General features: G+C 38.3%; 209 protein-coding genes, 1 other RNA gene, 1 pseudogene and 4 riboswitches (1 of these 215 cut by a window edge). Of the genes and pseudogenes, 168 read left to right on the top strand and 43 right to left on the bottom strand.

The window, feature by feature from the left end; translation table 11 throughout:
- From flgM to QDN89_RS21985, 11 genes are all read left to right on the top strand, one after another.
- Positions 1-17, top strand: partial view of a flagellar biosynthesis anti-sigma factor FlgM gene (gene flgM, locus QDN89_RS07940; RefSeq protein ID WP_280769577.1) — the 3' end only. The gene continues 241 nt to the left of window position 1, outside the view; 17 of the gene's 258 nt are visible here — the last part of the coding sequence; its start codon lies off the left edge, out of view; the stop codon is at positions 15-17.
- 26 nt (positions 18-43) lie between these two features.
- A complete protein-coding gene (locus QDN89_RS07935) occupies positions 44-544 on the top strand; it encodes a flagellar protein FlgN (RefSeq protein WP_280769576.1) in 501 nt (166 codons plus the stop codon).
- A gap of 75 nt (positions 545-619) precedes the next feature.
- Entirely contained in the window at positions 620-2284 is a 1665-nt protein-coding gene (flgK, locus tag QDN89_RS07930; RefSeq protein WP_280769575.1) for a flagellar hook-associated protein FlgK, read from the top strand.
- Positions 2285-2371: 87 nt separating this feature from the next.
- Positions 2372-3250, top strand: a complete 879-nt coding sequence (flgL, locus tag QDN89_RS07925) for a flagellar hook-associated protein FlgL (protein ID WP_280769574.1) — start codon at positions 2372-2374, stop codon at positions 3248-3250.
- A gap of 54 nt (positions 3251-3304) precedes the next feature.
- Complete coding sequence (locus QDN89_RS07920) at positions 3305-3889, top strand: DUF6470 family protein (RefSeq protein ID WP_280769573.1); 585 nt, start codon at positions 3305-3307, stop codon at positions 3887-3889.
- Between the two features lie 169 nt (positions 3890-4058).
- Positions 4059-4511, top strand: a complete 453-nt coding sequence (gene fliW / locus QDN89_RS07915; protein ID WP_280769572.1) for a flagellar assembly protein FliW — start codon at positions 4059-4061, stop codon at positions 4509-4511.
- Between the two features lie 3 nt (positions 4512-4514).
- On the top strand, positions 4515-4754 hold the full coding sequence (csrA, locus tag QDN89_RS07910) for a carbon storage regulator CsrA (RefSeq protein WP_280769571.1): 240 nt from the start codon (positions 4515-4517) through the stop codon (positions 4752-4754).
- Between the two features lie 330 nt (positions 4755-5084).
- Positions 5085-5789, top strand: a complete 705-nt coding sequence (locus QDN89_RS07905) for a response regulator transcription factor (RefSeq protein WP_280769570.1) — start codon at positions 5085-5087, stop codon at positions 5787-5789.
- 310 nt (positions 5790-6099) lie between these two features.
- Entirely contained in the window at positions 6100-6975 is an 876-nt protein-coding gene (locus QDN89_RS07900) for a flagellin N-terminal helical domain-containing protein (RefSeq protein ID WP_280769569.1), read from the top strand.
- Between the two features lie 144 nt (positions 6976-7119).
- Entirely contained in the window at positions 7120-8145 is a 1026-nt protein-coding gene (locus tag QDN89_RS07895) for an ATP-binding protein (protein ID WP_280769568.1), read from the top strand.
- A gap of 138 nt (positions 8146-8283) precedes the next feature.
- Complete coding sequence (locus QDN89_RS21985) at positions 8284-8391, top strand: ParA family protein (protein WP_425335383.1); 108 nt, start codon at positions 8284-8286, stop codon at positions 8389-8391.
- A gap of 95 nt (positions 8392-8486) precedes the next feature.
- On the opposite strand, the gene QDN89_RS07890 is transcribed toward QDN89_RS21985, so the two are convergent.
- Positions 8487-10607, bottom strand: coding sequence for an SNF2-related protein (locus tag QDN89_RS07890; RefSeq protein ID WP_280769567.1), 2121 nt, complete (start codon positions 10605-10607; stop codon positions 8487-8489).
- Positions 10608-11295: 688 nt separating this feature from the next.
- Between QDN89_RS07890 and QDN89_RS07885 the strand changes: the two genes are divergently transcribed.
- A complete protein-coding gene (locus tag QDN89_RS07885) occupies positions 11296-14757 on the top strand; it encodes a hypothetical protein (protein WP_280769566.1) in 3462 nt (1153 codons plus the stop codon).
- Positions 14758-14925: 168 nt separating this feature from the next.
- On the opposite strand, the gene QDN89_RS07880 is transcribed toward QDN89_RS07885, so the two are convergent.
- Positions 14926-16089 carry an AbrB/MazE/SpoVT family DNA-binding domain-containing protein gene (locus tag QDN89_RS07880; RefSeq protein WP_280769565.1) on the bottom strand — a complete coding sequence of 388 codons (1164 nt, stop codon included), beginning with the start codon at positions 16087-16089 and terminating at the stop codon, positions 14926-14928.
- Between the two features lie 354 nt (positions 16090-16443).
- On the opposite strand from QDN89_RS07880, the gene QDN89_RS07875 reads away from it, so the two are divergent.
- The 3 genes from QDN89_RS07875 to QDN89_RS07865 all read left to right on the top strand — a co-directional run bounded on the left by QDN89_RS07875 (position 16444) and on the right by QDN89_RS07865 (position 19631).
- Positions 16444-17130 carry a hypothetical protein gene (locus QDN89_RS07875; protein ID WP_280769564.1) on the top strand — a complete coding sequence of 229 codons (687 nt, stop codon included), beginning with the start codon at positions 16444-16446 and terminating at the stop codon, positions 17128-17130.
- A gap of 156 nt (positions 17131-17286) precedes the next feature.
- Positions 17287-18174, top strand: a complete 888-nt coding sequence (locus QDN89_RS07870; protein ID WP_280769563.1) for a DegV family protein — start codon at positions 17287-17289, stop codon at positions 18172-18174.
- Positions 18175-18539: 365 nt separating this feature from the next.
- The gene (locus QDN89_RS07865) at positions 18540-19631 is read left to right on the top strand and encodes an HD-GYP domain-containing protein (RefSeq protein ID WP_280769562.1); all 1092 of its coding nucleotides are present in this window, start codon (positions 18540-18542) and stop codon (positions 19629-19631) included.
- Positions 19632-19718: 87 nt separating this feature from the next.
- On the opposite strand, the gene QDN89_RS07860 is transcribed toward QDN89_RS07865, so the two are convergent.
- Together QDN89_RS07860 and QDN89_RS07855 are read right to left on the bottom strand one after the other, a co-directional pair.
- Positions 19719-20066 (bottom strand): DoxX family protein, encoded by a 348-nt coding sequence (locus QDN89_RS07860; RefSeq protein WP_280769561.1) that lies wholly within the window; start codon positions 20064-20066, stop codon positions 19719-19721.
- Positions 20063-20410 (bottom strand): DoxX family protein, encoded by a 348-nt coding sequence (locus QDN89_RS07855; protein ID WP_280769560.1) that lies wholly within the window; start codon positions 20408-20410, stop codon positions 20063-20065. Before QDN89_RS07855 ends, QDN89_RS07860 begins: the two co-directional genes overlap by 4 nt.
- Before the next feature lie 279 nt (positions 20411-20689).
- On the opposite strand from QDN89_RS07855, the gene QDN89_RS07850 reads away from it, so the two are divergent.
- Positions 20690-22372: an ABC1 kinase family protein gene (locus QDN89_RS07850; RefSeq protein ID WP_280769559.1), complete on the top strand. Its 1683-nt coding sequence runs from the start codon at positions 20690-20692 to the stop codon at positions 22370-22372.
- A 121-nt stretch (positions 22373-22493) separates the two neighbouring features.
- On the opposite strand, the gene QDN89_RS07845 is transcribed toward QDN89_RS07850, so the two are convergent.
- A complete protein-coding gene (locus QDN89_RS07845; RefSeq protein ID WP_280769558.1) occupies positions 22494-24053 on the bottom strand; it encodes a hypothetical protein in 1560 nt (519 codons plus the stop codon).
- Between the two features lie 327 nt (positions 24054-24380).
- On the opposite strand from QDN89_RS07845, the gene QDN89_RS07840 reads away from it, so the two are divergent.
- Both QDN89_RS07840 and QDN89_RS07835 read left to right on the top strand, forming a co-directional pair.
- A complete protein-coding gene (locus QDN89_RS07840; RefSeq protein ID WP_280769557.1) occupies positions 24381-25625 on the top strand; it encodes a YncE family protein in 1245 nt (414 codons plus the stop codon).
- 244 nt (positions 25626-25869) lie between these two features.
- Positions 25870-26070 carry a YjfB family protein gene (locus QDN89_RS07835; RefSeq protein WP_280769556.1) on the top strand — a complete coding sequence of 67 codons (201 nt, stop codon included), beginning with the start codon at positions 25870-25872 and terminating at the stop codon, positions 26068-26070.
- Positions 26071-26243: 173 nt separating this feature from the next.
- Here QDN89_RS07835 and QDN89_RS07830 read toward each other — a convergent pair whose 3' ends face one another.
- A complete protein-coding gene (locus tag QDN89_RS07830; protein WP_280769555.1) occupies positions 26244-26735 on the bottom strand; it encodes a YajQ family cyclic di-GMP-binding protein in 492 nt (163 codons plus the stop codon).
- A gap of 630 nt (positions 26736-27365) precedes the next feature.
- On the opposite strand from QDN89_RS07830, the gene QDN89_RS07825 reads away from it, so the two are divergent.
- The 8 genes from QDN89_RS07825 to QDN89_RS07790 all read left to right on the top strand — a co-directional run bounded on the left by QDN89_RS07825 (position 27366) and on the right by QDN89_RS07790 (position 36329).
- Positions 27366-29207, top strand: coding sequence for a Xaa-Pro dipeptidyl-peptidase (locus QDN89_RS07825; protein ID WP_280769554.1), 1842 nt, complete (start codon positions 27366-27368; stop codon positions 29205-29207).
- A gap of 50 nt (positions 29208-29257) precedes the next feature.
- Positions 29258-29713 (top strand): antibiotic biosynthesis monooxygenase family protein, encoded by a 456-nt coding sequence (locus QDN89_RS07820; protein ID WP_425335382.1) that lies wholly within the window; start codon positions 29258-29260, stop codon positions 29711-29713.
- A gap of 473 nt (positions 29714-30186) precedes the next feature.
- A complete protein-coding gene (locus QDN89_RS07815; protein ID WP_280769553.1) occupies positions 30187-30621 on the top strand; it encodes a YusW family protein in 435 nt (144 codons plus the stop codon).
- Positions 30622-31341: 720 nt separating this feature from the next.
- Complete coding sequence (locus QDN89_RS07810) at positions 31342-32250, top strand: DUF7847 domain-containing protein (RefSeq protein WP_280769552.1); 909 nt, start codon at positions 31342-31344, stop codon at positions 32248-32250.
- A gap of 55 nt (positions 32251-32305) precedes the next feature.
- On the top strand, positions 32306-32953 hold the full coding sequence (locus tag QDN89_RS07805; protein WP_280769551.1) for a DUF4129 domain-containing protein: 648 nt from the start codon (positions 32306-32308) through the stop codon (positions 32951-32953).
- A gap of 7 nt (positions 32954-32960) precedes the next feature.
- On the top strand, positions 32961-34094 hold the full coding sequence (locus QDN89_RS07800; RefSeq protein ID WP_280769550.1) for a DUF4350 domain-containing protein: 1134 nt from the start codon (positions 32961-32963) through the stop codon (positions 34092-34094).
- Positions 34091-35020, top strand: a complete 930-nt coding sequence (locus tag QDN89_RS07795; protein WP_280769549.1) for an AAA family ATPase — start codon at positions 34091-34093, stop codon at positions 35018-35020. The genes QDN89_RS07800 and QDN89_RS07795 overlap by 4 nt, the downstream gene beginning before the upstream one ends.
- Positions 34971-36329 carry a DUF58 domain-containing protein gene (locus QDN89_RS07790; RefSeq protein ID WP_280769548.1) on the top strand — a complete coding sequence of 453 codons (1359 nt, stop codon included), beginning with the start codon at positions 34971-34973 and terminating at the stop codon, positions 36327-36329. Before QDN89_RS07795 ends, QDN89_RS07790 begins: the two co-directional genes overlap by 50 nt.
- 65 nt (positions 36330-36394) lie before the next feature.
- On the opposite strand, the gene QDN89_RS07785 is transcribed toward QDN89_RS07790, so the two are convergent.
- Positions 36395-37360, bottom strand: coding sequence for a stage II sporulation protein M (locus QDN89_RS07785; protein WP_280769547.1), 966 nt, complete (start codon positions 37358-37360; stop codon positions 36395-36397).
- A 267-nt stretch (positions 37361-37627) separates the two neighbouring features.
- Between QDN89_RS07785 and QDN89_RS07780 the strand changes: the two genes are divergently transcribed.
- Positions 37628-38437, top strand: a complete 810-nt coding sequence (locus QDN89_RS07780) for an RDD family protein (protein WP_342394368.1) — start codon at positions 37628-37630, stop codon at positions 38435-38437.
- 308 nt (positions 38438-38745) lie between these two features.
- On the opposite strand, the gene QDN89_RS07775 is transcribed toward QDN89_RS07780, so the two are convergent.
- The gene (locus QDN89_RS07775; RefSeq protein ID WP_280769546.1) at positions 38746-39909 is read right to left on the bottom strand and encodes an iron-containing alcohol dehydrogenase; all 1164 of its coding nucleotides are present in this window, start codon (positions 39907-39909) and stop codon (positions 38746-38748) included.
- Between the two features lie 357 nt (positions 39910-40266).
- Between QDN89_RS07775 and pxpB the strand changes: the two genes are divergently transcribed.
- The 5 genes from pxpB (at position 40267) to QDN89_RS07750 (ending at position 44663) form a co-directional block, all read left to right on the top strand.
- Complete coding sequence (pxpB, locus tag QDN89_RS07770) at positions 40267-40992, top strand: 5-oxoprolinase subunit PxpB (RefSeq protein ID WP_280769545.1); 726 nt, start codon at positions 40267-40269, stop codon at positions 40990-40992.
- Between the two features lie 11 nt (positions 40993-41003).
- On the top strand, positions 41004-41771 hold the full coding sequence (locus tag QDN89_RS07765; RefSeq protein ID WP_280769543.1) for a LamB/YcsF family protein: 768 nt from the start codon (positions 41004-41006) through the stop codon (positions 41769-41771).
- Entirely contained in the window at positions 41768-42742 is a 975-nt protein-coding gene (locus QDN89_RS07760) for a 5-oxoprolinase subunit C family protein (protein WP_280769542.1), read from the top strand. The genes QDN89_RS07765 and QDN89_RS07760 overlap by 4 nt, the downstream gene beginning before the upstream one ends.
- Positions 42743-42951: 209 nt before the next feature.
- Positions 42952-43527 (top strand): TetR/AcrR family transcriptional regulator, encoded by a 576-nt coding sequence (locus QDN89_RS07755; RefSeq protein WP_280769541.1) that lies wholly within the window; start codon positions 42952-42954, stop codon positions 43525-43527.
- Between the two features lie 161 nt (positions 43528-43688).
- Complete coding sequence (locus QDN89_RS07750) at positions 43689-44663, top strand: SDR family NAD(P)-dependent oxidoreductase (RefSeq protein ID WP_280769540.1); 975 nt, start codon at positions 43689-43691, stop codon at positions 44661-44663.
- 163 nt (positions 44664-44826) lie between these two features.
- Here the strand turns inward: QDN89_RS07750 and QDN89_RS07745 are convergent, their stop codons facing one another.
- The gene (locus QDN89_RS07745) at positions 44827-45282 is read right to left on the bottom strand and encodes a DUF2243 domain-containing protein (protein ID WP_280769539.1); all 456 of its coding nucleotides are present in this window, start codon (positions 45280-45282) and stop codon (positions 44827-44829) included.
- 196 nt (positions 45283-45478) lie between these two features.
- Here QDN89_RS07745 and QDN89_RS07740 point away from each other — a divergent pair, with 196 nt between their 5' ends.
- Both QDN89_RS07740 and QDN89_RS07735 read left to right on the top strand, forming a co-directional pair.
- Positions 45479-46042, top strand: coding sequence for a YusW family protein (locus tag QDN89_RS07740; protein ID WP_280769538.1), 564 nt, complete (start codon positions 45479-45481; stop codon positions 46040-46042).
- Positions 46043-46192: 150 nt separating this feature from the next.
- Complete coding sequence (locus QDN89_RS07735) at positions 46193-46642, top strand: hypothetical protein (protein WP_280769537.1); 450 nt, start codon at positions 46193-46195, stop codon at positions 46640-46642.
- A gap of 204 nt (positions 46643-46846) precedes the next feature.
- Here QDN89_RS07735 and QDN89_RS07730 read toward each other — a convergent pair whose 3' ends face one another.
- Positions 46847-47779 carry an AEC family transporter gene (locus QDN89_RS07730; protein ID WP_280769536.1) on the bottom strand — a complete coding sequence of 311 codons (933 nt, stop codon included), beginning with the start codon at positions 47777-47779 and terminating at the stop codon, positions 46847-46849.
- A 375-nt stretch (positions 47780-48154) separates the two neighbouring features.
- On the opposite strand from QDN89_RS07730, the gene QDN89_RS07725 reads away from it, so the two are divergent.
- Positions 48155-50599 carry an amidohydrolase family protein gene (locus QDN89_RS07725; protein ID WP_280769535.1) on the top strand — a complete coding sequence of 815 codons (2445 nt, stop codon included), beginning with the start codon at positions 48155-48157 and terminating at the stop codon, positions 50597-50599.
- A gap of 153 nt (positions 50600-50752) precedes the next feature.
- Here the strand turns inward: QDN89_RS07725 and yyaC are convergent, their stop codons facing one another.
- A complete protein-coding gene (gene yyaC / locus QDN89_RS07720) occupies positions 50753-51400 on the bottom strand; it encodes a spore protease YyaC (RefSeq protein ID WP_280769534.1) in 648 nt (215 codons plus the stop codon).
- 174 nt (positions 51401-51574) lie between these two features.
- Here yyaC and QDN89_RS07715 point away from each other — a divergent pair, with 174 nt between their 5' ends.
- The 8 genes and pseudogenes from QDN89_RS07715 to QDN89_RS07680 all read left to right on the top strand — a co-directional run bounded on the left by QDN89_RS07715 (position 51575) and on the right by QDN89_RS07680 (position 59146).
- Positions 51575-51805, top strand: coding sequence for a hypothetical protein (locus QDN89_RS07715; protein ID WP_280769533.1), 231 nt, complete (start codon positions 51575-51577; stop codon positions 51803-51805).
- A 203-nt stretch (positions 51806-52008) separates the two neighbouring features.
- Positions 52009-53577 carry a flagellar hook-associated protein 2 gene (locus QDN89_RS07710; RefSeq protein WP_280769532.1) on the top strand — a complete coding sequence of 523 codons (1569 nt, stop codon included), beginning with the start codon at positions 52009-52011 and terminating at the stop codon, positions 53575-53577.
- Between the two features lie 427 nt (positions 53578-54004).
- On the top strand, positions 54005-55813 hold the full coding sequence (fliD, locus tag QDN89_RS07705) for a flagellar filament capping protein FliD (RefSeq protein WP_280769531.1): 1809 nt from the start codon (positions 54005-54007) through the stop codon (positions 55811-55813).
- Between the two features lie 86 nt (positions 55814-55899).
- A complete protein-coding gene (gene fliT, locus QDN89_RS07700) occupies positions 55900-56253 on the top strand; it encodes a flagellar protein FliT (RefSeq protein ID WP_280769530.1) in 354 nt (117 codons plus the stop codon).
- A gap of 130 nt (positions 56254-56383) precedes the next feature.
- Positions 56384-56773, top strand: coding sequence for a flagellar protein FlaG (locus QDN89_RS07695; protein WP_280769529.1), 390 nt, complete (start codon positions 56384-56386; stop codon positions 56771-56773).
- 185 nt (positions 56774-56958) lie between these two features.
- Positions 56959-57342, top strand: a pseudogene (fliS, locus tag QDN89_RS07690) (flagellar export chaperone FliS); the annotation flags it as partial.
- 398 nt (positions 57343-57740) lie between these two features.
- The gene (locus tag QDN89_RS07685) at positions 57741-58151 is read left to right on the top strand and encodes a DUF8042 domain-containing protein (RefSeq protein WP_483414566.1); all 411 of its coding nucleotides are present in this window, start codon (positions 57741-57743) and stop codon (positions 58149-58151) included.
- Positions 58152-58162: 11 nt separating this feature from the next.
- Positions 58163-59146, top strand: a complete 984-nt coding sequence (locus QDN89_RS07680) for an alpha/beta fold hydrolase (RefSeq protein ID WP_280769527.1) — start codon at positions 58163-58165, stop codon at positions 59144-59146.
- Between the two features lie 322 nt (positions 59147-59468).
- Here QDN89_RS07680 and QDN89_RS07675 read toward each other — a convergent pair whose 3' ends face one another.
- Positions 59469-61241 (bottom strand): alpha-glycosidase, encoded by a 1773-nt coding sequence (locus QDN89_RS07675; protein ID WP_280769526.1) that lies wholly within the window; start codon positions 61239-61241, stop codon positions 59469-59471.
- A 413-nt stretch (positions 61242-61654) separates the two neighbouring features.
- Between QDN89_RS07675 and manA the strand changes: the two genes are divergently transcribed.
- Entirely contained in the window at positions 61655-62617 is a 963-nt protein-coding gene (gene manA / locus QDN89_RS07670; protein WP_280769525.1) for a mannose-6-phosphate isomerase, class I, read from the top strand.
- Between the two features lie 111 nt (positions 62618-62728).
- On the opposite strand, the gene QDN89_RS07665 is transcribed toward manA, so the two are convergent.
- A complete protein-coding gene (locus QDN89_RS07665; RefSeq protein ID WP_280769524.1) occupies positions 62729-62968 on the bottom strand; it encodes a hypothetical protein in 240 nt (79 codons plus the stop codon).
- A 40-nt stretch (positions 62969-63008) separates the two neighbouring features.
- A complete protein-coding gene (locus QDN89_RS07660) occupies positions 63009-63497 on the bottom strand; it encodes a single-stranded DNA-binding protein (protein WP_280769523.1) in 489 nt (162 codons plus the stop codon).
- 687 nt (positions 63498-64184) lie between these two features.
- On the opposite strand from QDN89_RS07660, the gene QDN89_RS07655 reads away from it, so the two are divergent.
- Positions 64185-64382, top strand: coding sequence for a cold shock domain-containing protein (locus tag QDN89_RS07655; RefSeq protein ID WP_280769522.1), 198 nt, complete (start codon positions 64185-64187; stop codon positions 64380-64382).
- 479 nt (positions 64383-64861) lie between these two features.
- Complete coding sequence (hpf, locus tag QDN89_RS07650; protein WP_280769521.1) at positions 64862-65410, top strand: ribosome hibernation-promoting factor, HPF/YfiA family; 549 nt, start codon at positions 64862-64864, stop codon at positions 65408-65410.
- 529 nt (positions 65411-65939) lie between these two features.
- Here hpf and ptsG read toward each other — a convergent pair.
- Positions 65940-67973 (bottom strand): glucose-specific PTS transporter subunit IIBC, encoded by a 2034-nt coding sequence (gene ptsG / locus QDN89_RS07645; RefSeq protein ID WP_280769520.1) that lies wholly within the window; start codon positions 67971-67973, stop codon positions 65940-65942.
- A 225-nt stretch (positions 67974-68198) separates the two neighbouring features.
- Entirely contained in the window at positions 68199-69038 is an 840-nt protein-coding gene (glcT, locus tag QDN89_RS07640) for a glucose PTS transporter transcription antiterminator GlcT (RefSeq protein ID WP_280769519.1), read from the bottom strand.
- 566 nt (positions 69039-69604) lie between these two features.
- Between glcT and secA the strand changes: the two genes are divergently transcribed.
- The 28 genes from secA (at position 69605) to hisIE (ending at position 102290) form a co-directional block, all read left to right on the top strand.
- Positions 69605-72124, top strand: coding sequence for a preprotein translocase subunit SecA (gene secA, locus QDN89_RS07635; RefSeq protein WP_280769518.1), 2520 nt, complete (start codon positions 69605-69607; stop codon positions 72122-72124).
- Positions 72125-72211: 87 nt separating this feature from the next.
- Positions 72212-73313 (top strand): peptide chain release factor 2 gene (gene prfB / locus QDN89_RS07630; RefSeq protein ID WP_280769517.1). Its coding sequence is split into 2 segments (ribosomal slippage): positions 72212-72283 and positions 72285-73313, totalling 1101 coding nucleotides; the frame shifts between segments, so codons are not numbered across the junction.
- 289 nt (positions 73314-73602) lie between these two features.
- A complete protein-coding gene (locus QDN89_RS07625) occupies positions 73603-74499 on the top strand; it encodes a YitT family protein (protein ID WP_280769516.1) in 897 nt (298 codons plus the stop codon).
- Positions 74500-74566: 67 nt separating this feature from the next.
- The gene (locus QDN89_RS07620) at positions 74567-74920 is read left to right on the top strand and encodes a c-type cytochrome (RefSeq protein ID WP_280769515.1); all 354 of its coding nucleotides are present in this window, start codon (positions 74567-74569) and stop codon (positions 74918-74920) included.
- A 370-nt stretch (positions 74921-75290) separates the two neighbouring features.
- Positions 75291-75977 (top strand): cell division ATP-binding protein FtsE, encoded by a 687-nt coding sequence (gene ftsE, locus QDN89_RS07615; RefSeq protein WP_280769514.1) that lies wholly within the window; start codon positions 75291-75293, stop codon positions 75975-75977.
- Complete coding sequence (gene ftsX / locus QDN89_RS07610; protein WP_280769513.1) at positions 75967-76860, top strand: permease-like cell division protein FtsX; 894 nt, start codon at positions 75967-75969, stop codon at positions 76858-76860. The genes ftsE and ftsX overlap by 11 nt, the downstream gene beginning before the upstream one ends.
- A gap of 69 nt (positions 76861-76929) precedes the next feature.
- Positions 76930-78408, top strand: coding sequence for a PcsB-like coiled-coil domain-containing protein (locus QDN89_RS07605; protein ID WP_280769512.1), 1479 nt, complete (start codon positions 76930-76932; stop codon positions 78406-78408).
- A 459-nt stretch (positions 78409-78867) separates the two neighbouring features.
- Positions 78868-80358, top strand: a complete 1491-nt coding sequence (locus QDN89_RS07600) for a S41 family peptidase (protein WP_280769511.1) — start codon at positions 78868-78870, stop codon at positions 80356-80358.
- A 278-nt stretch (positions 80359-80636) separates the two neighbouring features.
- On the top strand, positions 80637-82307 hold the full coding sequence (locus QDN89_RS07595; RefSeq protein ID WP_280769510.1) for a hypothetical protein: 1671 nt from the start codon (positions 80637-80639) through the stop codon (positions 82305-82307).
- Positions 82308-82657: 350 nt separating this feature from the next.
- The gene (gene uvrB / locus QDN89_RS07590; protein WP_280769509.1) at positions 82658-84655 is read left to right on the top strand and encodes an excinuclease ABC subunit UvrB; all 1998 of its coding nucleotides are present in this window, start codon (positions 82658-82660) and stop codon (positions 84653-84655) included.
- Between the two features lie 8 nt (positions 84656-84663).
- Positions 84664-87543, top strand: a complete 2880-nt coding sequence (gene uvrA, locus QDN89_RS07585) for an excinuclease ABC subunit UvrA (protein ID WP_280769508.1) — start codon at positions 84664-84666, stop codon at positions 87541-87543.
- A 367-nt stretch (positions 87544-87910) separates the two neighbouring features.
- The gene (locus tag QDN89_RS07580; protein ID WP_280769507.1) at positions 87911-88906 is read left to right on the top strand and encodes an NERD domain-containing protein; all 996 of its coding nucleotides are present in this window, start codon (positions 87911-87913) and stop codon (positions 88904-88906) included.
- Positions 88907-89053: 147 nt separating this feature from the next.
- Complete coding sequence (locus tag QDN89_RS07575; protein WP_280769506.1) at positions 89054-90205, top strand: DUF4097 family beta strand repeat-containing protein; 1152 nt, start codon at positions 89054-89056, stop codon at positions 90203-90205.
- A 297-nt stretch (positions 90206-90502) separates the two neighbouring features.
- On the top strand, positions 90503-90700 hold the full coding sequence (locus tag QDN89_RS07570) for a PspC domain-containing protein (protein WP_280769505.1): 198 nt from the start codon (positions 90503-90505) through the stop codon (positions 90698-90700).
- The gene (locus QDN89_RS07565; RefSeq protein WP_280769504.1) at positions 90700-91056 is read left to right on the top strand and encodes a phage holin family protein; all 357 of its coding nucleotides are present in this window, start codon (positions 90700-90702) and stop codon (positions 91054-91056) included. Before QDN89_RS07570 ends, QDN89_RS07565 begins: the two co-directional genes overlap by 1 nt.
- A gap of 226 nt (positions 91057-91282) precedes the next feature.
- Positions 91283-92221, top strand: a complete 939-nt coding sequence (gene hprK / locus QDN89_RS07560) for an HPr(Ser) kinase/phosphatase (protein WP_280769503.1) — start codon at positions 91283-91285, stop codon at positions 92219-92221.
- A 132-nt stretch (positions 92222-92353) separates the two neighbouring features.
- Positions 92354-93238, top strand: coding sequence for a prolipoprotein diacylglyceryl transferase (gene lgt / locus QDN89_RS07555; RefSeq protein ID WP_425335381.1), 885 nt, complete (start codon positions 92354-92356; stop codon positions 93236-93238).
- 23 nt (positions 93239-93261) lie between these two features.
- Positions 93262-94245 carry a nucleoside recognition domain-containing protein gene (locus QDN89_RS07550; protein ID WP_280769502.1) on the top strand — a complete coding sequence of 328 codons (984 nt, stop codon included), beginning with the start codon at positions 93262-93264 and terminating at the stop codon, positions 94243-94245.
- 27 nt (positions 94246-94272) lie between these two features.
- Complete coding sequence (gene ppaX, locus QDN89_RS07545; RefSeq protein WP_280769501.1) at positions 94273-94935, top strand: pyrophosphatase PpaX; 663 nt, start codon at positions 94273-94275, stop codon at positions 94933-94935.
- A 23-nt stretch (positions 94936-94958) separates the two neighbouring features.
- Positions 94959-95468 carry an acyltransferase gene (locus QDN89_RS07540; RefSeq protein WP_280769500.1) on the top strand — a complete coding sequence of 170 codons (510 nt, stop codon included), beginning with the start codon at positions 94959-94961 and terminating at the stop codon, positions 95466-95468.
- Positions 95469-95832: 364 nt separating this feature from the next.
- Positions 95833-97023 (top strand): ATP phosphoribosyltransferase regulatory subunit, encoded by a 1191-nt coding sequence (locus QDN89_RS07535; RefSeq protein ID WP_280769499.1) that lies wholly within the window; start codon positions 95833-95835, stop codon positions 97021-97023.
- Entirely contained in the window at positions 97020-97670 is a 651-nt protein-coding gene (hisG, locus tag QDN89_RS07530; protein ID WP_280769498.1) for an ATP phosphoribosyltransferase, read from the top strand. Before QDN89_RS07535 ends, hisG begins: the two co-directional genes overlap by 4 nt.
- The gene (hisD, locus tag QDN89_RS07525; protein WP_280769497.1) at positions 97667-98947 is read left to right on the top strand and encodes a histidinol dehydrogenase; all 1281 of its coding nucleotides are present in this window, start codon (positions 97667-97669) and stop codon (positions 98945-98947) included. The genes hisG and hisD overlap by 4 nt, the downstream gene beginning before the upstream one ends.
- Positions 98937-99530 carry an imidazoleglycerol-phosphate dehydratase HisB gene (gene hisB / locus QDN89_RS07520; RefSeq protein WP_280769496.1) on the top strand — a complete coding sequence of 198 codons (594 nt, stop codon included), beginning with the start codon at positions 98937-98939 and terminating at the stop codon, positions 99528-99530. Before hisD ends, hisB begins: the two co-directional genes overlap by 11 nt.
- Positions 99527-100153, top strand: coding sequence for an imidazole glycerol phosphate synthase subunit HisH (gene hisH, locus QDN89_RS07515; RefSeq protein ID WP_280769495.1), 627 nt, complete (start codon positions 99527-99529; stop codon positions 100151-100153). The genes hisB and hisH overlap by 4 nt, the downstream gene beginning before the upstream one ends.
- A complete protein-coding gene (gene hisA, locus QDN89_RS07510) occupies positions 100146-100880 on the top strand; it encodes a 1-(5-phosphoribosyl)-5-[(5-phosphoribosylamino)methylideneamino]imidazole-4-carboxamide isomerase (protein ID WP_280769494.1) in 735 nt (244 codons plus the stop codon). The genes hisH and hisA overlap by 8 nt, the downstream gene beginning before the upstream one ends.
- Position 100881: 1 nt before the next feature.
- The gene (gene hisF / locus QDN89_RS07505; RefSeq protein ID WP_280769493.1) at positions 100882-101640 is read left to right on the top strand and encodes an imidazole glycerol phosphate synthase subunit HisF; all 759 of its coding nucleotides are present in this window, start codon (positions 100882-100884) and stop codon (positions 101638-101640) included.
- Complete coding sequence (hisIE, locus tag QDN89_RS07500) at positions 101637-102290, top strand: bifunctional phosphoribosyl-AMP cyclohydrolase/phosphoribosyl-ATP diphosphatase HisIE (RefSeq protein WP_280769491.1); 654 nt, start codon at positions 101637-101639, stop codon at positions 102288-102290. The genes hisF and hisIE overlap by 4 nt, the downstream gene beginning before the upstream one ends.
- A 130-nt stretch (positions 102291-102420) precedes the next feature.
- Here hisIE and QDN89_RS07495 read toward each other — a convergent pair whose 3' ends face one another.
- Complete coding sequence (locus tag QDN89_RS07495; RefSeq protein WP_280769732.1) at positions 102421-103938, bottom strand: phytoene desaturase family protein; 1518 nt, start codon at positions 103936-103938, stop codon at positions 102421-102423.
- Positions 103939-104067: 129 nt separating this feature from the next.
- The gene (locus tag QDN89_RS07490; RefSeq protein ID WP_280769490.1) at positions 104068-104625 is read right to left on the bottom strand and encodes a methyltransferase family protein; all 558 of its coding nucleotides are present in this window, start codon (positions 104623-104625) and stop codon (positions 104068-104070) included.
- Between the two features lie 351 nt (positions 104626-104976).
- Between QDN89_RS07490 and QDN89_RS07485 the strand changes: the two genes are divergently transcribed.
- From QDN89_RS07485 to QDN89_RS07455, 7 genes are all read left to right on the top strand, one after another.
- Positions 104977-106044 carry a tetratricopeptide repeat protein gene (locus QDN89_RS07485; RefSeq protein ID WP_280769489.1) on the top strand — a complete coding sequence of 356 codons (1068 nt, stop codon included), beginning with the start codon at positions 104977-104979 and terminating at the stop codon, positions 106042-106044.
- Between the two features lie 241 nt (positions 106045-106285).
- The gene (gene trxB / locus QDN89_RS07480) at positions 106286-107242 is read left to right on the top strand and encodes a thioredoxin-disulfide reductase (RefSeq protein ID WP_280769488.1); all 957 of its coding nucleotides are present in this window, start codon (positions 106286-106288) and stop codon (positions 107240-107242) included.
- A gap of 594 nt (positions 107243-107836) precedes the next feature.
- Complete coding sequence (locus QDN89_RS07475; protein WP_280769487.1) at positions 107837-108322, top strand: NUDIX hydrolase; 486 nt, start codon at positions 107837-107839, stop codon at positions 108320-108322.
- A 24-nt stretch (positions 108323-108346) separates the two neighbouring features.
- Positions 108347-109246: an RNase adapter RapZ gene (rapZ, locus tag QDN89_RS07470; protein WP_280769486.1), complete on the top strand. Its 900-nt coding sequence runs from the start codon at positions 108347-108349 to the stop codon at positions 109244-109246.
- Positions 109243-110187 (top strand): gluconeogenesis factor YvcK family protein, encoded by a 945-nt coding sequence (locus QDN89_RS07465; protein ID WP_280769485.1) that lies wholly within the window; start codon positions 109243-109245, stop codon positions 110185-110187. Before rapZ ends, QDN89_RS07465 begins: the two co-directional genes overlap by 4 nt.
- A 74-nt stretch (positions 110188-110261) precedes the next feature.
- Entirely contained in the window at positions 110262-111203 is a 942-nt protein-coding gene (gene whiA, locus QDN89_RS07460) for a DNA-binding protein WhiA (RefSeq protein WP_280769484.1), read from the top strand.
- An 86-nt stretch (positions 111204-111289) separates the two neighbouring features.
- Positions 111290-111547 (top strand): HPr family phosphocarrier protein, encoded by a 258-nt coding sequence (locus tag QDN89_RS07455; RefSeq protein WP_280769483.1) that lies wholly within the window; start codon positions 111290-111292, stop codon positions 111545-111547.
- Positions 111548-111806: 259 nt separating this feature from the next.
- Here the strand turns inward: QDN89_RS07455 and clpP are convergent, their stop codons facing one another.
- Positions 111807-112406 carry an ATP-dependent Clp endopeptidase proteolytic subunit ClpP gene (clpP, locus tag QDN89_RS07450; RefSeq protein WP_280769482.1) on the bottom strand — a complete coding sequence of 200 codons (600 nt, stop codon included), beginning with the start codon at positions 112404-112406 and terminating at the stop codon, positions 111807-111809.
- A gap of 473 nt (positions 112407-112879) precedes the next feature.
- On the opposite strand from clpP, the gene rpoN reads away from it, so the two are divergent.
- The 16 genes from rpoN to QDN89_RS07370 all read left to right on the top strand — a co-directional run bounded on the left by rpoN (position 112880) and on the right by QDN89_RS07370 (position 130319).
- The gene (rpoN, locus tag QDN89_RS07445) at positions 112880-114226 is read left to right on the top strand and encodes an RNA polymerase factor sigma-54 (protein ID WP_280769481.1); all 1347 of its coding nucleotides are present in this window, start codon (positions 112880-112882) and stop codon (positions 114224-114226) included.
- A gap of 10 nt (positions 114227-114236) precedes the next feature.
- On the top strand, positions 114237-114470 hold the full coding sequence (locus QDN89_RS07440) for a glutaredoxin family protein (RefSeq protein ID WP_280769480.1): 234 nt from the start codon (positions 114237-114239) through the stop codon (positions 114468-114470).
- Between the two features lie 214 nt (positions 114471-114684).
- A complete protein-coding gene (locus QDN89_RS07435) occupies positions 114685-115707 on the top strand; it encodes a sugar-binding transcriptional regulator (protein ID WP_280769479.1) in 1023 nt (340 codons plus the stop codon).
- Positions 115708-115822: 115 nt separating this feature from the next.
- Positions 115823-116830: a type I glyceraldehyde-3-phosphate dehydrogenase gene (gap, locus tag QDN89_RS07430; RefSeq protein WP_280769478.1), complete on the top strand. Its 1008-nt coding sequence runs from the start codon at positions 115823-115825 to the stop codon at positions 116828-116830.
- A gap of 199 nt (positions 116831-117029) precedes the next feature.
- Positions 117030-118214 carry a phosphoglycerate kinase gene (locus tag QDN89_RS07425; protein WP_280769477.1) on the top strand — a complete coding sequence of 395 codons (1185 nt, stop codon included), beginning with the start codon at positions 117030-117032 and terminating at the stop codon, positions 118212-118214.
- A 21-nt stretch (positions 118215-118235) separates the two neighbouring features.
- Complete coding sequence (gene tpiA / locus QDN89_RS07420) at positions 118236-118994, top strand: triose-phosphate isomerase (RefSeq protein ID WP_280769476.1); 759 nt, start codon at positions 118236-118238, stop codon at positions 118992-118994.
- Positions 118987-120525, top strand: a complete 1539-nt coding sequence (gpmI, locus tag QDN89_RS07415) for a 2,3-bisphosphoglycerate-independent phosphoglycerate mutase (protein WP_280769475.1) — start codon at positions 118987-118989, stop codon at positions 120523-120525. The genes tpiA and gpmI overlap by 8 nt, the downstream gene beginning before the upstream one ends.
- A gap of 61 nt (positions 120526-120586) precedes the next feature.
- Positions 120587-121870, top strand: a complete 1284-nt coding sequence (gene eno / locus QDN89_RS07410) for a phosphopyruvate hydratase (protein WP_280769474.1) — start codon at positions 120587-120589, stop codon at positions 121868-121870.
- Positions 121871-122487: 617 nt separating this feature from the next.
- The gene (gene secG, locus QDN89_RS07405) at positions 122488-122718 is read left to right on the top strand and encodes a preprotein translocase subunit SecG (RefSeq protein ID WP_280769473.1); all 231 of its coding nucleotides are present in this window, start codon (positions 122488-122490) and stop codon (positions 122716-122718) included.
- A 163-nt stretch (positions 122719-122881) separates the two neighbouring features.
- Positions 122882-123595: an alpha/beta hydrolase gene (locus QDN89_RS07400; RefSeq protein WP_280769472.1), complete on the top strand. Its 714-nt coding sequence runs from the start codon at positions 122882-122884 to the stop codon at positions 123593-123595.
- A 63-nt stretch (positions 123596-123658) separates the two neighbouring features.
- Positions 123659-124408 (top strand): alpha/beta hydrolase, encoded by a 750-nt coding sequence (locus QDN89_RS07395; RefSeq protein WP_280769731.1) that lies wholly within the window; start codon positions 123659-123661, stop codon positions 124406-124408.
- Positions 124409-124460: 52 nt separating this feature from the next.
- Positions 124461-126803: a ribonuclease R gene (gene rnr / locus QDN89_RS07390; RefSeq protein WP_280769471.1), complete on the top strand. Its 2343-nt coding sequence runs from the start codon at positions 124461-124463 to the stop codon at positions 126801-126803.
- A 296-nt stretch (positions 126804-127099) separates the two neighbouring features.
- Positions 127100-127567: an SsrA-binding protein SmpB gene (smpB, locus tag QDN89_RS07385; RefSeq protein WP_280769470.1), complete on the top strand. Its 468-nt coding sequence runs from the start codon at positions 127100-127102 to the stop codon at positions 127565-127567.
- A 125-nt stretch (positions 127568-127692) separates the two neighbouring features.
- Positions 127693-128036, top strand: a transfer-messenger RNA (tmRNA) gene (gene ssrA / locus QDN89_RS07380).
- A 735-nt stretch (positions 128037-128771) separates the two neighbouring features.
- The gene (locus QDN89_RS07375) at positions 128772-129512 is read left to right on the top strand and encodes an alpha-helical endospore appendage domain-containing protein (protein ID WP_280769469.1); all 741 of its coding nucleotides are present in this window, start codon (positions 128772-128774) and stop codon (positions 129510-129512) included.
- A 294-nt stretch (positions 129513-129806) separates the two neighbouring features.
- Positions 129807-130319: a DUF3189 family protein gene (locus QDN89_RS07370; RefSeq protein WP_280769468.1), complete on the top strand. Its 513-nt coding sequence runs from the start codon at positions 129807-129809 to the stop codon at positions 130317-130319.
- Between the two features lie 122 nt (positions 130320-130441).
- Here the strand turns inward: QDN89_RS07370 and QDN89_RS07365 are convergent, their stop codons facing one another.
- The 3 genes from QDN89_RS07365 to QDN89_RS07355 all read right to left on the bottom strand — a co-directional run bounded on the left by QDN89_RS07365 (position 130442) and on the right by QDN89_RS07355 (position 133197).
- Positions 130442-132178 carry a Rieske (2Fe-2S) protein gene (locus QDN89_RS07365; RefSeq protein WP_280769467.1) on the bottom strand — a complete coding sequence of 579 codons (1737 nt, stop codon included), beginning with the start codon at positions 132176-132178 and terminating at the stop codon, positions 130442-130444.
- A 185-nt stretch (positions 132179-132363) separates the two neighbouring features.
- Complete coding sequence (locus tag QDN89_RS07360) at positions 132364-132714, bottom strand: hypothetical protein (protein WP_280769466.1); 351 nt, start codon at positions 132712-132714, stop codon at positions 132364-132366.
- 120 nt (positions 132715-132834) lie between these two features.
- The gene (locus QDN89_RS07355) at positions 132835-133197 is read right to left on the bottom strand and encodes a hypothetical protein (RefSeq protein ID WP_280769465.1); all 363 of its coding nucleotides are present in this window, start codon (positions 133195-133197) and stop codon (positions 132835-132837) included.
- A 296-nt stretch (positions 133198-133493) separates the two neighbouring features.
- On the opposite strand from QDN89_RS07355, the gene folE2 reads away from it, so the two are divergent.
- The gene (gene folE2 / locus QDN89_RS07350; RefSeq protein ID WP_280769464.1) at positions 133494-134402 is read left to right on the top strand and encodes a GTP cyclohydrolase FolE2; all 909 of its coding nucleotides are present in this window, start codon (positions 133494-133496) and stop codon (positions 134400-134402) included.
- A 271-nt stretch (positions 134403-134673) separates the two neighbouring features.
- Positions 134674-135669 (top strand): CobW family GTP-binding protein, encoded by a 996-nt coding sequence (locus QDN89_RS07345; protein WP_280769463.1) that lies wholly within the window; start codon positions 134674-134676, stop codon positions 135667-135669.
- 42 nt (positions 135670-135711) lie between these two features.
- Here QDN89_RS07345 and QDN89_RS07340 read toward each other — a convergent pair whose 3' ends face one another.
- Positions 135712-136431: a YqjF family protein gene (locus tag QDN89_RS07340; protein WP_280769462.1), complete on the bottom strand. Its 720-nt coding sequence runs from the start codon at positions 136429-136431 to the stop codon at positions 135712-135714.
- A gap of 197 nt (positions 136432-136628) precedes the next feature.
- Here QDN89_RS07340 and QDN89_RS07335 point away from each other — a divergent pair, with 197 nt between their 5' ends.
- Positions 136629-137081 carry a DinB family protein gene (locus QDN89_RS07335; RefSeq protein ID WP_280769461.1) on the top strand — a complete coding sequence of 151 codons (453 nt, stop codon included), beginning with the start codon at positions 136629-136631 and terminating at the stop codon, positions 137079-137081.
- Positions 137082-137145: 64 nt separating this feature from the next.
- Here QDN89_RS07335 and QDN89_RS07330 read toward each other — a convergent pair whose 3' ends face one another.
- Positions 137146-138519, bottom strand: a complete 1374-nt coding sequence (locus QDN89_RS07330) for a dipeptidase (protein ID WP_280769460.1) — start codon at positions 138517-138519, stop codon at positions 137146-137148.
- A 278-nt stretch (positions 138520-138797) separates the two neighbouring features.
- On the bottom strand, positions 138798-139829 hold the full coding sequence (locus QDN89_RS07325; RefSeq protein WP_280769459.1) for a YVTN family beta-propeller repeat protein: 1032 nt from the start codon (positions 139827-139829) through the stop codon (positions 138798-138800).
- Between the two features lie 158 nt (positions 139830-139987).
- On the opposite strand from QDN89_RS07325, the gene QDN89_RS07320 reads away from it, so the two are divergent.
- The 14 genes from QDN89_RS07320 to QDN89_RS07255 all read left to right on the top strand — a co-directional run bounded on the left by QDN89_RS07320 (position 139988) and on the right by QDN89_RS07255 (position 155723).
- Positions 139988-140926, top strand: a complete 939-nt coding sequence (locus tag QDN89_RS07320) for a sulfurtransferase (RefSeq protein WP_280769458.1) — start codon at positions 139988-139990, stop codon at positions 140924-140926.
- A gap of 13 nt (positions 140927-140939) precedes the next feature.
- Positions 140940-141323: a rhodanese-like domain-containing protein gene (locus QDN89_RS07315; protein ID WP_280769457.1), complete on the top strand. Its 384-nt coding sequence runs from the start codon at positions 140940-140942 to the stop codon at positions 141321-141323.
- On the top strand, positions 141320-141580 hold the full coding sequence (locus QDN89_RS07310) for a sulfurtransferase TusA family protein (protein WP_280769456.1): 261 nt from the start codon (positions 141320-141322) through the stop codon (positions 141578-141580). Before QDN89_RS07315 ends, QDN89_RS07310 begins: the two co-directional genes overlap by 4 nt.
- Before the next feature lie 76 nt (positions 141581-141656).
- Positions 141657-142772 (top strand): YeeE/YedE family protein, encoded by a 1116-nt coding sequence (locus QDN89_RS07305; RefSeq protein ID WP_280769455.1) that lies wholly within the window; start codon positions 141657-141659, stop codon positions 142770-142772.
- Positions 142773-143044: 272 nt separating this feature from the next.
- A complete protein-coding gene (ilvD, locus tag QDN89_RS07300) occupies positions 143045-144739 on the top strand; it encodes a dihydroxy-acid dehydratase (protein WP_280769454.1) in 1695 nt (564 codons plus the stop codon).
- A gap of 206 nt (positions 144740-144945) precedes the next feature.
- The gene (locus QDN89_RS07295; protein WP_280769453.1) at positions 144946-145170 is read left to right on the top strand and encodes a DUF1858 domain-containing protein; all 225 of its coding nucleotides are present in this window, start codon (positions 144946-144948) and stop codon (positions 145168-145170) included.
- A gap of 13 nt (positions 145171-145183) precedes the next feature.
- On the top strand, positions 145184-146422 hold the full coding sequence (locus QDN89_RS07290) for a DUF438 domain-containing protein (RefSeq protein WP_280769452.1): 1239 nt from the start codon (positions 145184-145186) through the stop codon (positions 146420-146422).
- A gap of 150 nt (positions 146423-146572) precedes the next feature.
- Positions 146573-147121, top strand: coding sequence for an LOG family protein (locus QDN89_RS07285; protein WP_280769451.1), 549 nt, complete (start codon positions 146573-146575; stop codon positions 147119-147121).
- 147 nt (positions 147122-147268) lie between these two features.
- A riboswitch (SAM riboswitch) is annotated at positions 147269-147395 on the top strand.
- Positions 147396-147650: 255 nt separating this feature from the next.
- A riboswitch (SAM riboswitch) is annotated at positions 147651-147802 on the top strand.
- 280 nt (positions 147803-148082) lie between these two features.
- The gene (locus QDN89_RS07280; RefSeq protein WP_280769450.1) at positions 148083-149870 is read left to right on the top strand and encodes a PLP-dependent aspartate aminotransferase family protein; all 1788 of its coding nucleotides are present in this window, start codon (positions 148083-148085) and stop codon (positions 149868-149870) included.
- A gap of 176 nt (positions 149871-150046) precedes the next feature.
- Positions 150047-151039: an aliphatic sulfonate ABC transporter substrate-binding protein gene (locus QDN89_RS07275; RefSeq protein WP_280769449.1), complete on the top strand. Its 993-nt coding sequence runs from the start codon at positions 150047-150049 to the stop codon at positions 151037-151039.
- Positions 151040-151068: 29 nt separating this feature from the next.
- Positions 151069-151929, top strand: a complete 861-nt coding sequence (locus QDN89_RS07270; protein ID WP_425335380.1) for an ABC transporter permease — start codon at positions 151069-151071, stop codon at positions 151927-151929.
- A gap of 18 nt (positions 151930-151947) precedes the next feature.
- Complete coding sequence (locus QDN89_RS07265) at positions 151948-152703, top strand: ABC transporter ATP-binding protein (RefSeq protein WP_280769448.1); 756 nt, start codon at positions 151948-151950, stop codon at positions 152701-152703.
- 3 nt (positions 152704-152706) lie between these two features.
- Entirely contained in the window at positions 152707-154431 is a 1725-nt protein-coding gene (gene acsA / locus QDN89_RS07260; protein WP_280769447.1) for an acetate--CoA ligase, read from the top strand.
- Positions 154428-155723: a homoserine dehydrogenase gene (locus tag QDN89_RS07255; RefSeq protein ID WP_280769446.1), complete on the top strand. Its 1296-nt coding sequence runs from the start codon at positions 154428-154430 to the stop codon at positions 155721-155723. The genes acsA and QDN89_RS07255 overlap by 4 nt, the downstream gene beginning before the upstream one ends.
- A 159-nt stretch (positions 155724-155882) precedes the next feature.
- Here the strand turns inward: QDN89_RS07255 and QDN89_RS07250 are convergent, their stop codons facing one another.
- From QDN89_RS07250 to QDN89_RS07240, 3 genes are read right to left on the bottom strand one after another with little or no spacing between them, the layout of a single operon-like run.
- The gene (locus tag QDN89_RS07250) at positions 155883-157289 is read right to left on the bottom strand and encodes a sensor histidine kinase (protein ID WP_280769445.1); all 1407 of its coding nucleotides are present in this window, start codon (positions 157287-157289) and stop codon (positions 155883-155885) included.
- Complete coding sequence (locus QDN89_RS07245) at positions 157286-157990, bottom strand: response regulator transcription factor (RefSeq protein WP_280769444.1); 705 nt, start codon at positions 157988-157990, stop codon at positions 157286-157288. Before QDN89_RS07245 ends, QDN89_RS07250 begins: the two co-directional genes overlap by 4 nt.
- Positions 157987-158982, bottom strand: a complete 996-nt coding sequence (locus QDN89_RS07240; protein ID WP_280769443.1) for a YncE family protein — start codon at positions 158980-158982, stop codon at positions 157987-157989. Before QDN89_RS07240 ends, QDN89_RS07245 begins: the two co-directional genes overlap by 4 nt.
- A gap of 287 nt (positions 158983-159269) precedes the next feature.
- Here QDN89_RS07240 and secY point away from each other — a divergent pair, with 287 nt between their 5' ends.
- Positions 159270-160571, top strand: coding sequence for a preprotein translocase subunit SecY (gene secY / locus QDN89_RS07235; protein WP_280769442.1), 1302 nt, complete (start codon positions 159270-159272; stop codon positions 160569-160571).
- Positions 160572-160858: 287 nt separating this feature from the next.
- Here the strand turns inward: secY and QDN89_RS07230 are convergent, their stop codons facing one another.
- Entirely contained in the window at positions 160859-161407 is a 549-nt protein-coding gene (locus QDN89_RS07230; RefSeq protein WP_280769441.1) for a methyltransferase family protein, read from the bottom strand.
- 174 nt (positions 161408-161581) lie between these two features.
- On the opposite strand from QDN89_RS07230, the gene QDN89_RS07225 reads away from it, so the two are divergent.
- Positions 161582-162181 (top strand): PH domain-containing protein, encoded by a 600-nt coding sequence (locus QDN89_RS07225; protein WP_280769440.1) that lies wholly within the window; start codon positions 161582-161584, stop codon positions 162179-162181.
- Positions 162182-162282: 101 nt separating this feature from the next.
- Here QDN89_RS07225 and QDN89_RS07220 read toward each other — a convergent pair whose 3' ends face one another.
- Complete coding sequence (locus tag QDN89_RS07220; protein ID WP_280769439.1) at positions 162283-162618, bottom strand: spore coat protein; 336 nt, start codon at positions 162616-162618, stop codon at positions 162283-162285.
- A 24-nt stretch (positions 162619-162642) separates the two neighbouring features.
- Positions 162643-162870 carry a hypothetical protein gene (locus tag QDN89_RS07215; protein ID WP_280769729.1) on the bottom strand — a complete coding sequence of 76 codons (228 nt, stop codon included), beginning with the start codon at positions 162868-162870 and terminating at the stop codon, positions 162643-162645.
- Between the two features lie 449 nt (positions 162871-163319).
- Between QDN89_RS07215 and QDN89_RS07210 the strand changes: the two genes are divergently transcribed.
- From QDN89_RS07210 to QDN89_RS07200, 3 genes are all read left to right on the top strand, one after another.
- Positions 163320-165707 (top strand): 3-hydroxyacyl-CoA dehydrogenase/enoyl-CoA hydratase family protein, encoded by a 2388-nt coding sequence (locus QDN89_RS07210; RefSeq protein ID WP_280769438.1) that lies wholly within the window; start codon positions 163320-163322, stop codon positions 165705-165707.
- 23 nt (positions 165708-165730) lie between these two features.
- Entirely contained in the window at positions 165731-166912 is a 1182-nt protein-coding gene (locus QDN89_RS07205; RefSeq protein ID WP_280769437.1) for an acetyl-CoA C-acetyltransferase, read from the top strand.
- Between the two features lie 202 nt (positions 166913-167114).
- Positions 167115-168896, top strand: a complete 1782-nt coding sequence (locus QDN89_RS07200) for an acyl-CoA dehydrogenase family protein (RefSeq protein WP_280769436.1) — start codon at positions 167115-167117, stop codon at positions 168894-168896.
- Positions 168897-169072: 176 nt separating this feature from the next.
- Here QDN89_RS07200 and QDN89_RS07195 read toward each other — a convergent pair whose 3' ends face one another.
- Positions 169073-170242, bottom strand: coding sequence for an FAD/NAD(P)-binding protein (locus QDN89_RS07195; RefSeq protein WP_280769435.1), 1170 nt, complete (start codon positions 170240-170242; stop codon positions 169073-169075).
- Between the two features lie 183 nt (positions 170243-170425).
- Between QDN89_RS07195 and QDN89_RS07190 the strand changes: the two genes are divergently transcribed.
- The 26 genes from QDN89_RS07190 (at position 170426) to QDN89_RS07065 (ending at position 198708) form a co-directional block, all read left to right on the top strand.
- Positions 170426-170785, top strand: coding sequence for an arsenate reductase family protein (locus QDN89_RS07190; RefSeq protein ID WP_280769434.1), 360 nt, complete (start codon positions 170426-170428; stop codon positions 170783-170785).
- 179 nt (positions 170786-170964) lie between these two features.
- Complete coding sequence (gene gcvH, locus QDN89_RS07185; protein WP_280769433.1) at positions 170965-171348, top strand: glycine cleavage system protein GcvH; 384 nt, start codon at positions 170965-170967, stop codon at positions 171346-171348.
- 426 nt (positions 171349-171774) lie between these two features.
- The gene (locus QDN89_RS07180; RefSeq protein WP_280769432.1) at positions 171775-172089 is read left to right on the top strand and encodes a DUF2553 family protein; all 315 of its coding nucleotides are present in this window, start codon (positions 171775-171777) and stop codon (positions 172087-172089) included.
- Positions 172090-172359: 270 nt separating this feature from the next.
- Positions 172360-173640 carry an MFS transporter gene (locus tag QDN89_RS07175; protein WP_280769431.1) on the top strand — a complete coding sequence of 427 codons (1281 nt, stop codon included), beginning with the start codon at positions 172360-172362 and terminating at the stop codon, positions 173638-173640.
- 91 nt (positions 173641-173731) lie between these two features.
- Positions 173732-174103 carry a hypothetical protein gene (locus QDN89_RS07170; protein ID WP_280769430.1) on the top strand — a complete coding sequence of 124 codons (372 nt, stop codon included), beginning with the start codon at positions 173732-173734 and terminating at the stop codon, positions 174101-174103.
- A gap of 44 nt (positions 174104-174147) precedes the next feature.
- Positions 174148-174259: riboswitch (SAM riboswitch) on the top strand.
- A gap of 238 nt (positions 174260-174497) precedes the next feature.
- Positions 174498-175523, top strand: coding sequence for a methionine ABC transporter ATP-binding protein (locus QDN89_RS07165; protein WP_280769429.1), 1026 nt, complete (start codon positions 174498-174500; stop codon positions 175521-175523).
- 46 nt (positions 175524-175569) lie between these two features.
- Complete coding sequence (locus QDN89_RS07160) at positions 175570-176199, top strand: methionine ABC transporter permease (protein WP_425335386.1); 630 nt, start codon at positions 175570-175572, stop codon at positions 176197-176199.
- Positions 176200-176237: 38 nt separating this feature from the next.
- Positions 176238-177134, top strand: coding sequence for a MetQ/NlpA family ABC transporter substrate-binding protein (locus QDN89_RS07155; protein WP_280769428.1), 897 nt, complete (start codon positions 176238-176240; stop codon positions 177132-177134).
- Between the two features lie 374 nt (positions 177135-177508).
- Positions 177509-177892: a carboxymuconolactone decarboxylase family protein gene (locus QDN89_RS07150; protein ID WP_280769427.1), complete on the top strand. Its 384-nt coding sequence runs from the start codon at positions 177509-177511 to the stop codon at positions 177890-177892.
- A 399-nt stretch (positions 177893-178291) separates the two neighbouring features.
- On the top strand, positions 178292-178435 hold the full coding sequence (locus tag QDN89_RS07145; RefSeq protein ID WP_280769744.1) for a YuzK family famiily protein: 144 nt from the start codon (positions 178292-178294) through the stop codon (positions 178433-178435).
- A gap of 525 nt (positions 178436-178960) precedes the next feature.
- Complete coding sequence (gene sufC, locus QDN89_RS07140) at positions 178961-179743, top strand: Fe-S cluster assembly ATPase SufC (RefSeq protein WP_280769426.1); 783 nt, start codon at positions 178961-178963, stop codon at positions 179741-179743.
- A 26-nt stretch (positions 179744-179769) separates the two neighbouring features.
- The gene (gene sufD, locus QDN89_RS07135) at positions 179770-181077 is read left to right on the top strand and encodes a Fe-S cluster assembly protein SufD (RefSeq protein WP_280769425.1); all 1308 of its coding nucleotides are present in this window, start codon (positions 179770-179772) and stop codon (positions 181075-181077) included.
- Positions 181077-182306 (top strand): cysteine desulfurase, encoded by a 1230-nt coding sequence (locus QDN89_RS07130; RefSeq protein ID WP_280769424.1) that lies wholly within the window; start codon positions 181077-181079, stop codon positions 182304-182306. Before sufD ends, QDN89_RS07130 begins: the two co-directional genes overlap by 1 nt.
- Complete coding sequence (gene sufU, locus QDN89_RS07125; protein ID WP_280769423.1) at positions 182293-182748, top strand: Fe-S cluster assembly sulfur transfer protein SufU; 456 nt, start codon at positions 182293-182295, stop codon at positions 182746-182748. The genes QDN89_RS07130 and sufU overlap by 14 nt, the downstream gene beginning before the upstream one ends.
- A gap of 225 nt (positions 182749-182973) precedes the next feature.
- Positions 182974-184371, top strand: a complete 1398-nt coding sequence (gene sufB / locus QDN89_RS07120) for a Fe-S cluster assembly protein SufB (protein WP_280769422.1) — start codon at positions 182974-182976, stop codon at positions 184369-184371.
- A 91-nt stretch (positions 184372-184462) separates the two neighbouring features.
- On the top strand, positions 184463-185320 hold the full coding sequence (locus QDN89_RS07115; RefSeq protein WP_280769421.1) for a DUF72 domain-containing protein: 858 nt from the start codon (positions 184463-184465) through the stop codon (positions 185318-185320).
- Positions 185321-185481: 161 nt separating this feature from the next.
- Positions 185482-186306, top strand: a complete 825-nt coding sequence (locus QDN89_RS07110; RefSeq protein WP_280769420.1) for a sulfite exporter TauE/SafE family protein — start codon at positions 185482-185484, stop codon at positions 186304-186306.
- A 28-nt stretch (positions 186307-186334) separates the two neighbouring features.
- Complete coding sequence (locus tag QDN89_RS07105) at positions 186335-187732, top strand: bifunctional metallophosphatase/5'-nucleotidase (RefSeq protein ID WP_280769419.1); 1398 nt, start codon at positions 186335-186337, stop codon at positions 187730-187732.
- Positions 187733-187770: 38 nt separating this feature from the next.
- Positions 187771-188877 carry an HD-GYP domain-containing protein gene (locus tag QDN89_RS07100; protein WP_280769418.1) on the top strand — a complete coding sequence of 369 codons (1107 nt, stop codon included), beginning with the start codon at positions 187771-187773 and terminating at the stop codon, positions 188875-188877.
- 31 nt (positions 188878-188908) lie between these two features.
- The gene (locus QDN89_RS07095) at positions 188909-189703 is read left to right on the top strand and encodes a thymidylate synthase (RefSeq protein WP_280769417.1); all 795 of its coding nucleotides are present in this window, start codon (positions 188909-188911) and stop codon (positions 189701-189703) included.
- Positions 189700-190182 carry a dihydrofolate reductase gene (locus tag QDN89_RS07090; protein ID WP_280769416.1) on the top strand — a complete coding sequence of 161 codons (483 nt, stop codon included), beginning with the start codon at positions 189700-189702 and terminating at the stop codon, positions 190180-190182. Before QDN89_RS07095 ends, QDN89_RS07090 begins: the two co-directional genes overlap by 4 nt.
- Before the next feature lie 146 nt (positions 190183-190328).
- Positions 190329-191180 carry a sporulation protein YunB gene (gene yunB / locus QDN89_RS07085; RefSeq protein ID WP_280769415.1) on the top strand — a complete coding sequence of 284 codons (852 nt, stop codon included), beginning with the start codon at positions 190329-190331 and terminating at the stop codon, positions 191178-191180.
- A gap of 90 nt (positions 191181-191270) precedes the next feature.
- Positions 191271-191450, top strand: a riboswitch (Lysine riboswitch).
- Between the two features lie 273 nt (positions 191451-191723).
- Positions 191724-193289, top strand: coding sequence for a Na+/H+ antiporter NhaC family protein (locus QDN89_RS07080; protein WP_280769414.1), 1566 nt, complete (start codon positions 191724-191726; stop codon positions 193287-193289).
- Between the two features lie 582 nt (positions 193290-193871).
- On the top strand, positions 193872-196538 hold the full coding sequence (locus QDN89_RS07075) for a cation-transporting P-type ATPase (protein ID WP_280769413.1): 2667 nt from the start codon (positions 193872-193874) through the stop codon (positions 196536-196538).
- 80 nt (positions 196539-196618) lie between these two features.
- Entirely contained in the window at positions 196619-196762 is a 144-nt protein-coding gene (locus QDN89_RS07070; protein ID WP_280769412.1) for a hypothetical protein, read from the top strand.
- A gap of 608 nt (positions 196763-197370) precedes the next feature.
- Positions 197371-198708: a sodium-dependent transporter gene (locus tag QDN89_RS07065; protein ID WP_280769411.1), complete on the top strand. Its 1338-nt coding sequence runs from the start codon at positions 197371-197373 to the stop codon at positions 198706-198708.
- A gap of 70 nt (positions 198709-198778) precedes the next feature.
- Here the strand turns inward: QDN89_RS07065 and QDN89_RS07060 are convergent, their stop codons facing one another.
- Complete coding sequence (locus QDN89_RS07060) at positions 198779-199786, bottom strand: M23 family metallopeptidase (protein WP_280769410.1); 1008 nt, start codon at positions 199784-199786, stop codon at positions 198779-198781.
- A gap of 188 nt (positions 199787-199974) precedes the next feature.
- Between QDN89_RS07060 and lipA the strand changes: the two genes are divergently transcribed.
- On the top strand, positions 199975-200868 hold the full coding sequence (gene lipA / locus QDN89_RS07055) for a lipoyl synthase (protein ID WP_280769409.1): 894 nt from the start codon (positions 199975-199977) through the stop codon (positions 200866-200868).
- 99 nt (positions 200869-200967) lie between these two features.
- Here lipA and QDN89_RS07050 read toward each other — a convergent pair whose 3' ends face one another.
- Positions 200968-201603 carry a YhcN/YlaJ family sporulation lipoprotein gene (locus QDN89_RS07050; protein ID WP_280769408.1) on the bottom strand — a complete coding sequence of 212 codons (636 nt, stop codon included), beginning with the start codon at positions 201601-201603 and terminating at the stop codon, positions 200968-200970.
- A 144-nt stretch (positions 201604-201747) separates the two neighbouring features.
- On the opposite strand from QDN89_RS07050, the gene QDN89_RS07045 reads away from it, so the two are divergent.
- Positions 201748-202041: a YutD family protein gene (locus QDN89_RS07045; RefSeq protein WP_280769407.1), complete on the top strand. Its 294-nt coding sequence runs from the start codon at positions 201748-201750 to the stop codon at positions 202039-202041.
- Between the two features lie 88 nt (positions 202042-202129).
- Here the strand turns inward: QDN89_RS07045 and QDN89_RS07040 are convergent, their stop codons facing one another.
- A complete protein-coding gene (locus tag QDN89_RS07040; protein ID WP_280769406.1) occupies positions 202130-202396 on the bottom strand; it encodes a DUF3055 domain-containing protein in 267 nt (88 codons plus the stop codon).
- A gap of 22 nt (positions 202397-202418) precedes the next feature.
- Positions 202419-203396, bottom strand: coding sequence for a class II fructose-bisphosphatase (glpX, locus tag QDN89_RS07035; protein ID WP_280769405.1), 978 nt, complete (start codon positions 203394-203396; stop codon positions 202419-202421).
- 181 nt (positions 203397-203577) lie between these two features.
- On the opposite strand from glpX, the gene QDN89_RS07030 reads away from it, so the two are divergent.
- The 3 genes from QDN89_RS07030 (at position 203578) to QDN89_RS07020 (ending at position 205705) form a co-directional block, all read left to right on the top strand.
- Positions 203578-204024 carry a DUF86 domain-containing protein gene (locus tag QDN89_RS07030; RefSeq protein ID WP_280769404.1) on the top strand — a complete coding sequence of 149 codons (447 nt, stop codon included), beginning with the start codon at positions 203578-203580 and terminating at the stop codon, positions 204022-204024.
- 131 nt (positions 204025-204155) lie between these two features.
- Entirely contained in the window at positions 204156-204794 is a 639-nt protein-coding gene (locus tag QDN89_RS07025) for a helix-turn-helix transcriptional regulator (protein ID WP_280769403.1), read from the top strand.
- 146 nt (positions 204795-204940) lie between these two features.
- On the top strand, positions 204941-205705 hold the full coding sequence (locus QDN89_RS07020; RefSeq protein ID WP_280769402.1) for a TIGR01457 family HAD-type hydrolase: 765 nt from the start codon (positions 204941-204943) through the stop codon (positions 205703-205705).
- A 148-nt stretch (positions 205706-205853) separates the two neighbouring features.
- On the opposite strand, the gene QDN89_RS07015 is transcribed toward QDN89_RS07020, so the two are convergent.
- Entirely contained in the window at positions 205854-206342 is a 489-nt protein-coding gene (locus QDN89_RS07015; protein ID WP_280769401.1) for a phosphatidylglycerophosphatase A family protein, read from the bottom strand.
- Between the two features lie 136 nt (positions 206343-206478).
- Between QDN89_RS07015 and yutH the strand changes: the two genes are divergently transcribed.
- Complete coding sequence (gene yutH, locus QDN89_RS07010; RefSeq protein ID WP_280769400.1) at positions 206479-207528, top strand: spore coat putative kinase YutH; 1050 nt, start codon at positions 206479-206481, stop codon at positions 207526-207528.
- 118 nt (positions 207529-207646) lie between these two features.
- Positions 207647-208627, top strand: a complete 981-nt coding sequence (locus QDN89_RS07005; RefSeq protein ID WP_280769399.1) for a 2-hydroxyacid dehydrogenase — start codon at positions 207647-207649, stop codon at positions 208625-208627.
- 109 nt (positions 208628-208736) lie between these two features.
- On the opposite strand, the gene QDN89_RS07000 is transcribed toward QDN89_RS07005, so the two are convergent.
- Entirely contained in the window at positions 208737-208973 is a 237-nt protein-coding gene (locus QDN89_RS07000) for a NifU family protein (RefSeq protein WP_110610470.1), read from the bottom strand.
- A gap of 131 nt (positions 208974-209104) precedes the next feature.
- Between QDN89_RS07000 and QDN89_RS06995 the strand changes: the two genes are divergently transcribed.
- The gene (locus QDN89_RS06995; protein ID WP_280769398.1) at positions 209105-209452 is read left to right on the top strand and encodes a DUF1462 family protein; all 348 of its coding nucleotides are present in this window, start codon (positions 209105-209107) and stop codon (positions 209450-209452) included.
- A 43-nt stretch (positions 209453-209495) separates the two neighbouring features.
- Here the strand turns inward: QDN89_RS06995 and QDN89_RS06990 are convergent, their stop codons facing one another.
- The gene (locus tag QDN89_RS06990; protein WP_280769397.1) at positions 209496-210566 is read right to left on the bottom strand and encodes an NAD(P)/FAD-dependent oxidoreductase; all 1071 of its coding nucleotides are present in this window, start codon (positions 210564-210566) and stop codon (positions 209496-209498) included.
- A gap of 255 nt (positions 210567-210821) precedes the next feature.
- Between QDN89_RS06990 and QDN89_RS06985 the strand changes: the two genes are divergently transcribed.
- Together QDN89_RS06985 and QDN89_RS06980 are read left to right on the top strand one after the other, a co-directional pair.
- Positions 210822-211058 carry a YuzB family protein gene (locus QDN89_RS06985; RefSeq protein ID WP_280769396.1) on the top strand — a complete coding sequence of 79 codons (237 nt, stop codon included), beginning with the start codon at positions 210822-210824 and terminating at the stop codon, positions 211056-211058.
- Positions 211059-211229: 171 nt separating this feature from the next.
- Positions 211230-211466, top strand: a complete 237-nt coding sequence (locus QDN89_RS06980; protein WP_280769395.1) for a hypothetical protein — start codon at positions 211230-211232, stop codon at positions 211464-211466.
- A 60-nt stretch (positions 211467-211526) separates the two neighbouring features.
- On the opposite strand, the gene mqnE is transcribed toward QDN89_RS06980, so the two are convergent.
- A complete protein-coding gene (mqnE, locus tag QDN89_RS06975; protein ID WP_280769394.1) occupies positions 211527-212621 on the bottom strand; it encodes an aminofutalosine synthase MqnE in 1095 nt (364 codons plus the stop codon).
- Positions 212622-212883: 262 nt separating this feature from the next.
- Here mqnE and QDN89_RS06970 point away from each other — a divergent pair, with 262 nt between their 5' ends.
- Together QDN89_RS06970 and QDN89_RS06965 are read left to right on the top strand one after the other, a co-directional pair.
- A complete protein-coding gene (locus QDN89_RS06970; protein ID WP_280769393.1) occupies positions 212884-213240 on the top strand; it encodes a HesB/IscA family protein in 357 nt (118 codons plus the stop codon).
- A gap of 113 nt (positions 213241-213353) precedes the next feature.
- Positions 213354-213578: a hypothetical protein gene (locus QDN89_RS06965; protein ID WP_280769392.1), complete on the top strand. Its 225-nt coding sequence runs from the start codon at positions 213354-213356 to the stop codon at positions 213576-213578.
- Positions 213579-214084: 506 nt separating this feature from the next.
- Here QDN89_RS06965 and QDN89_RS06960 read toward each other — a convergent pair.
- The gene (locus QDN89_RS06960; RefSeq protein WP_280769391.1) at positions 214085-215080 is read right to left on the bottom strand and encodes an NAD(P)/FAD-dependent oxidoreductase; all 996 of its coding nucleotides are present in this window, start codon (positions 215078-215080) and stop codon (positions 214085-214087) included.
- Positions 215081-215535: 455 nt separating this feature from the next.
- Here QDN89_RS06960 and QDN89_RS06955 point away from each other — a divergent pair, with 455 nt between their 5' ends.
- From QDN89_RS06955 to QDN89_RS06940, 4 genes are all read left to right on the top strand, one after another.
- Entirely contained in the window at positions 215536-216744 is a 1209-nt protein-coding gene (locus QDN89_RS06955) for an NAD(P)/FAD-dependent oxidoreductase (protein WP_280769390.1), read from the top strand.
- 257 nt (positions 216745-217001) lie between these two features.
- Positions 217002-217139, top strand: a complete 138-nt coding sequence (locus QDN89_RS06950) for a YuiA family protein (RefSeq protein ID WP_280769389.1) — start codon at positions 217002-217004, stop codon at positions 217137-217139.
- A 130-nt stretch (positions 217140-217269) separates the two neighbouring features.
- A complete protein-coding gene (locus QDN89_RS06945) occupies positions 217270-217590 on the top strand; it encodes a YuiB family protein (RefSeq protein WP_280769388.1) in 321 nt (106 codons plus the stop codon).
- A 207-nt stretch (positions 217591-217797) separates the two neighbouring features.
- Positions 217798-218502: a 3D domain-containing protein gene (locus QDN89_RS06940; protein ID WP_280769387.1), complete on the top strand. Its 705-nt coding sequence runs from the start codon at positions 217798-217800 to the stop codon at positions 218500-218502.
- A 71-nt stretch (positions 218503-218573) separates the two neighbouring features.
- On the opposite strand, the gene QDN89_RS06935 is transcribed toward QDN89_RS06940, so the two are convergent.
- Positions 218574-219050, bottom strand: coding sequence for a divergent PAP2 family protein (locus QDN89_RS06935; protein ID WP_280769386.1), 477 nt, complete (start codon positions 219048-219050; stop codon positions 218574-218576).
- Positions 219051-219253: 203 nt separating this feature from the next.
- Here QDN89_RS06935 and QDN89_RS06930 point away from each other — a divergent pair, with 203 nt between their 5' ends.
- The 6 genes from QDN89_RS06930 to QDN89_RS06905 all read left to right on the top strand — a co-directional run bounded on the left by QDN89_RS06930 (position 219254) and on the right by QDN89_RS06905 (position 228055).
- Positions 219254-220678 carry a M17 family metallopeptidase gene (locus QDN89_RS06930; RefSeq protein ID WP_280769385.1) on the top strand — a complete coding sequence of 475 codons (1425 nt, stop codon included), beginning with the start codon at positions 219254-219256 and terminating at the stop codon, positions 220676-220678.
- Between the two features lie 549 nt (positions 220679-221227).
- The gene (locus QDN89_RS06925) at positions 221228-221752 is read left to right on the top strand and encodes a TRAP transporter small permease (protein WP_280769384.1); all 525 of its coding nucleotides are present in this window, start codon (positions 221228-221230) and stop codon (positions 221750-221752) included.
- 26 nt (positions 221753-221778) lie between these two features.
- On the top strand, positions 221779-223047 hold the full coding sequence (locus tag QDN89_RS06920) for a TRAP transporter large permease (RefSeq protein ID WP_280769383.1): 1269 nt from the start codon (positions 221779-221781) through the stop codon (positions 223045-223047).
- Between the two features lie 57 nt (positions 223048-223104).
- Positions 223105-224160, top strand: a complete 1056-nt coding sequence (dctP, locus tag QDN89_RS06915) for a TRAP transporter substrate-binding protein DctP (protein ID WP_280769382.1) — start codon at positions 223105-223107, stop codon at positions 224158-224160.
- Between the two features lie 169 nt (positions 224161-224329).
- Entirely contained in the window at positions 224330-226474 is a 2145-nt protein-coding gene (locus QDN89_RS06910) for an ATP-binding protein (protein WP_280769381.1), read from the top strand.
- Positions 226475-226711: 237 nt separating this feature from the next.
- On the top strand, positions 226712-228055 hold the full coding sequence (locus QDN89_RS06905) for a Na+/H+ antiporter family protein (RefSeq protein ID WP_280769380.1): 1344 nt from the start codon (positions 226712-226714) through the stop codon (positions 228053-228055).
- Between the two features lie 101 nt (positions 228056-228156).
- Here the strand turns inward: QDN89_RS06905 and QDN89_RS06900 are convergent, their stop codons facing one another.
- On the bottom strand, positions 228157-228741 hold the full coding sequence (locus QDN89_RS06900; protein WP_280769379.1) for a biotin transporter BioY: 585 nt from the start codon (positions 228739-228741) through the stop codon (positions 228157-228159).
- Between the two features lie 292 nt (positions 228742-229033).
- Here QDN89_RS06900 and QDN89_RS06895 point away from each other — a divergent pair, with 292 nt between their 5' ends.
- Complete coding sequence (locus tag QDN89_RS06895; RefSeq protein ID WP_280769378.1) at positions 229034-229912, top strand: molybdopterin-binding domain-containing protein; 879 nt, start codon at positions 229034-229036, stop codon at positions 229910-229912.
- Positions 229913-230686 lie beyond the last annotated feature (774 nt).

The following is a 230686-nucleotide window of genomic DNA, read 5'->3' as shown; positions in this document are numbered from 1 at the left end:
AGTTTTGGGATCGATAATCGATAAAAAGAATGAGGTGTGAAGCGTGGAGCAGGAGCTGATTCAAATTTTTCAAGCGATGACTGTCTTGCATGAGCGGTTTAATGAGCAAGCAGTTCGAAAAGAAGAAGTGATAAAAACAGGGGATATGCAAGGTCTTGAGCAAGTGATGAAAGACGAATCCCCGTTGATTCAGCATCTGCGGAAGCTGGAAAACACGCGCCAGCACCTCGTTCAGGAATGGATGAAAGAAAAGGGGCTCGTGAAGGAAAACGTGACGATGGAACAACTAACGCCACTCTTTCCGGAAAAAGATCGGGAAGATTTACTATACTGGCAGCAGCGATTAATGACGGAAATTCAAAAGCTGAAAGAGCAAAACAATCTTAATCAGCAGCTTTTAGAAGATTCGTTGCGGTTTGTCAACTTGTCCCTTGATGCGATGAATCCTCAAAACCAGTTTACTAGTTACTCTGGAGCTGGTGAAAAAGAGGATGATGACGAGATCGATCCAGGTGGACGCTCGTTGTTTGATTCGAAAGTTTAACGGAAGGTTGAATAGGACCATATTGAATAGATGAAAAGCATAGAAATTTATTAGTTTTATAAAGGAGAGAAAACGATGTTATCAACCTTTCACGGACTTGAGACGAGCCGACGTGCGTTAAGTACGCAACAAGCCGCATTACATACAACAGGCCACAATATCGCCAATGCGAATACACCAGGATATTCGAGGCAGCGCGTTAATTTCACACAGACAGAGGCATTCCCAAGCCCGGGTTTTAACAAGCCAGGCATTCCTGGTCAGTTGGGAACTGGGGTCAAAGCAGGCGAAATTCAACGTGTCCGTGAGGCATTCTTGGACATGCAGTTTCGTGCGGAAAATAATAAGAGTGGATATTGGGATGCGCGCCATACGTCTCTTTCTAAAATAGAAGACATTATGAATGAACCAACGGAAGATGGCTTGGCGAATACGATGGACCGCTTTTGGCAGTCGTTGCAAGACTTATCGGCAAATCCAGAAGACTCTGGTGCTCGCTCTGTTGTCAGGCAACGAGGAATTGCCCTTGCGGAGACGTTCAATTATACACATGATTCATTAGAGGCGATTCAGAGAGATCATAAAGCACAAATCGGCGTTCAGGAAAAGCAAATTAATTCCTTGTTAACGCAAATTGATAATGTAAATAAGCAAATTAGCTCCGTTGAACCGCACGGGATGTTACCAAATGATCTTTACGATCAGCGGGATCAGTTAGTAGACGAGCTTTCGCAATATATGAATATCAAGGTCGAAAGAGTAGCTAGTGGAGGCCAAGCAAAAGATATGGCTGAAGGGAAATATACGATTTCTTTACTCGGTCAAAATGGAAAAGAAACCGGAATTACATTAGTAGATGGGGCGTCCTTAACGAAAAATCAGATCGAGGTAAATTTCGATGGGGCAGATGGTTCCGTGAATGGGATGACGTTTAAAAATGATGACTTAGTTGATTTGTCCGTTAGTGACTACAATAACTTTGCAAGTGATGACCAAGTCACAGTTAACATCAATGATTTCATGAAGTCGACGGGGTCATTAACTGCTGTCATTCAAGCATTCGGTTACGATACTGGATCCTTCGCAGGTGATGAGTTTGAGTCGGGGAATGTGGAAGGTTTGCTTCCGGAAATGATGACAAACCTTGATCAGATGGTTGCAACATTTGTCGCTGAATATAACGACGTTCATCGTGCAGGAATTAGTTTATCAGAAATCAGGGGAGACCTTGACGATGGTTTTGAGGGCTTTGATTTCTTCGATTTTGCTGAAGATGGTATTGACTTGGAGAATATTCAAGGAGCGGCGAAACACTTAAAGATCACAGATGATATCAAAGATAGCCTTGATAACATTGCCGCAGCTAAAAATGTTTCGGAAGACGGTGGTCGCCTCGGTTACGCAGGTGATGGTGGCAACGCTCTAAATCTATCAGACGTAAAAGATGAAGACTTGGATTTCGGTGGAAATTCAACGACAAACGTCCAATCCTTTTATCAAGGTGTCATCGGTGAAATGGCCGTTGATACGAATGAAGCGGAGCGTTTATTACGAAACACGTCATCTTTACGAGACTCTGTAGAGGGAAATCGCCAGTCAGTAAGTAGCGTGTCCCTCGACGAGGAAATGAGTAACATGATTCAATTTCAGCACGCCTATAATGCAGCAGCGAGAAATTTGACCGCTGTCGATGAAATGCTTGATCGCATTATTAATAATATGGGACTAGTTGGACGTTAATAATTGAGAGTCTAGGATAATTTTGAAAAACAAAGGATGAAATGTCCGAAATAATGAATGAAGCGAATAGAAAGTAGGTGAATGTTCATGCGCGTTACACAATCCATGATTGCAAATAACTCTATGAAACACTTGAGTCAAAGCTATCAGCAACTGAAAACATACCAAGATCAGCTCTCGACGGGAAAGAAAATTTCACGAGCGTCACAAGATCCGGTCGTAGCGATGAACGGCATGCGCTATCGCACGCAAGTAACGGAAACAGAGCAATTCAAACGAAATTTATCTGAAGTATATAACTGGATGGATACGGCCGATTCCACGCTTGACCAAACGACGAATGCTCTTCATCGCGTGCGTGAATTGACCGTTCAAGCGTCTAATGATACGTATGAAGAAACACAGCGGGCCAACATTGCGAAAGAAGTACAGCAGCTGAAAGAGCATCTGGAATCTTTAGGAAATACAAAAGCAAACAACAAATACATTTTTAACGGAACTGATACAACGAACAAACCGATTGATTTGGAAGCGGGGCAGTTTTCCACAAACGAACAAAATGTGGAAATTGAATTGTTAAAAGGAGTGAAAGTTCCTGTGAACATGACTCCTAATAAGGTCTTTTCTGAGCAATTATTCGCTGATATTCAAGCGCTAGAAGATATGTTGAATGACCCGACTACAACGGCTGAAGACTTATCAGGAATGCTCGATACGTTAGATGTTCATATTAACAATTCAGTTGATGAGCGGGCTGAGCTTGGAGCTCGCATGAACCGCGTAGAAATGATCGATAACCGAGTTCAAGAGCAAGAAGTGATTGCGAAGCGGATCATGTCTGATAATGAAGATGCGGATATTGAAAAAGTCATTATCGCGTTGATGTCGCAAGAGAACGTTCATCGTGCCGCTCTTTCTTCTAGTGGTCGAATCATTCAACCAACGCTAATGGATTTTTTGAGGTAGATTTCCATCATTGATCTGAGCAGAATATGATAAAACGCACAAAGGAGGCCTGTGATGGATGTCGCCCGTTTAGATATTTCAACCGTTCAAGCACAAATCGGACTTCAACAGCAGCGTCCTCCGATGAGTATTCATCAGCCAAGTGGCGATCTTTATATTGACCAAGAGCTAGTCGGGAGTTTTCGGATTAGTACGACGGCATCGAAGTTGTTCATTGATCAAACGGAGGCGTTTGCTGATGCGGATCTGAAAGGACCAATGCGCCGTGTTGATGAGTTTGCGGCACGAGCAAGGCAAAATGTGATGCAGTATGTGGCGAAGACCATTCAACAAGGAGAACAGCTGAAAAAAATTGAACATGGATCGAATGCGATTGCCTCGATTGCGAAGCAAAACAGTGAACTGTTCCCAGAGAGACAGTACAATATCGGGATGGTTCCTGAGCATATGGGCAAAGTGTCCTTTGATTACCGGCCATCTGAAGTAAGTATGCAATTTGACTGGCCAGAACCGACGATTCGGTTTCAAAGAAATGACCCACAAATCAATATCCCACGCTGGGAAACGAACGTTTACCTTCAGCAAAAAAATCAAATTGACTTTTCTGTCATTGGAGGATCTATTAATCGCCAGCTATGACATCCGCTATTGTTGAACATACAGGCGGATGTTTTTTATGTGTGAGGTGAAATGAAACGTCATTTTTCAACAAAATGCAACAAACTGTTAACTGATTTCTCATCTTTCGAGACATGACGTATGATTTTCGTTACAATAAACTAATAAACAGATAATTGGAGTGATCAAGTTGAACATTGAAACAAAGTATTCTGGCAAGATAGATATCAATGAAAATAATATTATCGAGTTTGAGCAAGGGTTACCGAGCTTTGAAGAAGAACGATCGTTTATTCTTCTCCCGTTTAATGAAGAACCAAGCCCATTTTACATACTACAATCGACAAATACAGCAGGACTTGCACTAGTACTTATGACACCGTTTACATTTTTTCCCGATTATGAAGCGAAGTTATCCGACCAAACTTTAGAAGCCTTAGAGATTGAGAACGAGCAAGATGTGGCACTCTTCGTTGTATTGACGTTAAGGGACACATTAGAAGAGTCCACTGCCAATTTACGAGGTCCTATCGTATTAAACACCACTCGAAAAAGAGGAAAACAAATCGTCTTGAACGAATCAAGCTACCACACGAAGCATGAATTAAAGCCATTAACTGCTTCTGCAAAGAAGGAGGGCTAAACGATGCTCGTATTATCGAGAAAACTTAACGAATCGATTAAAATTGGCGACGATATTGAGCTGAGAGTGATAGGAATCGACGGTGATCAAGTTAAACTAGGAATCGATGCACCTCGCAACATCGATATTCACCGTAAAGAAATTTATTTAGCGATCCAAGAGGAAAACACAGAAGCATCCAATACATCATCGATTGACGTACTGAAACAATTGACTCAGTCAATTAAAAAACAAGCAGACTAAAGGCTTATCTAAATTTTTTAACAAGAAGACAACATCGCTTTCATGAATAGCCCTTTACCGAAGGGGGTTTCTTTTTTAAAAAAAAGTTCTTTTGTTCGGTATGACGTACAAATAGACGGAAATAGTCTCTCTAGAAAAAACGATGAATTATGAACGAAATGTTAACAAATAGTTATATTCTTGTTTAACTTACCTTATACAGGAAATTGTTGGCGTATTTCTCACAATTGCACAACAAAAGTCACAGATATGATACGACAATCGAATCTTGTCGGCTATAGTCTCAATCGTTATTCTTAAGAGTAGACATAAGTGAAAGGGGATCCATCTATGCACTCATTGTACTCTGACAAAGATACAGCGATAACCGAAAAGGTCCTCTTTATCGATTTTGATCAGTGCTTGACCGAGCAAGCGAAGGAGAAATTAACGTCAATTTCCGCTAATAACCAGGTCATTATCGAAAAGAGTTGCCCTCCTAATGTGGATCAGGTTCGCTATATCTTTCTTTTTATAGACGAAGCAAAGATCGACAATTATCATATGGTGAAATCTGTATTAGAAGAATTGAAGGAAAAAGATACATATACGTTGATCATGACAGCTGATTGTCCGACGAAGTCATTGTTCAACTTATTCATGTACGATCTAGATGGCATCGTTTCCATTCGATCATTTTTGAATAGTACGAAGCGTATTTTAAAAACGATTGACGAATTCGGTGTCTACTTAGAACAAAACCTTCACAGTGATTTGGTCATCGACCTTCAGCGAAAAAAATTGAAGGACAGACCGATCAAACGCCTCGTGCTACGAACGGAAGATGTGAAATACATACTGACAGATAACGAAAAGAACGTTCTACAAAATATTCTCGACGGACATAACAATCGCAAAATCGCAGAGATTATGTATTTAGCACCATCAACCGTTAGTACGGTGATTAGCCATCTTTTGAAAAAACTAGGTGCAAACGATCGCACAGACGCCATGGTTCATATCATCCGTAAAGGCTGGGTCGATGCAGTAAGGTAATAGAATACAAGTTTCGTAGCACCTCTTTTAGGTGCTAGTTTTGTTTGTGGAAAGTTGAAGTGCCTGCAGAGATGTAGGTGCTTATTTTGTGTTTACAGGGTAAAAAGAACGAAGCTTTAATACGACAGAATAAGATTTAAAAATTTTTAACATTTTTTTTAGAAAAAAGGTTAACATTCACTAAAGTGAACCGATAATACTATTGTACGATGAAAAAGGAAACGGCGGCCGACGTTATCTTGCTTCATCAAAACACGAACTTCCACTCACAAGGACGTGAACCGGAAGTAAATTCAAGGAGGAATATAATATGATTATTAACAACAACATTCCAGCAATGAACACGCACCGTCAAATGGGTATCAATCAAAACTCAATGCAAAACTCAATGGAGAAGCTTTCTTCTGGTATGCGTATCAACCGTGCTGGAGACGATGCAGCAGGTCTTGCAATCTCTGAAAAAATGCGTGCACAAATTAACGGTTTAGATCAAGCTAGCCGTAATGCACAAGATGGTATTTCTATGATCCAAACAGCAGAAGGTGCACTTGATGAAACGCACAGTATTCTTCAGCGTATGCGTGAGCTTGCAGTTCAATCTGCAAACGATACAAACGTCGATGTAGATCGTGAAGAACTTCAAAAAGAAGTGGATCAATTAGCTTCTGAAATTACTCGTATTTCCAACAATACAGAATTCAACACACAAAACCTACTAGGTGGTGCACTTGAATCTAAATTCCATATTGGAGCAAATGAAGGACAGAACCTAGAACTTTCTATTGCAGCAATGGACGCTAGTTCTCTTGGGGTAGATGATGGTACAGGTTCAGCAATGGACGCATCAGATCCTGATGCAATTGTAGATGCAGAAGTAAATGGTGGAATAAATATATCTACTCAAGCTGATGCTGATACAGCTATCACTGCAATTAATTCTGCTATTGAAACAGTTTCAGCTGAGCGTTCTAATTTAGGTGCGACGCAAAACCGTTTAGAGCACACAATCTCTAACTTAGATAACTCTTCTGAGAACCTATCAGCTGCGGAATCTCGCATTCGAGACGTTGATATGGCTGCTGAAATGATGGAAATGACTCGTGCAAACATCCTTTCCCAAGCATCTCAGTCTATGTTAGCTCAAGCAAATCAACAACCACAATCAGTACTACAATTACTTGGTTAATATTTTTCAACAATTTAGAGGCTTTAGCTATTATGCTAGAGTCTCTTTATATTTTTGATTGGGGAAAAGTCAACGAGTAGTAAATATTAAATATTATTATTTTGGTTCTCTACTCTATTTGAGCTTTTTATTAAAGGGGTAAATATGATAATAAATATAGTGAATTGTAAATATGAAAAAATGATAGAATTAAGTGAAACGCTCTCTAGAAATGACTACTATCAAAAACACGAAGATGGACTGATATTTTCTTTTGATAAACTTGATTTTATTGAGCCTACTGGTGCAATTATGTTCTGGGCAATTATTGATAAGTTAAAGTCGAAAGAATATACATTCTCGTTAAAAACTCTTGATAAGGAAAGTAGTGGACCCATCTCTTATGGATTAAATATAGGATTTTTCCAAATGATAGGGTTATCAACAAATACTCAATTTAAAGCAAATGGTCGTACATATATATCACCTACTAAAGTAAATTTAAATGAACTTTATGAAAGGCTTAGAAAAAAACATGAAAATACAGAAACATATTTTGATGATATTGCGAGTTTTTTAGTAGAGACAAACTTAAAATTTACAGATTATAAAGAGAATACATTAGTGAAAAGTTTAATCGAATATTCAATAAGGGAGATGGTTAGAAATATTTTCGATCATTCAGAAACAGATGAATATAATTATTCATCCCAATATTATGAGAAGGATAAGAGAGTAGAAATTGTAATATCTGACAATGGAGTGGGATTAAGAGAGACTGTACCGTTTGATATGGAGTATAAATGGTTTAATGAAATTTCGGATAGAGATGCAATTTTAAGAGCGATAATTCCTGGTATAACAGCAAAATCTAATCATTCATATGCTTCAGAAACTCACAAGAATACAGGCTTTGGTTTGAATATTGTAAAGAGAATAGCTACACATACTGGAGGAGATTTAACCATTGTGAGTGGAACTTTAGCAATGTCATTCCATAATAAAAGACATATAGAGCGAATTTGTGATTTTACAGGAACAATTATTAGGATATCTATGTATTTAGACAAATTAAATGATATTATCTTTGATGAAATTATAAATGATGCGAAAGAAGAAGCTCTTGCATTAGGAATTGAAATTGATCCTTCTTCAGCATCTAGTTCTTTAAATAATAAAAAACGAAATTAAGAAATTACTAGGTTTAAGAATTACCAGTAATTCAAGAAATTTGTTCAAAGTGTTGGGAGAATAACTATTAGCTTTTTATATTTTGTATAGACTAAGTGTGTTAAAATTTAGTGAAGATAAATTATATATTTATAAAAGGTGGCGTTCACCATCAAAACAATAACTTTTTTTAATAACAAAGGCGGAGTTGGTAAAACTACTCTAGCTGTAAATGTAGCTTTGTGGTGCCTGTCACTTCCCGAATAATCTCGACTTTCGAGTGATTATTAAATTTTGATATCTGTTCGATAAAAAAATCACAAGGAATACAAAAATAGATGTGCATTCAATTTTCACACCGTTTATGTTGAGATTTGTAATCGTTCCTGTTCCTTTTTAATTGCTCGAGCTGCTAATTGTGACTCATGGATATTTTGTGATAAATCTCCAACTCCAGAGTCTCTGGCATATAAATTAAAAAGGTCAGATTTTTCATTTAGTAATTCTAAAATACGTCCATCGATACTATCCTCTGTAAACAATCGGTAAACTGTTACGTTTTTTGCTTGTCCCATTCGATAAGCACGACTAATCGCTTGTTCTTCCGTTGAAGGTTTCCATTGAGGTTCACAAAGGATGTTCACGCTGGCTGCTTGAATATTAAGCCCAACACCGCCGGCTTCAATCTGATTAATTAAGACACTACCATCAGGTGCTTTAGTAAAATCGTCTATAATCTCTTGACGTTTGTTATTGGTAATACTTCCGGTAATTGGTTCAAATGCTCGATCTCTTAGATGCGTATGTACTTTCTGTAAAGTTGATTTGTAGAAAGAAAAAACTAACACTTTGTGACCGTTATCTTTCGCTTGATCACATAGCTCGATGAGCATTTTTAATTTTGGTGAATCTTTAGGTGTTTTACCAGACCAACCTGCCCTCCGCATATCGTGAATGGCCTCGACCTTTACGGCTTCGATATAGTTAGTTAATTCACTTTCACCAAATTCAGTCCAGATAGAAATGATATTCAGTTCTGGTAATTCTTTAAGTACATCAGAGCGATTGCGTCTCAAATAGACTGGACCAATCACCTCTTTAAAACGCTGAGGCTCAAGAAGTTGCATATTTTCAAAAATCTCGTTCGTAATTTCAGGTTGTAAAACATCTATGAGTTGACTCATTTCACCTAGTCTATTTTCAAGAGGTGTCCCTGACATAAATAAGTCGTAAGAAGCGATTTCAGCTAAACGATATACATTTTTGGAACGGTAAGCGTTGGGATTTTTTATATAATGGGCTTCATCAACAATAAGAACATCAAGTTTTTGACTGTCCAGCCCCTGCAAGTATTTTGTATGTTCATATGTGGTAATCATGATGCCGCCATTTTTCGACCATAGATTGTAAGAATCCTCACGTTGGTTTCCGTGGAATATAAATGTTTTCAGAATAGAAAATCTTTGGATTTCCCGTTTCCAGTTTGCTAAGACACTTAGTGGGCATACGACTAAGGCATATTTTTTCTCCTCATGATGAAGATGATTTATAATGGCAATTGCTTGGATAGTTTTACCTAGCCCCATTTCATCTCCTAATAAAGTTCTTTTATAAGTTAATCCATACTTTGCCCCGAACTCTTGATAATTTCTTAACGTTATGTTTAATCCATCTGTGTTCAATTCAAAAGAATTCACTTTTTCTACAATTTCAGCCGTTAATCCGTAGACATCCTTTTGATTAATTGGACCATCAATTTTTTCTAATAGAGCATAGTAGGTTGCATTATTAACTAGAAAGTCGCTAATCACTTCTTCATCTGTGGGAGAGTATGAATCTAGATGGTTAATTGTCTCTTTAAAATCATTAAGTTTATCCATATCAAACCTATGATTAATTTGATTAATGGCAGAGTTGATTTTTTCCTTTTTTTCTTTAGATTGAAAGATTGAAAATATGTAAGGAAGTTTCTTTTTTGCAACAAGAATGTCTTCGTTTATTAATTTATGTAATGCAAGAAAATTCTCTTTAGCTTCGTTAACATGATTTAACACATATTGCTTTAAATAAATGCTTTTGAGTAAATGTAGTTCTTGATCAGATAAATTCTCTGGGTTAATTTTAGGGTATGTATTTTTGGAAATTGACTTCTTTATTTGTTCTGCAGAATAATAAATAGCCTGAGCACTTTTTTCACCGATGCCAGGAAAGCGTAATAATTTAGCTATAGATAAATGACTAACATCTGCAAGTGTATTAATATCTTGATTGTATAAACTAGATAAATTTAGTTTTTTAGTAAGAGAAGTTACCGTGTCTATGGGTAGTTTTTTCAGTGTCTCATAAACATACTCACGTTTTAATTTTTTCCAAGATAACTCGATGAGGTTATCATAATAATCTTCTGAGAACTTGTTGAACCTGCCATGTGTATTTTGTATTTCTTGATCGAGATAATTAATGTCTTTTTTGTTTCTGATCACTATACTCCACCTCAGTTAATATATGTAAATTCAATTATCGCAGAGTTACATGTAAGCGTAAACTAGTAAACCATTCCATACATATTATTTCTTTTTACTAGATGTCATCAAAAACTTATCTTAATCAGAAAAGTGATTTGATGAACCTACATGATTATCGAAATCTGTAAGCAGACCGGACCGCTCAATATAAAGCAATTCGGGGTACCTGTCACCACCTGAGTTAATCATTCAGAATATAATTTACCATCATTTTCTTGCTTCCTAGCTAAAAATGATGGTTATATAGTTTATTAGAGCTGACCGTACTAGGTTAAAAGAGCCTAAAATGGTCAGGAGTGAACAAGAGTGAAAGACTTTGAATCTGAATTTCAACTGTTTCAGAAGCACTAGATAGTCAACAGCGTTTTTCAACCATCAAACGAAAAGCTAGAGGTATCGTTTCAAGTCAAATTTGTTTAGCTTTATAGAAATAACTGTTAACTTTCACTTAAACGAACCGACAGCTTTATATTTAACAAACGATTTACATAATAAAATTTAACATGATGGCAGTTCATTGAACATTTAAAAATAAATTTACGTTTCATAACTAATTTTTTTGAAGTTGATTGCACTTTAAACTTTGGAACTATATAATTATTGGTGACTAGGTAAATTTAAAATTTGATGTAGAAAGGAACATATAATGAATACTATTCAAGAGTTGCACTTTGGAAAGGGTCTTTTGCGGAACAAAACGAAAGCGGTTTCGTTAAAAGCAGTGACGATGAAAGAGGATACTTTTTTCAAGATTGAAAACTACAGTCAAATGAATCCGTTCTTTATGACAGTAGTAAGTAATACTGACCAATGGATTTTCATATCAAGTACTGGCGGGCTGACTTGTGGTCGTAAAAATGCAGAGTCAGCATTATTTCCATATGATACAGATGATAAAATCCATGACAGTATTGAGACAACCGGATCACATACAATACTAATCGTCAGTAAAGATGAAAAGAATTTTCTGTGGAAACCTTTCTCATTTCATAATAGCAATGTATATAAGATTACAAGAAACTTATATAAAAACACAGTAGGTAATAAGATTATGTTTGAAGAGATCAACCACGACCTGGAGGTTAGTTATTCCTATACATGGAAGAGCAGTGATTTATTTGGATTTATTAAAGAATCTAGCATGGTTAACCTGGCGGAAAAAGAAGTAGAGATTAGAGTCCTAGACGGTATTCGTAACATCCTACCTTATGGAGTCAATACGCTTTTGCAAGCCACAAAAAGCACGCTTGTTGATGGATATAAACGTTGTGAATTAGTGGAAAATGCAGGGCTTGGTATCTACACACTTAGTTCGATTTTAACAGATAAAGCTGAGCCAAGTGAATCATTGAAAGCAACAACGGTTTGGTCAAAGGGACTAGAGAATCCTAACTACCTTTTATCAGAACAACAAGTTCATGCGTTTTCTCAAAATGAAAACGTTCAAACGGAAGTTGATATTAAAGGTAGAAGAGGTTCTTACTATGTTGAAGATTCTATCCGCCTTAAAGCTCATGAATCAAAAAACTGGTATATAGTAGCTGAACTTAATCAAAGTGCTTCAAAAGTGGAGAAACTGATGAAGGATATTATCGAAAATCAATCGATTCTTGAATCTATTGAAACTGATGTTTCAAAAGGTGAGTACAATCTTAAACAACTTGTATTTAATGCTGACGGATTTCAATGTACTGCTAATGAGAAGGCGGGTTATAGACACTTTTCAAATACTCTTTATAATATTATGCGAGGCGGTATATATGCAGATGGCTATAAGATTGATAGAGAAGATTTCAAAGCATTTGTAGCTAATTGGAATAAAGACGTATATACCAAACAGCTAGATTTTATGAGTCAATTACCCGAAACAATTAACTATAATGAACTGCTTGCTTTGGCGGCAGATCTAGATAGTAAGGATTTTGAACGATTAGTATTTGAGTACTTACCACTTACATTCAGCAGGCGACATGGAGATCCAAGTCGTCCGTGGAATAAATTTAATATAGAGATTACCAAAGAAGATGGTGGCAAGGAGCTGAAGTTTGAAGGGAATTGGCGTGATATTTTTCAAAATTGGGAAGCGTTGTCTATTTCCTACCCTTCATATACAGAGAGTATCATTGCTAAATTCGTAAATGCATCAACAGCAGATGGTTATAACCCTTATCGAATTACGAAAGATGGAATTGACTGGGAGAAGTATGACCCTGAAGATCCGTGGTCAAATATTGGATACTGGGGAGATCATCAAATTATTTATCTTTTAAAGCTAATGGAATTATCAAAGGCTTATAACCCTGAAAAGTTACAAACTCTTCTTCATAAAGACATTTTTGTATATGCAAATGTGCCTTATAGGATCAAGGGATTTGATGCATTAGTCGACGACCCAAGAAACAGTATTGTTTATGATGATGAGAGTGAACAACGTATTGAGAACAAAACGGCAAGTATTGGATCAGATGGGAAGTTAGTTTACTGCGAGGACGAAATCTATAAAGTTAACTTAATGGAAAAACTTTTGGTTACGCTTCTTGCAAAGTTCTCTAACTATGTACCTGAGGGTGGTATTTGGATGAATACTCAACGTCCAGAGTGGAATGATGCTAACAACGCTCTTGTTGGGAATGGATTGTCCATGGTTACCCTGTATTATATGCATCGTTTCCAAGTCTATATGAGTCAAATAGTTAATGAAATGAAAGAAGACTCCATTGAGGTTTCAGTTGAAGTGCTTCAGATGTTTCATGATACAGCGAAGGTACTGAAGGATAGTGAACAATACCTGGGCAATGACATGTCCGATGACACTCGTTTTGACATTGTAAAAACATTAGGTAAGATTGGAGAAACCTATAGAAATTCTATCTATGATAATGGTTTTGCAGGAGATAAAGCGGCACTTTCTATAGAATCTCTTCAAGAATTTATTGAGGTTTCCATGAGTCATTTAAAAGATTCCATCACAAAGAACAAACGTGACGATGGTTTATACCACTCTTACAATCTAATTCGATTTGATAAGGAAAAATGTAGCATATCCTATCTTTATGAGATGTTAGAAGGTCAAGTTTCTGTTATAAGTTCAAAAGCTTTAGATGGAAAAGAAACCATTCATGTCTTAGATGCACTTAAAAATAGTTTTATTTATCGTGAAGATCAAAACAGCTATATGCTCTATCCGAATCGTGAGTTGCCAAAGTTCTTAGAGAAAAATGTGATTCCTGATGCACAAGTGATGTCATCAACTATTTTAAAAACAGAACTGGATCATAATCATACACGGTTTATTGAAAAAGATGTTAATGGTAAGTACCATTTTAACGGTCGATTTAGAAACGGTGAAGAGATTAGAGAAGCACTTAAGGCCACAAAAGAGTATAAGGATGAGGATATTAAAATCGTTGAAGAAATCTTCACAGAGCTTTTTGACCATCATGCTTTTACAGGCCGCTCTGGTACTTTTTATAAATACGAAGGTTTAGGAAGTATTTATTGGCATATGGTATCAAAGCTAGTCTTGGCAACACAAGAAAAATTCGAAGATGTCTATAGTCAAAAAGGTATGAATGAAGAAGCTAAGACGCTTATGAATGATTATGAAGCTATGAAAGATGGAATAGGAGTAGAAAAATCACCAGAGCAATATGGTGCATTTCCAACGGAGGCTTATTCCCATACTCCTGGATTTGCAGGCGTACAGCAACCGGGTATGACCGGACAGGTTAAAGAAGACTTTATCTCACGACTAGGTGAATTAGGAGTGAAGGTAGAGAAGGGACTTGTTCGTTTTAAACCGGAGTTATTAGCAAAGTCTGAGTTTTTAAAAGAGAAGAAAATCTGGTCCCTACCTAGGAATAGTAATGCTGCGGATACAGAAACAATCCAGTTAGATGAGAATTCCTTAGGATTTACATTCTGTGCAGTTCCGGTAATCTATTATCTAGAGGGCAAAAAGAAAATCATCGTTTGTTATAAAGATGGTACAGAAAGTATTTTTGAAGATGGGGATACTTTAGATCTTTTAACAAGTGAATCTATTTTCAGTCGTGATGGTAAGATTGATAGAATTAAAGTGTATATTGACGGTAATAAATGGAAATAATCTTTGAGTTCTGAGTAGATCTTTTGCTCAGAACTTTTTCTTATTTTAGTTATTTTCATTGTTCATTAATGACTTAAGGGGACGTGAGAAAGTCATTGGCTATTTAAAAAAACGGGATAAAAATGAAGCACCTTTGAAGAGCTTATGCTCCTCTGCAGGTGCTTTGTTTTAATTGCTTAACTTCTGTTTAGCTGCTTTGATGTGCTTCTTTTTTCCGTTTAAATTTTTCTGCCTCTTTTTGAGTTCATTGTGAAGGACTTTTTCGTTCATATCTTTTTTCAACCGCTCGATCTCTTTTTCATATTTCTTACATTTACTTTCATAGCTTTTTAGATCGAAGTTTAGTTCGGCCAAATAGTTATACGTGAAAATGAAGCTTTTTTCCGCGTTTAAAAGCTGGTTTTGTGCATCAATCGTTGCTGATGAGTTCTCACTTTTGTCTGAAATGATTTGTTCCAAGTTTGCCGCTGACTTTTGAACGATCATTTCTGCCTCTTTTAGTGCCTGAGTGAGATCTATGGAAGAGAGGGGAGAGGCTAATGTACCTTGTTTAAACTCTTTCCACTCCTTCAAGAAATCGTCATTGAGCAGCTTAGGGATTTTCTCTTCAAATTTTTCATGCTGTTTCTTGATTTTTTTATCAGCGAATTCCTTCATTTGGTGATATATTTCAGCTTGTTCGTTGTATTCCGATTGATTTGTCATTGTTTGAAATACCTCTTTGAGCATCGCTTGAGTCGCCATTTTTCCAAGCCGTTTATTCGCTTTTTGAACGGGCTCTATCAAATCATTGTCAGAAGGCGCGACATAAATATACTCTAAAACAGTTTGCACGTTATCGCCTAGGTCTTTCACTTCGTGCACGTGATTACCCGATAAGGATTGATTACACGCGTTTACATACTCGTTAATGAGCTTGTCAATAGGAGCGATCAAACGCTCATTTCGCTGTTTAATTCCGGAGTCTAGACATGTTTTGCAGAGGTAATTGGTTTCAATCTCTATCAGTTGTTGATCACTACCACAAATTTGGCATACGGCAAGGTCATCGTTTAACACTACGAAGCTATCAGCTTGCTTAAAGCGAATTTCTTTGCTTTCGTCCCATTTTAACTCTTCGCGATATTCAGAGGGAACAACGATCCTTCCAAAGTCATCCAAAGATTTCCCGCCTTTCGCTCCTTGGTTCCCTTTGAATATCTTGATTCCTTTGTTATTTGGGAGCATTTCCATTTCGAGCTTATAATTAGAAAAGTCCAAAGCCTCACGAATCTCTTTTGGAATAACGATGCGTCCTACCCTGTCCACTTTTCTTGTGTGCGTTTCATCCATGTTACCGTCCACCTTATAATTTTGATTTATAATCTACTCTTCCCATTTCCCAGTAAGTTAGAACGTGGATATTCATAGGTGGTGTCTGTCGCAACACGATTTTTGTAAAAAAAATTGTCGAAAGATTGAATGATACCTAGTTTTCATACATACATAGAAAATAGTTCATGAAACAAAGTCTACAGCTGTTAGAGACCTTGTTAGAGGGATCAATAAAAGTTCAAAAGCAGCTTAATGGAACAAAGAGACCTCCCCCTAACTTTTACGAATATTTTGTGGTAAAATTTGTATAAATACCCTAAGTTGATTCGTGTTCAGTTTAATAATCTAATACCAAAGGGGACGGGGATAACGATGGAAGAGGAGAAGCTGATACAAAATAGAAAGAAATTTTGGGTTGGTGTGACATTACTACTAATTACGACAGTTATTGTTCTGCCATTTCCTCATAACAAATCCCTTGGAGAGTCATTATTACTAGCAATTGGTATTCCGCCATTCTCTAATATGGAGAATTACAGTGGATTTCACTTCGTTGGAATAGGCACTTTCATTTTAATCATAATAAGCCTGACATATATAGCTAGGTCTTTAAGTAAATGGAAAGGTCGAATCATTATTCTAACCATCATATTCATGTCTTCATTCCCTCCTGTCATCGTTGATACGATCCAATCCACTGTTGCTTCCGGAATATATGCCATATCCTATGAAAGTGGCCGAAGCCAATGTTTGTTTGAGCTAGAAGGGGGAGAAACGGAGGCTGAAATAGAGTGTTCGATTTTTCTTGAAAATCAACAGAACAAGGCAATAGACTTTGAGCTCGTTTTTCAAAAAACAAGGTACGATGATTTCGAAACCTACGCCCGATTAAATCAGGAAGGTCCATATTATTTCACGTTAAGCCCGAGGGAATCTCGATATTTTCAATTTAATAGGAAGGTTGATATGTCAGGAGAAGAAGTGTACTCTATGTCGGGGCGAACCAACCATGTTGAAATTATATTAAGAGATAATCAAGGAAACGAGCGGAGATTATAATACGCCGCTTATAAAATCTATAATCTAGCAAATGGAATTGTTTATCTTCACTAAAATTTTACATATTTATTGGTCCGTCTTATACTATAATAGGAATGAGATAATCTAGGATTTAAGGTAAATAATCTATGATAAATAAATGAAGGAGTGGTGAATATGTCGAATTATCTACTAACGTGTTGTTCTACTGCGGATATGCCGCATGAGTATTTCCAAAATAGAAAAATACCATATGTCAGTTTTCACTACATTTTAGATGGGAAAGAGTATCCCGATGATCTAGGACAAAGTATATCTTTTGAGCAATATTATCGTAGGATCTCTGAAGGGGCCATGCCTACTACATCGCAGGTTAATGTCAGTCAGTTTATTGAATTCTTTGAACCTTTTTTAGAGGAAGGGAAGGATATCTTACATATTTCTTTTTCTTCAGGACTTTCAGGAGCATATAATTCTGCTAATATTGCAAAAGATGAGCTATTATCTAAATATCCAGATCGGAAAATTCTTATTGTAGACTCATTGGCGGCATCGTCGGGATACGGCATGCTTGTTGATATGGCTGCTGATCTGAGAGATAAGGGTGAAACATTGGAAGATGTGCACAATTGGCTAGAGAATAATAAGCTTCATGTACACCACTGGTTTTTCTCTACAGATCTTACACATTATAAACGAGGTGGCCGAATTTCCCCTACATCTGCCATGGTTGGAGGTTTACTCCACATAAATCCGTTGTTAAATATGAGTGCTGATGGGAAATTGACTCCACGCAAGAAGATTCGAGGGAAAAAGAAGGTTATTAACGAAATTGTCCGTATGATGGACATGCACGCTAACGATGGTCCCGATTACTCAGGTAAGTGTTTTATATCGCATTCGGCATGCTATGATGATGCACGAAAAGTGGCAGATTTAATAGAAGAAAAATTTCCTCACCTTAAAGAACCCGTAAGAATAAACAGTGTTGGTACTGTAATTGGTGCCCATACGGGTCCAGGAACTGTTGCGCTCTACTTTGTGGGTGACAAGCGTGAGAACTAGTTTGTTGGTGACTTATGTGCCTTCTCGATTCATTATCCGAATTTTGTAGATTTACGTTGATAGAATGAGAATTACATATTAACGAAAAAAATTCCACTGGATAGAGTTGATGAAAACACCTCATCCTTTCATATTTAAGAACAACTCAGGGGATTCTAGCTATTATGCTAGTGTCTCTTTCTTCCTTGATAAAGAATTTCATTTTACGTTTATTCTCCTATTAAGTTCGATTATCACACCTCACCAAAAGTACTACATTTCCCCCAAATTACTGAGGACATTCTCTAATTATTCAACTAAAGACGGTATTTAAATAGTAGAAAGGGTAAAATAGAAGTAGATAGTTAGATGAGGAGGGGATTGGCATGGATCAGGTCAATATTGATAACTATGCACATCTGGCTTTGGATCGAAGGCTTGCTAGTGATATTTTATCTGAAAGTGGATCTATTTTACTAAGAGAAGGTATGGTGATTACACCGAGTCATATCAGACTCTTGAGGCAAAATGGGATCAAGACTATTTCCGTAAGCGGTCATACGTCGTTTCTTGAACAGTTGGACCAGAAGTGTAAAGAACAGCATAAGCCATTTATTGCTGCTTACCGAGATCAATTTCATAGATTGGAAGTGTTGTTTAATAGTACAGAGGCGGATGTTGAAGTCGATGTGACGGAGACGTTGGATGCGTTTGACCAACTAGCGACAGAAGCACTCCGCTCCCACAGTTTACTCGAACTCTTGCAACAGTTGGAAGGTCATGAAGGATACTTGTTGCGCCATAGCATCCACGTGGGACTGATGACTTCTCTGATTGCGAAGTTAAATCACTTCCCAGATGAGGATGTGATTGAAATTGGTAAGGCTGGGCTTCTCCATGATATTGGAATGGTAAAGCTTCCTGAAACGATATTTAATAAGCCAGACACGTTATCACCCGAAGAAACGGACGCGATTTTTAAACATACAGAGATTGGTTATGACATGCTCCAAAAACAAGGGGTTTCTCAGTACATCCTAGATGGTGCATTCTATCATCATGAACGGATGGATGGTTCGGGATATCCGAAGGAACGGTCTGGTGATGACATTCCAAAAGTGGCACAAATGATTGCGATTGCTGATGTGTTTGATGCCGTTTCCTCTGACCGTATTTTTCGCAAAAAGCAGTCGCCCTTTAAAGCATTATCAGAACTAAAGAAGGATATTTATGAAAAGAGGCTCTCGGCCGTATATGGCATTCCATTTATTAATCATATGGTCAGCGTATATACGGGGACTGAAGTCTTTTTGTCCGATGGACGAACGGGAAAGATTATTTTATTCAACGCGATGAATATTGAGAATCCGCTGATCAGCGTTGATGGGGACGTGCATCAGTTGAACGACCTTAAAGGTGTGACGATTCAAGATATCGCGGATAATAGATTGAAGGATTTACAAGGAGAAGAAGCGTAAGGTTGCGAGCAACAATATTTATACGAAAAAAGTCGATCTGGACGATGAGCTTTGGCCCATGTTTAGATCGACTTTTCACCTTTCTTTTTATAAACCTAAAGCGACAAAAAAGATATATCCATTGAGAACCATAAAAAGCATAGCGGGAAAGGAGCTCCAGAAATTATCCCCTGCTTTGAATCTAAAAATGAGTCCGAAAAACATTAATAACGCCAATCCCCCTGATGAAATAGCTAAGACAAATCGCATTTCAATTCCCACAAGCAAACCAATCCCACCTAATATCTCTAAAATTCCGATGAGGTTTGGAAACTTTTCAAGCCCAAAACGTTTGAATTCGCTTTTCATTTTCGAGGAAACTAAGCAGACGCCACCATAGATTAAGAATGATAAAGATGAAAAAATAATAAGACCGATACTAACTGAGGTGATCAACTAAGAATACCAGCATGAAATGCCGCGACAAACAGCGACAATCCTAAAAGGACAAGTGAGGGAACGTGTTTCGTCCATGGGTTTTTCACTTTAAAGTGAGCGGCTTGAGCACAAATCATTAAAAAAGCCATAAGAAGGGCAGGGTAGAGGGCAAGGGAAGGAAACCAAATGCCTGCAACGAGTAACGTCGCTAAAGAGATTTTCGCTGCACCTACAATATTTCGTGTTAAATCGGATAATTCGTACTGCTTAAACTCTTTCACAATGTTATCGAACCGAAATACCCAAACGATGATGATCGAAATAGCTATAATGATTTGAAACAGGATAGATAGAAGTTCCATGATAGTTAGCTCCTTCGTTTTCTAGTTTTATCATTCAAATATCATCTGCATATCAAACCATTATATTTACATATTTTTCTTGTGCATTAGTAATAGCTCCCCTTTTTATAATGATTCTAAACTCCTATGCGATTTATCGGTTTGTTTTTTGAAATGATAGTAGATAGTAAAGTTCTCAGTGGTTTAAGAAAGGGTGGATGCTATGGATTCACTAATGATTACCAATCATTCCGCGTGCAATGGTATAATATTGGGAGAATCTTGAATGGAGTGTTCCCGATGTTAAAACATACGAGGCTTAGGCATGCTAACCGCTTCCGCCAAATCATTAACGCATTAATTCGCAACGGCTTCGGGTTATTCGTGCAAAAAATTGGACTAATGGATGAAGTTCCTGGGCCGCGCAAGTGGTGGAAGGTGAAAGATAAAAAAAGGATTAAATCAACGGAAGAACGAATTCGAATCTTGCTGGAGGAACTGGGGCCAACGTTTGTGAAGCTTGGGCAGATTGCCAGTACTCGTAACGATATTTTTCCGCAAGCGCTCATCGAAGAGTTAGAGAAATTGCAAGACCATGTGACCCCTTTTTCTTATGAAGAAGTGGAGAATGTTTTCGAAGTTGAAATGGAAGAACCGATACTATCTTTTTTTGCTGATTTCGACGAAGAACCATTGGCTTCTGCATCGATTGGGCAAGTACATAAAGCAAAAACGAAAGATGGTCGAGATGTAGCGGTGAAAGTTCAGCGACCGGAGATTCAGCGGAAAATCGAAGCGGACCTCGATATTCTTCATGAGCTTGCTTCGCTTGTCGAACGACATATTGATGGTGCTGAGCGGTATCGCCTCAAGAAACTCGTAAAAGAATTTACGAAGATGATTCGGCGAGAACTTGATTATACGATTGAAGGGCGAAACGCCGATCGCGTTCGCAAACAAACAGCGGATAACAAGCATATCTATATCCCAGAAGTGGATTGGACGTGTACGACTAGGAAAGTCATGACGATGGAACTGATTGATGGGAAGAATATTAATCAGGTTGATACGTCTAAAATGAGCAAAGAACGAAGGGAACACATTTCTGAAACAGTCGCTCATTCTATCTGTCGGCAAATTTTCATCGACGGGTTTTATCATGCGGATCCACACCCCGGAAATGTGTATATCATGGAAAATGATGTCATTGCTTTTCTTGACTTTGGTATGGTTGGACGACTTACTACGGAGCTAAGGGGCAACCTTGCATGGTTTGTCATCGGTATTTTACGTCAGAACACCGATGATATTGTGAAGGCCATTCAAAAGATAGGTAACATTCCGATGGATCTAGATTTGCAAGGGTTGAAAAAAGATGTCGATGAGTTTCAAGACTTATACTTCAGCGTGCCGCTTCACGAAATTCAATTTGGTGAAGTCGTCAATGATTTGCTTGCATTGATCGGTGCTTATCGGATTGAAGTGCCGCATGATGTGACGCTTGTCGCTAAATCCCTCGTCACGATTGAATCGGTCATTAGCGATCTCGATCCTGACCTTAGTATTATTGAAGTGGTGGAGCCACTCGGTGATGAACTGATGCGTGAGTTCGTTAGTCCGAAACAAATTCAACGGCGGTTGAAAGCACAGGCGTCGGAATACATGGATATTCTAAGTGACCTTCCCGACACGATCAAAAGAACGATGACACTCATTGATCGTGGCCGAATTCGCCATGACGTTCATATTCCTGAAGCCGAGCTTATGAGCTCACGAGTGTCGAGGATTGGGAATCAGTTGACGCTCAGTATCTTGTTGCTCGCGGTAAGTCTTGTCCTCGGATCCCTTATTCTAGGTATCACACTAGGAGATACAGGTAACACCGGTTGGTTCCGACTACCGGTATTAGAAATAGGGTTTTTCGTTTTCTTTTTCCTCTTCACATGGCTGACGGTTTCGATCCTACGAACGAGGAAGAAATAAGTGGGGAAATTAACTAGTTACAGTTGAGAAATTCTATAAATGAAGCCCTAAAGGAGGAATCCTCTAGGGCTTCATTTTGTTGATCTAGAACTTCGCTAGAACGTTAGTAATACACTGCTCGTTATGAATAAAGGACGTGCTTGTCTTCTACTCTGTGAATCACTTTATCAATTCCAGGATATTTTTTGAGCATTTCTTTTCGTTCGTTTTCAAGCAATGGGTAACGTTTCGTTAGTTGTTTACGTTGTTCTTTTAAATGCTGGATTTTATCAATCATGTCATTTAGTTTTCGTTGATTTTCTATATTTCGATCTTTTAAATCGCTAATAAGTTTACTCTCCACATCAAATAATGGGACGTCCTTTCTAACGATCAGATTAGCCATATCGCTATAGAGTTTTTTTCGCTTCCGTTCTCTTTCTTTTACGACGACTGCATTTTTGCTATTGAGAACACTGGCCTTCATTTTTTCGATGACGCCCTGACCGCCGATAATTTTCTTGGATTTGAAATCGATGTCCCGTTCAATGTCTTGAAGTTGATGGACGATGGTAACTAACATCTCATGTTCAGCTAGTTTTTCAAGACGCATCGTTTGAAGATCGTTAGAAATATTCACATGCTGCTGGGCTATGCTTTTTTTCACGTTTGCAACCTTTTCTTCGAACGTTGATTTGTTTTCAGAGTAACGATCAATCAAGTTTGTTGTTTTTGCTTTTTCGGTTGCGATTTCTTTTATTTCTTGCACCAAATATTGATAATGCGAGTATTTACTCTGCCATTTTTGCTTGATGTCATCAAAGGAAGAAGTCTCTTCTTTCCCATCTTGACTAAAGAACAATTGCATGACAGCAAGAAAGCACATCATTTCAGTCATTTTCGTTCGTTGTTTTGTGAAATATAGTCCAGAAACAGCGATGACGCCTAAGAAAAATAACGGATTTGCTAACACGGCAATGAGTGAAGTCATGCTCGTATAAGCGGCGAACGGCAGCGTTAAACCGAGCAAACTTGCCCCACTTGCAAGAAGTGATGTCGCTCCCATATAAAAGGAGAAGCCCATCGTATTAACGAGTGCCGAGAATAAAACAACCGTTCCGTTAGTAGCTAAGATGCGGTTAATCATTTGTTGGGATAACTCAGATACATTTAACTCTTTTTTCAACTTCTCTTTTTGATGTTCCGGTAAATCCGCGATAAACGATTCGAATGCTTTTTCTAGTTCTTCTTTCTCCTCTTCCGAACCTTCCTTGTACTTTTTGCCAATTTCTTCGAACATTTTTTTGAAAAAATGGTGGACAACGTCTTCAAACGTGGTACCTGTAAATTTCTTGTTCATCGACCGGTACGATTGAACCGCTTTGTTTAAAATAAGATCGCCAAATTCGTGTAAACCTTGTTGTGTATCAATGGAAGAAAGAGATATGTCATATCGTTTAGCAAAAACGGCAATCACTTCAAATGGCAATTCCTCTCTGGTGTAATCGACAAGCTCTACTTCTTTATCAATGAAATGTTGATAATGATCAAATTTCTTTTTTCGTTGGATAAAGTCTGTTGTCTCCAAGAATTTACTTGAAATCATCTTTGTCATCGATGTTTTCGTCATTAACACATACGCTTGTTTTAAGTTCTGTGTGGAAGCTGATTGAATGGAAGTTATAAATGTGGCGCCTTGCATCGGATCACTCCTAATTTATATATTTAACGTTTAATTGAAAGGTAATTATTGCTTCTCTTCACCATACTACTATTAAATTCTCTTTATTTATAGTTTGAGTGACTAAAATGGTGATAAGTTGTTCAATGGATGTAAGTAATTGTTGTAGCCATGTGAATGTATATATAGCCTTTGAAGGGGAGAGTCTAAACATTTTTAGAAGAGATGAGGCATAAGCCTATTTTTTAAATCTTCTAACAAATCATTTGCGATGACACCTTTTTTTGATACAATTTCAAAACATACTAAACAGGTATGTTTTAAATGGATTAAAGGGAGGGTATGAACATGAAAGTTAGAAATTTATTTTTAGGTGTAGTTATAGTGTTTTTATTGACGCTTAGTGCATGTGGCGCTAACTCTAATAACAATGAAACGCCTGCGACAGATAATAATGTCGGAGAGAACGATCATGTAGAAAATAACGTGGAAGAAAATGACTCAGAAGAAAACGACAATGATGTGTCGGATGAAAATGATGGAAATGAAGAAAACGAAGAAGTTAGTGAAGAAATGGCTTCCGAAGCATATGAAGTATGGGTAGCTGATCAAGGAACGAATGAAATACACATCATTGAAGGTGCCACGGACGAAATCATTGAAACGATCGACTTTGCTGATGTGGGTGATAAACCTCATATGTTAGTGTTTGATGACGAACATGAATATGCATATGTAGCCAATATGGGATCTGGCACGGTATCCGTGATTCGTGCGGAAGACCGTGAAGTAATTACCACAGTGGAAACAGGGGAAGGAGCTCACGCAGCTATTCCTAGCCCGGATGGAGAACGTGTCCTAACAGCGAACGTTCCAGCGGAGACGCTTACTGAAATCATTGTTGATAAATCGAATGAAGAGTTTACTGTTGAAAGAGAACTTGACCTTTCAGAAGTTGAAGCACTTCAAGATGAAGATGAATTTCCAAATCAAAGTCCGATTTGCTTAGAGTATACGGCAGACGGTGGCAAAGCCTATGTCACGCTTGGTGGCGGTGGTTTAGTCGTCGTTGATGTGGAAGACTTAGAAGTTATCGCTTCATTCGGTAAATCAGAAGTCGGCGCTCATGGTTGTGGGACTGTTCTTTCACCTGACGGTCAGCATATGTTCGCCAATTCTGGCTCAACGGAGTTAGCTGAATACTATGTTTTTGATACCGAAACAGACGAATTAATTCATACGGAAGAAACAGGAGGAATAGATGCACACGGAGTTGCCTTTACTCCAAATGATGAGCACTTATGGATGGTCAATCGTGTAACTGACGATGCTGCAATCATTGATCCAGAATCGTTTGAAGTTGTTGATTCTGTTGATTTTGTCGGGGAAGCACCTGACTTGCTTGTGTTTAGTCCAGATGGCAAGTACGCATATATTACGTTAAGGGGCCCTGAACCAGCAACGGGAACACACGATATGGCAGGAGATACTCCGGGAGTTGCTATTATTGATGTGGAAAATCAGTCAAAAGTAGATCTCGTCGAACTAGAAGGCGATCCACACGGCATTGATTTGCGTATCCTACATGACTAAATAAACATAGAAATCCCTTCTAACATATATGTTAGAAGGGATTTCGTGTGAGGAATAGAATAAACGAGAAGTCTATCATGATAGATTTTTTACCACTAATAAATTATTTAATTGATATGCAAAATGACTTAAAATTTATTATTTGTTTCCGATATGAACTATACATCGTTTCCTCGCTCATTGAAAGCGTGAAGCGATGTTAGAAAGTATTTCGTATTTACGTCTATTCTAAGGTGGTGATACGATGGAAATTCCTTCACTCTCCATGGCGATGAGCCAAGCTGGGGTGAATCAGCAAGCATCCATTTCGATGATGCAAAAATCGATGGACCAAGCTAGTCAGCAAGGACAAGCGTTGGAAAAGCTGATGGACTCCGCGGAAGTTCAAAGAATGGAGCACGCGATGCAACCCCATCTTGGTGGAAGCATTGACGTGAAATTGTAAGTAGAATGACGGGAGCAGCCTTTAGGGGGTTGCTCTTTTTATGTGTGTGTGTTGTGAAAGAAGCTTTGTTAAGTATTATGTTTCATTTTGCAAAAACAACAGGGATCGATAACAAAACTTCGACTTCGATCTCAAAAAAAAAGAGACCTTCGTCTAAGCAAAGGTCTCACGTCCTATCTGTAGTTAATGAATTGAAAATCAATTGGAAATTTTGCTTCTTTCACTGCAGCCATAATTGCTTGCAAATCATCACGATTTTTGCCAGTGACACGGACTTGATCATCTTGGATTTGGCTCTTCACTTTCAAACCACTGTTTTTAATAATTTTAGTGATTTCTTTTGCGTGGGTTTTATCGATTCCTTGAATGAGTTTCGCTCGTTGACGAACCGTTCCCCCAGATGCACTTTCGATTTTTCCATACTCGAAATTTCTCGTTGGGACATTGCGTTTCACAAACTTGCTATTTAACACATCTTTTAACTGTTCCAATTTGTACTCGTCATCAGACACAAGCACAATCTCTTCATTTTCTAGTGCTACCGTACTTTTACTTCCTTTGAAATCATACCGATTCTTAATTTCTTTTGTCGCAAGCGTAATTGCATTCGTTACTTCAGGTAAATCTACTTCTGAAACAATATCAAATGAACTTTCCTTTGCCATCATATACCTCCACGTTTTCTTTTTATTATACCAAATCATTACAAATCATTGTAGTACCGATTAAGAGTGCCGAATGGGGACGGTTCTCGTGTGGCAAAAATGTGCTTTTTTGTTACGAACCTTAAGACACACCGTCCAATTTTTCTCATAAGAGTACGAAGATTAAAGAAGTGACTGAATAAATTTTATAGTAAAAGAATGACGTCTCAAGAGATATAAGTACAAGAAATAGGAGAAGGAGTTACTGCTCAGTACTTTCCATCTCCTTAACTTGTCTTGTTTAAAGATAAGAATGCAGGATTGTTAAGGAAATAAGGTGGAAATGAATCGAATGATAAAAGATGATAAATAGCTCCTGAAAAAAACTGGTAGGATTTAAAGGTTTTTGTGGTTGTGCGAAGTCTACCATTTTGTTGTAGGAATATACGTTTTTGCCGAGATTATATTAGAAAATAGTCCTAAATAAGGGTCTATTCTACAAATAAAACTGATTCTTCATTATTAGACAAAATATTCAGAATTTTAATGGTATATTAATGCATATGGGAAATTTTTCTTTTTTATGTTCCCTACTATATGGAAAGGAGGAAGAGATACTAGATTTTCTCAATAAAAAGGGAGGCTAATCATTTGAAAAGAACATCATTACTTACAGGACTAAGTTTTGCTTTAATGTTTTCTTTACTATCACCATCGATCTCTGCAGAAGGTACAAGCGATTTACCTTTAAACGGAACTATCCCTGAAACTGGAGGGGATTCTACATCTATTGAGTTAGAGGGTGGGAAAACAGCGCCTATCTATGATACAGATGATGCCATTGTTGAAAACCTATTGGTCGAAACAACGATAGATAGTGACAATTCAGGTGAATTAGATCTTGTCTCGGTAAAAGTCATGAGACCGAATACTGAACCAGGGATAGAAGTTCCAGTTATCTATGAAATGAGTCCTTATCGTGCTGGTTTAAGAGCCCTCAATTTTTTTGATGTAGATGTAGAACTGGAGCCTGTCCCACATCCTGGAAATGGCTATGGTCGAGGAAATGGCGGAGGTAAACCTTTTACGTCTGGACAAGTTAGGGGAGCACTGGCAAACTACTATGTGCCAAGAGGATATGCTGTTGTTTTAGGAGAGGGGATTGGTAGTGGTCGTTCAACGGGTTGTGCCACTTCTGGAGACTTCCAAGAAACTTTAAGTACAGTCGCAGTGATCGATTGGTTAAATGGAGATGCAAGAGCATTTAACTTAGACGGGGAAGAGGTTTTTGCAGATTGGTCAACAGGAAATGTCGGTATGACCGGGGCATCTTATAATGGAACATTAGCTACTGCTGCAGCAACAACAGGTGTCGAAGGATTGAAAACGATTGTACCTGTCGTTGCGATTAGCAACTGGTATGACTACTTCCGTGCAAACGGTGCTGTTGTCGCTCCTGGTGGTTATCAAGGAGAGGATGCTAGTGTCTTAGCTGATGCTGTTACAACACGTGAAAACAGTGCTGTCTGTGATCCTGTTCTTGAAGAAATGGTTGAGGATGAGGACCGTAGTACAGGTGATTATAATGAATTTTGGGATGATCGCAATTACTTAAATGATGTAAAAAATATTGAAGCAAGTGTTTTCATCGTTCATGGTTTAAATGATCGAAATGTAAGAACAAAACAATTCTCACAACTGTGGGATGCAATTGGTGAGCAAGATGTTCCACGAAAAATGTGGCTGCACAATCGAGGGCACAGTGGTGCTGGAAATCAAAACAACTGGACAGAAACGCAACACAAATGGTATGACTATTGGCTTTATGGTTTAGAGAATGACATTATGGAAGAACCAAAGGTCGATGTGCAAAGAGAAGATAACTCGTGGCAGAAACAAGAAGATTGGCCACATGTAGATATGCAATCTACGAAATTCTATTTCCAACCGGAAAGTGAAGGAACAGGATCTCTCCATACGTCACCTGTTCGTAATCAACCAAATAACAAACAGACGTTAACAGATGCACCAACTACGAATCCGAATACACTCGTAACAAATCCGGATACGACTCATGATAATCGTCTCGCATACACGACAGACGTGTTAGCTGAGCCAGTTCATATGAGTGGTTCACCAGAAATTAATATTAGAGCTAGTCTTGATCAGCCTGTGTCTAACTTAACTGCTTTTCTAGTAGAATATGAAAGTGACGGATCGCAAACGATCGTCACACGTGGTTGGATGGATGCACAAAATATCCACGGAGCTGATCGTTCGATAAGTATAGTCCCAGGTAGAGATTATACTTTTGAATGGGACATGCAACCACATGATTATGTGTTTAATGAAGGTTCTCGTATTGGCGTCGTTGTGATGGCGAGTGACCGTGATCACACGATTCGTCCATTAACCAAGACGGAAGTAACGTTGACACCCGCAAGAAGCCACCTAACACTACCAATTGTCTTTGGGAAGGATGCTATTGAGTAAGGTGTTCATATGAAAAGCTCTTTATGAGACATCTCAGGGAAAATAATAGATTGCAAAAGAGACTGGGCTACTATGGTCAGTCTCTTTTAATAGTGCCGAATGGGGACGGTTCTCGTGTTGCAAAAATGTGCTTTTTTGTTAAGATTAACAAAAGAGTTATTAGTCGTATTTCCTATTTTTTAATAGATGGAGGGGAAGAAATGTATATCGTTCATTCCATTGTAACCATTCCTAAAGGAAAAGAAGCTGAGGTTATTGGCTTGTACCAAAATCGGTCCCGACTTGTGGACGAAGCACCAGGATTTATATCATTTAAACTAATACAAAATGAATTGAAGCGAGAAGAACTAACCGTCGTCATGGAGTGGGAGAATAAAGACAGTTATTTGGATTGGGTTAAAAGCGACCAGTTTAAACAAATTCATGATCTAGAGAAGAAATACCCAGATAAAGAATTAGCATCGATCAAACCGATCGTAAGAAGATACGAAGTAGTCGCTACGTGATAAAAGGCAAGTCTCTAGTTTGCATAGTAGTATACTTGCCACGCTATGATAAATAGATCCATCCTTGATCACAAATCTGAATAAGCAGCCGATGGGTTGTTTTTTTTTTTGGTGTTAGAAGCTCAGGAAGTATGAATAGATGATTGGAGCGATTGATCGAAGGAAAGAGAAATGAATCGGTCTAATCGGGGGATTTATGTACGTAATGTTTATGCTAAGTTACTTCTTTTTGTTTTTTGCTAGAAGCACAGGGAATATGAATAAAAAAACGAAGCGATAACTAGTAAAAAAGTAAATCTTGTTTTCGGGTTATTAAAATAGATAGTTGGAGAGTGAATGATTTTTAATGACGACGATAAATGATGCATAAGAACCGTCCCCATTTATCACATTTATCATCCACTTATCACGGTTATTTCCTTCTAAAATGGTTAAAATAACGTAACAGCTTTTTTGAAGGGATTGATGAGTGGATGAAAAAAATATGGCTACAAGGGTTGTCATTTATACTTTTAGCAAGTCTTTTTGCCTGTGAAACGGAAGAGCAAGGAAATGAACAAAGTGAAGGTGCTGCAGAAGGTGAAGAGTGGTATGAAGAATTAAATTTTGAAACGTTAGATTTGAATGCTGAGTATGAAGACGGCGAATACGAAGTGGAGTATGACTATAACGATGGCGAACCAGAGGCGGAAATAGAAGATACTCGTGGAGATAAACAAGAAATAAAAGAAGGCGATGAAGCATTGGACGAGCTTGAAGAGATGTTGCCTGAAATAGAACTTACGAATGAAAGCTCGGATGAGGAAATTACTGCTGAAGTCGTTAATGCATTTGAATTAGATGAAGTTTATGAAGAATTAAAAGTAAGAATTAAGTTTTTTGAAAAAGAATTAGAAGTGGAGGATTAGGGATACAAAAGTTGAAGATGACTAATGATTCCCCCAAAAAACAGTGTTCCAGAGGATTCAATTAAAAATACATAGGTCATTGGTAAAGCACTGATGAAAAGTCAGTGCTTTTGAATTGATTAGAAAAAACGAGACATTCATACTTAATTGTTTGTGTTAGAGCTAGCCCTCACCAAAACGATAACTACGAATGCCGAATGAGAACCGTCCGGGACTGCTGAAAAAGTCAATTTACCAATATTAAAATGCATGACAATCCAATTTGACTTATTACAGAGGTAGTTGATGAGACTGGAGCAAGCGAGACTCCTGCGGAAAAGGAAGTCAGTCAAGACCCTGCAGGGAAAGCCCGAAGCGGCTTGACGACTTCTCCGCGGAAAGCGAGTTTGCGCAGGGCTCATCAACCTCTTTATGCGGCTCACCTTATAATTTTAATAACGTTTCTGAAAATATAACACTTTTTCACTGGTCTCGAACCGTCCCCGTTAACCACCTTAATCACCAATTATCACCTAATTAATGTTAAAATAGTCACATTAGCTTATTCGTATTCATGTGCATTGCTTGTATTACATAGTAATAGATGATTTGGTTAAGTGATTGGTCCTGTGTCATAGGAAAAAATGTACAGTATGCATGTAATAGGTGATGAGGCACAAAGTTTTTCTACATTTTTAGAAATCCGCAATATTTAACAACAAAAAATGGAGGTTGGTAGTTGTGAAAAAGTCGTTTAATGAGCCGAAAGGGTTTGGAGAAATTCTCGATCATACGTTTCATTTAAGTAAAAGTAGATTCAAAGATTTTGCGAAAATATTTTTGATTTTATTAGGACCGATTATTCTTCTTGAAGCACTCGTTCAGTTTGCTTACGGAATGAGTTTCTTTCGGGAGACTGCTGCAGGTGATAATTGGTTTGAACGAATCATGAACAGTTTTGATGAAGGGGAAGGGGCAGTAGCAGCCGAGATGGCAGGTGGTTTATGGCTTTCTCTATTGGCAATCATTAGTCTTTTCATTTATCCGATTGCTTACGCTTCCGTTCTCATTGTCGTAAACCATCTTAAAAAAGGCGAAGAGTACACGGTTGGATCGGTCATTAAACAAGCCTTTTCCCGCTTTTGGCCGATTTTAGGAAGCAACATTTTATTTTTCTTAATCATCATCGGAATGTTTATTGTTCCAATCATCGTCATCGCATCTGGTACGTTTATGGCCGATGGGTTTGTGTCGATCTTCTTTATGATTTTGTTTATTATTTTAGGATTTTTACTATTTTTTGGATTAATTGCAACACGATTAAGCTTTTATTTCGGTTCCGTTGTGATTGATAAAGTTTCTCCAGGGTTCGGAAGAAGTTGGAGATTATCACAAAATCGTACGTGGGCATTATTTGGTTTATATATTGTCTTGTCGCTCATTATCGGTGTGATTTCATTTGCGATGGAAGCAACTTTTGCGGCGTTTTTAGGTAATAGTGTATTAATGTCATTGATTAATAGTCTCGTGTTATTATTTACAACAATCCTCTTTACGGTCGGGTATGCGGTCATGTTCTTTGATTTAAAAACTCGGCACGACGGCGACGATGTCAAAGATATGTTAGATGATTACAATAAAGAACAATAAAACGCGTGGCAATTGAAAAAAACCAAACGTCGAGAGGAAAGCAGGTGAGAATGTGATGGCAAATAATGATGCAAGACAAAAGATTGAAGAAATCATGAACGACCAAGAATACCAAGCGTATCAAGATGATTCCCAAGGTTTCCTCCAAGCACTTATCGACAATGTGTTGGCATGGATGGACGACTTGCTAGGCAGTTTAACGATAGGGGCAGGTGGTGGAGGAATTGGGGCCATCATTGCTACCTTACTTGTTCTCCTTCTCGTCGTTTTGCTCGTATTTATTCTCATCAAAGTTGGTCAAGGGGCTAGAAGGAAAAGAATGTATCGTGACACGAAACCTCTTGAACAGATGAGGGAAATCGATTGGTCGTATCACCATCATTTACAAGCATCGTCTGAACAAGAGCAAGCAGGAGAATACACGATAGCATCTCGCCATTTGTTTTTGGCGCTCCTTCTCTATTTTCATGACATTCGTTGGTTAGAAGCGAAAGTGTGGAAAACGAACTGGGAGTATTATGAAGAACTGCGAAGCATGAATCCAAATGCAGCAGACTTCTTTTATCACTTTGTGCTTTTCTTTGATCAAATCACATACGGCAAACGAACGGTAACGAAACAAGAATTTGATCACTATCGAAAAGAAACCATGACTTGGTTAGACACGCAACACGATACAAACGACACAACGCAGGAGGGGTGAGATCATCTTGGGATCTGCGTTTCTAAAAAAACGGACTTGGCTTTGGGTTCTTGTTTTCCTATTTTTATTTGTCATTAGTTATATGAATGCGTCCGGGCAGCCAGCGGAGTACCCGCCATATTTGTCTGATTCGCCATCGCCAACAGGTGTGAAGGCGATCTATACATATTTGGACGAGGAGTATGGTTCTGTAAGCAGGTGGTCTCATGAACCTTCTTTTCTACCAAAAACAGATGAGGATCAGTTATTAATTATGGTTGCCCCACATTTTATTCCTCCAGAACAAGACATGGTGGAATATCGAGAATTTGCAGAAGCAGGAAATACGATTTTATTATTTATCGAAAATCCAGTTGATATGTTTGGCGTTTCCTCGGAACAAGAACCATTCATTATAAATGAAGAAGGAACAGTGGAATTAGCAGACGGTTCAGAGTACACGGGAGTCGTCACATCTCCGATTCGATTCGAACCAACGGAGGAAGATGTTGTCTTGCTCTCTGATGAGGTAGGGATCAAAGCAGTGAAGCGGACTCTCGGTGAAGGAGAGGTCATCGTTGCCAATTCACCAGACTGGCTGATAAACGGAGCGATCCTCGACAACGATCATACAGAACTTGTTTTATCGCTCATTGAAGAAGGCTGGCAAAACGAAGAGATCGTCTTTGATGATTACATTCATGGCGGTTCTCCAACGATTGCGACCCTTTATCCGATGTGGTTTTTAATCCTGTTATTCCAAGGAGGATTCATCACCCTTCTTTGGCTTTGGTACAAAGGCAAGCGATTTGGCCCGATTTTTTTCCCACGAGAAGAGTCGGTTCGCTTCAGCGATGAAGGGGTTCAAGCCCTTGCTGCCTGGTATTTGCGAGCGAAAGACAGTCGCTTTCATGAATCATTGAAAATCCAAGAAGACTACGTGAAAAGTCTCATGCAAGAACGCTGGGGCATTCCTTTTGATAAAAACTGGCGAGAAATTGCTGTTCAATTGGAACAAAAATCATCCTTATCAAAAACAGAGAGGGATGCTTTTTCGAAAGAGTTCACGAACGTGTTTAGCAAACCGAAAATAAGTAAACAAGAGTATGTCTTGTGGTCGAAAAAGATCGATCGACTGCGGAAAGAGGTGGAAGAAGCATGAACGAGGAACTAACAGCGCTACTAGAAAAATATGATCGACGAATTTTAGGTCAAAGAACGAACGTAAGACTGCTTTTATCCGCAGTGTTATCTGGAGGACATGTGTTATTAGAAGGGGTTCCTGGAACAGGAAAAACACAAATGGTCAGAACGCTCGCTCGCCTTCTTGGTGGAACATTTCAGCGAATTCAATTTACACCAGATTTATTACCAAGTGACATCACAGGAAGCACGATTTTTAACATGAAGGAAAGTTCGTTTCAAACCGTCAAAGGCCCGATTTTCACGAATATTTTACTAGCCGATGAAATCAATCGAACGCCAGCAAAAACACAGGCGGCGCTTCTAGAAGCAATGGAAGAAAAGCAAGTGACGATCCACGGAGAAACGTATCAGTTAGATGATGTGTTCTTCGTCGTCGCGACGCAAAATTCGATCGAGTTTGAAGGGACGTATCCTTTACCAGAAGCACAACAAGACAGGTTTCTATTCAAACTTTACATTGACTTCCCAACCTTTGAGGAAGAACAGCAAGTACTAAAGGAAATGTTGGAAGACACGTTTGAATCAGGAGAGACAGATTCTGTGCTCAATATGGCGTCGTTCTTATCCATCCGTAAAGAAATCGAATCCGTCACGATCAGTGACGATATTTTAAACTACACGATGCAAATCGTTCGAAAAACGCGTGAAGGAGATACGATTCGTTATGGCGCAAGCACAAGAGCCGCCATTTCCATCGGCAAAGCGGCGAAAGCTTGGGCGTATATCGCTGGTCGAAATTACGTGACGCCCGATGATATTAAAATGGTTGCGAGACCAGCACTAAGGCATCGCATTCAACTATCTCCGCATGCGGAATTGGAGGGGGCTACTGTTGACCAAATTATCAATGAACTGGTGGGAGCGGTTACTGTTCCGCGATAGAGGTATCATCCCGACGAAGCGGTTGCTCTTCGTGATGGCAGGTTTGTCTATGTTGCTTTTCCTAGGAACCTTTGCAGGAATCTCATGGCCATTTATTTTCATGATAAATAGCGTGGTTTTTCTTGGGTCATTCGTCGAACTGTTATTTTTGCCGAAAAAAAACGACTTACAGTTCTCACGGGCGATTCCTCAGAAACTAGAACGAGGTCTTTCTTATTCCGTAGATATCGACATGACAAATCACTCGTCACATCCGATTCACTGTCGCTTCATTGACGGACTACCTCAATCGTTCGAGCGACCGTTTCCACTAAAAACAACAGTGGGAGAACGAACAAATGCAGTCATCTCTTACGATACGTTGGCACCAGTAAGGGGGAAGTACTCGATCAAGCAGTTATATGTTCGCTACTCGGGTCGACTCGGTCTTTGGGAAAAACAAAGAAGTGTTCCGTTAGAAGATACTGTCAGTGTGATTCCCGATTTAACGTCCACGAAGGATTATTTAGAAAATGCGCAACGGTATTTGTTATATGAAGGCGTCCACATTCGCAAACAGCAAAGTGCCGTTGGCGAGTTCGCCAAGATCCGTAATTATGTAACAGGAGATGATCCGCGAAAGATCAACTGGCGGCAAACGGCAAAGTTACAAGAAGTGATGACAAACGAATATGAACCAGAACATGGGAAATATATGACCATCTTAATCGACTGCGGTCGAATGATGGGTGCTGAGTTGAAAAAGGGGAACCGATTAGAACGAAGTTTAGAAGCGGCGTTGACGGTAACGGCGGCCGCTTTAGAAAAAGGCGATTACGTTTCTGTCATTGCCTTTTCCAAAAACGTGCACGTCTATGTTCCACCTGCGAAAGGAATGGCTCATTTACAAACGATCATTCATTCCATTTACGATCTGCAGGCAGATGAATCAGAATCGAACTATGCAGAAGTACTGCATTATTTGCAAACGGTACAAAAAAAGCGCAGTTTCATTTTGTTGTTCAGCGATGTCCGCACGTTCCTTCATGAAGAGAGTGCCCTCGTCTACTTGAAACGACTTAGAAAGCGACACTTGTTTTTTATGATTGGAATCGAAGACGAGAGCTTGCTATCAAAAGGAAAGGAAGCACCGGTTGACGTGCAAACAGCAATGGTAAAAAGCATGGCGCAAAACCAGCTGCTCACGACAAAACGAGAGAAAGTAAAGTGGGAGAAACAAGGATTACAAATGATTGAGGCGAAAGAAGAAAAATTAGCAAGCACCGCTGTCTCTTACTATATTCATATGATGAACCGTGGGTTGCTTTAGTGAAGGCATAAAGAAAGCCATTCGCGACGGCTTACGTTTGCAGACGCGACTGGCTTTGATGTTCATTAAGAAACACTTCGTTTTTTCAGTAACGCATTTCCGATCATCACGTAAAGGATGAGTCCAACAACGGTGATAATCGCGACCGCATATTTTGCTTCAAGCGAAATGGCGGCAGGCGTAATGAATCCCTCAATCGCCGCTGCAATGACGAACAACGGAATCGTACCGAGTAAAAGCTGAACGGATCGTTTCGCATGAACTTTCAGTTGATACATTCGTGTAAATTCTCCTGGCACAAACAGCTTGTAGCCCATTAATAGTCCAGCACCACCGGCAATGAAAATCGCTGCGAGCTCAATCATTCCATGGGGAACGATGTACGCCCAAAATTCATACGTCATCTCATAGTGCCAAAACAGGCCCGCGAGACCACCGACAATAATGCCGTTAAAAACTAAAATATACACCGTTAACGTTCCGAAAAGAAGGCCACCGGCGAAAGCCATGATCGCCACTTGAATATTATTCGTCATAATACTAGCCGACATGAGCGAGGCGTCCATCATACCTGCCCCTTCACCAAGTCGCTCAGGATCGGTTGCTTGAGCGATGTCCGCAGGAAGAATAGAATACAAGTGAAGCGGATCGTTGTAAACAGAAATGAAACTACCAACGACGCCAATCGTAAACAGAACCATGGCAGCAACGACGAAGCGCCACTGCTCGGCAAGTAAACCGATAAATGCGGTCGTAAAAAAATGGCCTAATTGTTTCATACTAGATAATTGATCCTTATACAGTAGATTATGAGATTTCGCCACAAGACCGTTTAAGTATGACGTTACTTCTTCGTTTTCAAAATAAGTCTGACTGTAAGAAAGCTGTTGTGCTGTTTTTTGATATAACTTATGAAACTGTTCAATATCTTTTCCAGCAAGCTTTTTTCGTTTCTTGTGCATCGTGGCGACCAGTTGTTCTAACTTTTTCCAATCATCGCGATGTTGTTGAACAAATTGCGTGACTTTCACGTTTTCACCTTCTTTTTTTAGGAAGAGTATGAGCTGAATTTATTTGTTTAGAAATGGTAAGGTTTCTTAACCGTTTAAAAGGAACGTGATGATTCAAGGCTTGTAAAAATAATAGTTCTTCGATGCTGAATCATGATATTTGAGAATAGACAGGACGTGTCTCTCGCTATTCAAGTATTCGGATAAACATAACTAATAACCTACTAACCTCATTCTTTCTTATCGTATCATTAAAGTTAATTTTATCCAATCAAAGGAGGGGAGAAAATGAGTATGACTGGCGAAAAAGTGAGCGTAAAAACGCCCGAATTTGTTTCGTTACAATTTCAACCGGCAGGACTAGGAAGTCGGTCCGTCGCATTTATCATAGATCAACTTATTTTGATGACTGTAAATGTGCTTGTCTTAGTGATTGCATTTTTTAGTATGGGAGGCTTCGACGGATTATTCATGATGTTTGATTCCCCTTTGGCCCCCGTAGCCATTGCTATCGTAGTGATCTTCTTAATTAATTGGGGATACTTTTTTGTTCTTGAATATTTTACAGGTGGCAGAACGATCGGAAAGAAAATGATCGGAGTCAGGGTCATTCAAGAAAATGGTCACAGCATCACGCTTCTCTCTAGCTTCATACGTAATTTACTTCGCATCGTGGACTCTTTGCCAGCTAGTTATTTATTAGGAATGATCATGATTTTTGCTCATCCAACTCATAAACGTCTAGGAGATTTAGCTGCGGGGACAATTGTCGTTCATGAAAAAAGCCGTAAAAAAAGGAAAAAGCTTTCTCCCCTTGAAAAGGAATTATTTGCTCGACACATTACGAAACAAGACCTTCCAGTAGACGAGTGGGCACTGAAGTCGTTAGGAAACAAAGAGTGGCATCTCATCAAGGCATACAGTGAGCGAATTTTCCATTTAACTGAAGCTGAAAGAAACAATTTAACGACTCAAATGGCCGATACGTTGCTAGGTAAACTGGGCGTCGAAATGGATAGGAAAACAAATGACGACTTGGAAAAAATGCTGCTTGCTCTGTATTTAAATATGAAAGAAGAATGGGATTATGAATTGTAGATACATTTAGGTTTTGGCTGGAATATATTAGGTTTAACGCGCGCAAACATCGGAAAAACGCGCACACTAGAACTGAAAGCGCGCGCAAACATCGAAAAAACGCGCGCACTAGAGCTGAAAACGCGCGCAAACATCGGAATAGCGCGCACACTAGAACTGAAAACGCGCGCAAACATCAGAAAATCGCGCGTACTAGAGCTGAAAGCGCGCACAAACATCGGAAAAGCGCGCGCGCTAGAGCTGTAACAGGATTAGTGCCAGTGCACCAATCAAAAATAAGACCTCGCCACCGGGCGAGGTCTTATCAACTATTTAGCTAATTCATAAATATTAAATACGTCTTCTTCATGCAGCGGAACAAAATTACCTTTTGGCCCTTTTTCTGTGCATTTTTTCGCCATTTCGGCAAAGTGTTTATCATCAATATCCACTTCACTCAACGTAACAGGCATACCAATAGAACTGAAGAATTGTTCTGTTTTTTGGATGCCTTTCAACGCTGTTTTTTCCAAGTCATTTAAATCAATCTCCACATCCCAAACGCGATTAGCAAACTGAACAAAACGATTCACGTCATGTTTATATACATATTTCATCCAAGCAGGGAAGATGATCGCTAGTCCAGCGCCATGGGTGATGTCATAAATGCCACTCACCTCGTGTTCAATATCATGACTTCCCCAATCGCCAACTCTACCGGTGCTCAACGAATCGTTATGGGCAATCGTTCCAGCCCACATAATTTCTGCTCGCGCAGCATAATTTGTTGGCTCATCGATTACTGTATGGGCGTTGTTAATAATTGTCTTCAATGTCGCCTCACATAAACGGTCTGTTAACTCAACGTTTTTTTCGTTTGTGAAATATCGTTCCAAAATATGTGAGATCATATCTGTCACACCACAAGCCGTTTGATAAGACGGTAGCGTATAGCTTAAAACTGGATTTAAAATCGCAAATTCTGGTCTCATCTTGTCATGCCCGACGGCTCGCTTATATGCGCCGTCTTCGTTTGTAATGACACTTCCTCCACTCGTTTCGCTCCCAGCAGCAGGAATCGTCAATACAACTCCAATCGGTAAACAGTCTGTTACTTCCGCTTTTCCGTCAAAGAAATCCCAAACATCCCCGTCGTAATGGGCCCCAATTGCTATTGCCTTCGCGGAATCAATCACACTGCCGCCACCAACAGCTAATATCGAGTCAATCTGGTGTTCTTTACAAAGGTTGACGCCATCGCGAACGAGACTCACTCGTGGGTTTGGCAAGACGCCGCCAAGCTCGACAATTTCAACGCCTTCTTCTTTAAGTGATTCCACGACAGTGTCATATAAGCCACTTTTCTTAATACTTCCACCACCATAATGAAGTAACACTTTTTTGCCGAAAAATGCTGCCTCTTGGCCAACAACTTGCTCTTGATCTTTCCCAAAAATAACCTTCGTCCGATTTTGAAACACAAAATTCTCCATCTTATCGCCTCCGCCATATTATCTACTCTCTTCTAGGTTAAACCAAATGTTCAATAAGATAAAGAATGAAGGTCATGCTACTTAGTTTTGTTCACGAAAAGGAGAGAGGGATAGCGACTGAAGTGATCTTTTGGTTGGAATAGGATTACCATATTTGGCGTTTGTTTGGGTGCAGCGCGCGCACTCGAGCTAAACCCGAGCGCGAAACATCGAAATGCGCGCGCACCCGAGCTAAAAAAGCGCGAACAACCTCGGCAGACCACACAAAAAGTAAAAATCTTTTTGCAATCTTATGTCAGCCTGTGGCATTGTTAAGTTAACGAATGCGAAATTTAGTATGAGGAGGTGCAAACAAACATGGAGCAACGTTTTGCGCCGGTGGGTGATCAAGCGATTAGGATCGCTTTTGGAGAGACGATTTCAAAAGAGACAAATCGAGCAATTCGCGCCTTCTGCGAATTGTTAAAAAAGAGCAAATTAGATGAAGTGATCGAGTGGGTGCCGAGTTACTCAGCTGTGACGGTTTATTATAAGCCTACGGAAATACGATATGCTAAGATCGTCCAAAAAATGGAGGAACTATTGACTCAGTTGATAGAAATGGACCTTCCACCGGCAAAACGAGTGATCGTTCCCGTTTGTTATGAAGGAAAATTTGCCCCTGATCTGGAAGAAGTAGCGAAATATCATCAACTTTCAGTAGACGAAGTGATCAAGATTCATACAAATGGAGATTACCTCATCTATATGCTCGGGTTTACTCCTGGCTTCCCATATATGGGCGGGATGTCTAAAGAAATTGCCACTCCACGTCTTGAAAATCCACGTTCCCTTGTGCCGGCAGGTTCTGTTGGAATTGCCGGAGAGCAAACGGGGATTTACTCACTTGATACACCAGGGGGATGGCAAGTCATAGGCCGAACACCGCTTGTGTTATATGATGGAAAAAGAGAAAACCCTTCTCTATTCGAAGCAGGAGATCACGTCCGTTTTCGCTCGATTTCTTTAGATGAATATGAGGAAATAAGACGTCAACTAGTGGCAAAAACGTATGAGATTGATGACGAAATTGTGAAGGAATAGGAGGGGAAAAGATGTATAACATTGATTTAAATAGCGATTTAGGGGAAAGTTTCGGCGCCTATAAAATTGGCATGGACGAAAAGGTGCTTGAGTTAGTCACTTCGGCAAATATTGCCTGTGGGTATCATGCTGGGGATCATAATGTGATGGCAGCAACGGTAAAATTGGCAGCAGAAAAAGGTGTGGGAATCGGTGCTCACCCTGGTTTTCCCGATTTATTAGGGTTTGGACGAAGGAACATTCAAACGACCCCGCTCGATATTTATCATTTTATCGTTTATCAAATGAGTGCGTTGAAAGGATTTTGCGACCTAAATGATGTGAAAATGCAACATGTGAAACCTCATGGCGCGCTTTTTAACATGGCAACGGTGGATAAAGGAATGGCAGAAGCGATTGCTGAAGCTGTCTATGATAGTAATCCTGACCTCTACTTGTTCGGACTGTCTGGAGGAGAGTTAGTGAAAGCTGGGGAAAAAATCGGCTTAAAAGTCGCCAATGAAGTTTTTGCTGATCGGACGTATCAACCGAATGGAACGTTAACACCCCGAACCGATCCGAATGCGATGGTGAAAGAAGTGGATGAAGCCGTTTCTCGAGTGATCGGCATGGTGAAGGAGGGGAAAACAACCGCTGTGGATGGATCGATCATTCCGCTGCAAGCCGATACGATTTGTGTCCATGGGGACGAGCCTAGTGCATTATTATTTGTGCAAAACCTCCGTGATTCTCTTGTGAACGAAGGGATAACTCTTCGCGCTATCGGTGAAAAATCATGAGTACACCTTTATTGAAAGTAGAAAAACCGGGGTTAATGACAACGATTCAAGATCTTGGACGGACAGGGTATCAGCAATATGGCATCGTTGTGTCTGGAGCAATGGATTCTTTTGCCGTTCGAGTAGCGAATATTTTAGTTGGAAATGAAGAGTCAGATGCAGCGTTGGAAGTGACGATGATGGGTCCTCATATCGAATTTTTAGCAGATACAGTATTAGCCATTGGTGGAGCTGATTTATCCGCTTCGTTAGATGATAAACGGATACCTCCGTGGAAGTCGGTGTACGTCAAAAAAGGTCAAGTACTCTCATTCGGCAAGCCAGAACATGGAATGAGGGCGTATGTGGCGGTGAATGGTGGCATAGAAGTTGAACCGTTACTTGGCAGTAAGTCCACGTATGTAAAAGCGAAAATGGGAGGAATAGAAGGCAGGGAGTTGCAAAAAGGGGATGTTCTAAATGGCAGACCATCTTCTAAAGAAGTTTTGCAAAAGGTTGCTGGACTCGTCGTTTCTAGAGAGTTATTGCCAGATTACATTAGTTCTCAGCCAATTCGTGTCATTGGTGGTCCTGATGAAACAGCGTTTACGAAAAGCGGGCTAGAGACATTTTACTCAGGTGAATATGAATGTACGAGAGACGTAGACAGGATGGGGTATCGATTGTTGGGTCCTGTCATCGAACATAAAGAAACAGCAGATATTTTATCGGATGCGGTGACGATGGGAACGATTCAAGTACCGTCAAACGGACAGCCAATTATTTTGCTAGCTGACCGGCAAACGTCTGGTGGGTATGCTCGAATCGGTACGGTAATTTCGGTGGATTTACCACGACTAGCCCAACAAGCCCCTGGCGGAAAAATTCGTTTTCAATCTATTAGTATCGAAAAAGCCGAACAACTGTTACGAAATAGAGAAAAAGCTTTGTTTCAATTGTCACTAGGAGTTGGAAGTTCTACTCAACAGTAGAAAAAATAAGGGAAGGCTTCGACATCATACGTGTCGATGTCTTTTTTTTGTGTGAAAAAACATTGTAATGGAGTCCCATTTTTCATTCTCTCCTCAAGTTCAGAGTTTTGACAAAATATATGTGTTTACATTAGCAAGATATCGCATATAATTATTATATAGAACAGTTGATATATATCATGTGAAATTTTAATAATAGGAGAAGTGTTATGGCACCTAAAAAGAAGTTTTCTAAACAGCAAATCGTTGATGCGGCGTTTGATATTGCGCGAGTGGAAGGTATGGATAGCATAACGATAAGAAAAGTAGCCGAGAAATTAGGCAGTTCGATTGCTCCCATTTACGTTAATTTTCAAGATGTGGATGAATTAATAAATGATGTGATACAAAAGGTATTTACGATTAGTCATGAAATGGTGCGAGAACAAAATTCAGGTAGCCCGTTTCGCGATATTGGTATTGCTAGTTTGAAGTTTGCTAAGGAGTATAGCGTTCTGTTTAGAGAGTTAACTTTCAATAAAAATAAATATTCGTACGACTACGATGAAGAAATAGGCGACGATCTTGTGGAATTAATGAAGGAGGATCCCGATCTTAAAGGATTTACAGAGGAGGAATTAAGAAGTATTTTACTAAAGATGAAAATCTTCCAAACAGGGTTAACTGTTTTAATCGCGAACGATTCACTTCCGGAAGGATTGCGTGAAGAGAACTTGATTGAGATGTTGGACAGCATGTCTGACGATGTGATTCGCTCTACTCGACTTCGTAAAGAAACGATGTAACGATTTTGTGCGGTGAGATGCCCACCCTCGCGCGGTGCGCATGCTTAGTAGTATATGAATATGGAAACATTCGCAAACGAGATGTCCATATATATGGTGGTTATTTGTTGATTGTGCGACACAACTAAACGAGATTTTTGAAAAGAAAGGGGAGGGGAAAGATGGAACAACGAGTGGTTATGATTACGGGTGCTAATTCGGGGATTGGGAAGGATGCGGCGTTGAAGTTTGCAATGGAGGGTTTCACGGTTGTGATGGGGTGTCGGGACTTGGAGTATAGTCGGCAAGTGCAGGAGGAAATCATTGCTAAGTCTCATCATGACCGGGTGACGTTGATGGAAGTGGATTTGTCGTCTTTTGAGTCGATTCGTTGTTTTTGTGAGAAGTTTAAAGGGGCGTTTGATCGGTTGGATATTCTGATTCATAATGCTGCGTATTTCAAACATGGAGCGGAGCATAAGTTGAGTCCTGACAATATTGAAATAACGTTTGCGACGAATGTGTTTGGGCCATTTTTAATGACGTCTTTATTGTTAGATGTGTTGAGGAAGTCGAATGATGCGAGAATTCTTCACGCTGGAAGTAATATTATTAAGGAATTTTTTGATCCGAAAAAAGAAATTGAGTTTGATAAGTTACAAGGGGAAATAGAAGATAAGAAAAGCTATTCTGTGTATAAAATGTATTGCCAATCGAAAATGGCGTTGTTGATGCTGACGTTTAAAATGGCGGAAGAATTTAAAGATGACGGGATTAAGGTGAATGCATTACAAATCAACGGGGCTAAGATGTCCAAACGTACGTTAAAAAATATAAAACACGGGTGGAGGGAAATTGCTTACGTACAAAATCTCTTTTTTCCGGAGCCTTCATATATGGCTAGTAAATACTTCGCTATTTGCACGTCGGATGATTTCAAGGAAACGACGGGAAAGCTTTTCAATGATAAATTAGAAGTGATGCAACCTGCCCCTGCGGAATATCCTGGTTTTGTGAAAAATATGAAACAAGTACTTGGCAGGGACGTTTATTCTTCGTATGCTGAAAATAAACAAGTCATGGAAAAGGTGTGGAACTTAAGCGAAGAGTTAACGGAAAGTTACCGTATTTTGAAAGACAAAGAACCGGTTGGGTGAGTTGCGTGTGACGCCGAAATGTCGATGAGATAGGCTTCGGCGTTGTGTTCGTGTGACTCGTACTCGGACTCGGAATGGTCATGTCGGCTATCATAATAAAAGTGCAAAGTCGTTGCCACAAATGTAAAAATGACGATGAAACTTATGATGCGATACATGAGTTTTACGCCTCCTTCTTCCATTTATTTGGTTTTAGGAGTAGACCAATGACAATGAGAACAATGCCTGACGCTAAGAAAGCAAGATCATAGGCAAGGGGATTATCGGCAGCGGGCCTGACCCGATGGATTGCTAATATGTGATGATTGATAATCCCTTCGATGAGATTAAATGTTCCTCCACCAATCATAAAATATCCGACTAGTTTTCTTACCCCATTTGATAGATCCGTAGGTTTCCCCGCTAACCACAATAATATTCCTCCAAGGACAAGCGTAAGTGTTGTTGCAAGATGGAAGATGCCATCACTGACAATTTGTGATGTTCGATCGGTCTCCATAATAACGCTATGCCATTGTAAGATTTGATGAAAAATAATGCCGTCCAGCGCTCCCAAAAAGCCAAACCCTAATATAAAACTTCCTATTGTTAATAGTTTCGTTCTCGTTTGAATTGTCATTTTTTGCTTCTCTCCTTTATAAATGATGAAGCTAGATAGTTTCATAGTAGCCAGGTAGGAAAGCTTATAAACATATATATGAGTTTTATAGAATTTAATTGAAAGAAAAGTAGAATTTTTGCTAGTTTAAGCAATAACTTATGTGGGAAAACTTCCTAAGCACATAGCTTTAACGCATAGAAAGGAAGGATTCAACATGAAAAAATTTGGTTTATCAACAGCAACAGTATTTTTATCCATGGCGCTCGTAGCTTGTGGATCAGATGAAAACAATGATGCTCCAGAAAATAATAATGGTGCTGGAAATACTGTTGACAACAACTCGATGGACGACGATATGAATGATGACGAGGAAACAAACGATATAGGCAATAACACAGAAACAAACACAAATGAAGCGGAGAATAATCAAGAAAATGAAACGAGTGCTTCATGGTATGAAGATCTAAACTTTAATGAGTTTGAATTAGATGTGGAATATGCGGATGGAGAATATGAAGTAGAATATGAATATAACGATGGTCAACCTGAAGCAGAAATAGAAGATTCAAGAGATGGATCAGATATTCAAATGGAAGGTCAAGAAGCGTTAGACGAGTTAGAAGGTAAGTTGCCGGAACTTGATTTGACGGCTGACAGTAGCGAAGATGAAATCTTCTCTGCCGTTATTGATGTTTTCGAATTAGACGATAACTACGATGAGTTAGAAGTAGAAATCGAGTTTAACGATGATGATGAATTAGAAGCAGAAGACGAATAATATAGGTGTTATAAGAGACATCGCTATATATAAATTTAAAACAAAACACGTAGATGCTTTCTGCGTGTTTTTCTGTTCATGTTAGGTTCATATTTAATTGCTATACTCGTTCTAGTAAAGCCGTAACGGAGCTAAGAAAGGGAGATACTTATGAAAAAAATCAGTTTGTCGCTTCTTTCGTGGGTGATGGCGATTGGAATTGCAACACAAACAACAGAAGAATCAGATGGTTTATTACTAAAGGAGCAGAAAAAGGATGAAGGGGAATATGCATCCTCTTTGCAAAAAATAGAGATAGATGAAGAAACGACCACAACTATTAGTAACGAAAATAGTCAATTATTAATGTCGTTCCTTGACATAGATTCAGTTCAAATGGAAGTGGATGTTTTACATAAAAAAATAAATGGACAAGAAACCAATGAATTGGAAAGTGCAACTTACACGGAAGCGGAACTAAATGAAATCTCGGATCAGTTAGCCATTATTTATGGAAACAATAATATTTTTACAGGAAAAAGCAATGATGATAGTTTATTCACAGTTTTTGATGCCTATGAATTAGCAGAGTTTGCGGAAGAGAGTGACAATGTGACGTAATTATTCGGTTTTGGCGGGGGAAATGGTTATATGGGGGGAGTTCTCGGCTTCTTCCCTGAAGCTGATACTATTAAAAACCCAGCATTCATTCTTAGCTGGGTTTTCATCTTGTTTGCAGTCAAGAAGCATTCGCTCGGCAGAAACTGAGAAGAACGAGGCCTACTTACTGCAATACTAAGAATAAACATATCTCGCACGTGTCCTCTAAAATGTGGACAAATACGAGATAAGTGGAATCGTTAATAAAGAAAGAATCGTGGAAAAGGCGATTGTCATGACAGCTGTTTCTTCGTCATTTGTGTAACGTGAGAATAAGATGGCCGATAATGTGAAGGTTGGCATCGCTGCCAAGATGATGACGATATTTTTGATTAAGTCATCGAGATTCGTTAAAGAAATGGCAAACATGGTGATTAAGGGAATCATAAATAAGCGAACGCCTAATGGGAACCAAATCTGCTTATAGACGGTGAATCCAGTTTTTTTGAACAAGCCATACAGGAGCATTCCGATATAGAGCATCGCTAATGGAGCAGCAAGTCCGGCGAGATGACCTGTTAATTGTTTCGTGAATTCTGGTGGTGTGAATCCAATCATGGCGGAGCTTAATCCGACTATCACAGCAATGAGTGGGATGTTGATGAATGATTTCAACACTTGCCTAAGAGACAGGGCGTTTCCAGACTGAAGCATATAAATGACAACGGTGAACAAGATTAAATCTAACCCTGCATCAAAAATCGCTGCCAACAGTCCACCAACTGGACCGAAGATGGCAGCACAAAGAGGAATCCCGATGAATCCCGTGTTACCGAGTGCAGCTAAGATCGTCATTTTTTTGGCGAAAACAGATTCAAACCGACATACTTTAGCGATCGCCCATGCTAACAATAGGGCGCCTAAATGAAACACGATCGATATGGCAAAAATCGTGATTGCTTGGTTTAACAGTTGGTCCGTGACTTCTGTATTGAAAACACCATTAAGAATGATCGACGGGACAGCAATATTTAAAATGATCAATATGAGTGCTTTTTTTACTTCCACTGTAATCGGTACTTTGGCAGCAAAAAACATCCCCAAAGCAATGATGATCCCCATGACAGCAATGGAAGTGGCAACAATGGTTACATCCATAGGAAAGTCCTTTCAAAGAAAAGTAAGGTTCTTTGTTTAGCCTACTTATTTTCGTTACGGTTGTAAATGAAAAAGTAGGAATCTTCCAAGCAAAATAATAGAAAGAGGAGAACGGTGGGAAGAAATGACGATTTATCCTTCCTTTCAACAAATATCCATGAAATATGGTAATAAATTCATGTAATTCTGTCCATATTTATACTATAATATAGTTATAATGCGAGGTTTTAAGCAATAGTTCACTAGATGGCATCTAGTTTACAACTAGACGCTTTTATTATGTCTTCTAATATTTTTTTAGATCGATTATAAAGGAATATAAAAGATTAACCTATTGTTTTTAAATCGATATGTAATCATCAAGGGGGAAGACAAATGTTAGTAAATACATATCAAATAAGATACGTGGCGATTGGACTGATCGTAGCCGTTTTAATATTTACGGGGTTAACGTTTTTATCTGACGATACAGAAACAGGGTCTAATACTAATACGAATATAGATGGCAATCAAAACTCAGAACAAAACACATTAAATCAAGACCATGAATTGGATCCGTTGATTGTTTCTGGCTTTGAGGACATTATTCCGGTATCTGCTGACATCATTGATTTAGCAGTTAATGGGGAGAAGGTTGCCTTTTTATCAAAGGATGATCAAGGAAGTAACTTCAAACTATCCGTCGGAAACATCGCAAATGAAATGGAAGAAATAACGGTTATTGATGACTTTTCCAATAGTGATGAGGGATCGACTCCTTCGATTACGTGGGATCCTGAGACGAACCAAGTCGTCATGAATGTAAAAGAAAATGGGACATGGCAACTTGTAACATATGACGTCGATTCAGGAGAGAAGGAAGAATTGCATACATTCGACGAAGAGATGATTAGCAATGTGTCGGTAACTGCATTTGAGAACCAGTGGTTTTATGCACAACTCCTTCCAAGTGATCCAACGAAGACGACAGTGAGAATGAATAATTCCTCATTCGACGCACCAATGGATATTTTTCAAGTGGATGGGATGAATGAAAATGAGTTAATGATAGAAGAAGTTGCTGTATCCCCTGACCGAAACCATTATGCATTTACGATGTATGAGGAAGGTGAGGAAGAACAACAATTATGGCTCTATGATTCAACTGAAAATAGTAAACAGCGCATTTCAAGTGAAGGGAAACATGCTGGGGAAGCTAGTTGGTCAAAAGATGGCCAATTATTAGCGTATACAGAATCTGTTCAAGATGAGGGCAAAGCAATTGCTACGTATCACGTCACTAATGATGAACAGTGGATGGTGACAGAAGAAAGTGGACAAAGTTATGCACCTGATTGGACGAATGATAACGAATTAATTTTTGCGAGTGAAACAAATGATGACTTACAACTGTTTAAAATAGACTTCCAAGAAGCGTTCGGATCCGAATTAACGTCTGAAGAGGAAGCGACAGAAGAACATTCTTCGTATGATGTCGTGATTCTGGATGGTATCGTTGTAGATCCTGAAACAGAAACGTTCAAATTCGGCTATAATGTAGGTGTAAATGGTGGCGAAATTGCCGCGATTACAAACGAAGATATTGAAGGGGAAGAGACGATTGATGCGGAAGGAAATATCGTTACCCCAGGGTTCATTGATATTTTATCTTTTAATCCTAATGGCGGTGGCGAACATTTCAAAGTAATGGACGGCGTAACGACTCATTTAGGGATGCACGGAGCAGGAATTGAGTTCCAAAGTATGTTTGATAATTTGGAAAATCGCGGGATGATTAATCATTTCGGTGGCGCGATCCAACACTCTCATATGAGAACGAAATTAAACCTTGGGCCACATGATGAAGTGAATGAAGAGCAAATCGAACAGATGCGAGAAATGACCCATCGTTCTGCTCGTGAAGGAGCGATTGGAATCTCATTTAGTCCAGAATATTATCCTGGAACAACACCTGAAGAAATAACAGCAATCATGGAAGTTGGGAAAGAATATGACTTAGTTTCCTTTTTCCACGTTCGTTATTCAACCATGTTTGCTGAGAAAACGAACATTGACGCATTGGAAGAAGTGATCGGTTATGCCCGAGACTTAGATGCCCCAGTGCAGGTGCAGCATATAAACAGTACTGGTGGAACGTTCTCGATGGAACAATCAATCGGTATGATTGACGATGCGAGAGAAGAAGGCTTAGACATTACGATTGACCTTTACCCATATGACTATTGGGCAACATGGGCAAATACAGCGCGATTCGATTCTGGTTTTCTGGAAAGGTTTCAGCTTGATTACTCCGATCTACAAGTAGCGAATACGGAGGAGAGATTAACCGAAGAGACGTTTAATCAATATAGAAGTGAGCGAACGTTGTTAATTGCATACGGGATTCCTGAAGACGATGTGAAAAATGCGATGTTACCTGATTACGCAATGATCGGTAGTGATACAATCATGGTTCCACCTGATTATAATAATCACCCTCGTGGATCAGGAACGTTTTCACGAACGTATCGAAAATATGTAAAAGAAAATGAAACGATTCATTTTATGAAAGCACTACAAATGATGACGACCCTTTCTGCAGAACGTTTAGAAAATGTCGCACATGCATTGCAAACGAAAGCAAGGTTCCAAGTTGGTATGGATGCAGATATTAATATCCTTGATTACGAAAAACTAACAGATACGGCTAGTCCAGAAAATGTTGCGAGTTTTTCAGAAGGTGTTGATTATGTATTAATTAATGGTCAAATTGTGAAAGAAAAAGAAGGACTTAAGAAAAATGTTTTACCAGGTGAAGTCATTCGCAGTGATTTTGACTGATATATATTACCTTGAAAATAAAAAGTGACACCACCATCATGTTGCTAAATAATCGCAGCGGGATCTATCACAAAAATGAAGCGTTATGGAATAACTCCTTAGCGCTTCATTTTTTTATTTCGTCGTTGAATTATGAAAGGCTTCGTGTATATTTTATATTCTTTCCGTTTCTCTTTGTTTCGTAGGAAAAAGAATCGTTTCTGCTATTTTATGTTTATGTGCTGGCATCTCTTGTTTTTTTCGGGTGATTTGTCGATCCGTTCTTTTCAAACTTTCACTTAACTTGCGAGCCATTTTCATAACAAGATTTAGTCGTGTGTTTTGTAATACAAAAAACTCCATCATACCACCAATATTAACAACGCCGGCAATGTGAATATTTCCGGTAGGCGGAAGGGTTTTATTTAGAGCGGCACCAGGTTTTAACGGACCATTTCCAACGATAATTGTACCAATGGAAGTGGCACGTCCAAGACAAGCATCGAGAGCGATGATAAAAGCATTAGGATGTTTCTCGTCAATTAACGCTAAATAGTCAGCTAAATTTTTTCCGTGTACGGGTTCTTCTAATGTCCCGTAAATAATAAGATTTTCTGGTCTTCTTTCTTTTAACAATGTTCCAGTTAATGGTCCAAGCGAATCGCCTGTAGAGCGGTCGGTGCCTATACAAACGACAACAATTGGCATATGAGGATCGGGTATTAATCTAATCAATTCATTAACGATTTTTCCAGTTACAAAAGGTGACGTGATCGGAAATCTATTCTGTATTTGATTCGTTTCTTCATTAGTATGGTTCATATACATTCCCTCCATTCGTTAAATAGAACATATTTTGTTCATTATAACGCATTATTGAACAGATAGGAAGTAGTTTATATCATATATTTTCAGGTAGCATACATGTATGCTTCTTATGCTATGATTAGCGCTAGTTGAAGTGAAATAAATCTTGCGAAAAAAGGGGAGGATTGTATGTCTAATGATGAGAAAAAGTTCCTTTTGGATCAGCTAGAATGGGTGAAAAAACAAAAGGAAGGATATGATACATTGGAAGAGAAACTCCACGAAATGAAGGCAATTGCTGAGGAAGCTATGCAAGAATCACTGTCACTAGATGATCGGCGCCAATTACAAATACAATTGGATGAACTGAAATTAGAACTAGACCAACTATATAAGAACTTCCGACAAATCATACATTAATCGATCTTTTTTGAAAAAATAAGGTGATAACCTAAACATTCGATTTTTTTATCCGATAGGAAAGATAGATGAGCAATAGAAGGACTGAAAACAGAAAAAAGAGTGAGTAACTTCTCACGATTTTGTTCTGTTTTTTTATTTTTATCGATAATAATCGGGTCGTGTGGGCGTATAAGCCACTTCCTAAAAAAAAGGGTGATTAGATGAGAATGTCGGGATTTGCTTCCGGAATGGATATTAATCAAATGGTCGGTGACTTGATGAAGGCTGAACGTCAGCCGATTCAAAAAATGCAACAAGACCAGCAAGAATTAATTTTAAAGATGGGGGACTATCGCGAGGTAAATCGTGAATTCATGCAATTTCGCGACAATACCTTTGACACAGTCATCCGCCGCTCGAACATGGATGCGAAAGAAGTGACAAGTTCCAACGAAGGTTTAGTAAGCGCCTCAGCTTCAGCAGGAGCTGCGAATGGAGCATATACGATTTCAGATGTGGAACTAGCACAATCTGCGAATAATTTTAGTTCAGAAGCTATTGTTGGAGAAGGTGAAGAATTGGATCCAACTACTAGTTTTATCGAACAGCATGGCTCGTATGGTGAAGGAGATATTATTGAATTTGGAATGACGACATTCGATGAAAATGGCGATGAAGTGGCAGTCGCTTTCACATTTGATGAAACGGATAGCTTAAATGATATTATGGGTGAAATTAACAATTCTGCACTTGGTGTGCAAGCTTTCTATGATAATAATACTCAAAGGGTTTCTATTTCTAGAAAAGAGACTGGAGTATTTAATCCAGATTCAGATACTGATAATTATGCTGGGGAAATTAAATTTGGAGCAACTATAGATGAAGAGGAGACGAGTGGAGATTTTTTACGGGATGTTTTAAACCTTGATGAAGGAAATGAATCCGAAGCTCAAAACGCTTCTTTTACGTTTAATGGCTTAGAAATGGAACGTCAAAGTAATAATTTTGACATCAATGGTGTGAACATTACTTTAAATGATCAATTTACTGATCCAGTTACATTAAATGTTTCTAATAATACAGACGAGATTTTTGATACGGTTATGGGATTTGTTGACGACTACAATGAACTAATCGAGATGGTTGATGGGAAAGTATCTCAAGAGTATCATCGCGACTATGCCCCTTTAACGGACGAGCAGCGAAGGGAAATGTCCGAAAGCGAACAAGAAATGTGGGATGAACGAGCAACAAGTGGGCTTGTTCGTAATGATCGAATGCTTACTGGTGCTTTGAATCAAATGAGACAGGATTTTTATACGCCAGTAAATGCAGATGATCCTAATCAAACATTTACTCAAATCACGGAAATAGGTATCTCAACGACGAGTAATTATCAAGATCGTGGTCGCCTAGAAGTAGATGAAGCACAGCTTCGGTCCGCAATTGAAGAAGATCCTGAGTCAGTGTTCCAAATGTTTGCAGCGGACGGAGAAGAGACAGAAGAACGAGGCGTGGCAAGAAGAATTCGTGACTCATTAGGCGGAAGCATTGAGCAACTATCGAATCGTGCCGGCCGATCTGAAATGGCATCTAATCAACAATTCACAATAGGGCGTGAGATCGACCAGGCGAGCGACCGTATTTCCAATTTCGAACGTCGAATGCAGCAAGTAGAAGAACGCTATTGGTCTCAGTTCACTGCGATGGAGCAAGCGATGGCTAAAGCTAATGCCCAGGCGGAACAATTGATGTCACAAATGGGTGGCATGGGCGGCCAACCAATGTAAGTTAAAAATGAGATATTAGTTGGCGCTAAAAGAGGAAATCACTCTTTTAGCGCTTTTTGTGGTTTGAGTTGGTGGGTTGAATAAGGACTGGAGTGGGCGAGTCGAGGTGCGGCGTCGGCGAAAAATGTCGAAAATTGTTATAATGCACTTTCTCAACCTTATAATGCACATTCGCACCGCTATAATGCACTTCCACGACTTTATAATGCACATTCGCACCGCCATAATGAACTTCCGCAACCTTATAATCCACTTTCCCCCTCTACCACTACATTTCTAAACGATTTCCTCTCTATATGAAACAAATCTATTAACAAACGTCATTACCTAACCGATATATCTATTAGATGAAAACTATCCTTCTTTTTTGAAGAAGATACGACGACAATTGCATAGACAAAAGAATAATAGATGAGGAGTGGTTTAGATGAGACTTTCAGGCTTTGCCACGGGTATGGATATTAATCAAATGGTAACGGATTTAATGCGAGCTGAACGGATGCCGATGGATCGGATGAAACAAGATCAGCAGCAGATGGAATGGAAAATGGATCAGTATCGACAAATCAATGTGAAACTAGATCAGTTTAGAACGAGCATCTTTGATACGATTCTTCGTCGGTCAAACATGATGGCGAAATCAGCCTCAAGCTCCAATGAGCAACTCATTAAAGCAACAGCGACAGCGTCTGCTGGAGAAGGAACATTTCGAATTAGTGAAGTAAAATCACTAGCAACGGCGGCAACGAATGCGAGTACTAATGAGATTTCTAGTGGAGATAAGATTGATCCGACGAAAAAGCTAGCAGACCAAAATTTTCGAGATGAAACATTTTGGAAGACCGGAGTTGTTAATCGACAGGTCGTTACGGTCGATCAAAAACATACAAATATTGATTTGAATACAGAATTAGGAAACCCTGATTCTGTCGTTGTGAGAGTGAACGGTGTATCTTATCAAGTTGTCGAAGCATTTGGCGAAGGAGATATTCGTGCAACGCAAGTGATGGTTAACAAAGGTACTGGGACTGATGGAAAAGACGAACTCGAATTTGCTTCGGCTGTTTCTAAAGGCGCACGCATTGAAGTAACTGACTTTGAAGAGGTTGAAGGCGGAAAAGATACATTTACTACGTCAGAGATCACAACATATAACGCAAATGGGCAAGAGGTGAAAGATACGTTTGTGATTACTGACAATCAAACGATGAACGATGTTATTAAGCAGATGAATAGCTCTTCTACTGGTATCAACGTTTTTTACGATGCTTTTTCTGACAAAGTTTCAGTTAGTAGAACTCAGACTGGAAACTATAATGAAGGTGGAAATGAAATGACTTTTTCCGGTGATTTCTTTTCAAAAGCTCTGAGCTTAAATAATGCGAATGAACAAGGCGGCACTAATGCTGTCTTCACAGTTAATGGTCTAGAAACGCATCGCCAATCGAATACGTTTACGATGAACGGTGTAACGATGACGTTGCAAGGAACATTTGAAGCGGGGACGAATTCCGTTACCATTGGTGCTTCAACGAATGTGGATAAAGTCATGGACACGATCAAAAGTTTTGTTGAGGAATACAACGAACTTGTCGATATGGTTAATGAGAAAACAGGGGAAGAGTATTATCGTGATTATCGGCCCCTAACAGATGATCAAAAAGACGCGATGACCGACAGGGAAATCGAACGCTGGGAAGAAAAAGCGATGAGTGGTTTGCTTCGTAATGACCGAACGCTTCGTAGTGGTTTCAATACGTTCCGGATGGATATGTATTCCCCAGTGCAAGGACTTGATGCAAATACGCTTAATCAAATTGCTCAGATTGGGATTACGACAACGAATAATTTCCGTGATGGTGGTAAGCTAGAAATAAATGAAGATAAACTTCGTAAAGCGATTGAAAGTGACCCAGAAGCTGTTTATCAATTATTTGCCGCTGATGGACCAACACATGCTGATAAAGGGTTGGCCCGTCGTGTTCGTGCCAGTGCCGATGGTTTGATTGATCGTCTTTCTAGGACAGCTGGTGGGATGCGTGGACGGAACTTGAATCACCAGTTTACACTAGGTAGAGAAATGAACAATTTGGAAGATCGTATTTCCAACTTTGAGCGTCGTATGCAGCAAGTAGAACAGCGTTATTGGTCGCAGTTCAACGCGATGGAAAAGGCGATCGCCCAGTCGAATGCACAAGCTGAATCATTATTTGCTCAATTATACAGTGGAATGTAATAGGTTTTTCACTGTAGTGTAGAACGTATCAAAAAGCAAAGCGATTGCTTTGCTTTTTACATATAAGCTAGGAGGTACATCGTATTATGTCGGTATTGAGTGACTTACACCAGATCACCAAAGAATTGAGCGACCATTTATCTGAACCTTTACCAAAAGATGAAGGTCGTGAAGAATATATTGAAATGATCGATTCGCATTTAGCGAAACGGCAAAAGTTATTAAATGAGTTGCAAAGACCTGTTGGTGAACAAGAAACGAAACTTGCCAATGAACTGATCGAGATGAACGAAAACGTTAACCGGCGTATGCAAGTCGTACAAGGGGAGATCAGAACGGATATTAATCAATTGAAGAAGCGAAAAACCACTGGTAAAAAGTACGAGAATCCTTATAGTGGAAGAACGGCGGACGGTGTGTTTTTTGATTCGAAAAAATAAATGAGATCGATGAGGAGCGAAAGCGTCTTGATCGAAACAAGATAGACATGATTTTTCCAAAATAGGTGTAAGGTCGGGGGTATTTAGCCGATATAAGAATAGAGTTGAACAAAAGTGGGAGTTGATGCACATGGAAGTGAAATCAATGGGTTCGATGTCTGTAAATGATTTGTTTCAGCAGGTGAAGTCGGAGCGCAGTCCGACGCAAGCCCGGCAGAGTAATGAGGCACAGGGAAGTGTGGATACGTCGTCTAGGCATGCGGAGAATGAGTCTCGTGTGCAGGGGAAAGAGTGGTCTCTTGAGGATTTGGACTCAGCGATGGAGGCGATGAATGACTTGAGTTCGTTTCGAGCGACTTCGTTGCAGTTTGAGCAGCATGAGGTGTTAAATCGGACGATGGTGAAGGTGGTTGATCGTCAGACGGACGAAATCGTGAAGGAAATTCCACCAGAAGAATTTCTTGATATGATTTCGTCGATGTTGGAGTTTGCTGGAATCATCATTGATGAGAAGGTTTAAGTATGTGATTTGGAGGGGGACTCGATTTTTTCGACATTCGAGTTCTTTTTTTATTTTTTTGTTAAAAATAGATGAGGTTTGTCCGATAATATGGATAGGTGACCATGACAATACGACTAGGACGTTGACGTTTTGTTCTATATGGTGAATGTTAGTTTTTGAAAAGGAAGGGGTGTCGTTGTTTTATGGCAGTTAATAATCCTTATGCGACGTATAAGCAGTCTTCGGTGGAAACAAAGTCGGCGGGAGAGCTTACGCTAATGCTTTATGATGGATGTTTGAAATTTATGAAGCGAGCAGAAAAGGCGATTGAGGACAACAATATAGAGGAAAAAAATACAAATTTGATTAAAGCACAAAATATTATTCGTGAGTTGATGGTGACATTAAATACGGATGTCGCTGTCAGTGGAAATATGATGCAGATGTATGATTTCATTATGGCGAAGCTTGTTGAGGCAAACACAGGAAATGATGTGAATTCATTAAAAGAAGCGGAGCGCTTTGTCATTGATTTTCGCGATACGTGGCGAGAGGTGATTAAGTTAGATCGTCAGCAGCGTCATGGGACATCACGATCATCTGCAGGTGAAAATGAAGGAGCTAGTAATCGTTCCAAAGGACAAGCATTAGGACGGATTACTCCGGAGAAGAAAGCTGTTGAAAAACAGCCTGTAGAAGCGAATGCTAGTGTGAAAACGCCAGTAGCGAGTAGTAGTGCTAGTGCTAGTGCGGCTAGACCTTCTGCACCTCATAATCCGTATGCGAAAGCGACAACGAACAATCCTTATGCTCAAGCGAAACGAGCGGCAGCAGCAGCGGGAGTTAGTGGGACTAGTTTTCGTAAGTAAATAAATATGTTCGGAACAGCGTGAGTGACAGTTAACCTGTCGCTTGCGCTTTTTTGGTGACATCCTGCAATGTAACACCTTAGTATGCGATAATCTGTTAAAATAGAAAACATCGAATCTTTTCATGGAGGTGGAGTGTTATTTCAAACAAACTGACAAGTGCTCAGCAAACGTTTTTGGCAAATTATCGCGATTTGCTATTAGAAGTAGAGAATGCGGTTCAATATGTCAGCGAGTGTTATATTAAAGATGATTATGATATTGGTGACCGACTGTTGAAAAGTGTCATGGAAGGATTGATTCCTTATAATGAGGAAAATGTAACGATTCAATCGATCTTTATCCAAGATGATATGGCAATGAAAACGTTGACGCGATTTCAAGAGTCGGTCCGTTCGGCACTTATTGTTGAAGAGGCTTATCATGATGAACAACAACGAATGAGATTTTTGCACGAAACGCTTCTACCGCGAAAACAAAAGTGGAAAAGTGTTGTGGAGAAATATTTGTATTTGATGGACAACTAGGAGGAGCGAGCATGCCAAGAATAGATTTGCCACTAGAGGAACTAAAAAAATACGAGGGGTTGAATCCGAAACCTGCAGATCACCATTCGTATTGGGAGCGAGCACTAGAAGAGATGCACCAAGTTGACTCACATGTAAAGATGGTGCCGAGTGATTTTCAAGTTCCTTACGCGGACTGTTACGATTTATATTTCACTGGTGTCGGAGGAGCGAGGATTCATGTGAAATACGTCAAACCTTCCACTTCAACGATGCAAACTTTAAATCAATCAACTATTCCAGCAATTTTGCAGTTTCACGGATATAGCATGGATGCTGGTGATTGGAGTAGCAAACTTCACTATGCGGCACTTGGTTACGCGGTTTTTGCTATGGACGTTCGTGGACAAGGGGGACAGTCGGAGGATGTTGGTGGCGTTGTTGGTAATACGTTGCAAGGACATGTGACCCGAGGATTGGATGATCATGAAGACCGGCTATTTTTCAGACAAGTGTTTTTAGATACGGCTAAGCTTGCACGAGTTGTGATGGATATGCCTGAGGTGGACGAAGAAAATGTCGTTGCGACGGGATGGTCTCAGGGAGGGGCGTTGTCTCTTGCCTGTGCGGCCCTTGAACCTCGTGTAAAAAAAGTAGCGGCAGTTTATCCATTTTTAAGTGACTATCTACGGGTGTGGGAGATTGATTTAGCAGTCGATGCCTATCAAGATATTCGCCGCTATTTTAGAAGGTTTGATCCACAACATAAACGTCAGCAAGAAGTGTTCGAAAAACTTGGATACATCGATATTCAGCATTTAGTAGAACGGATTGAAGGAGAAGTGTTAATGGGTGTTGGACTAATGGACGAAATTTGTCCTCCTTCGACGCAGTTTGCCGCCTTTAACAAAATTACTGCTAAGAAACGATTGGAAATCTATCCTGACTTCGCTCATGAAAATTTACCAGGATTGCATGATACGATTTTGCAATTTGTTTTGGAAGAGGAAATGTAGTTACGAAATAATGGAACTTTCTTTGCTATGTTTTTGGCAAGCTAATTATGAACAAGCGTCAGCAAATGCTAAAATAAGCATTTGCTGACGCTTTACTTGTTATGTGAAGACAATAAAAACCCCTCGCCTGTACAAAGGGGTTAAAGACAGGCGAAGGGTTTATATATCAAATATAAGGGTTAATAAAGTTGGGTGTAAAAACAGTATGCCCAATCGGAAAAGATCTTATACATGGAAATAAATTAATTTTATTTTAAATATGACAATCATTTTATATCCTTGCAGTTCTAACCATGAGCAACCTATTTACATCCATTTATTGTTACATTTCTTTTAAGATCACAGAACTTAAAGCTTCGACCTCAAGAGAAAGTTTGCGATTTTTCACTTCGTGACGGCCTGTTCCATTAGCTTTACGGAACGTGCCTTGCGAAATGTCTGATAGCTCTATCTTTTGTTTTTTCTCACTTGCATTCATAACAATAATGAACCGGTCAACTTCATCTTTACGTTCGAAAGCGACATACTTGTTATCCTTTTCAGCGGATAGAAAGCGGAATGTACCATCTTGTAACGCTGGATGATCTTTGCGTAACGTAATGAGATGTTTATAGAATTCGAACATTTCGTGATCTTGATGTTCTTTTTCCCAGATCATCGGTTGACGGCAACCAGGGTCTCCGCCACCTGTCATGCCAATTTCATCACCATAATAAATACAAGGTGCTCCCATATATGTCAGTTGGAACAATGCTGCTAACTTCATGCGATCTTTGTTTTCAGCAGCAATATGCAAAAGCCGCGGAGTATCATGGGAATCTAATAAATTAAATGCTACTTCATTTGCTTGCTTTGGATAAGCAATTTGCATCGCATCTAAGCGACCCATAAAAGATTCAGCGTCAATTTCATCTTTTACGAAAAAGTCGAGGATACTGTTTGTTACAGGATAGTTCATCACTGCATCAAACTGATCACCGTCAAGCCAAGCCATTGAGTTATGCCAAATTTCACCTAGAATGTATGCTTCTGGGTTTGCTTGTTTTACCGTGTCACGGAATTCACGCCAGAAACGATGGTCTACTTCGTTAGCTACGTCAAGTCTCCAACCATCAACGCCAATATCTTCTACCCAGTAACGAGCTACTTCAAGTAAATAAGCTTTTACTTCTCGATTTTCCGTATTAAGTTTTGGCATTTCTGGAACAAAACCGAACGTGTCGTAATTTAATGGGTCAGTAGACAAAGGAAATTCCTTTACATGGAACCAATCTTTGAAGCGGGATTTCTCTCCGTTTTTCAAGACATCTTGGAAAGGAGGGAAATAGAAACCAGAATGGTTGAATACAGCATCCAGCATGATGCGAATTCCTTTTTTGTGCGCTTCATCTACGAGTTTTTTAGCTGTTTTGTTATCACCAAACTGCGGATCAACTTTTAAATAATCGATCGTATCGTATTTGTGATTGGAGAATGCTTCGAAAAATGGTGTGAAATAGATACACGTAATCCCAAGCTCTTTTAAATAATCGAGATTATCAATGACACCTTGCAAATCACCACCAAAGAAATTATCTCTTGTTGGTACGGCGTCATGAGTCCACGCTTCCACATTTTTTGGATTTAATGAAGGATCTCCGTTGGCAAATCTTTCAGGGAAGATCTGATAGAATACAGCATTTTTAACCCACTCTGGTGGTGTATGAACGTCAATTGGATTTAAGAAAGGGAATTCAAACATCCCTGATGGTGACCAAAGCATTCCAACTCCTGAAGAACTCATCTCATCTTCCGTAAAACCTACCTCGTTCCAAAAAACAGTGCGTTCACCTTTTTCAAATTTAAACGCATAGGCGAATCGGCGGAATGGTGGTTTAATAGCCACTTGATAATAATCGAACATCGTGTCTTTTGCGAAAACTTCCATTTTTGTTGTCGTAATTTCTTCAGGGACAAAATTGTACTTATCTCCCCAAACAACGGAAACGTGATCCATATCTCCTCGTTTCGTACGTACGCGGATGTGCAATGTTTCCTGATCATAGGCATAGGCGTACTGAGACTTTGGTTGATGATAAATAGCTTCTAATAACATGAATAATCCTCCTTCAGGGATAAGCCCCCGACTTTTTTGCTTGTAAGCTTTGATATTTTATTGAATATCTTTGTAAACACCGCTAAAATAAAGACAAAGTATTATCTATGAACAGAGCTTTGATGAAATGAAAGCTCATGTCCAACGTCAGTAAACGAACGGTGAGAACACTCTCGTTCGAGTAACAACAAACGTCCTTTTGTTAAGACAGACAAAGTGCAAACGTTTGCGCTAATGCTAATAAAAAAAGAACTTTACAATACATTTAGTATAGCATTCTCATGAAAGCGTGTCCATGTTTCCTTGCATGGTACATTCGTTTTCATAATTATGTGATCGTGCTACATACATGGAAACAAGGTAACCAATTATCAGACTTGCTTTTCTTAAAAAACTTGAAATGAGGAATGAATATGACGAAAGATATTTTATTATTAGAACCAGTATTAAAAGAAAAAATTTGGGGTGGTACCAAACTTAAATCGATGTTTGGTTATGATATTCCTAGTGAACAAACGGGAGAGTGTTGGGGCATTTCTGGACATGAAAATGGATCGAATACCGTTGCTAATGGTCCATTTAAAGGAAAAACTGTTCGGCAATTGTGGGAACAACACCGCGACCTTTTTGCTAACGAAAAAGGTGAGGAGTTTCCACTACTCGTCAAAATTATTGATGCACAAGATGATTTATCAGTTCAAGTACACCCTGATGATCAATACGCAAAAGACAAAGAAGGTTATGATTTTGGAAAAACCGAATGTTGGTACATTTTAGATAGTGATCCAGGAGCGGAACTCGTTCTTGGACATACAGCGTCATCAAGAGAAGAATTAGAAAAACTCGTAAATAATCATAAATGGGAAGACTTATTTTTGCGGGTTCCGGTGGAAGTAGGTAACTTCGTTTATGTACCGAGTGGAACGGTTCATGCGATAGGTAGTGGTGTATTGCTTCTAGAAATACAGCAAAGCTCAGACATTACTTATCGCTTTTATGACTATGATCGTCCTGGACAAGACGGAGAAATGCGAGAGTTACATATTGAAGACTCGATTGCATGCTCGATGGTTCCACATCGCGATGCCTTATTAGACCGACCTATATGGGAAGAGGAAGGATTAACAATAGAACGATTAATAAAAGAAAATTACTTTACGGTGCATAGGTGGACGTTAGAAAAACAAGTAGGAACGCTTCGTCGAATGAATCATTCTTATCAGCTTGTGAGTGTGATCGATGGTGCGGGACAAATCCAAACGGAGGAGTCGGTACATTTAGTGAAAAAAGGAGATCATTTTATTGTGCCATCTCATGTAGACCACTATGAAATGAATGGGGATATGACGTTAGTGGTGTCAGAAACGACGAAATAAAGTATATAGTAAGCTTGTGTTTTATCCTATGAGTGGGCGCTCAAGTTTATTTGAATAAGGGCAGAGCAGAGTTATCATTTGAGTCAATGGCAACCCTGCTTTTTTCTGGAGTTATTTATATTGAACCTCTTTGCTTTCAAGGATGGACCGAAGCAACATGTCATCTGAGTTGATATTTTCCATATGCTTAATTTCCATGTTAATTTTCATTTCTTTCAGCCTTTTCTCAATGTTTTTGAGATATTCCTCTTGTTCAAATAAATGGTCTTCAAGATCGTCTTGCTTTATCATCTTTTTTTCGATGGAAACGATCTTATGAATGATAACCTTTAATAAATCAATTTCTTTCATTAACATAACCCTCCTGTTCATACGTTAATTATGAAGTTGATTAAGGTTGAGCTGGATTATCTGATATGTTTTGATCTTGATTTATAATTGGTGGGGCAGGTGTTGGTGGTGAAGGGTGGGTCTCATTGTGAGAATTCATGTGCGAAGGTTGTTCACTAGAAGTAGCTGGTTTTTGTGGAATATGAACACTTTGCTCATGGCTTTCAATCTTCTTTAATAGCAAAAAAGTAACTGTTTCCGCAATCACATCAGGAACCGTTAATCGCTTTTGGTTATCTAACTCAAATGACCTCATTTGAATTCTACCGTTACAAGAGATTAGTGATCCTTTCGTGCAGTAATCAGCAATCGTTTCAGCTAGTTTATTCCAAGCTACTAGTTGAATAAAATCTGTATCATAGTTTCCAGCTTGGTTTTTAAAAGTCCGACGAACGGCTAAAGTGAATCGAATAAAGTTTGTCCCGTCTTTGGTTGTCTGCAATTGTGGACTTTTCGCCATACGTCCTATTAACGTAAATTGATTTAACATTTTAATGTTCACTCCTTCGAATAGTAAGTATTGGTTTACGTCTTTGTAAGCTTCATTGTAAATCGTTAATGTTGTGGTACTAACCTCCTTCTTGAAACACGATAAAATCATGAAAATAAGGCAAAAAGAGATGAACATCATTTATCTATAGCCTTATTCATGACGAGCGTGTGTTCAACACCTTACGTAGATAACTTTCTCCATATAAAACTCAAACTATGTGTAATAGTGAGCAATAGATAGCAGAGGAAGTGGTTTAGTTGAATAATTTTGCTGAACACAAAGGCGTATGTATGAAACAATCGCCGAGAATGAAGTATATGTAAACGAGAAACATGCTGAAGGAAAGAAGTCTAAGGAAGGCTCGTTTAACAATCGAGGAAAATGGAATTAAGTTGGTGAAACAATAGCAACCATTTGATTACTATATTAGTATTTTATTGAATATCCTAGGGCTATTCAATAAGCCTTTAGACCTATTTAATAATTATTATTGCACTTATTGACGATTTTTAATAATGTTTGACGAAAAAAGGTATGCGTTATCATTGCTGTATTCATAGGATTTTGGTGAATTGTCGAAATAATCAGTCTGAAATCGTTTGACGAACACTTTAACCCTTGTTATATTTGAGGTGTAGGTCGCTTTACACTACAGATTTTTAACGAAAGGATTGTGTTAAGAATATGCAAGGAAAAGTGAAATGGTTTAACGCAGAAAAAGGTTTTGGTTTTATTGAAAGAGAGGATGGAGATGACGTTTTTGTTCATTACTCAGCCATAGACCAAGAAGGTTATAAAACATTAGACGAAGGTCAAGAAGTTCAGTTTGAAATTGTAGAGGGCACTAGAGGACCGCAAGCAGCAAATGTCGTTAAAGTATAATGAAGCTTTATTGAAATACTATAAAAAACAAGTTTAGTAAACATTGATTGCTTCAATAGCTTTGAGATAAGTCTAGAAAAATAGGCATATTTATTTTATGTTATGTTAGCAAAGTTCACCATTCATTTGCGTTTGAGTAACATAAGCTTCATAATAGAATATACCACTAAATGAGTATTAAATTCATAACTTACATGAAACCCACATAAGAAAGTAGACTTTTGAAATACAACCCGTTTCCAAATAGTGGGGAACGGGATTTTCTTATTTGAATGTGATGAATCTGTTATGGATAAAATAATCATAAGGCGGTTAAGACCACAATCTCTTTATTTTTGCTAAAAAATAGACGTTTTACGGATGTCTATTATATAAATGACTTTTTTCGATTAAATTTGCAAAGTTTATTTATGTTTTAGCAGGAATATAAACAGGGTATGTGGAATATTACATACATAACCGAAAGGAGGAATTTGCTTATGAATTTTAATATTCGTGGCGAAAACCTAGATATTACTCCATCATTGAAAGATTATGTAGAAAAAAAGGTAGGAAAACTCGAAAAGTATTTTGATACGGTTCCTTCATCTGATGTACACGTAAAGATGAGCGTACTAAACAACGATCAAAAAGTAGAAATTACTATTCCAATGCCTAAATTATTATTACGTGCTGAAGAAAAGCATACAGACATGTATGCGGCAATTGATCTTGTTATTGAAAAGCTAGAAAGACAAATTCGTAAACATAAAACGAAAGTGAATCGTAAGTTCCGTGGTGAAGATAGCTTAAAGTATATGTTTAAAAATGAACTAGAACCATTAGCGGAAGAAGAACCAGCGGATGATGACATTGAAGTTGTTCGTACAAAACGCTTTGATCTGAAACCGATGGATGCCGAAGAAGCTATTTTACAAATGGACATGCTTGGACATAACTTCTTTGTATTCTCCAATGCAGTAAACGGGTTTACAAATGTGGTTTACAAGCGTAAAGATGGACGTTACGGTTTAATCGAACCAGAATAAACCGACTAATAATAAAAGCGTCTCCTACGGGAGGCGCTTTTTTATTGTTATTTATTGGGAGTCTAGCTATCTCTAAATGGTTTGTTAGTGCTCTGAGTAAATAGTGACCCTAAAAGAGTAATTTGGCAAAAGAAAGGGTATTAGAGCAACCGACTAGTGACCCTAAAAGAGTAATTTGGCAAAAGAAAGGGTATTAGAGCAACCGACTAGTGACCCTAAAAGAGTAATTTGGCAAAAGAAAGGGCATTAGAGCAATCGACTAGTGCCCCTAAAAGAGCAATTTGGCAAACCAAAGGGCATTAGAGCAACCGACTAGTGACCCTAAAAGAGTAATTTGGCAAACCAATGGGCATTAGAGCAACCGACTAGTGCCCTCTAAAACCTTTTTCCAACCTACCTTTGTAAAATGACCACAAAAAAATCCCGCCAAAGTTACTTCTGGCGGGATTAATTATATTACTTTTTTACGGAAACAACTTCAACATCAAAATTCACATTTAAATATTCAACGTCGCGTTTCCCAATTTCCTTATTTTTTAACGATACGAATGCGATCCGTTTCGCCAGTATTTGTACGTCCAGCTTTTTCAATCTTGACAGATTGTTCTTCGCTTAAATTAGTGAAGATAACTGGCGTGATAACAGATGGAGCTTTTTCGCGAATAGCATCGAGATCAAATGTTAGAAGAGGTTGACCAATTGTAACTGTGTCCCCTTGTGCAACATGAGCTTCAAAACCTTCGCCTTTTAAGTTTACTGTGTCAATTCCGACGTGAATCAAGATTTCAGTTCCGTCTTCAGCTTCGATACCGATAGCGTGTTTTGTTGCGAATAGGTTAACAATTTTTCCATCAACAGGAGAAACAACCTTACCGTCTGCTGGATCGATTGCAAATCCATCACCCATCATTTTTTCTGCAAACATCTTGTCTGGTACTTCAGAAAGAGGTTTGATGTCCCCTTTTAAAGGCATAGATACTGCGATGTTGCTAACAACAGGAGCTTGAGTTTCATTTGCTCCTTCTTCTTCAGGAATAGGTGTTTTACCTTTAATAATATCTTCCATTTGTCCTTTGATTGTTTCAGAACGTGGTCCAAAGATTGCTTGAATGTTTTTGTCAATTTGCATGACACCTGATGCACCGAGTTTCTTCAAACGATCTTTATCTACTTTAGAAACATCTTCTACACTAATACGTAGACGAGTGATACAAGCGTCAAGGTATGTTAAGTTCTCTTTTCCACCAAAGGCTTTTAGTACTTCGAATGGAAGTTCTGTGTTTCCAGCTTTTTTGTTTCCAGCTTGCTCATCGTCTCCATTCGCTTCTTCACGACCTGGAGTCATTAAGTTGAACTTTGTAATAGCAAAGCGGAAACCGAAGTAGTAAATGACCGCAAAGACGAGACCAACTGGTATGACGAGCCACCATTCTGTTCGGCCAGGTAAGATACCGTATAGGAAGAAGTCAATAACCCCACCTGAGAACGTCATTCCGATTTGAACGTCTAATAAATGCATTGTCATAAATGATAGTCCGGCAAAAATCGTGTGTACTGCGAACAATAGTGGAGCAACAAACAAGAAACTAAATTCAATTGGTTCTGTGATCCCTGTTAAGAAAGAAGTTAATGCAGCAGAACCCATGATACCTGCAACAAGTTTCTTCTGATCAGGGCGAGCACAGTGATAGATAGCTAATGCAGCAGCTGGAAGACCAAACATCATGAATGGGAATTTACCAGTCATGAAAGCACCAGCAGTTAATTCCGCACCATCGCGAATTTGGTTGAAGAAGATTTGTTGATCTCCTCGAATAACATCTCCAGCAGCATTTGTATAAGAACCAAATTCAAACCAGAATGGAGAATAGAAAATATGGTGTAAACCAAACGGAATTAAGGCACGTTCAATAACACCGAAAATAAATGTTGCTAATGTACGGTTTGATTCTGTCATGAAAACAGAGAATGTGTTCAACCCATCTTGAGCGAACGGCCATAAGAAATTCATTGCAACACCAATAAGAATCGCAGAAGCGGCTGTTACAATTGGTACGAAACGTTTTCCAGCAAAGAATCCTAAATAAGATGGTAATTCAATGTTGTAATATTTATTGTACATGTAAGCCCCGAGAAGACCGGCAATAATACCACCGAAAACCCCAGTTTGTAAGGTTGGTATACCTAAAACGTTGGCGAAAGCAGGGTTGTCAGCAACCATTTCAGGCTGGACACCACTGATGACACTCATTGTCATGTTCATGATCAAATACCCAATAATTGCGGCTAGACCTGCTACACCGTCACCACCAGAGAGTCCGATTGCGACACCGACGGCAAATAAGAGAGCTAAGTTTCCAAAGATGACACCACCAGCTTCTTGCATCATTTCTGCCATTAGGGCAACCCAAGCTGTGTCTAAAAAGGCGAATCTTGCAATCATATCCGGGTTTTGCATAGCATCACCGAAAGCTAGCAAAATACCAGCCGCTGGTAAAAGTGCGACGGGAAGCATGAGTGAACGACCGACTTTTTGCAGTGTTCCAAAAGCATTGTTAAACATGTTTCATTCCTCCTAAATAATTTTTTAATAAATAAATAATAGCTATGTGTTAATGAAAATGTGCAAACAACATACAAAAAGGCATGAACGAAAAAAGAATGTAGGTCGCCCAAAATCAGAGAAAAAACTTCTCATCATAGGCTGTCCACTACAATCCTTTTTCACTCATGCCTGCATAACCAGTAACACGGAAAAAGAGTCGTTGTTAAACGAAATTCCGATATATTATTTGTTTGTTGTGTTATCCAGTCGCTGTAAATGCAAAGTCAAATAAACGGCTTCGGCATCTGGGACTGTTTTGTGTAAGCGCTGTTGCATGATTTTCATCAACTTCCAGGACAAAGTGTAACATAAAGGATATTCGACTTGCAACACTTTTTTTAAACTATCTTGATTTTCAACATACGTTTCTGTTTGTATCCGTTCAATAGCATGATGCAAGTGACGAACTAGTCTTAGGTAGTTCATGTCTTGTCGATTAATTTTAGTTTTCAAATAATCTTCTATAATGGTTACTAGTTCACTTACAAGCTGCGTATGACGGTTAATTTCAGCCAAATTCCGATTAGTAAGGGCGCTGTGAATGTGCAAAGTGATAAAACCAATCTCACCTTCCGGGATGAGAATGTTCAGTTCATCATTAAGCCATTCAATTAACTCAGTTGCCGCTGCATACTCTTGAGGATAGGCTAGTTCCGTCTCTTGTAAAAATGGATTAACAATACCATGCCCTTTTCGAATTCGTTTAACAGCAAAATAGAGGTGATCAGTTAAACCAACATGAATATGCTCATTTAATTTTGCGCCAAATCGAGTTTCCAATTTTTCAATAAATTCATTCATGATGCCAATAAAATCTTCATCAACATATTCCAGTAAATTCATAAACTGCTTTTGTTCATGGGCATCTTTAAGGACGAAAAACTTTTCGGCGTGTTCTCCGGCAACTTCTTGTCCAGGTTTTTTTCCGAAACCAAGACCTTTGCCAATAAGAACAACTTCATCGTAGTTAGGGTGCTTCGCGATGATTACATTGTTATTTAATACTTTTATTACTGACAGCATCACATCATCTCCGGAAATACTTAGTCAGATGACTTTTTTACCATGACTGAATGGTTTAAAAGACATCTGCGGCCCAATTTATAGCAGGATCACGACTCCGGTTTCTAGACCGGCAGATAAAAACGTTTACAGTAAAACAATTATAGAGAAGAGTTTCCTTTAGTTCAATAAGAAGTTGTGATAATTGTAAGGTGAATCTCTTTCTATCATTCCTTTGTACTAAGACTTTACCTAAATATTAGGTGAGTGATAGCTACTTCCTAGCAGTGATGTTGTATCTTTTAACTGGTAATACTGGGAGGTGTGGCTTGCCGTGTTTTTGTTTTATTCTCCTCTGCTTGTAAGCGATGATGCAAACTGATAAAATATACTGTAGCGTAAAGTCAGTGATTAACGATGAAAACATAGTTTGTTGATGCCAAAGGGTATTGTGTCAGATCGTCTGACCGCAATTTGGCATGAATTAAGGCATAGACTTGAAGACTTGAAGGAAACGGATCGCGTACGTTATGTCGATGTGAGTCATTCATATGATCATAGAAAAAATGAAAAGGGAGCCATGTCCGATGTTAGGTTTATTAAGAAAGGTCATTGGAGATACAGATGCTAGACACCTAAAGAAATTACAAAAAACGATTGATGAAATTGAAGCACAAGGTGAAGATATGAAGAAGCTCAGTGATGATGGGCTTCGCAAAAAAACAGATGAATTTAAAAAACGTTACCAAGATGGAGAAAAATTAGAGTCACTCCTTCCTGAAGCTTTTGCTGTTGTCCGAGAAGCAGCCACACGCTCTCTTGGGATGACTCATTATCCTGTCCAGTTATTAGGTGGGGTTGTTCTTCACCGTGGGGACATTTCAGAGATGAAAACAGGGGAAGGTAAAACGCTAGTTGCTACCTTGGCAGTTTATTTAAATGGGATTACGGAAAAAGGCGTCCATGTCGTTACAGTGAACGAATATTTAGCTCGACGTGATGCACAAGAAATGGGAAAACTTTATGCCTTTTTAGGTTTAACTGTTGGATTAAACGTAAGTGGGATGACGAAAGAAGAAAAACGAGAAGCATATTTAGCTGATGTGACGTATGGTACAAATAATGAATTTGGTTTTGACTACTTAAGAGATAATATGGTGACATATAAAGATCAAATGGTTCAACGTCCGTTGCATTTCGCCATTGTCGATGAAGTGGACTCGATTTTAGTAGATGAAGCGAGAACGCCACTGATTATTTCTGGCTCAGCAGCGCGAACGACAGAGCTATATACAGCGGCTAATTCCTTTGTTCGTATGTTAACAGAAGAAGTAGACTATACGTACGATGAAAAAGCAAAAAATGTACAGATGACAGATGATGGGGTAAGTAAAGCAGAGCGAGTGTTTAATATCGAAAATTTATTTGACTCTGAACACGTTCAGTTAAACCATCATATCAATCAAGCATTAAAAGCACACAAAGTTATGATTCGCGATGAAGATTACGTTGTTGATGATGGCGAAGTGGCGATTGTTGACCAGTTTACCGGTCGCCTCATGAAAGGACGTCGTTATAGTGACGGACTCCATCAAGCCATTGAAGCAAAAGAAGCTCTGGAAATTAAGCGAGAAAGCATGACGCTTGCTTCAATAACATTTCAAAACTACTTTAGAATGTATGAAAAGCTTGCAGGGATGACGGGAACGGCAAAGACAGAGGAAGAAGAATTCCGTAATATTTATGGGATGAATGTTTATTCTGTTCCAACAAATGAACCGGTCATTCGTGAAGATAAACCAGACTTAGTTTATAAAACGATGGACGGAAAGTTCAATGCCATTATTGAAGAAATTAACGAGCTTTATCAAAAAGGCCAGCCAGTTCTTGTTGGTACTGTTAGTGTCGATACTTCCGAATTAATTTCTAATAAACTTAAAAAGAAAAAAGTTCCGCATAATGTATTGAATGCTAAAAATCACGAAAAAGAAGCAGAAATTATTGAAAATGCCGGTCAACCAAAAGCTGTAACGATTGCGACAAACATGGCTGGTCGAGGAACGGATATCAAACTAGGAAAAGGTGTTGTAGACCTAGGTGGGTTATTTGTATTAGGTACGGAGCGTCATGAAAGTCGCCGAATTGATAATCAGCTACGTGGTCGTTCTGGTCGTCAAGGAGATCCAGGTCGTTCTCGCTTTTTCTTATCTTTAGAAGATACGCTCATGCGTCGTTTTGGATCAGAAAACATGGGTAAAATGATGGAAAGAATGGGCATGGACGAAGATCAGCCTATCGAAAGTAAACTTGTTTCACGTGCTGTAGAACAGGCTCAAAAACGGGTGGAAGGAAATAACTTCGATGCTCGTAAACAGCTCCTTCAATATGATGACGTTATGAGAGAACAACGTGACGTCATTTATGAACAGCGTATGGAAGTGTTGGAAGCAGAAAACCTTCGTCCCGTTGTTGAAAAAATGTTGGAATCGACTGTTGAAAGAAATGTTTCTGCTTATACGCCACAGGATGACGTTCCAGAAGACTGGAATTTACAAGGTATTGTTGACTATATGAATGCAACGGTCTTAAATGAGCAAGAAGTGACGTTAAGTGAAATTAATGGACTTGAACCAGAAGAAATGGTGGAACTGATTACAGAAAAAGTTCAAGCTGATTACAATGATCGAGAAGAAGCGTTCACTTCTGAAACGATGCGAGAGTTTGAGCGAGTTATTCTCCTTCGCACAGTTGACACGAAGTGGACGAGTCACATAGACCAAATGGATCAGCTAAGACAAGGGATTCACTTACGAGCTTACGGCCAAAATGATCCTCTTCGAGAGTACAAGTTTGAAGGTTTCGAAATGTTTGAAGAGATGGTAGCAAGCATTGAAGAAGAGGTATCTCGCTATATTATGAAAGCGCAGATTCAGTCAAACTTAGAGCGAAAACAAGTTGCTGAAGGAAAAGCTGTACACAGTAGTTCAACGGACAATAGTAAAGAAAGTAAAATGAAAACGCCTTTCCGAAAAGGAGAGACAGTTGGTAGAAATGACCCTTGTCCTTGTGGCTCTGGGAAGAAATACAAGCAATGTCACGGTAGATAGTTTCGCCAAGACATGAGAAGGTGCTTTCTTTAAAGTACCTTCTCCTTTTTTCGCATAGATTAAAAATAATTTTAGAGGTGAACGATCATGGAAATGTCTGAAATGAATCATGAATTAACAACAATGGCTAAGAAATTAGCGGACTTTAGGGGGTCTCTTTGACTTAGAAAACAAAGAGGCTCGTATTGCAGAACTAGAAAATGAAATGTCTGATCCCTCATTTTGGGATAGTCAAGAAGAAGCTCAAAAAGTAATCGGAGAAAATAATGCTTTGAAAGCGATGGTTGATACGTATCATCAGTTAGCAGCAGAACATGAAGATTTGGAAGTGTCTTATGAATTAGTAAAAGAAGAAAATGATCAAGAGATGAGAAAAGATTTGATAAAGGGAATTTCTAAGTTATCGAGTAAACTAAACGATTTTGAATTAGAACTGCTATTAAGTGAGCCTTATGATCAAAATAATGCTATCTTAGAGTTGCATCCTGGCGCAGGGGGAACCGAGTCTCAAGACTGGGCATCCATGTTACTAAGAATGTACACGCGATGGGCAGAATCTAAAAACTTTAAAGTAGAAACGATGGACTATTTACCAGGAGACGAAGCAGGGGTGAAAAGTGTGACTTTGTTTATCCGTGGTCACAATGCCTATGGCTATTTAAAGGCTGAAAAAGGGGTTCACCGTCTCGTTCGTATCTCACCTTTTGACTCTTCAGGAAGACGCCATACATCTTTTGCATCATGCGAAGTGATGCCTGAATTAGACGATAACATTGAAATTAATGTGTCACCTGATGATTTAAGAGTTGATACTTTTCGTTCTAGTGGTGCAGGAGGACAACACGTAAATACAACTGATTCCGCTGTTAGATTGACTCATTTACCTACCAATACAGTTGTAAGCTGCCAAGGTGAACGTTCACAAATTAAAAACCGTGAACAAGCAATGAAAATGTTAAAAGCCAAGTTATTTCAACTTGAAATGGACCGCCAGCGTGACGAAGCGTTAGAAATTCGAGGCGAACAATCAGAAATTGGTTGGGGAAGTCAGATTCGTTCCTATGTATTTCACCCGTATAACATGGTTAAGGATCACCGTACTAACATGGAAACAGGGAATACCCAAGCTGTTATGGACGGTGAATTAGCTCCGTTTATTGACGCTTATTTGCGATCTCAAATTAAATAAAGTCCCATTATATTTTCTAAACCTAGAAGCGATCGGTCGTAATGACTTGTTGTTTCTAGGTTTTTTATATTTGGGTACGAAACCCTATGTTTAAAACTGCCTAATCAATTTATCATTTTCATACCGTTCTCCCAGGGGATGCCCTTATTACGCCCTTTACCTTGTTAAAGCGTTAGTCTAATCGCGTTTACACTCATGGGACCCGGTGATATACTACGTAAGGATTTAAAGAAACAACTCCGTTGGATAATTGTTTCTTACATACTTTTTGGAAATTCAGGTGATAATGATGATGAAAAGGCTTCAAAGGAAAAGAGATCTTGAGCCGTTAACTCCGTTGCAACGGATTCTCTTTGATTTTGCTCACGTATTTTTTGGTTCAGCTTTGGTAGCGATATCGTTTAATATCTTTTTACTACCGAATCAAATTGCCTCAGGTGGCGTCGCTGGTGTTTCTACAATTTTGTACAGTGTGTTTCAATTTGAACCAGCTTATACACAGTGGGCACTTAATATTCCACTTTTCGTCGCTGGTGTCCTCCTCCTTGGAGGGAGTATCTCTGGAAGTATTCTGTATGGGTCAAAAACGCTAGCCGGGACACTTTTTCTTCCGTTTGTCGTCTTTTTAACGAGAAATGTGGAACCAGCTACACTTGATCCATTACTTGCTGCGATTTTTGGAGGGGTAGGAGTTGGATTAGGTTTAGGCATCGTGTTTCGTTCTTATTCTTCCACAGGTGGAACAGATTTAGCAGCGCAAATCATCAATAAATATACAGGGATGAGTTTAGGTGTTTGTGTATTTATGATGGATGGACTAGTTGTTGCTTCTTCTGCGGCTGTTTTTGGGTTTGAGTATGCTCTTTATGCTTTAATTGGATTATTTACGACAGGGAAAACGATCGACCTCGTGCAAGTCGGATTTGGCTATTCTAAAATGGTGATGATCATTTCTGCATACGAGGAAGAAATGAAGCAAGGGCTTTTAACTCAAGTGGACCGAGGTGTGACCAAACTTGTAGGTCAAGGTGGTTATACAAACCATGAAAGACCTGTACTTATGTGTGTAGTAGGTAGGAACGAAGTCCCGAAATTAAAGCGTATTGTGAAAACAATAGATCCTTCAGCCTTTGTAATTGTGAGTAATGCAACGGAAGTTTTAGGTGAGGGTTTCAAAAAGAAATAAAAAGGTTATAATTAAGTAGGAAGAGGATAGAAAATCCTACCAATTTATTTTATTTAGGAGGGGAAATATGAAAAAATTTTTAGTTGCAATTGTTGGTTCTGTCCTTGTGCTCGGAGCATGTGGTGGTGACGGTGATGATAACGAACCAGCACCAGCAAACGACGGAAATAACAATGTAGAAGAAACGAATAATGCTGCTGACGAAGGTACATATGACCTTGCAAATGGTGAAGAACTATATGTAGGGAATTGTGCATCCTGTCATGGAGGAGACCTTGAAGGCGCGTCTGGACCTGCTTTACAAGGGGTAGCTCATGACGATATCGTTTCAGCCATTCAAAATGGACCAGGCAGCATGCCGGCAGATCTTGTGTCAGGTGACGACGCTGAAGACGTGGCAGCTTGGATTACAGAACAATAAAAATGAACGTATTTGAGGGGATTAAAGCATAGCTTTAATCCCCTCTTTTTTTATTTTGATAAAAAAAATATACATACATAAATAGTTTTAATTGTGTCTTTTCCCTGCTTTAAGATAAGTAAAACCCTTCTATGTTATTTCTCTGCAATGATTTGAAATCAAACTGTAAAGAAGTTTAACTTTTCTTGTCGATTTTTGATGATATAATAAGTTTGTAGTAAAATAGCAAAAATCGTCGTTTAGATGCAGTTAATTTCAAAACTTTACCAATTTCATAGATTTATAAAGTTTTTGACTACATACGGAAAGCATGTAGTCTACATTCATGTGAAGACAGCAGAGACAGACAACAAACAAGGAAGTGATCGGGTTGATTCAGATGCAGGATGTTTGGAAAACTTACCCTAACGGCGTTATGGCTGTTAACGGAATTTCCATATACATTAAAAAGGGAGAATTTGTTTATGTGGTAGGGTCAAGTGGAGCTGGGAAGTCCACTTTTATTAAAATGATGTACCGTGAAGAAAAACCTACCCGTGGTGAGATTTCAATTGATGGTGATAATTTAGCAACGATGAAAGAAAAGCATATTCCTTTTTTACGTAGGAAAATAGGAGTGGTTTTTCAGGACTTTAAATTATTACCAAGCTTATCTGTCTTTGAAAACGTCGCTTTTGCGATGGAAGTAATTGAAGAAAGCAAAGCTAATATTCGTCGAAGAGTAATGGATGTATTAGATATTGTGCGCTTAAAAAATAAAGCGCGGTTTTTACCGCATGAATTATCTGGCGGGGAGCAACAGCGAGTGGCAATTGCCCGTGCCATTGTAAACAATCCAGCTGTACTTATCGCTGACGAACCTACAGGAAATCTAGATCCGGATACTTCTTGGGAAATTATGCACATATTAGAAGAAATTAACGATCGTGGGACGACGATTGTTATGGCGACGCATAACCGAGATATCGTTGATAGTATGCGAAAACGCCTCATTGCAATTGAAGGTGGGCGTATCTCCCGTGATGAAGTGAGGGGGACGTATAGCTATGAAAGTTAGAACATTTGGGCGCCACATTAGAGAAGGTGGAAAAAACATTGTTCGAAACGGATGGATGACGTTTGCATCCGTTAGTGCAGTGACAGTGACACTGTTAGTTGTTGGGGCGTTTCTGTTATTAATCATGAACTTGAACCATTTTGCTAATTCTTTAGAAGATGATGTTGAAATACGAGTGTTCGTAGATTTAGGAGCAGGCGAAGAAGAGCAAGAGTCACTTAGAGAGGACTTAGATGATTTACCTGAAATTGGGTCCGTTGATTATATACCTAAAGATGAAGGATTAGAAGCTTTTATTGATAGCTTAGGTGAGCAAGGCGATTATTTCGAAGGTCTTCGAGATGAAAATCCATTAAATGATACGTTTGTTATCCGTGCAGAAGATCCTCAGGAAACAGAGAATATTGCTGTTGAGATTGAGGAATTGGATCATGTCGAAGGAGTCGAATACGGAAGAGATATTTTTGAGCAATTATTTTCAGCAACCGACTTTATTCGAGTTGTAGGTGTTGTGCTCGTATTAGGGCTTTTATTTACGGCTGTATTTTTAATTGCAAATACAATTAAGTTAACAATTATTGCTAGAAAAACAGAAATTCAGATTATGAAACTTGTGGGAGCAACAAATTCTTTCATTCGATGGCCATTTTTTATTGAAGGGTTATTGCTTGGAACGTTTGGAGCAATCATTCCCGTAAGTGTCCTTGGTTTTGGGTACCATCGCTTTTATGAAACGATAGGTGAAAATACTGGGTTAGAGTTTTTTGAATTTCTACCAACTTTTCCATTGGTTATACAAACAGCCATATTACTACTAGCAATCGGAGCAATAGTAGGCGTTTGGGGAAGTATTATGAGTGTAAGGAAGTTCTTAAGAGTGTAAGAGCTTCCCCACGCTCCCCTTCATTTCCCAGGGAATAAAACAACTTTTTTTAATATAGGAGGTTTGTCAATGATTCGATCGTTAACTCTTTTCTTTGTTGCTTCTTTTTTAATTTTCACTATAATGAATGGATCTGTTATGATGCAATCCACTCATGCGAATGAAGGAGAAGAACTTGAAGAAGAAATTAATTCCGTTCGTGAAGAACAACAGAAAAAAGAACAAGAAGCGGATAAAACGGAAGAAGAAATAGAAGAAATAGAAGAAGAAATAAATGTTGCTGAAGCAGAGATTCGCGAATTAGACGATGAGATGGCTGATACTAACTTACAAATTGATGAGAAACAAGCGGAACTTGATAAAACAAAAGAACGAGTAGAAGATTTAAGAATCGAAATTGAAGAATTAGAAGAGAGAATTGCTGAGCGAGATGAATTGTTAAAAGAGCGAGTTAAATCGATGTATCAAAGTGGTGGATCAGTGAATTACATAGAAGTTATTCTTGGTGCTCAAAATTTTGGTGACTTAATCGAAAGAGTATCTGCTTTACATTCCATTGCCCAGCAAGATCGTAGTATTTTAGAAAAACATGTGGAAGATATGGAAGCGTTAGAAGTAGCAAAAAATTCGTTAGAAAATGAGCTTGCTAGTTTAGAAGAGCAAATGGCAGAATTAGAAGAATTGCAAGCGACATTAGAAGTGCAACTTAAGAAAAAAGATGAGTTAGTGGAAGAATTACAAAGCCAAGGGTATGAATTAGAAGAAAATTTAATGACTCTTGAAGAAGAAACAGATTTACTAAAAGCACAAGAAGAAGCTGCAGAAGCAGAATTAGCAGCTTGGGAAGAAGAACAAAGAAGATTAGAAGAAGAACGTCGTAAAAAAGAAGAAGAAGAAAGAAAAGCACGTGAAGCAGAAGAACAACGACAAAAAGAAGAAGAGCAACAACAAAAAGAAGCAGAAGAACAACGAAAAAAGGAAGAAGAGGAGCGTAAAGCGCAGGAGCAAGCAGAGCAAGCTGAATCCAGTTCATCAAACTCTTCATCCAGTAGTTCTAGCTCAAGCAGCTCATCCAGTTCATCTAACTCTTCTTCAAATACGAGCTCAAATGAGACAACACAAGCAAGTGGTGGATCGGCAACTTTTCACCGACCAGCGAATGGAAGAGTTACATCAGACTACAATCCGAATCGTGTACACCCTGTTTATGGTACAACTCGTCCACATAACGGAAGAGACTTTGGCCGTGATGGTGGATTAGGTATATATGCTGCGGAAGCAGGAACCGTTGTATCCGCGAGTCGCATGGGTGGATTTGGTAATACGATTTTGATTTCTCATGTTGTAGATGGAAAATCAATCACAACGTTGTATGCTCATTTAGCAGGGTACAATGTCTCAGCAGGTGATCGTGTGAGCCGTGGTCAAAACATCGGAACAATGGGGACTACGGGGGTCTCGACAGGAGTTCATCTTCACTTTGAAGTGCATCCTGGAGGATATGCCGGTTCATCATCTGCAGTGGATCCGGGTCCTTATTTACCATAAATTCATAAGAAATAAAATGGTTTTGTTAAAAAATTGAATGAAGAAGAGTGTCCAATAGTATACTAAATGGACCTCTTCTTTTTTATACTTTAAAAAAGTTTAACTCTGTTAAAGGACTAAAGCATAAAAACTAAGGCTTTCGCCAGGACTTGGCGATAATCCAAGTTTTTCTAATAGAGGAATCAGACACTTGTCCATCGTTTATGGACGGACTGACCTCTACTTAGTATATTGCGGAAATACATAAATATGGTAAATTTCATCTTCACTCATTTTTTCGGAGAAGGATGTTTTATCGTTTGAAACCGAATAATATTGATTGAAAAAGAAGCAAAGTTTTTCTGCACAGTGAGATTTCTTTTAAATCGGTCTTATTCTCTGTTATGATAGGAACAAATGAAAAATACAAAAAATATAGAACGTTCATAAATAGATTAAGGGACGAATGAGGTGGATGTTATGAAAAATAGTAAAGTTTTCATTCCTTTAGTATTTGTATTATCTCTTTTACTAGGGGCTGGAGGAATGTATATAACAATGGCTGCCATGAATGGGAACGATGATGCTGTTGTTTTAGAACAAGCTGAAGTCGAAGAATTAATGGAAAGTAGTCAAAATGAAGCCCAAGAAGCGTCGAGTAATGTAGACGTTGATTTAGAACGAGTAGAAAAAATTGAAAAAGCGTATGAAATTATTGCTGAACGCTATGTGGATGAAGTGGATGAATCGAAACTTATTGAAGGAGCCATTTCAGGAATGCTAGAAACGTTAGATGACCCCTATTCCGTTTACATGGATCAAGACACAGCCCAAGAGTTTGTTGAGTCACTTGATTCATCCTTCGAAGGAATTGGTGCGGAAGTAAGTATGACAAATGGTAAAGTAACCATTGTAGCTCCATTTCGTGATTCCCCTGCAGAAGATGCAGGATTAAGACCTAATGATCAAATTATTGAAATTGATGGTGAGGATATCGATGGTCTCTCATTATATGAAGCAGTATTAAAAATTCGAGGTGAAAAAGGAACATCTGTCACGTTAACGATTGAACGACCGGGTGTAACTGATCAAATAGATTTAGATGTGGTAAGAGATGTTATTCCAATCGTAACCGTTCATAGTGAAATCATTGAACAAAATGATAAAAATATCGGTTATTTAGAAATCCGTTCCTTCTCAATAGATACCGCTGAGGACTTTGAAGAAGAGCTAACTAAGCTTGAAAATGACGGGATCGATGGTTTAGTCATTGATGTAAGAGGAAATCCAGGCGGCTTCTTACAAAGTGTTGAGGACATTGGGAATTTAATTATTCCAGGCGGAGAACCAATTGTACAAATTGAAGATCGCGACGGGGAAACAATCAGACATATTTCTAATTTAGAGGAAGATAAAGAGTATCCAATCGTATCCTTGATCGATGAAGGAAGTGCGTCAGCATCAGAGATTCTTGCTGCTGCATTAAAGGAAGCAGGAGGACATGAGGTTGTCGGTAAACCAACATTCGGGAAAGGTACTGTTCAACAAACGCTTCAAATGGATGATGGAAGTGAAATTAAATTAACATTATTTAGATGGCTAACTTCCGACGGAAATAATATTAATGAAGACGGTGTGCAACCGACGGTAGAAGTAGAACAACCCGAGTTTTTCTACGTTTCACCGCTTGATATTGAAGATCCACTTGTTTATGATGTGTCAAATGACCATGTGAAGAGTGCTCAGGTCATGTTGGAAGGACTCGGGGAAGACCCAGGTCGCACAGACGGCTATTTTGATCGTCAAACAGAAGAAGCGGTTAAATCATTCCAAGAAAAAGAGGACTTAGAAGTAACAGGTGAAATTAACGAAGAAACAGGAGATCGGTTACAAGAAGTATTAATTGAAACGATTCAAGATAGAGAGTCAGACCTTCAATTTCAAAAAGCGATTGAGCTATTAACAGAATAACAATTCACAACGTTAAGTAAGCGATGATGGAGGATCACCCTCTTTCATCGCTTTTTTGTGATTTTATTTCGAATCGTGAGTAGACTACCATGCGAATCTCTTCGCACCATGATGGATGAAAAAATAGAAAAAAGGAGAAACTTGGATAATCTGAAAAAAATCGCTTTTCTTTTCTGATAATTCATTTACAATGAAAGGAAGAGACTATTATTCGTAAGTAGATGAAAAAACATTATTTAATTAAAGAAAATGAAGTTGTGGGATGAGGAGGAATTTGCTTGGATATGATTGGCTTAGAAATACTTAAATCTTTAGGAAGATTCTTTTTGCACCCCCTTACATACGTATTTGTGATAGCAGCTTTCATGCTAGGTTTTCAGAGAGTGAAACGAGAACGAAAAGATTTTCATACTCGTGTTTTTGATGTGATTCAACAAGTTACATCACCTTTGGTAATCGCTTTGATTTTTGGACTAGCTGTGTCAGTCGTTACGCTTTTGCTTGGCATTGAAATTCCAGTTGGCATGCTAGCTTTAATCATGGCAATTTGGCTTATTTTACTGCCCTTTCGAAATGCTCGTTGGTTGAGTATTACGGTAGCAGGATCATTAGCACTGATCATCGCACCATTTCTTCCAGAAGCAGGAACAAATTGGTCCTTCCTTAATCAATGGATTATTGACATTCAGCAGATGGATCTATTAAATTTAGCTTGGCTTTTCACCGTTTTGTTTGTCGCAGAATCACTGCTAATTCTAGCAGATGGATGGAAACAGACGTCTCCAGCTATTGTAAAAAGTAAACGGGGGAAAATGGTGGGCGAGCACATTGCATCTCGCCTATGGTTTCTTCCAATCTTTTTAGTGTTCCCTGTTGGGGAATGGAGTGCCGTTTCTTGGTGGCCATTGTTTCCTTTAACAAGTGGAGAAACATTTGGACTAGCACTTGTCCCTTTTGTCCTCGGTTTCCAAGCAAAGCTTCATGGAGAATATCCAATTGATGGTGTGAAAAAAATAGGAAAACACTTAGTTTTTGTGAATATGATTGTGATCACTTTTGCTATTGCCGCTTATTTTTATTCACTGATGATTTTATTCGTCCCTGCAGCTATATTAATTGGTCGGGAAATAGTTTTTTTATCATATAAACTAGAAGAAAAAAAGCGAACAAGTCTATTTAATCGTCAAGAATCCGGGATGAAAATCCTTGGAGTCCTTCCGCATTCTACCGCGCATAAAATGGGACTTGATATAGGAGAAGTGATCGTAAAAGCAAATGGACGTGAGGTTAGTTCTCAGCGGGAATTTTATGATGCATTACAGCAAAACTCCGCTTACTGTAAGTTAGAAGTGTTAGATCTTGCTGGAGAGCTTCGATTTGCTCAATCATCCATCTTTCAAGGAGATCACTACCAGATAGGGTGTTTATTTGTTCCGGATGATGAAATGGGGAACCTTTCCTATCGAGGATTGCGATCTTCTGTTGTCATTCATCAAGACCGTTCTGAGGTAGAAAAACAGCAGAATGAAACGAAAACTCCGCCGACAGAAGAACCAATGGACGCAGAGATTGAACACCACGATTCAGACTCGGATCGTTTTATAGATGAAGCAGAGCAACAAACGGAAGAAATACCAATTGATAGCAATGATAAACAGACAGAAGAGGAGAAAGAAATTTTCACTAGTGAAAATCATGAGGAATCAGCAGCAACGGAAGATTCTGAAGATAGAAAACAAGAGCTAGAACCTGAGGATGAGGTTGTCTCTGAAGAAAGCGACGATAATAAAAAGGTTAGTCAACTAGAAAAAGGAGCTTATGAAATGGGGCAAGCATATGGACAAGCGAGTGGTCTTGCTAATTTCTACGATGAGTTTCGACAAACGAAAACGAAAAGAAATAAATGGGCACCAACTTTAGATGAAGATGATCAAAGTAGTAAAAAATAATAGCGAAGAAAACTAATAGAAACACCTGCACATCATCATGATGCAGGTGTTTTTTTGTACAATTATTCTATATAGAGCCATAATCAATCGTTTTGTTTAAAAATATTACGAATACACGTTCGTGTTATTGGAAAATTGTGATATAATGATAGACAACTGTCAAGAATGGGTAAGAGAATAAAGACAACGTGCAAGTTGTTTGCTTTTTATATGTAGAACAGATAGGATTTTTCTTAGCATAAACGATCGTCAAAACTTTAGAAAAAGCGATTAAGTCTTTTAATATAAACGATTGAATGATAAATGGCAGCATAGATTACAGGAAAATGATATTTATAGGAGGGAAAAACGTGACATTGCAGGAAACAAATGAATTTGATCTTCACTCGCATTATAAGCCAGCTGGAGATCAACCAAAAGCTATAGAAGAATTAGTCAAAAGGGTAAACAGAGGAGATAAGTTTCAAACGTTACTTGGTGCAACAGGTACTGGGAAAACATTTACGATCTCTAATGTCATTACGAAAGTAAAAAAACCTACGTTAGTTATTGCCCATAATAAGACGTTAGCTGGTCAACTTTATAGTGAGTTCAAAGAATTTTTTCCGAATAATCGTGTGGAGTATTTTGTAAGTTACTATGACTATTATCAGCCTGAAGCCTACATCCCACAATCAGACACATTTATCGAAAAAGACGCTAGCATTAATGATGAGATTGATAAACTTCGCCACTCAGCAACGAGTGCGCTATTCGAACGAGAAGATGTCCTTATTGTAGCAAGCGTTTCATGTATTTACGGTCTCGGTTCTCCAGAAGAGTACCGTGATCTCGTTGTGTCTTTAAGAAAAGGAATGGAACGAGACCGAAATGGTCTTCTTCGACAGCTAGTTGATGTCCAATATGAACGAAACGATATTAATTTTACTCGCGGTACGTTCCGTGTCCGAGGGGATGTCGTTGAAATATTCCCGGCTTCTCGAGATGAACATTGCTTAAGAATCGAATTTTTTGGAGATGAGATTGATCGGATTACTGAAGTAGACGCACTGACTGGAGAAGTATTAGGGGAACGAGACCACGTTGCAATTTTTCCGGCTTCGCACTTCGTAACTAGAGAAGAAAAACTTACAAAAGCCATCGTGAATATTGAGAAAGAACTTGAAGAGACGTTAAAAGACATGCATGATCGAGGAAAACTGTTGGAAGCGCAGCGTTTAGAGCAGCGAACAAGATATGATATCGAAATGATGCAAGAGATGGGCTATTGTTCTGGTATCGAAAACTACTCAAGACACCTAACTTTTCGAGAACCAGGGGCGACTCCATACACGTTATTGGATTTCTTTCCGAAAGATTCATTGATTGTTGTGGATGAATCACACGTCACGTTGCCTCAAGTCCGTGGTATGTATAATGGCGACCAAGCGCGAAAAGGAGTTCTCGTTGAGCATGGATTTCGTCTACCGTCTGCTAAAGATAATCGACCATTGAAATTTGAAGAATTCGAAAAGCATATTAATCAGTCCATTTTCGTTTCTGCAACACCAGGTCCATATGAAATAGAACACTCACCAGATATGATTGAACAAATAATTCGTCCAACAGGACTTCTCGATCCAACAATTGATGTAAGACCGATAAAAGGCCAAATTGATGATATGATCGAAGAAATCCGTTTACGTATTGAACGAAACGAACGAGTACTTGTCACGACGTTGACGAAAAAAATGTCAGAGGATTTGACCGATTATTTAAAAGAAGTAGGGATCAAAGTAAATTACCTCCATTCTGACATCAAAACGTTAGAGAGAATCCAAATCATTCGAGAGCTTCGTCAAGGCAAATTCGACGTTCTCATTGGGATTAACTTATTAAGAGAAGGATTAGATCTTCCGGAAGTATCGTTGATTTGTATTCTCGATGCCGACAAAGAAGGGTTCCTTCGTGCAGAACGACCGTTAATTCAAACGATGGGGCGCGCAGCTCGTAATTCCAATGGTCATGTCATTATGTACGCGGATCGCATGACAAATTCCATGAATGTAGCGATAGAGGAAACAACTCGTCGTCGTGTCATTCAAAAAGCTCATAATGAAAAACACGGCATTACGCCTAAAACGATTCAAAAGGCCATTCCAAATTTAATTCAAGCAACTTATGCAGCGGAAGAAGAAGAAGCGTATGAAGCGTTCACGAAAGCTCCTTCTCAAAAACTAAGTAAGAAGGAACGTGAAAAAGTGATCGAACGAATGGAAAAAGAGATGAAGCACGCAGCAAAAGAACTCGATTTTGAAAGGGCTGCTGAACTCCGAGACGTCATCTTAGAATTAAAAGCGGAAGGGTGAAACATCGAATGGCTTTAGATAATATAGTTGTAAAGGGTGCACGTTCCCATAATTTAAAAGATATTGATGTAACAATCCCAAGAAATAAACTAGTGGTAATGACTGGTTTATCAGGATCTGGGAAGTCTTCTCTTGCATTTGACACCATTTATGCAGAAGGGCAGCGTCGCTATGTGGAATCACTATCTGCATATGCAAGGCAGTTTCTTGGTCAAATGGACAAGCCAGATGTGGATGCCATTGAAGGTCTATCTCCAGCCATTTCAATTGATCAAAAAACGACGAGCAAAAACCCACGTTCGACGGTTGGAACTGTAACGGAAATATACGATTATCTTCGTCTTCTATATGCACGTGTCGGGCGACCGGTGTGCCCAACCCATGGAATTGAAATTAGCTCACAAACAATTCAACAAATGGTAGATCGCATGATGGAGTATCCAGAGCGCACGAAAATGCAAATTCTTGCACCTCTTGTTTCTGGCAGAAAAGGTACCCATGCAAAAGTTCTAGAAGATATTAAAAAACAAGGGTATGTTCGTGTTCGTGTCGATGGTGAAATGCATGAAGCATCAGATGAAATTACCTTAGAGAAAAACAAAAAACACGATATTGAAGTCATTATTGACCGAATCATTATTAAAGATGGCATAGAAACACGGTTAGCCGATTCGATGGAAACGGCCTTGAACTTGGCTGATGGTCGGGTCATGGTTGACGTGATTGATGATGAAGATCTATTGTTCAGTCAAAAACACGCTTGTCCACACTGCGGTTTCTCTATTGGAGAATTAGAGCCACGGATGTTCTCCTTTAATAGTCCGTTTGGTGCTTGTTCATCATGTGATGGGTTAGGTCATAAGCTTGAAGTGGATTTAGAGCTTGTCATTCCAGACTATTCCCTATCGTTACGCGATCATGCGATAGCTCCATGGAAACCGACAAGTTCACAATATTATCCATCACTTCTAGAGAGTGTTTGTGATCACTTTGGTATTGATATAGATGTACCAGTAAAAAAATTGCCACAGCACCAGTTAGACAAGGTGTTATACGGAAGTGGAAATGAGAAAATTTATTTTAAATATGAAAATGAATTTGGCCGTGTTCGTGAAAAAGAGATTTATTTTGAAGGTGTGATGAAAAATATATCTCGTCGTTATCACGAAACAGGTTCCGATTATATTCGAGAACAAATGGAAGGCTACATGGCCCAAAAACCCTGTCCAACTTGCAAAGGAAATCGTTTAACCCATGAGGCATTAGCGGTAAAAGTAGCGAATCGACATATTGGTGAAATCACGGATTTATCGATAAAAGAAGCAAAAGTCTTTTTTGAAAATCTTACACTATCGGATAAAGAAATGACGATTGGAAGAATGATCTTAAGAGAAATTGATGAACGCTTAGGTTTTCTCATCAATGTCGGCTTAGAATATTTAACATTATCTCGATCTGCTGGCACGTTATCGGGTGGAGAAGCACAGCGAATCCGATTAGCTACTCAAATTGGTTCATCGTTAATGGGAGTTTTATATATTTTAGACGAACCGTCCATCGGATTGCACCAGCGTGATAACCATCGCTTAATCAAAACACTAGAACGAATGCGCGATTTAGGCAATACTCTGATTGTTGTTGAACATGATGAAGATACAATGTTAGCTGCAGACCATTTAATTGACGTAGGTCCAGGTGCAGGTGTTCATGGCGGTGAAATATGTGCGACAGGTACACCTGAAGAAGTAATGAATGATAAAGACTCGCTAACTGGACAATATTTGTCAGGAAAGAAATTCATTTCCCTTCCAGCTGAGCGACGGAAACCAGACGGGAGAAAGATAACGATTCGTGGGGCGGAGGAGAATAATTTACAAAAAACAAATGTAGACATTCCTTTAGGCTTACTAGTCGCCGTTACGGGAGTTTCAGGGTCAGGGAAAAGTACGCTTATAAATGATATTTTGTATAAGTCTTTGGCTCAAAAATTAACGGTAGCAAAAGCAAAACCAGGTAAAGTGAAAAAGGTAGACGGCATGGACCAGTTGGAAAAAGTAGTCGACATCGATCAATCTCCAATTGGTCGAACACCACGTTCCAACCCTGCGACTTACACAGGCGTATTTGATAACATCCGTGACGTGTTTGCGATGACGAATGAAGCTAAAGTTCGCGGCTATAAAAAAGGGCGCTTTAGTTTCAACGTAAAAGGTGGTCGCTGTGAAGCTTGTCGCGGAGATGGAATCATTAAAATTGAGATGCACTTCCTTCCCGATGTGTATGTCCCATGTGAAGAATGTGATGGGAAGAGGTACAATCGTGAAACGCTTGAAGTGAAGTATAAAGGAAAAAATATATCAGACGTTCTTGCCATGACAGTAGAAGAATCATTGAGTTTCTTTGAAAATATTCCAAGGATCAAACGAAAAATAGAAACGCTTTATGATGTCGGCCTTGGTTATATGAAGTTAGGTCAACCTGCAACCACCTTATCAGGTGGGGAAGCACAGCGAGTGAAGTTAGCTTCTCAGCTTCACCGACGTTTGACTGGCAAGACGATTTATATTCTAGATGAACCAACAACCGGCCTTCACGTACACGATATAGACCGACTGTTAAAAGTACTACAGAGATTAGTAGAAAATGGCGACACAGTTCTGATTATCGAACACAACCTCGACGTCATCAAAACAATGGACTACGTAATTGATCTCGGTCCAGAAGGCGGCGACAAAGGTGGTCGTCTTGTAGCAAAAGGGACTCCAGAACAAGTAGCGAAAGTAGAAGGCTCATATACAGGACAGTATTTAAAGCCGATATTAGAACGGGAACGGCTTCGTATGAAGGATCGTATGGAAGAAAAAGAAGGCGCCGGAACATCGGTGTAGCATTAGTGGAGAGAACGGCTCATATTTGAGCCGTTCTTTTTAGTTAGCGTTAAGTCTGGACAATGGAGCAGCAATGGTGCAGCGAGAAAGTTCGGGCACGCGGATTTTGTCGAAAATTGTTATAATGCACTTTCTTTCATCTATAATGCACTTTCTGCTTTTTATAATGCACTTCCGCACTTCTATAATGCACTTTGGCAAACTTATAATGCACATAATACTTTCTACCGTTAAATTATGTGCTATTCTTCACAAAATTTTATTTAAATTCAAGAAAAAAAGAGGATTTTATAAAATGAAGTCGAATTATAAATTCAAGAACTAATTTGATTTTTTTTTAATTAAATAAAAGGATGTGACGCTATTCATGATCGTTAAACCTCATGTTCCCCCCACCGAACTCCGAATCTTACAAGCTAAGATAAACCGACTCGTTGAAGGTCATCCTCAGTTGAACGACATCTTAAGTGAATACTATAAAAGAGCGAGTGGATATTATGGTGAAAAATCCATATCTTATTACTTAGACTTCCTAGACGGTTCAACTACTGTAATAATGCATTCATTGAGACTTCCTTACAAAAAATATTTCTTTCAAATGGATACACTGGTTTTGTTTACATCTTTCTCTCTTATAGTCGAAACAAAGCATTGGGCTGGTTCCATCGAAGTACAAGAAACAGGTGAAATTATTCGTACATACAATGATGTTCAATCGAGTTTTTCTTGCCCAGTTCAACAAGTCAAACATCAAGCATGGCAGCTCTCTGAATGGACTAAATACAAAAAACTAACCATCCCGAAACTTCATTACGTTTCGGTGTTTACGAAAAGTAAAATGATTATAAATGAATCAAAGAACCTTTCCCCACTTTTAATAAGGAGTAATTATCTCCTTGACCATATTAGACACCTTGAATCTTCGACTGAAGCCACAAAAACAAAAACCTATACAATAAATGAAATGAAAAAAATAGCAAACTTCCTAAAAAAATCTCATCAAGAACTTGAATTGTCAAAGTCTTCTCTTGATATGCATGAGCTCAAGAAAAGTGATATTATTCGTGGCGTGCAATGTTCTGGATGCAAACGAATATCAATGAATAGAATGAAGAGAACTTGGAAATGTCCAGAATGTGGTGTGACATCACAGAATGCTCATATTCAAGCAATAATCGACTATGTTTTTCTATTTGGGAGATATGCAACAACTGCCGAGTTACTAGAATTCTTGAATATTCAAGAGTGCGGTGTCTTAAGAAGACTATTAATTAAGTTAGATGTGTCAAGAAAGAAGAATTCTAAAAAACAAAAGTTTGACTTATTAAGTTCTAAGGAAATAAGGAAAGGGGTTTATCATTAAAGTTTGTCGAATAATGTTATAATACACTTCCGACCATCTATAATGAACATCGGCACCGCACATACCGAACTTCCACATCCAATCTCGAACTCTGAAACCACGCTGTTACCATATACGTAATACTATTAACTAAAGGAGGCGTTGACAATGCAAGAAGAAAGATTAATGATTTTGAAGATGATTGAGGACGGGAAAATTACGACAGAAGAAGGGTTAGAGTTATTAAATGCGCTGAAAGAGGATCCTAAACAGGCATCGAAAAAAGAAAAAAAAGGTCCGCATAGCGAAGAAGATGCATACCAACATACTTCTCGCCCATCCAAATCAGAAAATGATCAATATGTGTCTCGTGATGTGAATTGGGATGCTGGAGGTTATCGACGGACAGAAGAGAAAGTAAATACGTTTGCTAGAAGATTCACAGAATTCGTTGAAGATGCCGTTCACAAGATCAAAGAGTTTGACTTAGACTTTAATTTTGGTTCATCGGTAGAAGTAGAACATATTTTTCAACACAAACATGCAAAAGTGACAGACGTGGATGTTCATGTGGAAAACGGAAGTATTTCGTTTTTACCATGGGATGAAGAAGACATTCGTATGGAATGCCATGTGAAGGTATATAAAGTTCGAGATGCAGACGAGGCTCGCCGTGTTTTTCTAAACGAAGTTAACTTTCATTTCACAGATGGAAAACTTGCGTTTGAAGCAAAGAAAAAATCAATGAAAGTGAACACAGTCATGTATGTTCCTAGAAACCAATTAGAAAAAATTAAGTTATATGCGTTTAACGGGAAAATAACAGGGGAAAATGTGTCAGTGGACAGCTTTGAAGCAAAAACGGTCAACGGTCGATTAGATTTTGATGAAATACATGCAAATCATGTCAACTTGGAAACAGTTAATGGTACGATTGCCGTCCCACAGTTGCATGCGAATAAAACGGATGCGAAGACAGTTAATGGTACGGTATCTGTCAAAACAAGCAAAGGTGATTTAGATGTGGAGACACTAAATGGAACGATTCATTACACGTTATTGGATGAAGCGAGTGCGCGCGTGTATTTAAAAACGACGACAGGCAGTGTCAATGTCCAAGTTCCTGATAATGTAAAAACAGAAGGTGAGTTAAAAACAACCGTTGGTGGAATCCAATGTGAGTTGCCTGAAATGTCCGTTATTGATGAAAAAAATGAATTTGCTAGTAAAAAGATGTCATTCTTAGCAAATAAAAAGGCAGAGGCGCATTTTTATGTAGAAGCAGAAGCAACAACAGGAACGATATCGATTAAAAATTAAACGAAGTTCAAGCTTATTAATGATTTCGAAAAATGAGAGACTGCTACATTCTTTGCCAGTTTCGCCTAGGTGATAGTTATGTCCACTGATAAAATGCGGCGTCCTGCAGCAAGCCAGCACTTGGACCTCATGTCCTTCGAAGCAATGCGAAGCTTGTTCGTGAAGTAAATGCTCTTTCCCGTGGGAAAGCAAGTTTTTTCCGCGGGACGGAGGGCTATGATTATTCAACAACAAAGAATGATAAGAAATCCCAAAATAAACTAGTATAAGTTGTTTTAGAAGAGGAGTGTGTAAAGGATGAATAGATTATATCGAACAATAGGTGATAGAAAATTAGCAGGTGTTTGCGGTGGGATTGGTAAGTATTTTAATATTGATCCAACAGTAGTGAGAATTGTCATGCTACTGTTGCTCATACCATTTAACTTTGCAATGGTACTTGCATATATTATTGGGATATTTGTTATTCCAAATGAATCGGAAATACAATCATAATGGGTTGGCTCATACAGTTAGTCGTACATGCAGTTGTTCTATTAATTATTGCAAACTTTTTTCAAGGATTTGAAATTGATGGCTTTACATCAGCTTTGTTAGCAAGTTTTATTCTTTCTGTTGTAAATTTGATTGTTAAACCAATTCTTGTCGTTCTAACATTACCAGTCACTGTGATCACACTAGGGTTATTTCTCTTCGTGATTAACGCTATTACGTTATTACTAACAGCGGCGATTATGGGAAGCAGTTTTGTGATTGATGGTTTTGGTGTGGCAATCTTAGCTGCAATTATTTTTGCGATCCTTAGTGCGCTCATTCATTCGTTTATTGTTGATCCGATAACAAAAAGATAACTATAAAAACTGTAAACAGTCCATAGGGGGCGTTTGCAGTTTTTATTTTTCGTCGAAAATAATAGAGTGAATGAAATTTTCAGCGATTCTTGATAGGGTATGCTAAAATGATAATGACTACATAGGCCAAGCAAAAGTGAAAGCTATTTTTGTGTTCTGAAGAGTGACAGTTATGTTGAGTAAAGCGATAAATGAAAGGCTTTAAGATATAAGGAGGTTTGTTTCTATGAGTGAAGTGACAGCGAAAGATTTGATGGAAGAGTTTGGCTTGGATTTAGTGAATGACGAAGAGATGGTGACGTTCCGCCCCATTCCAACAAGTGATATTTCTCGTCCAGGTATGGAAATGGCTGGGTATTTTACGTATTATCCAGCCAAACGTATACAGCTATTAGGAAAAACGGAAATGTCGTTTTATGAAGAATTATCAGATGATGAAAAAAAGGATCGAATGCAACGGCTTTGTACATACGATACACCCGCAATCATTCTTTCTAGAGAAATGACACCGCCAGATTATCTCATTGAAGCAGCGAATGACACAGGGGTTCCATTACTAACTGCTTCAAATACGACGACTAGATTAAGTAGTCAATTAACGACGTATTTAGAAAGTCGTCTAGCACCAATGACTGCGATTCACGGTGTGTTAATTGATATATATGGTATTGGCGTCATGATTACAGGTTCGAGTGGTGTTGGTAAAAGTGAAACGGCTCTTGACCTCGTTCGTCGTGGTCACAGATTGGTTGCGGATGACTCCGTGGAAATTCGCCAAGAGCATGATGGTGTGTTAGTTGGTAAATCACCTGAATTGATAAGGCATCTTCTTGAAATCCGAGGGTTAGGAATTATCAATGTCATGACGCTGTTCGGAGCAGGTGCGGTTCGTAATTTCAAACGAATCGGTTTAACGATTGATTTAGAAATTTGGGACCAAAAAAAGCAGTATGATCGATTGGGATTAGATGAAGACACGATTCGAATTTTTGATACAGATTTACCGAAAATTACATTACCTGTTCGACCTGGACGAAACTTAGCTGTTATTATTGAGGTGGCTGCGATGAACTTTAGATTGAAGCGAATGGGAATCAATGCCGCAGAGCAATTTTCAGAGCGGTTAAATCATGTGATTGAAGATGGAGATCGAGAAGATTTTTAAAATAATCTTTCAAAATGCACATCTATTCATCAAATCTTCATAAATATGGTACATTATTGAGAGGGATGGCGACATGCTATCCCTTCTGTTTTCATTTCATAACAGAGAAAAAGATTAAAAAGAGGTGTACATATGATTATTGGAGCAATAGAACCGTTGAATCCGATTGCATTTGAATTGGGTCCTATAACTGTTTTTTGGTATGGGTTATTGATAGGGTTAGGTGCTTTTATAGGGTATCTAATAGCAAACCACGAAGCAAAAAAGCGCGGAATGCCGGATGATATGCTGGCGGATTTACTCATGTTTGCGCTACCTATTGCGATTATTGGTGCGAGAATGTATTATGTTATCTTTCGGTGGGAAGATTTTGCTGGCGATCCGATCCGTATGTTTTACATATGGGAAGGCGGCTTGGCGATTCACGGAGGTTTAATAGGTGGTGTTTTAACAGCGCTAGTTTTTGCGAAAAAACGAGGATTCTCTCTTTGGAAAATTCTTGATATTACAGCGCCTAGTATTTTGTTAGCCCAAGCAATTGGACGTTGGGGAAACTTTATGAACCAAGAAGTTTTTGGAGGAGAAGTGTCCAGAGCATATTTAGAAAACTTAATGCTCCCTAATTTTATTATTGATCAAATGTTTATTAATGGTGCATATTACCAACCAACGTTTTTATATGAATCGATTTGGAATTTAACCGGTGTCGTTATTCTTTTATTATTGCGTCGTGTAAATCTCCGCAGAGGGGAACTGTTCATTACGTATGCGATTTGGTATTCTGTAGGAAGGTTCTTTATTGAAGAAATTCGAACAGATTATCTACTAATCTTTGGTGTGTTAAAGACGGCTCAAGTGATGTCGATACTTATTGTTATTGGTGGGATCATTTTACTCATTTATCGTCGTAAAACAGGTTTATCTGATAAACGTTACTTAGACGATGATACACCACCAAAAACGGCTGCGAAAAAGAAAACAAATCCGCAGCAGAAGAAGAAAAAGAAGAAAAAGTAATCGTTAGGAATGGAGGCTGGCAATTGAATACACTAAAACAAGGGTTGAAAACCGGTCTCCTTACCACATGGAAATTAGGGAAAATTATTTTTCCGATTACACTGATTGTCACGATGTTAAGTCAAACGGTAGTGATGGATTGGTTGACGAGAGTGTTGTCGCCTTTTATGAGCTACATTGGTTTAAGCGGAGAGTCTGCGATTCCACTCGTTCTTGGTAATTTTTTAAACCTTTATGCAGCCATTGGTGCCATGTTAACAATGGATTTGACAGTGAAAGAAGTGTTTATTTTAGCAGTTATGTTGTCGTTTTCCCATAACCTATTTGTGGAATCGGCAGTCGCAAAGCAAGTTGGTTTGCGTATTTCCGTCGTTCTCGTCGTGAGAATTGGGCTTGCTCTCGTTTCTGCCTGGATGATTCATCTCATTTGGCAAGGTGGGAGCGAAAAAGCTAGTTATGGTTTCGTCCCATCCGGTGGAACAGAAAACATAGAAGGTTACGGAGCGATTGCACTTTACGGCGTAGAAAGTGCAATCATAGGAATTTTACAATTAGCAGCAATCGTCATTCCAATTATGATTTTTATTCAGATTATGAAAGATTTACATTGGTTACCGGTGTTCTCAAGGTGGATGACCCCATTTACGAAATTACTAGGGATCCATCCAAATACATCAACAACACTAGCCGCAGGTCTAACGTTTGGTCTAGCATATGGAGCAGGTGTGATGATACAAGCTGTGAAAGAAGATGGCGTAAAGAAAAAAGACCTTTATTTAGTATTTATTTTTCTCGTCGCTTGTCACGCTGTTGTGGAAGATACGCTTATTTTTGCACCATTAGGGATTCCGTTATGGCCATTGTTACTCGTAAGGGTTGTTACAGCGATATTACTGACAATTGCCGTTGCTATTGTATGGAACCGCATCGAGAGAAAGCAGGAAGCGGATGATTCTAAAGCGAACACATACTCCGAAAGCTCTAAGAAAGTAAGTAGTGGAGATTAACATTAAGGAAAGTTGAGGCAATCATTGATGAAAAAAATAGATACGGTTTTGTTTGATTTAGATGGAACATTAATTAATACGATTGATTTAATTGTAGCGTCGTTTATGCATACGATGGAGACGTATTATCCTGGCGAATACGTCCGTGAAGATGTGGTGTCTTTTATTGGACCGCCTCTATCGGAAACGTTTATGAATCTTGACCCGGATAAAGTGGAAGAGATGACGATGACTTATCGTGAGTTTAATCATAAAAACCATGACGACTTGGTCGGTGAGTATGAGGGTGTGAAAGAAACTCTCGAACAGCTTGTTAAACAAGGGTATAAGTTAGCAATTGTGACGACGAAACGTCATGAAACGGCAGTGAAAGGGCTGCAGTTAATGAATTTGGAATCCTATTTTCCTGCCGTCGTGGCACTCGATGATGTGACCAACTATAAACCAGATCCAGAACCGTTGAATTTGGCTCTTGAAAAGTTAGGTTCATCAGCTGAACGTGCTATCATGGTCGGTGATAGTGAACACGATATTCTTGGTGGGAAAAATACCGGGACAAAAACAGCCGGGGTTGCTTGGAGTATCAAGGGAAAAGAACACTTACAATCATATGAACCTGATGTGATGTTGGAATCAATGACGGACCTATTGGATTATTTACAACAAACGAATGTAGCAACATTCAACTAAGTAAGCAGAGGCAGGTGCCGGAGATGGGCCGAAATACAGAACGTTATCCAGTCGACGAAGCAAATTCTTTATGGGGAGTGTACAAAACGGTTCCCTTCTTCAAAGTGGTGAAGAATTTTATCGTGATTCAGATGGCCAGATATACGCCATTTTTAGCGATGAAAAACTGGTTATATCGAACGTTTTTACGGATGAAAGTAGGAGAGGAAGCAGCGGTAGCATTGATGGTAATGATGGATGTTATGTTCCCTGAGAAAATCTCTATCGGTAAAAACTCAGTCATTGGTTACAATACAACGATATTAGCCCATGAATATTTGATCACGGAATACCGACTTGGTGAGGTAACGATTGGTGAAAATGTGATGATCGGTGCCAATACAACGATTTTACCAGGAGTGACAATCGGTGACGGTGCCATCGTCTCTGCAGCTACGTTGGTTCATAAAGATGTTCCAGCAGGTTATTTTGTTGGTGGGAATCCAATGCAAATTATTCGAACAAAAGAACAGCTTGAAGCAGAACAACGTTAGTAGCTTTTCATATGCTACTAACGTTTTTGTTTAAAGATAAAGATGGAAAGCTCTAGTTTTCATAAGTAACGAAAGAAATAAGAAATTGTCAAATCTTTAAAGAAAGCCCTTAAGAACGGATTTAATTGTTGACTCCCAGATCATTCCCTTGTAGACTACTACTTAAGATCTTTATCGCTCTATCATATTAGCGGACTAAAGTGGAATGATTTTTATACGTAACAACTCATGAAAAATAAAGGATCAGACAGAATAAAAGCGAACCCTTAATAAAGGGAATTTCAAGATACAAGGCTTTTATAACTTCATTTTCACAGGAGAATATCATATTTTGAGAAGGATACATAAGGAAGGAGAGAAAGTCATGACTAAATTATTTATGTTTGAAAAACCAATTGGTATGCGCGATACATTGCCAGAACTTTATCAATTAAAACGACAAGTGAAACAAGCGATATCTTCAGAAGTTTCCCAATGGGGGTATGAACCAATTGAAACGCCGACGTTGGAGTTTCATGAAACGGTTGGAACAGCTTCAGCTATTCTAGATCAACAATTGTTTAAACTTCTTGATCAGCAAGGGAATACTCTCGTACTGCGACCAGACATGACAGCACCTATTGCACGAATTGCTGCTTCTACGTTAAACAAAGAGGATCGTCCCCTTCGCTTAACGTACGATGCTCCAGTTTTCCGAGCTCAGCAACGAGAAGGTGGTCGACCGGCTGAATTTGAGCAGGTGGGAGTAGAATTAATTGGCGATCAGTCTAGTAGCGCTGATGCGGAAGTGATCTCCCTTATGATGGCTTCTCTTGAACGATCTGGTGTGGAAACGTACCAAATCGCCATCGGACATATTGGGTTTGTAAATGCTTTGTTAAAAGAAGTGCTTGGGAACGAAACGAGAGCAAATCATTTCCGTCGCTATTTATACGAAAAAAATTATGTTGGGTTCCGAAAAGAAGTGGATCAACTTCCTCTTTCTTCCATCGACAAAAAAAGACTTCATGATCTACTCCGTTTAAAAGGTGGACCTGAAGTTGTCAATAAAGCTCGTGAACTTGTAGAAAGCAAGGAAGGAAAAGCATCATTGGATCAGTTAGAACAATTAGTTTCTGTTCTGGAGACATACGAATTGGCTGACAACATGATGATTGATTTGAATCTTGTCATGCATATGAGTTATTACACAGGGACGGTTTTTGAAGCTTATAGTGAAGGCTTAGGTTATCCAGTTGGTAGTGGTGGACGTTACGACCAGTTGCTTGATCAATTTGATCATCATGAACCTGCGACAGGGTTTGGTTTACGACTAGACCGATTGACGGAAGCATTAGGGAAAGAAAAGGAAACAACAACGAAAGAAATCTGCTTGATTTTTAGCCATGACCGTCGAAAAGAAGCGATGTTAAAGACAAAAGAACTTCGTGGAGAAGGGAAATCTGTTGTCATGCAGGAACTGACTGGTGTTGACAATGTTGATGCTTATTCAGCTCAATTTCAAGATGTGATTTATTATATTGGCACGAACGGGAATGGAGGGACGTCCAAATGAGTGAAGAATTAATTACTGTTGCCATGCCAAAAGGCAGGATTTTTGAAGAAGCAGTGGAATTACTAAAAAAGGCCAACTATCCGTTGCCTCCAGAATTTGAGGAATCAAGAAAATTAATTCTTGAAGTCCCAGAAGCGGGGATGCGCTTTATTCTAGCTAAACCAATGGATGTGCCAACCTACGTAGAACATGGCGTCGCTGATGTTGGTGTGGCTGGTAAAGACGTGATGATTGAAGAGAAGCGAGATATTTATGAAGTGTTAGATTTGAAAATAAGTGCTTGTTATATGGCGGTTGCTTCCTTACCTTCGTACAATCCGAAGTCTGAAGTCGCTCCAAAAATAGCATCAAAATATCCGAACTTAACGAGTGAGTATTTTCGTGAGCAAGGAGAACAAGTTGAAATTATCAAATTGAATGGATCAATTGAGCTCGCTCCGATTATTGGTCTAGCTGATCGGATTGTCGATATTGTTTCTACCGGACAGACGTTGAGAGAAAATGGTCTTGTTGAATTAGAAACGATGATGCAAATTACGTCTAGGTTTATTGTGAACCCTGTCAGTTACCGAACGAAATCAGCGCAAATTGATGATATGGTCGACCGCTTGGCAGAAGTGGTTGCAAAAGGAGAGGCGAACGAATGAAAATTATTCCGGTTACACGAGACCTTTCATTGAAACGGTCGATTGATCAAGGGACAAAAGATCAGCGACAATCGGTAGAATCAATATTGCAAGCGGTCCGAGCAAATGGGGATGAAGCCCTCCGCCAATATACGAAACAATTTGATGGTGTCGATGTAAGTGATACACTCGTATCAGAAGAGGAAAGAAAAGCTGCTTACGCTTCGGTTACAGAAGATACGTTGGCGATTATTCGAGAAGCGATTGCAAATATACGTGACTTTCACGAACGGCAAGTGCAGCAATCGTGGATGACGACAAAAGCCGATGGCACGATTCTCGGTCAAAAAGTAACGACACTTGATGCAGTTGGCGTATATGTACCTGGTGGAAGGGCAGCTTATCCATCGTCGATCTTAATGAATGTTGTTCCTGCACAAGTAGCTGGGGTGAAACGGATTGTCATGACTTCACCTCCACAAAAAAATGGAAAACTATCAGATATCGTTCTTGTTACCGCTCAGGAATTAGGCGTGGAAGAGATTCATAAAGTAGGCGGAGCGCAAGCAGTTGGCGCGTTAGCTTACGGAACGGAATCAATTCAAGCAGTTGATAAAATCGTCGGTCCTGGTAACATATTTGTGGCCTTGGCAAAACAGCTGGTGTTTGGAACGGTTGATATTGACATGATTGCCGGACCTAGTGAGATAGCCGTTTTAGCAGATCATACTGGAAAGGCAAATTATATTGCAGCAGACCTATTATCTCAGGCAGAGCATGATCCGATGTCATCCTCTTTACTCGTCACAAATGACGCAGCGTTAGCCGATGCGGTATTAGAAGAAGTGGAAAAACAGTTACAAACGTTACCGAAAAAAGAGATCGCGAAAGCATCGATCGATGATTTTGGTGCTATTTATCTAGCCGAGTCATTAGACGATGCGATTGAAGCAGTGAATGAATTAGCTGCGGAACATTTGGAAGTTCACGTCGAACAACCGTGGGAAGTACTGGCACAAATACGCCACGCAGGAGCGATTTTCCTTGGAGAATATAGTTCTGAACCTGTTGGCGACTACTTTGCTGGCCCGAATCACGTGCTACCGACAAACGGGACGGCACGTTTTTCCAGCCCGTTAAATGTGGAAGATTTCACAAAAAAATCAAGCATTATTTCATATAGCAAGCAAGCGATCGAACAAAACGGTGAAAAAATCGCCGCTTTCGCCAGACTAGAAGATTTAGAAGCTCATGCAAGAGCTGTGGAAATTCGATTGGAGGCAGACAATGGAAAATAGACAAGCATCGAAAACAAGAAAAACAAATGAAACGAATATCGAATTAACGTTTGCCATTGATGGACAAGGCAATGCCGATTTAACAACAGATGTGCCGTTTATGACCCACATGTTGGACTTATTTACTCGCCATGGTTTGTTTGATCTCAAGCTTACAGGTAGAGGTGATACAGAAATCGATGATCACCATACAACAGAGGACATGGGGATTGTGTTGGGCGATGCATTGAAGGATGCCCTTGGCGATAAGCGTGGGATTCGCCGTTACGGTAATGCCTTTGTTCCAATGGATGACGCGTTGGCGCAAGTGGTGATTGATTTAAGTAATCGACCACATTTTGAACTCCGAGGCGAGATTCCAGCAGCTAAAGTAGGGACATTTGATACGGAACTGGTGGAAGAATTTCTATGGAAGTTTGCTTTAGAATCTCGAATGAATTTGCACGTTATCGTTCATTACGGAACAAATACACACCATATTATTGAGGCGATTTTTAAAGCATTAGGACGCGCCTTGGATGATGCGACACAACTAGACCCTCGAGTAAAAGGAATTCCATCAACGAAAGGAAGCTTATCATGATCGGTATCATTGACTACGGTATGGGTAATCTTCATAGCGTAACAAAAGCGCTGGAACGGTTAGGGTACACGCCATTTTTATCAGAAGACCACGACGAATTATCGAAAGCTTCCATGCTTATCTTACCAGGGGTTGGCTCGTTCAAAGACGGAATGACTGAATTAAAAAAACGAGGTCTTGATACGTTTATACAACAGTGGGCGAAGGACAATAAACCACTATTAGGGATATGTTTAGGGATGCAGCTATTGTTTGATGAAAGCGAAGAAAACGGTCAAACAGAAGGACTTAAATTGCTCCCAGGGAGAGTGGAAAGATTCAAAAGTGGCAATTACAAAGTGCCGCATATGGGCTGGAATCGGCTTGTGTTTGAAAAAGCTGACCACCCGATTCTTCAAGAAGTTCCCTTAGGTCATGTTTACTTTGTGCATTCCTATTTCGTCAAAGAAAAAACGGCAGATATCCTCGTAGCAACAGCTGAATATGGTGGAGAACGCGTTCCAGCAGTTGTGGCAAAAGGATCGATTTGGGCTACTCAGTTCCACCCAGAAAAAAGTAGTACGCTTGGTATGACAATGTTGAAAAACTTTCTAGACAAAGAAGGAGAGACGAGCGATGAGTGAATTTACAATCTATCCGGCCATTGATATTCGCGGAGGAAAATGCGTTCGTCTATTACAAGGAGACTATAACCAAGAAACAGTTTACGGTGATTCTCCATTTGATATGGCATCAAGCTTTGAGAAAAAAGGTGCGAAATGGATACATATGGTTGATTTAGATGGCGCAAAGCAAGGAAAACCAGTTAATCATCAAGAAGTGTTACGAGCGGCCAAAGAACTTTCTGCGCACGTGCAAATTGGTGGAGGAATCCGCACAGTTAAAGATGTGGAAACGTATTTGGAGGCTGGTGTGTCTCGTGTGATTTTAGGTAGTTCGGCTATTTCTGATCCTGCTTTTGTGAAACAAATGTTGAAACAATACGGTGGGGAGCGTATCGCTATCGGAATCGATGCCCGTGACGGGTATGTTGCGACACATGGATGGCTTCAAACATCAACAGTGAAAGCGGAAGAATTAGGTCAAGAGTTAGCGGATCAAGGAGCGGAAACGTTTATCATGACAGATATCTCCCGTGATGGGATGTTATCAGGACCTAACGTGAAAGAAATAGCTAGCTTAGGTCAAGCGACAGGCAAAGAAGTGATCGCATCTGGTGGAGTGAGCACGATGGATGATTTACGAGAACTTTTGTCACACCGCGATAAAGGGATTTCTGGAGCAATTATTGGTAAAGCACTCTATACAGATCGTCTCTCCCTTGAACAAGCGATTCAGGAGGTACGATAGCATGTTAACGAAACGAATTGTCCCATGTTTGGATGTGAAGGAAGGTCGAGTTGTGAAAGGCGTTCAGTTTGTGAATTTACGTGACGCTGGTGATCCCGTTGAAATGGGTATCTTCTATGATGAACAAGGAGCAGACGAACTCGTTTTCCTAGATATTTCTGCCTCTCATGAAGGTCGTGAAACGATGGTTGATGTAGTGGAGGAAGTAGCCGGGACGTTGGCGATTCCGTTTACCGTTGGTGGAGGAATCAATACTTTAGAAGACATGAAACGTATTCTCCGCGCTGGTGCTGACAAAGTATCGTTAAACACAGCGGCAGTTAATCGACCAGAATTGATCCGTGAAGGAGCAGACTTCTTTGGATCACAATGTATCGTTGTAGCAATTGATGCTAAGTGGGATGATGAGTTGAACTCTTGGCGTGTCTATACCCATGGTGGACGTAATGCTACTGATTGGGAAATCATTGCTTGGACGAAAGAGATTGTTAAACAAGGCGCAGGAGAAATCCTTCTTACAAGCATGGATGAAGATGGGGAAAAGAAAGGGTTTGCTATCTCGTTAACAAAAACGGTCAGTGAAGCTGTATCTATTCCAGTGATTGCATCTGGTGGTGCAGGTAAGAAAGAAGATTTTTACGACGTATTTACGGAAGGTAAAGCCGACGCGGCGTTAGCTGCATCGATCTTTCATTACAAAGAAACTTCCGTTGCCGAAGTGAAATCGTACTTAAAAGAAAAGGGGCTCGAAATTCGATGAATATCAATCAGTTATCATTCGACGAAAGCGGGTTAATCCCAGCGATCGTCCAAGATCAACAGTCAAAACAAGTGCTCACACTTGCCTATATGAATGAAGAGTCATTAACGAAAACAATAGAAACGGGAGAAACGTGGTTTTATAGTCGTTCTCGTCAAGAGTTATGGCATAAAGGGGCTACATCTGGGAACATACAAAAAGTAGAAGAAATTCGCTATGACTGTGATCAAGATGCTCTCGTCGTCATGGTTGATCCACAAGGTCCAGCATGTCATAAAGGAGATTATAGTTGCTTTCCGGATGTATTATGGAGTAAAAGTGAAAAGACTGAAAAGGAATCCACAGATGAATTGCCAGCTAATCGCTTTGCGATCATTGAAGAGTTGGAAGAAGTGATTGCCACGCGTGAAGCGGAACGCCCAGAGGGAGCGTACACGACGTACTTGTTTGAAGAGGGCGTCGATAAGATTTTGAAAAAAGTAGGCGAAGAAGCTTCAGAAGTCATCATTGCCGCAAAAAATCGTGACAAAGAAGAACTCACTTGGGAGAGTGCAGATTTACTTTATCACTGGCTTGTATTGTTACGTGAACAAAAATTACCGTTAGATGATGTCCTAAACCGACTAGCTGATCGTCACGCAGGGAAATAATTACTTGTCGTCCCCCCACTTTTATTGAAAAAAGTGGGGATTTTTATTTTGGGAGTTAGAGTTTGTATACATTCAAAAAACAAACGAAAACGCTAGACCATTTGAGGTCTAGCGTTTTTTTTAATTGGGCTTAGCCATTTTTTTGATTAAGCTCTGCTTCCTCTACGTTCTTTTTAATTAAGTCTGCGGTTAACTGACCGGATAATGTAACCATTGGAACACCGCCGCCTGGGTGTGTGGAACCACCAGTGAAATAAAGGTTCTCATATAAAGAGCTTTTAGCTGGAATTTTAAACCCACCATTGGTTGCTTTGTTTGCCGCAATACCATAAATGGAACCGCCATTAGCTCCATATAAATCTTCTAACGTGTCTGGAGTGAAGGCATATTCAAACTCAATGGATTCTCGAAGACCATCCATTCCCATTCTTTCCAACTTATCTAACACAACTTCACGATAAGCATCCCAATCCCCGTCTTTTTTCATTGCAGTTTTTGGTGGGACGTGGGTTAATACGAATAAGTTTTCTTTGCCATCTGGTGCTTGGCTAGGGTCAGACTTGGAAGAAACACCAATGTAAACAGTCGGATCATCAGCAGGTATTCCTTTGTCATAGATTTGTTTAAATTCTAGTTCAGGATCTTCGGAGAAAAAGAAGTTGTGATGTTTTAGCTCTGTGAATTCTTTATTAACTCCAAGTAAAAGGACTAACCCTGAGACCGTTGGTTCATATGTTTTTGAGAGTTGTTTGATTTCCTTTTTCGTTTTACTATTTTTCGGCAACAAGGATTGATAGGCAGGGATAACTTCTAAGTTTGACACGACGACATCAGCTTCATAAAAGTCGCCACTTTCTGTCATGACCCCTTTCGCATTTCCTTCTTCAATAACTACATGAGAAACAGGAGAACTCGTTTTAATTTCAGCTCTAAGCTCATCTAAAACTGCATTCATTCCTTTAGCGATGTTGTACATGCCGCCTTTGACATAATAAATACCTAATCCTAACTGAACATAAACAAGTTGATTTAATATTGCTGGTGCTTGGTAAGGGTTGGAGCCGACATACATGACAAAGAAGTTAAATAATTGTTCTAAGTGTTTGTTTTTAAAATGTTTTTTCGTTCCATCAGCAACAGTGTGAAAAGGATCCATGGACAATAACTCTTTCAAATTATGCTGCGTTCTTAATTCTTTTAAACCAGAAATGCTCGACTTGTAAAAACTTTTCATACAAACTTCATACATTTCTTGTGAATACGAAAGAAATTTCATGAATGAAGAGTCAGGATTACTTTTTACTTTTTTCATTTCTTCTAACATATTAGGGATATCAGATAGGACGTCTAATGATGTTCCATCCTCAAAAAACGTTCGCCACTGTGGCTCAATTCTTTCTATTTCAATATAATCATCAAGCTTTCGATGAACGCTACTAAAGAGTTGTTCGAGTACCCAAGGCATTGTCAAAATCGAAGGACCCGTATCAAACTGGAATCCTTTACCTGATCTCTGATTCAACTTACCACCAATGGTTTCGTTTTTCTCTAATACAGTTACTTGATACCCATCTCCTGACAAGCGTATAGCAGATGAAAGACCTGCTAAGCCCGCACCAATTACGACTGCTTTCTTTTTACTTTGCATCACTTACGCACCTCCATTTATCTTTTAGCCTCTATATTTTATGTAGGGGAAAGAAATCCCCTAATACAAGGACATACTAGAACAATTATTCTTGTTAATTTTTTAAATAATGCGGAATGATAAAGGAACCTAATAGAGAAAAGGCACGAGTCTTTTTCTTGTTTTGGCCCATTTTTTATAATCCGGTCCAAATGCTTTGGTAAGCATGGCCTCTTCTAGACGAATGCGTTTTAGTAAGAACGGAATAAAGACAATAAAAATCATCAGAAAACCAATGATGCTACCAGTATAAATGCTTATGCCTATCAACGTACTCAATAATCCTGAGTAAAGAGGATGCCTGAGAAAACGAAAAGGTCCAGTTCCAACAATTTGATCATCCGTTGCAACGTTCACATTTCTAGTGAATTGCTTTCCTAGCTTAACCATTCCCCAATATCGAATGAAGACACCGAAACTATAAAAAAGAACTCCAATCCACATGAATGATGTGTTAGTATATGAAAGGAATGAAAATTCCCTAGAAAAAATAGACACAGTAATGACACCAATGGTAGAAAATAATATTGGAGAGAAAGAAGACGTGTCTTCAGATTTATCATCATCGACTCGACGGTTTTTAAAAACAAAAAACTCTCCTATCCAAATAATGGTAATCGTTATAAATAGAATATCAACAATAGCCATCGTTTTCCTCCATCTACCGAAAAGGCGATCTTTTAAAAATTACAATATGTAACACATACCCTTAAATGTATACAAATAACCATATAATAATAGAATGTAAAAAAATTCTAGGAAGTATGTTTTTGCTTCTGAATGAGCATTGTTGCCTATCTATCTGCGTGTTATACTTCACGTAGGTTGTTGAGACAAGCAATCTTTACTATTAACTGTCAGTATACTTGAATGTTGAATCGATTTACTATTAAAAAGACTTGAATCTTAAAATATAGCTTTTTGATAAACAAAAACGATAACAGAAGATAAAAAGAAATTCTTAACTATAATTTGTTAAATGAAATGGAGGCATTTTACATGCCAAATATTGAAACGAAAGAAAAGAACGGTCAAGTCATTACATTTATGCAAGATGGTGGATATTTTTATAAAAAAGGGATTGAAGCATATCAAAACCAATCGGTTGAAAAAGCGATTCAATTTTTTGAGAGAGCGATCCGTATTGAACCGGAGGAACCGGTTTTCGCTTGTCAGTTAGCTATCGTTTTATCGGAAGAAGGTAAGTACGAAGAGTCGAACGCTTGGCTTCATAAAATAAAAGATGAGATTGACGATTCTATGAGTGAATGTTACTTTTTTTTAGCGAACAATCAGGCCCACCTCGGAGAATTTGACCGTGCATCGAAAAACCTTGAAACGTACTTGGAAATTGATGAAGAAGGAGAATTCTCTGAAGATGCAGAATCTTTATTGGCAATGATATCGAGTCAAAATGATGAGGATCACATCGAAGGAGAACTTAGTGAAACAGAAATAAAGGAACAAATAAATAATAAAGCTAATTATGCGACGATGAAATTGTTGAATAGTGGAAAATATGAAGAAGCTGAGGAATTTGCGAGACAAATCATAGCTTCTGACCCAGAACATTGGAACATCTACGTTTACTTGGCAGATGCATTAATGAATCAAGGTCAAGTAGAGGAAGCTTACTCTATATTAAAAAACTTACTTGAGAAAGAATCACCTAACTTTTTGGCTAGTTGTCAAATGACTGTACTGCTATATCAGGTAAATCACCCACAAGCTTCAAAGTGGATCGAAAAATTAGAAAACGTCTATCCTATAGATGATTGGGATAGTTATTTTCTTGCTCGCACTCTTCATCTAGTTAAGCAGTATCGCTTATCATATATTTGGTACAAAAAGCGTCTTGTAAGCAAGTCAACTCCTGAACCAGCTCATATGAAACATCAATGGGCGATCGTATCTTGTCAATGCGGGTTTTTTAATACAGCTAAAGCGATTTGGAGTCAAATGAAAAAAGACGATCCTGAAAATCAATATTTTTTAGAAGAATTGTTGATGCAATTAGATGAAGGTAAAAATCCTGCTGAAGATCCTGAACAGTTTCTCTATCAATGATGAGAAACTGTTTTCAATGTTTCGTAAATATGGAAATATTGTGGAAGATGGAAGTACATTAAATCGTTGCTTAATGTTAAAAATAATGGTTGTATAGAAATTAATTCAGTGTCAAAGTTTTATCAAGTGAAAATGGCTTGACAAGAGCTATGAGCAAGTTTTTGGACTTATGTAGTGTTTTTGAATAGTATATAGTTATGATTAAAATTAAAAAGAATATTTCGCTAGGAGCGTGTAATCAATGAGCGAAGAGAAAATTTATGATGTAGTTATTATTGGGGCCGGCCCGGCTGGTATGACAGCAGCTGTCTATACATCAAGGGCAAATTTATCAACAGTGATGGTTGAACGTGGGATGCCAGGCGGTCAAATGGCAAACACGGAAGAGGTAGAAAATTATCCTGGATATGACCATATACTTGGCCCGGATTTATCGACTAAGATGTTTGAACATGCCAAAAAATTTGGAGCGGAATACGCTTATGGTGATGTGAAAGAAATTATCGATGGGAAAGAGTATAAGCTTATTAAAACAGGTAGTGGGGAAATCAAAACTCGATCTATTATTATCACAACAGGTGCGCAGTATAAAGCATTAGGAGTTCCAGGAGAAAAGGAACTTAGTGGTAAAGGTGTTTCTTATTGTGCCGTTTGTGATGGAGCTTTCTTTAAAAACAAAGAACTAGTTGTCGTTGGTGGTGGAGACTCAGCCGTAGAAGAAGCCGTTTATTTAACCAAATTTGCAAGTAAAGTTACGGTTATCCATCGTCGAGATGAGTTACGTGCTCAAAAAATATTGCAAGATCGTGCGTTTGCAAATGATAAAATTGAGTTCATTTGGAGCCACGTTGTTAAAGAAATCAATGAAGAGAATGGCAAAGTCGGTAGTGTAACACTTGTAAACAAAAAAGATGGATCTGAACGAGAATTTAAAACGGATGGAGCTTTCATTTATATTGGGATGTTACCAATCAACGCACCGTTCTTGAATCTTGGAATTACGAACGCAGACGGCTATGTAGAAACAAATGAAGACATGGAAACAAAAATACCTGGTATTTTTGCAGCAGGTGACATTCGAGAAAAAATGCTTCGTCAAATTGTTACTGCAACGGGTGACGGAAGTATTGCTGCTCAAACAGCAGCCTCATATGTAGAAGAACTATTAGAAGAATTGAAAAGTGCAAAACAAGTGTAATAATGGGGAAATCGTACTCTGAATTTGAGTGCGGTTTTCTTTATTTGTGTTGTGCAATAAGATTTTTAGACAAATAGGGAATATCGCTTAGTAATATCGCTTGTGAAAATGAAGATAATATGAGAAAAAGAACCAGAAGTGCAATCGATTTCCAAGCCTGTACTAGTGTAATCATTTGACTGTTATATAGTCAGGAATTCATTAAAAACTATGACAGGCTTCATTTGAAACCAATTGACACGGGATATTTACAAAACGTAATTGTGACTTAACTCTTCTGTAACAATGTTGAAACAATAAAACGTTATGATGTACTTAGTAATTGACCCCCTTTTTTATATATTACTTTTGGCACGAGCTGAAGCTCGTGCCCTTTTTTTGTTCCGTTAATGGTATGAAAGCATTCGATTCCCCCATTTGCGTTCTTACTTTCAGTTGTTCGTATCAAATTAGATGTAGTATACTTATATCAAGATTTGTTACGAATACACAAATGATAAAGAACATGTACCATGGATATGGCATATCATAGTTATAACTAACCAACGGAACGAATGGTATAGAAATGATGTTCACTTCACAGGAGGGATTACTTTGCAGAGAGTTACAAACTGCATTTTAACCAAAGGAAACGAAGTGCTTTTATTAAAGAAACCAAGTAGAGGATGGTGGGTTGCTCCAGGTGGAAAGATGGAACTTCGTGAATCTATTCTTGAGAGTGTGACAAGAGAATATAAAGAAGAGACAGGGATAACGCTAGATAACCCTCAATTGAAAGGCGTATTTACTGTTGTTATCGAAGATAAAGGTAAAGTAATTAAGGAATGGATGATGTTTACATTTTGGGCAAACGATTTTACTGGGACATTATTAAATCAATCTCCAGAAGGTGATTTAGCATGGATTCCGAAAAATGAAATTGAAGAATTACCGATGGCTCCAGGAGATTATCCAATTTTTAACCACATTTTACATCGTGAACGATTGATTTTTGGATCAATTACCTATAATGAAAAATTAGAACTTCTGTCGTACCGCTTAGATGCAGAAGGAATAAAACTACAACAATATGAAATTTAATTTTAATATGAAGGGGTGAATCCCATGCCAGACACAACGACAACGTCAAATAAAATTGAACTAGTTATCATTACTGGAATGTCAGGAGCAGGTAAAACCGTTGCGGTTCAAAGCTTTGAAGATATGGGATATTTTTGTGTAGATAACTTACCGCCGGCTTTAATACCAAAATTTATAGATTTGGTTGAAGGATCCGGGGATAAAATGCAAAAAGTTGCATTAGTAATTGATTTGCGTGGACGTGAGTTCTTCGATCATTTATTTGATTCGATTGATGCTATTTCAGCCGAAAGTAAAGTTACACCTCAAATTGTCTTTCTTGATGCAAAAGACTCTGCCCTCGTTCGACGTTACAAAGAAACGAGAAGGTCCCACCCTTTATCAGATGGAGGTTCTCCACTTGAAGGAATTCATGCAGAACGTGAAATTCTTAATGATTTAAGAGGGCAAGCTAAAATTATTATAGATACATCTGAATTAAAACCTTTAGAACTAAGAGAACGTATATTACAACGTTTTTCTTCGGAAGCTAAGGAATCCTTTACTGTTCAAGTATTATCATTTGGTTATAAGCATGGAATTCCTATTGATGCAGATCTTGTTTTTGATGTAAGGTTCTTACCGAATCCACATTATATCGAACACATGAGACCAAAAACTGGTCTAGAAAAAGAAGTTTCAGATTATGTATTAAAATGGACGGAAACCCAACAGTTTATTGAAAAATTAGAGGATTTGTTACTCTATTTGCTTCCATATTACAAAAGAGAAGGAAAAAGTCAGCTCGTTTTAGCGATTGGATGTACCGGGGGAAAACATCGTTCAGTAACGTTAGGGGAGTATTTCAAGGAACGATTGGAAGAACTTGATTACTTCACATATGTGACTCACCGTGACGTGGAAAAAGGGAGAAAAGAAGGTTGAAGAAAGCAAATATCGTTGTATTAGGTGGTGGCACAGGGTTGTCTGTTTTGTTGCGGGGGCTTAAGACCTTTCCAGTTGACATTACAGCAATCGTAACTGTTGCAGATGATGGTGGGAGTTCCGGTCGATTAAGAAAAGAGCTAAATATTCCACCCCCGGGAGATATTCGGAACGTGCTTGTTGCTTTATCTGAAGTGGAACCACTTGTGGAAGAGCTGTTTCAACATCGTTTTGAAAATGGGAATGGATTGTCCGGGCATTCGTTAGGAAATCTTTTGTTAGCTGGTATGACATCGATTACGGGAGATTTTGCTCAAGGCGTTCAAGAGATCAGCCGAGTGTTAAATGTAAAAGGAAAAGTGTTACCAGCGTCAAATGATTATGTGACTCTAAATGCAGAATATGTTGATGGTACGTTTGGGGAAGGGGAATCGAACATTCCTCAAATAGGAAAAAGAATTAAAAAGGTGTTTATTAAGCCGGAGAATCCTAAACCAATGCGAGAAGCATTGTATGCGATTGAAGAAGCAGATTTGATTGTACTTGGCCCTGGTAGTCTTTATACAAGCGTTATTCCTAATTTACTTGTGTCAGGTATGGAAGATGCATTAAAAAAATCAACAGCAATGAAAGTATATATATGTAATGTGATGACTCAGCCTGGTGAAACAGATCGGTACACTGTATCTGACCATGTGCAAGCAATTGATGACCATGCTGGAGGTAAGATTGTAGATGCTGTATTGTTTAATACACAACCGATCCCGTTCTCCTATGCACAGCGATATAGAAAGGATGGTGCAGAAGGGGTTATGGTCGATGAACGAGCATTAGCAGAAAAAGATGTTTTATTAATCGGTGATCATTTGTTATATTTTGATGATGAGCTTCTCCGTCACGATCCATTAAAAGTGTCTCGGCAGCTAGTATCTTTGTTATAATTTTACTCTCATACATGATATAATAATCAGATCATCTGTTGAGGTTATCGGTTAAAAAGTTAGGGGTGAGACCATTGTCTTTTGCTTCCATGGTAAAAAAAGAATTAACGCAAATGGAAGTGTCACCATGTTGTTCAAAGGCTGAATTGGCAGCGTTAATTCGTATGAACGGTGTAATATCGATTCGTAACATGAGGATTACATTAGATATTCAAACAGAAAATGCAGCGATCGCAAGAAGAATGTATACATTATTGAAATCTAATTACGACGTACATGTTGAATTGCTCGTTCGAAAAAAAATGAGATTGAAAAAAAATAATGTCTACGTTGCTAGAATAAGTAAAGATGCTCGAAAGATCTTGGAATCGCTTCATATCGTTGATGACACTTTTGCGTTTACAAGAGAAATTTCTAATGAACTAATCAAAAATGAATGTTGTAAACGTGCTTATCTGCGAGGAGCATTTTTAGCAGGTGGTTCCGTCAATCATCCAGAGACGTCTTCTTATCATTTAGAAATATTCTCCTTGTATGAAGAGCATAATCGATCACTTTGTAATCTGATCAATCATTTTCACTTAAGTGCAAAAATGATTGAAAGAAAAAAAGGTTTTATTTTATACTTAAAGGAAAGTGAAAAAATAAGTGAGTTTCTCAATGTCATTGGTGCTCACCAAGCACTTCTTAGGTTCGAAGATGTTCGTATCATGAAAGATATGCGAAATTCAGTTAATCGTTTAGTAAATTGTGAAACAGCAAACTTAAATAAAACTGTTGGTGCAGCAATGCGGCAAGTAGAAAATATACGTTTTATAAAGAGAGAAGTTGGTCTTGAAACATTACCTGACAAGCTCCAAGAAATAGCTCAACTGCGAATTGATCATCAAGATGTGACATTAAAGGAACTAGGGGAAATGGTGGAGAGTGGAAAGGTGAGTAAATCAGGGGTCAATCATCGATTACGCAAAATCGATGAATTCGCCAACAAGCTTCGTGCAGGGGAAAGAGTGTAGTCCCCTGCTTTTCATAAAACGATTATGAAAGCGTTTGTAGATATAGTGAGCCTGTGAGTGTGATTATACTAAGGAGGATGATTGAAATGATTGAAAAAACAGTGAGAGTGAAACGTAAAACAGGGCTACAGGCTAGACCAGCAGCTTTGTTTGTACAAGAAGCAAATCGATTTGCTTCGGATATTTTTATTGAGAAAAATGGTAAAAATGTCAATGCTAAAAGTATTATGGGAATTATGAGCTTAGCAGTTGGAGCTAATAAAGATATTCATTTGAAAATAGAGGGACCTGATGAGCAAGTAGCTATGGATACATTAGTTTCTTTTGTTGAGAAAGAAGATTAATTTGAAAAGATGCAGAGACAGGGCGGTAACGCCTTTTTCTATTTTATTCTCATATTTATTTTAAGTCTATAATTAGTCAAGAACATATGACCGTATTGAGTAGTAAGGAATTTTGGAGTAATTTCTATTGAACAACCATCCTTCATCAATGTATAAACGAATTTGAGTGCATAAAAAAGGGATAGTCATTGGAGACTATCCCTCATTTTGCGTTTTAGGGTGAAAAGTTAAGCGTTCCGAACTACTTAACACAAGATACTTATTTTGATTTAGTGTCTGGATTCTTTTCCATTACTTCATCAATTAACCCGTAATTTTTTGCCTCAATAGCAGACATGAAGTTATCACGGTCTGTATCTTTTCGAACAGTTTCAATATCTTGTCCTGATCTATCGGCAATGATTTGGTTTAATTTTTCTTTCATTTCAATAATACGCTTTGCGTGAATTTCAATATCTGACGCTTGGCCTTGAGTTCCACCTAATGGTTGGTGAATCATTACTTCACTATTAGGAAGAGCGAAACGTTTTCCTGGTTCACCGGCAGTTAATAAGAAAGCTCCCATTGAAGCTGCCATACCGATACAGATCGTTTGAACTTGTGGTTTGATAAACTGCATCGTGTCGTAAATGGCCATTCCAGCCGTGATAGATCCTCCTGGACTATTAATGTAAAGAGAAATATCTTTCTCAGGGTCATCGGCAGCTAGGAATAGCAATTGTGCTACGATAGAATTTGATACGTTGTCATCAATTCCAGACCCGAGCATAATGATACGATCTTTTAATAGACGTGAATAAATGTCATAAGCTCTTTCACCGCGATTTGTTTGTTCTATAACCGTTGGGACTAAATTCATGGTTATGTTCCTCCTTTGCTTTATCTTAAATTGGGTTGCAGAGGATGAGCCCTTTCGCTAGTTTAATCGGCGAATTTAGGGTGCACCTCTTTGTAAATTAAGTATGATTCCATCATAACCTTAAAGGTCAATGAAGGTCAAATAATAATCACTCTATCACCAGAAGAAAATCCTCCATTTTTCATCATAACCGATATTCCTTTTTTTCAAACAAGAAAAGACTAGTTGAAATTATTTATTAGGAGGTTTCTGAGTGGGGAAACTTATGAACAGTTATATGTTAAAAAATAGCATGTGATAACTTTGGATAGCCATAATTGATAATCATCTTACGTAAAGAAAATGAATTTTGTAAAGAATTATTCTGATTCGTCTAACTCAGACAAAATGTTCACATCATCATGTATAATAGGAAAGGAGACAGGGAGCATGGTCTGAAAAGTTCCACACTTTTGGTTAGGAGGCTTTGCTGAATGAATATGGATTTTGGATTGTTTCAAAAACAATCAATGAAACTGATGATGACAAATGAGCTTCGGCAAGCAATTACCATCTTGCAATACTCTGTACTGGATCTCAATGAATATTTACATGAGCAGCAATTAGAAAACCCACTTATTGAGTTAAAAGACCAAGAGACGCAAGAAGAAATTGCTAGACAGAAAATCAGTGACGAAACCCCAATATATGATTATAAATCGAAAGATGAAGGCGATAATGATTATTCTCCGATGGATCATTTAAGTGAACAAGAAGAAGGATTGCAAGATTATTTATTAAATCAAATTAGGCTTTTACATCTTCAGCCAGAAACACGAAGAATTGTTACTTATTTAGCGTTGAGCGTAGACGAAAATGGCTATTTAAAACAAACGGCTGAAGAGTTTGCAGCAGATATAAAAGAGCCACTGGAAGCTGTGAAAGAAGGAATAAAGCTTTTACAATCATTTGAGCCTTTCGGTGTTGGGGCTTTTACACTGAAAGAATGCTTGCTTATACAACTGCATCATTTAGAAACGAAAGACCCGCTAACGGAATCAATCATTACAAACCATTTAGATTTATTAGCAAAAAATCAATTTAAAAAAATTGCGAAAGCTGAAAATGTGACGATAGAAGACGTACAAATGGTTGCTGATTTCATCCAAACGTTGCACCCAAAGCCAGGGTCTTTATTCCATAACGAACCTGCTAGGTACGTCATTCCAGATGTGACGGTTGTAAAAGTGAAAAATGAATTTGTCGTTCGGCTAAATGAACAGCACATGCCTAAAATGTTAATGAATCAACAGTATGAAAAAATGATGCAAAATAAAGATGGAGATACGCAACAATATATTAAGCAAAAATACGATCAATTTCAGTGGCTTAAGCGAAGTATCGCTCAACGGCAGCAAACAATTTTAAGCGTAACCGAAGCGATTGTTCGCTATCAACTTGATTTTTTTGTTCATGGACCTTCCCATCTAAAGCCTCTGACTCTTAAAAAGATTGCAGAAGAAGCAGACGTTCACGAGTCGACGGTATCGAGAGCAACAACAAAAAAATACGTTCAAACACCAAGAGGGTTGTATGAATTAAAATATTTCTTTAACTCAACTGTCGGAAGAGATTCATCTGAATCCAGTTCTTCTGAACGGGTGAAGATTTATATGAAAAGATTGATTGATGAAGAAAATAAACAAAAACCTTTATCAGATCAAAAGATCGCTGAATTATTGAAAAATCAGTTTGAAATAAATGTTTCTAGGCGAACAGTTGCAAAATACAGAGAAGAGATGCATATCCCTTCTTCTTCTCAACGAAAAAGATTTTCTTAAGGAGATAATTATGACCGTTTACTTTTATACTAAAATAGATTGTCCTCTATGCGAAAAAGGACTAGATAAGCTTCAAGCGTTGCAAAAAGAAAGTTTTTTCGATATTGAAATCCGAGATATTTATACGAATGATGAGTGGTTAGAGGAGTTTCAAATTAGAATACCGGTAGTGACGACTACCGAGGGGACAGTCCTTGATGAAGGAATCATTTCGTATGACATATTAAAAAGAAAATTATTGTAAAAGTATAAGCAAGCGTTTACAACATAAAATGTTCACATGATAGTAGTTGATTAGAAGACTTTTCCTTGATACAATGACATTGCAAGTGATAATAAGCTTGTGTATCAAATAATCCAAAGGATTCAGTCTTTTTTTTCGCAAGGTGGGACATAATATGTCTATAAGGGACGTTGGTAGTCCCTGGCGGATATTATGCGACAAAAGGAGAATTTGCATGAACATGCTTTTAGACTTGCAAAAAAAAATTTTGCCCGACTTAGTTGATGTTTTAGGGCAACGATTTCGCATTTTGCGATTTATCCGATTGATGCAACCAATTGGACGTCGGACACTGTCTAGTAACTTAGAAATGTCTGAACGAGTTTTGCGAAGTGAAGTGACGTTTTTAAAAGAACAAGGTTTAGTTGAATTTGCATCATCTGGAATGACATTGACCGATGATGGGCACAATTTACTTGGCCAACTAGAAGTCGTTATGAAAGAAGTTTTTCAAACACGGACGATGGAAGAAGAGTTGCAAAAAAAGCTTGGTATTTCAGAAGTACATATCGTTCCCGGAGATAGCGACGAATATTCTTGGGTTCAAAAGGAAATGGGTCGAGCTTGTGTTAACTTGATCAAACAAAAGATGTCGTTTAAGGATAACATCATTGCTGTAACAGGAGGTACTTCCATTGCTGCTGTTGCCGAAATGTTAGTTCCAGACTCAGATTTGAAGGAAACGTTGTTTGTTCCTGCACGCGGTGGACTTGGAGAACAAGTAGAAAACCAAGCGAATACGATTTGTGCAACAATGGCTCGAAAAGCGATGGGATCTTACCGTTTGCTTCATGTGCCAGACCAGTTGAGTAAAGAGGCGTATGAGTCATTGATTAGTGAACCGTCTGTGCAAGACATTTTGAGGTTAATCCGTTCGGTGACAATGGTCATTCATGGTATTGGGGAAGCATCCACAATGGCAGAACGCAGAAATACATCTCAAGAAGTGATGGAGAAACTGGAACAAAAAAAAGCGGTAGCGGAAGCTTTTGGTTATTATTTTGACCAATCGGGGGACATTATTCATAAAGTGTTAACGATTGGACTTCAGTTAGAAGACTTGCAAAACATCTCAGATATTATTGCAGTTGCTGGAGGGAAATCAAAAGCGGAGGCAATAGAGGCTTATATGAAACAAAGTCCAAGTCAAGTCCTTGTAACAGATGAGGGCGCTGCTAGAGCAATTCTAGAAAAGTAAGTTTAAAAACTCTATATTTCGATAATAGGGTTACATTGATTCGTTTATTCAAGGGGTATTATCCCTTTGAAAAAATAAATAATATGCTTCACAACACTTAAGGAGGAATTTTATCATGGCAACAAAAATTGGTATTAACGGTTTCGGACGAATTGGACGAGTTGTGTTTAGACAAGCTCTTGCAAATCCAAAGGTAGAAGTAGTTGCAGTTAACGACCTTACAGATGCAAATATGTTAGCACACTTACTACAATATGATTCCGTTCACGGAAAGCTTGACGTAAAAGTAGAAGCAAAAGGTGACAACCTAGTAGTAGACGGAAAAGAGATTATCGTTACAGCAGAGCGTGACCCAGCAAACCTTAAGTGGGGAGAATTAGGAGCAGAAGTTGTTGTTGAATCAACAGGTATTTTCACAAAGCGTGAAGCTGCTGCTAAGCATTTAGAAGCAGGCGCTAAAAAAGTTGTTATCTCTGCACCAGCAACGGATGAAGACATCACAATTGTTATGGGTGTAAATGAAGACAAGTATGATCCTGCAAATCACCATGTGATTTCAAACGCTTCTTGTACAACAAACTGTCTTGCTCCATTTGCAAAAGTTCTTAATGATAAATTTGAACTTAAGCGTGGAATGATGACAACAATTCACTCTTACACAAATGACCAAAACATTCTTGACTTACCACATAAAGATTATCGTCGTGCTCGTGCTGCTGCGGAATCAATTATTCCAACAAGCACTGGTGCTGCAAAAGCTGTATCTCTTGTACTTCCTGAACTTAAAGGAAAACTAAATGGTGGAGCTATGCGTGTTCCAACTCCAAACGTTTCTTTAGTAGACCTTACTGCAGAACTAGGCAAAGATGTAACAGCTGAAGAAGTAAATGCTGCATTCAAAGAAGCTTCTGAAGGTGATTTAAAAGGAATTCTTGGTTACAGTGAAGAGCCACTTGTTTCTCGTGACTATAATGGAAATACAGATGCATCAACAATCGATGCGCTTTCCACAATGGTTATGGAAGGTAACATGGTTAAAGTTATTTCTTGGTATGACAACGAAACTGGTTACTCAGCACAAGTTATTAACTTAGTTGATTATATTGTTGAAAAAGGACTGTAAGAACGACGTAACAACCTTATAAGTCTGTAAACGAAGGAGGCGGGCTCGTGTCCAGCCTCCTTTTATAGCATTTACATATGATTGTTAAAACGTATGTAAATGCATACTTAGGAAAAAAATTACCGTGACGGACGGGAAAAAACGTCATCACATGAACCCACGAAATCTCTTACCGAAGAAGTAAGAAGGAGGCATATTTATGAATAAGAAATCCATTCGTGATATAGATGTAAAAGGAAAGCGTGTATTTTGCCGTGTAGACTTTAACGTGCCAATGAGCAAGGGAGAAGTAACGGATGATACGCGTATTCGTGCTGCATTACCGACCATTCAAATGTTGATTGAAAAAGGTGCGAAGATTATTCTCGCTAGTCACCTTGGCCGTCCAAAAGGGGAAGCGGTAGATGAGCTTCGTTTGGATCCAGTGGCAAAACGTTTAAGTGACTTATTAAACCAAGCTGTTTTAAAAACAGATGAAGTTTATGGTGACGAGCCAAAGAAAGCTATTGCTGAATTAAATGAAGGCGATGTTGTTTTACTTGAAAACGTTCGTTTTGAAGCAGGAGAAGAAAAGAATGATCCTGAACTTGCGAAACATATGGCTGAATTAGCTGATGTGTATGTGAATGATGCATTCGGTGCTGCTCACCGTGCTCACGCTTCCACGGAAGGTATTGCAAAACACTTACCAGCAGTTGCAGGTTTGTTAATGGAGAAAGAACTTGAGGTTCTTGGTAAAGCGATGGCTAATCCAGATCGACCATTTACTGCAATTATTGGTGGAGCGAAAGTTAAAGATAAAATCAACGTTATTGATAATCTCCTCGATAAAGTCGACAACTTAATTATCGGTGGTGGACTTGCGTATACGTTTATTAAAGCGCAAGGACATGAGATAGGGCAATCTTTATTAGAAGAAGATAAAATTGACCTAGCGAAGCAATTTATGGAAAAGGCTGAAAAGAATGGTGTCAATTTCTATATGCCTGTTGATGGTGTTGTAGCTGACAAGTTTGGGGAAGATGCAAACACAAAAATCGTTGACATCAAAGACATTCCAGCTGATTGGCAAGCGCTTGATATTGGTCCAAAAACGATGGAAACGTATCGCAATGTCGTGAAAGAATCAAAATTAGTTATTTGGAACGGACCAATGGGAGTTTTTGAAATGGAGAAATTCGCTAAAGGTACAGTAGGTGTAGCGGAAGCATTAGCAGATGCTACTGACACTTACACGGTTATCGGTGGTGGAGATTCTGCTGCAGCAGTTGAGAAATTCGGTTATGCTGAGAAGATGAATCACATTTCCACAGGTGGTGGAGCTTCCCTCGAGTTTATCGAAGGAAAAGAACTTCCTGGCGTTGTAGCACTAAACGATAAATAAATCTTTCAAGGAGGCATTTTTATGCGTAAACCAATTATTGCTGGTAACTGGAAAATGAATAAAACAAAAGCTGAGGCTCTTGCCTTTGTTCAAGAAGTAAAAAGTCTTGTTCCTTCAAGTGACAAGGTGGAAGCTGTTGTATGTTCCCCACATCTATTTTTAGATGCGCTTGTGCAAGAAACAAAAGGAACAGATGTTAAGATTGGTTCTCAAAACATGCACTTTGAAGAAAATGGTGCATTCACTGGAGAAGTTAGTCCTATCGCATTGGCAGATCTCGGAGTAGAATATGCTGTCATTGGGCACTCTGAACGTCGTGAGTTATTCGGTGAAACAGATGAAAGTGTAAATAAAAAAGTTCATGCTGCGTTTAAACACGGTTTAGTACCAATCGTTTGTGTAGGTGAAACGTTAGAACAGCGCGAAGGAAATAAAACAGCTGACGTTGTAACAACACAAGTAAACGGAGCACTAAAAGGTTTAACGGAAGATCAAGTAAAACAAACAGTGATCGCTTATGAACCAATTTGGGCGATTGGTACTGGTAAAACTGCTTCTTCTGAAGATGCTAATGAGACGTGTGCGGTTATTCGTAACGTTGTAAGCAAAACCTTCTCAACAGATGCAGCAGAAGCAGTTCGTATTCAGTATGGTGGAAGTGTGAAGCCAGCTAATATTAAAGAATTATTGAGCCAATCAGATATTGATGGAGCTCTTGTAGGTGGAGCAAGCTTAGAAGCTCAATCTTATTTACAACTAGTGGAGGCAGGAAATGAGTAAGAAACCAAATGCGTTAATTATTCTCGATGGTTTTGCTCTTCGAGATGAAACGATGGGGAATGCAGTCGCTCAGGCGAACACCCCAAATTTTGATCGATATTGGAACCAATATCCTCATGCATCCCTTCAAGCATGCGGCCTAGCTGTCGGTCTTCCTGAAGGACAAATGGGAAACTCGGAAGTTGGACATTTAAATATTGGTGCCGGGCGAGTGGTTTATCAAAGTTTGACTCGAGTGAATTTGTCGATTAAAGAGAAAGAGTTTTTCGAAAATGAAACATTTCTTAATGCGATGAACCACGTGAAAGAAAAAGGAAAGGCTCTTCATCTTTATGGACTATTATCTGATGGCGGTATTCATAGTCATATTGAGCATCTATTTGCACTCCTTGAGATGGCGAAAAAAGTGGATATCGAAAAAGTGTACGTTCATGGTTTCCTTGATGGCCGAGATGTTGGCCCTCAGTCAGCAGATAAATACATTCAGCTGCTTGAACGTAAAATGGAAGAGCTTCAAATCGGAGAATTAGCTTCTATTCAAGGGCGTTACTATGCCATGGATCGTGATAAGCGCTGGGAACGAGTAGAGAAGTCATATCGTGCGATGGTTTATGGCGAAGGAATGAAGTTTCGAACGGCGACGGAAGCATTAGAAGACTCTTATAACAATAAAATTCACGATGAATTCGTACTACCTTCTGTATTGACGAAAGAAGATGGAGAAACGCCAGTTGGAACGATTCAAGATGAGGACGCGGTTATTTTCTTTAATTTCCGACCTGACAGAGCGATTCAAATGTCTCAAGTTTTTACAAATCCAGACTTTGCTGACTTCAATCGTGGAGATCGCTTTCCGAAAAATGTACACTATGTTTGCTTAACGCATTTTAGTGAATCAGTACAAGGCTTTGTTGCTTTTGAACCAACCAATTTAGATAAAGTTTTGGGAGAAGTCGTTTCAGACGCTGGTTTGAATCAACTGCGGATTGCAGAGACCGAGAAATATCCGCACGTGACATTCTTTTTCAGTGGTGGCCGTGAGGAAAAATTCCCAGGTGAGGAACGAGTGCTCATTGACTCACCAAAAGTAGCAACGTATGATTTGCAACCAGAAATGAGTGCTTACGGTGTTACGGATGCTTTGCTTCATGAAATTAACGCTGATAAGCACGATATGATCATTTTAAACTTTGCGAATCCAGATATGGTTGGACACTCTGGTATGCTAGAGCCTACGATTAAAGCGATAGAAGTGGTAGATGAGTGTTTAGGAAAAATCGTCGACTTGATTGAAGAAAAAGGTGGCAAGGCGATTATTACTGCGGACCATGGTAATGCAGACGAGTTAATTACCGAAGAAGGAACTCCAATGACAGCTCATACAACGAATCCAGTTCCGGTTATTTTAACGGACAAAAACGTTGAGCTTCGCCAAGATGGTGTTCTTGGTGATTTGGCACCAACAATGTTAGAGTTATTGAAAGTGGAACAACCTAAAGAAATGACTGGTAAAACATTGATTAAGAAGTAATAATAGAAATGTAGTCACAACAAAGATACGATTTTAAAAATGAGAAGGAGTGTTTCAGATTATGACATTAATTACAGATGTATATGCACGTCAAGTATTAGATTCTCGTGGTAACCCAACAGTTGAGGTTGAAGTTCATGTAGAAAGCGGCGCGTTTGGCCGTGCGATTGTACCAAGTGGTGCATCAACTGGTGAATATGAAGCAGTGGAACTACGTGACGGCGGCGACGCTTGGATGGGTAAAGGTGTTTCTAAAGCAGTTGAGAACGTAAACGAAGTTATTGCTCCAGAACTTGTAGGTTATGACGCATTAGATCAACTTGGTATTGACCAATTAATGATCGAGCTTGACGGTACGCCGAACAAAGCAAAACTAGGTGCAAATGCTATTCTTGGTGTTTCTATGGCAACCGCTCGTGCTGCTGCTGAAGCGTTAGGCCTTCCACTTTATGTTTACCTAGGTGGATTCAGTGCAAAAACTCTTCCAACTCCAATGATGAATATTTTGAACGGTGGAGAGCACGCTGATAACAACGTCGATATTCAAGAATTCATGGTTATGCCAGTTGGAGCAGAAAGCTTCACTCAAGCTTTACAAATGGGAGCAGAAATCTTCCATAACCTTAAAAAGGTTCTTAGCTCAAAAGGTTACAACACAGCTGTTGGTGACGAAGGTGGTTTCGCACCAAACCTTGCATCAAACGAAGAAGCTCTTTCTACAATCATTGAAGCAATTGAAAAAGCTGGTTACAAGCCAGGAGAGCAAGTTCAATTGGCAATGGACGTAGCAGCATCTGAAATTTATGAAGATGGCAAGTACAACCTTAAAGGCGAAGGCGTTGTAAAAACTTCTGAAGAAATGGTTGATTTCTACGAAGAACTTTGCAATAAGTACCCAATCATCTCCATTGAAGATGGTCTTGACGAAAACGACTGGGAAGGTTTCAAACTTCTTACTGAACGACTTGGAGATAAAGTTCAATTAGTTGGAGACGACTTATTTGTTACAAACACAGAAAAATTATCTCGTGGAATCAAAGAAGGCATTGGTAACTCAATCCTTATCAAAGTGAATCAAATTGGTACACTTTCTGAAACATTTGATGCGATTGAAATGGCCAAGCGTGCTGGTTATACAAATGTTATTTCTCACCGTTCTGGTGAAACAGAAGATAGCACAATTGCAGACATCGCAGTAGCGACAAATGCAGGACAAATCAAAACAGGTGCTCCTTCACGTACAGACCGTGTAGCGAAGTACAACCAACTTCTACGTATTGAAGATGAGCTTCAGTATATCGGTCAGTACGCTGGAAAGAATGCATTCTACAACTTGAATAAGTAATAAATTGATGATTAAAGCCTCGGCGCCATTAAAATGGTGCTGTGGCTTTTTTTCGTGGAGTCGGGGAAGGGGGGATCTAGATTTGATGTTGGAGGTTGGTGAGAAAAGGAAAGATGATGATAGATCCTTTCGAGAGAGAGTCGTCGATGAAAGGCAGTAAGTGGGGGAGATAGATCCTTTCAGTGGCTTTATGCGGAGCGAAGGGAAGCATACGGAGGACATAGTGCCTGACGAGCGAGAGCGACGTCGATGAAAGGAAGCATACGGACGTCATAGTGCCTGACGAGCGAGAGCGACGTCGATGAAAGGAAGCATACGGAGGACATAGTGCCCGAAGAGCGAGAGCGACGACGATGAAGGGAAGCATACGGAGGACATAGTGCCCGAAGAGCGAGAGCGACGACGATGAAGGGAAGCATACGGACGTCATAGTGCCTGACGAGCGTGAGCGACGTAGGAGAAGGAAAGCAAACGGAGTTATGCGTCCCTCTCGTAGCATGATCATTACCTGAAGGAAACCTACTTCTCTTATATCGAACACCTAGAACATCTTGATTCTTAGCTCGTTTCATGATACTATCTTAGAAGGTTTATATGTCTGTTTGGAGGTGGAGAGTGTGGAAGCAGTCGCGTCCATTTTACTTGTTATTGTTTCGATTTTATTAATTGGAGCTGTTTTGTTACAATCTGGAAAAAGTGCAGGTTTATCTGGTGCCATATCTGGTGGTGCTGAACAGATGGTTGGTAAGCAAAAGGCAAGAGGTTTAGATGCTGTTCTAGTAAGAGCAACTGTCGTACTAGGAACGTTGTTTTTCTTGCTAACTTTACTTGTAGCGTTTTTCATGTAAATAGAAGCATCCAAGCAGCAGACGCAGCGTCTGCTGCTTTTTAAGTTGAGATTAAATCTTGCTTGAAATGGGAATAAAGTAAAGAGAAGAATGTAGACTGACATCACGAGATCCGTTTTGATTACATATACAATCGGAAAGCTATTTTTCAGGAGTGATTTCTATGATTGGCTGCCTTATCATACATGGTTTTGCCGGAAGGCCTCAAGAAGTTGGCGATATTGAACGTCATTTAAGAAAAAAGAACTGGCTTGTCTATTGTCCAGAACTACCAGGCCATGATGGAACAAGAGCGGGATTAAAATCGGTGACATATAAACATTGGCTTTTTAAAGCGAAAGTTGCTTTAGAAGAGCTATTGGAGCGTTGTGAAAAGGTATTCGTCGTTGGATTTTCTATGGGAGGAATGATTGCCAGCTATTTAGCTTCCCAATATCCAATTGATCGACTTGTCTTAATAAGCTCTGCTGCTTATTATATTAATCCTAAACAAATTGTCCAAGATGTGACTGGTTGGTTTCTTGAAGGGGTTCGCGGAGAATTAGACAGCGATGAGTACTACCAATTTTACCGTGAAAAAATTATGAGGACACCGATGACAGCTACGATTGAATTTGCTCGCATGGTAAAAAAGTTGCGACCTCATTTGAACAAAATCACCGTCCCAACACTGGTGGTACAAGGTGAAAAAGACGGCTTAGTTCCTCATAAAACTGCTGAATATATATATGATCATATTCAATCGGAAGAAAAAAAGCTCTATTTTTTTCCAAAGGCAAAACATTATATTTGGTTTGGTGAGCATAAAGAAGACTTACTTACTGAAATGGATGATTTTTTCTCGAAGTCATCTGATAATCAAGCGAACGCCCAATAATCATTATGAAAATACTAAATATTTGAGATTGTCTCTCTAGCATGAAAGGAAGATTCAAAAATGATGAAAGTTGCACAACCGAAACCATTTACATTTGAAGGTGGAGACCGAGCAGTTCTTCTCCTTCACGGATTTACAGGAAACTCAGCTGACGTAAGAATGTTAGGCCGATACCTCGAGAAAAGAGGCTATACATCCCATGCTCCACATATGAAAGGACACGGCGTACCACCAGAAAAGTTGGTTCATACTGGCCCTGAAGATTGGTGGGAAGACGTACTTCAAGGGTACAATCATTTAAAGGAAATGGGACATGATGAAATAGCTGTAGCAGGATTATCACTAGGTGGTGTATTTTCTTTAAAGCTTGGGTACACATTACCTATAAAGGGGATCGTTCCCATGTGTGCACCTATGCATATAAAAAGTGAAGAAGTGATGTATCAAGGAGTACTAGAATATGCAAAAAAGTATAAGAAATGGGAAGGTAAGGACGCAAATCAAATCGAAGAAGAAATGACCAAATTTGAGGAAACACCAATGACGACGTTGAAAGAATTACAAGAATTGAACAAAGAAGTTCGTGAAAACCTCGATATGATCTATACGCCAACATTTGTTGTACAAGCTCGTCATGATGAGATGATTAATACAAATAGTGCCGACATGATTCATGATGAAGTAGAAAGTGATCATAAGAAATTGAAATGGTACGAGGAATCAGGGCATGTTATTACATTAGATAAAGAACGGGACCAGTTACATGAAGACATTTATGCCTTTTTAGAAGAACTAGATTGGCAAGACGACTAACGATGAATACTATTCTCGTGTAACCTCCCACATTTGAAAGGAGAAAGAAACTATGACAGATCACACAAAGGAAGGAATCCTTCATTATATGAAACATGAAGCGGACAAGCCCCTTTCTATTAAAGAAATGGAAGCGGCGTTTGGCCTTGAGGATTCCAGCCAATTTAAAGCGTTTGTAAAAACGTTGAATGAACTTGAAGAAAATGGAGATATCGTTCAAACACGAACGAATCGTTATGGCCTCCCGGAAAAAATGGACTTATTCCGAGGGGAAGTTATCATGCATCCAAAAGGTTTCGCTTTTGTGAAAACAGAAGTAGAAGGCATGGATGATATTTTTATACCAGGTTCAGAAATGAATGAGGCAATGAATAAAGACAAGGTCCTCGTTCGAATGCAAACAGATGCAGGTGGCTCCAACGGAACTCGTGCGGAAGGAACGGTTATCCGCATTCTTAAACGTGGAGTAACACAAACAGTCGGAACGTATTCCGATGCTAAAAACTATGGTTTTGTTATTTCTGATGACAAGCGAATTCCTACGGATATTTTTATTCCAAAAAATCAAGAGTTAGGTGCGGTAGACGGTCATAAAGTTTTAGTAGAGATCACGAAATATCCTGAAGGGAGAATGAGTGCAGAAGGACATGTCATTAAAATCCTCGGTCATAAGAATGATCCTGGTGTGGACATCCTTTCCATCATTCATAAACATGGATTACCTGGAGAATTTCCGCAAGACGCGATTGATCATGCGAACAACGTGCCAGATGAAATTAGTCCAGAAGAAATCGAAGGGCGTCGTGATTTACGAGAGGAAACGATTGTGACGATTGACGGGGCCGATGCGAAAGATTTAGATGATGCCGTTCAAGTGAAAATACTTGATAATGGTAACTATATGCTTGGGGTTCATATTGCAGACGTCACTCATTATGTGAAAGAAGGTTCTGCGATTGATAAGGAGGGGGCTGACCGAGCGACGAGTTGTTACTTAGTTGATCGGGTTATTCCAATGATCCCGCATCGCTTGTCCAACGGTATTTGTTCCTTGAATCCGCAAGTTGATCGACTGACTCTTTCTTGTAACATGGAAATTTCACCTGATGGAGAAGTCGTCAACCACGATATTTTTGAAAGTGTCATTAGAACAAATGAACGAATGACTTATACCGATGTGCGAAAAATCTTGTTAGAAGAAGATCAAGAAGTGATGGATCGTTATGAAGCGCTGATTCCTTTTTTCAAAAACATGGAAGATTTAGCAGCGATCTTAAGAAAGAAGCGATTCTCAAGAGGTGCGATTGACTTTGATTTCAAAGAAGCAAAAGTCCTTGTTAATGAAGAAGGGACACCAACTGAAATTGCCATTCGAGAAAGAAGTGTGGCAGAAAAATTAATTGAAGAATTTATGTTAGCAGCTAATGAAACAGTGGCTGAGCATTTTCATTGGATGAAAGTGCCTTTCGTTTACCGTATTCACGAAGACCCTGACGAAGAGAAACTAAATCAGTTTCTCGAATTTATAACGAACTTTGGATATGTAGTAAAAGGTACGTCGAACACAGTTCACCCAAGAGCACTTCAAGAATTACTTGAGAAAGTGAAAGGCGAGCCAGAGGAAGCGGTCATTAGCACTGTCATGCTTCGTTCCATGAAGCAAGCGAAGTATGATCCAGAAAATATTGGTCACTTCGGATTGTCCGCTGATTTTTACACACACTTTACGTCTCCCATTCGTCGTTATCCAGATTTAATTGTGCACCGATTAATCCGCACATACTTGATCAATGGAAAAACAGACGATAAAACGATTGATAGTTGGAACGAGAAGTTGCCAGAAATTACTCGCCATTCGTCTGAAATGGAGCGACGTGCTGAAGGAGCTTCAAGAGAAACGGACGAAGTGAAAAAAGTACAGTACATGGAAGATAAAGTGGGACAAGAATACGAAGGTGTGATCAGCGGTGTGACAAACTTTGGCTTGTTTGTTGAATTACCGAACACGATCGAAGGTCTTGTACACGTGAGTTATTTAACCGATGATTACTATCATTACGATGAGAAAAGATATGCGATGATTGGTGAAAGAACAGGAAACGTGTTCCGAATCGGTGATGAAATCGATATAAAAGTAACGAACGTCAACGTCGATGAACGAATCATTGATTTCGAAGTGGTTGGTATGAAGCCACGAAAAGCTAGGAAGAAAGATGCTCCTCATGTTATCGAAGGTGGAAACCGCAAAGATAAAGGCAGAGGACTTAGCTTAGGTGATAAGTCAAAGTCCAGTGGCAAAAAGAAAGATGATAAAAAGAATAAAGGAAAGAAAAAGCCATTTCACGCTGACGCACCAAAGGGTAAGAAGAAAAAAGGTAAAAAGAAGAACAAATAATGAAGTGTTAGAGCTCATCCGACCGGATGAGCTTTTACATTTCGGGCTATTAGAGGTTTGATTGCTATGCGAAAGTTGAGAATTGCTTGGTTATGCTTGGAAATAGGGATTTGTGCGTGAAAAACAGTTCTTTATGCGTAATTCTAGGAATTTGTGCGTGAAAACTTAATATCATTGCTGAATTTTGAATTCATAATGCAAATATCTAGATAATCCACAGCACACAAACAAATTGAAGGAACACACAAATTTTGGTATGATTAGTTCACGGGGAAGACAGAAAGGATGCAGGAATCATGGCAACAGAAGTAAAACTCATCGCACAAAATAAAAAAGCAAGACATGACTTTCATGTGGAAGAAACATATGAAGCAGGCATGGTTCTTACTGGAACAGAAATAAAATCGATTCGCAATCGGAGAGTGAATCTAAAGGACTCTTTCGCAAGAGTATCTCAAGGAGAAGTGTGGATGTCCAATTTACACATTAGTCCATACGAGCAAGGGAACCGGTACAACCACGACCCAGTTCGTACGAGAAAACTATTGTTACACCGAAAGCAGATTAACCAACTGATCGGATTGACACAGCAAAAAGGATACACGATTGTCCCATTAAAGATTTACATTAAAAATGGTGTCGCCAAAGTACTCATTGGTGTTGGTAAAGGTAAAAAGAGACATGATAAACGTGAAGATTTGAAGCGTAAAGATGCAAATAGAGAAATTCAACGAGCATTTAAGGATGCCAATTTAGGTCGCTAGAATGGTGATGCTTTCCATTTGACTAGGGGAGCTTATATGTTATAATTAAGGATGTCGTTATACTCAAGTACCAAAGAAAAACCGATAAGATTTATCCCTTATCGTTCTCATTTGCATGGGGACGTTCTGGATTCGACAGGGGTAGGTCGTGCTTAAGTGGCGAGTCGAGCTGGGTGTCCTCGTATAAAACGCCCATCGCCTATAGTTGGCAAACAAGATAACGATTTCGCTTTAGCAGCGGCGTAAAAACCCTGTTAGCGGTTCCTCCCTACATCACCCACGTGTTAGGATCAGGGACTCACTCTAGTGGGATACGCCTGGAGTTCTCCACCTGAGGACAATAGGAAGAGATTAATCAGGTTAGCCTCACAGAAGCCTGTCCGTTGGCTGAAATGACGGCGAAATTCTAATAAACTGACTACACTCGTAGATGCTTATGTCGCGTTACCTCTGGACGTGGGTTCGATTAGTAACATAGTCGCCTTGTGTGGTGATACACAAGTGAAAACTTGGCTTTATCGGTGAAACCTACGCTGTATTAAATTGAATGGTCAAAATGAGGACAAAAAAGTCCAACGTTTGGACATCATTTAGACAGTATGGCAATGCCGAGCGGTATGGGAAGCAATTCACCAGCCGTGTATCGACTTATAGGCTGCCTTCAAGGTAGTACTAGGATGTGAAATCAGCCAATGAATGTTGGTTAAACTACATTTCACATAATACGCCAAGGGACTTAATCAGCTAGACGACATAGCTATTAAGTTCAAGATATAGTCAGTGCCATGACGAAAGCATGGAAATACACGTCCCACCGTCTCCACCATACATACTGTTATGGTGGTTTTTTTGTGTTTGAAATACTAATAATTTCTCATACATTTTTTTAGACGCGGTTAAGTCTCTGTTGAGCTCCTTTGAAAATCTATAAATTACAGTTATTACATATCGAAAGTTAAATTTGGTTACTTTTTTTTAAAATCGGTAGGAACCAAATCGGCCTAAATTAAGAGAGTTCGACTCATGCTAAATTTAATTTGTAAAAAAATATCAGATATTTTTATAGGATACTTTAATAAGTTAATTAATGCTATATATATTAAAATGAGCGAAAAGTCTATATAAATTAAGGTCTTTAGTGGATGCCAAAACTCTTATATTAAATATACTATATTGAATTTAAAATAAAAAGGAGTGAAAAAATATGTCTTTACCCAATTTGCCTGAGATAACCCCAATTGAAGGTTTAGATGCAGAACAGACAGCATTACTACTATTGGCCTCTATTGCATCAGAAGAAATTTCAATAGCTCATATTTTAAATGCGGAAGGAGAAAAAATTCAAGCCGCATTAGGAACTTTAGAACTTCCCGATGGAAATATTCTAGGACCATTTGTAGAGGACTTACCAGGATTACTAGATATTAATACAAATATTAATAGAACTTTACGTACACTTGTCAAAAAGGAAATGCTTCTACAATTTAAATTAGAGGATACACTTGATTTTATTGGAACATTACCACCAGGTCCAACACCAGAGATTTTATGTGCATGTCAGGTTCAAGCTACTCTTGAAGACACAACAGAAGTAACTATTAATGACACACAGGTTGCTGATGCTGATGTAACGTTAGATGTAAATATTTGTCCAGATTGTACACCAGAAGGTAGCGAAATAACACTAACAGTTGAAGCACTTGCTTTACCTTTGGTCAATTTTACTGCAGAAGAGTTTACAAGCATTGTATGTGAAAATGATAATTTATTAACAGCTGAAGGTACTGGAACAGTAACCGGATTAATTACAGGACTTGTTGATTTTGTTATTACTTTGGATGAAACAGAAGGTACAGCAACAATTGAGCTAACTCAAAATGGAGATATTGTATTTGTTACAACATTAGATGCTGTATTCAATATTGAACCTTGTCCTGAAGGTTAATTTGTAGAGCTTATAAATATAATGACTACAATACAATTGAGAATAAAGAGGTTTTAGACCTCTTTATTCTATTTTTTTATGATTAGGGTGCTGATCTTTCTATAATAGCTATTAAATCATGGTGATCCTGATCCTAAACATTTTTCCTATAATCTACTTACTCCACTATATAAATTTTACAATCAAAATTATACCCAGAACTACCGATTTAATCATCCATAAATAAACATTAACCGAATGGAATAAGTGGAAAGGGATCATATTATCAATAAATAAGTTTTTAGGGATGATATTATGATGTATATTTACAATGATTATGGAGGTACACATACTACTTCTTTGGCTGCGGCATATCATTTGAAACAGTTACCACAATCAGAAAGAAAACTAACTTCGGAAGAAATATTAAATGTTGACTATTTCAATCAATTAACGAAAAAGGATTTTGGCAAACTCATTTTCCATGGAAAAGATGAAGATGGAAACTCGGTCTATACTATTGGACGGAAAAGGGACAAACTAGTTGTTCCAGCATTAAAAGAATGGACGTTAATACTAGAAGATAAATTTCAGTTTGATGAAAAGGTTGTATTATCGAATACATCACCAACGGTACCGATTGTTATGTCTTTAGGCGGATTTTTCTCAAGAGGGTTAAACATGGATGCAATAGGAGTGCCATTGTTAGTCAAAGGTGCCAAACAATGCTGCGATAATATCTTTCGATTAGTTGAAAATACGAAAAAAACAGGCAGAGCTGCGAATACTGGAAAAGTGGTTATTTTAAATAATGATGAATATAAGTAATCGCCTTTAACGAATGATAGTCGAAAATAATCGTAAACAAGTAAAAGTCCTCTGTTCCTTTACACAGAGGACTTTTACAATAAGGAATACGTAACACTCTTCGTTTTGTTTTAGTCTAATAATTAAGCTTCTTCAAATAGTTTTTCACCACGATTTAGCCGCCAAGCAATCGTACCTATATGTGGTAATTCTCGAGCTGTTGGAGCATGTGCTGCTAGGTAGCGAGTCATCGCTATAAGCATCGTTTCTTTCGCATGTTCTGCGAAAGCACTTGATTCCTTTTCCCACCGATCATATTCTGCACAAGCGGCTTCAAACATTTGATAGGAATGAAATTTTGCATCTTCTCTTAAAAGAACAAGTCCTAACGTATGGAACAATTGCTGTTTATCCCCACCATGGTGTAAGTATTGAACGACCCAATCAGCTGATTGGTTCACTTGCTGCTGTTTATTTAATAATTCAAGAAGATCTTGACAGTCGAGAGATGGTGTTTCTTCTTTTGCTACCGGTCGTTTTGTTGAAGGGATATTTAAAAAACGATCTAAATAAATACTTACTGCCCCATGGTAAATGGCTCGTACAATTAAATCCTCATTTGACCTTCTAAGCGATTCGTGGACTGCATGAGCATGCGTAAACGTGTGCAAGACAGTATTCCAGTCACTAAAATCATTTTGAATATGGAATCGTACAATTCTTTCCGCCGCTGCAAGAGTCGTAACTTGCGCAACTTTTATCGGATTTACCCCATCTTTAAGTAATGTAGTGATCTCTTCTATCATAGTTAATGGGTTATCAGATAATAAATGATCGAACAACTGCTTTTCATCAAAGGCTTTGGCGTTATCACTAAAGTCGAGAGAAATACCTTCTATAGTTGAAAAAGCTTCGTGAAGTGGCATCACTAAATCGATAGGAGACTGCCACCGGTGTTGCTCTTCACTTCTAGCTGCATTTGCAAAGAGAGGCGTGAGCGAAGGTAGAATTTGTTTGGCCATGTCATTTCCAGTATGAGTTAATGATTCAAATGCTTTATTATGAAAATCTAACGTGTGCCCTACGTCCATATAAAAATGATCCGTAGCAGCGGTCATCATCATTCCATTAAGATCAGAGATGGACATTTGTTTTTCGATTGCGGTTAAAATAATTCGTTCGGATCCCTGTGTATCTCTGACTTCAATGCAGTTGCGATACCAATCTTTTAATCGTTCAAGATTTCCATCAAAACCAGATAATGGACCAATTAAATGTTGTGGGGGATGACCTGCACAATCGCGTGCGACGTGAGAAAGCCCTTGAAATAACGCTTGGATTCGTCCTTGTGAATCTAATTTTGGAAGGACGTTAGCCATACAAGTTAAGATTGTAAGCCCTGGTCCCCATCCAGATGAGCGGTATTTTGTCCCGAATTCCATTCCTATTTGAACAATTTCTTGTTCACGTACATTGGCATTTAGAAGAGAAACAACAGCTTTCGCAATGACTAGACCGAGGTTTTGTTCTAATCCTTTCCGTAGCTGTTGTTTATATTGTTCAACCTGATTTTCAATCCCTGGTACATGGTTAACCCAAACGTCACCATCTTCTATTTTGATCTCATAAGAAGGGACATCATCAGCCCACGGATCCAACGTTCCGCCGCTACATACGTCGAATCTAGCATGGTGCCAATGACAAGTTAATATACCGTCGCAAAGACTTCCCATATGCAGTGGAAATCCCATGTGTGGGCACCGATTGTCAAGTGCATAGACATTTTCTTCGTGTAAAAAAACGACAATAGCTCCTTTAATAAGTTTCGTCTTTTTCTCTTTCAATTGGTCTAATGATCCAGCATGAATCCAATTATCCATTCTATCGCCTCCATAAATTAGTCGAGAAGAATTGGTTTAGAGTTTTTCTACTTTACCAACATTTTACTTTAATATGTAACCGCTCGCAAATAAGTTTCGGAAATCTATCATGGTACGAAAAAATTCATCTAACTCAGCAAAAAAAAGCGATTCTTAGGAGTTACCTCCAATAAGAATCGCTTTTTTTACTTAACATCAACTAAGTCAACTGGTCCGTGGTCATCACAATGATCGCCGTGGACATGGTGCAAACGACCATTAACTAAATAATCCATGTGGTCACCATGGGGAACCATTTCATGCCCACAGTCTTCTTCATGGTGACATCCGCAGCTGATTTCTTTACATTGATCTGGATTTGTTTCGCTTACAGGAACTTTGCACTCATCCCAATGTCCATTGTGCTCTCGATGTAGGTGCCCATTATGGACATAGTCAATATGATCTTCATGACGTATTTTCGTATGCCCACAAGAAATGCTATGTTCATGGGAATGGTTTTCATGAACATGATGATTGTGTTCGTTTTCTTTCATACTTATTCCTCCTCGTTGACAATACGATTCCCTTTATAAAGGTATTATACCCGTTAAAATGCGTTAGATATGTTGAAACAATCTTTAAAATGGGGAAGGATAAGGGAACATTAGCCTTATTCAATCATCACGTAAGTAAAAAAACTTCATTTTTTTATCTGCTGAAACTCGCCCTTGTAGGATGATTAATTCGGTAAAGTCAACTAATTTTAGTTTATCTAACATTTTTGGAACTTCTTCATCTATCCAACATTCTATTTTTTGAATTCGTTCAAAGACATCAGAAGCATCCATAGAAAATAATGATGCTGCTTCAAAAATAGGTGATCGCTCTTGCAATAGTTGGACAAATTGATCTTCGGTTTGTGCTTGGTCAGCGAGAGCAAGCTCTTTTTTTTCAACAAACTTAAATAATTCATGATCCAGTCCGGACAGTTTATTAATGCATCTATTTCGCGCGTATTCATAACGTTGTGGATTCATTTTTAGTCCTCCTGAAGCCTCTTGTCTTTAAATCGTAATTGTTACGTTTTGTGCTTTAATCTAATTAAACCATAGTATCGATATCGGTGTAAAGAAAATTTTAAGGCTTGATCCTAACAATACGACGTTATTTTATTAACTTAAGATAAATGAAAGTCCTCTCAAGACAATAAGGAAGAGGGGCGTGGAAACAATTGAGGTGGAGACTTATTAGTTGATTTCAAGATAACCAATCATTAGAATACATTTATGTACCTAAATCGTAATAATTCTATTTTATAAAGTGAGGTTTTTAGATGAAAACGAATGATGAACTACCATCAAAAACAGAACGTCATGTATTGTTTGGTTCCGTTCCACCAATAAAGGGGACAAAGGCTACGAATAAAAAAGACATGCCTGACCTTCAAAATACAGCGAATGACTTTTTATTTCCACTTGACCGTGTCGGTATTGCTAATGTCACACATCCGATTGTTGTTAGATCTCATTACGATCCAGCTTTGCAAACGACAGTAGGGACTTTTAAGATGACGACTTCATTAGACCAACATGCAAAAGGAATCAATATGAGTCGTCTTACGGAACTTCTTCATGATTATCATTTAGAAGGTTTTGAAGTGACAGAAGAAAGGTTGATTGCTTTCACAGAAGAATTAGCCTTGCGAATGGAACAACGTTCTTCCGATATAGATATATCCTTTCCGTGGTTTTTTGAGAGGGAGAGCCCATCTTTAAAAAAAATTGGGATGATGCATGCAGATTGTGGTATCCATTTATCTTACAATGATCAAAATGAAATTAAAATAAACGTAAGTTTAACAGCAGCGGTGACAACGCTATGTCCTTGTTCAAAGGAGATAAGCGAATACAGTGCTCACAATCAGCGAGGGTTTGTAACCGTTGAGGCGGAACTTGCTGAAGTATTAAATACGAAATCCGATTGGAAAACGTTATTACTTGAAGCAGCAGAAACCAATGCTAGTTCATTATTATATCCTGTGTTGAAAAGACCGGATGAGAAATTTGTAACAGAAGGAGCTTACGAAAATCCAAGATTTGTCGAAGATTTAACTCGCCTTGTTGCTGCAGATCTATACGAAAATCCGAGCTTTTCTTCTTTCAAGGTAATGTGTCGGAATGAAGAGTCTATTCATCAACACGATGCGTTTGCGGAGGTCTTTGTAGATAAGAGAAAAGGATGATCACTTCATAATGAGTGATCATAATGCTATCGCTTTTACAAGAAGAAGCGATCCGAATGAAAGCTTAACCAAAAGAATATAGTGATAAATATAAACACCTGGCTTAGTAAGCACTCAAGCCAGGTGTCTTTGTGACTTATAAATGGACCCTTTTATCATGAATACGATTAAGAAGGCTTGATGGAACTTTGACAAATAGGTAAAAGCTACGATAGGATAGGGTTAAATCGTAATAATTACGATTTAATTAAATGTGGAAGCGGGTGCTTGAATGAATAGTTCAATGGAACGAATTCCTGTAACTGTCCTAACAGGTTTTTTAGGTGCAGGAAAAACGACACTTTTAAATAGCATTTTAACAGAAAGACAAGATGAGCGTATTGCAGTAATAGTAAATGAGTTTGGTGAAGTAGGGATTGATCAGCAACTTGTTATCGGTGCTGAAGAAGAAATTTTTGAAATGAATAATGGGTGTATATGTTGTAAAGTTAGAAGTGATTTAATTGATACTCTCTATTCACTCATTCAAGCTGTAGAAGAAAACGGGCACAAGCCATTTGATCGAGTAATCATCGAAACAACCGGCTTAGCTGAACCAGCTCCTGTCGCTCAAACGTTTTTTGTAGACCCTGAATTATCCGAGATTTATCACCTAGATTCCATTGTTGCAGTTGTTGATAGTTATCACGTTTTACAACAGTTAACGGTACATGAAGAAGCGAGAAAGCAGATTGCTTTTTCAGATTTAATGTTAATCAACAAAACAGACTTAACGTCAATGGAACAGCAGAAAGTAGTAAAAACACGTTTGCGGGAAATGAATCCTACAGCAAAAATCATAAGTATGAAGCAAGGGGAAACAGATGTTTCAGCCTTATTAAACCAGTTTTCTTTTGACTTAGATGAAAAATTACGAGTGGAACCTGGTTTTATGAAACGTTCCCACCACCATCATCATGATCAAGATATCGTTTCTTTTGTTTTACAATCAGATTTAGATATGGATTTGAAAGCATTTGAGACATTTATGAACCAAGTCATTCAAGAAAAGGGAGAACAGATGTATCGTTACAAAGGGATTCTTTCTGTTTCAGGGCACAACCAAAGAATTATTTTTCAAGGAATTCATATGCTTTTTGCAGGTAGAGCTGGGCGCGAGTGGAAAGAAAATGAAAAGAGAAAAAGCGAGTTTGTCTTGATAGGAAAAGGTCTTGATCAAGCATGGTTTGAAACAAAATTTGAAGAATGCAAAGCTGCAGCTCGGTAAATTTGACATTACATGGGAAGCATAGTCAACGAACTCTTTTGACTATAATAATCGACTAAACTTTGTTGCGGCAACGTTGATGGAATGTCCGTACAGAACGTGAGCAGGCTGAGGTGATAATGGAAATCCTGCTGCATCAATGATCGAATTAGAACGAACCTCAACGTCTGCTTTTTGCAAATGCCATGGTTCATGAGCGATATCTCCTTGATAAATCTTCCCTTTGCCATTGGAACTGAAAAAACGATATCGTTCCGTGCTCCAAGCTGCAAAAAGTTGTTCTGACGACAAAAACGGTTCAGAAACTGGCCGATAGGCAGCAGAGAATTCAGCCTTTGAATGCTTTCGTCTATGTGAAAAATCAACGAATTTGTTCGTATCATTTGGATGATTGACATCAATAGAAGCATGAACATAGTTTAATTTGAAAAAGGAGCGGGCGATCTGATTTGCTAAAATGTTGTTTGCGTCCAAATGGAAAAAATAAATACCCGGTTTGCCATTATAGGTGACATATGTCCGTAAATTTAATTCAGGAAACGCTAATTTTGTTAGTTTAGGTAAGCGACTGAATGCAATATTCGTCATGAGAAAGGGAACAATGCCTAAATAAGCTTGCCCTTGAAATGTATCAACCTTTAATGGCGAAGGTAAACGGTCTTGGATGATATGTTTATTAACGGACCAATGCATAAATAAGAGATATTCCCAAGTCATCGATAATAAAGGTTTTCTTTTCGTTTGATTTAGATTAGACTTCATATTTTCTCCTCCAGAACTAAGTTTATGCTCATAGTATCACAAATGGACTGGTTTTTTTATGAGAAATGCTTTCGAAACGAAAGTGGACTAATGTTGAAATGTCGATCCAGATAGAAACAATTAATGATGAATTAGAGGACTTGAAGCCTTTTTGTTGAATCTATCTATATACCTATTTTTGGAGAGGGGCATTACTTATGCAAACACTTTTTCGATATAACTGGCAAGTGAGAGATGAATGGTTCGATTGGTGTAAACAATTGTCTCATGATGAGTTAGTAAAAAATCGAACGGGTGGCATGAAAAGTATTTTACGGACATTCGTTCATATTATTGATGCAGAACAAAGTTGGATAAATGGATTAAATGGAAAAGAAGAGTATCATTATCGTTTTGAAGACTATGAAACGCTCGAAGATATCATAAAACTATCAGAGGATTGCCGTCCTTCAGTAGAGGAGTTTGTGGAACGATGGAGTCCAGAGATAGATGAAAAACAATTCTATGACTTTACTTACGGAGAAGTTATTAGACATGTCATTGCTCATGAGATTCATCACATTGGACAACTTTCCATTTGGGCGAGAGAGTTGGATAAAAAACCAATATCAGCAAACTTGATTCGGCGAGGGTTAGCACGAAATCAATAAAAATGTATAGGAAAGAATGAAAAAGCTGACTTGGGATTTTTACTCAAGTCAGCTTTTACTATACCTACTTTTCTAAATAAGCGACATCACGATAGTATTTGACGAGCACTTCCATCCCTTTATCGAAATGATCTAATGGGAAGCTTTCATTTGGAGAATGCAAGTTATCTTCAGGCGTACCGAAGCCAAGTAAAACAACAGGAATGCCAAACATCTGATCAATCGACTCCACTACTGGAATGGACCCGCCAAGGCGAACAAATACGGTGTCCTTACCAAATGCGTCAGCTAAGTTATCTGCTGCTTTTTGAAGTAATGGATGGTTTGGATCTACTTTATAGGCCTTCGCTGATAAAGGTTCACGCTTAACGGAGACGCTAACGCCTTTCGGAGCATTATTCTCGATGTAATCAACGAGAAGATCTTGAATTTTTTGTGGATCTTGTCCAGGAACGAGTCGGCAAGTTATTTTTGCAGATGCCGTTGATGGGATGATCGTTTTTGTTCCTTGACCTTGATAACCACTTGTTAGACCATTAATTTCAAGTGTTGGTCGGGCCATCAAGTGTTCATTTACGGTGAATCCCTTTTCTGGCATTGTTTCTGGAATGCCAATGGACTCCGTATAATTTTCCCCAGGTGCTTGATTCATCATTGCTCGCTCTTCATCCGCCAATTTTTCGACATCATCGTAAAAACCAGGGACAGTCACATATTCATCAGGATTTTTTAACGATGCAAGCAAGTGACTCATAGCCATGGCTGGATTTTTCACAGCGCCTCCATATAAACCTGAGTGTAGATCACGATTTGGTCCTTGAACGTGGAATTCTAGTCCAGTAAACCCTTTTAGTCCGTAAAGCATGGTTGGTTGTCCTTTTTCAACCATTCCTGAATCGGAAATAATCGCAAAGTCGGAAGTGAGTTTATCTTTATGATCTTCTAGGAAAGGATAGAGATTCTCACTGCCGATCTCTTCTTCTCCTTCAATGCACACTTTCAAATTCATAGGAAGACGGCCTTCTGTTTTCATATACGCTTCAAACACAGCAAGGTGCATAAATACTTGCCCTTTGTCATCACTAGCACCTCGAGCAAAGATTCTTCCGTTGCGAATTTCTGGCTGGAATGGTTCACTATCCCATAATTCATATGGATCGGCTGGTTGAACGTCATAATGCCCGTAAAATAACGCCGTTTGGGCATCTTTTTCTTCAAGCCATTCTGCATATACGAGCGGGTGGCCAGCTGTTTCTTTGATTTCAACAGAGTGAAAACCAATTTCTTTTAAATAGTTAGCTACAAAATCCGCTGCTTTAAGGACATCTTGTTTGTTTGAACTGTCCGTGCTCACACTTGGGATGGATAAGAAGTTTTCCATTTTTTTAAGTAAAGATTCACGATTGTCTTCTAAGTATTTTAGTACAGCTTCTGACATAAAAACTCCTCCTTCTTTTCTTATATTGTGTCATAAATGAGCGTTAAAAACCATTGGTGAAAATCAGGAACGTGTTGATGCTGCTAAACGTGTCGGTAGGAGGAATATCAACGAAAAAGAACAGAGGATTGTCCTCTGTTCTTGAGTGTTTATGATGTTGCGCGCGGATCTGAGCAATCTACGCGCGGAATGGAGGTACTGGCGCGCGAATCCGAGCAATTTGCGCGCGGAAACATGACATCTGCGCGCGCGCGAACCAAAAAATGGAAAACTCCAATTTAACAGCTTCCACCTATTCCTGGCAAAGCTTTAATTTCTATTCCGTGTGGCGTATTGCCGACTTCTATTCTCGTTTCTTCCTCAAAAGAAGCAACATCAATCACGGAAACTTCGTTTGATTCACTTAATGTCACATATACACGTGATTCTTCACGGTTAAATGCCAAGTGTTTTGCTCCGGATTGATCTTCAATGCGATCTGTTACTTCTCTACTTTCTAAATCGACGCGAGCAACGAAGTTTTCTTCAATAGAAGTAACGATAGCAAAATCACCTTCTTCATCTATCACAACATCTGTTGCTCCTTCTCCAACGTCAATCTCCTCTTTTTCAAGAGAATCTAAATCAAATATCTCTAATGTTCCAGAATCACTAGCAGCAACGTATAGGTAACCATCATGTTCTCTCACTACTCTTGGTGTTCCGCCTGTTGCCAATGTGTCCGTCACTTCTTCTGTTTCTGTATCCACAATATAGACGGCATCATTCTCATGGTCCGTCACATAAAGCTGATCATCCAACAGATAGACGTAGTTACTATGAGCGCCAGAACCTAAGTCTATTTGAGATGTAACGTCTTCTTCCCCAACATCAATCACATCAACAAATTGATCCCCTGCTGTTGCAACGTATAACGTATTGTTATTTTCACTTAACGCTAATCCGTGTGGACGAGGGCCTACTTCAATTTCAGCAGCAGATTCTAATTGTTGTGTATTAATAATTTCAACAGTGCTACTATCTTGGTTAGCAACAAAAGCTTGACGCATCGTACTTGCAAACGTAACAATTGTCGGTGCTGCTGCCGTTTCTATTTCAGCAACTACTTCTCCAGAGACAACATCAATCACTGATATATTATTTTCTTCTTCATTAGGAACGTAAAATTGCACACTCGTTAAATCACTAGCATCTCCACTTGACTCATCGTCGTTAGCATCGTTTCTTCCATTGTTATCTTGTTCTAACGCACAAGCAGTTAATAGAAAAATACTTGCTAAGACAACGACTAAGAACCATTTTTTCTTCACAGTTTATCTTCCTTCCTTATCATTAGTTTATTCACTATTTCCATAGTATAATCATAGTTTATTCTAATTACAACAAAAACAATCGGAATTAATCCCTTTTAAACTCATCGGAATTATGATATTGTTATTAACAACATAAAAAGAAAGAGGGATACAACATGAAAATTGTTAAATATTTGCTATTATTATCAACTATATTTCTTGTAGCTTGTTCAAATGATGATCCATCGGTGGAGGAAGTTGATCAAGCGTCAAATGAACTGTCAGAAGGAGAAGTCGTTGACGCTTCAGAATACGAAAATGGCCATTTGCTCGTTGATGGTGATTGGCTTGAAGAGAATCAAGATGATGTTGTGGTTGTTGATGTTCGAGGAGAAGGGTATGACGGTGGACATATACCAGGAGCTGTTCATATCAATCCGGAAGAACTAAGTGACCCGGATAATCCAATTGGAGGCGTCTTGCCTGATGAAGAAAAGTTTCAAGAAAAAATTCGTGCTCTAGGCATTGATGATGATTCAACCGTTGTTGCTTACGATGATGGAGATAGTCTCTGGGCTGCTCGACTCTTTTATGCTTTAGAATTGTATGGACATGAAGATGTTCGAATTTTAAATGGTGGTTTCACAGCATGGTTGTCTGATGAGAAAGACGTATCAACAGAAGAACCATCGGTTGAAGAAGGATCATTTACTGCAGAGCTGAATCCGGCCCTTCAGTCTTCACAAGAAGACGTGGAAAATAATATTGGGAATGAAAGTGCAGTTATTTTAGATGCTCGTTCTGAAGGGGAGTATGATGGTTCAGACGTTCGAGCGGAACGTGGAGGTCATATACCAGGTGCACCACATTTAGAGTGGACGGAAGCTATTTCTGATGATGGCGTTCCCTATTTCAAAGATGCGGAAGAATTAGAAGAGCAGTTTGCAGCTTCTGGTGTAGACCGAGATAAAACAATTATTCCTTATTGCCAAACAAATGTTAGAGGGGCACATTCATACTTTTCTTTACGTCTTCTAGGGTTTGAGGATATCAAGCCATATGAAGGGTCATGGGCTGAGTATGGTAACGATCCTGACACAGAAATTGAATCATAAGAGGTGAATAATCATGGCATTTGAAAAAGAAAATGTATCGCAACTTTCTTACGATGAAGTAAAAAATATTTTTGAACAAAAAAAAACATCGCCAATTCTAATTGATGTCCGTGAATTAGAAGAATATGAAGAAGGACATATCCCTGGTATTCCACTCATTCCTATGAGTGAAATCGTGGATCTCGTTGATGAATTTAAAAAAGATGAAGAATATGTTCTAGTCTGTCGAAGTGGTCGACGAAGCCACGAAGTTTCCAAGTTTTTCAAAAGCAATGGAATTGATAACGTTCATAACTATGCAGATGGAATGCTTGGATGGGAAGCAGAAAAAACACCTGGACATGAATGGGTTGTTGAAAAGGTGAATGAAATATACAACAGGAGTGATTCGAAATGAGTTTGTCAGATCAAGAATTAAAAGAATTGAAAATAGACCATGAATTAGATGGAATCGGGGAAGTTTGCCCTCATACGTTAAATATCGCGCTAGATGGGTTGAAAAAAGCGTCTTCTGGAGAGATTGTCGTTGAGGTAACAGATCATTCGATTGCAACGAAAACGATTCCGGCTGCGGTAAAAATGAATAAATTAGCAGAGCATTTAGGAACCGTAAAAGAATCAGGAAACTATACGATTTTTCTGAGAAAACTATAATAAAAAGCTAGAAGGTAGGGCTTTCATCAGCCTTGCCTTTGTTTTATGATATCAATGAAAATGGAAGGAGAAGACGATGTTTACAATTGAAGTGTTTATTTTAGCGGCTGTATTTGGAATTATATATGGTTTTCTATTACAAAAAGCCGATTTTTGTTTTGTAGCATCTGTACGAGACTTTGTTAGTGTGAAAGATTCTCGGATCGGAAAAGGTGTGCTCGTACTAATGGCAACCGCCATGATTGGTTGGGGGCTTGCATTGACGTTTGGCCTCGCCTCTTTAGGGCAAGTATGGGCGGTTCCGATTGGTTTAAATAACCTTATTGGAGGAATATTATTCGGAATTGGTATGGCCATTGCCGGAAGCTGTGCCTCTGGAGCACTTTATCGCAGCGGAATGGGTTACTTACAATTCTGGATTGTCATTGCAGCAATGATTGCCGGAAACTTATTGTTTGCGTTTATTTATGACCCGTGGGGACAAGAAGCAGTCATGGAACCAATCACGTTTACTGAAAATGGATTTAGCCTTTATCAGTTAGGGCTTCCGTTTATGACCCTACCATTAATTATTGTCGGGATCATGATTTTAATCGTCGTGAAAAAATTCGGTGTTAGTGGATTTTTACAAGGGGTTAAAAATAGTTTCACAGACTGGGAGAAAAATCCGTTTAAACAACAACATTGGGATGTTCGTTTTGTAGCGTTTTTGCTCGGCATCACAGCAACGATTCAGTTTATTGCCCTATCATCAATCAGTGTAACTGGACCGGAAACCCGCATAGGTGGTGTCATAGTCTCAGCAATTTTTGGTGATCAAATCGTTTATAATAATTTATATTTAAACAATATGTTCGCCGCTTATCCGGCTGTAGGACTTGGACCAGAAGAAACACTTGTCATCTTTATCGTTGTAGGTGCGTTTATTTCATCCGTATTAAGTAAGAGTTTTAAAATCCGATTTCCAAAGGCGAAGCGATTGCCTTCCGCGATCGGTGGCGGGTTACTTATGGGTGTTGCATCAAGAATGGCACCAGGGTGTAATATTGCCAATGTGGTTGCAGGTGTAGGTGGTCTATCCATCGCAAGTGTCATTGTCATTATCGGTATGATGATTGGTGTGTTTCTCGTAACAAAATATTACTTTAAAATGCCGATCATGCTTTTCTACCGCGAAAAGGATGCAGCATAGTTTTAACGACAGGTGAAAGCGGCCTGTCGTTTTTTTATAGTTTTTTAGAGGAGTGCACTGTTTCTCCTCATCAACTCTAATCGTCTCTCATATTTCAGTCATATTTAGTGAAATATAGAAACATTTCCTCTTCCGTCTGAAAAAATAATGTTTTCAGAAAACTCATTGCGTTGATGTGCTAAAATCGTTATGATAGGACTTATAGCTTTTATCTTTCCGAAGAATAATAGGGGAATGAAATAAGTAAACTTGTGAGGGAAAGGATGAATATAATGGGTGAGAAAAAAGATTTGCGTATTAACAGTAAAGTGATAAGTGAAGGTGTGAACAGGATGCCAAACCGTTCGATGCTTCGAGCAGTTGGGTTTACTGATGAAGATTTCAAGAAGCCGATGATTGGGATTGCTAGCACGTGGAGTGAGGTTACGCCATGTAATGTACATATTGATGAGTTGGCACGTCAAGCTAAAAGTGGCGCGACAGATGGCGGAGGCGCCCCAATGATTTTCAATACGATCATGGTTGCGGATGGTATTGCAATGGGACACGAAGGTATGAACTATTCGTTACCAAGTCGCGAAGTCATTGCGGACTCTATTGAGACAGTAATGGGTGGGGAAGCGCTTGATGGAATGGTTGCAATCGGTGCCTGTGATAAAACAACTCCTGGATGTCTCATTTCTATGGGACGATTGAATGTACCGTCCGTTTACGTGTATGGCGGAACGATTCAACCAGGGAAGTTAGATGGACGAGACATTGATATCGTATCTTCCTTTGAAGCGGTTGGACAGCATCAGCAAGGATCCATTGATGACGAGCAGCTTCATAAAGTAGAATGCTCTGCTTGTCCTGGGCCTGGAGCATGCGGAGGAATGTATACAGCGAATACGATGGCAGCAGCTGTGGAAGCGCTCGGAATGAGTATTCCAGGGTCTTCCTCTACACCTGCCATTGATGATTATAAAAATCAAGAATGTCGTCAAGCAGGTGATTTAGTCGTTCGACTTCTTGAAAAAGATATCCGTCCTCGTGACATCATGACAAAAGAAGCGTTTGAAAATGCGATTACAGTCGTCATGGCACTTGGTGGATCTACGAACGCATTTTTACACTTATTAGCGATGGCACATTCTGCGGAAGTGGATTTAAGCCTTGATGATTTTGAACGAGTTCGTCAAGACGTTCCTCACCTCGCAGATTTGAAGCCAAGCGGTAAGTATGTCATGCAAGATTTATTCGAAGTAGGTGGCGTTCCTGCTGTCATGAAACTTCTTCATGAACAAGGATTGTTGCACGGGGACTGCTTAACGGTGACTGGTAAAACGATTGCGGAAAACTTAGCAGAGGTGCCATCCTTAAAAGAAGGACAAGTGGTCATCAAACCATTTGATGAACCAATCAAGCCAAACGGTCCTCTCGTTGTTTTACGAGGAAATCTTGCTCCAGATGGTGCGGTTGCTAAAATGTCTGGACAGAAAATCAGTCGTTTTGAAGGAATTGCTAAAGTGTACGATAGCGAAGCGGAAGCAACAGTGGCAATCGAGGCGAGAGAAATTGTTGAAGGAGATGTTCTGGTCGTTCGTCATGTTGGTCCAAAAGGTGGACCCGGAATGCCAGAAATGCTGTCGATCACGGCAATGATTGTTGGTCAAGGACTTAACGGAAAAGTAGCTCTCATGACGGACGGACGTTTCTCAGGTGGATCTCACGGATTTGTTATTGGCCACGTGGCTCCTGAAGCATTTGTTGGAGGCCCTATCGGTTTACTGCAAAACGGAGATAAAGTGACGATCGATAGTGGAACACAAGAAATCAATATGCATGTAAGCGATGAAGAACTCGCTCGCAGAAAAGCGGAGTGGAAGCAGCCTGCTTTGAAATATAAGCGAGGTATTCTTGCTAAATATGCGAAGCTTGTTGGTTCATCAGCAAAAGGTGCGGTAACAGACGATAATTTAGAATAACAACGATTGACCGAGCACAGCCGAAATGAGGTTGTGCTTTTTTTAATGCGTTTTTTGAGAGTTTAAAATATGACCAAAACGTGAAAAAACCTGATTCGGTGATACACATCACATCAGGCACTCCTTCCCCATGATATCCTTTCATTGAAAACAATTATCAATTAGTCTATTAGGAAAGATCATCCGAATAAAGAGGTGATGACAACATGAAAGCACTTCATTTAGAAAAATCCGTTTATGAGTTGTGTTCAGAATATCCCGATTTAGTTCATGCGATGCGAGAAATAGGATTCGTTAATATAACGAAACAAGGCATGCTTCAGTCTGTCGGACGGATGATGACGATTCCCAAAGGATGTAGGGCTATGGAGATGTCGCTTGATCAAGTGTGTGAACAACTAAAGCAACATGGATTTAAAACGATCAAATAGAGGAGGAAATATAATGAGTGAAATGATTAATAACCGCGAAATGGATACGGCTGAAAAATCTGAGAGGCAAGCATTATTGAAAGATATTATTAAAGAATTACATGAAGGAAAAAGCGTCGAGGACGTTCGAGCAAGGTTCGAAAATGCGATTGACAAAATTAGTGTCAGTGAAATTTCACAAATGGAGCAATCGTTAATGGAAGAAGAAGGAATATCAGTGGATGAAGTTCAGCGTCTCTGTTCCGTTCATACAGCCGTTTTCAAAGGGTCAATCGAAGAAATTCATGGATCATCCAATGATCCCCAACACCGTCCTGGGCATCCTGTTCACACGTTTTTTCAAGAAAATAAAGCGATTGATCACCATGTGAACTTTAAATTAGCTTTACACCGTGATCAATTTGCAAAAGATGCATCGGGAGAAACTGCCTCAAAAATTCTTGCAGATGTGACAGCATTGCTAGAACTTGATAACCACTACAGTCGAAAAGAGAATTTATTATTTCCCTACTTAGAGAAATACGGAATTTTTGGACCAACGAAAGTAATGTGGGGTGTGGATGACCGAATTCGTGCAACGATAAAAGAGCTAAGGCTTCAGTTGAACGAAGATTCTTGGAAAAAAGAAGATGTCATGGAATCACTCAATGAAATCGTCAATGAAGTATCAGAAATGATTTATAAAGAGGAAAACATTCTTTTTCCAATGGCATTAGAAAAATTAACAGAAGATGAGTGGTTGAAGATTGAAAGAGAAGGAGACGTCATCGGTTACACGTTTATTGAGTCACCTGAACCTTGGCAGCCAGAGCGCGCAGATTTGAAGGATGAGGGAGCTTTTATGAAAGAAGGGATTATACAGTTAGAGACAGGGATCTTAGAAGTGCAACAATTAGAATTGATGATGAATCACCTCCCAGTTGATATTACTTTCATCGATGAAAACGATGTCGTTCGGTATTTTTCACATGGTAAAGAACGAATATTTCACCGCACAAAATCGATTATCGGTCGCACAGTGCAAAACTGTCATCCACCGCAAAGTTCTCATATTGTGAACGCTCTTCTGGACGATTTCAAGTCTGGAAAAAAAGATGTAGAGGATTTTTGGATCCCGTTTAAAGATAAGTACGTGTTGATTAGGTACTTTGCCGTTCGCAACAAACAAGGAGAATACAAAGGGACAGTAGAATTCACGCAAAATATTAAATCTATCCAAGAGATTACTGGCGAAAAGCGATTGATGTCTTAAGCTAATCTGAAAATAAAAAAGTGATATAAGATCTCCACACTTTTTCAGGATCCATTAACAAAAATCTTATTTTCTTAAAGGATTTCAAGGTTCCGTTATAGAAGTTCCTTTTTCAGAGTTATTGTAAGCAACCGGAAAAGAGGGATTTATATGAAATCAATGGCCGTATTTTGTGGATCGAGCGAAGGACATGATCCTATTTATATGGAAAAGGCAAAGGAATTTGGAACAGCTTTAGCTGAAGAAGGCTGGCAACTCGTATACGGTGGAGCGCGGGTTGGATGCATGGGTGCAATGGCAGATGCTGTGCTTGAAGCTGGAGGCGAAGTGATTGGCGTTATGCCTGAAAAGTTAATGGAAAACGAGCGGGCACATGAACATCTAACAACGCTTCATACGGTTCAAACGATACATGAGCGGAAAGCAATGATGATGGAATTGTCAGATGGATTAGTCGCATTTCCTGGGGGAACCGGGACGTTAGAAGAGTGGTTTGAAGCTTTCACATGGGGAATAGTTGGCTTTCACTCAAAACCTTGTGGGGTGCTTAACATTAATGGATATTACGGACCATTGATAAGCTTATTGGATCATATGGTGGCCGAAGGATTTGCTTCTGAAGCAGCAATGAAACAAATCGTTACATCAACAGAACCAAGGGAATTCATTGAAAAAATGAATGGATTTATAAAAAAATAGAGTTGGAATGTTTAACAGATATCTCCAGATTGGAGCGATTCACTGTCAACCTTCGATTATGATGACGAACACAAAGTTATTAGCTAAAGAATGTTTTGACAATCGTTTTAGCTTCATGCTACAATTCTCTCAACTTCATATTTTAATCACTTATCGTGAGCGGTGGAGGGACTGGCCCTGTGAAACCCAGCAACCCGTGAAAAAGAATATTTTCTTTTTTGCAAGGTGCTAATTCCTGCGAAGGATTCTTATTGAATGCTTTGGGAGATGAGGACGACACGTTTTGCAGATCAGAAGCAAATCGGTTCATACTTAACTAATACACTCCCTTACATTTCATGTAGGGGAGTTTTTGTATTTATCGCCCGCCGAAAAAGAACAAAGTTTTGAACAAAATTATGTAATAAATGATTAAAATCAAAAAAGTATTTGACGAATACTTTGAATCGTGATAATATTCATACTAATCAAAACAAAGTAATTCGACTTTTTTACTCGGATTAACCAAAATTGCATATTGCAACAAAAACTCTTATCTAGAGTGGCGGAGGGACTGGCCCTATGAAGCCCGGCAACCAACGTAAGTGATTCAGCTCGCTAAACGAAGTAGTAGCGAACTTTATCAACGACACGTAAGGTGCCAATTCCATCAAAGTGGATACAAACTTTGAAAGATGAGAGAGACTATTCTGCCAATAGGTGTATTTTCGTCTCTCTGTCTTTCTAAGACAGAGAGATTTTTTATTTTTCTAGTAATTTGTATGGATGAATGGCAGAAATTTTCATTTGCGCGTGCTTTTTATTGATTTACGCGCGGATTCAATCATTATACGCGCGAAAATAAACGACTTGCGCGTGGGATCAAGCTATTCACGCGCGCACCGTCCAAAAAATGGAAATTATCAACCGGTATTTCTATTAAACCAAGTTTTCCGATATAAAAACTAAGGAGGAATCATTCATGAGTCAAGAAAAATCATTTCAAACGTACAATCCTGAAACAGTCATCTTACACGGGGGACAGTCACCGGATCCTACAACAGGTTCTAGAGCGGTTCCTATTTATCAAACAACATCGTATGTGTTCCACGATACAGAACACGCAGAAAGCTTATTCTCACTAGATGAACCAGGGAATATTTATAGCCGAATTGGAAATCCGACAGTCGATGTTCTAGAAAAACGACTTGCCCTATTGGAAGAAGGTGTTGCTGCAGTGGCAACATCCTCAGGAATGGCAGCCATTTCCCTTTCGATCTTAAATGTTGCAAGTGCTGGAGACGAAATTGTTGCAGCGACAAACCTCTATGGAGGTACATACAATTTATTCGCCGTGACGTTACCGCGATATGGCATAAACGTTCGATTTGTTGATCCGGCCGACCCGAACAATTTCAAAGAAGCAATCAATGAAAAAACGAAAGCCGTTTTTGCTGAGACGATTGGGAATCCAAGCCTTCACGTGTTGGATATTGAAGCGGTCGCCGATGTGGCCCACGAAGCAGGTATCCCATTAATTGTTGATAATACATTTGCTACACCGTATGTGTGCAAGCCGATTGAGCATGGAGCGGATATTGTTGTCCATTCAGCGACAAAATGGATTGGCGGTCACGGAACATCAGTTGGAGGCATTGTTATTGACGGGGGAAGATTTAATTGGCAGTCCGAAAAATTTCCTGGATTCAATGAACCAGATCCAAGTTATAACGGCATTGTTTATGCCAAGGATTTTGGAACGTTAGCATTCAGCATGAAGTATCGAGTTCAACTACTAAGAGACTTCGGACCATGTTTAAGTCCATATAATGCATTCCAACTCATTCAAGGGTTAGAGACATTACACCTTCGTATCGTTCGTCACAATGAAAATACGTTGAAGTTAGCAAAAGCACTGGAAAACCATCCAGCGGTTGATTGGGTATCTTATCCTGGTTTAGAAAGTCATCCGTCTCACGAACATGCTACTCGATTTTTAAATAATGGTTACGGAGCGGTGTTGAACTTTGGGATTAAAGGCGGAAGAGAAGCCGGGAGGAAATTGATTAATGCTGTATCACTCTGGTCTCACCTTGCTAATGTGGGTGACGCGAAAAGTTTGATCATCCATCCGGCATCTACGACTCATCAACAGCTTTCCAAAGATGAGTTAACAAAAACAGGTGTTTACGAAGATCTTGTGCGTTTATCGGTTGGAATTGAACATGTAGATGATTTGCTGAAAGATTTGGAACAGGCGTTGCAAGTAGCAACAGGTATTGGCGAAGCAGTAGCGGATAACACTGTGATCAATGATGAAGGTGTCATTCGCTGGGCTTTATCGAATGCAAACAATACAGATGAGGAAGTGCCAAGGTTAAAAACGATTGCTGTTGTTGGTCTTAGTGGGAAAGAGTCTCGACCGAGTCACCGATTGGCGAGAAAAATGCAGAGGCTAGGTTACAAAATTATTCCGGTCAATCCTAGAGAAACAGAAATATTAGGTGAAAAAGCGTACCCTGATTTGACATCTGTTGAAGGTCCGATAGACATTGTTCAAGTGTTCCGTAGCCCGGAAGCTGCGATTGAAATCGCAAGAGAAGCAGCAAAAGTACAGCCGAAAATATTCTGGCTTCAAGAAGGCGTCATTTCTGAAAAAGCAGCAGTCATTGCAAAAGAGGCAGGACTTGAAGTCATTCATAATCGCTGCACGTATAAAGAAGCACAACGATTAAGGGGATCAATTTCAACATTCGCTTGTGAGATTTAATAGATTATCTAACCTGAGCGGAGAGAGTTTCACCTTATTAACCTCCCACTCCGCGGAGGAATCAGCAAGCCTTCAATTTAGTCGATGTCTAGAGAACAAACATAAATAACTTACCCCTTGTCAGAGCAGTCATTTTACTCTGACAAGGAGGAAAAAACGAAGTGGAGAGATGACTTATGACAAACAAAAAAATTATTACAGCGATTCTGTTATCGATGAGCATGATTTTGATTTTTTCCGCTTGCTCTTCGCAATCAGATGCCGGGTCATCGTCTGCACCAGATACGATTACCGTGGATTATGCTTACTATTCACCGACAAGCCTTGTTTTGAAAGAATTTGGCTTTCTAGAAGAAATATTTGAAGAAGAAGGAACAGAAATTGAGTACGTGTTAAGCCAGGGGAGTAACCGCGCACTTGAGTTTTTATCAGGAGGAAGTGTCGATTTCGGTTCTACTGCTGGAGCTGCTGCATTGATGGCGAAAGGAAATAACGCACCAATTAAAAATGTGTACGTCTATTCTCAGCCGGAATGGACGGCGCTCGTAACAGATGAAGACAGTGAGATTGAAAATGTAGAAGATTTAGCTGGCAAAAAAGTAGCGGCAACGTTAGGAACAGATCCTTATATATTTTTAGTAAGAGCGTTAAATGAAGCTGGTTTATCTGAAGATGATTTGGAGATTGTTAACTTACAGCATAGTGATGGTGCAAATGCCTTGGCTTCCGGTCAAGTAGATGCATGGGCAGGGTTAGATCCTCATATGGCTCGCCAAGAACTAGAAACAGGTGCAGAGCTTTTTTACAGAAATACATCGTTTAATACGTATGGATTTCTAAATGTTCGCGAGGCGTTTGCTGATGAATATCCTGAAGCGGTAGCAAAGGTCATCGAAGCATATGAAAAAGCGAGAGTATGGGTAGAAGAGAATCCAGAAGAAACGATTGAAATTATGGTACAAGAAGCACAGATTGATTCAGAAGTAGCAGAACTTCAACTAGAAAGAAATAATTTCGATCAACCAATTCCAGGAGAAGAACACCGAAATAGTTTAATTGAAGCAGGCTTGGTGCTTCAAGAGTCAGGAAACATGGAAGAAGACTTGGACATAGAAGAGCTCGTCAATGATTTAATCGATCCATCGTATGCGGAAGACGTCATCAATTAATTTTTTAGAAAAGGGGAGGACTTACGATCATGGCCATTTCTCAAGGACAGCACGTTGAAAAGAAACCAATTTTCGAGACGACAAAAGGAAAGCAAAAGAAGGTAGGGAAAACGATGCCGTCCGTGTTTGGTCACGTCGGTCTTTCCCTTGTTCTTCCGGTATTACTGATTCTTCTTTGGGAAGGGGTCACTCGCTTTCAAATAGTAGAAACACACTTATTACCAGCACCAACGGTCATTGTTGAAACAATTGCAGATTGGGCAGTCGATGGTAGTTTATGGCAACACGGAGGGATCACACTCTATCGAATCTTTTGGGGATTCATTTGGGGTTCTCTCGCTGCTGTTGCATTAGGATCGCTTGTCGGCATGTCCAACAAAGCAGAAACGATGTTTGATCCACTCATTCAAGCGTTTCGCGCAATCCCGTCGTTAGCATGGGTACCATTGTTTATTTTGTGGTTAGGAATTGGCGAACCTTCGAAAGTTACACTCATTTCTGTAGGCGTATTTTTTCCTGTGTACCTCAACGTCGTTGGCGGGATTCAATCGGTTGATCGAAAATTGATTGAAGTAGGAAAAGCTTATGGACTTTCATCGTTTCAGCTTGTGAGACGAATCATCTTGCCTGCATCGATGCCTTCGTTTTTGGTCGGATTAAGAAGTGGACTCGGATTAGGGTGGATGTTTGTCGTTGCGGCAGAATTGATGGGTGCAAGCCAAGGTTTAGGGTACTTACTAATTCTAGGTCAAAACACGCTTCAACCAGAAGTGATTCTTGCAAGTATCGTCCTATTTGCTATTTTAGGAAAAATCACAGATTACGGTTTGAAAAAAATACAAAGTCGTGTTCTTCATTGGCAAGACCGCATCGATAGTTCCAAAGGATGACGAAAGGAGACGAGATAAATGAGTATAGAAGTGAGTAACGTAAGTCGTCGTTTTAAAGGGGAAACAGCTGTAAATAACGTTTCGTTTCAAGCGGAAAAAGGGGAAATCGTCGGTCTCCTTGGAACGAGTGGGTGTGGTAAGAGCACGATTTTACGAGCGATTGCAGGTCTTGATAATGGGTATGAAGGGACAATCTCCGTAAATGGTAATCCAAAACGAGGGACCTCAAAGGAATTGGGCGTGATTTTTCAAGAGCCGCGGTTAATGCCTTGGTTAACGGTCGTCGATAATGTGTGCTTTGGGTTAGCTGGAACGAAGGCTGAAAATCAAATAAAAGCAAAGAAACTACTTAAGGTTGTAGGATTAGAAGGGTTTGAAAACTACTATCCGAAACAATTATCAGGAGGGATGGCACAACGAACGGCTATCGCTAGAGCACTTGTAACAGAACCGGATACGCTGTTGTTAGATGAACCGTTCAGTGCATTAGATGCCTTTACGAAACTACAGTTGCAAGATATGGTCCTGGATTTATGGGATAGTTATCAACCGACAATGATCATCGTTACACACGACATCGATGAAGCGTTGTCCCTATGCGATCGCGTTGTCATTCTAAAAGGACAACCAGGAGAGTTGTATAAAAATGTGCAATTGAACCAACCGAAACCACGGTCAAAAGCTGATCCGGAATTGGCTAAAATCAAGGAAGAGATCCTATATAGTTTAGGGCTAAGTAGAAATACGAACGAGAAAATCGCAAAGGAGGCGTAGAAAATGTCCACACGAAATGATGAAAGCTCAAAGAGAGAAGCGATCTTATTTCCTAATGAAAACGACTCTGCGCTTCACCAACTGAAAGATTATCAAAAAACGAAAGCACATTTTCAATGGGCCGAAGCAGTCAATGGATTAACAGAGGCAAGTCAAGGTCGTTGGAATGCTGCTTATGAATGTATAGACCGTCATGTTGAACAAGGTTATGGAGACAAAAAAGCACTTCTTTTTACCGATGGGGAGACCGAAAGAACATTTACGTTCTCAGAAGTGAAAGCAGTGACAGATCAATATGCACACGTTTTGAAAAACCAAGGAATTCAAATTGGTGATCGCGTGTTTATTTTTTTACCGAAATCACCTGAATGTTACTTTGCTATTTTAGCGACGATCAAAGTGGGAGCGATAGCGGGGCCGCTGTTTGAAGCGTTTATGGAAGATGCTGTTCGCGATCGCATGCAAGACTGCGAGGCACAATACTTAATTACAGATGAAAACTTGGCCAAAAGAGTCCCGTTCGAAGATATCCCTTCCCTCAAATACACGTGGGAGATCAGCGATTTAGAAGCGAGTGGAAAAGAGTATATCGATGACCCCTCTCCTATTGAATGGTTAGAGGAAGAAGATGGGATGCTCATCCATTATACGTCAGGCTCTACTGGGAAACCAAAAGGCGTGTTGCATGCCCAACGATCCATTTCCCATCAATATATTTCGGGGAAATGGGTGCTAGATATTACTGATGAGGACGTCTATTGGTGCACTTCTCACCCTGGGTGGGTGACTGGAAGTGTATATGGTGTTTTCGCTCCTTGGTTAAATCGTGCAACGGTTGTGATTCATGGAGGAAGGTTTAGTCCAAAAACGTGGTATGAATTAATCGAACGATTCGGTGTGACGATTTGGTATAGTGCGCCAACGGCCTATCGTATGTTAATGAGTGAAGGAGAACTGCACCGACACTATAACCTTCAGTCGCTTCGGCATATGCTTAGTGTTGGAGAACCACTCAATCCAGAAGTGATCTATTGGGCGAAAGAGGCATTTAATGTCCGGATTCATGATACGTGGTGGATGACAGAAACAGGTGGTCACTTGATCGTGAACTTGCCTTCACAACCAATTAAACCCGGCTCAATGGGCCGAGCATTTCCAGGAATTGAAGTGGGGATTCTCAATGAAGCGAACGAACTCGTTTCGGCTGGAGATATCGGAAAACTAGCAGTTAAAGCACCATGGCCAGGACTAATGAAAGAAATATGGAAAAATCGAGAAAAGTACGATTCATATTTTACGGACAACGGTTGGTATTTATCTGGAGACATGGCTTATCAAGATGAGGAAGGATATGTTTTTTTCCAAGGTCGTGATGATGATCTCATTCAAACGGCTGGCGAACAAGTAGGTCCATTTGAAGTTGAAAGTAAACTAATTGAACACCCAGCCGTATCAGAAGCCGGAGTGGTAGGTAAAAAGGATGAAATAAGAGGTGAAATTATAAAAGCATTTATTACTTTAAACAAAGGTTTTGTTCATTCTGAATCATTAACGGAAGACATTCGTATTTTTGTGAAAACGAAACTCGCCGCTCACGCAGCACCGAGAGAAATTGAAGTGGTAGAAGAGCTTCCAAAAACAAAAATTAGCGGTAAAATATTACGAAGAGTTCTGAAAAAACAAGAAGAGGAAAATGTGAAAAAGAAAATCAAGGATGTGTCAGCATGAGTGGAAAAAAGAAAAATATTGGTATCATCGGATATGGAACAGTCGGAAGTGGTGTATATGAAACGTTACAGCATAAGCGAGAAAAGATTGAAAAGCTAATTGATGGGGCTTTTAACATCTCAGTCGTACTAGTGAAAAATAGTCATAAAGAGCGAAACATCGGTTTAGACACAGATGTAACAAACTCTTTTGAAACTTTCATACAAAAAGGGTTGGATACTGTTGTGGAAGCTTCTCCAGATGCAGAAACGGCTTATCCGTATGTAAAGCAGTTATTACAAAAAGGAATCACCGTGGTCACGGCAAACAAGGAATTGGTCGCAAAACATGGGGAAGAATTATTGAACTTAGCTGATACGAATGACTGTCGCTTATATTATGAAGCGGCCGTAGCAGGAGGAATTCCCATTTTAACTAGCTTGAGGCATACATTGAAAACAAATGATGTGGAGCAAGTGGAAGGAATCGTGAACGGGACATCAAACTTTATTTTAACAAAAATGCGAGAAGAAGGAACAGCATTTCAAGATGCATTAAAAGAAGCGCAGGAAAATGGCTATGCAGAAGCGGTTCCTGATAAAGATATTGATGGCTGGGACGCATTTTATAAAACAACGATTTTAAGCCACTGGATATACGGAAAAGCCCCTTCATGGTCGCATGATAAACCACAAGGGGTGCGAGGAATCGATACGAGAGACTTACTCATAGCAAGTGAATTTAGTGGACGTATCAAGCACATTGCTTCATTAGAAAAAGTTTCTTCTAAGGTTATTGCTTCGGTTCGACCACGATTTGTCCTAAACACTCACCCTCTCTATGGAGTGGAAGGTGTAAACAATGGGATTCATGTCAAAGGAAACATAGTTGGTTCCTTGTTATTCCAAGGAGCAGGTGCTGGAAAGTTTCCAACTGCTAGTGCTGTTGTGGAAGAGTTGATCAACGATTGGACAAAGACGAGTGAAAAAAATCCATTCCGTTCTTCTAGAGAAACGGAACAAAGGATAGTAAGGGAAGATCAATTACAAGAGTATGAAACGGGTGAAGGTTCATCACTTTGGCTCATAACAGGAAAGGAGTTAGGGTTGCAGTTAGAGAATCAAAATGTTGTTGAAAAAGTGACGCAAATTAAAAAGATAGAAGGAAGAGAAGCGGTAATTGCTAAAGGGGTTGAAAACAAGGTCATCGAAGTGATGTCCGCCCTTAACGATACGGTTTCATTTTACCCAGTATCAGGAAATGAAAACGAGATAAGGCTTCTTTCTTATGCTAAAAATCGTTCTGCTTCATGAATTGTTTGGAATAGGTTCCAACTTAATATACCATTTGTGATTCCATATAAAACAAGCATCTAAGTTATTGAGTAAGTGTTGCCTCAAAAACTAGATGCTTGTTTATTCATATGGGATAGGACCCATTCTTATGTTCTTCGTCGGAGCAATTTTCGGTTGTTATTCTAAATGAAGTGGAAGAGAAATGATAACTTTTGTTCCGGTTCCTTTTTCGGATTCAAATTCAACCGTTCCTTCATGAAGGAGGATGATTTGATTCACTATCGATAACCCAATACCTACGCCACCTTTTGATCGCGCTCGGGATTTATCTGCTCGGAAAAATCGTTCTGTGATGTGTGGTAAATCTTTTTTAGATATGCCCTCGCCATTATCTTCAATTTCAATGACAGCCAATTTATTAACCGTATTTACTCGAATAGAAATCAGTCCACCCTCATGAGTGTAAGATGAGGCATTGTCTAATAAATTAATAAAGACTTGTAATAAACGGTCTTCTTCCCCATTTACAATGACATCATCATTAAGTTCAGCTTGGAGTGTTTGTTGTTTTTTCTCCCGTTTTACTCGAGTATTTGTGGCAGCTTGATTTAATATCTCGGAAAGAACGAGTGGAGAAAGGACCATAGACTCAGATATAGCTTTTTCTAACTTTGTTAAACTGATTAATTGATCGACTAGCCGATTCATTCGATTAGCTTCTTTAAAAATAATCGAAGCATATTCTTGATAAACTTCCGGCTCTTCATTGACATTTGCTTCATGAAGCAGTTCACTATACCCTTTAATATAGCTAAGAGGAGTTCTTAACTCGTGAGATATATTTTGGATAAAAGAGCGCTTTTTCTCATCCTCTTTTGCTAAAGAAGTAGCTAAAAATTGAAATGAGTCTGCTAATCGAGATAATTCATTTTTTACATTAATCGAAATAGTTGTCTCGTATTTACCTTTGGCTAGCTTTTTTGCACCTCGTTCAAGTTCTACAAGAGGCTCAATATACTGGTGCTGGACTCGTCGCATTAAAAAAACGATGATAAGTAGAAATACTAAGCCTATCCCAATCACAAAAGGAGCAATCTGATAAAATGCATCATTCACTTCATCTACAGGGCGATACACTAAAATGATCGTGTCGAGAAATCCATTTGATTTAATAGGAGCAACGACACCAAGAATTCGAGACTGCAAATTTTCGTGATCTCTAATGATTGTAATAATTTCACCATTGATTAACTTTTGTCGTTCCTTTTCGTTAATGATCAGTTGTTCATTTGGATCAGAAAGAGGAAGGGCTGCCCCTAACATCATTGGATCATCCGTTACCACAATTTGCAGTGGTGATGAATCTAATGTCCATGTAAGTCGATCTTGAAACTCCTCTTCAGAAAGTTCCATATAAGCTTCTTGAAGGCTTATCGTCTTTTCGAGAAGCCTCTCTGTTTCGTTTTCTACATATAAATATTGATACAAATAGAACGTAATTGAAACAATTAATCCTACAACGATTAAAATACTAGCGCCAAAAAGAATCCACGCTTTCATTTGAATCGAGAGAAACCGTTTCATTCAGGAACCTCTAATTTATAACCCATTCCCCAGACGGTTTGGATTAGTGGTGCAGCGTGATCAAGTTTTAAACGAAGTGTCTTTAAATGGGTGTCGACCGTTCGAGAGGAAGCATTTAAATATTCAAATCCCCAAATTCGATCTAATAATTGTTCGCGAGAAAAAACTTGCTCCGGGTGTTTAATCAGCAATTCCAACACTTCAAACTCTTTTTTAGTTAAATTAACAGGTTTTCCGCTTACAGAAACTCGTTTTGACTCAGAATTTAATGTAATCGATTCAAACTGCCATTCTGTTTTGGACGGCTTCTCTTCTGTTGAGGTAGAAGATACTCTTCGAAGAATTGCTTCGATTCGGGCAATTAATTCATTTTTCCCAAATGGTTTCACTAAATAATCATCAGCACCCATTCGGAGTGCCTTCACTTTGTCTAATTCTTCTGCTTTAGCTGTGAGCATGAGAATCGGAACAGACGACGTTTGTCGAATGGCTTGGCATGTTTCATACCCATCAAGGCCTGGCATCATGATATCAAGAATAACAAAATCAATGTTGCTCGATTCAATAAGATTCAGGGCTGTTTCTCCATTTGTGGCAGTAAGTGTATTATATCCTTGTTTTGATAAAATGTTCGAAACAAGTTGAAGCATTCTTTCTTCATCATCAACGATCAAAACTTTCTTATGACTGTGTTCACTCATTTTATTCCCTCCAATAGAACAATAGCGTGGGGACCAGGAGCCACGTCTATTTCTTGTGTGATTTCAAATAGGTTCATATCTATAAATGTAATCGTGTGTCCATCTAATGCACTAATTAATAAGTAATCATCGTAAACAAAACTATAATAAGGATTGTATCCAATATCTAACATTTTGGTCACTTCCAATGTATCTGGATCGATTTCAAAAACTTCGTGAGAGCCATGGCTGATCGAGTAAAGCTTATCTTTATTTTTGATGAAATCGATCGGCATTAAGCCTGTTTCGATCTGTTGAATGGTTTCTTGATCTTTTAGAGAGAAAATAAAACTGTTACGATTCAACTCTCCGGTGGACCCGTGACCGCCTGCAATCAAATGCTCATCAAAATATAAAAGCCCATTTGGACGCTCTAAAATGGTAAAAGATTCTATTAGTTCTAATGTATCACCAGTAAATGACTGAATGCTATGATCATAGACATTTGCCACATAAAGTTCATTCTTATTGTAGTCATAGGTCATTGATGCAGGATGTTCGTCTGTAGAAACTCGTTTCACCGATGAATCAGAGTCCAGGTTTATTTTTAGTAACTCGTCTTCCATAGCATTGGTTGCATAGATCATCTCTGTTTCTTCTATATAAAGTAATTCATTGATTCCTTTGCCAACCTCGTACAAAGGTTTCAGTTTATGATTCGTAATATTTAAGCTAAATAGATACTCAGATTGTTGACTAGATAAGATAATTTCCGATTCATTTACCTTTGTCATATCAGATACAATGAAAGGAATATCTAATTCTTTTATGACGGTTGATTCTTCAAGGTCAATTACAGTTAAGAGTGGCTCCTTTAAATGAGAAACAAGCAACAAGTTATGATCAGATGCTGGGATATCCAGCGTTTCTCCTTCGCTCTGACAACCAACGATTAATAAAAGATATAGGATCATAGATACGGACGTAATAATGTTTTTATTGATAGGGATCAAATATATTCACCAACTTTTCGAAAAGTTACTAAGGATAGTTTACACGAAAAATGAAAAATAAATGTGAAATGATGGAGCGGAAATGATTTCATTTCTCAGATTTGATAGAGAACTCTAGAAAAAAGTTCCCAATGGTTATGCGGAATTTTACTATAAAGAGACGAAATTCATCTAATTATGTCAATATGAAAAAATATTCTAACATTTCATGAGAATTATGGTATTCTATAGTGACAGAAGTTTTTCATAGATTTATACATATTTTAGGTAGAGTAGAGGTGCTTTCTATGTTTAGTACGATAAAGAATATTTTCCGCGTTGGTGATTTAAGGAACAAAATTTTGTTTACGCTGTCAATTCTCGTTGTGTTTCGGATTGGTGCTCATATTCCTGCGCCAGGAGTGAACGCAGACGCCTTGAATTTTGATGGACTAGCTGCACTAGGTTTTCTAAATACCTTTGGTGGAGGAGCATTAGAAAACTTCTCGATTTTTGCTACGGGGATTATGCCTTATATTACTGCCTCGATCATTGTGCAACTATTGCGAATGGATGTTGTTCCTAAATTTGCTGAGTGGTCAAGAGAGGGAGAATCTGGTCGGAAAAAGCTAGCACAAGTTACCCGTTATGGCACGGTCGGAATTGCTTTTATACAAGCGTTAGGTATGTCGTTTGGTTTTAATAACATCATGCCAGGTTTAGTGCCGGATCCAAATATTGTCACATACTTAACGATTGCACTCGTCTTAACAGCAGGGACAGCTTTTCTCCTTTGGTTGGGGGAACAGATCACAGCCCACGGAGTTGGGAACGGGATATCCATTATGATTTTTGCAGGTATTGCTGCAGGGATTCCAAGTGGTGTAAACCAACTTTATGGCATGTATCTTGTTGATGCTGGGGAACAATTATTCATTAACATCATCACTGTTGGTTTAATATTATTAGCTATTTTATTAATTGTTGTCTTTGTGATTTTTGTCCAACAAGCTGTTCGAAAAGTACCTGTTCAATATGCTAAAAAAATGGCTGCAGGCGGGAAACCAACGGGAGGACAATCTTCACATCTACCGTTGAAAGTTAATACTGCTGGTGTTATTCCGGTTATCTTCGCCATGTCGTTGTTTATTTTCCCTCCAACTGTAGCGAACTTCTTTGGAGAAGGAAGTGCAACGGCCAGTTGGATTGTTCGAACATTTGATTACACGAATCCGCTCGGTATGACCGTTTATGCGGTATTGATTATCGCTTTCGCTTATTTCTATACGTTCGTGCAAATGAATCCGGAGCAGATGGCCGAGAACCTTAAAAAGCAAAATGGTTTTATTCCAGGCATTCGTCCAGGAAAAACAACAGAAAAATATATTATAAGAACGCTCTATCGTTTAACATTTGTTGGCTCATTGTTTTTAGCAACCGTAGCTATTTTGCCATTGATCGCTGCACAGTTTGCTGGCTTGCCACCTTCTGTTCAAATAGGTGGTACAGGACTACTCATCGTTGTCGGCGTCGCATTAGATACGATGAAACGAATTGAAAGCCAATTGATTGATCGTAAATATACAGGGTTTCTCAAACGAAGCTCTTAACAAAAAGCCGTCTTCCTCATTAATTGGGGAAAACGGCTTTATTGTTTCTTGCTTTCGCGGAGGGGGAAGGCAATTGTCGTGTGCGTGTGTTTGCTGCGTGTGTGCGTGTCGAATTTTGTCATAATGCACTTTCGGGAGGCTATAATGCACTTCCGACGATCTATAATGCACTTTCGGGAGGCTATAATGCACTTCCGACGATCTATAATGCACATCCGTGAAGCTATAATGCACTTCCCATATTTCTAGACAGTATTGTCCCCCAATTTCCCGCTAACATCTTTCAGTTAATAAAAAAACGGTAGAAATCTAAAACGTCGTTTACACCAATACGTATAAATTTCACCATACTTTTTCTCTAAAAAGAGCTCCTCTTGTTTCATCACCGTGTGAAGAGAGCTTCCTAACAGGAGAAAAACGAGTGGGAAAGCTAACCAGTGATTGCTAATAAATAATCCACATCCGAGAGTAATGATAAAGATACTTGTATGAAACGGATGTCGATGATAACGATATGGTCCATGGCTGTATAAAGGTCTTTCAGGAAGTGGAAGAATCGAATGATGATGGGATTGGGCCATGATAATTTGATATGTCCAAAACCGAATAAACAAGCCATGAATGAGAAAGAAAAATCCGATTGTTTTCACTAAATTGGTTGTAGATGATACTTGTTCTTTTAGTAAATAGCAAAGGAAAAGAGATAAAATCAATGTGGCCAATACTGCAATATTTATTGCTTCCTCCTTTCTTTTGAGCTCTCTTTTCTTGTAGTAGAAACCTTCAGCGATGATGCCAAAAATGAGAATGATTATAAAAATAGTGTGGTTATCCATAACTATAGTTTGATCGGAAAAGCTTTAGAATAGTCCCGTTTTATAAAGGAAATAGATGGAGATAACGTGTTCCCATTATTGAAAATGATCTATAATAGGGATTTAATTGGAAAATAATATCAATTTCGTTTATAATGATAGCCACATCAAACTTATTATGTTCAGGGGGATAAAATGGGGCATGTAACGTACTACCCAATAACTAGTGATCGACTTGTTGGAAAACTCCGGAAATATCACATGCAAATAATCATTCTTTTTTATGGAACGATCCTTGCTATAATTGGCCTATCCATTTATGGATTTTTTAATCCGACCGTGTTTCAATTTTCTTTTTATTATCATTTGTTCATCATGAGTTTTATCATATATTTCACCTATAAACCACCATTACCACATAATTATAAACAAGACACGTCAAAACAATTGTCTTACGAATTAGAGGACGATGCATTAGTCATTAGCTTCCAACAAAAAGAAAAAAATCGTATACCTTATACTTCGATCAATGAAGTGGAAAAATTTTCAAAGCGTTTAACCAAAATAAAATCGATTAACCCTGTTGGAAAACATTTTTGGATGACTCAGGGAAACATGGTTGGTTTTTCTGATGAGCACAATGCGTTATTCGTTTATTCTACCTCTATTTCAAGAGGGTTATTATTACACAGAAAATTTGAAAAGATAATCATAACGCCGGAAAAAGAAGATGATTTTATCCGTAATTTAGAAGACAAAATTAACGAAACTAAGCCTTATTCAAACACACGATAAGTACTTATTTTTGCGTCAGACAGGATTGACAAGAAAAACGAACAACAAGCATACATACTTGTTGTTCGTTTTTTTGTATATGAGAATCCGTTAGGCTGAAGTTAATATGGAAATTGATTGGAGTATCCTTGAAACTGTTGATACGATTCAGTTAGTTTTTGGCTATCAGAAGCTTCAAAACTATACCAACCTTTTTCAAACATCAAGTTAAACAAATTTCGTTGACACTGTTGAGATTCATTAAAGATTCCTTGGAGATCTCCATAAAACCCTTGATGACTTGCTTCATTTAAAGCAGTTGAGTATGAGCCTGTCATGTATTTTTCCGTTGCTAAAATGTCGTTAATATAATCACGATCATTCATTTGAGGTGTTTCAGGAATTTGTGTTTTAGGGTTTTGTATTTTTGTACCGCTCTGCTGTTGTTGCTGATTCATCGAATCGCTCCTTTCTTTTCTCGGTTATTGAATTGTACCTTGCTGTCCTTGTGTTTGTAGGTGAGTTAATAATCTTTGATAATGGTCGTAATGCATCTGTCCTGCTTGATCAAGTGCCTGAGAGATTTGTTGATCTGAACACTGTTCAGCGAAGGCATGAGCCTTTTTCATTGCTAATAAATTCCAAGAAAGCATATCATTGATATACAAATGATCTTTACTCGTGACAACTTCTGGTGGTTCGGTCATCATTTGCCCTTGATTAGGTTGTTGCTGCACAAAACATTCCTCCTTTTATTAATTACGTATCACGAATAGTTTTTGCGAAAGGAACGTTTCTATTCATAAAAGACATACATATTGATGGTGCAGAAGATATATTTTTTGCTTAGTAAAAATTAGCGGTTATGTTAAACGTCCGGGAGATTTTGGTTTGGCTGCGGGACGAGATCAGTATTATTCAACATTATAAAGCTAAAATTACAGAGTTACAGTAAAAAAATTCATGATAAAACCTTATACAGTCAAGGATAAAAATAAAAATATAAAATTTTCAGTCATTACTATTGCGTAAAGCTGGAAAATTTACTATGATTATAAATGTAGACAATTCGTGACAAAAACGATGCACTGGGGAGTGCAAAATTTTTTGCTCAAAAAATGAATGAGTATTCATTCAAATAGGGAGAAGGAGGTACTTCATGACTAAAAGAATCGGTAAAGTCGCTGTGTTAGGCTCTGGAATCATGGGTTCAGGTATCGCAGCTCATCTAGCGAATATCGGAATTCCAACACTTTTATTGGATATCGTTCCAAGAGAGCTAACAGAAGCTGAAGAGAAAAAAGGACTTACTCTAGAAGACAAAGTAGTAAGGAATCGCTTGGCTGCGGAATCCATTCAGAAATTGAAGAAACAAAAGCCGGCACCTCTTGCCAAAAAAGAAAATGTAGACTTCATTGAAGCTGGAAATATGGAAGATGATATGAAACGTCTTTCTGAAGTAGACTGGGTTGTGGAAGTTGTTGTTGAAAACCTAGATATTAAAAAGAAAGTATTTGCTCAAGTAGATGAATATAGAAAACCAGGTTCGATCATTAGTTCCAACACATCTGGTATTTCTATTGAAGCGATGGCAGAGGGAAGGACAGAAGATTTCCGAAGTCATTTCCTTGGCACACACTTTTTTAATCCACCAAGATATTTAAAATTATTGGAAATTATCCCAACGAAAGATACATCAAAAGAAGTGTTTGATTTCATGCGTCAGTTCGGTGAGGATACGTTAGGGAAAGGTGTTGTAGAAGCAAAAGACACACCAAACTTTATCGCAAACCGAATTGGAACATATGGTTTACTCGTGACTGTTCGAGAGATGGTTGAACGAGGTTACTCCGTTGGAGAAGTTGATTCTGTCACTGGACCTGCATTAGGTCGACCTAAAAGTGCCACGTTTAGAACACTAGACGTTGTAGGACTTGATACTTTCTTACATGTAGCAAAAAATGTATTTGACCAAGTAGATGGAGAAGAAAAAAATGTTTTTGATCCACCTGCATTTATGAAACAGATGGCAGAAAACAAAATGCTTGGTAGTAAAACTGGAAAAGGTTTTTACCAAAAAGTAAAAGGCGAAAAAGGTAGTGAAATCCTTGAGCTTGATTACAAAACAATGGAATATGTGGAGCGAAAGAAGCTAAAAGCCCCATCCGTTCAACAAAGTAAACAAGCAAAAGGAAAAGCAGCAAAAATGAAAGCGCTTATTTACGCGGACGATCGTGCTGGTGAATTAGTGTGGAACGTATTAAAACCAACGCTTCTATATGCAGCAGAAAAAAGCTCTGAAGTTGCCAACTCGATTTATGATGTTGACCAAGCAATGAAATGGGGATTCGGATGGGAATTAGGCCCATTTGAAACGTGGGATGCGATCGGTGTAGAAAAATCCGTTGCTCGAATGAAAGAAGAAGGCGAGTCGATTCCTGCTTGGGTGGAAGAGATGTTAGAAAAAGGAGTTACAAGTTTTTACGAAGCTCATGACTCTTACTACCACAATGGAGAATATTCCAAAGCGGTAATGAACCCGAAAGTCATTCATTTGAAGTCTTTGAAAGATAATGGCCAAGTGATTATGAAAAATACGGGGGCATCGTTGATCGATTTAGGTGATGACATTGCTTGTTTAGAATTTACATCGCCAAACAATTCTATTGGTCTAGACGTCATGCAAATGATTAATAAATCGATTGAAGAAGTGGAAAAGAACTATAAAGGACTTGTCATTAATAATCAAGGTAAAAACTTCTGTGTTGGTGCAAATCTAATGATGATTTTAATGGAAGCACAAGATATGAATTACCCTGAAATTGATCTTGTCGTTCGTCAGTTCCAGAAATCAATGGCGAATATTCGTTACTCAGGAAGACCTGTTGTGTCAGCGCCATTTGCAATGACACTAGGTGGCGGAACAGAAATTTGTTTACCATCTGCTAGTATTCAAGCGTCATCGGAAACATATATGGGTCTTGTAGAAGCTGGTGTTGGACTCATTCCTGGTGGTGGAGGTAACAAAGAGCTTTACCTCAGACAAATCGAACGATTACCTGAAGGAGTGCAAGTAGATCACCAAGCGATTGCGAACCAAGTGTTTGAAACAATTGCAATGGCAAAAGTGGGAACAAGTGCACAAGAAGCAGCACAACTTGGCTTTATTCGACCGCAAGATAGTATCAGTGTTAATGGTGATCATTTGTTACATGACGCAAAACAAAAAGCGTTGCATTTAGCAAATGATGGCTATCAGCCGCCAAAACGAGACAAAATCCCTGTTGTAGGTGAAACGGGTTATGCCACGATGCTTCTAGGAGCGAAAACAATGAAATTCAGTGGTTATATTTCCGATCACGATTTGAAAATTGCAGACAAACTTGCTTTCACTCTTGCAGGTGGAAGAGTAGCAAAAGGATCAAAAGTAGATGAACAGTATTTACTAGATCTTGAACGAGAAGCATTTTTAAGTCTTGTTGGTGAACCGAAAACGCAACAGCGTATGCAACATATGCTTTCAAAAGGAAAGCCGTTACGTAACTAATTCAACTAAAGGAGGGGAATTTCTTGAGAGAAGCCGTAATTGTAGCAGGTGCTAGAACACCTGTAGGAAAAGCCAAAAAAGGAAGCTTCGCAAGTGTAAGACCGGATGATTTAGGCGCTATTACGATCAAAGAAACGTTGAGAAGAGCGAATAACTTTGATCCTAATCGAATTGAAGATGTCATCATTGGTTGCGCCATGCCAGAAGCGGAGCAAGGGATGAACATGGCTCGAAATATTTCTGCTATTGCAGGATTACCAGAACAAGTGCCAGCTATTACGATCAATCGCTACTGTTCTTCCGGACTTCAAAGTATAGCTTACGGAGCGGAAAGAATTATGCTTGGTCATTCGAAAGCGATCATCGCTGGTGGTGCGGAATCGATGAGTCTTATTCCTATGGGAGGACACGTGATTGCACCAAATCCTAGTTTAGTAGAAAATGCTCCGGAGTATTACATGGGGATGGGTCATACCGCAGAAGAAGTAGCGAAACGCTTTGGCGTTAGTCGGGAAGATCAAGATGCCTTTGCTGTGGAAAGTCATAAACGGGCAGCAAAAGCAATAAAAGAAGGCAAGTTCAAAGATGAGATTGTCCCTGTACCAGTCACGTTCCGTTCCGTTGATCATAATCATAAACTCGTAGAAAAAGAAGTGAGTGTTGATACCGATGAAGGAGTACGTGAAGGAACAACTTCAGAGGCACTAGCAAAACTTAGACCTGCTTTCAGCGTTCAAGGTGGAACAGTCACAGCAGGTAATGCCTCGCAAATGAGTGATGGTGCTGCATCTGTTCTCGTCATGGATCGTGAAGAAGCAGAAAGAGATGGATTGACACCTCTAGTGAAATTCCGCTCCTTTGCTGTAGCAGGGGTTGCGCCTGAAATTATGGGGATTGGACCAGTTGAGGCGATTCCTAAAGCAGTTAAACTAGCAGGACTAGAAATGTCAGACATTGGTCTTTATGAACTTAATGAAGCCTTTGCTTCTCAGTCATTGCAAGTTGTTCGTCAGCTAGGATTAGACCATGACAAAGTAAATGTCAATGGTGGAGCGATTGCTCTTGGGCATCCACTAGGATGTACTGGAACAAAATTAACATTAGGGCTTATTCATGAAATGAAACGCCGCAATGAGCAGTTCGGTGTTGTGACGATGTGTATCGGTGGCGGCATGGGTGCGGCAGGAGTATTCGAACTGTTGTAATAGACTATGTGCTTCATGAACGATCCATCTATGGAATATAAATGAATGATCTAAAGGTGAGGCGAGCTGAGGGACCTCCTCGTTTCACCTTTGAAATAAACCTTGTGAAAAAAGGGTAGTGAAGTGTTTTTTCGTCAAAAGACCCTTTGACTCATGGTAAAAAGTAAAAAATGATTACGATATTATGAGGAGGAACGTAAAAATGGCGACAGCGGATAAAACGATCAAAGGCGGTAGCTTTTTATTAGATGATATTTCCCCAGAACATGTTTTTACACCAGAAGATTTAACTGATGAGCATGTGATGATAGCAAAAACAACGGAAGATTTCGTGAAAGAAAAAGTAATACCAGAAATCGAGTTCATTGAAAATCATGAATTTGACCGTTCGGTAAGGCTTTTAAAAGAAGCTGGTGAATTAGGTCTCTTAGGTGCTGATGTACCTGAAGAGTATGGTGGAATTGGATTAGATAAAATTAGTTCTTCTTTAATCACAGAGAAATTTGCATTAGCAGGATCATTCTCATTATCACACGGAGCTCACGTTGGAATTGGATCGTTACCGATTGTCTTTTTCGGTACAGAAGAACAGAAGAAAAAGTATCTTCCTTCCCTTGCCACTGGTGAAAAAATTGCAGCTTATGCTTTGACAGAACCTAGTTCAGGATCAGATGCATTGAGTGCAAAAGCAACAGCCAAATTAAATGATGCAGGAACGCACTATGTGATCAATGGAGAAAAACAGTGGATTACAAACGCTGGGTTTGCAGATGTGTTTGTTGTTTATGCAAAAATAGACGGAGAACATTTCTCAACGTTCATTGTTGAAAAAGACTTTGAAGGTGTTTCTACTGGACCGGAAGAAAAGAAAATGGGCATAAAAGGATCATCTACACGTACATTAATACTTGAAGATGCTCTCGTACCAAAAGAGAATTTACTTGGCGAAGAAGGAAAAGGTCACGTCATTGCGTTTAACATTCTAAATATTGGACGTTACAAGCTTGGTGTAGGTTGTGTAGGTGGAGCGAAGCGTGCAATTGAACTATCTGCTAAATATGCGAATGAAAGAAAACAATTTAAGCTACCAATTTCTAAATTTACGTTGATCCAGAAAAAACTTGCTGAAATGGCAGCGAAAACATATGCAGTAGAGAGCACGATTTATCGCTCAGGTGGTCTCATTGATAAAGCATTTGACAGCTTAACAGCAGAAGAACAAAAAGATGGCGCTAAAGTAGGTAAAGCCATTGGTGAATATGCGATTGAGTGTTCATTAAACAAATTCTTCGGTTCGGAAGTTCTAGATTTTGTTGTTGACGAAGCGGTTCAAATTCATGGTGGATACGGATTCATGGCAGAGTATGAAGTGGAATCCATGTACCGAAATTCACGAATCAACCGTATTTTTGAAGGAACAAATGAAATCAACCGCATGCTCGTACCAGCTACGATCATGAGAAAAGCAATGAAAGGTGAATTGGCTCTTCTTGAAAAAGCAACTGGATTGCAAGAAGAACTAATGATGATGATGCCTGAAGAAGTGGGCGATGAGCCGTTAGAACAGGAAAAGTACCTTCTAGCAAATGCAAAGAAAATTTTCTTAATGATTGCTGGAACTGCAGCGCAGAAATATGGAGAAAAGCTACAAAAAGAGCAAGAAATGCTTGCAAATATTGCAGACCTTGTTAACGAGATTTTCAATATCGAATCTTGTGTGTTGCGTACAGAAAAAGCGATTAACAGAGATGGTTTAGAAAAGGCAAATCAAAAACTTCTAATGACAGAAGTGTATTCACAAGAAGCTTTCAACAATATTGAAGCGATTGCAAAAGAGTCACTCGTAGCATTAGAAGACGGTGATAGCTTGCGCACGATGCTTTCTATCTTAAAGAAATTAACTCGGCACACGCCAATCAACTTGATTTCGAAAAAACGTGAGTTAGCAGTAAAAGTAATCGAGCAAGAAAAGTACGTATTGTAATTTATTAGAACGGCAAAAAATCTTTATTTACCGATCGTAACTATGACTTTTGTTAGCAACTTTGGGGCACTCCCCTGCCCCAATAAAATATTGAACACCTTCTTTCTAAAAGAAGGCATTCTCCTCTCTTGTAAGGGGGCCTTATGGAATCATAAGGCCTCTTTACTATTTCGTTTTCAGTGATTAGCTGTGATTTTAGCTGCTGCTTTTTGAGCCCCAGATATATTTCTTGCCACTGGACCAACTTCTAGTTCTGCTAATGGTCCTGCTACATACAAACAGTCGTCCCACATGAGTGATTTACTAACAATAGGGTATCCACATTGTGCACACGGCAACGAGTATTGCTGGATCACATGTTGTAACCAAGTGCCACCGGGCATGGAAGAATGAAAACCTGTGCAACAAATAACGTTCCTCGTTTTATGAATCAAATCTCGTTCTTCATCCATCATCGTAATAGTCTTATCTTCATCTATAGAAACAGCTGAAATATCCGCTGTTTGGATAGTCAGTTCCCCAGTTTTTTCTCGTTTTCGTAACTTTAAATACAATTCACGTGTAATAGACCCTCGATGTCTTGCATCAAAAATAGATTTCCTTCGTTGTTGATAATCAGTTAATTTCAAGAATCGGTGCATGTTTTTTGGGCCCAACCAACCAGGATCACTGTCAAAAGAGTGAACTCTAAAAGGATGACGTTTTAATAGTGTGACATGTCCTGGATACTTGTTGCTTAGTGAAATGGCAGTATGTGCCGCTGTAATTCCTCCACCAACAATTGTCATAGGAGGATGCAGTCTATCTAAATTCAACTCTTCTTCAAAAATATGATGAATGGAACCGCCTTTGTTTTTACTAGATATCAATTGGTCAGGGATAGAAGGTTGCTGGCTAAGTCCTAAAGCAAGTACGATATGTTTTGTACGAATGGTTTCTCCAGATTCGAGAGTTACTTGCCAAGAGTTAAAATACTTTGAAAGACCATTAACTGTCCCTTTATACCATGAATTTTCAAGCTTATGTGTATGAATCAGTTCATCACAATGATCGTTGAAAAGAGTTAATTTAGGGCGGTGATAGCGACCAAGAAATAATTTCTGTTGTTCGCCATACTTTTTTCCAAATTGGTCAAGGGAAAAAGGCGAGGAAGAGACATGGTGAACAAAAGATGACCTTAAAAAAGGCATATCGATCCGACTTGTCATTTGTTTCCACTTTGATAATGGTTGATCATGTGGATCAATAATCGTGATCTCCTCTAACGTTGCAATATTTTTTTCCAATAAGTGAATAGCAACGGTGACTCCTTGAATACCTCCACCAACGATGACCCATGTTTGCATATATAAACCTCCTTGAAGGATTAAAGAATTAAAACGTAATAGTTACGATTTAAATTTTAGTGGAATATAAGCAAATAAACAAGTGAAATGTTAGTTGTGAGCAGGAAATGTGATAAAAACATCGAAATTAGTATACGATAGAGATGGTTATTACAATCTGTGTGAAATAAAGGAGGAAATAATATGTCGCTAACGTTTTATCATTACCCTAAATGTGGGACATGCCGTAAAGGAAAAAAATGGCTTGAAGATCATGATGTGAATGTTGAAGCCGTGCATATCGTGGACAATCCACCAAGTAAAGAAGAACTTCGTAACATGTATAAAACGAGTGGACTAGAACTTAAGAAATTTTTTAATACAAGTGGGAAAAAATATCGTGAACTAGGTTTAAAAGACAAAGTAAATACTGCTTCTGAAGATGAATTGTTAGATATTCTGGCTTCAGATGGTATGCTTATTAAACGTCCACTGACAACAGATGGAGAAAATGTTACTGTTGGATTTAAAGAAGATATGTTTGAAGAAGTTTGGAATAAGTAAATATTTCTTTCCATCTTTGTTGCCCCGCTTTCTTCATATGTATTATAGTTAAGAGGGAAGACTTTGAACTGCAACGTACATAGTGTGCTTAGAAAAAGCAGTTCTTTTTGTAACGAGGGAAGGTCTAGTTTAATAAAGACACTTCTCAATATTATTCGAAAGAATATGGAGGGACTAAAATGGACTTACCAAAAGATTTAAAGTATTCAGAAGAACACGAATGGGTAAAAGTAGAAGGTGAAAAAGTTCGAATTGGCATTACAAATTTTGCTCAAGCGGAACTTGGAGACATCGTCTTCGTAGAACTTCCTGAAGTTGGTGACGAGCTAGAAGCTGACGAGCCGTTTGGTAGCGTAGAATCTGTTAAGACAGTTTCTGAATTGTATGCTCCAATAACTGGAAAAGTTGTGGAAGTAAACGAAGAGCTTGAAGATTCACCTGAATTCGTCAATGAATCTCCGTATGAAAAAGCTTGGATGGTAGTAGTAGAGCCATCGGATAAGTCTGAAATCGATAAGTTGATGGATGCTGAAGCTTATGAGGCTATGACGAAAGAAGACTAATTTTTAGAAACGATAAACTCCCTGAGTGCTAATGGCACCCAGGGAGTTTTTTACTTTTGTTTTGAGAATGAATGGAGTATATAAGTAAAGGATACGTATAGAGCCCGATGAGAGCGCATTGACGCTGAAAGGCAGTAAGCGAGTTAGATAGTTCCTTTCAGCAGCTACCTGATGATAGATCGTGAAAGCGCAGGTGGGTATCATGAGAGCGCACGAGAGTAGTTTGAAAGCGCGCCAACCTGAGTTGAAAGCGCATGTGGGTATCATGAGAGCGCGCGAAAGTAGTTTGAAAGCGCGCCAACCTGAGTTGAAAGCGCATGTGGGGCATGTGAGAGCCCACCGAAATCGTGAAAGCGCAGGTGGGTATCTGGAATAATGTAAGCCTCCTTGTTCATACTAAGTTATAAACAAGGAGGTATCTTCGCCGTGGACAGAGTAGATTATTTTAACGAAGTCGGAGAAGAATTCGACCCCGATTTTTCCAAAAAAGATAGGCAACAAACGAAAACTCGTACCGATATTTCTGATCAAATTGAGAAGAAGATAGAGAGTAAAGACGAAACATCTATCTATTACCAATCTGAGAAGATAGGACAAATATTGAAAAAAGGTCCTGGTTATTTATATGAAATGTCAGAAGGGTTCGAATTTGAAAATGAAACGTTTTATAAAGATAATTACCAAGAGCCTCGAAAGTACCCTAAATCCTATGTTGAAGAAACGGATATGGGTTGGAGCTAGCATTTCTTTATAAAAGTCTGCTTACGATCAAATACGTAAGCAGACTTTTATTTTGGATTAATTACCATAAGACCATTCGAGCTTTCTAAAAATCTCCTCTTTTCAAATTCGCTCGGATAGCTTATTATTTAGAGAGTCGAAATAAGTGGAGCAATACAATATAAAGGATCTCATGTTTCGATGAAGTTACTGTAAAGAACAAAAAATGAAGATATCTACAACGACATACATATTTCATAGAAAGTTACCTGATACGGGAAGGAGAGGGAAATGGGAAATATTTTAGGTGATTGGAAAGAACAATTTCGCCATTACAATAAAAATGTTCGTTTATTTTTAATAAGCTCGATATTACTGCATATTGGGATGGGAATTTTCATGATCATTTATAATTATTATATCCGTGAGTTAGGGTATGATGATCAAATGAATGGATCTGTCATTGCCATGCAATCGGCAGCAACTGCACTCCTCCTTCTACCAGCAGGTATCCTGAGTGATAGAATCGGTCGAAAAAAAGTGATACTGTGGGGAGCCGTTTTCACGGCAATAAGTTTGTTACTTAGAGCAACATTGTCGTTTGATGTGCTTTTGCTTTCAGGGGCATTTATGACTGGAATGTTTATGGCTTTTATTCAAGTATCATCTATTCCATTATTAGCAGAAAACTCAACGGAGAAACAACGAGTTCATTTATTTAGTTTTAATTTTGCTATGATTATGGTAGCAAATGTCATCGGAAATACATTAGGTGGTTCTTTAAGTGACTTTTTTCAAGTTTTCATAGGTTTATCTGGCCTTTGGAGCATTCGAGTAACACTGATCATCGGAGCACTCTTCTTTTTCTCTGCATTAATCCCAATGCTTAAGATTCGTGAAGAAAGGAAGTTAGAGAGTAAAACGATGCAAGATCGCTCATTCAAAAAACTATTTAAGACGCACCGAACAGGTATTAAGATCATCCTTTTATTTGCGGTTGCTCAAATCATCATCGGATTTGGTTCTGGACTTGTCATACCATATTTAAATTTATATTTTGTTGATAGATTTGAAGTGTCTCATACGCTCGTTGGACTTATACTATCTTCCGGACAGGCGATGACTGCCGTCGCATTAATGATTGGCCCAGCAGTTGTAAGAAAAGTTGGGGAAGTAAGGGCTGTTGTAATATTACAATTACTATCCATTCCGTTTTTACTCATTACGGCATTTACCGAAACTCTATGGCTTGCTGTGTTTGGATTTTTATTTAGGCAAGCATTGATGAATGCTGGGAACCCGATACAAATGTCACTCATGATGCGAAGTGTAGACGATTCCATTAAAGGATTAGCTAACTCCGTTGGTCAAGCTGTTTTTCAGCTAGGTTGGGCAGTCATGGGACCTGTATCTACAACGATCGTTATGGTTCATGGGGCATATTCAGGTTATGCGATTGTTTTTTCCATTACCGCAGGTTTATATGTGGTCGGAACGATATATTTCTTCTTAGTGTTCAGAAAACCATTGAAGACAAATCAAAAAAATAGTCAAAAATCCCAAATCGGATAGAGGAAAAAGACCTAATTGTGGAGAATCAAGTATATAGATGCCTTTATACGAGGGTAAATTAGATATCGAAACAATTAGGAGAGAAATAGTAATGAGAACATTAATTATTTCGGTCATTGAAGGTATGAAAAAATCAGAACAAATAAAACCTTTGTTAACGAAACATAAACTTCAACTGTCTATTGTTTCGGAAGATAGGACTTGGCATATATTATTTGACGGCAGCAATCCGCGATTTATCTCAGATGTGGAAGACTCGAGCGATGTTGTTATAGAAGGAGATAATGATGCCTTAAAGGAACTATTCTTAGGTACAGATTTTTTACTGGCGATGAATCGTCGTGAAGAAATTCATTGTACTGGTTCTTTAAAATATTTACTCTGGCTTGAATCATTGTTTTATCTAACGGATATTAAACGAAATATAGCGGCGATTGATTTTATTGACAAGCATAATAGTTAGTGATAATATCCATATCAGACTTTAAAAAAATTAAATGAACTATTCTCTTATCAAGAGTGGCGGAGGGACTGGCCCTATGAAACCCGGCAACCACCAATTTCTTAATTGGAAGGTGCCAAATCCAACAAGGTATTTATTTGCCTTGAAAGATGAGAGAAAGGCTATTCAGTAATGAAAACCTTTCTGCTTATCTTTTGTGGGCAGAGAGGTTTTTTGACATTTATACAAGTGAACCTCACGAAAGTTTTCCAATTCTCTTTTTTTAGAAAATTACTTTCGTGCGTTAAATAGACTAATTAGATCGGTTTACTTGAATTATTAGAGAAAAGAAAATAAACTTCTTAATGGAAACATTGAGTATTGTTTTAACGGCAAAGAAAAAGGAGGGGTCGCAATGATCACATTATCAAAACTAGCGAAAACATTCAAAACGCGAGATGGGGATGTTACGGCAGTAGATGCTGTAGATTTAACGATTAATAAAGGTGAAATCTATGGAATTATCGGATACAGCGGAGCAGGGAAAAGTACACTTATCCGTTTGTTAAATATGTTAGAAACCCCGACTTCAGGTCAAGTGACCGTAGCCGGTAAAAATATGAACAAGCTGTCAAAAAAAGAATTAAGATTTGCCCGGCAAGAAATAGGGATGATTTTTCAACATTTTAATCTTCTTTGGTCAAGGACAGTTGCTGAAAATATTGCATTTCCACTAGAAGTAAAAGGGGTACCAAAAGCTGAACAAAAGAAAAGAGTGGACGAGCTAGTCAAACTTGTAGGCCTTGAAGGTAGGGCAGGTTCTTATCCATCTCAGCTAAGTGGAGGGCAAAAGCAACGTGTTGGAATAGCTAGGGCACTTGCGAATGACCCAAAAGTACTTCTTTGTGATGAAGCAACTTCAGCACTAGATCCAAAAACAACAGATTCGATTTTGGATTTGCTAGTGGACATCAATAAAAAATTGAATTTGACGATTGTTTTGATAACGCACGAAATGCATGTGATAAGGAAAATTTGTCATCAAGTGGCTGTGATGGAAAATGGAACGATTGTTGAGCAAGGGCCTGTCCTTCATGTATTCAAATCACCAAAGGAAAAGATGACAAAGGAATTTGTTAAACAAGTGACAGAACCAGAAGAAACAGAAGAAGCGATAAAACATTTATTTGAGAATGATGGGATTGGTCAAGTCTTACAATTAACATTTGTAGGTGGAGAAGCGAAGAAACCTTTAATAACAGATGTCATTAGAAAATTTGATGTGTCAATTAGTATTCTGCAAGGGAAAATTTCGCAGACAAGAAACGGACCTTATGGATCATTGTTTATTAGCGTTACAGGTGAAAATCATGTAATTGGAGATGTGATTAGCTTTATCCGTGAGCAACAAGTGGAAGTGGAGGTGGTTCACGGTGGATAAATTTATTGTGAATACGTTATTATTTCCAAATGTTGATTGGGAAAATATGTGGCAGGCAACGGAAGAAACGATTTACATGTCGCTTATTGCGCTCGCCTTTACATTTATTATGGGGATATTCCTTGGACTTCTTCTTTTCTTGACAGACCGAGGACAACTTTGGCAAAACAAAATCATCCATGCGATCACTGCAACGTATGTAAACGTCTTTCGTTCGATCCCATTTATCATTTTAATTGTCCTTCTTATTCCTTTTACAAGAACGTTACTTGGTACGATGCTCGGCCCATCATCAGCATTACCGGCGTTAATTATAGGTGCCGCTCCGTTTTATGCAAGGATGGTTGAAATTGCCTTAAGGGAAATTGATAAAGGTGTGATTGAAGCGGCAAAATCAATGGGAGCAAATAACCCACAAATTATATTCAAGGTATTATTACCTGAATCCATGCCGGCACTTGTATCAGGCATTACCGTCACTGCTATAGCGTTAGTTAGTTACACAGCAATGGCCGGAGTCATTGGAGCTGGAGGATTAGGTGATTTAGCCTACCGAGACGGTTTCCAAAGAAATAATCCTGATATTACGTTAGTTGCAACGATTGTTGTTTTAATAATTGTCTTTATTTTACAGTTTATTGGCGATTATTTAACAAATAGATTAGATAAGCGATAAAACAAATTTTTTAAAAAAATCAAGGGGGTAACATCATCATGAAGAAATTCTTACAAAGTTTAGGAATCGTTACATTATCATTAGGAGTACTCGCAGCTTGTGGCGAAGGAGAAAATGAAGAAAATCAATCAGGTGGTAATAACAACGAAGAAGCAGCTGAAAATGGAGATAATAACAACAATGCTGAAAGTGGTGAACTTCAAGAATTAGTCGTTGGAGCTTCCAATATTCCACACGCAGAAATCCTTGAATTTGCCCAACCTCTTCTTGAAGAAGAAGGTATTGAATTGGATATAGTTTCTTTTAACGACTACGTATTACCGAATGAAGCACTAGCGGAAGGTGAACTGGATGCTAACTACTTCCAGCATGTCCCTTACTTAGAGTCACAAATTGAAGAGCATGGTTATGATTTCGTTAACGCAGGCGGCATTCATATTGAGCCGATTGGTGTTTATTCTCAAGATTACGATTCATTAAATGAGTTACCAGAAGGTGCAGAAATCATCATGAGTAGTTCCGTAGCCGACCACGGTCGTATTCTAATGATGTTAGAAGAAGAAGGGTTAATTACTTTAGCTGAAGGTGTTGGAATTAACGCAACAATCAGCGACATTGAAGAAAATCCTAATGATCTTCAGTTTCAAGACAATGTAGAGGCAGCTTTGCTTCCAACAGCTTTTGAAAACGGTGAAGGTGATGCCGTATTGATTAACTCAAACTATGCGTTGGATGCAGACTTAAATCCATTGGAAGATGCTATTGCAACGGAATCAGCAGATACTGATAACCCATATGTAAATGTGATTGCAGTTAACAGTGGAGATCAAGAAGATCAGCGTATCTTAACATTAATAGAAATTTTACGATCAGAAGAAGTTCAAAACTATATTCTTGAAGAGTATGACAACGCAGTTGTTCCAGTTTCTGAATAATGATTTGATTGAAGCAGCGCCTTAGATGGTGTTGCTTTTTTTGTTTTTAGCGAGGAAATGATAGATTTTTGAGTTGGGGAAAAGCTTGAGGGTATCTTGGTCATCAAGGGATCTGTATATAGCAATCAGATTGGAGCGATTCATAGAAGGAAAGGGAATTGAATCGGTCTAAACGTGGGATTTATTTACGTAATGTTTATTTCAAGTTATTTTTTTGTTTTTTTTTGGATATAAAACGGTTAGAGCGCAACAAGTTCGATTCACGAATACCACAAAAATGAGTACGACTAGAACAAGGTGAATTTTTAAACCCATACATAGAAATAGAATAAAAAGCCAAAATAGGTTTAAGTAAATGAAAGGAGTGGTTATCGGTGGACCAACAAGAACATGCGTATGAAAATAATTCTTCTATTCAAGAAGCTTTACTTCATTATAAAGAGGGAGTAGGGCGGTTTACAGAACAAATGCCTGACATTGCGCATAAGTATCATTCTTTTACAGAAGCTTGTTTTGAGGAAGGGAAATTATCGAAAAAGGAAAAACAATTAATAGCTTTAGCGCTAAGTCTGAACGCACAGGATGAGTATTGTATGATCTATCATGTGAAAGGATGTTTAGATCAAGGCGCTTCAAGAGAAGAAATATTAGAAGCTGTAGCTGTGACAGGCGCTTTTGGCGGGGGACATGTTTTGAGTCAAGCAGTTACGTTAATTGAGGAAAGTATGATGGAATTATCAGGTGAATATCAGTCATAATTTCATTTTAAAAAATAAAACAGTACATTCTAAGCACCTAAAATAAACTTAGTAGGAGGAACATAGCAACACCAACAAAAGGAAACGCTTACATTATAAAGCCATAGAAATGACTCTTTCAGATCATGAGGTATTAAGCGTAAATAGCGGAGATTGTAGAAAATCTGACGGTGAGTTTTCTTAACAACACCTTAGAAATCAATGTCAGATAATATCACGACATATGGAGATTGGTTCAAAACATTCTGAATGCTACAATTACTTTTGTTAAGAAATGATCGTAAGATACAACGATGGTCAGTACATCAATATAAATGCGATCAAAAACAAATGGAGAAAGGAATGTGATTTATTATCCATCCGATTCAGACGAAACACACGACTGAGATGGAAAAAGCGATGTACCAATCTTATGGTATTGGTTATGAGGAGTACAATCGTAAGTTAGACAATCGCTTAAAAGTGGAGGAAGAAAGAGAAAGAAATTACCAACAGAGTTTATCTATGGTGGGTGAATACCAACGACAACAAATTCACACGTGATGAAAAAATTACGGGAATAATCCCTATCCATATCGTGAAAAAACACGAGCGTGTATGATATCCATACATGCTCGTGTTTATTTAATATATATATGTGAGCAGATATTTAAATTATATTTCCAATGAACGAGTTTAAGGCAACTTATTAAATAATGTAGTTAATATTAATTCTCAATTAGGGTGCCGATTAGAAGATCTATTGAGAATATTTCCCCTCCAGATTACCTTCTGACGGGCAAGGTAACAAATATAACGGACAAATATGAAGTCTAATAATGCTAACCATTGTTTTTTCAAACGTCATTTCATTATGTTTTATCTTATGTATTTACTGAATAAATGAGTAGTATCAACGATTTGTAGACTACTGAGAAACGAATTAAAAGAAATTGTGTATATTCCTTGAACTACATTTGGATTTGATATAAGATTGTAATGAGAATAAATTGAGAATGTGATGAATCGTGCTATTCATTATATTACCATGCTTAAATTAATCTTTCAAAATAAATGGAGGTATGAATCATGACGAAACCAAATTTAACAGTCAAAGATCTTCATGTATCTATTGAAGAAAAAGAAATCCTGAAAGGCTTTGGGATTGAAGTCAATGGTGGAGAAATTCACGCTATTATGGGACCAAACGGTACCGGGAAATCCACATTAGCATCAGCGTTAATGGGACACCCTAAATATGAAGTAACGAAAGGTGCAGCATCTATCGATGGAGAAGACCTCTTTGAGATGGAAGTGGACGAGCGAGCCCTTGCCGGTCTGTTCCTTGCGATGCAATATCCAAGTGAAGTATCTGGTGTGACAAACTCTGATTTTATTCGTTCTGCTATGAATGCAGGTAAAGAAGAAGGGGAAGAAGTTTCTCTTATGAAATTTATTCGCCAAATTGATGAAAAGATGAATACATTAGAAATTGATGAGTCTTTCCAACATCGTTATTTAAATGAAGGTTTCTCAGGTGGAGAAAAGAAGCGTAATGAAATTTTACAACTTCTTATGCTTAAACCTAGAATCGCCATCCTTGATGAAATTGACTCTGGTTTAGATATTGACGCATTGAAAGTAGTTGCTAAAGGAATCAACGAACTTCGTAGTGAAGAGTTTGGTTGTATGATTATTACTCACTATCAGCGTTTATTGAATTATGTAAAACCAGACTTTGTTCACGTTATGATGCAAGGTCGTATTGTAAAGTCCGGTGGACCTGAACTAGCTCAGAAACTGGAAGAGCAAGGTTATGATTGGATTAAAGAGGAACTTGGTATTGAAGACGAAACAGTAGGTCAAGAATAGATTCGGTTGAAAGAGGAGGAATGAAGATGACAACGGAAATTACCTTTCCAGTAAATCAACAACAAGTAACAGACTTCTCTAAGGACCGACAAGAACCTCAGTGGTTCACTGATTTACGTCTTTCGTCTTTAGAGAAAGCATTAAACTTGGAATTACCAAAACCAGATAAAACAAAAATTACGAAATGGAACTTTACTTCATTTGATTTTGATGCAAAAACAGATGAAAAAGGAAGTTTCTCTGAGTTATCTGAAAGTGTTAAAACTCTCATTAGTAAAGAAGAAGATGTTAAAAATTTGATCGTTCAAAATAATGGAGTAACAACATTTCAATCTATGCAAGCTGATTTAATTGATAAAGGCGTTATTTTTACAGACATTAAAACAGCAGTAAATGAACATGAAGATCTCATTAAGAAGTATTTCATGCAAGATGCTGTTTCGTCAGATGAGAATCGTTTGACAGCATTACATGCTGCATTGGTTAACGGAGGAACTTTCCTTTATGTTCCGAAAAATGTAGAAGTTGATGTTCCACTTCAAGCAGTCTACTCTCATGAAGGTAGTTTCGGGTTATTCAATCATGTACTTGTTGTTGCAGAAGAAAATAGTTACGTCACTTATGTAGAGAATCATCTTTCAGAAGGTTCTAATGAAGAAGCAGTGGCTAATATTGTTGCTGAGGTATTTGTTGGAAATGGTGCAACAGTTCGATTTGGAGCGGTTGATAACCTTTCTGAAACAGTGACAACATACGTGAATCGACGAGCGCAAGTAACTGGTAGAGATGCAAATGTATACTGGGCACTTGGCCAGATGAATGATGGTAATACCGTTTCAGAAAATACTACCAATCTCATTGGTGATGGTTCGTATGGAGATACAAAAACAGTATCAATCGGTCGAGGAAACCAAACGCAAAATTTCACAACAAATCTCATCCATTTCGGAAAACATACCGATGGAGAAATTTTAAAACATGGTGTCATGAAAGATTCAGCAACATCGATCTTTAATGGTATTTCTAAAATTGAACATGGTGCAACAAAGTCCAACAGTGAGCAAACAGAACGCGTTCTTATGCTTAGCGAAAAAGCTCGTGGTGACGCAAACCCTGCCTTACTCATTGACGAAGATGATGTAACAGCTGGTCACGCAGCATCCGTTGGTAAAATTGATCCAGTACAAATGTTTTATCTCATGAGCCGCGGACTTTCTGAAAAAGAAGCGCAGCGTTTGATCATTCATGGTTTCCTTGCTCCAGTTGTCAATGCTTTGCCAATTGAGTCAGTGAAAGAACAGTTGTATGATGTAATTGAAAGGAAAGTATACTAATGAATGTGGAAAATGTCCGTCAACAGTTTCCGATTTTACATCAGGAAGTAAATGGACATCCACTTGTTTACCTTGATAGCGCGGCAACGTCTCAAAAGCCTTTACAGGTTATAGAAGCGGTGGAAGACTATTATAAAAGATATAATTCCAATGTTCACCGAGGGGTTCATACCCTCGGTTCATTGGCTACCGATGGTTATGAAGGTGCAAGGGAAAAGGTTCGAAAATTTATCCATGCGAAAAGTATGGAGGAAATTATTTTCACTCGAGGGACAACAACATCGATTAACCTCGTTGCTCAAAGCTATGGTGAAGCGAACCTTGGTCCAAATGATGAAATAGTTATTACTCCAATGGAACATCACAGTAATATTATTCCTTGGCAGCAACTAGCCAAAACAACAGGAGCAACTCTCAAATATATCCCTCTTCAAAAAAATGGCACAATTGATTTAAAGGATGTAGAAGAAACCGTAACAGAGAACACGAAAATTGTTTCTGTTATGCACGTTTCTAACGTACTTGGAACGATTAATCCAATTAAAGAAATTGCTGAAGTGGCACATAAGCATAATGCAGTCATTGTTGTTGATGGTGCTCAGGCTGTTCCCCACATGAAAGTAGATGTTCAAGAATTAAATGCAGATTTTTATGCTTTTTCTGGACACAAAATGTGCGGACCAACTGGTATTGGTGTTTTATATGGCAAAAAGAAGTGGTTGAAAAAAATGGAACCAATTGAATTCGGTGGAGAAATGATCGATTTCGTTGGTCTTTACGAATCAACATGGAAAGAGCTACCTTGGAAATTCGAAGGTGGTACACCGATTATTGCAGGTGCAATTGGATTAGGTGCAGCAATTGATTTTCTAGAAGAGATAGGCTTGGACAATGTGGAAAAACACGAGAAAAAGCTTGTTGCTTATGCGATGTCTCAGCTTAGTGAAATCGATGGTGTAACGATGTATGGTCCTGGACCTGATGAAAGAGCAGGGGTTTTGACGTTTAATTGTGAAGATGTTCATCCACACGATGTTGCCACTGTGCTAGATGCAGAAGGTGTTGCTGTAAGAGCTGGACACCACTGTGCACAACCTTTAATGAAAGAATTAGGGGTAAACTCAACGGCTAGAGCCAGTTTTTACCTCTATAATACAGAAGAAGAAGTCGATGCTTTTGTTAAAGCATTAATAAAAACAAAGGAGTATTTTGGAGATGTCTTTGGGTAATCAACTAGACACGTTATACCGTCAAGTTATTATGGATCATTATAAGAACCCTCGAAATCGCGGAGAGCTTGAGGGTGATACGTTAAAAATAAACATGAATAACCCTACATGTGGCGATCGTATCCAACTCCAAATGATTGTGGAGGACGGAAAAATTGCTAATGCTAAATTTGTAGGGGAAGGTTGCTCTATTAGCCTTTCTTCCGCTTCTATGATGACGCAAGCTGTGAAAGGTCTCGCTGTGGAAGACGCGTTAAGAATGTCTGAGATGTTTTCCGATATGATGCTTGGAAAAGATGTCGATACGGAAGAGTTTGAGCTAGAAGATATTGAAGCACTAAAAGGAGTAGCCAAGTTTCCAGCTAGAATTAAGTGTGCAACATTAGCTTGGAAAGCGATGGAACAAGGTTTAGATAAAGATGAGGACGAAGATTCTGAATGAGAATGACCATTACCCTTGGTTTTTACTACCGATGTGTTGTAAACTAGAGATGTATTCTCTAAGCATTTACGAGTAAATCATTTCAGTTATCACTTATAGATGATAGAACTTAGGAATGCGTTTTATAATATTTTTTTTCACTTGGCGTTGTCAATCGTTCGCAATCGCTTTTTATAGCAAGATGAATAGCTAGATGCTATTTTAGAATTAAAAGGAGGGTTTCACATGGCGAAAAAAATGCCAGAAATCAATGAATATCAATATGGCTTTCATGATAAAGACGTATCGATCTTCCGTTCGAAAAAAGGTCTAACACGTGAGATTGTTGAGGAAATTTCTCGTATGAAAAGTGAACCTCAATGGATGCTTGATTTCCGATTGAAGTCATTGGAGCAGTTCTACAAAATGCCAATGCCTCAGTGGGGCGGCGATATGTCTGAACTGATTTTTGATGATATCACTTACTACGTGAAACCATCTGAAAATACAGAGCGTTCATGGGATGAAGTTCCAGAAGAAATTAAGAATACGTTTGATAAATTAGGTATTCCTGAAGCCGAGCAAAAGTATCTTGCTGGTGTTTCAGCGCAATACGAATCTGAAGTGGTTTACCATAATATGCAGCAAGATCTTACAGACCTAGGTGTCATTTTCAAAGATACTGATACAGCTCTTAGAGAAAATGAAGATCTTTTCAAAAAGCATTTTGCAACAGTTATTCCTCCGTCTGATAACAAATTCTCAGCATTGAACTCAGCTGTATGGTCTGGTGGTTCTTTCATCTACGTTCCTAAAGGTGTTAAGACAGAGCAGCCATTACAAGCCTACTTCAGAATTAACTCTGAAAACATGGGGCAGTTTGAGCGTACGTTAATTATTGCTGATGAAGACAGTTCCGTACACTATGTAGAAGGTTGTACAGCACCTGTTTATACAACAAATTCATTACACAGTGCGGTTGTAGAAATCATTGTTAAGAAAAATGCGTATTGCCGTTACACTACGATTCAAAACTGGGCACCAAACGTATTTAACTTGGTTACGAAACGTGCTGTTGCACAAGAAAATGCAGTAATGGAATGGGTCGATGGAAACATCGGATCTAAACTTACGATGAAATATCCAGCTGTTGTGATGACTGGAAGAGGAGCAAGAGGAAACGTACTTTCCATTGCGATTGCAGGAAAAGGCCAACACCAAGATGCTGGTGCGAAAATGCATCACTTGGCACCTGACTGTTCATCCTCTATTGTTTCTAAATCCATTTCTAAACAAGGTGGTAAAGTGACGTATCGTGGTATTTGTCATTTTGGGCGGAAATCACAAGGTTCAAAAGCAAATATTGAGTGCGATACACTCATTATGGATAATCAATCGACATCAGATACGATTCCTTACAATGAGATTTTAAATAATGACATTACGTTGGAACATGAAGCGACTGTTTCTAAAGTTTCTGAAGAGCAGCTATTCTACTTGATGAGTCGTGGAATTTCTGAACAAGAAGCAACGGAAATGATCGTTATGGGCTTCATTGAACCATTCACAAAAGAACTTCCGATGGAGTATGCGGTAGAAATGAACCGTCTCATCAAGTTCGAAATGGAAGGTTCTATCGGTTAAAAGATATGATACAGCGAATCCGACCACGTCGGGTTCGCTTTTTCTTATGATGTAAGGTATAAAAGAATGAGACACTAGGGAGGTGACGAGTATGAGTCATATTAACATTGGATTAACTGGTTGGGGGGATCATCCGACCCTTTATGAACACATTCATTCAGCAAATGAGAAACTGCTTGCTTATGCTAGTCATTTTCCAATTGTTGAATTAGATACTTCATTTTACGCGATTCCGCCGAAACGAAACATTGATAAGTGGATATACGAGACGCCAGATTCTTTTCAGTTTATTGCTAAAGCTTACCAAGGAATCACTGGGCATCAACGTGGCGATATTCCTTTTGAAACGAAAGAAGAAATGTTTGATGCATTTAAAACAACATTTGAACCTATGAAGAACGCAGGGAAACTTGCTATGGTTCTCTGTCAATTTCCTCCATGGTTTGACTGTCAGAAAAAACATGTTAATTACTTGAATGTTGTACGAGATCAATTACAAGATTATGAAGTAGCTCTAGAGTTTCGTCATCAATCATGGTACAACGAAAAATATAAAGAAAATACGTTAGCATTCATGAAAGAAAATAATTGGATTCATAGTATATGTGATGAACCGCAAGCTGGTCAGCGATCGGTTCCGTTTGTACCTGTCGTGACGAATAATAAAGCGTTTGTACGTTTTCATGGAAGAAATGTAGCGGCTTGGACTAAGCCTGTAAAAGGGCAAGAATGGAGAGACGTTCGTTATTTATATGATTACTCAAAAGAAGAACTAACCGAACTATCAGAAAAGGTTGAACAGATTTCTAATGCAGTGGATCATACTTATGTTGTGTTTAATAATAACTCTGGCGGACACGCCGCAAGTAACGCAAAGACATTTATAGAAAAATTGAATGTATCTTATAACGGATTAGCACCTCGACAACTGAATCTATTTGAGGAATAATATAATGAAGGTCTAAAGTATAACCGATAAGAATGGAATTAATATTCCATGAAGGTTTATTTCGAAATTCATTGAAAAGTCTCGATGAATTCCGTAAGATTCAATATAGACGTAGGTCAATGATCGATAGATAATATTGAGTTGGAAAGCAGGCATAGTAGATGGAGTGGATTGTATTAGCTTTTTTAGGTTTGGTTGCAGCAATATTAGGTAGTATTATGGGATTAGGTGGAGGGATTATCATAGTCCCTGCGTTGATGATTCTGAGTGATTATTCACCAATTTTAAGTGGTATCACACCTCAGATTGCTGTAGGTACGTCTCTTTTAATTATGATATTTACTGGGTTATCTTCTACTCTAGCTTACGTGAAGCAAAAAAAAGTAGACATACAAAGTGGACTTATTTTTTTCATAGGAAGTGGACCAGGTGCTCTATTTGGTGTCTGGTTAAATAGAGATATTGATGTTGATGTTTTCTTGATTGCATTTGGGATATTTATTGTGGTCGTTTCCTTTATTTTGATGATTCGAAATCGTATTCCACCTATGAAACGACGCCCTAAAGGAATTGAAAGAACATACGTAACAGAAACAGGAAAGACGATCCAGTATGGATATCAACCGATCATTGGAGTGAGTATTGCGTTTTTTGTAGGAATGTTTTCCGGATTATTTGGAATTGGTGGCGGGTCGTTAATGGTGCCAGCCATGATATTACTTTTTGCATTCCCAGCCCACTTAGCAGTAGCTACATCGATGTTTCTCGTTTTATTATCTGCTACTGTCAGCTCGATTTCCCATATAAGTTTGGGAAATGTTGACTGGCTATATGCGATGGCGCTTATTCCGGGTGCTTGGATTGGTGGTCAGTTAGGAGCAGCGATTAACAAGCGATTATCGAGTAATAACGTTGTTTTAATGTTACGAGTGTTCTTAGTGATTATTGGGATTAGATTAATTTACCAAGGTGTAACTGGTCTTTAATAAACGAGACGGAAGGGTGTTTTGATCATTGTCTAATGAAAAACTACGCATATTACATACAAATGATTTACATAGTAATTTAGAACAATGGCCTGCAGTAACAGCCTTATTGAAAAAACAGCGTAACGAAGCGCGTCAACTTCAGCAAGAAGTGTTGCTTTTCGACATAGGAGATCATTGTGATCGTGTTCATCCGATGACGGAGGCGTTATTAGGGAAAGGGAATGTTCAACTGCTGAATGAGATGGAATATGATGCCGTCACAATTGGAAATAACGAAGGCATCACTTTTTCACAGGAGAACCTTGATGACTTATATAGCGATGCTGCGTTTCCAGTTATTTTAAGTAATTTAAAATATAATGATGGAAGCAGACCATCATGGACGATTCCTCATAAAATATATCATTTAAAATCTGGTTTGAAGGTGGGCGTTACAGGTGTTACGATTCCATTTAGGCTTTTTTATGAAACATTAGGATGGAACGTCACAGATCCATTTATTGAGCTCGAAAAAACAGTGGATGAACTTCGATCTCAAGTTGATTTCCTTGTTTGTTTGTCTCACTTAGGTTTACATGAAGATGAAAAAATGGCAAAAGTGTTTCCAAGCTTTGATTTGATATTAGGTTCTCATACACATCATGTTTTAAATGAAGGAAAAAAAGTTAACGATACATGGATCAATCAGTCTGGTAGATCTGGCGCTTATATTGGTGATGTGACCGTTCGTTTTGAAAAGAAAGAGAACGGACGCCATGTTGTGGAAATAGAAAAAGTACATTCAATGAAAGTGGATGAAGCAGTTAGAGACAAACAAACGGAAAAAACTCTGGCAAACTTAATCCAAGAGGGAAATAGATTACTTGAACGGGAAGTAACGGTGCTAGACTCTCCACTTACGGTTGATTGGTACAAAACCAGTCCATTTCCCGTACTCCTTTCAGAAGGTGTTCGTGAGTGGTGCAACGCAGATATATCAATGGTCAATTCGGGGGTAATTTTAGACAATTTAGAACAAGGCCCAGTGACGCTAAGTGATTTACATACGATATGTCCGCATCCGATTAATCCTGCAACAGTAATGATTTCAGGCGAACGTCTATTAGAAACTATCCGCCAATCACAACAGAAAGAAATGATCCACTTGGCATTAAAAGGTTTTGGTTTTCGTGGTAAAGTAATAGGACAGATGATTTTTGATAATTTAGAAGTCATAGGAGAACCGCGTTATATTAACGAAACAAATGTGTTAATCAACGGATTCCCATTAATAAGGGATCAAAAGTATAAATTAGCTACGTTGGATATGTTCACGCTTGGACATTTATATCCGACAATAAGCTCCATTCGAGAAATAACGTATTACATGCCTGAATTTTTGAGAGACTTAATCGCGTGGAAGCTAAACCAAATGAGAGAATGAAAAATAAACAGTTGAAGTGATGGAAGGAACGGGGTTATATGAAGTTAAAGTCGATCCATTCAGTGTATAATCAAGATCGCTTAGCGAAACCTATCTACAATGATTTAGGGCAGACCCTTTTAAATAGTGGTGTCATATTAACGGATAAAATGATTGATCGTTTAAAAAATAAAGGTGTTTCCTATGTGTATATTGAGGATGCCTCTACAGAAGATATTTACGTAGAGGACACGATTCACGGTAAAACGCGAATGAAAGCATTAAAAACAATTCAAGGAAACTTTAACACTATTTCAAACCAAATGGCTTTAGGTAAATCTGTGGACATAGACAAGCTGTCCCCGTCGTTTTCCAATTTAGTGAAAGAGATATTATTGGAAATACAATCAAAAAAAGAAGTGATATCAATGCTTTCAGAAGTTGTTTCGTATGATTCCTATGTGTTTCATCATTCGTTAAATGTGACAGTATATGCCGTTGCACTAGGTCAAAAAGTAGGTCTAAACCAATCAGAATTACATGATCTAGGTTTAGGTGCCATGCTCCATGACTTAGGAAAGATGGGTATTCCTCTGGAAATACTAAACAAATCAGAAGAATTAACAGTGGAAGAATTTGACTTAATTAAAAGTCATGCGTCCATTGGATTTGATATGCTTAGAAAATCATATACTCTTTCTTTAATAACGGCCCATTGTGCATATCAACATCATGAACGATTGGATGGAACAGGTTACCCTAGGCAACTAGCTGGCAATGATATTCACTATTTTGCAAAGATCATTGGGATAGCCGATGTATTTGACGCCGTCACATCAAACCGGGTGTATCGTCAAGCGATGTTACCACATGAAGGGTTAGAGCTATTGTATAGCGGGGCAGGAAGTCTATTTGATGAAAAATTAGTCGATAGTTTTGCTAAAACAGTAGCGATTTATCCCGTTGGTTTAGAAGTGAGATTAAGTAATGGCGAAGAAGGTGTTGTTGCAAAAATTAATGCTCAATTACCTTCTAGACCGGTGATTCGTGTGTTAAAAGATAAAGATAAAAATAGATGTGAAAAAGATATAGATTTATCGGTAGAATTAAATGTTACAATAATTGCATGTGAAACGGCAATAGATCAGTATAAAAAAGTTCAATAACAGGATCATTGGACAAAATGAGGTGGAAGTAATGAAAGCTTACTTGGAGCTTTGCGAACATATTTTAAATAATGGAACGAAGAAAGATGATCGAACAGGGACAGGTACAATTAGCACATTTGGTTATCAAATGAGGTTTGATTTAGCAAAGGGATTCCCTGTGTTGACGACGAAAAAATTAGCGCTTCGAGCAATTATTCATGAGTTATTATGGTTTATTAAAGGTGAGACAAATATTGAGTATTTGAAAGAACATAATGTGAAGATTTGGAACGAATGGGCAGATGAAAACGGCGATTTAGGACCTATTTATGGAAAACAATGGCGCTCGTGGCCCACTGCAGATGGAGAGACAATCGATCAGTTAGGTACGATTATCGAACAGATCAAAACGAACCCAAACTCAAGAAGATTAGTTGTGAATGCTTGGAATGTTGCAGATTTAGACAAGATGGCGTTAGCCCCGTGCCACTGTTTATTTCAGTTTTACGTAGCAGATGGGAAGTTGTCATGTCAACTGTATCAACGAAGCGCCGATGTATTTTTAGGTGTGCCGTTTAATATCGCCTCCTACTCATTACTAACAATGATGATTGCACAAGAATGTGGCTTGGAAGTTGGCGATTTTGTTCATACATTTGGAGATGCTCACATTTATCTTAATCATGTTGATCAAGTAAATCTTCAATTATCCAGGGACACTCGCGAATTACCAACAATGAAGTTAAATCCTGATTGTAAAAAAATTGAGGACTTTACGATAGACGATTTTGAATTAATTGGTTATGATCCTCACCCTCATATTAAAGGCAAGGTGTCTGTATGATTTCCATGATTGCAGCCTTTTCTGAAGGGAGAGTCATTGGTAAAGACGGGGACATGCCTTGGCATTTACCTGCAGATCTTCAACACTTCAAAAAAGTAACGAGTGGTCATCCAATTTTGATGGGACGAAAAACATTTGAATCGATCGGGAGACCATTACCTAAGCGAAGAAATATTGTTCTTACAAGAGATGAAAATTTTCAAGCTTCAGGTGTTGAAGTGATTCATGATGTTTCGGAAGTAACGCCTTTAATGAACGAAAAAGAAGAGTTTTTTGTTATTGGTGGAGCAACTCTTTATGAACTTCTTCTACCAAAAGCAGAGAGACTGTATATTACCAAGATTGAACATACCTTTTCAGGAGATACATTCTTTCCGATCATCGACGAAAAAAATTGGCAAGTGGTTTCTGAACAAACAGGAGTAGTTGATGAAAAAAACAAGTACCCTCACACGTTCCTTGTTTATGAACGGAAATAAGACAATAAGCCCCTTCAAATCATCGATTTGCAAAAGGGGATTTCCTTTACATTATGCATTGAATTCTTCAAGAGATAGTCTTGAAGAATTTTTTTGTACAATCTTAGCGTTCCCTTGCATATGATTGTGTGGAAGGGGGAATCGCAATGAAGACTTTTCGCACCTATCGGCCTCGCCGTAAGAAAAAAGGACCTCTTCCTTTCCGTTATGTATTAATGATATCCTTTATCATTTTTGTTATTTTAACGGTCCAAGGTTTGATTATTGTTGAAAAAGGAATTAGACCAACTCTTATGGGGATAGCAACTACAGAGACGCAAAGAATTGGTACATTGGCGATTAATGATGCCATTTCTCGTCATATTCTTGAAGACACAGAGATGGAGAAAATCGTTGAAATTGACAAGGATGAACAAGGTAACGTCATATCCGTTCAGTACAATCAAGTGATTTATAATCGAGTACTACAAGAAACGACAAAAAGAGTCCAAAATTACTTGAACGATATTGAACACGGAAGAGTAAAAGATATTCGAATTCCAAACGAGGTGGATGTAGATCGGGAGGGGGCAACTTTCTCAGAAGATGGAATTATCCATATGATCCCGTTAGGTCAAGCAACGAATAATGCTTTACTGGCACATCTTGGCCCAAAAGTACCTGTTCGATTATCTGCTATTGGGGATGTTCAGCCTCAATTAAAAGAAAATATTGTTCATGTTGGAATTAATAATACGTACATGAGTATATCGATTGAAATTGAAGTCGACGTAAAAGTGGTCATTCCATTTGCAACGGATACAGAAGTTGTTAAAACATCCATTCCGGTGGCCATGGTATATATTCCAGGAGAAGTTCCTGATTTTTATAGTGGACCTGGTGGGGGCGGACAAATGAATCCATCCGTCATTCAAAGACCTGAAGAGTTTGAAGATGAATTTGATAGTCAACCAGACACTGAGGTAAATACAGATATTGAAACAAATATTAACAATTAATTTCACGTAAAAATAGTTGAAAAGAGAACTGGCATTTGTTATGATAAATCTCGGCTTTGAAAATTAAATAGAGATTGAATACCTCATCTTTGGTGAGGTAGAGGCGCAAATCGAATGAGTAAGAAACAGGAGTAAGGACAACGAAGAATGTTTCTGAAAGGGCGGTTTGCCGAAGCGTTGAATCCTGTCCAGGATTCAGTAGCTGGGGTTGCATTGAACAAGTGTAACACTGTCACTGTAGGGAAACCTTGGTGGAGGACTACTAACCCTGATGGGGAATCGATATCTTGACTTCATATGGAAGCGACAAGGGAGATTTTCCTTTGTCGTTTTTTTCTTTTTAAATCCTATCTCAGATTCTGGGTAAGCTTCATTTGTCATTCTCTGAAAAGGTGTTCTGTCTTTACTGAAAGCGAAAGAAATCGAGACAGTAGAGAGGAATACAAGCATTAAGTGTCCCGAACCAATCGATCAAGAAAATATTTTCTATGTGAAAGATCTTATGATTAGGTAACAAGTCAAATTAATAGAAGGAGAATTTATATGGAACACGGCATTTTATCATTACTACCTCCCGTGTTAGCACTGATTATGGTCATGTTAACGAAGCGAGTGTTGTTATCTCTAGGTGTAGGAATTATAGTTGGTGCACTGATGGTGAACCAATCAGAAGAATTATTTGTTAATGAGGCAATAGCTCAAATTTTCTCTATCGTATCTGGTATTTTTATAGTAGATGGAGGAATAAACACATGGGAATTATATATTATTTTGTTTTTACTTATTCTTGGAATGATTGCTTCTTTAATCACGATTACTGGAGGAAGTAGAGCCTTTGGAGAATGGGCATTAACGAAAGTGAAATCGCGCATAGGAGCTCAGTTTGTAGCTGGATTTTTAGGGATTATTATTTTCATAGATGATTACTTCAACAGTTTGACAGTTGGTAATGTTAGTCGTCCTTTCACTGATCGACATAGAATTTCAAGAGCAAAGCTTGCTTATGTGGTTGATTCGACAGCAGCACCTATTTGTGTTGTTTCTCCTGTTTCTAGTTGGGGAGCATATATTATTACGATCATTGGTGGTATTTTAGTCACTCACGGCGTTACACAATATGAAGCACTTCAAGCGTTTTTATTAATCGCACCGATGAACTTTTATGCAGTATTTGCAATACTCCTTGTTTTTGCTGTTGCGTATTTTAAGTTGGATTTTGGTCTTATGCGAACGCATGAAGAACGAGCACAAGAAACAGGAGAGCTTGTTGATGTCAATAAAGGGCCGGTTCCTGGAGAAAGTGAAGATGCTAAACCTGTTGCAGAAGGAGTCGTATCTGATCTAATCTGGCCTATTGCGACGTTGATTGTTGCAACGGTCCTCTTTATGGTTATTACAGGAATGCAAGCGACAGAAGGTCAGCGCTCCCTGTTAGCAACGTTTGAGAATACGGATGTTGCAGCAGCACTTCTTTATGGTGGATTAATCAGTTTAGTTATTACTATTGCGATTGCCTTTTTACGTCGCTTACCAGTGAAACATTTAGGTGTTGGTTTATGGGCTGGTGTGAAGTCAATGTTACCAGCAATTTATATTTTAGTTTTTGCTTGGACGATCATTGAAATTATTGGAGAGTTAGGAACAGGGGAGTACTTGGCTTCCATGGTTGATGAGCATATTCAATTAGGGTTCTTGCCTGCTCTATTATTCCTTGTTGCAGGATTTATGGCATTTAGTACAGGAACATCATGGGGAACATTTGCAATTATGCTTCCAATTGCGGGAGAAATTGCAGCTGTTACCGATATCACTTTGATGTTACCTGTTTTAGCGGCTGTTTTAGCTGGAGCGATATTTGGTGATCATTGTTCACCTATCTCTGATACAACGATTTTATCGTCAACAGGAGCGGGGAGTCATCATATTGACCATGTGCTGACACAACTACCGTATGCGCTTATTGTTGGTGTCATCTCAACGTTATCATTCTTAGCATTAGGTTTTACCGGCAGTGTTTGGATCGGTTTACTCGTTGGTTTTGCGACGTTTGGTATAGCAGTTGTCATATTAAAACTAGTGATAACAAAATGGATTTATAAAGAAGTATAATCATTTAGACCACACCTGAAAAAGAAGGTGTGGTCTTTTTTTGTTGTTCACCATGAAATGATAGATTTTTGAGTTGTGGAAAAGCTTTAAGGACTCGTGGTCATCAAGGGAGTCAAATGAGTACCGAGGTGGTTTAATTAAAAAATCTTATTAGGTCATATCAGTAGTTTTTGCGAATTATATGATCGTCGTTTCCCGGAAAAGTATCTAGATGATCTTTATGAGACTGTATATAGCAATCAAGTTGGAGCGGAGGAGGAAGAAATGAATCGGCCTAAATGGGGAGATTGGAGCGATTCATCAGAGGAAGGAGTAATGAATCGTCTAATTGAGGGATTTTTACAAAAAGAAAAGTAAATAGTAGTGATGTGCTTGGATAACACTTAGAAGAAGAGAAATGAAGCGCGTTTAGTAAAACATGATATGACTCTATAACCACATTTTTTGGGGAGTGGTGCTTAGCTTTGCTTAATTCCACTATCCTATTCAAAGTGAAAGGTTAGTGAAGTACGTTTAATCTTTCACATATGCGGTAATACAAAGGTATGAATGATTGTCGAATTCGGAAGGATTGATTTTTAGATGACAGAGCAGAAGAAATGGTATAGCTTATCAACAGAAGAAACCCTTGATTCTTTTGATGTGACCCGTGAGGAAGGGTTGTCAGATGATCAAGTAAAGGAAGCGTTAGAAAACTATGGTAAGAATGAGTTACCAGAAAAGGAATCGGAATCAGAATGGATAAAATTTCTTAAACACTTTCATGATATCTTAATTTATATTTTGATTGCCGCAGCTGTAACAACAGCTTTATTAGGACACTATATTGATACGATAGTTATTTTATTAGTCGCAGTCATAAATGCAGCGATAGGTTATTTCCAAGAGAATAAAGCAGAAAAGGCATTAGAAGGAATAAAGAATATGCTTTCGCTTGAAGCAAATGTCTTGCGAAATGGCAAAAAAGGTGAAATCAATGCTGCTGAAGTTGTCCCAGGAGATTTAGTATTTTTGGCAGCGGGAGATAAGATACCAGCTGATTTAAGGTTGATTCAAGCGGATAATCTAAAAGCCGAAGAAGCCGCGTTAACAGGAGAATCAACCTCTACGGAGAAATCAACAGCGCCCTTAGATGAAGACACAGTAATAGGTGACAGAGAGAATATTGCCTTTTCAGGGACATCGGTAACCTCAGGCACAGGCCTTGGAATTGTAGTCGCAACAGGTGCTGATACAGAAATCGGAAAGATTAATGAGTCGATTTCCGAGGTTGAAGAACTGAAGACTCCGCTTATGAAACAAACAGATCGATTTGGTAAGCAGGTTGCAGTCTTTATCGTTGCTGCGGCAGCTGTTTTATATGTCTTTGGCTTTTTTGTCAGAGATTATGGTGCAGGTGAACTCCTCCTATCGATCATCGGTTTAGCGGTAGCGGCTATTCCAGAGGGACTTCCTGCTATTATTTCAATCATTTTAGCACTTGGCGTTCAAAATATGTCAAAGCGAAAGGCGATCGTAAGAAACCTTCCGTCTGTGGAGACGTTAGGTGCCGTGTCCGTAATTAGTTCGGACAAAACAGGGACACTGACGAAGAATGAAATGACCGTTACGTCTGTGATGACAAAAGATAAAGACTACGATGTTACAGGTACTGGTTATTCTCCTGAAGGCGAAATACAAACAGATGATGAGCCTGTGAAGCTTAGTGAAAATGATCAATTAGAAACGTTACTTAAGGTTATGAAAACTTGTAATGATTCAGAGCTACAAGAGGAAAATGGGACATGGAAAATTAACGGAGAGCCAACGGAAGGGTGCCTTATAACACTGGCGGAAAAGGCAGATGAAGACATTCCTCGTCATAACGTTATTTCCAAAATTCCTTTTGATTCAGATTATAAATATATGGCAGTTCTTATTGAAGAGAATTCTGAAAACTATATTTATGTGAAAGGTGCACCGGATCGGCTATTCGAAATGGCTGAAAAAGGTGAGGGTTCTTTCGATCGATCTTACTGGGAAGAGAAGATGAAGAAGCGAACAACAAAAGGAGAACGTGTTCTAAGCGCAGGAATTAAAAAAGTTGATGGGAATCAAACAGAAATCAATCACGAAGATCTAGAATCAGGCGTTACATTCCTAGGATTAACGGGAATTATAGATCCACCACGTGAAGAAGCAATACTTGCTGTAGAAGAATGTAAGAAAGCAGGTATCCAAGTCAAAATGATAACCGGTGACCATAAAGACACAGCGATGGCAATTGGTCATCAAATGGGTATTGGTGATGGTGAAAATGGACTTGAAGGTCGTGAAATAGATCGAATGAGTGATGAAGAACTTTCAGAAGCAATTATGACTTATGATGTCTTTGCAAGAACGAGTCCAGAAAATAAATTGCGCTTAGTAAAAGCGTTACAAGAAAATGATCAAGTTTCTGCGATGACAGGTGATGGTGTGAATGACGCGCCGGCATTAAAACGTGCGGATATTGGAGTCGCAATGGGAATTAAAGGAACCGAGGTCGCTAAAGAATCCTCGCAAATGGTCCTTGTCGATGATAACTTTGAAACGATTGTCGGAGCAGTCGAGGAAGGTAGACGGGTATATGCTAATCTAAAGAAAACAATTTTATTTATTCTTCCAACGAATGGTGCACAAGCTTTTCTAATAATGAGTAGTATCCTACTTGGTACGACGATGCCATTATCTCCTATTCAAATATTATGGGTGAACATGGTTATTGCGGTTACTGTCTCGTTAGCGTTAGCGTTTGAACCGTTAGAAGAAGGGGCGATGAATCGACCACCTCGACCGGTTAAAACACCATTATTAACTCCATATTATATTTTTAGAATTGTATTCGTGTCATTATTGATCGGAGGCGGTACACTCCTCTTTAGTCAAAATTTGATGACCAATGGTGTGGAGGAGTCATATTTGAACAGTGTTGTTCTTCAAACAGTTGTCATTATGCAAATGTTCCACCTGTTTAATACCCGAAACGAAATAGGCTTTGCCTTTAACAAAAACTTTTTAAAAAACAAGGTGGCCTTTATTGTGTCAGGTGTCCTCCTAGCATTACAAGCATTTATTCTTTACGTACCTTTCATGAATATTGCGTTTGGAACTGAGCCATTAGGTATTGAATATTGGATTATACCAATGATATTTGGTGCACTTGTGTTCACGTTAATCGAAATTGAAAAAATGATTACTCGTAAAGTGATTTTAAAACGAAATAACTAAACATCCGAAGCGCTGTTAAACACTAACAGCGCTTCATTGTCTTATAAACGATAATGGAAAGGACTCATTAGGTTGTTGATATGTGGTTTAAACATTTCATTTTTGTCATTGCAGTTTTAACGGATGGTTACTTAGATATGTGTGCTTATAGCGATGCGGTTCTTCTTAACGAAGAACCGCATCGCTATTTATACAATAAGTATAGCTACTTTCTTACTACATAAGTATAACTACGCATTGGACGTCGCTGGAAGACGAGCGTTTGATAAACTTTCTTTATGCTATAAATGTATAAATTATGATTAAAAAATATTATTTGTGATACAACTTCGCTTCTGAACTTCAAATTAGTCGACAGCTTTTTATAAATTGTCGATAGTGATTGATTATATCGCGTCATTGTAAGATAAATTCAATGGATTGCATTTTAGAATATCAAAAATGCGCGATAGGACAACAACAGTTCAATTATGATAAATATCGACATACTAATAGACTTAAGCATCAATGATTAAGATTACAAAACATTGTTTATAAACTAAAAGAGCACGTCATTTATTTAAAGTTAATTTATTATGTGAAGTAAAAAGCGCCGGTAATCTGTGAAAGAATGAAAAGAAAAATGATATCATCATTATTTTCAGATTTTTATAGAATATTCCGAAAATACTTTGACAAACAATTGTCAGATAATTATAATAAGATAGTAAAGATTCATTATCTATGAATGAAGGCAGATCTTGAGGGGGTTGTAAATTAAGACGAACATCCTTATTTTAAAAAAGAACTAAGAAAGATTAACTAGGATAACAGACTGAAGGGAGTTATGACTATGAATAATGGACGCGAACAATGGGCCACGAAAATGGGCTTTATATTAGCCGCCGTAGGTTCAGCAGTAGGTTTAGGTAATATTTGGCGTTTTTCTTATGTAACGGGAGATAGTGGTGGAGCGGCCTTTTTATTAATTTATGTATTATGTATTTTTCTTGTAGGGCTTCCTGTCTTACTTGCTGAATTTTCTATTGGTCGAAGAGGTCAATCGGACGTAGTTGGCTCATTTAACAATATCGCTCCTGGGAAACCTTGGGTTATCGGTGGTGTACTAGGTGTTTTAACATCTTTCTTGATTTTATCCTTTTATGGGGTTATAGCAGGTTGGGTCGTTTACTTCCTGTATAGCTACTTAACTGGAGCCGCTGGAGCGGTAGAACAAGGTGGATATGCTGATTTCTTCGTGAACTTCATAGGAGGCGCAACAGGACCAGTTTTCTGGCAGTTCTTCTTTATGGCAGTTGTAATAGCCATTGTATTTTTTGGTGTCAAAAAAGGGATCGAACTTTCAAATCGTATTTTCATGCCATTATTAGCATTAATACTTATTGTGTTAGCTGGATATAGTTTAACACTTGACGGTGCAGGCGAAGGTTTGAGATTCTTATTTACACCGGACTGGAGTGCTTTTGGAGATCCGAGTGTTTATTCGGCCGCTGTTGGTCAGGCATTTTTCACTCTTTCGTTAGGGATGGGTGCAATGATTACGTACGCTAGTTATTTACCTAAAGAAACAAAACTTCCTAACGCAGCAGGTGGAGTTGTTGTACTTGATACGTTATTTGCTATCGTTGCAGGTATTATGATTTTTCCAGCAGTATTTACGTTTGGGCTTGACCCCGCAAGTGGACCGGGATTAATATTTATCACATTACCTGAAGTATTTGCTCAAATGGGCACAGGCGGAACAGTTTTCGCCATTCTTTTCTTCTTCCTTGTAGCCATTGCTGCTTTATCATCAGCAATTTCATTATTAGAAGTTAGTGTATCTTATTTGATGCGCAAAATGAACTGGAAACGCCAGCAAGCAACAATTATCGCAGGTGTTGTCGTTACGTTGTTTGGTATTCCATCAGCGTTAAGTCAAGGTGGTCCTTTAACATTTACGCTATTCGACCTTCCATTCCTTGATCTTGTTGATACGATAACAGATAAATATACACTTCCACTCGGTGGATTGTTCATTGCCTTATTTGTTGGATGGGGTTGGAACCAAGTTGATGCATTAAAAGAAACAGGTTTAACAGATTCAATCATTGGAATGATTTGGTTATGGTTTATCCGAATCATTGCACCAGCGGGTATTTTATGGATCTTGTTCTTGAATATTTTCTAAAAATGATCACAGTTCAAAAGCTCAGTGGCCATAACGGCACTGAGCTTTAATTTATAACTATTTATATAAATTAAGAACTTTTGCGTTTCCGTTCGGCTTTTTCCCAAATTCTTAATGAAGGATGAGGATCGAAGGACCATTCGATAAAACCATTATCGCGATACATTCCATAGTGCAAGTGCGGAGGGAATTTACCTTGTGTTCCTTCCTTACCATATCCTGAACTACCAACGTAACCGATGACATCACCTGGTTTTACAACTGTCCCTCGCTCAATACCTTTTTCAAAGCTACTTAAATGGGCATAATAATGGTAAACATTATTTGTATCACGAACACCTATTCTCCATCCTCCAAATTTATTCCACCCCTTTAATTCGACAATACCAAATGTTGTTGATTTTACTTGAAGACCATGGCCAGCAAAAATATCGGTGCCTTCATGAATTCGTTTACCGCCCCAGCCTCTTGCATTGCCCCATGTGCTTCGATAACTGTAATTAGCGGATAAAGGGACAGGAAAAGCTCGTTCTCTTAAATCAAGGGAATTTATCGTTTTATACGTTCTCGCATGGCCTGTAACAAGTTCTACAGCTTTGTCTCGTTGATAATAATCCCATAAGCCTATTTGAATATCTTTATCATGAACACCATAAGAGGAAAGAAAAGAAGCAAAAGAATAGAGTACATCCTCATCATCGTTGAGATCTGCTATACCGTCTCCGTTTCCATCTTTACCAATCCCTTCAAAAAAAGAAATGGAGCGTGGGTTTTGGTCTTCTTGTAAGGGATTTGCCGGTCCTTGCCATTCCTCTTGAGTAATATGGATAGCAATTAACCCCTTTTCTTCGGGCAAGTCTTTTCTAGCTCGTCTCAATCCTCTTTCATAACTATCTACAGCGGCAAAATAATACCATGGTATAGATGTTGTTGATTCCGTTTTTAAATATAATCCCATTCTTTTGTCATCCAATTCTTCAGGAGTTAAATCTTCGATGTTTTCAGCCATGGAAGGGATGGAAAATGAAATAAGGAAGATGAGTAAAATAATGAAACAAGTAATTACTTTTCTTAGCAAGGTTAGAATCCCCTTTCGTCTGCTTTTGATTTATCTTTTGGAAGTTGGAGCGATTTCATACGCAGATTTTTCGATAATAAGTTCTTTGTGATCTTTACTATATCGTGTTAAAGTTAGTACTAACATGGTATTGGAAATGTGAACAGACCCAACATGTTAGCTAAAAGAAAGAGGGAGCGTGAAGTTTTATGGCTAAAAAAGAAGAACATGTTCGTAAACCTGATTGGTTAAAAATTAAATTAAATACAAATGAATCTTATACAGGGTTAAAGAAATTAATGAGAGAAAAAAATTTACATACTGTTTGTGAAGAAGCGAAATGTCCTAATATTCATGAATGTTGGGCTGAAAGAAAAACGGCAACGTTTATGATTTTAGGAGATATTTGTACTCGCGCTTGTCGTTTTTGTGCGGTGAAAACAGGACTTCCAACAGAATTGGATGAGCAAGAGCCAGAAAGAGTTGCCGAGTCTGTAAAGTTAATGGGGTTAAAACATGTTGTTATTACAGCAGTAGCAAGAGATGATTTAAAAGATGGTGGAGCCCACGTTTTTGCAGAAACGGTTCGCGCGATCCATAGAGCTAGTCCGTTCACATCTGTAGAAGTTCTCCCCTCAGATATGGGAGGGAAAGAAGAGAATTTGCAAACGTTAATTGGAGCAAATCCGCATATTTTTAACTATAACGTAGAGACAGTGCGCAGATTAACACCTACGGTTCGAGCTAGAGCTACGTATGACCGAACATTAGAAGTACTGCGGAGAGCGAAAGAAATGAATGCAAAAATTCCAACTAAATCAAGCATTATGGTGGGACTTGGTGAAACGAAAGAGGAAATCATCGAAACGATGGATGATCTTAGGTCAGTAGATGTGAATATATTGACAATTGGGCAATATTTACAGCCGACGAAGTCTCATTTGAAAATAGTTAAATATTGGACACCAGAAGAATTTGCGGAATTGAAAGAGATAGCTATGGAAAAAGGATTTAAACACTGTGAATCAGGTCCGTTGGTCCGATCTTCCTATCATGCTGATGAACAAGTAAATGCAGTAGAGATGAACGAAGTTTCTAGCTAAAAAAATATATGTTTAAGAGATCAATGAAAAGTCGTCACTTATCTCAATAAGTGACGATTTTTTTCTAATCAATGAAGTTTTATTGTGAATTAGAAATGACTAGTTGTTGTTCATGTTAGTAGACGGTTTGTTTGGATTCCCTTTTTCATCTTCAGACGCACCTTGAGGATACTCTTTCATTTGTTCAATAGTCTGGTGTAATGCACCGATTTGTGATTGTTCTTTTGATGATCGCCCTTTGAAACGTTCAATTTCATCCATGAGTGTAATGTCATCTGCAACATACACATCGTAATAAGCTGGGATAACAGACATAGCCGTCTGTTTCACTTGATCGGCTACTGCTTCTCGATCTGGAGAAGGGCTATCATAGGCAATCAGCACATGCTGATCTGTAACGAGTACCCCAACATCATTCACATCTTGCAATACTGCTGCCATTTCACTTATACTTTCAGCTAACAGAGAACGGTCATAGACGGAGTATCCGGGAATTCCTCCACCTTGAGCAACAGATCTTTTTGTGTGTCGTTGAAAGCCATACTGTGTGAAAGGTCTCGGATCAGCTACTTCTTTTTTGTTTATTGCATGACTTTGATCATCTCGACCATAGCCACGCATAAAGTCAAACCCTTGACCTTGTCCCCCTGTATTGTCTACTTCTCCGCAAGCTGGAATTGTTAGGGATAGAACTAGCAACGTTAGAAGAACCGATATTTTTGATTTGTTTTTCATTTTTTATACACCTCCTCTTTCCTAGGGTGTACAATTGTATCGATTCAATGAAGTGGTAAATGGTGGACAAAATAAATAGAAGTTAGCATTGAAATTTTTTGTAAATTAAGGCAACATAGAAAGTAGCAAAGGTAGGTGTTTGGAATGATTGAAGTTCAAGGTCATACGTATGAACTTGTGGAAGAAGTTAGAGAAGGATGGTCTGAAGAGGCATTCAAAGAAAGATACAGTGATGTGCTGAATAAATATGATTATATTGTTGGGGATTGGGGCTACGAGCAGCTCCGACTAAAAGGTTTTTTTGAAGAGACAAATCGAAAATCAGCAGCTGATGCAAAGATTAATTATTTATCTGAATACTTATATGAATATTGTAATTTTGGCTGTGCTTATTTTGTAATTAAAAAAGTAAAGGAAGAAGCTGTTAAATCGTCATGACTTTTATAAAGAATAAGTAAAAACAGCACTTCTTCCCCACACGAGAACGATGTTGGGGAAGAAGTGCTGTTTTGTTTCGAGAAAAATCTTAAATGACTTCGTATAAGAATTCACGAAGTTCCTGACTATCTTCTTCATCTAGTTGAAAGACAGATTCAAGATAACCTTCTTCTTCAAGGTCATCTGTTCCAATAACGGCATAGCGACTTGACTGCATATTTAACACAAGTTTTTTTCCGAAATAACGGTTTGTTGTAATAATGACTAAATCAAACCGTTGATTCTCACCCATAAAACTAACATATCGTGATTTTGTATCTTCTGCTTCGTCGTAAAGAAAAAAACGTTCGCTCATCCTGAATCGCTCCTTTTGTTAGTTAAGAATTTTCAGGCATGATTAAATGTGGCTTCTGGTTCAATCGGTGATGGGCTTTAATATACCGAACGGTTCCTGTTTTTGCACGCATAACAATCGTGTCCGTTTCCACTAAATCACCACCTAAAAAGCGAACACCTTCTAATAGTTCTCCAGATGTGACACCAGTTGCCGCAAAAATCGCATCATCGCTTTTGACTAGGTCGTTTAAAGTAAGTAGCATAGAAGGATCATCTAATCCCATACTAACACATCGTTCGTGCTCTTCATCGTTTGATGGAAGGAGACGACCTTGCATATCTCCGCCTAGAGATTTGATCGCTGCTGCAGCAATGACGCCTTCTGGTGCACCACCAGTTCCGACAAATAAATCAATACCTGAACGTGGGATAGCAGCCGCAATGGAAGCTCCCACATCATTTTCTCCAAATAGTTTAACACGTGCACCCTTCTTTTGGATACGTTCAACGAGATCATCGTGTCTTTTCCGCTCTTGAATAATGACGGTTACATCTCTGATTCGCTTATTATTCATCTTTGCTACGATATCAATTGTTTTTTCAATAGGGTCCTCTAATCTAATCAAACCTGCAGATTCAGGGCCTACGACTATTTTTTCCATATACATATCAGGAGCGTGTAGCAATGTTCCTTTATCAGCAATGGCGATCACTGCCATCGCATTTGAATGTCCTTTTGCAACGATGTTTGTTCCCTCAAGTGGATCAACGGCAATATCCACATCAGGACCATTACCAGTACCAAGCTTTTCTCCAATATAGAGCATAGGTGCTTCGTCTAGTTCCCCTTCACCAATGACCACAGTGCCATTCATATGTACAGAATCAAACATGTTTCTCATGGCAGTAGTTGCAGCATCGTCTGCCTCATTTTTTAACCCTCTCCCCATCCATTGGGATGATGCTAGTGCTGCCGCTTCTGTCACTCTAACTATTTCCATCGCTAATTCTCGATCCATGATAATTCCTCCAATATTTTTTTGTATCGGTTATAATATAAATAAAGCATAATAAATCCTTCATCATAATAACAAAAAATACACACGAAAGAAATCATAATTTGCAAAATAGTACACATAATTATTTGAAAACCTTTTCAATGTGTCATACTAATTAAACTTTTTAAGGAGAGATGACTATATGTATTTCGTAGACAGTAAATTAATGGAAAGACGATTATCTTATTTCGAGTATTTAGTATCTGAATTTTCAAAGGTGAAAGAATCGAAGACATTTGAGACAGAAAAAGCAATTGAGAGAACGTGTCATATGATGATCGAAGTAATGATGGATATTGGAAACCAAATGATTGATGGGTTTATCATGAGAGATCCTGGTAGCTATGAAGATATTGTTCATATTTTAGTCGACGAAAAAGTTTTGACAAAAGAAGAAGGGAAAGCGATTGAAGCGTTAATCCCTTGGAGAAAGGAATTATTGCAAAACTATATGGAAATGGATGTTTCTCGTCTATATCAGGCATTTCGAAACGAATCGACAACATTACTACAATTTTCAGGTAAAATAAGAATGTACTTAGAAAATGAATTAGGACCAGTTTCTGCATTTCTTCCTCAGAAAGAATAGGAGAAAAAGAAAATTATGTGAAATATTGAACAAAATATGAACGGATTAAGTCAATTTTTTAAACATTCTATATATAAAATTTACTGTTGTGCAATCCTCCGTTAGAATAGAGAGAGAAGGAAGGTGAGGATATGGCTACGAAGACCACCTCAACAAGAGATCAAATTTTAAGCTTATTAAAAATGCAGAAGCAAATGACAGTTTCAAGTATTGCTCGAGAACTATCCATCACAGAGATGGCAGTCAGACGACATTTAAACACTTTAGAAAGAGATCATGTTGTTGAAACAACTCTTTATCGACAGGCAATGGGGCGACCAACAAACGTTTATCAATTGTCAGCAGGCGGGCAAGAATTGTTTCCGAGAAATTACCAAGAATTAACGATCGATTTATTAAGAACGATTCAAGAAGATGAAGGATTAGTAAGGATACAAACGTTGTTTACTAAAAGAAAAGAAAAGCTAAGGTTACGTTATGAGAAAAGAATGTTTTTAAAGGACTTCGAAAGTCGAGTATATGAATTGGAAAAAATCCAAAATGAATTAGGTTATATGGCAGAGGTAACGAGAGATGATGAAGGCAACTTTATTTTCAAGGAGTATAATTGTCCCATCGCAGCTGTAGCGAAGGAGTTTCCTGTCGTTTGTGAGTCAGAAATCAATTTGTTTAAAGATTTACTTGAAACAAATGAAATCAAGTGTCAAATGTGTATGGCGACTGGACAAGAACCTCATTGCTATTATAAGATTGAAAAATCGGCTGAGTAATTCTTCGTCACTCCAAAGGGGTGACGCTTCTTTTTGCTTATGGCTGTTTTCTATAACAACGTTTACGAACAAAATCTTACTTAATAGGTATTGAAACCAATGGACGATAAATGTTGAATATTTTTTTAGATAGAGGATGAAGTGAAATGAAATCTTATCAAGGCTATTTAATTGATTTAGACGGAACGATGTATCGAGGCGAAGAAAAAATTGATGCGGCATCTAGGTTTGTCAAACGATTAGAGCAACAGAAGTTACCATACTTATTTGTTACAAATAATTCATCTCGTACACCGAAAGAAGTTGCAGATAAATTGGTATCAATGGATATCCCAGCAACAGAAAAACACGTTTTCACAACAAGCATGGCAACAGCACAGTATATTGATCAGTCTTACGGAAAAGCGAATGTTTATATGATTGGTGAGCAAGGATTAGAAGAAGCACTGAAAAACCAAGGATTGCAACTTAATGAAAAAGAAATCGATGTCGTTGTCATGGGGATAGACCGAAGTATTAATTATGAAAAGCTTTCTAGGGCTTGTCTTGCAGTAAGAAACGGAGCGGCATTTTTATCGACGAACGGAGATGTAGCTATTCCTACAGAGAGAGGACTTCTTCCTGGGAATGGATCGTTAACATCCGTCGTTCACGTTTCTACAGGAGTCGAGCCAACATTTATCGGTAAACCAGAATCTGTCATTGTTGACCAAGCTCTTGAAGTTTTGGGGACAAAACTTGAGGAAACCGTCATGGTAGGAGACAATTACCAAACTGATATTTTAGCAGGAATTCGTGCTAACATGGATACGATTATTGTCCATACTGGAGTCACATCTGAAGAACAATTAAAGAATGAAGAAATTCAACCAACGTGGTCGATTCAGTCATTAGACGAGTGGAAAATATAGCATGTTTATTAGAAAAAAGACCTTTTGGAAGGTCTTTTTTTCGTTATGTGGGTCATCGTGAAAGGGAAAAACCATATAGATACTTTACTATAACTACCTTTTCCTTCCTCATCTAGTTGGATGTCTTTCTGCTATGTGTCAATCATCATTAATAATCATCTTGAGTGTGTGCCAATCGGCTAGAAGCAGCTGCAGCAATAGCCCCGACAATATCATCTAAAAAAGTGTGGCACCCATAATCTTTGTTATTTAGTTTCTTTAATATTCCTGGTTTGATCTTGTCTATATATCCATAATTTGTAAACCCGATTGATCCATATACATTTACAATAGACAAGGCAATAATTTCGTCAATCCCGTAAAGTCCCTCGTCACGGTCAATCATATCTTGAAGGGGATAATCTAATTTCCTTTCTTCCGCTAATCGATCGATTTGAATACCTGTCAAAATCGCATTGTGAACTTCTCTTTTGGTTAACACTTGATTCACATTCTCTATACATTCATTCAACGTTAATTGTGGGTAATACTCTAGCTGTAGTTCTAATACTAAGTGAGCGATATCTTTGATCTCCACGCCCCGTTTTTGTAACCATTCTTTTGCCGTTTTTTCAACAATTCCTTTATTTCCTTTCATACTATTCACCTACAGTTCTCTGTATTTATTGATTAGTGTATTCAAGGGATATAAAGATATTCTTGTCCATGAACAAATTAGGCTATTTGCTCATAGACTATTTGAAAAGCGGATTATAAAAGGGGGCGTATGATCATTGTTAGAGCGACCATTATATGAACACTATCGTATTGATTTAGAACGTATGATGAATATAGGAGACGATCTAGTTATTGAAGAGAAAGAAAATACGTATTTAATACGACTCTTCTCCTCTATAGATCCGAAAAAAACAATCGAACAAACGAATATGGCAACCTTTTTATCTGCTCAAGGGGAGAAGGATATTGCGTATCCTCTGAAAAATATCTATGGTCAGGAAAGTACAATGATTGATGGCCAAGAAGCGATTGTATATCAATTGAATCAATATCACAATTATAAGCTAAGAAATGATATACCAGTCGAAAAATCTATAGGGAAACGCTTGGCAAAATTTCATGTTCTAGGTGAAGGGTATGAACCAACGACATCCATATGGAATGGTACATGGATGACATGGAAAAATAGATGGATGAAACGGTTAGACCAGTTGGAGAATTGGTATGTAAGAAAGCAACAAGATCCTGCAAAAAATGAGATGGATGAATTATTTTTATTAAGTTTCCCTTACTTTTTAGGTATAACAGAAAATGCAATACAAATGTTAAGTGATCTTCCACTGAATGATCCTTTTTCAATCCGAGAGGGAAGAGGTAATACGGTTTGTCATTATAGATTTCACGAAGGATGTTGGTTAACCTTAGATGAAAAAAAAGTCGCAAGTTTGAAAGTACCGACAGACTTTGTTTATGACCATTTTTCTAGAGATTTAGCGGAGTATGTTCGCCATATTTGTATAGCAGACATTTCGTTCCAAAAAAAAATCAAGCGAGTTGAAACTTTTTTACACCGTTATCAAACAATTCGCCCATTAAGAAATTTAGATATCTATTTATTTTTAATGAGAGCAACGTTCCCAGTACAATATTTTGAACAAATGGAAGCTTACTACCGAACGATAGATAGGCAAAAAAGTACTTTATTGGAAAAGGATTTAACGTCTTTATTTATGCAAACAGAGGAGTATGAATACTTACTAGCCCATCTGTTTCAATTATTTCCGTCGAGTAAGATGTATTTACCAAAATGGCTCTCAAGAAAATAGATTAGCACTAGATTGTTTCATTTGTGGTTGTTAAATATAAAAGGAGGATGATGGATGTTCACGTCTGATGTATACTAGAGTTATCTTGCATGTATCAGTGAAAGGGGTCAACGTACTTATGACAAAACCATTTGTATTCATAACAAGACAAGTGCCAGAAGAAAGTTTAGTCGCATTAAAAGTGGTGGCTGATGTGGAAGTTTGGCCAGAAAAAGAAACGCCAGTACCTAGAGAACTATTATTAGAAAAAGCAGCAAAGGCTGCAGGGCTTTATACGATGCTGTCTGACAAAATTGACGATGAGTTACTAAACAATGCACCTAATTTAAAAGTAGTTGCTAACTTGGCCGTTGGATTCGATAACATTGATGTAAAGACAGCATCAGAAAAAGGGGTCGCCGTTTGTAATACGCCAGACGTGTTATCAGATACAACTGCTGATTTAACATTTGCTTTGTTAATGGCAACAGGACGAAGAATTGTCGAAGCTGCTGAGTATGTTAAAGAAGGAAAGTGGCAAAATTGGGCACCACTTCTTCTTGCAGGAACGGACATCCACCATAAGACGATAGGAATCGTAGGGATGGGAAGAATTGGTTCAGCGGTAGCAAAGAGAGCAACAGGATTTGAAATGGAAATTCTGTATCATAATCGTTCCCGTAACACGAAGGCAGAAACAGAACTAGGCGCAGAATATGTTTCATTCGATGACTTGATTGAACGTTCTGACTACATAGTTTGTTTAGCGCCATTTACGGAAGACACGAAAGATTTATTTACGTATGAGACTTTCAAGCAAATGAAGTCTTCGGCTATCTTTATTAATGCATCCAGAGGTGGGGTTGTGGTCGAGGAAGACTTAATTAAAGCATTGGAGGAAAAGTCAATTGCTGGAGCAGGGCTAGACGTCTTCCGACAAGAGCCTATCTCTAAAGATCATCCTTTACTTACGTTTTCTAATGTTGTCGCCCTTCCTCATATCGGAAGTTCAAGTGTAGAGACTCGTCATGAAATGGCGGCTCTTGTTAGTCGGAATATTGCTAACGTATTAAAAGGGGACAAACCTGAAGCCATTGTGAATGAAGAAGTTTTAGGCTAAATAAGTGTCTGTTGTAAACATGATGTAATAACGTTGCATTAATAGGAATCTTAACATAAAAAGGGAGTTGCAGATCATCTGCAACTCCCTTTAAATCATGTTGGTTGAATTAGAATACTTGCTCTAATTCTGTTACTCCTGGTACTTCTTCTAAAAGAGCACGCTCAATACCAGCTTTTAGTGTAATTGTTGAACTTGGGCAAGAGCCACAAGCTCCCATAAGACGAACTTTTACTACACCGTCCTCGATGTCAACTAGTTCAACATCCCCTCCATCGCGGAGTAAGAATGGACGTAATTTATCGAGCACTTCTTGAACTTGTGATTCCATTGTTTCTGTTGTCATATCATACACTCTCCTTTCTTTATACTCATTATAATATCCTTCACAGAAAAAATCCATGATAAGGCGTTATTTTTTATACAAATAAGTTGAACAATGTGTGAATAGTTAAAACGTTTCTTTCTCAATAAATCATGATAAAATTAACATGTCGGGAGGTGACCACCTTGAATAACGTTCATATCACGGTTTATGGAGCAGAAGTAAAATGTGCTAGTTGCATTCATTTACCAAGCGCATTGGAAACAAAAGAGTGGCTAGAAGCAGCTATTCATAGAAAATTTCCTGATTACGATCGTATCAATATAAATTATTGTGATATCGATACTCCAAAGACGGACGAACAGCAACTTTTTTCCAAGAAAATTCTTGAAGATATTTATTTTTACCCTCTAGTAGTCATTAATGGTGACGTAGTGGCAGAAGGAAATCCAAGACTTCCAGTTATTTTTGAAAAAATCACGAATGAAGCAGAAAAGTAGCCATCATGCTACTTTTCTTTTTTCTTGAACAACCTTTCACTTATTAATTTCCCGAATGGTGCTTGTACATCCATAGTACGCCTGATTTCAACACTCGAGGAACTCTTCCTGTTAAGGACTTTTCGCCCATCAAACCGAAACCGTGTTTTTTTCCTAAAGACCCGAGAACACCTTTCAATTTCATTTTAGGCATCTCCTTAGGATAAGGTTCCCCACTCCACTTTTTATTAAGCAACATAGCAACTCTTTCAGACTGCGCCTCAGCTAATTGTGCACTAGGCGCGTGGGTAGATGCTGCACAATCGCCTACTACAAAAACGTTGTCATAATCAGGAAGATGGTGATGTTTTGTCGTATAAAGTCTTCCAATATGGTCTTGTTCAACATCAAGCTCGCGAACAATTTTATTTGCTTGAATTCCAGCAGTCCAAATAATGGCATCCGTTTCTATTGGTTCATCATGATTGTACAATACATTCCATTCTACTTTTGTGATGTTCGCGCGGTTAACAATTGTGATATCATTTTCTAGAAACCACTCCGTTACGTAGTTATAAAGCCTTGCAGGAAACATGGATAAAATGTTTTCCCCACGGTCATACAATAGAATTTCCAAGTCTGGACGGCTTTCTCTTAATTCACTTGCTAGTTCTACACCACTTAAGCCACCACCTACGATAGCAACTTTTCCATTTGGTTTGACACTTTGCAACACTTGGTACGTTTTTCTAGCTCTTCGCATGCTTTGAATACTGAGCGTATTTTCTTTCGCTCCAGGAACGCCATGGTATTTATCCTCACAACCTAGACCGATAATTAAGTCGTCGTAAAACATATCTTCTCCATTAGCTAGCTCTATCCTATTTTCATCCAAGTGAATGTGTTGAACGGATTCAAATTTCAGTTCTAAACGTACATCGTTTGGAAAAGACATTCTTAAATGACGATCTGCAACTGTTCCAGCTGCCAAAGCGTAAAATTCTGTTTTTAGGCTATGATACGCTTCTTTTTCAATTAATGTGATCGATACTTCTTTGACATCTTTTTCATTTAAAAGTTTCTGAATGGCACGAAGCCCTCCGTAACCTCCACCTAAAATAATAAGGTTTTGCACGGGAAAAACCCCCTTTAATCGTTCAAAGGAGAGTAAACGATCCTATCAATAAACGCTTACCTCTTTTTACTACGATGATTTATGACAAATTGGTGACATTTTTAATATATCAGCTTTTCTAAGATTCTACAATGAAGAATGGAAGCGTTTATATATAATAATACAATTTGAGCAGGAGGAAACAGTTGACAGGTTAAAAACAGGCAGGTAGCATAAACGAAGTAAGTTCGTTAAAAACACTGAGGTGAAATACAAATGAAACCAATTATAGAGTTTTGTGTAAGTAATTTAGCAAGTGGGACTCAGAAAGTGAAAGAAGAGTTGGAAAAAGATCCTGATCTTGATGTTATTGAGTATGGATGTTTAAGCTTCTGCGGTCAATGTGCTAGAAGTCGCTTTGCTCTAGTTAATGGGGAAGTAGTCACAGGAGATACAAATGATGATTTGTTAAATAATATTTATAAATTTCTAGACGAAAACCCAATGTTCTAAAAAGCCGAGCATGATAGTTAAAGCCTTGTTCGGCTTTTTTATTTTCTTGAAAATTGGGGTTTAATTAGAAGTTGCAACGAAAATCACAAGCAAAGGTTTTACTTGTCTAAAGCTATGAACTCGATTACCATATGTAATAAACACGCAATTGTAATTAACGGAGGCACATCAATGAAACCTATTCCTTTTGATCACACGTGGCCATATGAAAGACAGATGGGAGACATTTATTTGACATCATGTCCCTATTGTTCCCAAGAAAACATACTAGTGCATCTTTCCGATAGGGCGCTAGAAAATGCTAAGGAAGGATTTAAGGCAAGAGCGAACATGCCTTGCTGTCGAAAAACGATGATCATTCTTGAAGCGGACGAAGACTATTTTTGGACAAATGAAAAACTGCGCTAACGTATTCATTCGATAGTAATGAAAAAACGAAGTCCCCTAGAAAGGGGGCTTCGTTTTTGATTAATATTCTTTAATGACATTGTAGAATGTATCTCGTTCCACTGGGTTTTTATCTGCCCCTTTGATAAGATAAATCAATTCTTCTCGTGTTAGTCCTTGAGAAGTTAAGGCACCAGCTGAGTGAGAAATTCTTTCTTCAATGAGTGTACCGTGAATATCTGAACTTCCAAATGATAGGGCCATTTGTGTCAGTTGAGGACCAATATTAATCCAATATGCTTTGATGTGGTCAAAGTTATCGAGCATGAGTCGACTAATGGCAATGGTCCGTAAGTCGTCATAAGCAGATGTTCGTCGTTTTAGACCAGCTGTGACACTTTTCGGTTGCATGGCTAATGGAATAAAAACCATAAATCCATTTGTTTTATCTTGAAGTTGTCTTAATCTATCCATATGAATTAGACGTTCTTCTTTTGATTCGATGGACCCGTACAACATTGTCGCATGTGTTTTCAACCCAAGTTCATGAGCAAGTTCATGTGCTTCGAGCCACTCATCTGTAGATGCTTTTTCAGGACTCATTTTTGCACGGTAACGTTCCGTTAGTATTTCGGCACCACCACCAGGTAACGTATCTAGTCCAGCATCAATAAGTTGTTGAAGGACTTCTTTCATGGTTAATCCAGAAAGTCTTGCAAAAAATTCAATCTCAGCACCTGTATAGGCTTTAACTGTGCATTGAGGATAATGTTTCTTTAGAATGCGAATAGTATCTAAATAATAGTCGAAAGGAACTTCCGTATTATGTCCACCAACAATATGGAATTCACGAATGTTATCGTTCCAACGCTCTTCTACGTATTTAAGTAAATCTTCTTCGTTCATTGTATAAGCGCCTTCTTCACCAGGCTTACGTTTAAATCCGCAAAATGTGCAGCTTGCTTCACAAACGTTAGTAGGATTGATGTACATATTTTGAATGAAATAAACATTTTTTCCGTTTTTACGCTCGTTTACTTGGTTTGCAAGTTGAGCTACCGTTAAAAGGTCAGTTGTCTCATATAGCTTCAAGCCATCTTCAATGGTTAACCGTTCCCCACTGTTTACTTTTTGTTTAATTGCTTCCAGATCTTGGTCAAGCAAAATCATACTCATTCGAATCCCCTACCTTTTAAATGACTTTATCATAAGTTCAGCTTCGCTGATAAACCTCTATTAATCTTGCATTTCGATGCTCGAAACTCTCTATATCTTATCATTATTTGGACATGTGTGCCAAACAGAATGTTTGTTTATTGTTGTATTTATGTCAATAAACTGGATTTTTAAAATGCGAATTTTTTTGGTTGGTTTACGTTTCTTGAAGGTCGGTGGTTTAATCGTTATAATAAAATTATATCTAAGAGTGATAGGAGGGATGATCTTGCTAACAATTACAGAAGTGGCAGCAAATCAAGTAAAAGAAATGATGGCTGGCGAAGAAGATGCGAAATACCTTCGAATTGGAGTTCAAGGAGGAGGTTGTAGCGGTTTGTCTTACGGAATGGGTTTTGAAACAGAAGCTGGAGAAGATGATAAGACATTGGAAATAGAAGGACTTTCCGTTCTCGTTGATAAAGAAAGTATTTCTATGCTTGAAGGAGTGAAAGTTGACTACAAGCAAAACATGATGGGTGGTGGATTTACACTAGATAATCCGAATGCCATTGCTTCATGCGGATGTGGATCATCATTCAGAACGGCTACGAATGCAGGTACACCAGAAGACTGCTAATAAATGGATGAATCAGTTTCTCTTTTCGAAGAGGAACTGTTTTTTTGTTTAGGAAACTACAGATGTTTGAGTTGTGGATAAGTATTGGTAATGATGATAGTAGGTGTGGGTGTGTGGTTAAGCATGGCGGTTTGATTATGAAAACCTTAAGGGATCATTTTGCTGACTTTTGGGAGATGCACGATAATTGTTTTACTAAGGATAATCGGAACGATATTCATGAAACGGTTGAAGGCAATGATTTGTCGTTCAAGGGATCTCAGGTTTTGCCTATTCATCCGTATTCTACTTTCCAAACTTATGGAAAAATGACTCTTGGAAGGAAAGGAAGCGTATAGTGACCGAAGGGAGAGAGCGTCGACGATGAAAGGCAGTAAGCGAGAAAGATAGCGACTTTTGATAATTCTAATAAGTTTTGTTCTTTTTTTCAAAAAAATGATTTACGCAAACTAATAGCAAGTACAAGTATCTTTTAGATGCTCCAGTTACCAACCTTTTTGGTCTTGAAACGATGACGTATGGGTAGGTTTTTCGGCGTTGAGTGTCTGGCAAGAGAGATAATCGGGACAGTCCGTTCTACCTATCATCCCTAGTGTCCTATATGGCAGGAGGATCACAGCAAATGTTAGCAAATTGGGTGAAAATCAGTTTTTGTTAAGAGGAGATAAAAAACGTCAAAAAAGACGACCTTCTAGTTACAAAAAGGGTCGTCTTTTTAGTGCGAACTAATCTTGTTAATGATAAAGCCTTTAGAAACAACTGTCCGTTTGTTTATTTAAAGGCACAATTCATTTTTAACTATTATCTTCCATGAATCGTAATAGAATAATCGTGTTTCAAGTTTTTAGAAAAGGCTTGAACTATGGCCAGCAGTTGCACTTGCAGTTGGATCAATATATACTTTTGCTTTGTTAATTGCAGTTGGAGCTTCACCAAAACCTGATGCAATCAATTTTGCTTTGCCTTCATAGGTGGCAATGTCTCCACATGCATAAATACCTGGAATATTTGTTTCCATACTTGTATTCACAACGATAGAATTTTTCTCAATTTCCAGTCCCCACTCTTTAATTGGGCCAAGGTTTGAGATGAATCCATAGTTGACGATCAACGTATCGATGTCAACTTTGTGTGTCTCTTCACCGTCTTTTTGTTTAAGCGTCACGGAAGTGATTTTCTCTCCGTCATGGTGGATTTCTTCGACAACATAAGGAGTTCTAACAGTTATTTTATCTGATCCCATTAGTTGCTCTACACTATGCTCATGAGCACGAAATTTATTCCGCCGATGGACGATCGTAATTTCTTCAGCGATATCTTCTAGCATCAAAGTCCAGTCAACAGCTGAGTCTCCTCCACCTGCTAAAACAACGCGATCACCAGCAAACTTATTTAGATCGCTAACGAAATAGTGAAGATTTTTACCTTCGAATTGTGTGGCGCCATCAATTTCAAGACGACGAGGTTTAAAAGCCCCTACTCCAGCAGTGATAATAACTGTTTTCGTATAGTGCTTTCCCTTGTCGGTTGTTAATGTGAAAATGTTGTCATCTCCCTTTTCAACATTTTCCACAGCTTGTTCCAATACAATCGTTGGATCAAATTGTTTTGCTTGTTCCTCTAAATTGTCAACTAACTCTTGTGCGCGTATTTTTGGGAACCCAGCGATATCATATATGTACTTTTCAGGATATAGCGCTGATAATTGCCCACCTAACTGAGGCATTGCTTCAATTAACTTCACTTTCGCCTGTCTCAGTCCACCATAAAAGGCAGTAAACATACCGACAGGTCCTCCCCCAATGATGGTCACGTCATAGATCTCTCTTTCTTCTGACAAACCTCACACCTCCACACTTATATTAGACAGCTGTCTCACCCTATATTATAATCACTTAATTGTATGAAGAAAAGCCCTCTCAATGAATTAACCAAATAAATCAAAAAATTCTTAAAAACTTATGGTTAAACAATGTTTATAAGGTTTGAATAGTGTTAATAAGGGTAAATCAGTTATAGAAGGTAATATTCCTAGGGCATTTAGTCAAAAAGTTCGAAAAATCGTCAAAAAAGAGTTGAAAAAACGTCACAAAAATCATATGATGATAAAGGCAATAAAACATATTCTCCGTGGTTATATTGGAATCATTACATTTTTTTGAAATTAATTATTTTTTTGCGACTCGCTACGTGAAAATTATCACAATCTTATTTTTAAATGGATAAGAATAACAAGCTTGTTTTTTCGGTTTTGCGGGAAAAATGGAGAATAATAATAAAATTGGAGTGAGAAGAATGAATAATAAGCCCAAAATAGTTATTTTAGGTGCTGGTTACGGCGGAATGATGACAGCTTCTCGTTTGCAAAAATCAAACGCTCACCAAGATGCAGACATTACTTTAGTCAACAAGCACAACTACCATTATCAAACAACGTGGTTACATGAACCAGCGGCAGGCACTATGCATCACGACAAAACTAGAATGAAAATTGATAGTGTAATTGACACGAAAAAAATCCACTTTATTAAAGATTCTGTCGTTGAAATTAAAAAAGAAGAAAAGAAAATTATTCTAGAAGATGGAGAACTTGACTACGACTATCTTGTCATTGGGCTCGGTTCTGAACCGGAAACATTTGGTATTCCAGGGGTGACTGAACATGCGTTTTCCATTCGCAGTGTAAACTCAGTCCGTCTCATTCGGGAGCATATTGAATATATGTTCGCTAGTTACAACAAGCAAGATGAGAAGCATGAAGATGTTCTTACTTTTGTTATTGCAGGAGCAGGCTTTACAGGTATTGAATTTGTTGGAGAGTTATCTGAACGAATTCCAGAGCTTTGTGAAGAATACGATATCGCTCGTGAAAAAGTGAAAATTTATTCAGTGGAAGCTGCCCCATCGGCCCTTCCAGGTTTTGATGAAGAATTAGTTGAGTATGCAATGAACCTTCTCGAAAGTCGTGGAGTTGAGTTTAAAATTAATACTCCGATTAAAGAGGTACAAGAAGGCCGTGTACTTTTAGCTGATGGAGAAGAAATTAAATCACAAACAATCGTTTGGACGACTGGTATTCGTGGAAGTTCGATTTTGGAGAAATCCGGTTTTGAAACGATGCGTGGTCGTGTAAAGGTTGAAAAAGATCTTCGTGCACCAGGTTTTGACGACACGTTTATTATTGGTGATTGTGCTTTAATCATTAACGAAGAAATTAATCGTCCTTACCCACCAACAGCGCAAATTGCTATTCAGCAAGCGTATACTTTGTCAAACAATTTGAAAGCTTTGATTGCTGGTAAAACAGAATTGGAAGAATTTAAACCTGATATTAAAGGTACTGTTGCATCTCTTGGCGGAAAAGAAGCAATTGGGCTCGTTGGAGAGAGAAAATTATACGGTAACTCAGCATCTGCTGTAAAAAAATTAATTGATAATCGCTACCTGTTCCTCTTAGGTGGTATGCCATTAGTATTGAAAAAAGGAAAACTGAACTTGTTTTAAAAAACAATTAAAATCAAGCTAGCTTCGTGGAGATTTCCCTCACTTCACAGCTAGCTTTTTTATTTACTTTAGTCATTAAAAGTGATGAATTAAGAAAGTTAGAAAATCTAACAAAATTTAAGTATTACCGAGTAATGATTTGATGTTCGCGCTTACATTAAGGATTGTGAACATATTTCATCCTTTGCATAATAACAATTGTTTGATATATTATCAGAAACTTCAGAAAAATTAATTTAATTAAAGGAGGGGTCATCTTGGCGTTTCAAAAAAAGAAGTTGAAGTTAAGTGACTGTCCGTATTGTACAGGAAAAGGGTATTATCAACTGCTGTTAGGTGGCTCTGAAACATGCTATCATTGTCAAGGATCAGGCAGAAAAAATATGGGTACTTAAATGAAATAGTTGATAACGTGGTCTCTAGTTAGTTACTAGAGGCTTTTATTTTTTTTTACAAGCATTCTTATTGACGTCCTCTTTAAAATTAAGTAAACTAAAGTTTGATCTGATAGGAGTGAAGAAGGCGATGTTAAACTTACCGCAATTAATTATTGCGATACTACTTTATTTTGTATTATTTTTTGGGATCGGGTTTATATTAAATATGCTTCTTCGTTCAACTTGGACGATGGCAGTGATATATCCAATTGTTGTATTCTTCATGGTCGATCAAAAGGGATTTTTCAGTTATTTTACAGATACAACGAATTCATTTTCGCAGCTGTGGAACAGTCTTTCTTCTCTAACGGCAGCAGATGTGATTATTCTTATTGCTGGCATGATTGGAGCCATTTTATCAGGTATAGCGAATAGGATGTTACGAGCAAGAGGATATCAGATGTTTTAAACTCTCCATTTTAAATGTTGGAGAGTTTTTTGTTTAGGTTTTATTAATGAGACGGATGGGATATGCGTGAAATGAAAACTTCATCAACATAATATAAAGAAAATCAGAAAAAAAAAGAAGCGATCCTATTTTTTAGGATCGCTGTTTATTGATAAAGAATAAAAACTTCTCCTAACGGGCATCCTTTGTTGATGAGGGGTGTTGAAAATGATTTTTCTAAAAAAACTAATTCAACAATTCGTTATTTTTGCATTATTCGTTGGTGCGATAGTTGTCACTTTCTTGAATATAACAAACTTATCAGGAGAACAGATAAAGGACTGGTGGATGGAATATGAGTTATTTACAAATGAGACCTCAGCTCAATTGAACACTTCATTAGATGAAAATAATTTGAATGAAAAAGGAAAGTTTAAAAAAGAAGCGTTAATTTCTCTAAACCAACAAAATAAAGCGGAAGAACCTAAACAAGTGGAAGAAACGGTTGATTGGTCAAAGTATCCTACTAAAGAAGTGATAGCTACTGGCTACACTGCCGGTAAAGAATCCACTGGAAAAGAAGTAGGAGACCCATTGTACGGAATTACTTATTCTGGAGTGAAAGTGAAACGAGACCTGTATTCTACCATTGCAGCAGATACTAATATATTTCCAATTGGAACGATTCTGTTTATACCAGGATATGGATATGGGGTGGTTACTGATACTGGCTCGGCAATTAAAGGTAATAAAATTGATTTATATTATGAGACTGTTGAAGATGTTTTTAATTTATGGGGGAAAAAAACGGTTGAAGTATTTGTCGTTGAAGAAGGAAATGGACAAATAACAGATGAAGATTTAATGAAATTAAATGAAGCAGAAGAAGTTCAAAGCTATCGTAATCAATTTACATCGGCTCGTGCATCATAAAAAAAGTTGCTGATTGGAGAAATCCATCAGCAACTTTTTGTGAATTTAGAAAGTTAAAAATTAGCTATTCATTAAAAGATCAACGCGTGTAAAGTGAACGCCAGAATGATTCCTAATAATCCACCGAAAAAAACTTCGATCGGTTGATGGCCGAGTAATTCTTTTAATTCTTTACGTTTTTCTTGTTCCTTTTTTTCTGGCCAATGTTTCATTTCAGCTACAGCTTTGTTGAAATCCGTAACAAGGCGATTTATTACAGTTGCTTGTTCTCCTGCGTGACGTCTCACACCAGTTGCGTCAAACATCACAATAATTCCAAAAATAGCGGAAATGGCAAATAAAGGAGAGTCTACTCCATGCTCTAATGCGATAGCCGTGGAAAGAGCTGTCACAGCACCTGAATGAGAACTAGGCATGCCACCTGTACTTGTAAGCAGAGTCCAGTCGAACTTCCTAGAAGCAACGAACTGCAATGGTACTTTAATAAATTGGGCAAACCCAATGGCAAAAAGTGCGGCCCATAAAGGGAAATTAGTGAATAATTCCATGCGTAATTTGTATCCTTTCTTCAATTTGCTTTGTATTCATATATTATATTTTGTAGTATCCTTCATTATAACATACCATTCCCCAGCTAATCATTTACATAACATCGAATTGGAAGAGATTAATTTAGAAACAGAAAAAATAACGCCTCTACAAATATAAGCATAAAGAATAACACTTATTCTGTGAAAGGGGAGCATAAATAATGATGAAATCATACGATCACGTTTTAAATAGTAATAATAGACAAGGAATTGTTATTGGGCGTTTTTTAGGCGAAAAAATGGATAACGAATTATATACTTGGATAGAAGAAAAGTTAGATGTGCCGATTGCACAATGGCTTCAATCTCACCAGAATTGGGGAAATGGCGGTTCCATACATACTTTGCCAGTATATAAAGAGAAGAGTGGAGTTGAGTGTATATACGTTGTCGGTTTAGGTAGAAGGCATAAGAAGTCAGATCTGTTTACATATATAGGAAAGGTTTTGGCAGAACGGACATCAAAAGACCGTTTAGAGAAGTTGACTTTTTTTTGGATGTCTTTTAATGACGGAAGACAAGAAAAATTAGAAGAATTTAAAAAAATAATTTCTGGTTATTATTCAGTTGAGCAACTAGATGGAACAAAAATTGAACCGTCGTTTATTTTCGACGATGAAGAAGACAATTCAAATTTATATAATAGAATTCTGTCTGTCGAGAAATATCTATCCGAAAAAAACAGTGCATATCAAAGAATTCTCGAATCTCCCAATGTACTAATGAGTGTAGAAGAAATGATGTCTATGTTTAAACGACTTCCAAAACTTGAGAACGTAGAAATGGATTTTTTTAACGAACATGACCTTCAATCATTAGGAATGGGAGGAATTTCTTCTTCTGTTGAAATAGAAGAAAAACCAAGGTTAGTAAAACTAACTTATAACCCAAGTCAAGTGAAGGATAAAGGGACAAATCTTTTTCTAATAGGGGTTGGAGGAATAAATCAAAAAGTTAAACGTATAAGAAATAATAAACAAGATATTCAACTTATTTACCCTGATCGATTAGGAGCACTTCTTGCTTTATTTGTTTTTGAACAGATTTGTATGAGGGATCTTCGAATTCCTATTACTATATTATGTCCAATTACAAGTAGTAGTGACTTTTTAGAAAAGGAACATATTAGGTTGATGAACGGAGAAGTACTATTTAAAGACTCACCTAGGAAAGAACTTCTTGCAATACTAAGTGATACGATTACCTTTGCAAAGCAAGAAAAAGCTTCGGAAATTGTTACATTAGCTTCTTTCACACCTCAAATAACTTCTTTATTAGGAGATAGGTATTCACTGGTTATGTCAAATGATGAAAAGATCCAGCTGAAATTCCAAAGAAGAGATGGTGATGCTTCTAAGCGCTCATGGTTACTTCCATTTGATCTATCAGGGGAACGTGAGCCTAGAGGAGAAATAGAAGAATTGTTTAAATTAGGTAAGTGGGCCTTACCTACACCGTGGTTTCATGTAGAAACACTAGACACTTTTTTGCAAAAGGGGCAGGTAAACGATCATTATTCAATTAAGGAAGAAACTGACTTTCTAGTATCATTACTGCTAGAGTTGTCGAGCGAAACAGTGGGTTGATTGTGTGAAATAGCCGATCAAATCTACAAAAATGTGTTTAACGATTAGTCCTTATGGGAAAAGTAAATCATGGTGGGGTCTGTGAATTTAAGTCTATTTTACAGTTGTAAAGAGGATAAAGCCATTGTCTAAAGCTTATAGCACATCACAGTTGTAAACAAGTCTATATTAGTGTATTTGTTACTCTATCAGTTTTGAGCTTAAAGTAGGATTGCATTATGATATTTAATAGCACCCTAATCGAGAAAAATCGTCAACACACAGGATTTATTCTTTAAAAAAAGTATTATTTTGTTTTCTTTCGTTATTTTATCGTTTAACAATGGATGAATACCTATCTCACAATATTAAAAATATTTGATGTAGGGGGGGGATAACGCCAATAACTCGAGAAAGCAAGGTAAAAAATAACTAGAACCTTTTCATTTAAATGATCGAGAAAGTTAATAACGAATATTTTTACATCTTTCATCTTAATAAAATGCCTACTATAAAAACGGGAAACTCATAGTGAAGAGTTCGTAATCCGAACGAGGAGGAGTATGTACGTTGAGCGTACTTAAAAAAATTATTGGTTTTTTAGATACCTTACTAATTAAGTTTGAAACGTTCATTCTTAGCTGGGCAATCATTATTATATCTGTAATGACATTTGGAAATGTTGTTGTTCGTCAAATAACTGGTCGTAGTTGGGGATTTGCTGCAGAGATTAGTGAGATTGCAATTATTATGGCTACGTTTATGGGTATTAGCTACGCAGCAAGAAAAGGACGACATATTAGCATGTCAGCTTTCTTCGACATGGCACCTAAAAAAATAAAAAAAGCGTTATCTATTATTAACCCCTTGGTTACTGCGATTATGTTATTCGTCTTAAGTTATTACGCATACGAATACACTGTTGGACAAACGAGAGTAACATCTTCACTAGAAATACCGTATTGGATCATGGTTATGTTTATGCCGATTGGATTTTTTCTTGGTGGAATTCAGTTTCTTAGAAACATGTGGGTGAACATAGTTAATGAAGAAGTTTACTTAGCGCAAGATAAAAAGGATTATGATGAACAATAAAAATAAAGGATGAAAGGATATAATCAATGGAATGGACAATATTAATAGTCATGGTAGTGTTATTGGTCATGGGTTTTCCTATGATGGTCCCTTTAACAGCAGGGGCAATGGTTTTAGTCTTTTTTTACCTTGGTAATATCGATCCTTATATCCTAATTCAACAAATGAGAACAGGGATAGTTGCTTATTCATTATTAGCTGTACCGTTATTTATTTTTGCGGCTGATATTATGTCTACAGGAAAAACCTCAAACCGCTTGGTAGATTTTGTAGGTTCCTTCGTAGGTCATATGCGCGGTGGATATGCTATTACAACGGCTGCAGCTTGTACATTGTTTGGTTCTATATCAGGTTCCACACAAGCAACGGTAGTAGCTGTTGGAACGCCGATGCGTAAGAAACTACTTAAACTAGGTTATAAAGATTCTAGTGCAATTGCTCTTATTATTAACTCAAGTGATATTGCGTTATTAATCCCACCTAGTATTGGAATGATTATATACGCATTAGTAGCAGATGCTTCTGTAGGAGATTTATTTATTGCGGGAATTGGACCAGGAATTTTAATATTTCTATTTTTTGCAGCATACGCTGTTATTCATGCAAAAATCTATAACATTCCTAGAGTGGAAAGATCAACTTGGTCTGAAAGGATTTTTCTTACTAGAAAGGCATTATTACCACTTGGTTTTCCATTAATTATCGTTGGTGGTATTTATATGGGATACTTCACTCCTACTGAAGCTGCGGGGATTTCAGTCCTTTATGCAATCATTTTAGAAGTGTTCGTATTTCGATCTATAAAAATCCAGAACTTACCAAAAATAGCATTGTCAACAGGCCTTGTTACATCAGCTGTATTTATTTTAGTAGCAGCAGGTCAAGCATTTTCTGTAGCTATTAATCGTGCGAGAATTCCGCATACATTAACAGATGCAGTGTTAGGTCCAGATCCAACAGCATTAACTGTATTGTTTATTGTTGCTTTATTTTTCTTTATTGGATGTATGTTTGTTGATCCTATTGTCGTTATATTAATTTTAACGCCAATATTTGCACCAGTAGCAACCGCAGCGGGAGTTGATCCAGTGCATTTAGGCGTTGTTGTTGTATTCCAAGCAGCTCTTGGATCAGCAACACCACCATTTGGGGTCGATATATTTACCGCAAGTGCGGTGTTTAATAAATCGTATTTAGATGTTATTAAAGGAACACCGCCGTATATTGTAATGTTAGTCGTCGTCGCCATTTTAGTCATATTGTTTGAGGATATTTCGCTATTCTTAATAAGATAATTCGAATAGTTAGAGATTTCCTTTAAATATAAAAAAATTTTGGGGGTAATATTAGATATGTTAAAGAAAAAAGGATTATTAGTTAGTGGAGCTGTAAGTTTAAGTTTGGTTTTAGCAGCGTGTGGAGGAGACAACAACGGTAACAGTGCTGATGGAGGAGATCCTGAATATCAGTGGGATTTTGTTACTGAAGAAATGCAAGGAGAAGTTCAGTATGAGTATGCAGCAGAATTTGCTGAGCGTTTAGAAGAAAAGTCAGAAGGTAATATTGAGATGACTGTCTACGAGTACGGTGGTCTTGGTGACGGTGTGGACCAAGCAGAACAACTTATGATGGGTTCAACAGAGTTTGGTATTGTATCTCCTGGTTTCACTGGAACAATGGTTGAAGAAGCTCAAATCTTTGCTCTACACTTTTTGTTCCCAGATGATATTGAATTAACACAACAAATTTTAAATGAAAGTGAAGCGTTAAATGTAGAGCTTCGTGAGAAATACGAAGAACATGATATGACGCCACTAGCGTATTGGACAGAAGGTGCGATGCAGTGGACAGGTAACTCTGAGTTACGAACACCTGCTGATTTTGAAAATTTCCAAATTCGTGTTCAAAATTCACCTCTAATTAATACTTCCTATGAGGCTTATGGTGCAGAACCAACTCCAATGGACTGGGGCGAGCTTTACACTGGTCTAGATCAAGGTGTTGTTGACGGTCAAGAAAACCCAATTTTCTTTATTGAAAATGCTGGTTTCCATGAAGTACAAGATCATATGACGATTTCAAATCATAACAACTATGTAGCGATGACAGTTGTTAACACAGAATTTTATAATGGACTTCCTGAAGATGTTCAAGAAATGATTGATGAGACAGTTGAAGAAATGCGTGAAGTAGGCTATCAACTACAAGATGATATGAATGAAGAGTTCTTAACAGTCATTGAAGAAGACGAAGAAAATCCAACAGAGGTTTATGAGCTTTCTGAAGATGAGCGTCAAGAATTCCGTGATTTAGCACTACCAGTTCGTGACTTCTTCCGTGAAAATAATGGAGAAGATGCAGGACGAATTCTAGATATGTTATTAGACGAAATTGATGCAGCACAGTAATAGGTGTTAATGGTTGAGGAAGCTGGGAGATTATCTCCCAGCTTTTTTGATTTAGCGAGGTGAAATTATTTAATATCATTCAAAAAAGCATGGTAACAATGTAGTAAAAATCGTTTAACTTTGTGATAGAATGATTAAGAATTATAAATAGTTATAGGAGATGCTTTACTTGAACACACTGAGATCATTCTTATTTTGGAAAATTTTTTTAATCAACTTATTCATCATCTTTGCAATATTAGGTTTGGTATTTTTTATGTCGCAAACAGCATTACCAAAACTAGCAAAAGAGACATATAAAGATATTACAGATGAAACAGTCATAAGGTTGCACGATCAAATACATAATATAACGCTTGAATTACAAGAACTAGGGACACAAATTCAGAACGAGAGTTTAGATGGAGAGATCGATGAATTAAGTGATCAAATAGAAAAGGTTGTAAACTATTCTTCATTTGTAGATAGTTCAACAATTGTAGAGACGGATGGAGAAATTACAGGCTATTATCCAAGCGATTTAGAAGAAGTGTTAAAAAACCAAAATTTTGCAGATAGGAGCTATGTACAGAATGCGATAGCGACAAAAGAAATTTATATTAGTAATATCATTTCAGCTGTTACTAACCGATTTGTTGTCGTTGTTGCTATTCCAATTTTAAACGATGAGGATGAAGTTCTTCGTGTTGTAAATTTAATCATCCGAATTGGAGAGAACCCAATTTTTAATTCAGTCATTAAAAACCTTCAAATTGGTGATGCACACGCTTATATTGTTGACAGCGAGGGGACACTTATCTCACATCTCTCACCAGAAAGAATTGGAGAGAATAGAAGTTCGAACCCAGTCGTTCAAAAGGTATTAGATGAAAAATCAGGATTTGAAGAAGTGATCGACAGGAGAGACGGTTCAATGTTTGCATCCTATAAATACATTCCAACGCTTGAATGGGGCGTTGTTGCACAAGTTCCTGTTTCAACGACAAAAGTATTTTTTAAGACTTTTCAAGAGACTTTATTTTTTCTATCCTTATTGTTATTCTTCATATTATCTGTTTTAACAGCACTGTATACAAAACAAATCATTAAGCCAATTAAAGAATTAGAATTAGCTGTAGGTCAGGTAGCTAAAGGGAATTTCAATGAACGTATAACTGGTAAACAGATAAATAACAGTGAAATTGGTAAGCTATCCCAAAGATTTAATGAAATGGCTGAATATATAGAAGGTGCAAAAGAAAATATTGAAATAAAAGAAAAACTCTTAATGGAACAGAAGGAATTTCTTCGTAAAGTTCTTGATACTAGTCCTAATTTTATATATGTAAAAGATAGCAAAGGGCAGTATACGTTAGTGAACAAATCCATTGCTACTTTTTATGGTACAAGCGTCGATGAGATGTTAAATAAATCTGAAAAAGATTTTAACTCAGACTTAGTTCAAGTCGAAAGACACCTTCAAGAAGATCAATTAGTGATGGAAACACTTCAGGAAAAACACGTTGATGAGGAAGTATTAGTAGACCAGAACGGGAAAATAAAATGGGTACAGACAACAAAAATTCCACTTCAATTAGTTGAATCTAACGACGTTCATATTTTATGTGTGTCCAACGATATAACGGAACGGAAATTAGTAGAAGAAACTATTAGAAAATCGGATAAACTTACTGTAGTTGGAGAATTAGCTGCTGGAGTTGCTCATGAAATTAGAAATCCCTTAACGAGCATTCAAGGATTTTTACAATTTCTAAAACCTAACTACAAAGATGAACGCTACTTTGACATTATGTTATCGGAGATAGAACGCATTAAATTAATTATTAACGAAATGCTTGTTCTATCAAAACCACAAGCAAAAAATCCTGAAATGAAAGACGTCAGAGAGATTTGTCAAATGATTATTGACTTATTAGAATCACAAGCAAATTTAAACAACATTGAAATCCTCACTGAATTTGATTCGAATATTCCCGACATATGGTGCGAAACGAATCAGTTAAAACAGGTGTTTGTAAATGTTTTAAAGAATGCAATGGAATCTATGATTGACGGTGGTCAAATCGTTGTTCAAATAAAGAAAAATGATGAAGAAACGATTCTTATTCGTTTTATTGACGAAGGGATTGGAATTGAGCAAAAGCGGATAGAGCGTTTAGGGGAACCTTTCTATTCAACGAAAGAAAAAGGGACAGGTTTAGGTCTAATGGTTAGCTATCGAATAATAGAACAGCACAATGGAAAGATAAAATTCTCAAGTAAGAAGAATCAAGGAACAACGGTTGATATCATCTTACCAATTAATAATAAATAAACTTAGTTGAACAAGTTTTCGAACGAAAAACCTAGCTTATCTCAAGCTAGGTTTTTCTGATTATTTATAGGCGGGCTGATAAGACTCACCATTATCGAACGATAATTAGAAGTCCCTAGTCATTCGTTTGAAACTTTTAAAAAACGATATTGACACTACTTTAAGATAATGATAAATTAAATAAGGTTTTCATACGTTATCGATGTACCATAATAAAGTAGTGAAGGAGTTAAAAATATGAATGCTGTTATTGTAGCTGTTCTAATTATGATTATTCTAAGTTTAATGCGGATTCACGTTGTAATTGCTTTAATTGGTGGGGCGATGGTTGGAGGATTGACCGCTGGATTATCTATTACAGAAACGATTGATATTTTTACAGGCGGATTAGAAGCGAATGCTAGTGTTGCATTGAGCTATGCAATGTTAGGTGCATTTGCCGTCGCTATTAGTTATACAGGATTACCAAATCTAATGGTTAAAATAGCAATTAAAATTGTAGGTAAAGAAGGAGAAGGACGCAAAAAAACGATGACTAAAGTGCTTTTATTATTTGTAATTGCTATAGTAGCATCGTTTTCCCAAAACGTTGTTCCTGTTCACATTGCGTTTATCCCAATTTTAATTCCGCCTCTACTAAAAGTTTTTAATGAATTAGCTCTTGATAGAAGAGCAGTTGCTACGGCACTGACATTTGGGTTAAAGGCACCATATATTTTAGTACCTGCAGGTTTTGGCCTTATCTTCCACGAGATCGTTGTAACAAATATGGAGGAGAATGGCATGGGAATAACAATGGATATGGTACCACAAGCGTTGATCCTACCAGTATTAGGGATGCTTATCGGTCTGTTCTTTGCTGTATTTTTTAGTTATCGGAAAAATCGCTCCTATAAACAAAAAGAATTAACGACAAATCAAGAAACGCCATCATACAATTATTCATTTCCTGGAGTGATCGTTGGAATTATCGCAATCATAACCGTTTTAGTTGCTCAACTTCAGACGGACTCAATGGTGTTTGGTGCATTAACTGGTTTAATTATTTTGTATGTGTATTTCGGATATCTTCATATAAAGAAGGAATTCACTCTTAATCAATCAGAAGAATTGATGACCAGTGGAATGAAGATGCTTGCATTTATTGGTTTTGTGATGATTACAGCAGGTGGTTTTGCGGAAGTTATAAGAGAAACTGGGCATGTGGAACTTTTAGTTGATTCAACATCAGGTTGGATGGGGAATAATCAAGCATTAGCTGCAATTGTTATGCTTATTATTGGTTTGTTTATCACAATGGGAATCGGTTCGTCGTTTGCGACGATTCCAATTATTGCGGCTATTTTTGTTCCTTTAGCTGCGGCGATTGGTTTCTCTCCTATGGCAACGATTGCTCTCATTGGAACCGCAGGTGCTTTAGGTGACGCAGGTTCTCCTGCATCAGATAGTACACTTGGACCAACCGCTGGATTAAATGCGGATGGACAACATAACCATATTTGGGACACGTGTGTGCCGACGTTTTTACACTTTAACATTCCATTATTAATTTTCGGTTGGATCGCTGCGATCATTTTATAATTGGTAAATGATTTAGCGGTACATGAAAAAAGCAGACCTTTTGAAGGTCTGCTTTTTTGCATTACTAATTAGGAAGTTTACTGTGTGGATTTTCAATTAATTTAAGATACTTGTTTAAGTTGAGGTGTTCTATTAACAGCTCTCAATATTAAAGGTGCTAAGATTGCAGTAAAGGTAGCTAAGATTATATCTTTTATAAAAAAAGCGGTCATACCTATGGCAATAGCAGAAAATGATACATTATCAAGTCCAAGGATGATTGAACTGTGGAAATATAAATATGGAACACCAATTAGATAATTAATCAGAAGACCAATATAACAAGCTTTATATATCGTAAAAAGATGGTGAGGATTTTTCTCCACTATAGCACCAACAACATAAGCTAAAACTATAAAAGAAATTAAAAATCCAAGTGTTGGAGATGCAATGATATGAAAGCCCCCTGTAAACCCTGCAAGCACAGGAACACCGATGAGACCAATTAAAAGATAACCTAACATTGCAAACGCAGCAAGTTTTTTACCAAGAAGAATACCAGCTAAAATAGCAATAACTGTTTGGAAGGTAAGTGGTACGGTGCCTATCGATATAAAAGCAGCTAAATTTGCTCCTATAGCCATTAAAGCTATAAACAAAGCTCCTTTCGTTAAATCGATAATTTGAAACTGATTTGAATTAGTCATAAAACAATTCCCCTTTGTAATGTTAACTTTAAATTTATTAAGTTAACATTATCATAAAAGTGAACGTTTATATTGTCAACATGATTTTTAAATAGGTTAACGTTAGAATGTGAAATTCATTGGGCGGAAATTAATTAGTAATAATTATTTTAAATTCACACACCGTTCATTTTTCATGGGGTTACAACAAGCTTACACGTGTTAATATATGAATAAGAAATTATGAATAGACATTCATTAATCGTTATTTATGTGAATCTATGAACAATGCGAGGCTGAAAGGAGAATAATGATGATTAGTGTTAAGACAAACAATGACTTAGTTGAAAAAATGCTAAACCATTCATTAACATTTGATATAGAAAATAAACAAAAAACTGATATGTCAACGACTTCCAATTATATAGAAGAAGTGATTCAAATGATTTATCCTACCCATTCCAATATTCTTCCTATTAATCAAGCTGAAGATGTTTTTATATGGGTAAATGAAGAAGAACATATAACTACATTAAAACATAGGATTAGAAAATGGAAAGAAGCAAAAAAGAACGTTCATTTAATTTATAGTGGTAGAGAAGATATAGGGATTAAAGGCATTAACGAATTTCGAATAAATAAAAGTACAGAAGGTTTTTTAGCTCTAGGTTATTTTCATTATGTTTTAAACGTAAAAGAATTAACTCCTTCCTATATATCTGAGAAAGACAAAACGTTTGATGCTTTTAAACAGATGGTTAGAGAATACTCTCTAATTGCGGTTTCCGAAGAGACTGGCCTCTCTGAGAATAATATAAAAATATTATATGAAGAAATGCAATCGTCTCAGCAAAGTTATCAATGGTTGGCTTTAAATGCGGATGATCGAAATGAGCTTGCGATACAAACTGCTCGTGCTATTAGTTTAATTCCAGCGTTGGATGAGAATATTGGTGAATTTACTTTTATTCCTATCTCATATGAACAAAGACCATTTGAGAAATCATTTGCAGTATTATCAGATGATACGAGACACACGCTAATACCTAAGCAAGAAGTTTTATTACCTATTCTTGATAAATTATCTCCTTTATTATTGAAAGATGAGACAAACCGAACGAATGTACGTTTTTATGATTGGGATTTTGCCGATTATTTTGATGTAGATCCTCTTCCTTCCATTAATATATAAATTAAACGATGACATATAGGTTTTGGATTTTCTATGCATGAGATTTTTATTTGTTAAAGCTAAAGGATGCTTCTTCAAAATTAACGGAGGAGATTGAAAAGTGAGTTTTTTAAGGACTACAGTAATAATGATCATTTAATGAAATGTCGCGAATTTATTCGCGACATTTTTTGTTATAAGTTTAGAAATGAAACGTAAATAATTTCATTCGTTGTATTAAATATGATCACCTCTTTTCTCGATAAACAGTTAAATCAAAACTTAGGCTACTAATTAGAAATACTTTTTTTAGAACTTTTAAAAAAAGTATTGACGATAAGGGATTGTCTCTATATACTTAGTCAAGTCGCAGTAAATAGCGAACAAGATATTTGTACATGCAAAACGATTTATTTATAAAAATTTAATAAAAAGTATTGCATTGACATCATTATCTTGATATAATAAATTTTGTCGCTAACGAGACGAAGATTTCATTTACTCTTAATTAGCGAGAAAGAAAAACAAAATGTTGTTGACTTAATCAGTGACATTATGTTATATTAATTAAGTCGCCAAAAACGACATTAGCAACAAATTGACCTTTGAAAACTAAACAAGAAGCCAAGCGAAGTGGGATATTTTAAAATATCCCGTCAATAGAAACAAATCGTTGAATGGAAACATTCGACAAACGCCAGACGAAAGTTTGGTTTTGATGTCATGGACATCAAACTTGATGAAAAGTCATCATACTTTATCGGAGAGTTTGATCCTGGCTCAGGACGAACGCTG

It is taken from the genome of Salipaludibacillus daqingensis (assembly GCF_029891575.1).
GTDB lineage: Bacteria > Bacillota > Bacilli > Bacillales > Salisediminibacteriaceae > Salipaludibacillus > Salipaludibacillus daqingensis.
This window is presented reverse-complemented; position numbering and strand designations above follow the sequence as displayed.

Excerpts from the sequence above, each read along its gene's own strand:
- flgK (WP_280769575.1), top strand. The coding sequence starts at position 620 with ATGTTATCAACCTTTCACGGACTTGAGACGAGCCGACGTGCGTTAAGT.
- flgL (WP_280769574.1), top strand. The coding sequence starts at position 2,372 with ATGCGCGTTACACAATCCATGATTGCAAATAACTCTATGAAACACTTG.
- QDN89_RS07920 (WP_280769573.1), top strand. The coding sequence starts at position 3,305 with ATGGATGTCGCCCGTTTAGATATTTCAACCGTTCAAGCACAAATCGGA.
- csrA (WP_280769571.1), top strand. The coding sequence starts at position 4,515 with ATGCTCGTATTATCGAGAAAACTTAACGAATCGATTAAAATTGGCGAC.
- QDN89_RS07905 (WP_280769570.1), top strand. The coding sequence starts at position 5,085 with ATGCACTCATTGTACTCTGACAAAGATACAGCGATAACCGAAAAGGTC.
- QDN89_RS07900 (WP_280769569.1), top strand. The coding sequence starts at position 6,100 with ATGATTATTAACAACAACATTCCAGCAATGAACACGCACCGTCAAATG.
- QDN89_RS07895 (WP_280769568.1), top strand. The coding sequence starts at position 7,120 with ATGATAATAAATATAGTGAATTGTAAATATGAAAAAATGATAGAATTA.
- QDN89_RS07885 (WP_280769566.1), top strand. The coding sequence starts at position 11,296 with ATGAATACTATTCAAGAGTTGCACTTTGGAAAGGGTCTTTTGCGGAAC.
- QDN89_RS07880 (WP_280769565.1), bottom strand. The coding sequence starts at position 16,089 with ATGGATGAAACGCACACAAGAAAAGTGGACAGGGTAGGACGCATCGTT.
- QDN89_RS07875 (WP_280769564.1), top strand. The coding sequence starts at position 16,444 with ATGGAAGAGGAGAAGCTGATACAAAATAGAAAGAAATTTTGGGTTGGT.
- QDN89_RS07870 (WP_280769563.1), top strand. The coding sequence starts at position 17,287 with ATGTCGAATTATCTACTAACGTGTTGTTCTACTGCGGATATGCCGCAT.
- QDN89_RS07865 (WP_280769562.1), top strand. The coding sequence starts at position 18,540 with ATGGATCAGGTCAATATTGATAACTATGCACATCTGGCTTTGGATCGA.
- QDN89_RS07855 (WP_280769560.1), bottom strand. The coding sequence starts at position 20,410 with ATGGAACTTCTATCTATCCTGTTTCAAATCATTATAGCTATTTCGATC.
- QDN89_RS07850 (WP_280769559.1), top strand. The coding sequence starts at position 20,690 with ATGTTAAAACATACGAGGCTTAGGCATGCTAACCGCTTCCGCCAAATC.
- QDN89_RS07845 (WP_280769558.1), bottom strand. The coding sequence starts at position 24,053 with ATGCAAGGCGCCACATTTATAACTTCCATTCAATCAGCTTCCACACAG.
- QDN89_RS07840 (WP_280769557.1), top strand. The coding sequence starts at position 24,381 with ATGAAAGTTAGAAATTTATTTTTAGGTGTAGTTATAGTGTTTTTATTG.
- QDN89_RS07835 (WP_280769556.1), top strand. The coding sequence starts at position 25,870 with ATGGAAATTCCTTCACTCTCCATGGCGATGAGCCAAGCTGGGGTGAAT.
- QDN89_RS07830 (WP_280769555.1), bottom strand. The coding sequence starts at position 26,735 with ATGGCAAAGGAAAGTTCATTTGATATTGTTTCAGAAGTAGATTTACCT.
- QDN89_RS07815 (WP_280769553.1), top strand. The coding sequence starts at position 30,187 with ATGAAAAAAATATGGCTACAAGGGTTGTCATTTATACTTTTAGCAAGT.
- QDN89_RS07805 (WP_280769551.1), top strand. The coding sequence starts at position 32,306 with ATGGCAAATAATGATGCAAGACAAAAGATTGAAGAAATCATGAACGAC.
- QDN89_RS07795 (WP_280769549.1), top strand. The coding sequence starts at position 34,091 with ATGAACGAGGAACTAACAGCGCTACTAGAAAAATATGATCGACGAATT.
- QDN89_RS07780 (WP_342394368.1), top strand. The coding sequence starts at position 37,628 with ATGAGTATGACTGGCGAAAAAGTGAGCGTAAAAACGCCCGAATTTGTT.
- QDN89_RS07775 (WP_280769546.1), bottom strand. The coding sequence starts at position 39,909 with ATGGAGAATTTTGTGTTTCAAAATCGGACGAAGGTTATTTTTGGGAAA.
- pxpB (WP_280769545.1), top strand. The coding sequence starts at position 40,267 with ATGGAGCAACGTTTTGCGCCGGTGGGTGATCAAGCGATTAGGATCGCT.
- QDN89_RS07765 (WP_280769543.1), top strand. The coding sequence starts at position 41,004 with ATGTATAACATTGATTTAAATAGCGATTTAGGGGAAAGTTTCGGCGCC.
- QDN89_RS07760 (WP_280769542.1), top strand. The coding sequence starts at position 41,768 with ATGAGTACACCTTTATTGAAAGTAGAAAAACCGGGGTTAATGACAACG.
- QDN89_RS07755 (WP_280769541.1), top strand. The coding sequence starts at position 42,952 with ATGGCACCTAAAAAGAAGTTTTCTAAACAGCAAATCGTTGATGCGGCG.
- QDN89_RS07750 (WP_280769540.1), top strand. The coding sequence starts at position 43,689 with ATGGAACAACGAGTGGTTATGATTACGGGTGCTAATTCGGGGATTGGG.
- QDN89_RS07745 (WP_280769539.1), bottom strand. The coding sequence starts at position 45,282 with ATGACAATTCAAACGAGAACGAAACTATTAACAATAGGAAGTTTTATA.
- QDN89_RS07740 (WP_280769538.1), top strand. The coding sequence starts at position 45,479 with ATGAAAAAATTTGGTTTATCAACAGCAACAGTATTTTTATCCATGGCG.
- QDN89_RS07735 (WP_280769537.1), top strand. The coding sequence starts at position 46,193 with ATGAAAAAAATCAGTTTGTCGCTTCTTTCGTGGGTGATGGCGATTGGA.
- QDN89_RS07730 (WP_280769536.1), bottom strand. The coding sequence starts at position 47,779 with ATGGATGTAACCATTGTTGCCACTTCCATTGCTGTCATGGGGATCATC.
- QDN89_RS07725 (WP_280769535.1), top strand. The coding sequence starts at position 48,155 with ATGTTAGTAAATACATATCAAATAAGATACGTGGCGATTGGACTGATC.
- yyaC (WP_280769534.1), bottom strand. The coding sequence starts at position 51,400 with ATGAACCATACTAATGAAGAAACGAATCAAATACAGAATAGATTTCCG.
- QDN89_RS07715 (WP_280769533.1), top strand. The coding sequence starts at position 51,575 with ATGTCTAATGATGAGAAAAAGTTCCTTTTGGATCAGCTAGAATGGGTG.
- QDN89_RS07710 (WP_280769532.1), top strand. The coding sequence starts at position 52,009 with ATGAGAATGTCGGGATTTGCTTCCGGAATGGATATTAATCAAATGGTC.
- fliD (WP_280769531.1), top strand. The coding sequence starts at position 54,005 with ATGAGACTTTCAGGCTTTGCCACGGGTATGGATATTAATCAAATGGTA.
- fliT (WP_280769530.1), top strand. The coding sequence starts at position 55,900 with ATGTCGGTATTGAGTGACTTACACCAGATCACCAAAGAATTGAGCGAC.
- QDN89_RS07695 (WP_280769529.1), top strand. The coding sequence starts at position 56,384 with ATGGAAGTGAAATCAATGGGTTCGATGTCTGTAAATGATTTGTTTCAG.
- QDN89_RS07680 (WP_280769527.1), top strand. The coding sequence starts at position 58,163 with ATGCCAAGAATAGATTTGCCACTAGAGGAACTAAAAAAATACGAGGGG.
- QDN89_RS07675 (WP_280769526.1), bottom strand. The coding sequence starts at position 61,241 with ATGTTATTAGAAGCTATTTATCATCAACCAAAGTCTCAGTACGCCTAT.
- manA (WP_280769525.1), top strand. The coding sequence starts at position 61,655 with ATGACGAAAGATATTTTATTATTAGAACCAGTATTAAAAGAAAAAATT.
- QDN89_RS07665 (WP_280769524.1), bottom strand. The coding sequence starts at position 62,968 with ATGAAAGAAATTGATTTATTAAAGGTTATCATTCATAAGATCGTTTCC.
- QDN89_RS07660 (WP_280769523.1), bottom strand. The coding sequence starts at position 63,497 with ATGTTAAATCAATTTACGTTAATAGGACGTATGGCGAAAAGTCCACAA.
- QDN89_RS07655 (WP_280769522.1), top strand. The coding sequence starts at position 64,185 with ATGCAAGGAAAAGTGAAATGGTTTAACGCAGAAAAAGGTTTTGGTTTT.
- hpf (WP_280769521.1), top strand. The coding sequence starts at position 64,862 with ATGAATTTTAATATTCGTGGCGAAAACCTAGATATTACTCCATCATTG.
- ptsG (WP_280769520.1), bottom strand. The coding sequence starts at position 67,973 with ATGTTTAACAATGCTTTTGGAACACTGCAAAAAGTCGGTCGTTCACTC.
- glcT (WP_280769519.1), bottom strand. The coding sequence starts at position 69,038 with ATGCTGTCAGTAATAAAAGTATTAAATAACAATGTAATCATCGCGAAG.
- secA (WP_280769518.1), top strand. The coding sequence starts at position 69,605 with ATGTTAGGTTTATTAAGAAAGGTCATTGGAGATACAGATGCTAGACAC.
- QDN89_RS07625 (WP_280769516.1), top strand. The coding sequence starts at position 73,603 with ATGATGAAAAGGCTTCAAAGGAAAAGAGATCTTGAGCCGTTAACTCCG.
- QDN89_RS07620 (WP_280769515.1), top strand. The coding sequence starts at position 74,567 with ATGAAAAAATTTTTAGTTGCAATTGTTGGTTCTGTCCTTGTGCTCGGA.
- ftsX (WP_280769513.1), top strand. The coding sequence starts at position 75,967 with ATGAAAGTTAGAACATTTGGGCGCCACATTAGAGAAGGTGGAAAAAAC.
- QDN89_RS07605 (WP_280769512.1), top strand. The coding sequence starts at position 76,930 with ATGATTCGATCGTTAACTCTTTTCTTTGTTGCTTCTTTTTTAATTTTC.
- QDN89_RS07600 (WP_280769511.1), top strand. The coding sequence starts at position 78,868 with ATGAAAAATAGTAAAGTTTTCATTCCTTTAGTATTTGTATTATCTCTT.
- uvrA (WP_280769508.1), top strand. The coding sequence starts at position 84,664 with ATGGCTTTAGATAATATAGTTGTAAAGGGTGCACGTTCCCATAATTTA.
- QDN89_RS07580 (WP_280769507.1), top strand. The coding sequence starts at position 87,911 with ATGATCGTTAAACCTCATGTTCCCCCCACCGAACTCCGAATCTTACAA.
- QDN89_RS07575 (WP_280769506.1), top strand. The coding sequence starts at position 89,054 with ATGCAAGAAGAAAGATTAATGATTTTGAAGATGATTGAGGACGGGAAA.
- QDN89_RS07570 (WP_280769505.1), top strand. The coding sequence starts at position 90,503 with ATGAATAGATTATATCGAACAATAGGTGATAGAAAATTAGCAGGTGTT.
- QDN89_RS07565 (WP_280769504.1), top strand. The coding sequence starts at position 90,700 with ATGGGTTGGCTCATACAGTTAGTCGTACATGCAGTTGTTCTATTAATT.
- hprK (WP_280769503.1), top strand. The coding sequence starts at position 91,283 with ATGAGTGAAGTGACAGCGAAAGATTTGATGGAAGAGTTTGGCTTGGAT.
- lgt (WP_425335381.1), top strand. The coding sequence starts at position 92,354 with ATGATTATTGGAGCAATAGAACCGTTGAATCCGATTGCATTTGAATTG.
- ppaX (WP_280769501.1), top strand. The coding sequence starts at position 94,273 with ATGAAAAAAATAGATACGGTTTTGTTTGATTTAGATGGAACATTAATT.
- QDN89_RS07540 (WP_280769500.1), top strand. The coding sequence starts at position 94,959 with ATGGGCCGAAATACAGAACGTTATCCAGTCGACGAAGCAAATTCTTTA.
- QDN89_RS07535 (WP_280769499.1), top strand. The coding sequence starts at position 95,833 with ATGACTAAATTATTTATGTTTGAAAAACCAATTGGTATGCGCGATACA.
- hisG (WP_280769498.1), top strand. The coding sequence starts at position 97,020 with ATGAGTGAAGAATTAATTACTGTTGCCATGCCAAAAGGCAGGATTTTT.
- hisD (WP_280769497.1), top strand. The coding sequence starts at position 97,667 with ATGAAAATTATTCCGGTTACACGAGACCTTTCATTGAAACGGTCGATT.
- hisB (WP_280769496.1), top strand. The coding sequence starts at position 98,937 with ATGGAAAATAGACAAGCATCGAAAACAAGAAAAACAAATGAAACGAAT.
- hisH (WP_280769495.1), top strand. The coding sequence starts at position 99,527 with ATGATCGGTATCATTGACTACGGTATGGGTAATCTTCATAGCGTAACA.
- hisA (WP_280769494.1), top strand. The coding sequence starts at position 100,146 with ATGAGTGAATTTACAATCTATCCGGCCATTGATATTCGCGGAGGAAAA.
- hisF (WP_280769493.1), top strand. The coding sequence starts at position 100,882 with ATGTTAACGAAACGAATTGTCCCATGTTTGGATGTGAAGGAAGGTCGA.
- hisIE (WP_280769491.1), top strand. The coding sequence starts at position 101,637 with ATGAATATCAATCAGTTATCATTCGACGAAAGCGGGTTAATCCCAGCG.
- QDN89_RS07495 (WP_280769732.1), bottom strand. The coding sequence starts at position 103,938 with ATGCAAAGTAAAAAGAAAGCAGTCGTAATTGGTGCGGGCTTAGCAGGT.
- QDN89_RS07490 (WP_280769490.1), bottom strand. The coding sequence starts at position 104,625 with ATGGCTATTGTTGATATTCTATTTATAACGATTACCATTATTTGGATA.
- QDN89_RS07485 (WP_280769489.1), top strand. The coding sequence starts at position 104,977 with ATGCCAAATATTGAAACGAAAGAAAAGAACGGTCAAGTCATTACATTT.
- trxB (WP_280769488.1), top strand. The coding sequence starts at position 106,286 with ATGAGCGAAGAGAAAATTTATGATGTAGTTATTATTGGGGCCGGCCCG.
- rapZ (WP_280769486.1), top strand. The coding sequence starts at position 108,347 with ATGCCAGACACAACGACAACGTCAAATAAAATTGAACTAGTTATCATT.
- QDN89_RS07455 (WP_280769483.1), top strand. The coding sequence starts at position 111,290 with ATGATTGAAAAAACAGTGAGAGTGAAACGTAAAACAGGGCTACAGGCT.
- clpP (WP_280769482.1), bottom strand. The coding sequence starts at position 112,406 with ATGAATTTAGTCCCAACGGTTATAGAACAAACAAATCGCGGTGAAAGA.
- rpoN (WP_280769481.1), top strand. The coding sequence starts at position 112,880 with ATGAATATGGATTTTGGATTGTTTCAAAAACAATCAATGAAACTGATG.
- QDN89_RS07440 (WP_280769480.1), top strand. The coding sequence starts at position 114,237 with ATGACCGTTTACTTTTATACTAAAATAGATTGTCCTCTATGCGAAAAA.
- QDN89_RS07435 (WP_280769479.1), top strand. The coding sequence starts at position 114,685 with ATGAACATGCTTTTAGACTTGCAAAAAAAAATTTTGCCCGACTTAGTT.
- gap (WP_280769478.1), top strand. The coding sequence starts at position 115,823 with ATGGCAACAAAAATTGGTATTAACGGTTTCGGACGAATTGGACGAGTT.
- QDN89_RS07425 (WP_280769477.1), top strand. The coding sequence starts at position 117,030 with ATGAATAAGAAATCCATTCGTGATATAGATGTAAAAGGAAAGCGTGTA.
- tpiA (WP_280769476.1), top strand. The coding sequence starts at position 118,236 with ATGCGTAAACCAATTATTGCTGGTAACTGGAAAATGAATAAAACAAAA.
- gpmI (WP_280769475.1), top strand. The coding sequence starts at position 118,987 with ATGAGTAAGAAACCAAATGCGTTAATTATTCTCGATGGTTTTGCTCTT.
- eno (WP_280769474.1), top strand. The coding sequence starts at position 120,587 with ATGACATTAATTACAGATGTATATGCACGTCAAGTATTAGATTCTCGT.
- QDN89_RS07400 (WP_280769472.1), top strand. The coding sequence starts at position 122,882 with ATGATTGGCTGCCTTATCATACATGGTTTTGCCGGAAGGCCTCAAGAA.
- QDN89_RS07395 (WP_280769731.1), top strand. The coding sequence starts at position 123,659 with ATGAAAGTTGCACAACCGAAACCATTTACATTTGAAGGTGGAGACCGA.
- rnr (WP_280769471.1), top strand. The coding sequence starts at position 124,461 with ATGACAGATCACACAAAGGAAGGAATCCTTCATTATATGAAACATGAA.
- smpB (WP_280769470.1), top strand. The coding sequence starts at position 127,100 with ATGGCAACAGAAGTAAAACTCATCGCACAAAATAAAAAAGCAAGACAT.
- QDN89_RS07375 (WP_280769469.1), top strand. The coding sequence starts at position 128,772 with ATGTCTTTACCCAATTTGCCTGAGATAACCCCAATTGAAGGTTTAGAT.
- QDN89_RS07370 (WP_280769468.1), top strand. The coding sequence starts at position 129,807 with ATGATGTATATTTACAATGATTATGGAGGTACACATACTACTTCTTTG.
- QDN89_RS07365 (WP_280769467.1), bottom strand. The coding sequence starts at position 132,178 with ATGGATAATTGGATTCATGCTGGATCATTAGACCAATTGAAAGAGAAA.
- QDN89_RS07360 (WP_280769466.1), bottom strand. The coding sequence starts at position 132,714 with ATGAAAGAAAACGAACACAATCATCATGTTCATGAAAACCATTCCCAT.
- QDN89_RS07355 (WP_280769465.1), bottom strand. The coding sequence starts at position 133,197 with ATGAATCCACAACGTTATGAATACGCGCGAAATAGATGCATTAATAAA.
- folE2 (WP_280769464.1), top strand. The coding sequence starts at position 133,494 with ATGAAAACGAATGATGAACTACCATCAAAAACAGAACGTCATGTATTG.
- QDN89_RS07345 (WP_280769463.1), top strand. The coding sequence starts at position 134,674 with ATGAATAGTTCAATGGAACGAATTCCTGTAACTGTCCTAACAGGTTTT.
- QDN89_RS07340 (WP_280769462.1), bottom strand. The coding sequence starts at position 136,431 with ATGAAGTCTAATCTAAATCAAACGAAAAGAAAACCTTTATTATCGATG.
- QDN89_RS07335 (WP_280769461.1), top strand. The coding sequence starts at position 136,629 with ATGCAAACACTTTTTCGATATAACTGGCAAGTGAGAGATGAATGGTTC.
- QDN89_RS07330 (WP_280769460.1), bottom strand. The coding sequence starts at position 138,519 with ATGTCAGAAGCTGTACTAAAATACTTAGAAGACAATCGTGAATCTTTA.
- QDN89_RS07320 (WP_280769458.1), top strand. The coding sequence starts at position 139,988 with ATGAAAATTGTTAAATATTTGCTATTATTATCAACTATATTTCTTGTA.
- QDN89_RS07315 (WP_280769457.1), top strand. The coding sequence starts at position 140,940 with ATGGCATTTGAAAAAGAAAATGTATCGCAACTTTCTTACGATGAAGTA.
- QDN89_RS07310 (WP_280769456.1), top strand. The coding sequence starts at position 141,320 with ATGAGTTTGTCAGATCAAGAATTAAAAGAATTGAAAATAGACCATGAA.
- QDN89_RS07305 (WP_280769455.1), top strand. The coding sequence starts at position 141,657 with ATGTTTACAATTGAAGTGTTTATTTTAGCGGCTGTATTTGGAATTATA.
- ilvD (WP_280769454.1), top strand. The coding sequence starts at position 143,045 with ATGGGTGAGAAAAAAGATTTGCGTATTAACAGTAAAGTGATAAGTGAA.
- QDN89_RS07295 (WP_280769453.1), top strand. The coding sequence starts at position 144,946 with ATGAAAGCACTTCATTTAGAAAAATCCGTTTATGAGTTGTGTTCAGAA.
- QDN89_RS07290 (WP_280769452.1), top strand. The coding sequence starts at position 145,184 with ATGAGTGAAATGATTAATAACCGCGAAATGGATACGGCTGAAAAATCT.
- QDN89_RS07285 (WP_280769451.1), top strand. The coding sequence starts at position 146,573 with ATGAAATCAATGGCCGTATTTTGTGGATCGAGCGAAGGACATGATCCT.
- QDN89_RS07280 (WP_280769450.1), top strand. The coding sequence starts at position 148,083 with ATGAGTCAAGAAAAATCATTTCAAACGTACAATCCTGAAACAGTCATC.
- QDN89_RS07275 (WP_280769449.1), top strand. The coding sequence starts at position 150,047 with ATGACAAACAAAAAAATTATTACAGCGATTCTGTTATCGATGAGCATG.
- QDN89_RS07270 (WP_425335380.1), top strand. The coding sequence starts at position 151,069 with ATGGCCATTTCTCAAGGACAGCACGTTGAAAAGAAACCAATTTTCGAG.
- QDN89_RS07265 (WP_280769448.1), top strand. The coding sequence starts at position 151,948 with ATGAGTATAGAAGTGAGTAACGTAAGTCGTCGTTTTAAAGGGGAAACA.
- acsA (WP_280769447.1), top strand. The coding sequence starts at position 152,707 with ATGTCCACACGAAATGATGAAAGCTCAAAGAGAGAAGCGATCTTATTT.
- QDN89_RS07255 (WP_280769446.1), top strand. The coding sequence starts at position 154,428 with ATGAGTGGAAAAAAGAAAAATATTGGTATCATCGGATATGGAACAGTC.
- QDN89_RS07250 (WP_280769445.1), bottom strand. The coding sequence starts at position 157,289 with ATGAAACGGTTTCTCTCGATTCAAATGAAAGCGTGGATTCTTTTTGGC.
- QDN89_RS07245 (WP_280769444.1), bottom strand. The coding sequence starts at position 157,990 with ATGAGTGAACACAGTCATAAGAAAGTTTTGATCGTTGATGATGAAGAA.
- secY (WP_280769442.1), top strand. The coding sequence starts at position 159,270 with ATGTTTAGTACGATAAAGAATATTTTCCGCGTTGGTGATTTAAGGAAC.
- QDN89_RS07230 (WP_280769441.1), bottom strand. The coding sequence starts at position 161,407 with ATGGATAACCACACTATTTTTATAATCATTCTCATTTTTGGCATCATC.
- QDN89_RS07225 (WP_280769440.1), top strand. The coding sequence starts at position 161,582 with ATGGGGCATGTAACGTACTACCCAATAACTAGTGATCGACTTGTTGGA.
- QDN89_RS07220 (WP_280769439.1), bottom strand. The coding sequence starts at position 162,618 with ATGAATCAGCAACAACAGCAGAGCGGTACAAAAATACAAAACCCTAAA.
- QDN89_RS07215 (WP_280769729.1), bottom strand. The coding sequence starts at position 162,870 with ATGATGACCGAACCACCAGAAGTTGTCACGAGTAAAGATCATTTGTAT.
- QDN89_RS07210 (WP_280769438.1), top strand. The coding sequence starts at position 163,320 with ATGACTAAAAGAATCGGTAAAGTCGCTGTGTTAGGCTCTGGAATCATG.
- QDN89_RS07200 (WP_280769436.1), top strand. The coding sequence starts at position 167,115 with ATGGCGACAGCGGATAAAACGATCAAAGGCGGTAGCTTTTTATTAGAT.
- QDN89_RS07195 (WP_280769435.1), bottom strand. The coding sequence starts at position 170,242 with ATGCAAACATGGGTCATCGTTGGTGGAGGTATTCAAGGAGTCACCGTT.
- QDN89_RS07190 (WP_280769434.1), top strand. The coding sequence starts at position 170,426 with ATGTCGCTAACGTTTTATCATTACCCTAAATGTGGGACATGCCGTAAA.
- gcvH (WP_280769433.1), top strand. The coding sequence starts at position 170,965 with ATGGACTTACCAAAAGATTTAAAGTATTCAGAAGAACACGAATGGGTA.
- QDN89_RS07175 (WP_280769431.1), top strand. The coding sequence starts at position 172,360 with ATGGGAAATATTTTAGGTGATTGGAAAGAACAATTTCGCCATTACAAT.
- QDN89_RS07170 (WP_280769430.1), top strand. The coding sequence starts at position 173,732 with ATGAGAACATTAATTATTTCGGTCATTGAAGGTATGAAAAAATCAGAA.
- QDN89_RS07165 (WP_280769429.1), top strand. The coding sequence starts at position 174,498 with ATGATCACATTATCAAAACTAGCGAAAACATTCAAAACGCGAGATGGG.
- QDN89_RS07160 (WP_425335386.1), top strand. The coding sequence starts at position 175,570 with ATGTGGCAGGCAACGGAAGAAACGATTTACATGTCGCTTATTGCGCTC.
- QDN89_RS07155 (WP_280769428.1), top strand. The coding sequence starts at position 176,238 with ATGAAGAAATTCTTACAAAGTTTAGGAATCGTTACATTATCATTAGGA.
- QDN89_RS07145 (WP_280769744.1), top strand. The coding sequence starts at position 178,292 with ATGTACCAATCTTATGGTATTGGTTATGAGGAGTACAATCGTAAGTTA.
- sufC (WP_280769426.1), top strand. The coding sequence starts at position 178,961 with ATGACGAAACCAAATTTAACAGTCAAAGATCTTCATGTATCTATTGAA.
- sufD (WP_280769425.1), top strand. The coding sequence starts at position 179,770 with ATGACAACGGAAATTACCTTTCCAGTAAATCAACAACAAGTAACAGAC.
- QDN89_RS07130 (WP_280769424.1), top strand. The coding sequence starts at position 181,077 with ATGAATGTGGAAAATGTCCGTCAACAGTTTCCGATTTTACATCAGGAA.
- sufU (WP_280769423.1), top strand. The coding sequence starts at position 182,293 with ATGTCTTTGGGTAATCAACTAGACACGTTATACCGTCAAGTTATTATG.
- sufB (WP_280769422.1), top strand. The coding sequence starts at position 182,974 with ATGGCGAAAAAAATGCCAGAAATCAATGAATATCAATATGGCTTTCAT.
- QDN89_RS07115 (WP_280769421.1), top strand. The coding sequence starts at position 184,463 with ATGAGTCATATTAACATTGGATTAACTGGTTGGGGGGATCATCCGACC.
- QDN89_RS07110 (WP_280769420.1), top strand. The coding sequence starts at position 185,482 with ATGGAGTGGATTGTATTAGCTTTTTTAGGTTTGGTTGCAGCAATATTA.
- QDN89_RS07100 (WP_280769418.1), top strand. The coding sequence starts at position 187,771 with ATGAAGTTAAAGTCGATCCATTCAGTGTATAATCAAGATCGCTTAGCG.
- QDN89_RS07095 (WP_280769417.1), top strand. The coding sequence starts at position 188,909 with ATGAAAGCTTACTTGGAGCTTTGCGAACATATTTTAAATAATGGAACG.
- QDN89_RS07090 (WP_280769416.1), top strand. The coding sequence starts at position 189,700 with ATGATTTCCATGATTGCAGCCTTTTCTGAAGGGAGAGTCATTGGTAAA.
- yunB (WP_280769415.1), top strand. The coding sequence starts at position 190,329 with ATGAAGACTTTTCGCACCTATCGGCCTCGCCGTAAGAAAAAAGGACCT.
- QDN89_RS07080 (WP_280769414.1), top strand. The coding sequence starts at position 191,724 with ATGGAACACGGCATTTTATCATTACTACCTCCCGTGTTAGCACTGATT.
- QDN89_RS07075 (WP_280769413.1), top strand. The coding sequence starts at position 193,872 with ATGACAGAGCAGAAGAAATGGTATAGCTTATCAACAGAAGAAACCCTT.
- QDN89_RS07070 (WP_280769412.1), top strand. The coding sequence starts at position 196,619 with ATGTGGTTTAAACATTTCATTTTTGTCATTGCAGTTTTAACGGATGGT.
- QDN89_RS07065 (WP_280769411.1), top strand. The coding sequence starts at position 197,371 with ATGAATAATGGACGCGAACAATGGGCCACGAAAATGGGCTTTATATTA.
- lipA (WP_280769409.1), top strand. The coding sequence starts at position 199,975 with ATGGCTAAAAAAGAAGAACATGTTCGTAAACCTGATTGGTTAAAAATT.
- QDN89_RS07050 (WP_280769408.1), bottom strand. The coding sequence starts at position 201,603 with ATGAAAAACAAATCAAAAATATCGGTTCTTCTAACGTTGCTAGTTCTA.
- QDN89_RS07045 (WP_280769407.1), top strand. The coding sequence starts at position 201,748 with ATGATTGAAGTTCAAGGTCATACGTATGAACTTGTGGAAGAAGTTAGA.
- QDN89_RS07040 (WP_280769406.1), bottom strand. The coding sequence starts at position 202,396 with ATGAGCGAACGTTTTTTTCTTTACGACGAAGCAGAAGATACAAAATCA.
- glpX (WP_280769405.1), bottom strand. The coding sequence starts at position 203,396 with ATGGATCGAGAATTAGCGATGGAAATAGTTAGAGTGACAGAAGCGGCA.
- QDN89_RS07030 (WP_280769404.1), top strand. The coding sequence starts at position 203,578 with ATGTATTTCGTAGACAGTAAATTAATGGAAAGACGATTATCTTATTTC.
- QDN89_RS07025 (WP_280769403.1), top strand. The coding sequence starts at position 204,156 with ATGGCTACGAAGACCACCTCAACAAGAGATCAAATTTTAAGCTTATTA.
- QDN89_RS07020 (WP_280769402.1), top strand. The coding sequence starts at position 204,941 with ATGAAATCTTATCAAGGCTATTTAATTGATTTAGACGGAACGATGTAT.
- QDN89_RS07015 (WP_280769401.1), bottom strand. The coding sequence starts at position 206,342 with ATGAAAGGAAATAAAGGAATTGTTGAAAAAACGGCAAAAGAATGGTTA.
- QDN89_RS07005 (WP_280769399.1), top strand. The coding sequence starts at position 207,647 with ATGACAAAACCATTTGTATTCATAACAAGACAAGTGCCAGAAGAAAGT.
- QDN89_RS07000 (WP_110610470.1), bottom strand. The coding sequence starts at position 208,973 with ATGACAACAGAAACAATGGAATCACAAGTTCAAGAAGTGCTCGATAAA.
- QDN89_RS06995 (WP_280769398.1), top strand. The coding sequence starts at position 209,105 with ATGATAAAATTAACATGTCGGGAGGTGACCACCTTGAATAACGTTCAT.
- QDN89_RS06985 (WP_280769396.1), top strand. The coding sequence starts at position 210,822 with ATGAAACCAATTATAGAGTTTTGTGTAAGTAATTTAGCAAGTGGGACT.
- QDN89_RS06980 (WP_280769395.1), top strand. The coding sequence starts at position 211,230 with ATGAAACCTATTCCTTTTGATCACACGTGGCCATATGAAAGACAGATG.
- mqnE (WP_280769394.1), bottom strand. The coding sequence starts at position 212,621 with ATGAGTATGATTTTGCTTGACCAAGATCTGGAAGCAATTAAACAAAAA.
- QDN89_RS06970 (WP_280769393.1), top strand. The coding sequence starts at position 212,884 with ATGATCTTGCTAACAATTACAGAAGTGGCAGCAAATCAAGTAAAAGAA.
- QDN89_RS06955 (WP_280769390.1), top strand. The coding sequence starts at position 215,536 with ATGAATAATAAGCCCAAAATAGTTATTTTAGGTGCTGGTTACGGCGGA.
- QDN89_RS06945 (WP_280769388.1), top strand. The coding sequence starts at position 217,270 with ATGTTAAACTTACCGCAATTAATTATTGCGATACTACTTTATTTTGTA.
- QDN89_RS06940 (WP_280769387.1), top strand. The coding sequence starts at position 217,798 with ATGATTTTTCTAAAAAAACTAATTCAACAATTCGTTATTTTTGCATTA.
- QDN89_RS06935 (WP_280769386.1), bottom strand. The coding sequence starts at position 219,050 with ATGGAATTATTCACTAATTTCCCTTTATGGGCCGCACTTTTTGCCATT.
- QDN89_RS06930 (WP_280769385.1), top strand. The coding sequence starts at position 219,254 with ATGATGAAATCATACGATCACGTTTTAAATAGTAATAATAGACAAGGA.
- QDN89_RS06920 (WP_280769383.1), top strand. The coding sequence starts at position 221,779 with ATGGAATGGACAATATTAATAGTCATGGTAGTGTTATTGGTCATGGGT.
- dctP (WP_280769382.1), top strand. The coding sequence starts at position 223,105 with ATGTTAAAGAAAAAAGGATTATTAGTTAGTGGAGCTGTAAGTTTAAGT.
- QDN89_RS06905 (WP_280769380.1), top strand. The coding sequence starts at position 226,712 with ATGAATGCTGTTATTGTAGCTGTTCTAATTATGATTATTCTAAGTTTA.
- QDN89_RS06900 (WP_280769379.1), bottom strand. The coding sequence starts at position 228,741 with ATGACTAATTCAAATCAGTTTCAAATTATCGATTTAACGAAAGGAGCT.
- QDN89_RS06895 (WP_280769378.1), top strand. The coding sequence starts at position 229,034 with ATGATTAGTGTTAAGACAAACAATGACTTAGTTGAAAAAATGCTAAAC.